Raw genomic sequence first — 230,686 nt, 5'->3', positions numbered from 1 at the left:
GTTGCTCTTCGACCGGCGTGATCGTCTGCGCATCAGCCGCCGGATCGACCTCTACCCGGAACGATACGCGGTGGCCGATCTTGCGGCTGCGTGCGATCGCTTCCTGATAGCGTTCGAGCAATACCTTCTTGAAGTCTGCCTGTGCCGGCAGCTTTGTGGTGAAGCTCAGGGCGGCGACTCCCGCATGCGATGCGGTCCCGCTATGATTGATGCGTTTTGGAGCGGCCATGATGAGAACCTCCTGCTGTCACCAATATGGTTACAGAGCGCAGGTTCGTCGATAATTTCGTAAAATCATGGAAGCGGACTAAACAATCCCCCAGGCGCGAAACCTTCCCCCTCCCTATGATCTCGCGCTGCCCAAGCTCGCCGACCAGATTGAGCGCCCCCTGTTTTTGTCACCTTTAGCCGCTCCTGGATCATGCCTCCCGAGACAAGTGGCCGCGACAGCACGAGTTCGACCACGTCGGACAGTTTGGAGCTGGCGCGGCGGTCGCGGAGTTTCGCTCCATCTGGCTTTTCGCCATCACCAGCCGGTCGTGCTCCTTCAGCCCCACGAGTGCGGCGTCATGGATCGCATCGAGGGAGGCCAGCAACCGGTCACTGCGTTGTGTGCTCGCCGACTCTCGCGCGGAATGTTTTGGCACCGAGGTGCCGGCAGGCGAGATGGTTGGCGGCAAGACCTTCCTGCCACAGCAGCGCGGCAATCAGCAGTGGCCCAAGCCATGCGGCATGCTGCAGCACCTCGATGTTGTCGGACCAGGCCTTAAGCAGGATTGCACCGCGCAGAACGATGGGCTGATCGCTCGCCCCGGCAATCACGGCCTGCCATTCGGCCAGCCGTTCTTCTTTATTCCAGTCGAGATCGTAGATCAGGCCGTTTTGCGGCTCCGGCCGGTCACGTCGACCAGGCACGTCTGCGCCGCTGAGGACCTTTGATGAGCGTGCCAAGACAGCATCGATCTCGGCAAACTCCTCAGAGGCTGTTTCGAAATTCGCTCCGGCGAGTCATATGGTGGTGGTTTCGAGAACCGGACGCAGCGGACATTTGGGTCCGTGAGCACCGGAAGCGCAGAAAACCCCATCAGATGGCCGTCAGAGTAGAATTTCCAAACGGTCTCTCAGCCAGAAGCTCGTCCTCAATATCGTCCCGAACATCGGCTTCAACTACGCTGTTTCCAGCCCCCCGCCTTCCCGGCTTTTTTTTGTTCCGCCGCCGGCAGGGCGCCACCCCTGGGCCGGCCAGCGCCAAAAAACCGTCGCGGCTGAGCGCCCAGTCCGGTCGGTGACGTGGTTGCGATCCCGGCCGCGGTACGGAGGGGGGTCACCGACGACCGTATCAGCGATACACGCACTTCCTTAGCAGGCGGCCCAGCAGCTTGGGTTAGGGGGCCGCTGAGCCTGACCAGCGAGCCTTCGGGAATGCCCGACTGGCTGGTTAGTACATTAGACAAATATAATGTAATCGAACAATGTGAACGAAGTACTCGGCGGTGAGAAATTGACTGGCACGATTCACTTACCGCGCGCTTTTGCCTTGGGTTCTGGCGAGCTTTCGGACGGGTTTGCAGCCAATTTTGCAGATCGCCGATCTGTTACCCACAGGGCCTTTTTCCTCGCCACCAAATCGTCACGATCGCCCTCAGGGGTCGCTCGGCTATGCATGGCAGCTATGGCGAAGTCGGCTCTGTTGGTTCGATAGTCTTCTTTTTGGACAGTCATCGTTTTCTCCCAGTTTCATAGCCCCTCTTTTGCCCTTGCGGGGAGATTAACTGCCTGTGCACTATGCGAGTCAATCGATGGAACGATCACTCCGCAGTCGCGAGGGCGGGAAGCAAGCCGACAATTTTAACGTTGGAGCGGCTTACAGAGTGCCGGCAACACAGCCGCCCTTTCGTCGGGCTGCGTTGATCGCGTCCATGTTGCCCTTCAGCTCGCCGATCTTGGCTTCACCTGCCTTGCTGTCTGTGTTGTCCATCATGGCGATCGAGCACTGCCGCACCGCGACCCTTGGCGGTCACGTGGAGGCCTGCGAGGATGCGGCCAGTGGGTCCCAAGCCAGTCCGCACGATAACAGCGACGTATCGGGAAATTTGGCCAGGCCCTCAAGAATTGTGTCCGTCGCCTTCACCAGGCTCTCGGGCGTGAACTGCCCAAAAAAAGGAATTGGATCGAAGGAGAAGTCGTACTCTCCAAGATCCGGTGTGTCCTTTTCCCCGACCTTCTTCTTCGATTTCGATGCCAAGGCTGGTACCGCTTGCCCCGCCTCAGCGCGCGCCCGTCTTGGACACCTCCGCCTTTGAATGGCTGTTATGGCGCGAGGCAGACAGCCGATTTGCACGCGATAGTACATCGCCGCCCTCTGCGAGTGCCAGGCAGCATGTTCGTTCGAGGCGTGACGCCCAAAAGCGGACGGCCCGCGGTCAGGCCAGCCGCTTGAATGGCGTTTCGGCCCAAAGCACAGGCTCGGTTATGCGGTAGAATTGTCGCGTCGCGATCAAGGCTGACGGGCTGACATCAACCATCAGACCGATGATCGTCATATCACCATGTGCGAGCGCAGGCCCAAGCTGCTTCGGATTCCAGCCAATCGATGCGAGGCGGTCGAACCAGTACTCCTCGCACACGATTGTCAGATTGCTGATATGTCGCTGGATACAGAATTCCAAAATTCCGCAGTAGATCACGCCGGCTGCTTGGCAAGGTCGGCCGGGCTCACGAAGATCCCGCGCCACGAAGAATCTTGTCCATTCAAAGATATTGGGTCGGCGCGGAACGCCGCCCTCGGCGAGTTGCGGAAAGGTTTCGCTCATCAGATGGGGCCGAAGGCTCGGCACGAAACGGGATCCGGCAACGACGCCTCTTCCTGGCTGGATGCCGAGCAGATGAATCGCTTCTGGAGTATCAAACGCGTCGATCTCGCGACCGTCGGGGCGTCTCAGGTCCTGCCATCCACGTTCATCGACATAGATTTCATGCCGCAGGCGGAAGTAGCTGTCGAGATCCCCTCGATAGGCAAAGCTGTTTGACGCGTCGACGACATGGACCTGAATCATTGCGGTTCCTCGAGATGGAACCCCATCCGACCACGCGACGTTTGCCCGGGAAATACCCAGATCTGGGGATGGATCAAAGTTCGATTTCGTGCCTGCGAAAAGCCTCGACGATCGCGTGCACAACGTTGGCGGTGCAGAGCTTCTGCTTGATGTTGCGCAGGTGGGTCGTCACAGTGTTTTCCGAGATGCCAATTATTCGGGAAACCTCCCACGCGGTCTTTCCTCCCGCGACCCACTGCAGGATTTCACGCTCTCGTTGGGAAAGCTTTTGTCTCGGCCGCCTGCGCGAGTTATCAACGAGGCGTTCGGCAGCCGAATAGGCATGGCGCGCAAGGGCATGAATGGTGCAGCGCACCGTCGGCGCCAAATCAATTTCATTTCCGGCAACCGTTACACAGGCCGGATCGCCAAACGCGGGCTGGATCGGGATACAGATCCCGTCGCAAAGCCCAAACTCTTTCGCTTCATCCATCACCCTCCTGGCATTTCGGTCCGTCAAGCCATGATGGACGTCCCGCCAGAGGAAGGGCCCGATCGCACCACGGCACACAGCAACACAAGGGTCATGGCGATAGTGTCCGGCAGCCATATAGCGGTCGTACCATTCCTGCGGCCAACCGTTGACAAGGATGTGTCCATCCAGTGATCCGGTGTCCTGGCGTGGCAATTCGGTGACGAGACAGGCTGCGTAGCCGTGACATTCGATGCTCTTGCGCAGTTGCCGAATGATCTCGGGGGCGCTGGTTGCACGGTCAATCTGCGCGGTTGCTTCAAAGATTTGTATTAGCTGGTCCTGTAAGACGCCCCCGTGAACCGCCGCCATTGTAGGCCCCTTCAATGTACTGAGACAAAGAAAACAAAATAAATAACTTAGGTCCGACCGCAACGTCCGTCATGACTTTTGACTACTATAGTAGGTGGCACTAAAGGGCGCGTTCTGACTGCCTCGCCGCATGAGGCTGAGGTCTGTTTTTGCTCGCAATCTGAGGTTGCTTCGCCAGGGCACCGGCCTGTCGCAGGAGCAGCTCGCGGACCTTGCCGGCCTCGACCGCAACTATGTCGGCAAGCTCGAGCGGGAGGAAAACTCACCGACCGTCGACACGCTGGAGGTATTGGCGTTGGCATTGCAAGTTGACGTGGAGCAGCTCATCCGTCGAAACTCGCCGTGATGCACTGGTCAGCAGGCCGCCGAGAGCATCAGGATTTTCCCTTGCGCCGCTCACGCGGCGCCACAGCACAATCACCAGCTGGGGCTCGGGCGTTTTTGCCGGGCCGTTTCGTCAGCTCCTCGATGTCGACGCTCAATGCGGTGGCAAGCTTTGCGAGCGACAGGAGTGTGGGATTGCGACGGCCGGCCTCGAGACCACTCAGATAGGCGCGCGTGAATCCTGAACGGAACGACAGTTCCTCTTGAGAGAGGGCCTGTGCGCGCCGAATCCTCTGTACGTTGAGGCCGACAACCAACCGTAGGTCCATGACGGCATGGTCGTCGCTGGGCACACTTTAGGACGACACACTATAATGAACATTCGTCATTGACAGGCGCGGCCATTGCTGCTTTTCTCATCATATTAAGGAACGCCATTCCGAAATAAGGAACGCCAGTGACAGGAAATCTTTCGTTGGAACGTGGGCTTGCGGTTCTCAATGTCCTCAAGGAAGCGGACGAAGCAGTCGGGGTGCGCGAACTCGCCCGCCGGCTTGAGCAGAGTGCTCCCGCCGTGCAGCGAATTCTGAATACCCTGGCAGAGCAGGGCTATGTCGAGCAGTCGCCAGACTCGCGGCGCTACCGGCTGGGTCACTCCGTGCTGGCGCTGGCGCGGAAGGTCCTGGGCAGAGATCGCCTGGTTGGTTTGGCTGAAATCGAACTGCAGGCGCTGGCCGCCGAAGGGTGCTTCAACGCATTCCTCGGTATCAGGCGGGGCAGCTGCGGAATTTATCTCCTGACCGTGCAAAGCAAGAGTCCGGTCGTCATTCGTTCTTCACCTGGCGAGACCTTCCCCTTGCATTCCACCGCGTTGGGCAAGGCGCTCCTGATGGAGCTGAGCGGCGAGGCGGTCATTGCGATTCTTGGACGAGGTCCACTGGAGCAGGTTGCCGTACGCACAGTCACCGATCCGCACAAGCTCGTTGCTCAAATCAGAGCGTCCGAGCCCATTGGTTACACAACATCCCTGGACGAGAACTTTACCGGGCTGATTGCGGTCGGCGCACCGCTTCGCGATGCATCAGGCACAATCATCGCGGCTATAAGTGCGGCCTACCCCCGGTCAGTGGGACCGCATGTGGAGATCGCTGAGATTGGAGAGGCAGTAATCGCGGCTGCGGCGCGCATTTCCAACGGCCTCGGCTTTCTGGAAGCAAAACAGTCTCGGGATTCCCATCATGCTGCTTAACGAAGCGCGCCTCAAACAATGCATGACGGCAGCCGGGCTTGACGCAATTATAGCGACTGCCCCGGAAAACGTGACCTATATGAGCGGCTTCTGGGCTCTGCCGCAATGGATCCGTCGCGGCCCGCAGGCTTATGTGGTGTGGCCGGCTCCTGACAAGGGCACGCCTGAAATCATCGCCAGCTCCAGCACCCTCGACCTCGTTGCCGATCAGGAACTGTGGGTAAGGAAGGTTCGGCGCTATGGCGATTTTTATGCCGATGTCGGTTCCTCGACCGCCGTGGACCTCGCCAATGAACGGCACCTCCAGCTTCGTGACCTGCCGAGGCATGGCGATGCCATCGCGGCTTTGGTCGCCTCATTGGAAGAGGCCCAGCTCGGCCGTGGGCGGATCGGCATAGACGAGGCGGGGCTCGCGCCAGGATACCAGGAAACCCTTAGAGCCCATTTTCCCAATGCATCGTTCCTACCAGCCACCGCGTTGCTTCGCGAGGTTCGTGCCGTAAAAACGGCAGATGAAATCGAACGGCTCGGCCAAGTTGCCAAGATTGCCGAACGCTCCATTCAAGCAGCACTCGGCGTTGCTCAGGAAGGCGCCACCGAAGCAGATCTGGCGCGCGCTTTTCATGTCAGGACGGTCGAGGAAGGCGCCCTGCCCGTACTGGGATGCATCGGCTTTGGCGAGCGCAGCGCGCTCATGAACGTCCAGCCGTCTGACCGCAGGTTGCGCGCTGGAGAAATCATCCGCTTCGACGTCGGTGGCCGGTTTCGGCACTACCGCGCCGACATTGCCCGCATCGCCACGCTGGGCGAGCCGCCGCCGCAGGCGCATCGACTTCAGCAGGCGCTGCTGCGCGGCGTTCAGCATGCCTGCGACATTATCCGTCCGGGCATGGCAGCAGCACAGCTCTTCGAGACGGTCGTGCGTGTGGTGAGGCGCCAAGGAATTGCCCACTACGAGCGCGATCACGTCGGACATGGCATCGGCCTTGATGGTTATGATGCGCCGACGCTCTCGGCGCGCAGTAAAGACATCCTTGAAGAAGGAATGGTGCTGTGCGTGGAGACCCCCTACTACGAAATCGGCCGCTGGGGACTCCAGGTGGAGGACATGGTGGTTGTTCGCCAGCGCGGAGTGGAGCGGCTGACGCAGACGCACGATGCAATCACCCGGGTGCCGTTATGAGCCGCGCGGCAGGGTTTTCCTGTATTCGATGCGGCGCCTCGTTCCGGATCGACACCAAAATCGACTCGCGCGGCTGCCCGAAATGCTGTGCCGAAGCACCGGCCAATCTTAAGGTCGTCTACGATCCATCCGGAGCTACATCGGCCGCTTCCGCAGCGGGTGCCGCCCTGCCCTCGCTCTGGCGCTATGCCGACATGCTTCCTTGTGGACTCAGCGATGCAATCTCCTTGGGCGAGGGCCTGACGCCGTTGCTGAGCGCCGAGAAGCTGGGAAAGCAGCTCGGCGTCCCCAAGCTGCTTATCAAGGACGAGGGCGCAAACCCTACCTGGTCCCACAAGGACCGCTTCTCGACGGTGGCGGTGTCGATGGCACGTTTGAGTGGCGCACGCGTGGTGGCGACTGCTTCGTCGGGGAACGCCGGGGCCTCACTTGCCGCCTATGCTGCACGGGCGGGCCTGAAATGCGTCGTTGTCACATTCTCAGGCACCGCCGGCGCAATGTTGGCGCAGATCCGCAAATACGGCGCAAGCGTCGTATCCCTGGCCGACAAGTCCCATCGCTGGCCACTGCTTGCCGCTGGTACCGAGCGCCTCGGATGGTTTGCAACGTCACCGTTTCACAGCCCCGTGGTGGGCAGTCATCCTGTCGGGATCGAGGGCTACAAGACCCTGGCTTACGAAATCGTCGAACAAATGCACGGTGCAGTGCCGGACTGGTGCGCCTTGCCTGTTTGCTACGGGGACGCGCTTGCCGGCCTGTGGGCCGGATTCAAGGATCTTCTCAGCCAAGGCAAGATCGAGCGGTTGCCGAGACTCGTGGCGGCGGAAGTGCATGGATCTTTGGCCAGAGCCCTTGCCGGCAAGGGAGATCTGGTTGCCGAAGTCCCCGCAAGCTTCGACACGCTTGCCATCTCGATCGGCACCACACGAAGCACGTTTCAGGCGCTCAACGCCCTGCGTGAATCTGGCGGCACGGCAATGCCGGTCGGCAATATCGGCTTGATAGCGATGCAGCAGCAGCTTGCGGCCACCGAGGGTGTTTTTGCCGAGCTTGCCTCGGTGACGCCATTTGCAGCTATCGAATCCCTGAGGCGAGAAGGCACCATCGCGCGGTCGGACAGCGTCGTTGCCATCGTGACAGCGAGCGGCCTCAAGGATTTGGATCGTTCGACCGGTCCGAACAAAGCACAACCATCGTTTCAGTCAGTTGCCGAAGCGTGGGAATACGTTGCCGAGGGTCGTGACTATTTCACGCCCTCACTTGAACGGCGCGCGACCAAGATGTCCTGAAGAGAAGATAGAGGCGATCATGAACGGATGCGATTTTTTCTGATCGATTGATGATCTCGTCCACCATTGGACGGTATTGCGACTTCCTAAAAGCTATCCAGGAGAGGCAAATTCAACTCGCTTAGCGAGCGGAATCTCGATTCAAACATGATGTAAGGGGAATGTTCATGCTTCGGAAAACGCTCATCGGCTGGCTCGCAGCCCTCAGTGTCGCAATGGCAACTCAGACGATGGCTGAGGAAACGCTCAGAGTCGGCGTCACGCCAACCGGAGTGCCGTTCACGTTTGTCGACACCGCAACCCAAAAGCCGACAGGCGCGATGGTCGATCTGGCTAGTGCGATTGCCGCGAGCCTTGGCACGACCGCCGATTTTCAAATAAACGCTTTTCCAGCCCTGATCCCGGCATTGACGACCGACAAAATCAATCTGATTTCCGCCAGCATGTTCATAACGGACAAACGAAAGCAGGTAATCGATTTCAGCACGCCGGTTTACGCCTATGGCGAGGCGATGTTTGTTGCTGCCGGCGATAGCAAAGACTACACGATCGAGGAGCTCAGAGGTGCGACCGTCGGGGCGCAGATCGGCTCGACCTACGCTGACGCTCTGGAAGCGCTTGGCGTCTTCGGTCAAGTCAAGCTCTACGACTCAATCGCTGACATGATGCGCGATGTGGTTCTGGGCCGCATCAAGGCCGGTTTCGGTGACGCCCCGATCGTCGCATATCAGCTTTCAAAGAATCCCGAGCTGGGTGTTCGCCTCGTCGACGGCTATCAGCCGATGAAAAAAGGCGAGGTCGCGTTGGCGGTTGCCAAGGAAAATCCACTGCTTCTCGAAAAGGTGAATGCCTCCATCGCCAAGCTGAAGGAAAGCGGCGAATTAAGCCGAATATTTGCCAAATATGGCCTTTGAGGCCAACCCGCACTGACCTCGACAGAAGCGCCGGCTGGCAGGACCAAAGGACCGCATCGGAATGACCGGCTTTGACGGCCGGGGTACGTGCCAAGAGGAAGCCGGCCATGACCAAATTCATCGCGCATGCAACGGAATATCTGCCGCTTCTTCTTAACGGCGTTTGGCTGACCGTCATGATAACCCTTCTTGCGCTGTGTCTTGCGACGGCGCTCGGCCTTGTCTGGGCGCTGTTCAGGACATCGGGGATGCGCTGTCTCGCCGTGCCGACGCGGCTCCTTGTCGACTTCGTGCGCGGCATACCATTGTTGGTGGTTCTCTTTTATATCTACTTTGTCGCGCCCGAGATCGGCATCAACCTGACTGCGCTCCAGGCTGGCACGATCGGGCTGGGGCTGGCTCACTCCTGCTATCTCGGGGAAACCTTCCGGGCTGGCATCGAGGCGGTCGATAAGGGTCAGGTCGAAGCGGCAAAATCGATCGGAATGAAGCGTCCGTTGATGATGCGCCGCGTCGTGCTGCCGCAGGCATTCAAGATCATCCTGCCGCCTTACGCCAACAATATGGTCATGCTGCTGAAGGACTCCTCGCTTGTCTCGGTGATTTCGGTTCAGGAGTTGACCATGCAGGGCAAGATGCTTGCGTCGTCCACATTCGACAACATGACAGTTTTTACCCTGGTGGCACTGCTTTACCTGTGCCTGACGGTTCCGCTGAACCTGTTTATGCGTAGAATCGAAAGCTATCTTGGGGCGGCGGGATGATCACCTTTGAAAACGTGCACAAGTCCTTCGGCTCCCACGAAGTCCTCAAGGGGATCAACGCCGAGATCGCTAAAGGACAGGTCGTATGTCTGATTGGGCCCTCGGGTTCCGGCAAATCGACGCTTCTGCGCTGTGTGAACGGGCTTGAGACCTATCAGCGCGGTCGCATCAGCATCGACGGCACCGTGGTCGATGCCGCCTCGCCCCAGGTTCACGCCATCTGCACCCGCGTTTCCATGGTTTTCCAACGTTTCAACCTGTTTCCGCACCGCACAGCCCTGGAAAATGTCATGGAAGGGCCGCTCTACGTGCTGAAGGAAAATAGGAACCAGGTCCGGGAGCGGGCCACGGCATTGCTCAATCGCGTCGGGTTGGCCGACAAGACGAATGCCTATCCCGCGTCATTGTCGGGGGGTCAACAGCAGCGCGTGGCCATCGCCCGTGCTCTGGCGATGCGCCCACAGGCCATTCTTTTCGACGAGCCCACCTCCGCACTTGACCCGGAAACGGTCGGCGAGGTCCTGCAGGTCATGCGCGCGCTCGCATACGAGAACATGACCATGCTCGTGGTTACGCACGAAATTCAGTTCGCCCGCGAGGTTTCCGATAGCGTCCTCTTTCTTGACGGCGGCCGGATTGTTGAGCAAGGCCCGGCCAAGGAGTTGCTTCGACATCCGAAACACGAACGCACTAGGGATTTTCTTCACCGGGTCATGCGCCCTGTGTGACTGCTGGCCGATGGTGGTTTCGCCTAGCCTGAGTTCGGAGCTGTCACTGCGTAGGGGACAGGCCGCCCGGCCCCGCTAGGACGGCGTTTAAAGCTCTGCGGTTCCAAGGGAATCTCGTCCATGCCGTCTCTTCGGCCGGACGAATTTGCGTGAGAACAGTTGGTTCAAGAGGAATGGAGATTGGCCAATCCTTCAAACCGGCGAGCCAGTCGGGGTTGTAGACTGTATCGGAATGACGATGCCCTTCATCTGGCATTATCACGACGGTGGAGGCTTCCGGATTTTGCCTGGCGAACCAGGCGCCGACCAAGGCTGCGGCGCCGCTGGTCGGCCCCATGAAGAGCCCGTGATCGCGAAACAGCCCATGCGCCATTGCGTAGGCCGGCAATGCCCCCACCCAATGAATATCGTCGATCATCTCATGACGAACATTTTCCGGCAGAACACTGTTGCCCAGCCCGCGCAACATGCGACGTCCGACAGGCTGGCCAAAGAGCATGCTTCTGTGGGTATCGACTGCAATCATCCTGAGATCAGGAAAGAGCTCACGAAGGAAGCCTCCGGTCCCACAAAGCGATCCCCCAGTGCCCACGCAGCCGACGAGGCAATCGATACGGCCGAATGATCGAACAACGAGGTCGGCCAGGCGCGCGTAGGCCAGGCGGTTTTCCGGACTGTCGTATTGCCGAGGCCAATACGTGCCCGGGCTATCTTGCAGGGTCTGCTGAAGATACTGGAGCCGACCGCGCTGATTGCCGTCTCCTTGAGGATCGTCGATGGCCATGACTTTGGCACCAAGTTGTTCCAGTCGCCGCCTGAGTTTCAGGTCGATGAGGCTGGAGGCCGTGACAAGTGTAAGCGCATAGCCACGAGCCGCAGCCAGCATGGCGATGGCGAGGCCGAATGTGCCCGACGTCGTTTCGATGATGTGACCTTCCTGCTTGAGGCGTCCTGACGCTTCCGCCTGATCGACCATGAACCGGGCGGGGATCAGCTTCATGAGGGAAAAGCAGGCGGCGTTGAGGTTAGGTGCGAGTTGGGCAAAACGCGGCGTCTCGTAGGCGCGTAAATAGTCTTGCGCCGCGGTCACTGGATCAGCCTCGTTTCGGCATTAAGGGCAAACGTATGGACGCCTTGGAGACCTGTGCCGCTCACCTGCCTTGCGAGCTCAGCAGCGCGCATGGCCGCTCTGGGCGCAGTCGCATCCAGAAGGATGCCGATCAATGTTCCGCTGTGGGCCACCTGCACACCGCACGCGTCATGCGCCCGCGCTATATCCAAAACGGTCTTGAAGGATGCCTTCGGCAGGTGCTTTTGACTGATACTGGCGCTGATGGTTGCGACACGTCCAAGCAGGCGGGGATCTTGTTGCCGGATGGAGCGGTTCGCCAGTCCCCGCAGAACACGGAACAGCCCGATTTCCTCACCATTGTAGCGTGCCCGTGGCATGCTCAGCGTATCGATCGGCCGGGCACTGCCGTCCCTGAAACCCACCAAGAGAAGGGGCGGGAACTCGCCACCGAAGTGCTCGATCGTACGGCCTTCCCGGTGGGCGAAGAGGATAGGTTGGTCGCCATAGGCAATGGCGTCGCTTGCGCCTTCCGCGGCCACCGCCAGTCGCGCAATCGTTGAGTGGCGCAGCGTGAGGCCCGCTGCGGCTGCCACCGCACGAATCGCAGCAATGACGTCTGCGGTCGAGGAACCATAGCCATGCCCTATCATGATAGGGCTTTCGATCGTAAGTTCTCCACCTCCTTCAGCCATTCCGATATGCTCGAGCGTGAGGGCTGCCGCGCGCGCCGCCTTGGTCCGGTTTGCAGGCCGTGGTCGAATCCCATTTTGCTCATGCGGCCAGAAAGTCGCTAGCGACTCTTGCGACGTGAGCGGCAGGGTTACGAGTCCGCGACAAAGCCTTCCGTTTTCCCCTTCAAACACGCCTTGGAGGAATTCCCCGTGATGGGCGTGCGCCCGTCCGACTCCTACCGCCAGAGGCAGCACGATATTCTCGTTGTTGACGTTGCTCGGGTTTGTCCGGTGGCCGGACCTGAGCGTACCCTTTGGTGTCACCGCATCATCTCCTCACCATGGCATTGGACGATGATGCGTGCGACTGACCCGTGCTGTCACTCGCCAAATCTTAGTAGTGCCAGACAACATTGCCCCACTAATTCGGGCCTCCTATAGCCCGTTGGCGCTCCGACAACGCCAACCTCACCTTCCCCATCTTGGTCGCGTTCCTGCTGGATCGGTATTCGTCCTGACAGGTATCCGACCGTCATGGTCGGACAATCAACCCGGTTTCAGAGTCCGTCGCGCGTCGGCGAATGTTCTGTTTGTTGTGGCGAACCGAGTCAGCATCGGCGGAATCTGTTCCGGGCCAATCTCACTCAGGCGTCGCCGCTTTTAATGCCCTTTGCCTCTGCGCGTCTTGCCCGGCTCCGCCCGGTTGTCCTTGCAAAACTGGAACTACACTCCATAATTGCAAGGATGATTGAACGTCGCATCAGCACTGAACTCACCGAGATGCTGGACAGCATGCCCGCTGTGGCGCTGCTCGGGCCGCGTCAGGTTGGCAAGACAACCCTAGCGCTGGAACTAGCCGAACGGCGTCCTTCGATCTACCTCGACCTCGAGTCGGACGCCGACCGCGCACGGCTTGCCGAGCCGGAGCTTTATTTGGCCGAACATCAGGACAAGCTGGTTATCCTCGACGAGGTCCACCGGCTACCGAACCTGTTCCAGAACCTGCGCGGGCTGATCGACCGCGGTCGACGTAGCGGTCGCAAAGCCGGCCGCTTCCTGCTCTTAGGTTCGGCGTCGATCGATCTCCTGAGGCAGTCAGGCGAGACCCTTGCAGGCCGCATTGCCTATCTCGAAATGCATCCCATCGACGGTCTCGAGGTCGGCGCCGCCGACCTTGGGCCGCTATGGGTACGCGGCGGCTTCCCCGACAGCTTTCTGGCCGCCAGTGACCGCGCCAGCCTGCGGTGGCGGCTGGATTTCATCCGCACCTATTTGGAACGCGACATCCCTCTCCTCGGTCCGCGCGTCCCAGCCGAGACGCTGCGCCGCTTCTGGACCATGCTGGCGCACCACCAAGCTGGCCTGCTCAACGCCGCCGAGTTCGCCCGCGCGCTCGGCGTCGACGGCAAGACAGTCGCGTCGTATCTTGACCTACTCGTCGATCTCCTGCTGGTTCGCCGGCTGGAACCCTGGCATGCCAACGTCGGCAAGCGCTTGGTTAAATCCCCACGCGTCTATGTCCGCGACAGCGGCATCACCCATGCGCTGCTTGGTCTCGCCACGCACGAGGACGTGCTTGGGCACCCAGTGGCCGGCGCCTCTTGGGAAGGGTTTGTGATCGAAACCCTCACCGCCGCCGCCCCCGCCGGCACGCTCAGCAATTTCTACCGAACAGCCGCGGGCGCGGAGATCGACCTGCTGCTCACGTTGCCGGGCCAACGCCTCTGGGCCATCGAAGTGAAGCGTAGCCTGGCGCCGAAGGTGGAAAAGGGTTTTCATCAGGCCTGCGAGGATCTTGCTCCGGTGCGGCGCATCGTGGTTTTCCCGGGCTCGGAGCACTTTCCACTCCAGCATGGCGTCGAAGCGATGCCCCTACAGGACTTAGGCCGGGCGCTGCTTGGTCAAGCATGATACGATAGCCGTGGCATTCATCGCGTCAGCAGCAGAGCATCGCTTCGCGAAATTCCCTAAGGGCAGCCAGAGATTGTTCCGATCAGTGTTGAACGAGATAGGTTTCAATCCCGCCGACACCTGCCAGTTCTACATTACAGCGCGGTTCGAGCTCCCAGGCGGTGCGCAGGGCCTGCTTGGTTGCCTCCGAGATCTGCATGCGGTCGGCCACGCCCTGGGACTCGAGCCGGCTTGCAATATTCACGGTCTCGCCCCAGAGGTCGTAGACGAACCGATAACGGCCGATCAGGCCCGCGATCACCGGTCCCGTGTGCACGCCAATGCGGATCCGAAAACTATCGTTGCCCCAAGCTAAGGGCTTCAACGCGTCCAGCATGGATTTCCCCAGTGCCACGATCCTGTCGGCATGGCCTGTCACGTCGATCTCGCCCTTCGGCTCGCCGTGACTGAAAAGACACGAGCCGGTATAGTATTCGGGCAGCAGAATTCGAAATGACCGGCGTCCATCCGCCTCTGTGACGTCCGTGTAGGCCCCCTTCGCTCTCTGCGGATCCAGCAAGACGCTTTCGATGATCTGTGCTTCCCAGGCGTCCGGAAGCGATTTGCGGTTGCGCACGAGTTGCTCAGGCGCAGTCACACGCACCCGAGCTTCGTTGCCAGCCGGGGAGACAGCGACAAACTTCGAAGCTCAGGGAAGGAGGGAACGAAACATTCGCCATCTGTTCCGAAGCGTCCCTGGCGTGTGTCACCCATCTCCGCCGAACGGCCCTTACCACCCAATTGCCACCCCATTCCCAACCCAAAGCCTCGACCAACTGGATGACGGCTTCGGGTGACGGCCGTGAATTGGCCCGGAGCAAGCGAGCTTCCGCTTAGGGTGGGAACCGATATTCCGCTTAGGGTAAAGCCACCAGGACAGCTTCAGGCGGGGCCATCGCCTTCAGCACCGCTTCGCGCCATAGTGCTGGCTGGAGACGCCGCTCGTTGACGGGCACGGCCGGTCTTTGCCTTACGGCTCCGCCAGCCGCGATCGGAACCGACGAAGGCTTCCAGCATGTGCGGAATCAGGGCAGCGGTGTCCACGGGTTCATAGAGCCGGCTGTGCTCGGCCGCATACTGATCGAGTTCCTCCTTGAGGGGCTCCGGCAGGATGATCGTCATGCGGACGACACCAACCTTCGGCAGCCGACCGAGCCTCAGATCAGGCATTGTTCACCTCCTGCTTGTGAGACAAAGACATGTTGACTGTTCAGATAATCGACATAGGCAACGAGGTCGCGATGAACGGCGGCAGGCAGTTCGACGGTGATCTTGACCGGACGGTCATCGGGAATGGCGGAAAGTTTCAGCTTGGTCATGATGGATCTTTTGACGCGCCGTAAGGCACAAGAAGAAGGTCGCGATTGACAATCACGCGAACCGGGAAACCGGGCCGCACGGTGAGCGTAGGCTGGACATAGAGCTGATTGCGCACGAGCTGCTGGCCAATATCGGAGGCCGAATCCTGCGCGCTTTCGCGGATGGCCTTGGCGATTTCGCTTTCGTCGTCGCTGGACCCAAGCGATGTCCCAATGCCCAGTAATGTCGAGAGTGCTGCGGCCCGGAACATCTGGCCCCAATGACGGTCGACCTCGTCCTCCAGCCCGGAAAATCCTTCAGCGTCTGCGCCCTGCTGGCGCTCCAGGACGATCGAGGTGCCGTCAGGCATGATCAGCCGGTTCCAGACCAGCAGCACGCGCGACTGGCCGAAGGCGACGTGGCTGTCGTACTGGCCGATCAGCCTCGCACCCTGCGGGATCAGGAGATGGGATCCTGTCGGGCTGTCATAGACATTTTCCGTGACCTGAGCGGTGATCTCGCCGGGCAGGTCGGAGCGGATGCCGGTGATAAGGGCAGCTGGAATGACGCTGCCGGCTTGCACCACATAGGGCGAGGCCTTCTTGGCGAGCCGATCGGGGCTGACTGTGCGACGGTCTGGCTCGGCATTGACGAAGGCCAGCTTGCGATCCTGCCCGTTTTGCGCGGCGCCAGGATCGATCGGTGGCGGCCCCAGCGGCGGAATCAGACCAGATTGGGTGTCCGGTTCTATGACTCTGCCGCCAGGATCCTGTCGTGTGGGACCAGGTCTCGTGTTCGTATCGGTGAAGAGCTTCGCCACGCGTGCGGCCTCGATCTCGGCCAGTCGGCGCTGCTCCTCCGGATCGGCGCGCGGTCCACTGACGTTGGACGCCCCAATCGGCTGGCCGCGCTCCTGCGCGCGCAAGATCGGCCGGCCCAAATCGCCAGGCAGCGCGGGGCCGAGTTGCGGAACACCTGCATAGTCCTTCGGCAGCTTCTGTAGCCCGTCGGCCGTTGAGCGGTTTTCGGTGGTGAAGAGCTCGGGCGGCTGTTCGGTTCCGCGCTGTCTGGTGTCGAGCGCCCAAATCAACGTGCCGAGGATCGCAGCGCTGGCAACTCCACCGACGCCTATCAGCACCTTGCGCGACAGTCGCGTGACCCTGGCCGGTTCGGGCCGAAGGCGCAGTTCCGCTCGAATGTCCTGGTTGGGTGCATTTGCAGGGTCGCTCATCGGAACAGCCTCGTGCTGGGCGAGGTTCGTTTGCCGTCCGTGCGCACGATGCGGACGCGCTTTTCGCTTGTTTTGTCGCCGAGCCTCAATTCAGCGGCGGCAAACAGCCGATCAACGACATAGTAGTTCTGGCGAGCACGGTAGTTGACCAGCTCCGAGCCGCCCAATGGGCCGATGACAAAGAGCGGCGGCATTTCACCTTGCCCTATGCCCGACGGGAACTCGATATAGACTTTTGCACCGTCATCGAAGGCGCGAAGCGGCCGCCAGGGCGCCATGTCGCCTTCGATGCGATAGCGAAAATTCAGTTTCTGGATGTCGACGCCGGACGCGACCGGCTGTGCCGCGGAAGCCTGCGCATTCTGGCGCCGCAGCGCAATCAGCTGGTCCTGCGGGTACTGCCAGGAGACCGAAGCCATGTAGGTCTTTTCGGTCGAGCGCAGCTCGAGATGATAGGTGCGGCGGTCGCTGTTGATGACGAGATTGGTCTGCAGATCCGGCCGTGTCGGCTTCACAAGAATATGGACCTGCTGGCGCTCCCCTGCCCCACTTTGCGTATCGCCGATGATCCAGCGCACCGTGTCGCCGGCGGCCACAGGCCCGGAGCCGACAAGCTGCTCGCCCGGCTGCAAGGCGATGTCGGTGACCTGGCCGGGCGCGGCATAGATCTGGTAGAGCGCGCCCTCACTCCACGGATAGAGCTGGATGGCATTGACGAACCCGTCGCGAACCGGCTGCATCCTCGCTGCCTCGTTCGCCTGGCTGATACGCTGCTTCGGATCGGTCGGCTCCGGCTCCACCTTCGTAGCGTCGACTGGTTTCAACTGACCAGGCAGCGGAAGCGGTTTCGGCACTTCCACCACTTTGACCGGACCAGGCGGGTCGAGCCTGCGCACCGCAGGCACCGCATCGTCGTAGGCGATTTCCGGCGGAATGTATTTCTTCGATGCACAGCCGGCGAGCGCCGCTGCCGACAGCAGTGTCAGGGCAAGCCTACGTGCCTTGGGCGCATTGCGCGTGGCCGGTCTCGCCGATGTTCTTGTTGGTGCTGCACGCATCATGAAAACTCCTTCGACCAGCTGATGGCGTTGACATAGACGCCAAGCGGATTGGCTTTGAGCCGGTCAGCGTCGCGGGGTTGCTGAATCACGATTGTGAGGATTGCGGTCCAGCGCTCGGTGCCGGCCAGGTTGCCATTCTCGTAACGGCGCTCGACCCAGGCGACGCGAAACGAATCGGGGGTAGCACGGATGACGCTGGAAACCTCGATGGCGATCTGGAGTTTGCCCAATTTGGCAAAAGGGTCGTTCAACCGGGCGTAATCATTGAGGGAAATGGCGCCGCGGTCTGTGGTGTAGTCGTAGGCGCGCAGCCAGTTTTGGCGGACGATGACCGGGTCGGCCGGAATGCTTCTGACCTGTTCGATGAAGCGGGCCAGATGCCAGGCGACCTGCGGATCGGTCGGCCGATAGTCGGCAACGGCCGGAGCGACAACCTGCGCTTCACCGAACTTGTCGACCTCCACCACCCAGGGAACCACTGAGCCGCGCGTTGACTGCCAGACCAATGCGAGTGCAAAACCGCCGGCCAGGACGAGAGAGCCGAAGGCCATCAGCCGCCAGTTTCTCGCCTGGACGCGAGCCGAGCCGATGCGCTCGTCCCAAATCTGGGCTGCACGCTGATATGGCGTCTCGGGGTGAGGCGTTTTTGCGTAACGAACAAAAGGGCGTCTTAAGGGGGTCATCGGCGGTCGTCCTGATCGAGGGAAACATTCATCGAGCCGCCCCCATCATCACTTGAGTGGACCGAATGGGCGGCGATACTGGCGCCGTGGCCCATGGCCTGGTTGCGCTTCATGCGTTTTGCCCATGCGGGCGGGGCGTCGGAACTGGTGTCGGAGGTCGACCAGTCACCCGAGGAAGCCGTTCCCGACGATCGCTCTCCACTCGTCGCACTCCAAGCCGCAAAGCGGCCGGCCTCATAGCTGTCGGACAGCGCCGAGGCGGCGCGCGACATGGCCTGCTTCACCGTCGAACGGCAGCGCTGGCACCGGCCCTGGCGACACCCGCCACGCCGGCGGCGACCGAGCCTGCACCACCTCTTCCAGATGTCGCTGCGCCAAGTTCCCAGGCGGCCGAAGTGCTGCCGGCCAGATGCGCGCCGCGGCGTGCGGCTGCTGCCGACATACGCGCACTGCCATTGAGTGCGCCTGCCGCGCCGCTCAATCCGGCGCGAGCACCCATAGCGCCAGCCACGCCAAGGCCGCCAGCGACGAGGCTCGTGCCAACAGCGGCACCTGCGCCCAGTTGCGGGGCACCGGAGACCAGCCCCGTCGCAATGCCGGGACCGAAGATCGACAGTCCCATCAGCGACAGAGCGCCCAGGACAAGCGACAGCGCATCCGTGATTGTGGGCTGTTCGGCGCCGAAGCCTTGGGTGAACTCGCCGAACAGGCCCGAGCCGATGCCGACGATGACGGCAAGGACCATTATCTTCACGCCGGAGGCAACGATGTTGCCGAGCACTTTTTCGGCAAGGAAGGCGGTCCGGTTGAACAGCGCAAAGGGTATCAGCACAAACCCGGCAAGCGTCGTCAGCTTGAATTCGACCAGCGTGACGAAGATCTGAACGGCCAGAAGAAAGAACGCAATCAGTACGATCGCCCAGGCGATCATCAGCACTACGATCTGGACGAAATTCTCGAAGAACGAGACGTAGCCCATCAGCTGGCTGGCGGCCTCGAGGATCGGATTGCCGGCATCGATGCCGACTTGCGCCACGCGGCCCGGCTGCAGCAATGCCGAGCCTGAAAGTGCCGAGCCTCCAGCCTTCAGGCCGAGCCCGGAAAAGCTCTCGAAGACGATCCCGGCAAGACGGTTGAAGTTGCCGATGATGAAGGCAAAGAAGCCGATATAGAGCGTCTTCTTCACCAGTCGGTGCAGCACGTCTTCATCAGCACCCCATGCCCAGAACAGGCCGGCCAGTGTGATGTCGATCACAATCAGGGTCGAAGTGAGAAACGCAACTTCCCCACCGAGCAGACCAAAGCCGGAATCGATGTAGCGAGTGAAAGTCTCGAGGAAGCGGTCGATGACGCCGGTGTCGTTCATGGCGCCACCGTTTCGGGATAGGGCCGGTCTTCCGCGAAAGGCGGCGTTGGCGGTTGGAGCGGCGGCAGCCGGGTCGGGTCCTTTTCGATCGACGGAGCCACGTTTGGCATGATCGGGCGGGATGGCCGCAGGAAGCGTCGGCGGCCTTCCGCCCAGGCTTTCCTGCAGGCGTCGTCATCGATCGCCGCCATGCCGATGTCCCGGCATCGGGCAAGCTCGACACTTGCCGGCTCGCCGCCCGGATATGCGGAGCGCGGGGAGGACGCGTCCTGCGAGCCGCCGCCGCGCAGCGCCATGGAGGCGGCGGTCATGGCGGCGCCAAGGGCAAGAACGGCTGTTATCCGGGCGGCGATCTTGAGATCCATGCGGTCTTCGCCTCAGTCGTGGAACATTTTTACGGATGACGCGCTGTAGCTGCTGCCCGTCATGAAACGGCTGAACTGTTCCCGCGCCTGCTCCTGTGCGGCCGCCCTTCTCGCTTGCTCAAGAGCCTCGGCACGTCCTTGTGCCGCCAGCATCGCGGTGAGGTCGGCAACTTGCTTGGCCTGCACGGCAAGAAGCTGGTTGCCGGCTTGCGTCGCCTGCAGCACGCCGACAGCCGACTGGCTGGCGCTGACCAGCGCACTCGTCTGCTCCTGTGTCTCTGCGATGTTGTCGACCGCGACGGCGCCCGCCTTCAGCGAATGCTCGAAGGCAGACACCGAGGTCTGCCAGCGCTGACGCGCGCCGTCGACAAGCTGCTGGCTGGAGAGTTCCGAACCGAAATTCTCGTAAGCGGAGGTAAACTGGCTCTCGATCTCCTGGACGCTATAGGCCAGCTTGTCGGCCTCCCCGAGCAGGCTCTTCATCTCGGAAAAATTGGCCTCGATCTGTCCAAGCAGCGAGGTTGGCAGGGAGGTGAGATTCTTCGCCTGGTTGATCAGCATCTGCGCTTCGTTCTGAAGCGAGCTGATCTGGTTGTGGATCTGCTCCAGCGCACGCGATGCCGAAAGCAGGTTCTCGGCGTAGTTCTTTGGGTCGAACACGATCAGTGCCGATGCCGGTGCCGATGACAGCGCCGTCGCGACGACCATTGCGCCGGCTGCCGCCATGCGACGGATACGGCGACCTGCAAGAACGGAATTCATGAGGGAAGCTCCTTTGTGGATCGGTCGATCACGCCAGTGAGATTGGGAATGAGGTCTGCCGCCCAGGAGAGACCACGGTTCGTAAGCCAGGCCTCGACGAAATGGTCTCGCCCCGCCTCGGCGATTATCCGGTCGATCGCGGCCTGGTCCGATTTGGACGATGCGGCGCAGAGCGCCAGCGCGATCGGACCAAGCCCCAGCTCGAACAGGCGGTTGCCGCGGCGGCTTTGAGAGTAATAGTCGCGCTTCGGTGTCGCTCGGGCGACGATCTCGATCTGGCGATCGTTGAGACCAAAGCGTCGGTAGATCTCTGTGATCTGTGGCTCGACGGCGCGCTCGTTCGGCAAGAACAGCCGCGTCGGGCAGCTTTCGACGATTGCCGGTGCGATTGGCGATCCGTCGATGTCCGAAAGCGACTGGGTGGCGAAGACCACGCTGGCGTTCTTCTTCCTCAGCGTCTTCAGCCATTCGCGCAACTGGTCAGCGAAACCGCCGTCGTCGAGCGCGAGCCAGCCCTCGTCGATGAGCAGCAGTGTCGGCCGGCCGTCCATCCTCTGCTCGATGCGGTGAAACAGATAGGCGAGCACGGCGGGCGCTGCACCTGTGCCGATCAGGCCTTCGGTTTCGAACGCCTGGACCGAAGCCTCGCCCAGCCGCTCGTGCTCGGCATCGAGCAGGCCGCCATAAGGGCCACCGATGCAATAGGGAAGGAGCGCCTGCTTCAGCGGCGAAGATTGCAGCAATACGGACAGGCCAGTCAGCGTCCGTTCGTGGACGGGCGCAGAGGCCAGCGACGTCAACGCCGACCACAGATGTTCCTTTACCTGCGGCGTGATGGACACGCCTTCGCGCAGAAGGATGTCGACAATCCAGTCGGCCGCCCAGGCTCGCTCTGGCGTATGATGAATATGGGCGAGCGGCTGTAGCGAAACGGTATGAACGTCGTCCGACAGATCGGCCAAAGTGAGCAAGGGCAACGGATCGTCAGCCCCCTGCCCAGTTCCGGCATTTCTTCCGAGATCATGCCAATCGCCATGCATGGCGAGCATGGCCGCGCGGATTGAGCCGCCGAAGTCGAAGGCAAAAACCTGGCTGTGCTCGTAACGTCGGAACTGCAGCGCGATCATCGCCAACAGGACCGACTTGCCGGCACCGGTCGGGCCGATGACGAGGGTGTGGCCGACATCGCCGACGTGAAGGCTGAACCGGAACGGTGTGGCGCCTTCCGTTCTGGCGAAGAACAGCGGCGGGGCGCCAAAATGCTCGTCCTCAATCGGTCCAGCCCAGACCGCCGAAAGTGGAATCATGTGGGCGACGTTCAGAGTCGAGATCGGCGGCTGGCGGACATTGGCGTAGACGTGGCCAGGGATGCTGCCGAGCCAAGCCTCGACGGCGTTGACGCCCTCGGCGATGCAGGTGAAGTCCCTGCCCTGAATGACCTTTTCGACCAGGCGCAGCTTTTCGTCGGCAATTGACGGATCAACATCCCAGACCGTCACGGAGGCGGTGACATAGGCTTCGCCGATCTGATCTGAACCGAGATCCTGCAGGGCCGCGTCCGCATCGGCCGCCTTGTTGGCGGCGTCCGTATCAACGAGGACTGACGCCTCGTTGGTCATCACCTCCTTCAAAATTGCGGCGATCGATTTGCGTTTGGCGAACCACTGGCGACGGATCTTCGTCACCAGCTTCGTCGCGTCGGTCTTGTCGAGCATGATCGCCCGCGTGGACCAGCGGTAGGGGAAGGCAAGCCGATTTAGGTCGTCGAGAATCCCCGGGAAGGTCATGGTCGGAAACCCGGTGATGGTGAGTGTGCGCAGATGCGCATCGCCAAGCCTCGGCTCTAACCCGCCGGCTAACGGCTGATCGACAAGCAAGCCATCGAGATGCATCGGCGTTTCAGGTACGCGAACGCGATGCCGCTTGGTCGAAATTGTTGAGTGCAGGTAACTCAGCGTCTCGCCATCATCGAGCCAGTCAGCTTCGGGAACGAAGCCTTCGATGAGGTTGAGCACGCGGTCCGTGCGATCGACATAACTCTTCAGGAGCTCCCAAGGATCGACGCCGGTCTTTTGCCGGCCTTCGTAGAGCAAGCTCTCCATTCGCGACGCTTCCTCGGCCGGAGGCAGCCACACGAAGGTGAGAAAGTAGCTGCTTTCAAACAGCACGCCGGACCCTTCGAACTGTTCGCGCCGCTCGACGTCGAGAAGCGCGGATGCGCAATCCGGGAAGCGGCTGTCGGGATAGCCGCTGGCGGAATTGCGCTGCGCTTCGACAAAGATCGCCCAGCCGGAGCCGAGCCGGCGCAGCGCGCCGTTGAGCCGTGCGGTCGTGCCGACCAGCTCCGCCGGCGTGGCGGAGTCCAGGTCCGGCCCGCGAAAACGCGCCGTTCTTTGAAAACTGCCGTCCTTGTTGAGCACCACGCCCGGCGCCACCAGGGCGGCCCAAGGCAGATAGTCGACGAGGCTGGCGCTGTTGTTTCGATATTCCGCGAGGTTCATCATGGCGAAAAACCTCAACAGCCGAAATGCGCGGGATAGCGCAGGTGCCGGCGAACCACGTCGATGAACTGCGCATCGCGCTTTGCCGCCCAGACGGCGGCGAGATGCCCGACCGCCCAGATGACGAGCCCCGCGACCCACAGACGAAGCCCCAATCCGACCGCGCCTGCCAGGGTGCCGTTGGCGATGGCGACCGCGCGCGGCACGCCGCCGAGTAGGATAGGTTCAGTAAGCGCGCGATGCACCGGCGCGAAAAAGCCAAGGACTTCCTCCTCCATCAGATCAGCGCCCCGCCGCCGAAGGAGAAAAATGACAGGAAAAACGAACTTGCCGCGAAAGCGATCGACAGCCCGAAGACGAACTGGATCAGCCGGCGAAATCCGCCCGATGTGTCGCCGAAAGCGAGCGACAAGCCAGTGACGATGATGATGATCACCGCCACGATCTTGGCGACTGGCCCCTCGATCGATTCGAGAATTTGCTGAAGCGGCTCCTCCCAGGGCATGGAGGAACCGGCAGCATGGGCGGGCGCAATCGTCATGATCGCGGCGGTCGTCGCATACGACAGCTCCACGGCAAGTTTGCGGATAGCCGATGAATTGAAGCGGATCGGGGTCATTCTGAAGCTCCAAAGGGCGAGTGGTGATTCACGGTCATTGTGGTCTCGAGATTTGCTTCCAGGGTGCGGTAGTCACCGGTGGGCGCATCGAGCCCGTCGACGAAGGCGATTTCGACGAGCCGGCGCGCGGAGCCGCGGCCGGCGAGGACGGCGACGAGGTCTATGGTTTCGGCTATCAGCGCGCGCGGGACCGTGACGACGGCCTCCTGTACGAGCTGTTCCAGTCGCTGCAGTGCGCCAATGGCAGAATTGGCGTGAATGGTGCCGATGCCGCCGGGATGGCCGGTGCCCCAGGCCTTCAGCAGATCGAGCGCTTCGGCGCCCCGTACCTCGCCTATCGGGATGCGGTCGGGCCGAAGCCGCAATGATGACTTCACCAGATCGGACAGCGAGGCGACACCATCCTTTGTGCGCAGCGCTACAAGATTGGGCGCAGCACACTGCAACTCGCGTGTGTCCTCGATCAGCACGACGCGCTCGGCGGTTTTAGCCACCTCCGCCAAAAGCGCGTTGACGAGCGTGGTCTTGCCCGTCGATGTACCGCCGGCCACCAGCACGTTCTTGCGTGTCTCCACGGCAAGCTGCAGGACGTCAGCCTGGCCTTCGGTCATGATGCCGGCAGCGACATAGTCTTGAAGCGTAAACACCGCGACTGCCGGCTTGCGGATGGCGAATGTTGGTGCCGTGACGACAGGCGGCAAAAGGCCCTCGAACCGTTCACCGGTCCCGGGCAGTTCAGCCGAAACGCGCGGCGAGCCCGAATGCACCTCCGCACCGACATGGTGCGCGACCAGCCTGACGATCCGTTCGCCGTCTGCCGCGATCAGTGTTTCATTGCTTGCAGCGAGTCCTTCGCTGAGACGGTCAACCCACAGGCGACCGTCGGGATTGAGCATCACCTCGACAATGGCTGGATCGTCAAGAAAGCCTGCGACCGCCGGGCCGAGGGCGGTGCGCAGCATGCGCGCGCCGCGCGATACCGCTCCCTTACTGGCATGATAGTTGGTCGCCATGCGGGTCCCCGTTTCTCGCCACGAACTGGTTCTTGCCGCGGTCGGGGATCATTAGAAAAGGCAGGAGCGCCGGCCTTGCAACAAGCAAAACCGGCGATCGTGGCATGACGTGCAGAGACTTGCGAAATGCGGTGCCGCGACCGCGACAGCTCAGCAACCCGGTGCCCGACTGGCCATCGCCGCTCCAGCAGAACAGGCGGCTATATTCGAGAGGTGGCATCGCGACGGAGGATCAGCGGCTCGTTAGGTGCGTCTGACAGGATGAAGGGACTGCTTTCACCCTCTATGGACCGCTGCCGGAGCGCTCTTTACCGCGGCCCCGGTAGAGTTCCTCGCCGGCCGTCGTCGGATTGGAGTCGACAGGCAGCTTCGGGAGACTGCGGTCGCCGCTTGGCAGACGTCGGCCTGGCGATTGTCGTGGTCAATCCGGCGCGGGTAGGCGAGGCTAGCAGGTATGTTGAAGAGCCTAGAGAACTGTGGTAGAAATTGCCAGAAAGGTAGATTTTTGGAGCTTCTCGTGTCCCTGAACATCAAAAATCCAGCCACCGTTGCTCTCGCCGATGAACTCGCACGCCGCCAGGGTATCAGTAAGACAGCAGCCATTCATCAGGCCCTTAGCGAGCGCTTGCACCGCTTGGGCTTTGGAGAGACCGCTCAGGAGCGTTTGCTGGCAGAATTGCACGCCATCCGAGAAAGAGTGGCACGATTGCCTGAACTGGATAGTCGCAGCGACGAGGAGATCATCGGGTATGACGAGCATGGAATCCCTAACTGATGGTGATCGATACCTCAGCTGTTGTAGCGATCCTTCGGAGCGAGCCTGAGGCAGCAAGGCTGGAACGAGCGCTGGTCTCCGACCCAATCCGTCTGATCCCGGCAACCTGCGTGCTCGAGGCACGCATGGTGATGGTCAGCAGGCGCGGCGAACACGCGTTGGCTGAGATCGATCTTTGGCTGCGCAAAATCGAGGCCGACATCATTCCTGTCGACTCCGAATTGGTTGATCTTGCGACCCAGGGTTGGCTGACCTACGGCAAGGGCCACCACCCGGCGGCGCTGAATTTTGCCGATTGCCTCTCCTATGCTTTGGCAAAGCGTGCAGACGAACCGCTGCTTTTCATCGGCAAAGACTTCGGCCAAACGGATATCGAACCGGCATGAGCACGAGATTGTAAGATGATCGGCTGTCTCCAGCTTGAACCTGTAATAGCGCCCAATTAGTTTCGGCCTGTCGGCTGGGCCTGCATCAAGGAGCCTCATGCCAACTTGGTCCAAAAGCAGAGCAAGCTGGCGTCTTTCGTCCTTCCGATCTGGCGCTGCTGGGCCGCGTCTTGGATGGGTTGGAAGTTGAGGGCCAATCCAGCCGGCCAACTTGTAACTCAGACATTCACGGCCGCGACGCTGGCTGCACGAATAGATGATGGGCCTCGTCGAAAACAGCCCTTGGGAGGGCCCGAAGCTCGCTTGCTTGGTGGGTGAGATGCTCGAGATACTGCGTCGACAGCGGGACAATCACTTGCGCTTGGGCCAAGTCACGACCGCGCTTGACTGGCTCGCGATCAGCTCGTTTTGAGACCCAGAATTGTGAGCAGCAAAAATACGCGGATCGGGAACCACGAGCCGCAACGGTCCGCCTTTTTCATCGATGGCGATTGCTTCGAAAGCAGGGGCGTTTTCCAACCATGCCAGACCAGATCAGCAGTGTGTGGGACCGCGAACCTGTTTTGAGAGGTACTTGAACTCCCGTTCGGGCAATTGGCCGCGCAGGTATTTGGACGACACGCGCGCGGCATCACGGCCCACCAGATTCGGATTCGCGGCCAAGAGAACGACGTCGGCATAATTGCGCCTGAGATTCTGCTCGAGATCGCCGGCGGCACGCAGCCTCAGATGGTCTTTGAAAACGTGCTCTACGGATCGAGCCATGCAACATCTCCATTTGCGGCACCGAAGAGACATTCAGCCCGACGGTTCTGGCGGTGCCGAACGGATGCGAGTGCGGTTGTTCCTCTGCTATGAGACAGGGGCGCGGAGGCCCGGAGAGGTGGACATGCCGCATCGACCGACGGATAATTGTCGGGACTCGCCGGTTTGAAAGGCGTACTCTGCTTTGATCGGTGATAAACATTAAGGGCATCGCCGGCTGTGAGCGAGCATCGTGCTTCCGCCCCAATTCGGGAGGGAGCCATGAGCAGCCCCAACACCTCCAAAATTGGCCTCGCATACTCAGAAGACCGCGATCGGGCGCCACAGCCAATTCCTAGCCCAGAGCCTGTATACAGAAACGAACTGCTGCGGCGCATGTCTCCGGCCGATCTTCAATTGCTCAGCCCTCACCTTCACAGCAGCTTTCTGCCATTGAGGACGCAGCTCGAAACCGCAAACGCCGCTATCGAGGCCGTCTACTTCTTTGAGACCGGGATCGGCTCGATGGTGGCGAAACTCCGGCCGGAGGTCGACGCCGAAGTTATAGTCATTGGTTTCGAGGGCATGACCGGCTCGGCGCTGATCATGGGCGGCGATCGATCGCCGCACGACTGCTACATTCAAGCGGATGCCGAGGTTGCCAGCATGGACGCCGAGCCATTCACAAAGGCGCTTTCCGACAGCCCGACGCTGCGGCTTTTTCTGCTGCGGTACGTGCACTACGCGTGGATCCAGGCAAGCTATACCGCCCTCGCCAATGCGCGTTTGAAACTGGAAGAACGGCTGGCAAGATGGCTGGTCATGTGCAACGACCGCATAGAAGGCGACCGGCTGCCGATTACCCATGAATTCCTGTCGGTCATGTTGGGTGTACGACGGCCGGGCGTCACCCTGGCACTTCAAATGCTGGAAGGCCGCGGTCTGATCAGGTCAAATCGTGGCGAGGTCATCGTCCGTGATCGAACTGGTCTCATCACCTTGGCAAACAGCTCATATGGCCAGCCGGAGGCGGAATATGCCCGCCTGATCGGCGAGCAGGCATCTTCATGATCCGCGCCAATATCGAAGTCCGCCGATGGGATGAGACAAACTACCTAAAGCGGCAGGCCATCGCTAGTGCTGGGCGGGGGGTCTCGATCCGCGAGGGCAACCCCTGCTGGTTGCGACAGTTTGAGTGAGGCACGCCGAGTCTCTCCCTTCCCGCAAAGAATTGATTGTTGAGACCGGAGGCTGTGTCAGCGCCGTTGGCGACCAGAGCAGGATATGGCTGCCAGTCCGGCGCGGGAACCACCATCCAGCCGCAGTCGACGTGTTGTCCGGGTCCCGGCCAGCGTCGACGTTACTCCGACCGATCCCACACACTGACCAGGTCGCTGACGAGCAGCCCTGCAAACGGTCTGAGAAAGCCTACCAAATGTGGCGGAACAAATCATGATCGTTTCTTATTGTGCTGATCAATCAAGGGAGATTGACCATGGGCGACCGGCATAACCCAAAAATCGAGGCATCGGCAAATGTCGGAAAAGACCCGGAAGATTGGGTCAGCGGAGATGACCCAATGACTCCCGCACAAGCCTCATATTTGAAAACTCTGGCCGAACAGGCCGACGACCCTGACGCCTATGCCGACGGCCTTAGCAAGGCGGAAGCTTCTAAACGCATTGGTGCACTCCGGGAAAAGTTAGGCCTGTAGCTCTTCCTCCAGCGAAGGACAGCCGATCGGGTTGGATTGGGACAGTTTTGCTGCAGGTTGTGACCCGCGCAATGAATTTTGTGAATTCAGTGCATTGTGGCTCGACTGGCGATCGAGACGACAAACGGCGGATGGGAGCGGCCGGCTTCGCCCTAAGCCCACCGAGACCTCGCGCGCCCGCCGGTCCAATTCTACTGTCGAAACAGATCAGGCCCTTCCGATGAGGGCCATGGTCACCAAAGACACAAAAAGGACAAGGGCGATTGCGGCGCCCCAGAAGAAAACTTTTTCGGTGCCGCGTTGCTCTTCCTCGCGAGATATGTCTTTCGCCATTGCATGCATCCTTTGCGAAGGTCAGCAACTGAGCAACGTGCTGTGCCAAGGCTGGGTTCCCGATAAACTACTTGCCCGCTTCGCACTGTGAGACAGCTCTCGGAATGAAACTCCAACCGTCGGTTGGTGGACGCATCGCAGCTGGTGCATCTAAAGTTCGCGTGGTCCGCGCACACCGGGCATGCCCGACCCCGAGCCCCCCGCTCGGTGCAACAGCGTTTGATCGACCCGCCGCATCAAACTGTGCGGCGGGCTTTTTTCCTTACGCGATGGAACACCGGCGCGCAGGAAAAGTTCTGCCCACGCAGCAAACTCTTTCCCTCATATTTTTGCTGCCAGATCGGATATCTCCGATCGGCCCGCGTCGTTCTTATCCTCCGGCGACGCGGGCTCGCCGTCCTGCTATCGGTCGTATGGCCGTATGACAACGGGCTGATCACGCTCGGCTTGCGGCGCTATGGCTTTTTCGCGGAAACCTGTTGCCTCTCTCGCGACGTGAGCAGCGCCGCAATCTACTTTATGCAACACCGAATGCCAGAGCAGTTCGCCGGATTGTCGCGAACGCCCACGACTTTCCCGGTGCAGTATTAGGGAGCGAACGTTCCGCAGGCATGGGCGGCCGGATCCTGCTTTTCGCTTCTGCAGGCGAGCATCGGCTTCCAGCCCGATGCTCCAAATGGCAAGCTGTACATCGATCCCGGGCTGCCCGACCGGATCGAGGAACTCACCTTGAACGACATGCGCCAGGGCAAAAATCGCCTCGAACTCCATTTCTGGCGCGTCGGCGCCGAGACCCGTTGGAAACGCGGCGGCGATCCTTCACTGGTGGAAGCGCGAAGTTGTGCCATCGGGGCGAACTTGCGCTCGGCCTGCGTATGAGGTGAGCCCCGGCGGGTTCGCTCGCTGTCGCCTCGGCGGGAGCGGATGCGTTCTTGCCCGTGAGGCGCCGTAACCAGCATCGTTGCGGGCATCATAGGGACTTCTCGTTCGGCGTCTTAAATTCCTGGAGCAGTAATTCGTATGCAGTCATTGGGCAGTTGACGACAGCGTTTACGTCAAGATTGCGACGGTGGTCATTCGTCACCTCAAGCCCCGCCTCGGAAGTGCTTAGCTGTCGTCCTTGTAAGACTTGGCGGCTTCATCGATCTTACGCCAATCGTTTCCGTGGCGCCGCACAAGCTCTCGCGCCTGGGCAGGCGATATACTTTGCGTTTCGACGATGTGGTTCACTTCCGTCTCCTCGCCTTTCAGGGGACGCGAACGAGGGCTCGTTGGCCGTCTGGCCGTTGGGTTTTTTGCATCTCTTCTGGGCATGGATGGACCTCTCCTGGAGCAAAATAAACGGTCCAGCGCGGCGAAGGTTTCGCCACATTAGCGTGTTGAGCAGTTTCACTGATCGCCTCATCGGCTTCCTCTTGCAGGTCTGACTATACGTTCTGATGTTCTTGGACCCAAATGAGCTGCACCGCGTTGTTTGCGCGCATGCTGTGCTTGGCAATCTGATGGAAAAATCCGACGCCCCTGCTGCACCGCAGACAGCTCCTGGTGCCGAAGCGCGCTTTCCGTACGATCGTGCGGCGGTTGAGCGGTTTCGACAGACATTCCCGCGCGCCAGGTGGAGTGACGAGCGGAGAACCTGGTTCGTGCCAGGAAAGACTGCAGCGCGGCGCATCCAGCGCTGGCTTGCGCAAGAGGCCGATTTACGAGCAGCACATGATGACAGCAAGGGACGGGATGCCTTCGCCTTCGATCCCCTGTCGAGCCGGTATCTGGAAATCGCGGACGACCTGCGCATTCGCACGCCCTATTCACGGACGGTTCTTGAGGAACTGCTAGCCGTTCCATGGGCGAGCTGGGACGACGAACTGCGGGCCTGGAGGGTGCCTTTCCGCTCGTACGAGGAGTTGAAGCGCCATTGGCCAAGCATCGAAAGGGCCGCAGGCCGCGCAGAACCGGAGGAGAGGAAACGGCGACGAGAAGCGTCCAAAGACTCCGAGGAATATAAAGCCGCCAGATTGCGGTATGCCGAACGCAGGCGACGTCGCTATCCACTGCCCCCAGACGATTTACCCAGGCTTGGCCGTGCCGTGGCAACGGAGCAATACGGTATCGTGGTCTTCACCGAGATTTCGGGTGAAGTCGTCGACGCCTCGCAGATAGCAGTGTTCTATCCGCATTTGATCGAGGCGAACGTCGACCACGTCTGGGGGCCGATGGCGTCCGGCGACGTTGGCTGAATTGATTAGAACATGGCCCGCTCGGCGTGCTGCCGGATTACCGGAACGGCAGCGAGGCTGGTGGCAACCAACGCTGCCCGAACTCAGGATAGCTCGCCAAATGGCTCGACGCGTGGCGCGAAGAAGGGCACAAGGCTAATGGCATTGTTCTAGCCTTGAAGCTGGGGCCGTTTTCCAGCGTCTGTCCGGTTGCCCCAGTGTTGAGATGTCACCTCGATCGGAGCCTTCCATGTGCAACTGATTGCGAACAACATGTGGCTTGGCTGAACATTGCTCGATGATGACGTCGCTGGCCTTGAAGTTCCCATGCATGAAACCGAACTCGACGTGCGCGTAGGCGCACGACACCAGCATCGATGATCCGGCTCCAATAACCCGCGTGGCAGTAAAGCCATCGACCGGCTTCTATGACGTTTGGAACGCACCGGCTGGACCTAGACTAACGGTGGGCGGGTAGTCAACTTCCCTTCCGAGGGAGCTTGGGAACAGCACACGATTCCTGCTTCCGGCGTGGCGTTCCTCGAATTGGCCAGAACGATGTACCTGAACGCGAAAGATTCATTTCCGCTTCACGCTCAGCGTTTATGGCCATCGCCGGACTGCGATGAAGTCCGCCGCTCCGCTACCGTGTGGCGGGCGCGCCAAGGTCATCGTGAACGTCAAACCGTTTCTGCAGAATTTTGACGCACAAGGCCGATCCGAGGCCAACTGGGGAGTGCATACCAGCTTGGGATTGTGCGGAACCGTACGAAGTCGATTGCAAGCAACCAACCTGGTTGGCCGGGCATTAATTTAGCAAAGCGTGAATTAGGAAGGCATCGGGAGGAAGACCATGCTGCACGTTAACATGCCTCGCGAATTTGAGGTCGGCGATGAGGTGGCGCTGGCAGGTATCGTCATCGCGATTCTCCCCAGTGGGCGCGCCAGGGTGAGCATTCCTTCCTATGACCATCCTTATACGATTGATCCGCCACCGAAAGTCCGGGCCGGTGACAGAGTGGTTCTTGTTGGGGACGTCACGCGCGTCGATCGCGGGGCGAACAAACTCACTGTGCGGATTGACTGCGGCGGGGTGATCACTGTCGACAAGTCGGCGATTACTCGGCTGAGAAAGCGCAACCGGACTTCGGCGGGTTGACGCTCCGGATACACTGCCAGCGTCGGCGCAGGGAAGATGCAAGCGCCTTTGAACAGCCCAAGGGTGCGGCGCCGTCCGATAGATGGGAGCTCGACGGCTAGGGCACGCGTCCAGCGCAGCGTGTCCCTGGCGTCTTCCGGGTTGCTGGTGAAGCAAGTCAGATTCGGGCGATCGCAAGCGCGCTTCACCTGCGTCCGCTCTCGGCAACAGCCGGCCCGCCCGTTCCAAGACGCGTAGCATGTGCATTCGCGTGAAGGCACGCGGGCATCGCGATCGATCGTAACCTTTCTCTGCAACGAGCGCCTGTTCGCCGATCAGCAATTTCAATAGCGATAGGCTCCGGTTCGTACGCATTTTGAGATCACATGTTCGTCCCGGCCCGCGATGCCGGCAAAGGTCTGCTTCGGAGCGTCACGAGGGAACTGCGCGACATATTGCGGTGGAGTAAGCGCCCCCCTGGGTTAACAACCCGGTCACTGACGGCCATGCCGGTCGGTGATGGCAACGACCGCATCGGCAGCGCCCGCAACGGCAATCAAGTTGTCGCTGAAAGCCCGCAAGGTGTCTGTCACGACATAGCGTGCCGGCGAAGCTCCGCCCTGGCGACGGGGATTCGTTGTAGGCCGACCGGACGGCAACGCCGGCCAGATGAGCGAGAACTCGGTGTTGGTCTCGATCAGGTCGACGTTCGTCGTTAATTGCCGAGACTACGAGTCGAGGTCGTAGGGCTCGTGGCCCAGCTCGTTGTGATGAAGCGCTTCTGCCATACACCTGATATCGAACGCCTGGCCGCACGCCGGGCAGACGACATAATACTCCTCCTCCCGAAGTGGCGAAGCGTCGTGGTCTTGGGGAATGACGATGTCATGGTCGGGCATTGTGTCCTCCGGCAACCCGCCCGCTATGCTGGAACGCTTGCCGGCAGGATTTGTTTCAAAGTTATTGCGCCTAAGGAAAGGGTCCGATGTCCGGTTCTGACAGCGATGCCGTCCCACCGGGCTGTTCAAAGTGATAATCATTTGCGACCTTTGGTTACGGCACGGGCAAGAACCTGTTCCTCCGGCGGCAAGGCTCGAATTCAACCGAGCATGCGCGGTCGAAAGAACTCCAATTCGGCAACGCACACTGCTGGCCGAGATCGACTGTGGAGACGAATGCCGAGGGGGGTGGAAGCGGTTGAGTGGCCCCGTCCGTTGTGATTCGTTTGAGTTGTCTAGACTTGAACGGGATCACGACATGGGTTGGACGGAGACCGCCCGCCGGCGATATTGCCGCGCCGGGCAGCGAGATGCAAACGCGTTGACGGACAGGGAATGGGCGTTGATCTAGCCGTTCCTGCCGGGAACGAAGACAACGGGACGACCGCGGACGACAGAACTTCGGGCGGTCGTGGACGCGCTTCTCTACATCGCCTGGACCGGCTGCCAATGGCGGGCATTGCCGGACCGGTTCCCGCCGGTTTCGACGGTTCAACGCTAGTTCTATGCCTGGCGGGACAACGCGCTGTGGAAGACCATCAACTTGCACTTGGTGGCTGCGGCACGCCTGCAGTTGGTCGCGAGGCGAGCCCGAGCGCCGGTGTCATCGACAGCCAATCGGCAAAGACCACGGACGTTGCCGGTTTGCGCGGTAACGACGCCGGCAAGAAGGTCAAAGACCGGAAGGGGCATCAGGGGACACTTGGTCGGGCCGACATCCAGGACAGGGATGGGGCAGTCGGCGTCATCGCCTCCATTCGACGGCCTTATCCCTGGTTGCGCCATCTATTCGCCGACGGCGGCTATGCCGGAGAAAAACTGTCGCAGGCTCTGGCCAATCTCGGTACATGGACCATCGAAATCATCAAGCGCTCCGACGCGGCCAACGGCTTTGAGGTGCTGCCACGACGATGGGTCCTCGAGCGAACTTTCGCCTGGCTGGGACGTTGTCATCGCCAAAGACTTCGAGGCGACCATCGCCAGCGCCGAGGCGTGGATCTTCATCGCCTCGATCGGCCTCATGCTTCGCCGCATGGCAGCTCCGCGTCGTGCGTAACCGAGTTTCGAGTCCGGCTCGTAGAGTCGTGAGACCATTCTGGGAGCATGTCTGGTCTGGGAGAATGTCTGGAAACGAGCTCATATTTGCCGGTGCTCGATCGATGACGAAAGCGAGACGGACGCGACCGAATAGCGACTTAGGTGATAGCCGCGAAACCATCGGCGCACTCGCTTGCGCCAAGATGGCAGCAATCGAGACTTCCGCGACAGCAGGTCCGCTTGCACCAAAAACGATCTCCCGAAGCAAATATCAACCGCTGGAGGGAATAGTATTGAACTGTGAACCCGTGTCCGCCGAGGTTTTCAAGTCCGGTGTCTTGGCAACAGCGCGTCGCGATTGAACGAATTCATGCGACGCGCCTTCCCGCAGCCTTTTCCCAATGAGACTTGACAGCCGCAAGTAGTTCGCGCTCGGTGGTGTGAGCATTTCGAAAAATGGCTACGACCATTACTGTCAAGATTTCGGCCGCCGGGTCCAAAGGGTCGAGATGCTCATCCGCGCAGACCTGATCGAACACGCGTTCGCAAATAGCCAGATCATGAGGGCTGAGGCAGGTGCGATTGAAATGCCGAGGCAGCATCTGTGCGAACCTTTCAGGGCCCGCTACCGTGCTTGCGGCGGGCTTTTTGCTGATGAACCGCTGAAGCGGTGGCTGTCAAAATGACATTGTCATCTGCAGTGACCAGGAATGACTTACTTGGTTCCTGATTGCTCCTTTATTAATCCTAGCATAAGCGCACACTCACGGGCCTTATATTGTCCGGTAATCATAAGTCTATAGTAATCCTGCCGCTTGTTTTCCGGGACGTGAAATCCGCGCCGAAATTCGGCTGCCTCTTTCGGAGTTCGAGTGCAACCGAGTTTGCTGGCGGTGACTTTCAAACTCGCCAGTGAGCATCCGACCTTTGCCGCAATATTTCTCAACGGCTCGTTGTTACCGTATCCATCCAGAATTATCCTCCGACGAGCTTCGCTGTTGAGCCTAGTGGCCATTTTGGTGGTCTCCTCAACTAATATTCCACGATGCCCGATTCTATAGGCACCAGGCTGAAGAGTGTCGTTGGCGGCACATCCAGAAACTTATCTTGGAATGCATTTCTTGCCGTAATCCAGCATGATCGCCGTTTCAGTCGATTCGAGTTCACCAGTCTTGCCAGATGCCCGAAGTACACCACATGATTGAGAGGGGCATGGGCATACCCGATTCGGATATGGCACCACGCGATGGACACTAAGAGGCAAGACGAGGTCCGTGCGGGGCAGCCGCGGGACCGTGATCGGCGTCGTTGGCCACGCGAAGGTCAATCCCACAATGAGGACGCTCCCTCGCCCGCGCCGGCGTTCGAACCTCTGCGCTTTTCAACGCTGGAACTGGCGCCGGAGGATCAGTTCGCCGCTTGGCAAGCGCATATGGCGCCGCTTGTCGAGGTAAGGTTGCCGGATGACAAATCGTTGAACGATGGCTTTCCCGCCGACCACACGGCTTGGAATCTCGGTGGCATGCTGATGATTCAACAGCGCGCGCCGGCACATAGCTTCATGCGTTCCGCCGCGAAGCTCCGCTCCAGTTCGATCGATCACTGGTATATCGTCCTGCCTCGCACCGGCCGGTCGTGGACGGAGATCGATCGCCGCGTTGCGGAAAACCGACCGGGCAAATTGGAGATCAGATCACTTGGCTATCCGTTTCGCGGGAGGGTAACGGACTCGGAAAGTCTCTTTCTCTATCTGCCGCGTGATTTGTTCTCTGATGCGGCGTCAACCCTTGATGCAAAGAACAATTCAATTCTGTCCGGTAACTTTGCCAACCTCTTGGTCGACTACCTCAACAGCATCGAAGCAAGGCTGCGCAGTCTCACCGCTGAAGATCTCTCCCGCATCGTGCACGTAACACGCAGCATGATCATTGCCTGCGTCGGGCCTCCGGCCGAACAGGCTGCGGCCGCCGAACAATTGAGGAGCGTCGCTCTAATGGAGCGAGCGCGTCGATACGTCCAAAACAATTTGGATGCAGCTCGTCTCACACCGGAATCAATGTGCCGGGCGCTCGGCGTATCGCGCTCTCGTCTCTATCAGGTGTTCGAACCGAGCGGTGGCGTTCTCCATTACATACAAAATCGCCGCCTTATGGCAGCCCATGTTGCGCTTAGCGATCCTGCGGACAGCCGGCGCATTGTTGAAATTGCTGAGGCCTTTGCGTTTAGTTCAGCGGCTAATTTCAGCCGAGCATTCAGCAAGGAATTCGGTTACAGCCCCCGCGAAGGCCGCAGTACTGTGGTATTGCCGCGCCCCGCCCACTCTGTTTCGCATGCCGGAGGCCAGGAGGCCTCTTCCTTTGAAGGTTGGCTCAAGGCGCTCGGAAACTGATTACAGGATCGCGAAGCTGATTGGGCGGACTTAGAAGAGGGGTGGCCCGGGGCGGCGAAGGTCACGCCGCCTCATGGACCACAATATCTTCGTGTCGCGCCAACTGCGCATCAGTCACACAGCTGATTCTCGCCAATTCACGGTTTGTTAACGAACTGTGACGGTTCATCGTTATCGATAATTTGCCGCCAATCACGGCGCAGCATACATGGAACTAGGCTGTGGGGGGTCTTATTAAGAGCGCGATTTGAAAGTTTGCCAAGCTTGACAGTTATGCTATTTTTAGATTGGGGGGCGCGAGTCTGCACCGCCTATGGAGGTGGTCCTTGCCCTCAGAGGCTTCAGGCGTCGGCACGGAGAGTGAGGGGCCTTCATCGAGCGACGCTGCACGTGTCGGCGATGGGGTTTTCGCAGACCTTTTGGCGAACACGACCGAACTTTTGTCGTTCTATGACCGTGACTTTCGCCTGACGCACTACGCGGCCAGGCTCAAAGGCTTGTACGGAGGCGCGGTAGCGCCGGGCGCCGCCGTCTGGGAGATCTACCCGAGCTTTCTCGATACGAGCCATCGCGATGAATTTCTTCGTGTGTTCCAGGGCGGCTCTCCGGCCAGCATCGACTTGCCGCGAACATCGGGCGGAGCGCACCGGTCCGTTTTTGTGTTCACCACGGCAAATGGTGCGGGAATCATCGAACTAAGGGAGGACGGCGGGCGGAGCGCAGCGGAGGAACAAGAGCATATAGTTCTGCTTCATCAGGCGACGCACGACGTGCTGACTGGACTGCAGAATCGGCGGCGATTCGGCGAGCGGCTCCAGCAGGCAATGGCGGCCCTCGGCGGATCAAAGCCGAAAGCCGCCCTTCTGCAAATCGACCTTGACGATTTCAAGGCGGTCAATGACACGCTCGGCCATGGAGCAGGCGACACTCTTCTTCAACTCGCGGCGGGTCGTATCCGCGACGCGCTGCAGGACGGCGAATCCGCATACCGGTATGCCGGCGATGAGTTCGCTGTCATCCAATTGGGAAAGGAGCAGCCAGCAGAGGCTGAGCGCCTCGCCGGATCTCTAGTCGACGCGTTCAAGGACCCGTTCGTCATCAACGGCATTCCCGTGTTCGTCGGCTCGAGTATCGGAATTGCTTTCGGGCCGGAGCACGGGACCGACGGCGAACAGTTGATGAAAGCCGCTGACATTGCTCTTTACGCGGCCAAGACAGATGGACGCGGCTGCGCTCGAACATTCAACCGTTCGATGCTGCTCTTGCTCGAGCAACGCGAGAATCTGAGGCGCAGCCTTCGAACCGCGCTGGAGCACGGCGAGCTTTATCTGGAGTATCAGCCGCTCATTCAGCCTCCCTCGTCAGTGACCGGTTTCGAAGCGCTGCTGCGGTGGCGGCACCCCGAGGTCGGAATCATTCCACCCAACGTGTTCATACCGATCGCCGAAGCCGACGGTCTGATGGACGAGATTGGACGATGGGTGCTCGAGGAAGCTTGTCGCCAGGCGTTGACGTGGCCTTCCCCGCTGACGGTCGCAGTGAACTTGTCGCCGGCTCAGTTCCTTAGCGGTTTACTGACGGACACCGTCGCTCAGATTGTTGACGCAGTTGGGCTTGATGCCGACAGACTTGAACTTGAGATAACCGAGAGGGTTCTACTTGAGAAGACGATCGACAATATAGACACATTGAATACGCTGAATGTCCTGGGAATACGAATATCGCTGGACGATTTTGGAACATACTATTCATCGTTGAGCTACCTTAAAAATTTTCCCTTCGATACGTTGAAGATAGATCAGTACTTTATTGCGGACTTGGAGACCGATCTCAAAAGCCAAACGATCGTGCGATCGATCATGAATCTGGCGCACGGCCTCGGGATAAATGTCACTGCCGAGGGGGTCGAGACCGCGGCACAGGCACGGTGGCTGATCAAGGAGAATTGCGATTGCCTGCAAGGCAACTTCCTGGGAAAGCCGCTTGGAGCCGAGGCGATCAGCGGTTTCATCAGGCGGTCCTCGCTGAGGGTGGTACGCGCGATGGAGGAATCAAAACAAGCGCTCTAGCGCCTTGCGGCCTTCGTTAATGGTGAGGCGGAGATTTCTAGAACGATCGACGCAGATACCGCGCAATTCTTCGAGTGGATGCGAGACAGACTCATTACGGGCGCGGAGAAATTTTCATCTCGCAGGCCATCACCCCGCGAGAGCTCAATACTGATGGAACAAGTGAGGATGCCGATGGGACCTGTTCATCATGACCTGGCTGGCGAGCCGACTTTTGAGCCGATGATCCAGATCGACATGGAAATCAAAGCTTTTATCTCCGCTTGGAAGCATTGCGATTATGTCTCGACATACGTGGCCCGGATGATCAGTCAAAACAGGTCAGACTCGGTCCACCATTCAAATCTTTTTTCCTCTGCCTTCAACGAATTGCTGGAAGTCGCCTTTCGTACTCGCCATGCCGACGGCGAACTGGCATGCAGGGTGTCTCGCCATGGCGCGACGGATAGGATCGAGTTAATATTTCCTTGCGTGCCAGAGGAGCGCCAATTCTACGAAGAAGCCGTGTCGCAGTTCGTAGGAACGGAGGCCAGAGAGCGGTATCTCAATTCGGTGTCTGGGGATCTCGCGCCCAGCCGCGAGGTCGTACTCCTGGAATTGGCTGTTGACTACAACGCGACACTCTGGATCGAGGACGCCGACGGCGATGCAATCAAGCTTGTCGTGGACCTTCCGCTTGAGGGCTTGCAACATTGAGCCCTTACGACCTTCTCCCGCGCTTCAAGGCGCAATACGACGCCAACAACCAGGAGTTCTCCATTTCGGGAGTGGTCCGCCCTCAGGCGATGGATGAGCTTGGGCCGAGCATAGCATTGCTCCGCGAGGCGATCGGCCATGTGCGCGGCGTTCTCTACCTCAATGTCAGGCGCCTGACGCAGATGAACAACGCTGCGTTTCACAGCTTTTCGAGGATCATCATCGACGCTTGTCGCGCTCGACCCGATCTCAAATTCGTGGTCATCACCTCAAGTGTCGTCGGATGGACCTCGCGAAAATTCGGTCGCCTGAGCGGAATCGAACCGAACATCACGGTTGAAGAGTATGACACTGAATTCTATCCGGGGCAGGGTTTTCTTGAGGAAGGCGGGTTCGTACCCATCCTGCGCACTCAGACAAAGATGACTTGGCGCCACGAGCGCACAATCTTGCCGCGACACGGCATGAGGCCCGGAATCGTCATGGCCGATGTCTGTTGCGGCATCGGTGATTTCGCCGTGCTCGCCCAGAAGGAGTTCCAGCCATCGCGGATCGTCGCCCTCGACCACTCCATATCCAGCCTGAACTATGCTCGACAAGTGATGCGGGAATTCGACATTCGGGGCATCGAATATACTTATGGCGATGCGTCGGAGATGCTGCTCGACCAAGCGCAGTTCGACTTGGTCACCTGCCGACATTCCCTTCAAATCTTCAATCGACCTGAACTCATCCTCAAGGAGCTCTACCGCATCTGCAAGCCAGGCGGGCGGGTCTATATCACCAACGAGAAGAATTCGCATTGCCTCGGCGAGCCGCGCGCCGAAAGCATTCGTTGGACCTACAACGAGGTGGCGAAGCTGTTCGGGCATTTCGAGATGGATGTCGAGCTTGGGCCCAAGAGCCGGCGATACCTGATCGAAGCCGGATTCGAAGACATCCGTGTGGAGACCTTCATGGTCACTAACCTGGACGGGGATCCGCAGGACTTCGCCGATGTCATTGCGGCCTGGGCGGACGTCTATGCGGGCGAGATGGCGACCAGACGCGGCGATGGACCGGAGTTCGTCGCGCGCTTCCGGCAGGGCTTCGAGGATCATATTTTCGCTGCGCTCCACCCCAAGGGTTATGCGGGGTGGCCGATCTGGGTCGCATCGGGGCGACGGCCGCAATGAAAGCCGACCATGAGCCTACACCGCGATTCGGCCTGCGCTCCTTTCGAGCGAAATTCGTATTGGTCGTTGGCGGCGCAGTATTGTTCGACCTCCTTTTGAGCGGTGGCCTGGCGCTTTGGAATGTTCAAAAGCTGTCGCGCGACGCCACATCCGAAGTCGGTGAGGGCCTGACGATCGCAAACCAGGAATACATTCGTTCCTATGCCGAATCGACAGCGTTAAGCGTCGACCTGCTGCTCGATCGAGTCCATGGGGACGTCAAGGCGTTGGCCGGCGTGCTGCAGGCCCAGATCGACGATCCAAGCAGGCAACAACAGCTCGGAGCCACGCTTTCACAGGAGGCGCCGGGCTCCGTGAAGGTCGTCTACGACTCGCGGGGCGATTGGGCGCAGAACCTGCCGGGAGCGCCTTCCGTGGTCAGCGTCTGGGGCTACCTGCTGGGCGCCGACCACAGTCCGCTGCCAAGCGTTCAGCAGGAAATAGAAGACAGCACCGTGCTGGACCTCGTTGCGCCGACGCTCATGGCCAGCGGGTCGTCCAAGCTGCAAATGTATTATATTGGTCCAAAGGAACGGCCGATTTTCAGGACGGTACCGTATACGGACCAGGCACAGACCTTCGACCGGCTCTACCCAGGCCACAACAAGGCAGAGTTCTGGGAGTTTTTCTTTCCGGGAATCTATGGGTCATGGCAGCAATGGGCCAGGGATCCAGCCTCACATCCGGTCTCTGACGATATCACCCAGACAGCGCCTTACACCGATGCGATCACGGGAAAGCTAATCGTCAGCTTTTTCCACCCGCTGTGGACGCGCGATCGCACCGGTGTCGCTGGTACGGCGGGAGCAGACATCACTCTCGATCAACTCGCGGAAGTCGTCGAACGTGTGAAGATCGCTGAGACCGGGTTCGGCTTTCTCACAATGTCGACTGGCAACGTCGTGGCGATCAATCCGTCAGGCCAGGCAATCATCGGCCTGACTTCATCGAGCGATGCGGGCACCCAGGGCGTCACCGGCCTGGAGAGGTCCCTGCGGGGAAGCACGCAGCCGGCTATCGCGTCGCTGCCTCTCGACCGGAACAATGACGGTGTAATTCAGCATGTCATGCTCGCCGACAAGGGCGAACGCGTACCCTACATTGTTGTCCTCAAAAGATTAAAGCCGACCAATCTGTGGAGTTCGGGACCGATCAAGTCCGAAATAATGTCGGTCGGGATCGTCGTTCCCGAACGAGAGATCTATGCATCCCTATTCGCCGCGCAGAAGAGTATTTCCCGTGCAACCGACCGTATCCTGCTCTTTCAGATCGCGGCGATCGTCGTTTCGCTTCTGATTGTTTTTGCCGCCGTGCTCGGAATTTCGAAGCGGATCACCGCGGGCCTGAGGGCGCTTGCCAGCGCCGCCCAGCGGCTCCAGTCCAAAGACTATTCAGTCCGAGTGAGCATCCCAACGCGCGACGAAGTTGGAGCGGCAGGGGTCGCTTTCAACCGCATGGCTGAGCAGATCAGCTTTCACACCGAAAACCTCGAGCAACTCGTCGACGAACGAACCAGGGAACTTGGGGACGCAAATCAGGAGATTTCCGCACTCAACGAAAAGCTGCAGGACGAGAACGTTCGTCTTGGTGCTGAACTCGCGGTCGCCAGACAGATCCAGATGATGGTCCTGCCGAAACAGTTCGAACTCGAAGCGATTCCGGGGCTGGAGATCGCAGCCTACATGCGGCCGGCCGACGAGGTCGGCGGCGACTATTACGACGTCCTGCAGAACGGGCCACGGGTCAAGATCGGCATCGGCGACGTCACCGGTCATGGTCTCGAGAGCGGCGTGCTGATGCTGATGGTCCAATCTGTTGCACGTGCGCTGCAGGAGACCAACGATGGGGACCCGCACCAGTTTCTGGATCGATTGAACAGGGCAATCTACAAGAACATCGAGCGGACGAACACCGGCAAGCATCTCTCGTTGGCCTTTCTTGACTTCGAGGATGAGCGGGTAACGCTATCCGGCCAGCATGAGGACGTTCTCGTCGTGCGTGCGGATGGGGAAGTTGAACGTATCGATACAATTGATCTGGGTCTGCCGGTTGGCTTGGAGAATGACATATCGAAGTTCATTGCCACGCGTGACATCCTGTTCGGGAGCGGCGACGTGATCGTGCTGCACACAGACGGGGTGACCGAGGCCGAAGACCAAGACAGAGAATTGTTCGGGTTCGAGCGCCTCTGCCAGAGCGCACAAAAACGTCACGGCAGCAGCGCCGAGGATATCAAAACCGGGATCATCGACGATCTGATGGCCCATATCGGGATCCAGAAGATCCACGACGACATCACCCTCGTGATCATAAGGCACAAATAGCCATGACAACGCTGTTCGGTACCCCTGACATTGCAACCGGGATGAAGGAGAGCGCCAGTCGCGTGCGGCTGTTCGACGGACCTCTCGACTTGAGTTGGCGTCATTGTGCCACGACCGCGGACTTCATCGCCGATCTTTTCGCGTTGCGCTTCCGGTCGTCCCGCAATGACTACATAGAAGTGCGGCACAGTATCGGATATCTGGTCAACGAACTCATCGAAAATGCGGTCAAGTTTCGCGCACCAGGTGAGATCTTGATCGAGGCGTCGATGGATTCGGCGTGCTTCAAGCTCAAAGTGTCGAATGACGTGGATGGTGAAGGTGCCTCTAAATTCCAAAGTCTCCTGGCGGATCTCACGGTCGGCGATCCCATGGACCTGCTGATACAGCGAATTGAAAAGAATGCCGCCAATCCCGACGTGGCAGGCTCCGGACTTGGATTGCTGACATTGATGAGCGACTACGGCGCACGCCTGGCTTGGATATTCAGCGCCGCCGACGAAAGCGATCGGCTTTGCGTGGAGACATATGCCTCTATTCCGATCTCGCAAATTCACAACTAGAAGAAACGAAGCCCCGGCTATGGAAATCAAGACAGACGACTACCGTGTGTGGACTGAAGGAAGCGAAATTTTCTTCGACGGTGCAATGCGGCTTGCCAGTTCCGAGGCCGGTGCGCCTATCTCGGCGTTGGCGACCAGTGTTCTTGCCTGTAATCCCGCTTCCATTACGCTCAATCTTAAGGATCTTCACTTTCTAAACTCTTCCGGCATCAACCTGCTCGCGAAATTTACCATCGAGGTGCGCAAGCATCCCGATGTTCGACTGGTCGTGCGTGGAACGCCAGACATACCCTGGCAATCGAAATCATTGCCGAATCTGAAGAAGCTGCATCCCGCTGTGGTGCTTTTGATGGACTGACGAAGGTCGTCCGAATTAGCCAAAGGACGGCGTGCAAGAGCGAGATATGTACGCCCGGATAAGTATTCGGATGCGAAGCTAACGACAATTTGGGCACTTGCGCAGATGCTCGCAATGGCTTGGCGGGGGCTGGCACAGGCGGCAGGCGTCCGGGTTGGGGGGATGTCGGGCCGCCTGTGCCGATCAGCCGTCGCTGCGCAGTCAGAAGTGTGGCGTCGTGGAGTCGCGGTCCACTACCATGAGATAGATCGTGTCGCTCGACGGCGCCGGCGACTTCGGCAGTGGCACGCGCTTGCCGGGATCAAGCAACTTCGCGAGCTTCCTCGCAGCCCTTGTCGAGCAGCCCCGCGACCGGCTCACGCATGTAGGCTGGAATCCGCGATGTGCGTGTCCCGTACGCCGAATGCAAGCCGCGCGGCTTCGAACGCGAGATGCAGCCGCTCCGAAGTTCGGTAGCAAGCCGCGGGGATCGTTCTCAACGGCAATGACCTTTTCCTGCAAGAGCTTGCGGGCGGTCAGCAGCGCCCGGCGCTTCTGGCTCGTGAGGGTCTTCACATGCACCGGGGGAAACAGGTTGACCCGCATCATCTGCGCATCTGCGAATGCCGCGGGCATCATTGCGGTCGGTTGTTCACCTGCGCCTTAAGGAATGCCTTGGTGTGGCGGGTCTCCATGCAGATCACCGGCAGGCCGGCCCTGGCCGGCCTTCGAACAACCACTGCGACAAGGGCCCGGCTTCAAGCCCAACCGGCTCAACCCACCAGCTGGGCTCCTTGAGCACCCGTGCCAGATCCTCCGGATGGCTCGCCACCTTTATCTCGCGGCAAATCTGGCCTGTTTCCTCGATAATGCAAATGGCGGTCACTGACACATCCAATCCCGCATAATGATTCATGCTGCGCTTCTCCCTTCTGATGCTTGTGGCTGCCCATGCAGACCACGTTTTTATCATCAGCTCGAAGCGCAGCACCTTCGATCAACGCCAAGACCGAGACCGTAAAGACCGACGGCATGTTCAAAGCCGCCTATCAGTCACGCCGCGCGCTGATGCCGATCAACGGCTTCTTTCAATCGAAGGACATCTTCGGCGCGGGCAAGAACAAACAGCCCTGTGCCATCGCGATGAAGTCGGGCGAGCCGTTCGCCTTGGCGGCGCTCTGGGAGGATTGGCGCGCCCCCGCTACCGGCGACAACATCCGCACCTTCAAGCTGCTGACCTGTGAGCCGAATCCGCTCATGGCGACGATCCACAACCGTATGCCAGTGATTCTGGCGCCCGAAGACTACATGACCTGGCTGACGACCCTGACCCGGAACATTCTCATGAAGCCGTTTCCAGAAGAGCTGATGAGCACGTGGAAGATAATTTTCTCTCGTTGTTACGTTGTGAGCATGCTTCTGAATCCGGTTCTTTGGCCATTATGAGGGGCACAGACAGGCAGGCAAAAGCATAATCACACCATGACAACCGGCGGTTCAATCTGAGGAGAGAGAAAATAGAAAACGACATATCGCCCTTTCCACCCAATTCCATGCCATCCACCCGAAAGCGGACGGATAGTCAAGGTCGTCGGCACCGACGGCACCAGCGCATTCTCGCCGAAACTTGTGCTCGTCACAGATGTCGACGGGACGCAGGTCGAGGCTTTGGACTACGTCAAGAACAAGCGGCCGGGGCATAATACGGCAACCACGAGGCCGGTGACATCTAAGGATTGTGCGTGCGGTAGAAGGCGCAAATTACAAACGCGATGCCGATGAGGCGCATCAAATCAGGGGAATATGAATGGGCTACGAAGTAGGCGACCCTAAGCACAGCAGTAGCTATCAACCACGTGCCTGTGTGCTTGTCCGTAGACGCATTGCGGCTTTGGTGCCTGCGAGTGAATCTCTTTTTCGAGATTGATACTCCTCTGCCCGCCCCGCGCCATCGCCCAGCGGAAGATCAAAGCGTTTCGGGATTGGCTGTCTGCTGAGATGGATCCAAACGACGGCCCTTATGGCAAAACTGAAATGCGCCCAAGAAGAGCCACCAGTTCCGCCTGACGTTTCGTTTCGGTCTTGGCGAACAGCGAGGCAAGCTGGGAGCGGATCGTGGTGCGGCTGAGGCGCCAACTGCGGGCGATCTCCAGCGGCGCATCGCCTTGAGCCAAGCGCAACGCCAAGTGCGTTTCCGCGCTCGTCAAGCCAAACATCTTTTGCAGTGTCTGAGGATTTGGCCCCGACCTGTTCTCGCGGTCCAGTAACGCCACAATGCTCGTTCCGTCAGGAGCGATAAACCCGTTCTCGTTCAATATCACCGGCCTATCGCCGTTGCTGCGGATTACCACCCACGATAGTGAGCCCGGCAGGAAATGGGCCGGAACATTCGCGATCAGCCGCCTCAAGGCCACCGAAAGACCGCTGGCCGTATCGGCCACTTCTCCCTGGCGCTCCAGCGTGGTTTGAGCGGCTGCGTTCCATTCGACCACTTTCCTCTCGCGGTTCAGCACGAGATAGCCGCAGCCGATGCGATCAAGCATGCCGGTTATAGATTCCAGGCTGCGTGCTCTTGGCTCCCCGACCCCTGCGCCCGATGCACGATCTGGAGGAAAAACATAAGAGGGCCGCGTCGTATGCGCCTCATGGTTATACTTTGTCGTTGTCGCAATGTATCGCCTACCCGAAACAGCATCACCGTGTCTATCCATCAGAGTCATTTTCTACCCCTACCCAAAGTTTCACCAGCCACAATAAAGTTATTCGTGGTCCACAGAAAATCTTCAAGTGACAGTATCACTCCGAAATAATATTACTCTAAATCCGATGATTACACTGTTAGTACCCAAGGATCTGCAGGCAAATCGGCCATAGATCATCAACTGGTTGTAATCTTCCCGTTTGTGTTCCGGCACATGAAAGTCACGCCGAAATTCCGCCGCCTCCGTCGGGGTCCATGTGCAACCGAGTTTACTGGCGCTGACCCTTAAACTCGCCAGTGAGCATCCGATCTTGGTCGCAATATCATTCAACGGTTCGTTATTAAGGTATCCTAAGAATTACCTTGCGACGGACTCGCTTTTGAGCTTTGCGTTCATTTCGGTGGCTCCTCAACTACCCGTTCACAACACGCGATTCTATACGAATCAAATTGAAGATGTCGTTAGCTTCACATCCAGAAACCTATCTCGGAGTGCATTTTTTTAAGATTTCTTCATGCCGCCAAGCTGCCGATAATATTCCTGCTCACCTGTTCCACCACCACACAGCCCTCCCACGAAAGGGTAAGATTAATAACGAGCGAGATGGCGAGAAAGAAAGGTGGCATTGGGGTGGTCGCCCGCCTGCTTCGGATTTATTCTTTACCCGCGCCGCGCATCGCATCATGGGACTACCCGGCCTGGCAGCCGGAATTCAAACCTGGGGAATTCTCAACATGAATACCGAAACCGGCGCCCTGCGTGCCGACAATGACAACACTCGTTTCCGCGGCGGCATGCGTGCGGTGCACTGGCCGGCCAAAGAAGATCCAGCCGCAGCGCTTGCCGTGCTGCAAGAGATCCCGCGACACCACCGGCCAAACGCGTACAGAAGGCGCGCAGGGTTATCTTAACCCGCGAGACGCCAATCCCGACGACGCCGAGAGGCATGGCGTGCCAGGCGACGAGGTGACGTCTGAATCTATGGTGGAGCCGGCACAGGATGGGCTCGACGAAGTGTGGCCGGAGATTCTGCATCAGATATGGCCGTCAGAGCGTGACATATGCCGGGCGTTGGGCTGGATTGAATGGCCGCGCACGGGACGGAGCGAGCCGCTAGGCCGGTGATGTGCTGTGCTTGCGGAATGTTGTCGCCTCCTGAAGGGCGTAGCATGAGACCGGACTTTGATGGCCATGGGCCGAAATTGCTGGCATGCACTTCTACACAAAACCCGGCGCTCGCAAGAAGGCCGAAGGCGCGATCGCAGGCGCGGTCTTGACGCCGGGGCGGACTACTACGACGAAACACTGCTCCACGCGGTCGTCGACCTAGCAGGCCAAGCGGCAGAATGAGGCGCAGCTTGGGGACCCATCAATGAGGATCGCTATCGTCAACGATATGCCCCTTGCGGTCGAGCTTCTGCGGCTACTGGTTACATCAACCCCAGGGCATCAGGTCGCCTGGATCGCGGTAAAAGGGCGCGAGGCCGTAGTGGCCTGTCAACGAGACCTCCCGGATTTCGTTCTCATGGATTTGGTGATGCCTGAAATGGACGGCGTCGAGGCTACCCTCAGGATCATGGCGGAGCGCCGGCGTCACTGCGACCACGGCAAGTGGCCGGCGTCATTGGGGGCAGTTGGGGTAGATGCCAAGTAGACGCCGGCCCAGCGGGTTGGGGTCCGCCACCGGGAATAATAGTGGGCCTGGAGATTCAGGTAATTCCGTGATCACGGAAGACGAGCCTTTGCGGTCCCTTCGTTTCACTCTTCGTTTACCGAGCGCACGCGGCAGGAAAGCGTTCTGTCCAATCACTCCCGCAGCACGATGCAAAAAGACCTTGGCCATTCTCATTCGGGTTGCCTGTGAGACATATGAGGTGGCTCAACCGGTCAGACATCAGAAAAGGTCGCGAGGAGAGGCGGCCACCTCCATAAGCTGCTCGTCAGCGCCATCCATATGCGCCCCTGTCAGGACGCTCTAAGTTATTCTTGATACACGACGCGGTCTCGTCCTTCCGACTTGGCCCGGAACAGCGCCAGGTCGGCTGCGTTGATGAGATCATGGGGCGTATGGCTCTCATTGGGTACCGTGGTTGCCACACCAACGCTTATGGTCACCCGCTCAGACCCGTGCGGAATGCTTAACTCTCGCACGCTCTGGACGAGCCGTTCCGCGACGGTGCCCGTTAGGACCAACGAGGCATCGACCATCACAACAACGAACTCCTCGCCTCCATATCGCGCAGCAAGATCCGTGGAGCGATTGCAACTGCTCTGGATCACATGGGCGACCTGCTTCAGCACCTCATCCCCCGCCATGTAGCCATCGTGTCATTATAGCGCCTGAAGTCATCTGCATCGATCATCAAAAGCGACAACTGACTCTGCGTGCGGATCGCGCGCTTCCATTCCGCCGCGAGATGCTCATCGAGTAGCGCCGGTTTCCGAGACCCGTATGGCATCGATCCGTGTGAGGCGCTCGAGCTCCAGGTTTGCCCGCATTGACTGCCGCTGGCTTTCTCGGAGCGCGCGATACGCCTTCTCTCTGAGCGTGGTCCAGATAGGCGCGAGTGTGATAACGGACACGAGCATCCTGCCGTTCTGGTCGATCGGGCTGGTGCGCATCATCGCCATTCCGTGGCTGATCACCGGCACGGCGATGTTGATCTTCTTCTTCGCATCGGCATTGGGCGGGGCCTGTCCGCCATGCTGCTCGGCCACGTCGCCCTTGCGCTGCCCTATGTCATCGTCGTGGTGTCGGCTCGACTGCAAACCTGACCATCGCAATTTTTTGGTGGTCTTGCGGCCCGGAGCAACCGATCCCGGCAATGATGATGGACAACGACATGGTTGGCATCGCCAAGGTCTTGCCGATTGACAGTGACATTTCACTCAGAAGCGGTGCGCCGGGCTTGCGGCTAGTGCGCCGTTTGCTGCTGTTTTGAGATTTGGCCAGGTGCGTATTCATTGGCCTCGAAGACATGATGATGAACACGTCCCGTGAACATCTTGAGCAGCTCGCCGGTAACGTCCCGGCTCTGAGACCGGACGTCGGACTGAAGTGCCCGGTTGCAGCTGTCCATGGCCGAATACCGGATGGCGAGCGCCATGGCGTAGATCGGGGCGCCCTCGTCCCGCACCGCACCGTCCAAGACTCGCACTTCCTCGGCTCCGGGAAACTGCGTCCACAGCGGCACCAGCTTCTCCTTGACGAACCGCCGAAACTCGCTCTCGCGTCCGGCTTGGATTTCACCCTCGAAGAGGGCGTAACGAATGATCATGACGAGGGTTTCCTAACTTTCTACCTGGGATCACCTGCCGCCCGATGGCGGCAGTTGGCGGGTCAAGCAATTTTCTGAAGTTGCGATCACGACGTGAGTCTGGCTTTGCGGGCGCATCGCGTGAGGCGCCCGCCTTGCCGAATTCCTATTTGCCCCAGATCTTCTTGTACTCGTCCCGGTAACCGTTGCCGGGGTCAAATGCATTGTTGGGGCCGCCGTCGAACTCGACATTGTCCGCCGTCACGACGTGCAGCGGCGACAGGTAGCCCGACCACTTTTCACCGGCAATGGCGCGGTTGAGTTCGTCGACCAGTTGCCAGCCCTGCAGGTTGAGCGGTTCGGCGACCGTTACCTTCTGGAACTGGCCGGCACGGATGCGCTGATAGGCGGATTCGGAGCCATCGCCGGCAGCGACATTGATCGGCGCGTCGGTGCCAGCCTTGCCGGCCGCGGCAAGCGACGGTCCCATGAAGTCGAAATAAAGGTCATTGATCGCCAGGGAGTGCGTCCACGCATCGCCGTATTTCTGCAGCAGCGAAGTTGTGAGCTGCGGCATGCGCTGCGAGGTCTCGGCGATCGGCGTGTCGACGTATTCGAGCACCTTTCCACCGAGCCGCTCGATCTCCGCCTTCATCTTGTCGGCCTTGGCAATGGCGATGGCGTAGGTTGAGTCAGTGAAGACGATAACGCCCGGCTTGCCTTTGGCGTCGGCATAGGCCCAGTCGGCCGCAGCGGTAGAGACTTGCATCGCATCGGTCGAGACATTGGCGAAGACGCCGCTCTTTTCGTCAGGCCCGATAACCGGTCCCGCATGCCATGAAACCAGCGGGATACCCGCGGACTTCGCCTGCTCCAATGCCGGCGCCTGCTCGATGGCATCGAACCCATCGATGACGATGCCATTTGGCTTCAGCGCTATCGCCTGGCCGAAAGCGGCGGTGCGCCCGCCAATCGATCCGGCGCCGTCGATTACCTTGACCTCCCAGCCGATCGCATTGGCTGCTTCCTCGACGCCATTGGCGACGCCGAGAATGCCGCCATTCTTGAGGTCCCCGGCGAGCACGACGATAGTCTTGCCTTGCTGGGCCTTCGGACCAGTGGTGGGGCCGTCCCAAGCGGTGACCTTCTGGGCATACTTTTGAACGACCGCCATGGCGTCGGCCATCTCGTCCGCGCGCGCTTGGTTTGAGAACAGAGACGGAGCAGCGGTCGCGATCATAATCAAGGCGATGGATGCTCTTAGGAATGTTCTGCGTTGCATGTTCGGTACCTCCCTTGGGGTTTGAAAATGTCCGGCCTTCCCGAGAAGGCCTGAGCGGTCGGCGCGGCGCGGTTTCAGGCAGCGATTTCCCGCTGCCGGACCTGAGCCAGCAGGCTGGGTGTTCACGTAGACAGCGTAGAGAGATGTTTGAGCGGTGATGTAGAGCCGGTTCCGGTTCGGACCGCCGAAACAGACGTTGGAGACAAGTTCCGGAACCAGGATTCGGCCTGTCAAGCTCCCGTCCGGCGAATAGACGCGGACCGAGTCCGCGCTCGAGGCCCAGATATTGCCGCCGCAATCGACACGGAAACCGTCGAAGACACCCGCGTCGCATTCGGCGAAAGCACCGCGCGCCCGAGCGGAGAGACCGTCTTGCGCAATATCATAGGCCTTGATGGCCCGCGGCAGGCCGGGCACATGGCTTGCGCCGGTCTCCGAGACGTAGAGGGTCTTTTCGTCCGGGGAGAAAGCGAGACCGTTAGGCTGGACCAGGTCGGTGATGACGGCACTCACGTCGCCGGAGGTCTCGTCGAACCGGTAAACATGAGATCCGCCGATCTCCGCCTTGGCAATGGTGCCTTCATAATGGCCCTCAATGCCGTAGACCGGATCGGTGAACCAGATCGTCCCGTCGGATTTGACAACAACATCGTTCGGTGAATTGAGCCGTTTGCCGTCGACGATTTCGACAAGGGTCTTCCATCCTCCGTCATGCTCGAGCCTAGAGATGCGCCGGCCGCGATGCTCGCAGGCGACGATGCGCCCTTCGCGGTCGAGGGTATGGCCGTTCTGGTTGTTGCAGCGCGTGTCGAAGACGCTGACGGAGCCGTCGGTCTCGTCGTATCGCAGTACCCGATCGTTGGGAATGTCAGACCACAGCAGGTGCTTGGCGGCCGGAACATAGACCGGACCTTCGGCCCAGCGGCTGCCGGACCAAAGCTGCTCCAGCTTGGCATGCGAAATCGTCAGCTTCCGGAATCGGTCGTCCAAAATCTCGTAGTCGCCAAGCATTGTTTGCTGCAACCGGCAATCCATCGTCATTGTCCCTGAACTGGTTCCGTGCCGGTCACTTCGCAGATTGCGTGACATTCTTGATCCTTGCTGTGTGCGCCACGCCGCGCTTTCGTTGCGCGTAGCCGGCGATGCCGATCGCAACGAGCAGTGTGACGCCGTTGAACAGGGGCTCGACGAAGAACGAGCCGCCGAACTGCTGGATGCCTGAAATGCCGACCGCCAGGATGATGACGCCCGTCATCGTGCCCCAGACGTTGACTCGTCCAGGCTTGATCGTTGTCGAGCCAAGAAACGCGCCCACGAGTGCCGGCAAAAGATACTCCAGCCCGACGCTGGCTTGGCCGATGCGCAGTTTCGAGGCGAGCAACACGCCCGTCAGCGCCGTCAGGAAGCCCGATGAGATCAAGGCTCCAATGACGAAGCGGCGCACCGGAATGCCGTTGAGGGCGGCCGCTTTCGGATTGGCGCCGATGGCATAGATGTAGCGGCCAATTGGCAGATATTCGAGGACGATCCAGAGCGCGACGGCGATGCCCAGCACATAGAGGCCAGTGATCGGCAGCCCGAAAACCATCGTGCCGTTGAGCGCATAAAACCCGTTGGGCAACACACCAACCACTTGCCTGCCGCCAGTGTGCCATAGGGCCAGCGCATAGAGCACGGTGCCGGTGCCCAACGTGGCGATGAAAGAGTCGATGCGGGCTACCTCGACCAGCAGGCCGTTGAGAAAGCCGGTTGCCGCCCCAAGAAGCAGCACGATCATCACCGCTAGGGCCATGGCAGGCCGAACATGGTCTGCAGGCTGATGGCAAGAATGTGCCACAGCACGATCCCATAGCCGACCGTCAAGTCGATGCGCCCGGACGCCATCGGGATCATCGCCGCCAGCGACAACAACGCGATGATCGCCTTATCGGAGATGATCGAGCGCACATTGAGCAGCGTTGGAAAAGTGTTCGGCAGCAGGATCGAAAACAGCAGGATCAACAACAGGGTCAGGATAACCAGCCCGTAGACCGGCAGCAGCCGGATGACCTTCTGCGTCAACGGCAATCCCGCCATTTCGCCACGGGTCGGCTCGAGTGCGCTGGATTCGATAGATTGCATGGCTTTGCTCCGGAGGGTCAGGCGGCTTCGGAAGCCGATGCCGCAGTGATCACGGCGGAAGTGGTCAGGTCTTTGCTGGTAAGTTCGCGAACGATCTGTCCTCGAAACACCAAAGCGCGGTGGCAGATGTGGGCGATCTCCTCGAAATCGGTCGAGACCACGACCACGGCCAGGCCGGCTTCGAGCGCGCGTCCGATCAGCCGGTAGATTTCGGCCTTGGCGCCGACGTCGACGCCGGCTGTAGGATCCTCGGCGATCAGCAAAGTGCGGCCGGTGTGCAGCCACCTGCCGACGACCACTTTCTGCTGGTTGCCCCCGGACAATGCCTCGATTGGCAGGCTCGGATCGTTGGGGCGCAGCCCGACTGAACCGCCGATCGCTTGTGCGAGGGCAGCCTCCTTGTGCGGCGCCAGAAAGGAGAAAAGGCCGCGCTTGCCAGCGCCCGGGTTGAGGAAGCTGTTTTCCCGGATCGACAAGGAGGCCGCGATCGATTCTTCGGTCCTGTCACGTGCTATCAGGCCGACGCCGGAGGCCGTCGCCGCGATCGGGCTCGACAGGTCGGGGTGAACGCCGCTTATCGTCACGGAGCCCGAAATGGCTGACAACCGAACAGTGCCCGGCCGACCAGTTCCTGCCCGGCGCCGCGCAGCCCGACCAGGCCGAGCAGCTCACCCTTGCGCACGTCGAAGGAGAACGGACCGGCGCCGGCACAAATCAGGTCGCGGACGGCGCAAATCGTCTCGCCGGCCTCGGTCGACGCCTTGGTAAAAGCACCTGGTCTGTGATCGGTTGGGGCGTGGCCACCATTGTCGTTCAACTATGCCAACCCTACCCCTGTGGACTTGAGACACGCGCCCTCTGCGTTGGAAGGCCATTTCCCTCTACCGCATCGCTGACTGGCCCTGCTTGATCTCACCCCTCATGCCGCGCTTCCTCGATCGGTATGGTCGCTCGCGTCATCGAGCTTTGTTGAATCTCGCCATCGTTAGCATGTTGCGCGGATGTGACCTTGTGAAGACCGACATCGAAAGCTCGGTCCTCGGTCCGAAGATACGGACGCGTGCGGTTGAGCTTGTTCTCTGGCTCGACGGCGCAGAAACGACCGAGGATTACTTCCAGACCAGAATTGATCGTTCGGCGCATATGAGCACAAGCCAATACTCCCGGTTGCTCGATGAAAGGTTAAAGCGATCGGTGTTCGGCTCGAGGATTACTGCACGCATTCGCTTGGTGGACCAATGCTTCGATCATTTACAAGGCAACCCGGCAAGTGCAGGAACTTTCAATTATTCGCCGGTTCAAGTACGCTTCCGATTGCCATGTCGAACGCGCGGCCAAGGAGGAGGAAGGCATGCATCGGATCGCCACTCTTGCGACTTTCAGCATAGGGCTTGCCTTTTTTGCAACCATATCAGCGTCACAATCCCAAGCTGCACCTTGCGGTATCGTGCACAAGCAAGCCCGCCAGCCGCTGAGTGATCAAAATTTCTGGTTGCTCGCTGAACATGACGGCAAAGCTTTCGTCGACCAACGCACTTGCCTTGTTGCCCGGCTAGACAGGCTTGATCAACCCGCAACGCTGAGCGATGCGATGGGGTACTGCGCCACGCTCGGGCAAGGCGGGCCGCACGGCGACATGGGCTGGGAGCTTCCGACGATGGCGGAACTGACGAGCCTCGATTCGGCAGACTGGCCAAGTCAGCGCGAGGCGTTCGCGCAATACAAGCTGCCGCCGCTCGCACGTAGCGAAACCGAATACTGGACCCGCACTGAATGGCCGGGCCTGGCAGGGTCCTTTGCGGTCGTTGCCTTCAGTGCCCCCACCACTCTGGTGCGTCCGCTTGAAGCGTCCAAGAAGGCAGGCGTATGGTGCGTTTTTGGGGCGCCCGCCACAGGCTTGGACTAGCTGCCTGGCAGCCCGCGCAGATTGGTTGAGGTTAGGGCCCAAGGCCAGATCGTGACCTCCCGCATTCGAACCGTGGGCGCCGAACGATGCTTGGACGGGGCCAAGAGAGCGGAAAAGACAACTCTTTACGATGCGTTAACTGCATCAACACTTAGGCACGCATTTCCGTAACGGAATGCAAAAAGCCACGTGTATCGACAGACAAACCGTTCTATCTTACTTTAGCAGTGCATTTTAAAGCGAAGCTGAATTTGAATTGGCCACGCCTTCGGCGGCCAATTTCCGCTGTAGCGAACAAATACCAAAAGTAGCCTGCTAGCATATTGCCAGTAAAGAGCAATGAGGCCGCCGTTTCGACGGTGGGGGAGGCTTTTGTGCATTTTCCTTTGGTCGTTATGTTGAAGAGGTACATCTTCAATCGAGCGATCATCGTCGCGGCGTTTCTTGTGCACGGCGAAGGAATTGACCCCGCTGCAGCCCAGCAAATCTGCGGCCCCGCGCTATCGCAGTGCGACCTGCAGACCGACCCCGCATGCCTTGAACGCACCTATGCGTGCGGTGAATACGATACCGTTGTCCAGTCGCTCTTCGTCGAGCGGTTCGAACCGACGCCCGACCAGAAATACTTCGTCGGCGCCTCATTCTACGGCCGCCACATTCGCGAACGTGCCGCCGGCGTGCAGTGCGAGATGGTGAAGTTCGCGCGCGAATACCTGACCGACTATCTGTCCGGCGTCGAGACCGAGTTCACCACCAGCGGCTCCTTCGGCACGGTGCGACAGATGGATCAAATCTATCATGCCGCGCAGATGCTGACCGACCTCGGCAGCGTAACCGGTTGCCCGGAATCGGCACTCACACGCGCCGCCGTCGAGGACATCGCCCGCAGTGAGGCCGTACGCTATGCGCGCTCGGTGTTCCTGCAGCCGCCGCCGGAAGCCCGTTCCTCGTTCGAAACGCTGCAAGGCGCGCTGAGTGGCTTCGTCAGTCGGGCGTCAGACCTCGAAACGGGCATCGCGCTGCGCCGCGTCGAGATTAAGTCGGCCGACACGCACTTGAAGGCGATCCGCGCCATTTTCGCGGAGATCTTCGGACCGGTGAGCGGTGCGGGCGCGACGCTGGTCGCCAACACCTCAATCCTCGACGGGTTGGCAGCGAAGACGACGCAGATGCTGCGCTCCGTCGAAGTTTCGGAGGAAGAGTTCAAGCGGGCGCTCGGCAACGTAACGCCTGAGCAATACGCCAATCTTAATCGCAAGACCGTCGCTAGCGCTGAGGACTTTCTCAAAGTCTCCGCCTTCCACATCAATATGATCGGGGTGCTGCTCCCGACCGATCCGGCAAAGCCCTTCTGGCGACTGGATGCCGAGGTTCATGCCGACAACGCGGCACAGGGCGCATTCAATGATCTCACCAAGATTAAGGCGGACTGGAAGGCGCACGGCGCTGCGACCGGCATCTGCGCCCAGGCAGGCGCAGCCGACAGGGTGTGGTACTGCCGATGACAAGCTTCCGAGACATCGCGTTATTCGTCATCGTCAGTTGCGTGTTGGCCAGCGAAGCCGGCGGCGCATCGATTCTGGAGCGCGCTTACACATCGGAAAAACTTGACGGCTTCTGGAACGCCACGCTCTCGAACGCGACGCCCGAAACGACCCGGTTCAGCTTGCTCGCCCCCGGCCCCGTTGCCGTCGAACCGAGTCACGAGGCGACGCAGCCCGATTTCGGCCTGCCCTTCGCCGGCGAGGTGATCGGCGAGGCATCTGCCCCCTCGGGCGGCAGCCGCAGCGTCGGCTTTCCGGTCATCCCGCTTTCGGCTGACGACGCCTCGGTGCTGATGCGCCGGCTCGCCTGGGCGGAGATCTATCTCAGCCGCTACCGCTTCTTCGCCCCGGTCTCGACCGATAACGCTGAAGAACTCGCCGCCCTCCTCGGGCGACAATACGCAGCCGCGATCGAGGCTTACCTGATCACCGGGCGGCTTTACTTTTCCGGAGCCGACTTGCAGGAGAAATGCCGGCATCTGACGCGTATGAACGAGATCGATGCTGGACCTTTGTCGGGCGCAAGCGCGGATGCGCTGCCTGCTGCCTGGCGCCCGCTATTCCCGATCGTTGGGGCGGTGCGTGCACGGCTCGGCTCGGACGCGCTGGCAAAGCTGGTCTGTTCGGCCAAGCCAGTGCGTGGGCGGGCCGAGACGACCGGCCTCATCGAGACGCGGGTGCGCGAACAGATCGTCAAGGCGGTCAGGACGAAGGTCGACGACACGCTCAACCTGATGAACGCCGCTTCGACCCAATATCAGTCGCTGGTCAACGAGATGGACGTGACGATCAAGTCGGCCGAGGTGATGGAGTTGGAGCGAGTACTCGGCAACGCTCAGGCCAACATGGTGCTTGTCAAGGAGGACCAGCTGAAAGCAGCCGAGACGATCGCCACGCTGCAGGCCGTCGATCTCTCCAGCCTCAACCAGCCGGATTCGCTGAAGGAGTTCGAGGACGGTAAGGCAAGGATGTTACAGATCGTCGGACAAATCGAAGGGGTGATGACGGCTCTGTCCGGCCTCGCGCATGTCGTCGACGATCCGACGATCACGTCAGAGCTTTCTTCCTGCGCAGGACTGGCCGGCGCGTATTCGACGCTCGACCTCACGCTGGACACCGGCGCGCTGACTGCGAAGATCAATGGGCCCTACGAAGACTGCATCAATCATGCCCGGGCGGTGGTCGGGCGGTTCCAGAATCCTTCGCTTTCCAAGGCGCAGATGGCCGAACTTGCCCGGCACGTGCGCCAGATTTCCGAGGTTCTTCTGACGACGGGGCAGCCATGAGACGGTTTTTCCTGCTTTGCGGACTGGTTGCCGGCGTCGTCTTCGGCGCTGCGGGAATGGCGCGCGCGCAGGACTGCATGGCGCTCGACGTCGACGCGGCGGCCGGCCATGCCGGCGAGCTGACGACCCTGCTGAAGATCGCTAATTTCCGCGCCGACGTAAAATATATGGGTGAAGTCGCCACCGAACTCGAACAGTTCCTGACGACCTGCGGCGACGAGGCGACCGGACGGCTGGCGATCGTGTGCGATTTCGACTGCCATCTGCAACTCGGGCGCTACCGCCTGTTCCTCGCGGCCGACATGCCCTTCCTGTCGTCGGCGAGCGGTGTCAGCCGAAACGATACGCCGGTTTCGCCGCAGGCGGCGCAGGAATTCGGCCGGCAAGGCATCGAGATCGTCGACAGGGGTCTTCGCATTCTGGCGCGGCAACAAGGCAACGACCAGGGAGCCGCGGCGGGAGCGGATGCGAGTTACCGCAGCTTCGTGCGGCAGTTGACGGCGCTGTCCTCGCTGAAGATCCAGTTGCTTATGAACACCGGCGACGTCTGGTACCAGACCCTCTCGGAGGCGCGCGTCAAGGCGCTCGACTTCCTGGTCTACGATACGTTGGGCGCTGTCGGAGGCGCCGGCCTCGACAGCCAACCCAACCTCTCCAAGGCCTACACCAATTACGAGGCCGCAATGTGGGTGCTGGTCGAGACGCAGATGGATATTCCGGGCGAGTCCACCTACGACGACTTGCGCGCCGACCTGCTGCTGCAGCACAGCGACCTCGATGCCCGCATGGACAGCGTGCACAAGGGTTTCCTGTTCCTCAACATCGACCCCATGCAGTTCACCACGATCCCGTTCGAAGAACTGCAGCAGGCCCTGGCCGAAAGCGAACAGCGACTGACCGAGGTCGAGCGCAATGTCGAGGCGCTGGTTGAGCGGTGGTACGCGAACAAGGAAGGCCAAGCGACCCGCGCGATCGATGAGGAGCGGACGATCCGCAGCCAGGAAGTCAACCTGATCGCCCACAAAATCGGCAAGCTGGAGCACGAGGCGCAGACCTTCGCCACCACCGTCCAGCAAGAGATCAACGCGGTCGACGCCGAGAAGGACACGTTCGGCTATCGCCAGCAGATCAGGTCGCTGGAGATCGAGCTCGGCACCAAGATCGCCGAGTTCGAGAACCAGCGCCGTCAGATCAATGACAGGCAGGAACTCGATCTCATCGTCCTCTCCAAGGAGGCCGAAGTCGAGCGGCGCAACGAACTGCGCTGGCTGCTGAATTGGGAAATGACTCAGATGAACCTCGATCTGCAGATTTCCTCGCTCGAGAGCCAGATCACCGAATATGCCCGCCAGACCGAGCGCAACGCCAACCAGCTCGAACAGGCGGTTCGCCAGCGGCAGATCCTCCAAACCCAGATCACCAACAACCAGGGTGCGATCGCCCGCGCCAACGACACAATCACCGAACTGCAACTGCGCCAGACCGATCTCTATCAGCGCCGCCGGGCCGTCGACCGCGAACAGCTTTGCGGCATCGAGAACCAGCTCGCCCTGATCGGAGAGGCGCCGGCCCATCCATTCACCCCGCTGCTTGCGGGCGAACAGCCGTGCCAGACAGTGACGCCGGCCTTCACGCGCAACCAGTATGTCGCCCAGATGTGCGGCCCTGATGGACAGTCGGGCCTCAGGGCTCAGCTCTTGGCCACACAGACCCAGGCCAGGGCTTTCCTGATGAAGTGCGTCATCGGTGACGCCGATTTCGCCGACGTCGAGCCGCTGATGTCCGACCAGCAGATGATCACGTCGAACGTCTCGCTGCCGCAGGAACTGGCGAACGTCAGTTGCGGCTCGTTCACACAGACGGAAACCGACTTCGCCAAGAAGCTCTATGAAGCCGAGCGTGACGCCTATGCCAAGAAAAAGGCGGACCTTGAGGAAGCCCGCGACCAGGTCGACGGCCAGTTGACCGAAGTGATCGCCTGGTTCGCTGCGTTCAACGGCACGACGCAGGCCGCGCAGATCACGCTCACCGCCATCCAGGCCGCCTACGCGATCTCCGCGGCGATACCCGAGGTCAACGTCTGCGCCTGCGGGCTCGCCAGCGGCGCGGCGACCAAGATCGACACCTCCAAGGTCGTCAAGGCGTCGCTCGAAGCGGCACAGTCGATCTTGTCGACGATCATCGCGACCGGGCGGGTGACGCAGGAGAACATCAACCAGATCAACGGCCTGCAGCAGAGGATCACGCAGCTGCGCCAAGCGAATGAGGAACTCGACCTGGACAAGGCGCTCAAGGCCCGGGCGCTGATCGACACGCATTTCCAACTCGCCGGCCGGCTGGCGCAAGGGGCCGAAGAGATCAAGGAGCTGACACTGCAGGGCTCGATGGCGGCGGTCGACTGCCAGAGCCAGGATCTCGGCATCGACGAACAGGTGGCGCGGCTCACGTCCGACCATGAACGAATACTTGCCGGACTCGATCTTCAGGCGCGCGAAAACGACATGCTCAGTTTCCAGATCACCGACCAGCAGCGCACGATCGACCGGCTGACCAATGAGATCGCGATCCTCAATCTCGAACTCGACAAGCTGTCCTTGTCGGAAGCTCAGCTCAACGAGGACAATGCACGTGTTGCCGAACTGGTCGCGGCAACCAACGGCCGCATCGAGCGCGTTCGCGCTGCGCAGACGACCGTTACCGGCCTCGCCGAGAAATCAAATGCCTCGACCAACCTGATCAACGAACTACGCGACAGGCAGAGGGACAAGATGCTGGCACTGAACGATGCCGAACTCGCCTTCGTCGAGCAGCGCATCACGCAGTCGCGCGGCAACACCGAGGAACTCGTCGCGGGCCTGAACCAGGCCAAGGATCTCGGTCTCAAGAGCCGCGCGCTCCAGGACAGCATCCTGAAGTTCCAGGGCAATATTCAGGCGGAGGTGACAAAGCAGCAAGAAGACATGACCAAGCTCGTTACCCAAATCGACGATCCGGCGACGGGCAAGAATCTGTTCATCGCGACCCAGGACACCGTAGCCGACCTGATGAAGGGCATTCCCGAATATCTGGTGACCAAGCGGCGCGTGCTTGAGACCGCCAACCGGCTGATGCACCTGATGCGCCGCCGCTTTGAAGTGGTGCAGGCCTTCACCGGCGAGGCCGCGACTGTGCCCGAGGTCTATGTGCGCAACGCAACCCAGCTGCAGGCAATGATCGACGACATTGTCGCCAAGCGCTTTTTCGACGAGCGGCAGATCAATATCGATGTCGCCCAGATCGTAGTGCCCGCCAATTCCGGTTTCGCCCGCAAGCTGGCGCTCGACGAGAATGTCGAGTTCGAGGTTTCGCCCTTCGCATCGACCGACGGGCTGATGAAAGCGAACGGCTATTTCGCGCTATGGGCGCCCAACAAATTCCGCGAGCGCAAGAATCTGACACTGATCGATGTCTTCGTCGGCACCGACTACCAGTGCACTGGCGCGCAGTGGAACCGCTTCGCCTTGCAACACCGCGGCAGCGGCTTCGTGTTCAAGCCGCTGACCAAGGGGTCGAACGAGGTCCGCGCCGACATTTCGGTCGGGCCGGAGCGGGTCGCCTTGCAGACCTTTTTCAACCAAGCCGACAGCGGCGACGAGATCAGCCGGATCATCCGCTATTGGGTTCAGGATCGCTACCAGGCGCGCAAGTTCCCCCGCGCACCCGGACCGTCGAACGACACCAGCCTGATCCTGCCCTATCTCGGCGCGCCGCTGATCGGCTCATACCGGCTGTCGCTGCAGCCGAGCGACTGCCCCTTCGACGGCGCTGTGTTCACCCTCTATTTCATCTTCGCGAGCGCGCCATGAGAGCGATCATCGCCACAGCGGCGCTCGGCATGGCGCTTGGCGCGACGGGAGCGGCCGCGCGCGACCTCTTCGTCGACAATCTTGCCGGCTATAGGATCGAATCGCGTGTTCTCGACGCTCCAAACTGCGAGGGGCCGGCCATTCCGGACGGCACGCTGAAAACCTTCGAGCAAGGCCTCTGCGTCTTCCACCGCCCGGCCCGCAGTCCCGAAGACAGCCAACGCGCCGCCAATCTAATGCGGGAGGCGCAGACACGCGGACTGCCGCCCGTCCACCAGCAGCTTGCCGGGCTGATTTCAGGTCTGGCGACCTGCGCCGAGGCGACGCGTCACCTCGACGCCTACCGCGCTTCGGGGAACCAGAGCCGGATGGAGCAGACGCTGTTCTGCCGCGACCGGCGGCACAGCCAGGCTGACTTGAATGCAATCGAATGGAACCATGCGCTGTTCGAGTATGCCGACGGGCTCGCTTCGAACCGGACGCTCGATCAGAGACTGGCGGAGATGAGCGCCTGCCAGGCCGGGCCATTGAGCGCCGATTTCGACGCCCAGTGCGGCCTGATCTCCAATCTGTCTGACACCGAGATCAATGCCTTCGCCGACGGAGCGGCCGGCAAGGTGATCGAAAACTACTTCGCCAGCGTCGAGAGCCCGATTACGGCGATGTTTTCCCGCAAGCTGAAGCGTGCCGAGGGTCTGGTGCAGAGTTCGCGCGCCGGCATCGACGGTATCAAGGCGGGCGCCGACGCGGTGAACAAGGAATACGCTGCGCTAAACCAGGTTTACGAGGCGGCGCGCGACACCAAGATGGGGCCGATCTACAACGCCTACCGCGAAGCGATCCTGAGGGCGACCTCGATCCTCGACGAGTTCGACCGCTGGAAAGGCGGCCTGTTCATAACCTCGGAAAACATCAACCTGATGCCGAAGATCACCGAACGGTCGGGCGAGATCGCGGGCGAGAAAACTCGCGTCGAAGGCCTAGCATTCGCAGCCAAGGCGAGCGGCCTGATCACCGACATCAAGCGCATCATCAATGCCGACGCCGAGAACCGCGCCGCAGTCGCCGCGCTTTGCCGCATCTACTTCTGCGAACTGACCAACCGCCGGGCAATGGCCGACGTCATCCGCACCTGCCGTCGGCCGGCGCTCGCCAACAATCCGCTGTGCATCGGCCAGAACGGGCAGATGAGCAATGGAACTCTCAAGGTCGATTTCCAGGGGCCGCACTCGATCTCGGTCAAGGAGCTGTGCCAGTCGGCCGGCCTCGATCCGTTGATGACCGAAGTCAATATGGAGCCCACCCGTGCGGCAAGCTGCCTGAGCGAACTGAGATGAGACAGGCGGCCGCATTGCTCACCCTGTTTCTCGCCAGCACTTCGGTGGCCCCCGCCGAGCCGCAGCTTGACGCTTTCGTCACCGATCAGAACAAGGACGTCTATGTCGCGCTTTTCGACGGCAAGGCGGTGGAGCTTGCCGGCTGCGCCAGCGCCGGCCAGGCGAAGCGGCTGCTGCACCTGCCTGACACCGCTATCGTCTCGGAGGCAACGTTCGCCAAGCTTCAGACCGAAAACGGCTTCGGCGCGCAGCCGCGCTTGCCATGCCCCGGCACGGCCTTCGATATCGACTGGCCGGCGACGACCGCCATCTGGGCCGATGTCGAGGCATCGGGCAACTACTATCTCCCCGCCGTCTCGGGCAGCGGTTATTTCGCCGTCCCCGCCGCCTGCGCGGAGATCAAGGCAGCGCTCGCTATCCGCGAGCGGTTGCAACTCCCTGGCGTACTGCAGGGCTTCGTCGCGCCGCCCGATGTCGGGACACCCTTCGTGTTCGATTGCGGGCGCGCCGATCTTGGCGGCACATCGAATGTAGCGGTGGCGAGTGCGGCGCGCTGGAGTCTGCACCGGTTTGAAACCTTCCTCAGCGCCGAAAGCATTGGCGACACGATCTATGTCGTGCGCTACGCGCCGCCGGGCGAAGGTGCGCAGCCCTCCTACCTGCCGATTGTGCGCCTTGACGGCAAGGCGACGCGCGACATCATTGCCGATGCAGCCGGAGCGGAAGCGGCGGAGAAGAAGCTGCGATCATTCTTCGGCATCGCTGAGGCCGAGGCCGTAACCCTGCTCGGCGCCGACGCGGTGGCGGCGCTTCGTTCGGCGCCCTTCGTCGACCTGTGTCTGTCGAATTGCGATGGCTATCAGCGCGAGCACTCGACCTTCGCGCAGCCGGGTATCGACCTCGGCCTGACGCCGCTGTCAGCCGGCCTGTCCATCACCTCGCTTGACTCCCTCGGCAATGCGCGGCTGGATTGGATCTTCGCGGAGGGGCGAAGCCTGTCATTTACGGGTTGCCCGCGTCTGACGTTGGCGCTCGGCCTCTCCGCCCCCGGCATTGGCGACTGGATGGGCGAGACGGATCGCGCGCTGACAGCCGCTCCGGCGCCGGGTACCGGGTTCGACTGTCGGGGTTCGGCCGGCGATACGTGCCTTCGCCGCATCAATGATGGCGGCACGCTGACGCTGGCGCAATTCTCTGCCGAGGGCGATTGCGCCGGGCGGGCGAATCTCAGGCTCGAACTGCCCGCATCGGTCCAGATGCCGCAGACGCTAATCCTGAAGGGATTGCCGTTCAAGACCGTGCACATGGCGCCGGCCCCCGGCGTTGCCCGCACGCGGCTCGTCGGCACCGCCAACCGAGTGCCTGCCGGCACGTCGTCATGCATCCTGTCAGCCACAGGCGTGATCATCGTCGCCGATGGATTGCCGCGGCTCGAACTCGAGCGGATCGATCTGGCGCGGGCAGCCGCTCAAACGACCGACGAGGTCGTCGCCGTGATCGCGCAGAATGGCGCGGTCGCGCTCGACGATGTGACTATCGGCACCGTGGCGGACGGACTGTCGCCGATCGCGCGGGGCGCGTCGCTGTGCCTGGCGGACCTTTATGCGCGCGGGCTCAGGGTCGAAGCAGACATGCTGGCGATCCAAGGCGTTCGGGCACGGCTGCTGATCTCGGCCCAAGCGCCTGCCCGCTCCAGCATTGTGCGCGCACGCTTCGGCGCGGTGCTCACCTCCGACAGCCTGATGCGGATGGCCTTCACGGACATCGCCGCCGCCAATCCGCTAGTTCTGCGCGGCGCGGTCGTGGCGGGTCGCTCGGACGGGCTCGCGCCCATGGCCGCTGGCCTTACGGTCGGCTCCGCCATCCAGCTCGAGCGCGGTTCGTCGGCGAATTTCACCACCTCGACGGTGTCCGGCTTCCGCTGCGCGGTCAGTTTCGCCGACAGCGCCTCCAGCGCCAGTTTCCTGCTGCCGGGCAACGACATTGCACACGACAATACCAGCCGGGCCTGCGGGCCAGGCCGCTTCAGCCTGGTCGAATAGAGCGGAAAGGAGAAACCAGATGACCCGCATAGCCCGATCGCTGCTCCTGCTGGCGCTGCTTGCGGTGATCGGCGCCGGTCGGGCCCGAGCCGAGGAACCGAAGCTCGTTCTGTTGGAGGACCCGACGCTGAACGCCACTCGCTTGCACTATCCCCTGCTCATCTCCGAAGAACGCGGCTACCGCATTCGCTGTAGTGTTCAGGCGGACGAGGAAGCAGTGATCCGCGGACTGGGCTTAGTAACTTTCCCGTCGCAAATGCTGAGCGCCGTCGACAATGCGGTCATCGCGGCCGACCCAGCCGCCAATCCGCTGTTGTGCCCATCCGACGAGCACTACCCGATCAAGGTCTTTGCGCATGATAGCGGCAGCGGGCTCGTCTACTACCTGCAGTTCCCGACCGATTTCGGGTCAACGTCCTTTTCCGACCAACTCTACATTCCCGGCTGCGCGCCGTTGGTCGAAGGGTTAAAGCTCAACCTCAATCAGGCGATCGAGGCCGACCCCACCCCTTTCTTTGCCGGAAAGGTCCATACCATCGCATGCCTGGCGGGCCCGCCGCTTGTCGGACGGCCGACGACCTTTGCCAGTTGGTGCATCAAGAACGACCTTGATCCTGCCCAGCAGACGACGGTCGAGGAGCTGCTCGAGCTGACACCCGGCGGTGCCTCCGCGTTGGGCAATCCGGCGGCGTGCGCAAGCGCGCAGGACTTTCTCGCGTCGAGCACGACGCTCGACCTTGCCGGGCGACGGCTGACAAATCTCGAGCCGCTGGCGACACTTACCCATCTGACGCGCCTGACCTTGTCCGGCAATGAAATAGCCGACACGCGCGATCTGGAAAAGCTGACCAAGCTTACCTTTCTCGATCTGTCGCGAAACAGGATCAGCAACATCAACGTGACTGGCGTGATGAAGGATTTGGCCGACGCCGACCTCAGTTCCAACCAGATCGCCGACCTGCGGCCGCTCGCCTCGGCGCGGGCGCTGACGCGACTGGTTCTGGCCAGCAACAAGATCGACGACGTGTCGCCGTTGCGGTTTCTGCAAGAGCTCACGGCGCTCGACCTGTCGAAAAACCGCGTCACGGATGCGCGCGCCTTGATGGGCCTTACCGAACTCACCTCTCTTAACCTGCGCGCGAACCGTCTGGCCACGGTGCAGTCCGTCAGCGCCATCCTGCCATTCAAGCCTTCGCTGGACGGCAATCCGGTCTGCATCAGTCGACCGGAGCAATCGACCGCGGCCACCGGGAAAATTTTCGAAGCCTGCATCACGGCGATCAAGGAGGGAGACGTGGTGCTGGCAAACATGCAGACCGGCAAATGCCTGGCAGTTTCCGAGGGGCGCCTCGACAACAACGCGCCGGCCGTACAGTTCAACTGCGACGGCGACCAGTGGCGCCGCTGGAAGCTGGTCGAGACGAACGACGGTTTTCAGTTACAGAACGTGCGGACCGGAAAATGCCTGACGATTGCCGGCGGTGTCAGCACCGACAACAACATCCCGGCCCTTCAATTCGACTGCGACCGAGATCCGTCGCGGCGCTGGAAGCTGACCGCAACCGGCGACGGCTTCCAGGCTGAAAACATGCAGACGAGCAAATGCCTGACCATTGCCGGCGGGGTGAGCACCGATGACAACGTCCCTGCCCTCCAATTCAATTGCGACCGCGATCCGTCGCGGTTCTGGAGCATCCGGGCGGCCGACCCGGAAGTGTTGCTGGTGAACCGGCAAACCGAAAGGTGCCTTTCGGTCGCGGAAGGACGAACCGACAACAATGCACCGACGGTGCAATTCGACTGCGACGGCAGTCAATGGCAGCGCTGGAGGCTGGTCGAGACGGGCGATGGCTTCCAGGTGGCCAACGTCCGGACAAGCAAGTGCCTGACGATTGCCGGCGGACTCAGTACCGAAGACAACATCCCGGCCTTGCAGTTCAACTGTGACAGCGATCCTTCGCGTCGTTGGAACCTTGTCGAGACGCGCGACGGAGTTCAGGCGGAAAACGTCCAGACAGGCAAGTGCCTGATCATTGCCGGCGGGGTTAGCAACTTGAACAACATCCCGGCCCTTCAGTTCACTTGCGATCGCGAGCCGTCGAGCTTTTGGACCATCAAGACCGCGGACGAGATGTAGCGCTGCCATTGGTTCGGGCTGATTGAGCCGCATCGATCAGCCTGAGCCTCGAAAGGAGAAACCAGATGAACCGCATCGGCCAATCGCTGCTCCTTGTTCTGGTCATGCTCGTGGCCGCCGCCGCCGGCCCGGCCCGCGCGGACGAGCCGAAGGTTGTGCTGTTCGAGGATCCGGCGCTGGAGGCGAACCGGCTGCATTATCCGTTGCTTATCTCCGACGGGCGCGGCTACCGCATCCGCTGCAAGGACCAGGCGGACGAGGAAGCAGTGATCCGCGGACTTGGCTTCGCGACGGTTCCCTCGGAGGTGTTGACCGCCGTCGACAGCGCGATCGTCGCCGCGGATCCGGCCGCCAATCCGCTGCTGTGCCCCTCGGGCGAGACATACCCAATAAAGGTGTTCGCGTACGATAATGGCGGCGGCCTCATCTACTACTTGCAATTTCCCTCAGACTTCGGCGCGACGACATTTTCCGACCGGCTCTACATTCCATCCTGCGCACCGCTGGTCACCGAGTTGAAGCTCAATCTCGACCAGGCGCTGAACGCCGACCCCACGCCGTTCTTCGCCGGCAAGATCCACACCATCACGTGCCTCTCGGGCGCGCCGCTGGTCAACAAGCCGACCACCTTCGCGAAATGGTGCATCAAGGGCGACCGCACGCCGGCTGAAACGGCGACCGTGATGGCGGTGCTCGATTCAACGCCCGGCGGAGTCTCCGCGCTCGGCAACCCGGCCGCCTGCGCCACCGCACAGACCTTCCTGGAATCGATCACGACGCTGAACCTGAGCGGCAAGGGCGTGCAATCACTCGAGCCGATTGCGGTGCTGACGAACCTCACCAGCCTGTCGATCGCCGGCAACAACTCGATCGCCGAACTCGGGCCGCTGGCCAAGCTCAAGACACTGACCTTTCTTGATATTTCCGGCAATCACGTCAGCAACATCAACGCCCTGGCGCCACTGATCGCGCTGACGCGGGCCGACGTCTCCGACAACGACATCACCGACATCCGCGCGCTGTCGGCGCTGGCGTTGCTGACGAACCTCACACTCGACGACAACAAGATCGCCAGCCTTGAGCCGCTGCAATTCCTGCAGGCGCTCTCGATCCTGTCCATCGCCAACAATGGCCTCACGGGCGACATGCTCGATCCGCTCAGCGCGCTCGGCGGCCTGACCAGTCTCAACCTCGCCAACAACAAGATCGAAACCTTCGCCAATCTCGGCAGCTTCCCCTCGACGCTGGCCATCAATCTCAGCGGCAATCCAATCGTGGCGAATGGCGGGCAGAGCTTCGTTGACCTGTGCGTGCTGCACCGCGACGCGGCGACCCCGCTTGGGCAAACCATACGAGCCATGGTCGAACTGGAGGGTGGCGGGACGTGCTTGGTGGTCGGCAACAAGCTGCTGGCGACCACCGCACTCGATTTGTCGTCGAAGATCGTCAGCGATCTGCGTCCGCTCGCCACCTTACCGCAACTCACCTCGCTCAACCTGTCCAACAATGCCATCACGGACGTCTCGCCGCTTGCCGGCCTGACCAATCTCGGCACACTCAACCTGTCGAAGAATTCGATCGCCAATGTCAGACCGCTGGCAGCGCTGTCGGGCCTGATCAGTCTCGATCTTTCCGACAATCCCGTGCAGGCGAGCGACTTCCTGTCGGCATGCCTGATGCGGAACCAGACCGACTTTCTAACGCCCGCGCAAACCGCGGAAGTGAACGCGCTGCTATCGATCTCGGGCAAGACTGTTTGCGGCAGAGCCTATGACGATCTCAGTTCGCGCCAGTTCGCCGATGCGAAGAACCGCGGGTTGACCAGCGTCTCGCTCTTCCCGGTGATGGGAAATCTGACCTCCATCGACCTGTCCGACAACCAGTTGTCCGACGTCTCGGCGCTGTCGGCGGTACCGGGGCTGACGAAGCTTTGGATCCGCAACAACCAGATCCCCTCGATCCAGGGCATCCTCCAGCTGCGCCGCCTCGAACAACTGAACATCGACGGCAATCCCCTGTCGAACCTGATCGGCATCGGAATGCTCAACAAGCTGACAAAGCTCTATTTCTCGAACACACACGTACAATCCGTGACGCCGTTGGCAGACCTGCCGCTGCTCGAGGATGCCGGCATGCGCAATCTGCCACTGCAATACGCCAGCTTCGCTGAATACTGCATCGTCTACCGGTTCGATTCTATTGCGCTCGGCGACGCCCGCGGCTTCATGGCGGCGCTCGACAGCCGCATGCAGGCCGACCACGTCGACAGCGCAGATTGCAGTGCAGCGCAGAACTGGGCGCAGTCACTGACCAGCCTGACTCTGAACAAGAAATCGATCATCGCCGTCAACCCGGTGGTCCATTTCCGGGCGCTGGGCGAACTTAACCTCTTCGACAATGTGATCACCGACGCGTCGCCGATCGCTTCGCTGACAGGACTTCAGAAACTGAACCTCGCCACCAACCGGCTATCCGCGATCCCGCGCTTCGGATCGAGCGGGCTCAAATACATCTACCTGAACGACAACCAGATCACCAATGTCGGCAATCTATCGAACATGCCGGCATTGTCGGATATCGATCTGCGCAACAACCGGGTCTTCGATGCGCTGCCGCTTGGCTCGCTTCCGGCGCTGTCAGTCGTCGATCTGAGAGGCAATCGGATCGAGAACTTCGCTAGCGTCCATCCGGTGATCGGAAAGACCTATCTGGGCAACAATCCGGTCTGCTCCTTCCCGCAGCCGCTCCTCCCTCAAGTCGCCGAAGCCTGCAACCGCGAGCCGTGGCGCATCTTCGATGGAAACATTCACTTGCACGACGCGATCGCCGTCCAGCCCTCGGTCATCTGTCCGCGCCCGAACTGCTTACAGCTCATCATCGTGGGTCCGCAAATTCATCAGTAGTGCCTGCATCCGGAGAGGTAGTCCCATGTTCATAAAGACCCTTACCGCCCTCGCAGCCCTGGCCGCTGGCGCCGCAGTACTCGGCTCACCGGCCCGCGCCGAAGACAAATCTGCGACGTCGATTGTGCAGTTGCCCGCTGCGGGCGGCACTGTCACGCAGGAGGAAGGCAGCTTCACGCTGAACAACAATACGGGATCGGCGAACTTCACCGTGCCGCTACCCACCCTGCCGACGCGCGGCCAGTTCGGGCCGCAACTGAGCCTCACCTACAGCCAGTTCGCGGGCGATACCGGCAACGGGCTCGGTATCGGCTGGCAGTTCAATACCCAGGCGATCGCCGTCAATGACGATCTCGGCACGGCCGTGCCCGGCACCAAGCCAGGCGGCGATTTCTTCTCCCGCCTGTCGTATATGGGCGCGCGGCTCATCTTCCTCGGCAACCAGAACGGCGTCTGGGAGTACAAGCCCGAATATGCCGAGGATTTCGTCAAGATCCTCTACCACACTGGCGCGTTCGACGTCCTTTCGCTCGACCTGACGGGCGGCCTACACACCGACACCATCTCCTCCGGTTTCGAGGTGATCAACGCCAACGGAACACGGCTGATCTTCAGCGGCGATTCCTCCGTGGCAGAGGGCAATTTCGATGTAGCCGCGCCCTATGTCACGAAATGGCCCCTGGTGCTGCAGCTCAATGCCAACCGCGAAGCCATCCGCTACGAGTACCAGCGTTTCGGTGGACGCAGCTACCTGACAAAGGCCAGCTTCGCCGGCGGTCAGAGCAGCTATCAGTTCGAGCTGATCGAGACGCAATCGACGCTCGTAAGCCACACCAATGGCAGCAAACAGGAGAACGCCCGGCTCTACGGCAAGGTGACGGCCAAGTTCAAAGACACCGTCTACGCCCAATGGTGCATGGGATATGTCGGCCGTGATACCAGTGACACGTCGAAGTTCGTCGTCCGGGCGCATCCGGACTGCCTGGCGAAGGCTCAGGCCGACCTCACGCCGCTCATCGACGCGCAGTCGGTCAATGTGCTCGACCAGCTGCGCGTGCTCTACCGGTATGGTGACACCGGCGGCGAGGCGCTGGCGCAATCGACGCTGAAGTTCCCGGACATCCATTTCGGCTATTCGTCGTGGACAAGCGCCGAACTGGCGTCGCGCCCCGTCGTGTTCGAAGCGCCGAAAATGGCGTTCGCCGGCGACATCCCGCCGCAGAATTTCGAATTGGCCGACCTCAACATGGATGCACTGGTCGACATCGTGCAGACCAAGGATGACGGCGCGACGGTGCATCTCGGAAGCGGCGACCTGAACAGCGCCTTCGGCGACACCAGCCAACTCGTGCTGTCGCGTCCGACCGAGGCTGGACTAATGCGCCAGATCGCCCCCCGGCTCACCGACAATCGCTTCGCTTTTGCCGACATCCTGGGCGACAGCTTCGTCGATATCGTCGAAATCGAAGACGGGCTGATGCACGTCTATGACGGCAAAGCCGACGGGACCTTCCCTTATCTCGGCCGCTCGATCCCGCTGCCCGGCGTCTCGCCAACGACATTCGCGGGCGGCAACGGCCGCTTCGCCGACGTTAATATGGACAGCCTGTCCGACATCGTCACGACGCGCCTCAATGCTGATGGCCGCACGGAATGGCGGATATTTCTCAATCTCACCCGGCGGCAGGCCGATGGGGGTTACAACGTCAATTTCGGAGCGCTTACCAAAGCGTTCCCATTCAACAGTCAGGACGGCCAGATACTCGGCCGCAACAATGTGCGGATGGTCGACATCAATGGCGACCGGCTGCCCGATCTCGTCGTCATCCGCCCGGCTGACCAGGGCTTCTGCCTCTATGAGAACCAGGGCGACATGTTCTCGAAGGACCCGAATGCGCTGCTGTTTGGCGACGCCGCGATCAACGATCCGGTCTGCGGTCACGGCAGCTTCTCGAAGATTGGCGGCATGCAGCCCGGCGATAACCTCGCCACAATGTGGTACATCGACGCCAACGGCGACGGCATCATCGATTTCGCGTCGATGGGCGAGCGCACTGACCAGATGCGCGTCTGGCTCGGCTTCGGCGACGGGACCTACCTGAAGGATCCGCTCAGCATCGCGCTCAATCTGCGGGTTCAACTGGGCGCGTCGACGCAGACCTTCGCTTCGCGCGTCGCAGACATCGACGGCGACGGCCAGAGCGAAATCATCGTGTTCCAGAAGCCGTCCGGCGACGAGGTGAAGCCCGTCGTCGTGATTGACTTCAACCGCACCGACACGGTGCAGTTGGTCAAGGCCAACCTGCTCACGGTCGTCGACTTCGATTCCGGCCGCCGGCACGACATTCGCTATGCGACTTCGATCGACGAGATGCTGCGCGACCGCGCCAACGGCCAGCCGACGCGCAACCTGCATTTTCCCGTTGTCGTTGCCAAGCAACTCGTCACGTCGCAGGGCATACCCGGCCAGGTTCGCGCCCAAGTGCAGACGGACGAATATTTCTACCACAATCCATTTTACGATGTGATCAATCGCCGTTTTATCGGCTTCTCGGACGTCGAGAGGATCGCGTACGGCGACGAGAACGCGGCCGGCCAGCGGGTCACGCAGCGCTCAAGCCTCGATCGCGAACAGTATTACACCTTCGCGGAAACGGCGGCTGACCTGAACCTCGCCGGCAAACTGAAGATCCGCAAGACCTATGAAGTGAAGCCCGAGGCGACGCTCGTCGCGAGCGCGGAGACGACCGAGACGCTCGATCCGTCGGCGGCGGCGCTGCACTCGCTGTCGACCGCCACGCGCACCCAGAAGCTGCCGACGACCGGGATGATGTTGAAGTGTGAGTCGTCGGTGTGGGAGACGTTTTCGCGTGGCGACGGCTCGTCCTATCTCAGAAAGGTCAAGGAGACGCTGACCGGTTCCGCCGGCGACGCCGAACAGCAGGACCCGGCCGATCCCGAATGTAAGGACCCGGTGAAGGTCCAGACGTATGCCGATTTCGACGAATTCAATATGCCCGCCTCGGAAACTGTGCAGGTTCGCGATATCCCGGGACCCGCGGATTTGACCATTCAGGGCTTTAGCCGCACCACCCAGACCGGGTATGCGCAGTCGCGTGCCGATCTCGCCGCGCTCAGCATTGTCAACGCCGCATCCGAGCGCCGTATCCTAACCGGAACGCGACTGCTCAGCCGTGAAAGCTTCACCTATCTAGCCGACGCGGGCGGTCGCATGGGCACCCGGACACTCGAAGTCTTTTCCGGCCTCAGCAACTTGCCGGCGTCGCTCGAGCAGTTCCGCAACGCCACCCGCACCCTCACCAAGAGAATGGGCTATGACGTCTTTGGCAACACCACCGCGCTGTCGGACGACCTTGGGCAGACAGAGGCCGTTCTCTACGAACAGACCGGCACCTCGCCGATGAGCCACACCAAGATGGCGGGTGGTGCGCCTGAGCTCAACCAGATCACGTCAATGACCTACGACGGGCCACGGGCCGGAGCTGTGCGAACGATGACGACTCCCCTCGGCATGGTCGTCACCAACGACTATGACGCGCTCGGCCGTAGGATCCATGAGGTGGCAGCCGACGGTGCGGAGAAATTCTACAGCTACAAGATCGGCGAGAGCGGCCTGCCCTCACTGATCTTGACATCGAAGCGCCGTTACGCAAGCGCTGCCCAAACTCCGGAAAGCGAAAGCGAATTCATTGCCGAGCTCGCCGCCTACAACGCCCGCGGCAACCAGATCGCCGACCTGGAAAGCGTTGCCGAGGGGGGCGTGCGGGTCCGCAACTTCGCGCTCTACAATCGCAACGAGAAACTGGTCTTCCGCTGGACCCCATTCGTCGTCAGGAGCTTCGGCGGTATCGACGATCTGAACCTGCAGAAGGTCTTCGAGCTGGGCGACGTTCCGCGTCCGGATCACGAAATCGGCAACACATATACCTACGACGCAACGGGCCGCATGGTGCGTGAGTCTTACCCGTCGGGCAAGGTTTCCGAGATGACCTTCGGGCCTTGGGGCACGCACACAATAACGACCTATGCCGATCAGTTCGATGGTACGGTGCGGAGCGAGGAATATTCGCTCAGCAACGAGAACGGGGTGACCGGCTTCATCGCCGCCAATGGCGACGGCGTGATGCAAATTTCCCGCTTCGTGCGCGATTCCTTCGGCTATTTGAGCGAGATTTGGCTGCCGGGCGAAACTGCGCCTCGACGGTTGATCTACAATTCGGTCGGCGACATCGAATTCCAGTCGATCCCCGGAATGGGCGACCGGTACGCCTTCTACGACGCGCGCGGGCGGCAATCAGCGATCGCGCGCGTCGGCGTGAACGGCGAAGCTTCCGTGCAGACGTCCACCTACGACTTCCTTAACCGCAAGCTCACAGAGGTTGACGACGGTGTCCTCCATCTCGAATACCGCTACGACCGGGGCGTCGAGATAGCCTCTGCGGCCGGGTTCGAAGTGCCGATCGCGTTGCCGCTCGATAAAATAACCGAGGTCATCATCCACGATCCCAACGGCCTGTTCGATGCGGCCGAACGCTACGCCTACAACGCGAACGGCCGCATGACCGCCAACGAGGTGGAGATCAACCACGCAAAGTATGCCGATCGCTTCCATCACACGCTTGATGGCCGGATCGATTCATCGATCGGCCCACGCGGCCTGACGTCGAAATTCGCGCTCGGACCGGACAAGAATCTCCGCTCCGTGACGGTATCCCATCCGGACTTCGCCGGCCCGCAGAAAGTGATCGAGAACATCACGTACAATCCGGAAGGACGGGTCGAGCGCGTCAACTACCGGCTCGGCGCCTTCACGCAGATGACCTACGATCCGACGACGCTGTTCCTGACGCATATCGTCTCGCAAGCGGGAGGCGTTCCGCTGCAGGACTTGACCATGGCTTTCAACTCGAACGGCTCCATCACACAGATCGTCGATGCGCTGGGCAGTGGCGCCGGCGACGCGACCCATGTCGACCGTTCCGGCACCTTTCACTATGACTTCAAGAACGAGCTCGTGAGTATCGATCGCTATGGCAAACATGCCGAATTCGGCTATTCGCCTGCCGGCACCTTCGCCCGCAATGACGAGCTCGATCCCGGAGCACGGATTGTCCCGGCGGCAGCCAGCGCGACCGGCCTCATTCCGGCCGGCAGCGCGTCCAAGCCATATGGTTTCGATGGCTTCGGCCAGCTGGCGACGTCGCCGAACCTTACCGGCACTGTCTTTGACATCAACGGCCGGCTCATCCGAGCGCAAACCGTGACCAACGACGTCTTCTACGGCTACGACCAGACCGGTCGACGCCTATACAAGAAGATCGTTACTCCGGACGGATCGAAGCCAGACCAGCTTTATCTCTATCCAGTGGAGACATTCGAGGTCGGCCCAAAGGGCGAAGAGAGCTATGTCAACATTGCCTCGACCAAGTTGGTGCGGCTCGAGCACGGCACCGGTAAATGGTTCTATTACCTCAAGGATCATATCGAGAGCAGCGACTATGTGATCGCCTCGGGCGGCGCCCCGGTCGAGCAAATGCTCTATCGCGCATACGGAACCGAGCACAAGCCGGAAGTACTGGCTCCTGCCTGGGCCGATCACTTGACGGATATTTCGGGCGAGTTGCCGCGCGAAAAAACCCACCATCGGTTCACCGGCAAATATCTCGACGACGATACCGGGCTCTACTACTTCGGTGCCCGCTACTACGATCCGGCCCTTGGCCGCTTCGTCTCACCCGACCCGCTGTATGTCGGCGATCCTGAGCGCTGCACCGGCAACCCCACATCATGCAATCTCTTCGCATATGCCAACAATAATCCGATGGCCTATATCGACCCGACAGGTCTCAAGGAGATCGTGGCCGGCGATGCCGCCTATCGGCGGCAAGTTGAGGAGGATATCCAACGCACAGACCCGACTGCCCGAGTCGACAGCAAGACCGGCGAGGTTTCGCAAAGCTGGCTCCACGGCGCCTGGCTCGACGTCAAGGACTTCTTCGTACCCGGTACCGGGATGGATACAGGGCGCGAACTCACCAAGAGGATTGTCGACAGCCCAGAAACGGTGACGATCCAGAACGTGGCCGGCCGCACCGGAACCGATCTCGCCGATCACACGAAGGATCCGACGACGACACCGGGAGGAGCGGTCATCTCTTACGATCCGGCGGCAGCCCGTATCCGCACGTCGAGCGAGTTCGACAAATCGACCGGCACGGTCGCGACAAACCCGGCCGATCCCGGCATCGTGCTCGCCCATGAGCAAATCCACGCCTCCCACATCCAGGCGGGACAGATTTCCGGCATGGGTCCAGCCACCTACAACGGGCTTGATGGAAAGCCACATACCTCCATGGACGAGGAAGCGCGGACCGTCGGTGTCGGCGGAACGCCGCGGCCTGACGACATAACGGAGAACCAATTGCGCGACATGCTCGGTATCAAGCCGCGCAACCACTACAACTGATTCGCGGCAACGCAGAAGGACGGAGGCATGACATGCGTAACTTCCCTCTCTCTACGGCAGCGCTGGCCGGGCTGGCGATGCTCATCACTGCGGCGGCCCTCGCTCAATCCATGAACCCGCAGATGAAGGAGCCGCAAGCGATGCCACTCGATTTCCTGACCTGGATCGATCGTGACGCAGACTGGCTGCAGAAGCAAATTGCCGCACTTGGCGGGTCGGGAAAGCTCACCATCGATGGCGGCATTCTGGAGACGACCGACCTTGATACGTTGAAGGCAGCCAATCGCATTCGTGCCTTTGCCTACCTCGCGACCAAGGGGCTGAGGCCTCCCTATTTCGATCTGACGATCGCTGCGGGTGACGCGACGAAGCGGTGCGTCACGCAATTCCCCCGCAGCATTGCTCCAGGCATCGGTCCCATGGATTTTGCAAGGAAGAGTTTCCCGGCGGACGCTGCCGACCAAACCGAACTGAAATCCTGCACGGTCGCAGGTCAGGGTAAAGACTATGCCGGGCTTGACCGGGCGACCTTTCGAGATCGCTACTTCGATGCATCAGGCACATTGAAGCCGGAATTTCGCAACCTCGGCGACGATCCCGCTTTCAGAGCCAAGGCGATCGACGAGGGCTTCTTCCTGGCGACGGAGGATTATAGCGGCCTGTTGCAGCTGGACCTGCGGTAGGCTAGCCGCGAGGTAGCAAGCAACATCTGGCGCCGACGAAGGGCTAGACTGGTATTGTCCACGTGCTTTGTGGGGGCCGACCAGCGCCAGCACCAAGCGGGCCGGTCCTTGTCGCCTTCTCCGCGCCTTCCCGGTGTGCCAATGCCAGAGATAGGAATATCGGAAGACCTGTGCGACTTTGGTTTTGGCTCAGAGAGCTCGTCGTGAGATGGTCGAGACTCGGCTCCATGCGGAGGCTTCGACCGCAGCGATATCGTCCTTGTTGAGCTCCGCTATCAGCTCGACCCGCCTGTCGCGCCCAACAGCCGGACAAAACCCCCGTAGGCCAGCAGCACGGCGCGTGCCGCCGTTTTGGTGATGACGACCGGATTGCGGACCGAGGTATCCTCATGAGCGCCGAAGTCTTTCTCGAGAGGGCGGCGGCGGTGACGGTGGCGGTCATCGGCGTGACCGCTTTATTCCCGAATAGAGGCGCTTTTCGCGCTTTCCGCGAGTGCCTGGCGCCAACCAAATGGAAACGAGCCCGTGGCAAGGCTGCTTGCAAGATCCAGCTGAAATCGCAGCGAGACGGGCTGATGCCGCCTACGCGCTCAACTGCGTGCCGTCCTTCGACCGCCGGGATTTTTCTAGCCGGAGTTTTGACCGACGACGACCACGCCGGCTCGCTCACAAAAACAACAAGGCCCACTCCCGGGCCTTGTCGTATCAACTCTGCTGTCGGCCCTGCCCTCAGTTTCCCGTCATCTGCTTGGCATTTTCCGGCGTGATCGCGGTCGTGTCCACCGTCACCGTCGGCTCCACCGACGAAGCACACTCAAGCAGGATCTTTTTCGACATCTCGATCGCTTCCTTGGCGCCGGTCGGGTAGGTGAAGGTTGCCGCCCAGTCGCCCTTGGCCACGGCCTCGATGCCGCCGGCCGGACCCGGCAGGCCATCAGTGCCGATGATCTTGACCTGCTTGCCCGCGCCCTTGGCTGCGAGCAGCGCACCCGCCGCCATCATGTCGTTCGAGGCATAGAGCACCTTGATGTCCGGGTGCGCTTGCAGCATGGCGGAAAAGGCGGTCTGAGCTTTGTCGGGCACCCAGTCGGCGGCCTGCTCGGCCACCACTTGGATTTTGGCATTCTCCTTCACACCGTCCTTGAAGCCGTTGAGCCGCTCCACCGCTGGCGTCGAACTCGGCAGCCCTTCAAGCACCGCCGCCTCGCCGCCTTCCGGGAGCAGGGTCTTTGCGGTGTATTTGCCCGCTTCGAGCGCGATCTTGTAATTGTCGCCGCCGATGAAGGCGGTGTAGTCCTTGCCGGGGTCGCCTACCGTTTTGCGGTCTAGTTCGATGACGGGAATGCCGGCATCCATCGCGCGCTTCACCGCCGGGGTTATGGGTGCTGCCTCGAAGGGCGAGATCAACAGCAGATCAACTTTCTGGGTTATGAAGTTGTCCACCTGCGAGGTCTGCGTGTTGACGTTGCCGGCGCCGTCGGCGATCTGCAGCGTGAACTGCGGCACATCCTTGACCGCCGCGGTCAGCTCGTCATTGACATGCTGGCGGTAGGGCTCGGCATTGTTCGCCTGCGAAAAGCCGATGATGAACTGGCCGTCCTTGGCGCAGGCCTTGACCATCGGGTCGGCCGCTTGGGCAGCACCCGCCATGCACAGGCAAGAGCCTGCCAGAAAGGCGACCTGCAGGGCGCGCCTCGATCCTTTTTCCATCGTTGTCATGCTTGCTCTCCTCCTCGTCGGGCCTATGGCCAGACCTTGGTTTCATGGTCTTCCAAATGCTGCCGCCGGCCTCCTATCGTCCCAAACCCTCGCGGCGGCGAACGAGGGATTGAAGCACTGCCGCCACAACGATGATCGCGGCGGTCGCGAGCAGCTGCATGGCGGGGGTAATGTTGTTGAGCTGAAGGATGTTGGCGAGCGCGCCGAGCATGATGGTGCCGGCAACGGTGCCGACCATCGAGCCGGCGCCGCCGAACAGGCTGGTGCCGCCGATGACCACGGCCGCGATGGCCGTGAGCTCATAGCCCATACCGTCATTGGCGCTGCCGAAGTTGAACTGACCCGCATGCACGACGCCGGCAAGGGCGGCGGCAAATCCGGTAATGGCATAGACCGAGATCTTGACCATAGAGACAGGAACGCCCGAAATGCGCGCCGCTCGCTCGTTGCCGCCGACGGCAAAGACATAGCGGCCGAAGCGCGTGGTATTCAGTACCAGGGTAGCAATAGCGGCGAAGACGATGAAGACGATGGTCGCCACCGGCACTGTGTTGTTGAACAGGCGCTCGCCCAGTACCGCGAAGACAGGTGGCGCCAAGCCGGGCCCCTCGCCATAGGAAATATTAATGTACTGGTTGCCGGAAACGACCAGCGCGAGACCCCGCGCCGCCTGCAGGCCGGCGAGCGTGACGATGAACGGCTCAAGCCGAAAGCGGCTGGAAATGGTGCCCTGGATCACGCCGAAGACGGTGCCCATTACCAGCACCGCGAGAATGGTCGGGATAAGCCCGAAGCCGCCGGAGATCATCATCGTCGCGGTGACGACGCTGGAGAGACCAAGCACTGCCCCCACCGAAAGGTCGATGCCGGCGGTGATAATGACGAAGGTCATGCCGATGGCGATAATGCCGGTCTCCGACACGGCGCGCACGATGTTGGCCATGTTGTCGGGCGCAAGGAACAGTATCTCGCCATGGCGCCTGGGCGAGAAGATGACGCCGCCGATCGCCACCAGCACCAGGCCGATCAAGCTTTGGAAGCGCACGATCAGCGCGAGTGGATCGCGATGCTTTGCGGCCGGTGCGGCTAGCACCGGACCGCTCGCAACCGAAATCTTCTGTTCGGACATCACGCCTCCCTGCCATTTGCCGCTGCCATCACGGTGTGCTCGTCAACGCCACCGGTGAATTCCGCTACATTGCGCCCCTGGCGCAGCACCACGATGCGGTCGCACAGGCCAATCAGCTCCGGCATTTCGCTGGAGGCAACTAGGATGCCCAGGCCTTGTGCAGCCAACTGCCGCAGCCGCTGATAGATCTCGCCCTTGGCGCCGACATCGACGCCGCGCGTCGGCTCGTCGAGCAGCAAGAGCCGGGGATTGCCAAGTATCTCCTTGGCCAGCACCACCTTCTGCTGGTTGCCGCCGGACAGCGCGCCGACCGCGATGTCGGGATTCTTCGGCCGAATGTCGAACTGGCCGAACGATTGTTTCACCGCCTCGGCCTGGCGGCCCGGCGACATCAGTCCGCCCGGCGATATTCGCCGGATCACCGACATGACGAGGTTGAGGCCAACCGCCATCCTCAGCATTAGGCCACTGCCACGGCGGTCGTCGGTGACGAAGGCGATGCCGGCAAGGCGCGCGGCTCTGATCGAATCAAGCTTGATCGGACGGCCGGAAATGACCACGCCGCCCTCCCATTGGCCGGAAAGGCCGGTGCCGTAAAGCGCGCTCAAGAGCTCGGTGCGCCCTGCCCCCATGATGCCGGCCAGCCCGACGATCTCGCCTTCATGCACCTCGAGTGAAAGCCCTGTCGGGGCCTGCCAGCCGGCGCTTTCGCGCGCTAGCCGGAAGCTGGCATTGCGCAGGCTGAGCAGAGCCCGGCCGACGGCCGTGGTGCGCTGGGGATAGAGTTCGTCCAGTGGGCGCCCGACGAGCAGCCGCACCAGTTCGGCCTGCGGTGTGTGCGGATCGGTGATGCCGGCTACACGTCCGTCCCGCATCACCGTCACCCGGTCCGCGATCTGCGGCACTTCCTCCAGACGGTGGGAGATATAGACGATGCCGACGCCACTGGCGGCGAGCTTGCGCATGATGTCGAACAGCCTCTCGACCTCGCCCACCGTTAAGGCCGCCGTCGGCTCGTCCATGATCAAGACCCGCGTCGCATAGGACAACGCTTTGACGATCGCAACGACCTGGCGTTGCCCTATCGAGAGGTCGCCGACTAGCCCAGCGGGATCGATAGCCAGTTCGATAGCTTCCAGACGCTTGCGAGCTTCGCGGCGCATCCCCGCCACATCGAGCAGTCCGCCCGAGCGCATCAATTCGCGGCCAAGGAAGAGGTTTGACGCCACATCGAGCGTTGGAACGAGATCAAGCTCCTGAAAAATGGTCGCAATTCCGGCCGTCTGCGCCTCGCGCGGGTTGTTGAACCGCACCGGCTTGCCGTCAATCTGGATTGTACCTTCGTCGGGTGCGTAAACTCCCGACAGCAGATTCATCAATGTCGATTTGCCGGCGCCGTTCTCGCCCAGCAGGGCGTGGATCTCGCCTGGCTTGAGATCGAAATCGACACCGCGTAGTGCCTGAACGCCGCCGAAGCGTTTCACGGCCCCTGTCACCGATAGAAGCGGCGCGCTCATGCCGGCCTCCCGCAGGATTGACGGGTATGCAGCGTCGCCTGAAGCCGCACCGAGCGGGGCTCTGTATCCGTTGATGCAATTCGGGCGCTAAGCAGCGATGCGGCCTGCCGCCCGATTTCGGCGCAAGGCTGCGCAATAAGGGTCAGTTGCGGCTCAAAACAATCGGCCCATTCGAAGTCGTCAAAGCCGACAAGTGAAAGATCCCGAGGTATTTCGAGACCTTTTTCGCGAACCGCTCGGACCGCTCCGATCGTCGCCATATTGTTGCCGGTGACCAAGGCCGTAGGCGGCGAAGGCAACGACAACATCGCGCGGGTCGATGCCGTAGCGCTCGCCGTGTCGACGTTCCCTGGCTGCAGATATTCCGACACGTAGGCAAGTCCGTTAGCCATCAAAGCTGACTTGAACGCATCGATACGTTCGCGAGTCGTAGCAAGGCCCGGCTGCCCTGCAATGAACCCAATCCGCTGATGGCCGAAGGATGCGACGTGATCGATAAGAGCGCGCATCGCAGATTGGTTCTCAACGCCGATCTGGTCAAATCGTTCGTCGGCAAACCGGTCGATCAGAACGCAGGGAACCATTTTCTCGGCAAGGTAATTGGTGGCTCGCTCTGGGGCACCCGAGGGCGCCAAAATAACGCCGTCAACACGTCGTTGATGGAAGGCGCGAACGACCGCAAGCTCCCGATCAGGATCGTCCTGCGTGTCGGAAAGGAAAACCATGAGGCCAAGACGCGCGCATTCCGCTTCCACGGCACAGATGATGTCAGTGAAATACGGGTTCGAGATCGCCGAAATCGCCAAGCCGACGCTGTTGGTTGAAGCGACCTTGAGGGAACGCGCCAGCCCATTGGGCTGATATCCAAGCAAAGCAATCGCTTCGTTAATGGCTCTCGATTTCGCAGGCGAGACAAAGCGCGTGCGGTTGATCACATGTGACACCGTTGAGACCGACACCCCGGCACGAAGGGCTACCTCAACCATCGTTGCCATTGCGGCTCAAACGGAGTGCTACTCGCAAGCGCTCCTCCCTGATGTTGCGCTTTAAACCCGCTCTGTCCTGGCGGATACAATAACCCTAGTGCCATCGAAACGTTTGCGCAATCGATTCGATAGTCGTTTTGATCTGATTAGACTAATGTTGTCTCGAATGAAGCAAAGCAGACATACGACGTCCGCTCGCTCACCACCCGAACTTTGTGGGCACGTTTAGGAACGGTGCGCGAGCAGATACCAACCCGTCGGAAAGATCACGGTCCCGAGAGACGCTTCAATCTGGCGTCACGCACCTTATCGGCTCGCTGGCGGCACTGGCGGGACATCGTCGGCTATTTCCTGCCTGAGCCTTGGTCCTTTGCTGAGCCGGCGACCGAGCGCATCGACGAAATTGTCGTAGCGCTGCAAGCCCTTGGCGCGCGCCTCCGCTTGCGCCGATTCCGGCAAGGCTGGAGTCGAGTTGAGCCAAAACCGGACGAACAATGCTAGCGTCTCAATAGCAATTCCGACGTCACGCTCGACCCGCTGCACGCGTCGATCGATCTGGTCGAGGCGGCGAGTGATCGCCGCTTGCTTTCGTTCTTCGGCGTCCGGCGACAGGAACGACGCGAGCGCAGCCTCGGCGACCAGTGACAGCGAGACCTCGCGCCGCCCAGCGTAATCCGCCAGTGCCCTCATTATGTCAGGGTCGAGATAGGCAGACAGACGTCTTTTCTTGGCGTTCTTCATGCGCTCAAAGCTCAATGCCATCATTGGGGTCAAGGGCGGCCTGACGAGCTGCGCGTCTCATGGCTTGATCGACACTGCGGCGACGAACGGCGTCATCATCGGGCTCGTCCCTGTCGAGGTCGAACTCATCGTCGCAGCGTGCCGTTCGTTCCGGCGCGATGTCTTCGTGTTCGGGAAGCTCGGGCTGGCGGCGAATGCCGCCATTGGCCGGATCCTCGTCCTGCTGATCCCTGGCAAGCCTCAGCTTGCGAGATTTGCCTTCCGGCTCAGCAAGAAGTGTCGTGTCGGTCCAGTCGTCAGGGCGAGCGTTCTGCGTTGTCCCTCCGGTCCTTGGTGGCGGCAAGACGCGCTCGGCAAGACGCGGGTCGGCAAAGTAGCGTGCCTTCTTCGCACGGACTGGGAACTGGCCCGAGATCATAATGATCGCCTCGGTCGGCGGCAGCTGCATGATCTCGCCCGGCGTCATCAGTGCACGCGCCGTTTCCTGCCGCGACACCATCAGATGCCCGAGCCAGGGCGACAATCTGTGCCCCGCATAGTTCTTCATGGCGCGCAACTCGGTCGCGGTCCCCAGAGAGTCTGAGACGCGCTTGGCCGTCCTCTCGTCATTCGTGGCGAAGCTCACCCGCACATGACAATTGTCGAGGATGGAATTGTTCGGTCCGTAGGCCTTCTCGATCTGATTGAGCGATTGTGCAATCAGGAACGACTTGATGCCATACCCGGCCATGAAGGCCAGCGCGCTTTCGAAGAAATCGAGCCTGCCAAGCGCGGGAAACTCGTCCAGCAGCATCAAAAGACGCTGCCGGTGATCCTTCGCGTGAAGATCTTCGGCGAGCCTGCGGCCGATCTGGTTAAGCACGAGTCGGATCAGCGGCTTTGTGCGACTGATGTCCGATGGCGGCACGACCAGATAAAGCGTCGTCGGCCGTGCCTCCTCGACAAGGTCTGCGATCCGCCAGTCACAGCATGACGTCACCTTGGCCACAACTGGATCGCGGTAGAGGCCCAGAAAACTCATGGCCGTCGAGAGCACGCCGGAACGCTCGTTCTCGGACTTGTTAAGCAGTTCCCGAGCAGCCGACGCAACGACGGGATGCGGGCCTGCATCACCCAAATGCCGCGTCAGCATCATGGCGCGCAGCGTTGCCTCGATTGGCCGCTCTGGATCGGAAAGGAAGTTCGCCACGCTTGCGAGGGTCTTGTCTTTCTCCGCATAGAGCACGTGCAGTATTGCGCCGACCAGCAACGCATGGCTGGTCTTCTCCCAGTGGTTGCGGCGTTCCAATGTGCCTTCTGGGTCGACCAGGACATCCGCCACGTTCTGCACATCTCGAACTTCCCACTCGCCCCGTCGCACCTCCAGCAGAGGATTGTAGGCTGCTGATCCAGCATTGGTCGGGTCGAACAGAAGCACCTGGCCGAAACGGGCCCGCCATCCGGCCGTCAGTTCCCAGTTTTCGCCTTTGATGTCGTGGACGATTGCCGAACCCGGCCAGGTCAGTAGTGACGGCACCACCAGGCCGACGCCTTTGCCGCTTCGGGTCGGTGCGAAACATAGCACGTGTTCCGGACCGTCGTGGCGCAGATAGTGTCGGCCCAACATACCCAGGATCACCCCATCCTGACCGATCATCCCAGCGGCCTTGATTTCGTCTCGCGTCGCCCAGCGCGCCGAGCCGTAAGTCGTGGTGTCCTTTGCCTCGCGCCCCCGCCACAGCGACATCCCGATCGCTGCGACGATAGCCATGAGGCTTCCGCTCGCCGCAATCGCCGCGCCCTCCAGGAAGACCTTCGGCGCGTAGGCGTCGTAGAAAAACCACCACCAGAAAAAGGCTGGCGGCGGATAAACGGGCTGTCCAGCCAATTCGAACCACGGCGGACCGAGTTGGCTTTGAAAGCCGAGCCGCCCTGCCGTCCACTGTGTTGCTCCCCATGTCGTCGCGACGACGATCAGAAAGGCGGTGAGTATCTGGCCCCATAAAACCTTGCTTGCCGGCATCGGTCGTTTCCCAAATGGATGATCGGAACAACCGAAAAGCTCGAATTCCTAAATCCGCAAGAAGAAAGGGGCGGTCGAAGCAGCATGGCGTACCCGGACGTGGAAAGACTTGCCCGATGCGGGCTCGAATGTTGAACGAGCATCGGGGGGCTGCTTTCTTCTGGAGCCGTTGAGCCGCTACTTTGCCCAATGATAATTAGTTGTCTCGGCTCAGATGCATTTGACGAGATGGACGGGTTCTTGGAGAACCGCGGATTGCCCACGACCAAATGAACAAGAGCCCTCGGCGGCGCGCCGAGCCGGAGAACGCTCTAGTCCCGGCAAGTGGTGGTCAGCCGGAATTGACGTTCTGCTGAGCTCGAATCTTACCGCCTCCCTGATCGGTAGCGCGATAGATCCAGAGCCGACTCGATGAGCAGACCCATCAAGTCTGTTCAATTTTGTTAATCAATTCAGTCACATCAACTATTGCCATGGACTTTCGTTGGAACTGTTGCAAGCCGCGCCGGCCTCACGGGTCGCGGAATCTATTGGGCCGCACCAAAGTTCCAGATGTCCCGATGCAGGCGCCACGTCCCGTCGTCCCCTTTTTTCCAAACGACAATGTACTTGCCCGCAACGGTGGAAGGGGCACCGCCTTTGCTCGGCACACCGAGCGTAAATGCGCCAACTTCGTAGGCGAGATTCCCGCTCTCTTCCACTTCCAGCGCCTTCAGGGTGAGATTCTTCATCCCGGCCTTGATTGCGCCCTGCCAGAATTCTTCCACGCCCTTGCGGTCATCGACGCGTTTGCCGTCGGGTGGCAGCAGGGCGGCATCGTCGGTATACATTTGACCTACCGCTGCTGCGTTTCCGCTGTTGAAGGCGTCCATGAATTTTACCAACGCCGCTTCGATGTCCTCACGAGCCGAGTGGGCGGCCGCAGACAATGCAGACGAAACAAGCAGCACAGCAGCAAATGCAAATGACTGAACCAGTCTCATTTCGTCCTCCCTTGCGTGCCCGACATGCCCACCCGATGAATAGCGCCGACCCAAGGGCGCCGCGGCGCGTTCGATGGCCAGGCGCCTATTTTATTAGACTTATCTGATATGACGGCGCAAGCGCAACTGCGACCCTCGGAATGACCAGCGTAGCAGCTGCCGGAGAACTTCAAAGCGGCGGCTACCGCCTCACTGCCCTCCTCGTCTCGACGAAAGAGTTCGTTCGAATGATGCTTTTCCGTGGCTTTGCTCGCAAGTTTTCGTCAGCCAGCACAGGGCCTCCTCTTACGGTCGCTGGTCGTCAAGGCCCAGCGGCCACTAGCTGACAGTCCCCCCCGTAGCCAAGCCGCTGGGCCCCTCGACGTGGGGAACGAGCATTGGAGAGATGTCTCGCTTTCCGTTACAGCCCGAAGGCGGGTGACAGATGACCGCGTCAGCCTCTCCACTCCGAGCTACGTTTTCACGCATTCGATCAGGCACAGCTCTCTCGGGCTAGCGCGCCAAGCATGAGTCAGCTCCCGAATGAGCAGGTGCCGCCCAGTTCAGCTTCGGCCCTTGCGCGCGCAAAGTATTGGGCGAGATCGATCGGCAGTCCGATCGGCAAATTGGGGCAGCGATGGCGAGAATGAATGCCAGGAACTTCCCTTCGGTGCCGCTTCGTCGATCTGTCTGCCGAGAAGACGCGCGCTGCGTGCCGCCCCTCATACCGCAGAGAACTCACTTCAGGTCACACACACACGACGCCACCGAGATCCTGCATCACTTTTCTACTCCGACGCCGCCACGTCACCAAGATCAGTCGCAAGCGTGATCGCGGCTATCGATCGCGCACCAGAGCGCTCTATGAGTGAGCCCCGAACGGCGCGCTCGAGCAATCCGGCTCGACGTAAGGCGGGCCATCCGTGCCGGCCTCGTGACTAAGACGGGCGAATGGCGGTTCCTGGACTCACCTTTTTGGTCTGAAGTCGCTTCCTTGAGCCGGTGGCGGAGTTCTTGCTTGATCGACCTCAGCACTGTTTTAGAATCGGTTTTCGGAAAATTTGTCTTGTGGCATCAATTTTCATGGGATAGGATCATTTTTCATAGGTTTTGCCGACTAAACCAAAATTCAATGGAAGGATTCGCGTTTCATGCCTGCGGTGCAACAGCACCAATTTTCAGGTCCTGTTACCGTTTTTCAGGAAATCCGCCTTCCTGAAACGGCGACCCCGGCCGGGTACAGCGCCCTGATCGGAGCCTACAGGCTCGCCGCGCCCTTGCCCCGTAGGTTGTTCGCCACTGGCGAGCATCATCGCATTACCGAACGGGATGGCTGGCGGATCATGACCCCCCGCCATGCCCCAAATCCTACCCTCGAAGGCCACCTGACCTTTGCGCTCAAGTACGAGGGACTGGACCTTGCCGTCCTCAAGCGGCTGTTCCAAGTGACCGGTCCCGCGCCGATCGAGGCGCTGGTCCGTGAAAGCCCGACCGGCAGTTATGCCCGCCGCATCTGGTTTTTATATGAATGGCTGAGGGACGCGCGTATCGATCTGCCGGACGCGGAGGCCGGACGATACATTCCGGTTGTCGATCCCGAGCTGCAGTGGCCCGGACCCGACAAGACCGCTTCGCGCTATCGCGTAAGGGACAATCTCCCCGGCACGCGTGAGTTCTGCCCTCTGGTGTTCCGCACCAAGATTCTCGAAAAATTCATCGGCCTTGAACTACCGCGGCGCGCGGAGGCAATCGTAGCGGACGTGCCGCGCGACCTCCTTGCTCGGACCGCCGCCTTTCTTTTGCTCAAAGACTCGCGATCAAGCTATGCGATCGAGGGCGAGCACCCGCCGCAAGATCGCATCCAGCGCTGGGGCCGCGCCATCGGCGAAGCCGGCCGCTGGCCGATCGATCGCGATGAGCTGCTGCGTCTGCAAAGAATTGTACTTGGTGACGCTCGTTTCGTAAGACTTGGCTTCCGAAAAGAAGGAGGTTTCGTCGGTGAGCATGATCGAGACAACGGTACGCCCTTGCCCGATCACATCAGCGCTCGGCCCGAGGACCTGCCGCGGCTAATCGATGGAATGGCGGCGTTCGATCAGGGCCCCGCGCAAAAGCTTGATGCAGTCGTAGCCGCCGCAATCCTCGCCTTCGGCTTTGTCTATATTCACCCGTTCGAGGACGGAAACGGCCGCATTCACCGCTACCTAATCCACCACGTCCTTGCCATGCGCGGCTTCAATCCGCCGGGAGTGGTCTTTCCCGTCTCGGCCGCGATCCTGGACCAGATCAACGAGTACAGGGGCGTGCTCGAGAGCTATTCGCAGCGCCTTCTGCCGTTGGTGGAATGGGAACCGACGCCGCAATTCAACGTCCGGGTGCTGAATGACACCGGTGATTTCTACCGGTTCTTCGATGCAACCCCGCACGCCGAATTCCTCTATGCTTGCGTTCAGCGGACGATCGAACGGGACCTTCCCGAGGAAACCGCATTTCTGCAGCGCTACGATCAGTTCCGGCAGCAGGTGGACGCCTTTATCGACATGCCCGAGCGGTTGACCGATCTGCTCTTCCGTTTTCTTCACCAGAATGATGGCCATCTATCGAACCGCGCGCGCGAGAAGGAATTCGCCGCGCTGACCAGTGACGAGGCAGGAAGAATCGAGGCGATCTACGCGCAAACCTTTGGTGCCCATTGAAGGTGTGATCATCAGGATCGATTTTTAGTCCGACGCTTTGCGATTCCCTTGTCCTTGCCTTCATCTCCGACGCTTGACTTGTCACCGAGACATGCACGATTTTTTCCGCACGGTCTGACCGGCCGCCGATCAGCCGCGGCCAGAACGCGCTTGACAAACCGGAGCCGTCCCGTCCAACCTCACGCATTCACCAGGGGAGTCCCGGCAAGGGGCTGAGATACTGCTGGCTTTCGCGGCGCAGTGACCCGTTGAACCTGATCCAGTTCATACTGGCGTAGGGACGGTGCAAGCGCTTTGCGGGAGTTCACGCCCGAGGTCCTGTTTCGGCAGGTCGACAGAAGCGTCTTTTCATCCTTCCGGCACAGAACTGGGTCTCCAATGCACGAGCAAAGGAGCCTCAAGATGAATGCCCTCACCCCCGCCGTGTCGACGGGACCGCTGCCTGCCTCACGCAAAATCCACAAGCCCGGTGCCATCCACCCGCAGATCAGGGTGCCGATGCGCGAAATCTCCGTCCATCCGACGGCAGGCGAGCCGCCGGTGACCGCTTACGATCCGTCCGGCCCCTATACCGACCCGACTGTCGAAACCAGCATCGAAAACGGCCTTGCACGGCTTCGCCATGAATGGGTCACCGCGCGCGGCGATGTCGAAGCCTATGACGGCCGCCACGTCCGGCCAGAAGACAATGGGTTTGCGGCGGGCGAGCGCCTAACACCGGAATTTCCAGTCCGCAACCGGCCACTCCGGGCCCAGACCGGCAAGGCGGTGACACAGCTTGCCTATGCGCGCGCTGGCATCATCACGCCCGAAATGGAGTTCGTCGCCATCCGCGAGAACCTTGGTCGCGAGATCCTGCACGGCAAGCTTGAGCGCGACGGCGAGGCCTTCGGCGCGGCGATCCCCGACTTCGTCACGCCTGAATTCGTGCGCAACGAGGTGGCGCGCGGACGGGCGATCATTCCCGCCAACATCAACCATCCCGAGAGCGAGCCGATGATCATCGGCCGGAATTTCCTGGTCAAGATCAACGCCAATATCGGTAACTCCGCCGTCACATCGTCGATGGCTGAAGAGGTCGAAAAGATGGTGTGGGCGATCCGCTGGGGCGCCGACACGGTGATGGATCTGTCGACCGGCCGCAACATCCACAACATCCGCGAATGGATCGTCCGCAACTCGCCGGTGCCGATCGGCACGGTGCCGCTCTACCAGGCGCTCGAGAAAGTCGGCGGCATTGCCGAGGATCTTACCTGGGAGGTTTACCGCGACACGCTGATCGAACAGGCCGAACAGGGCGTCGACTATTTCACCATCCACGCCGGCGTGCGGCTGCATTACATCCCGCTGACCGTTGACCGGGTCACGGGTATCGTCTCGCGCGGCGGCTCGATCATGGCAAAATGGTGCCTGCACCATCACCGGGAAAGCTTCCTCTACGAGCACTTTGCGGAGATCTGCGACATCTGCCGCGCTTATGACGTCTCCTTCTCGCTCGGCGACGGCCTTCGTCCCGGCTCGATCGCCGACGCCAACGACGCGGCGCAATTCGCCGAGCTGGAAACGCTCGGCGAGCTGACGCAGATCGCCTGGGCGAAAGATTGCCAGGTGATGATCGAGGGGCCCGGCCACGTGCCGATGCACAAGATCAAGGCGAACATGGACAAGCAGCTCGCCGTCTGTGGCGAGGCGCCGTTCTATACGCTTGGACCGCTGACGACCGACATCGCGCCGGGCTACGACCACATCACTTCCGGCATCGGCGCGGCGATGATCGGCTGGTTCGGAACGGCCATGCTCTGCTACGTCACGCCCAAGGAGCATCTCGGCCTTCCCGACCGCGATGACGTCAAGACCGGCGTGATCACCTACAAGATCGCAGCGCACGCGGCCGACCTGGCGAAGGGCCACCCGGCGGCGAAAGTCAGGGATGACGCCCTTTCCCGCGCGCGCTTCGAGTTCCGCTGGGAGGACCAGTTCAACCTGTCGCTCGACCCCGAAACCGCACGGTCCTTCCACGACCAGACCTTGCCCAAGGAGGCGCACAAGCTGGCACATTTCTGCTCGATGTGCGGACCGAAATTCTGCTCGATGCGTATCTCTCACGACATCCGCGCCGAGGCACAGAAAGAGGGCATGGCGGCGATGGCGGCGAAATACCGCGAGGGCGGCGATCTCTACGTGCCAGCGGACGAGATCGGCGCACCGGTCACGCCTCAGCCAGGTAAGCCATCATGAAGGTGCTGATAAAGGGGGCCGGCGTCGCCGGCCTCACCGCCGCCTTCGAACTCGCCGCCCGCGGCGCGACGGTTACCGTTGCCGAGACAAGGCCTGCCCTTGGGGGCAATGCGTCGTGGTTCGCCGGCGGCATGCTGGCGCCATGGTGCGAGCGTGAAAGCGCCGAGCAGCCGGTGCTGGACCTTGGACGTGACGCTGCCGACTGGTGGGATGCGGTGCTGCCGGGTCAGGTGACACGGGGCGGAACACTTGTCGTGGCCGCCCCGCGTGATGCCGGCGAGCTCGACCGCTTCGCCAGCCGCACGTCGGGCCATCGGCGTGTCGATGAAGACGAAATTGCGCTCCTGGAACCCGACCTCGCCGGCCGCTTCCGGCGCGGACTGCTCTTCCCAGATGAGGCTCATCTCGACCCGCGCCAGGCGATGGCAGCACTTCATGACAAGCTCGCAGCCATGGGTGTCAAATTCCACTTCGGCACCGACGCCCGGCATGTTTCCGGTTTCGATCGTCAGATCGACTGCCCGGGGATGGCCGCCGTCGATGACAGGCTTCGCGGCGTTCGCGGCGAAATGCTGATCCTAAACACGCCAGACTTCTCGCTGTCGCGCCCGGTCCGGTTGCTGCATCCGCGCTTTCCGCTCTATGCGGTACCGCGTGCCGACGCCCAGTTCATGATCGGTGCGACGATGATTGAAAGCCGGTCCGCCAGACCGGTCACGGCGCGTTCGATGATGGAGCTTCTGGGTGCTGCGTATGCCCTCCATCCGGCCTTTGGCGGGGCCGGGATCGTTGAAGCCGGCGTCGGCGTCCGTCCAGCCTTTCCCGACAATCTGCCGCGCGTCGAAATGAGCGGAGACACCGTCGCGATCAACGGGCTCTATCGCCATGGCTTTCTTCTCGCCCCCGCCATGGCGCGCCTGGCGGGCGAAATTGTCTTCAATCACGACAAACCCGTGGAGCTTGCTCATGAAACTGATGGTCAACGGCAAAGTGCATGAGGTTGCCGCCACCACGCTGGCCGAGCTGCTTGCCGCGCTTGACTATGAGGGCGATTGGCTCGCGACCGCCGTCAACAACGACCTCGTGCACAAAGCCAGCCGGGCGGAATTCCAATTGAACGACGGCGACCGGATCGAAATCCTCTCGCCGATGCAGGGAGGCTAGCATGTTCGATCTTCTCGGGACGACGCTTCCCTCCCGCCTGCTTCTCGGCACCGCTCAATATCCTTCGCCGGCCATCCTTGCCGATGCAGTCAGGGCATCGGGCACCTCGGTGGTGACCGTCTCGTTGCGCCGTGAGATGGGAGGCGGCAGGGCCGGCGAAAAATTCTGGTCGTTGATCCGGTCGCTTGGTGTCAGAATCCTGCCCAACACTGCTGGCTGCCACTCCGTCAAGGAAGCGGTCACGACCGCACAAATGGCGCGCGAAGTCTTCGGCACGCCCTGGATCAAGCTCGAAGTGATCGGCAATCACGACACGCTGCAGCCGGACGTGTTCGGTCTGCTCGAAGCCGCCCGCATCCTGTGCGAGGACGGTTTTGCGGTGTTCCCGTATACTACCGACGACCTTGTCGTCGCCGAGCGGCTGCTTGCGGCGGGCTGCAAGGTCTTGATGCCCTGGTGCGCACCGATCGGTTCCGCCCTCGGGCCGGTCAACATCACGGCGCTGCGCTCGATGCGCGGACATTTCCCTGATGTCCCGCTGATCGTGGATGCTGGTCTCGGACGGCCATCGCACGCGGCAACAGTCATGGAGTTCGGCTTTGATGCCGTGCTCCTGAACACAGCGGTCGCCAAGGCGGCCGATCCGGTCGGCATGGCGCGTGCGTTCGGCAAGGCGGTCGACGCCGGTCGAGAAGCTTTCAGCTCGGGGATGCTCGAACCCCGCGACGTCGCGGTGCCATCGACACCAACATTCGGCAGGGCGGTTTTCTCATGAAGCTCGATCCCTTCTACCTGATCGTCGACAGCGCCGCCTGGATCGAACGGCTGGTGCCACTTGGCGTCAAGCTGGTTCAGTTGCGCATCAAGGATAGGGACGAGGCCACGCTGCGGACGGAAATCCGCCGCGCGAACGGCGTCTGCGCGGTCCATGGTTGCCAACTGATCGTCAACGACTATTGGCGGCTCGCCATTGAGGAAGGCTGCGACTTCGTCCATCTCGGCCAAGAGGATTTGGCTGCGGCTGACCTGCTGGCGATTAAGTACGCCGGATTGAAGCTCGGGCTCAGCACGCACGATCATCTCGAACTGGAAACGGCCATCGCTGCCGAGCCCGACTATATCGCGCTCGGCCCCATCTATCCCACCATCCTGAAGCAGATGAAATGGGCGCCGCAAGGGCTCGAGCGGATCAGCGAGTGGAAGCATCGGGTGGCGCCGATCCCATTGGTCTCCATCGGCGGCCTCAACCCCGACCGGCTCGACGGTGTCTTCGAGGCTGGTGCGGACAGCGCGGCGGTGGTCACCGACATCACGTTGAATGCCGATCCCGAAGCGCGCACGCGAGAATGGATCGAAAAGACAAAGCCATGGCGCTGAGGCGAGAACCGCGTGTGCTCGTGGTTGGCGGATCAGACTCCAGCGGTGGGGCTGGAATTGCACGTGATATCGAGACGATCTCTTCCATTGGTATGCGCACCTGCCTGGCTGTCACAGCGCTGACGGTGCAGACGCACGAAGCCGTAATGGAAATCCATCCTTCGAAGCCCGATCTTGTGGCCGATCAGATGTGCGCCGCGCTGCAGGCCAACAAGGTGGCGGCAATTAAGATCGGCATGCTCGCAACGGCCGAGATCGTCGTTGCCATTGCCGGCGTGCTGCGCGAAAATCCGCAGGTGCCGGCAGTGCTCGATCCGGTGCTGGCCTCGAGCTCCGGCCGGGGGCTTCTGGAAGCAGGTGCCATCGCTGCCATGAGGCGCGACCTGATGCCGCTTTGCTGCCTTGTGACCCCCAATCTCCTCGAGCTGGCGCTCCTTGTTGGTGCGGAACCGCCAGCCGACGAGAGCGACGCGGTGAGACTGGGACGGAAATTGCTGGCAGCCGGCGTGCCGGGCCTGCTGATCAAAGGGGGCCACGCATCAGGACCTCGATCAACCGATATTCTGTTGCGTTCCGATCAAGAACCAATTCGCTTCGACGCACCTCGTCTTGTCGCATCAATCCGCGGGACGGGTTGCATGCTGGCTAGCGCGATTGCGGCGCATCTGGCGAAGGCGAAGCCGCTCGAAGACAGTGTGCGCGAAGGCAAGCGGCTTGTCTTGGCCATGTTTAAGAAGAATGCAGCAGACCGACGAAACTTGTAAAATTTTCCAACTCTCGAAAGACACGCCTGCCTCTCGCGGGTCCGGGCTGGTAATTTCGCCTCGTAATTCACCTCACTCGAGAGGAGTAGTTTGACGGCCTCGCCAGGCGGCGACCGCGAGATCAACGATGGCGAGGCGGCCGTCGTGCGCCGTATCTAGTGCGTTGGCATCCTTTCCCCACATCCGACTGCGATCCTGGAATTCACCTTGGTCGCGAGCTCCTGCTAAACGACGCCCCTCGACGGGAGCGGTCGATCCCGCGTCTCGGCTGCGGCGGCGCTAGGCTGACGCTCCCTAGGCCGTCCTGTTGAATCGGACTCGGGATCACGAACTGCCTCCGACAATGAATGAACATTGTCCGTCTTACGGCCATTTCATCGTCACCGCCGATGTGCTCAAGCGATGCAGGCCATTCCTGTCATTCAAGGGATTATCGGCTTCGAAAAACAGTGAAGCTTCATCCGTCCTTGCATCCGCTTCGCTCAGGCTCAGCAGACGTCAGCAGGTTCTTCACCAGGTTAAGAGCGAGGGCGTGTGGCTCAAGCCGGCTTGGCACGAGGGCCGGGAGGTGATCGCGGTGTTCGAGACCGAGCCGACGCGAAACCCAACCACTTTATGTGGCTCGAGTGGTGTGAAGGTCGGATCAGCTTCATTCGCGACTACCGCAATGCCCGCTATGTTGCCGATGATGCGGAGCTGGCGCTGGACGCCACGTCCCACGGCGACGGAACCGGCAACTATGCTCGTCGCGACGCCTAATCAAGCCCGATGGCAGCTCCATCCGGCACTCGTTGACAAGCCTGCCGTGATATGAACAGGATTATACAGGCTCACTGAACAGGTACCCATATGAAGCGGCGCTCGGTTCAACTGTCTCCCGGCACGGGCAAGCCCGAACAGATCGCCACCGTTCTCGAACATGAAATCCGCTCCGGTGTTCTCGGCTTCGGCGACCGGCTGCAAAGCGAGAACAAGCTCGTCCAGCGTTTCTCCGTCAGCCGCAACACCGTCCGCAAAGGCCTCGAGGAACTGTCCAACCGCGGGCTGATCACGACCAAAGTCGGCATCGGCTCTTTCGTCACCTTCGATGGCAAGCCCGTTGATGACTCCATCGGTTGGTCGCGGGCGCTCGCCAACGCCGGCGCCAACGCCGAGACGCGGACGCTGCGGCTCGAGGTGATCGAGGACCCCGGTCTTGCCGCACTGCTTGGTATAGAAAACCCGTTTTTCATCGCTGTCGACCGGGTGCGCACCAATGCCAGCGACGGCCACGCCATCTCCATCGAGCGCAGCCGCCTGCCATTGTCGCCGGAACTGGAGGACGTGCCGTTGCGCGGCCTGCGCGAAGGCTCGCTGCACCAGACGCTGCGCGGCGCGGGCCTCATTCCCGACCATGGCGAGGAATGGGTCGGCATCGAAATGCTCAACGCCGAGGACTCTGCAATCCTCGGTTGCCCGCAAGGCACGCCGTTTCTTCGCGGTCGCCGGTTGACCCGCGCCGCCGATGACCGGCCGATCGAATATGTGACCAGCCTGCTCAACCCGGCGCATTTTGCGCTGCATATGAGGTTCTGAGTGATGCCGGACGACAACACCGGGAATATGACTGATCGGGCCATGGGGGCGCTTGTCGGCGGGGCACTGGGGGATGCGCTGGGCATGCCGACGCAGCTTTTGTCGCCGGCCCGGATTGCCGAACTCTACGCCCATGTAGAGGGCTTCATTGCTCCTTTCGCCGACCATCCGGTGTCGAAGGGGCTTCCCGCTGGAACGATCACCGACGACACCGAACAGGCGCTTCTGCTTGGCCGTATCCTGGTTGAATCCGGTAACCGCTTCGATCATGCGCGGTGGGTCAACGCGCTGCTCGACTGGGAGCGCGACGTCAAAGCGCGCGGCAGCTACGATCTGCTGGGACCATCGACCAAACGCGCCATCGACGCCATCAACAATGGCGTGCCGGCCGAGGAAGCGGGGCGCAGCGGCGACACAAATGGTGCGGCCATGCGCATTGCGCCGGTCGGCATCATGATGCCGCCAGAGCCGCTGGACGCGCTGGTCGCCAAAGTTGCCGAGACCTGCCGGGCCACGCACAACACCTCGGTTGCCATTGCGGCCGCAGCCGCCGTTGCGGCGGCCGTCAGCCGCGGCGTCGCAGGCGGCGACTGGCGCGCCGCTTCCGACAGCGCCATCGCCGCGGCGAGGTGCGGAGCAACGCTCGGCCATTGGGTGACCGGCGGTGACATTGCTGCGCGCATTGGGTGGGCGCAGGAGCTTGTGCGCGGCAAGGCGACGAAGGACGCGATCCGGCTGATCACCGATCTGGTCGGCACCGGCGTCGCCAGTCAGGAGTCCGTTCCGGCTGCATTCGCCGTGCTGGAAGTCGCCGGCGGTGATCCCTGGCAAGCGGCGGTCATCAGCGCCAATCTCGGTGGCGACACCGATACGATCGGCGCCATCGCGACCGGCATGGCCGGCGCCTGCACCGGCTTTTCCCGACTGCCTCAGAACCGCATTGCAGACCTCAAGGGCATCGACATTGCGGCGGTTGGCGCGCTCACCGCCGACCTTGTTGCGGCCCGTATATCCAAGCGCCGTGCCGACAGGACGGGTCCCGGCAAGGATGCGGCGGCATGAGTGGGCGTCTCGTCCATGTCGGCAGCGCGGTGGTCGACTATGTCTACCGCATCGACGCCTTGCCGGCGCCGGGTACGGAGAAGACGGCGTCGAGCTACACGCAAGTCGCCGGCGGCGGCTTCAACATGATGGTCGCGGCCAGCCGCACCGGCATGAAGGTGGTGTTCGGCGGCCAGCTCGGCAGCGGACCCAATGGCGACTTCCTGCGCACGGCCTTAGCCAATGAGGGGATCGAGACGCTGACGACGCCATCGCCCGTCATGGACAGCGGCAATTGCGTCGCCATGATCAGCAGCGATGCCGAGCGCACCTTCGTCTCGTGGCCTGGTGCGGAGAGCTTGCTCAGCCTTGACATGATGGCGCCCGTCTCGGTCGCCCCGGGGGATTGGGTGTTCACCTCCGGCTATACGCTTAGCTATCCGGGAAGCCGAGACGCGCTTGTCGACTGGATCGAGGCACTTCCGGCCGACACACCGCTTGTCCTCGACCCGACACCTGTCGTCGTCGACATTCCCCGCCCTATCCTGCCTCGGATACTCGCCCGCACCACCTGGTTGAGCTGCAACAGGATGGAAGCGGCCGCGATTGCCGGTCCGGGCGACGTCGAGGCACTCGCGTCACGGCTTCTTAGCGACCACTCCCCGAAGGCCGTCGGCGTCGTTATTCGCGCCGGACCGAAAGGCTGCCACATACGGCTGGCCGATGGCTCGGCGCAAACGAGTGCCGGCTTCGAGGTCGACGCCATCGACACCAATGGCGCCGGCGACACCCATATCGGCGCTTTCGTCAGTGCGCTGGCGCGCGGCGCGCCGCCTTTTGAAGCAGCGCGCTACGCCAATGCGGCGGCGGCCATTTCCGTCACCCGCCACGGTGGTTCATCAGCGCCGACCGACCACGAAATCCAGACATTCCTAAGCCATGCCGGCGGTCCGCCGATCGGCCTCCATGGCCGGAAGCAAGAGGCCAAACGCCCGACAGCCTGACAAAGCCCGGGAAGCGGGCAAACACAGAGAGGAACGAACATGCGCATGCCCGACTTGACTGCCCTGCTGACGGCGACCGCCGTCTTCACCTCCGCACTCGCATTTGCCGCCAAGGCCGACGAGGTGCACGTACTCAACTGGAAGGGCTACGGCGCCGACGAGCCGTGGGCCATCGAAGCCTTCGAGAAGGCGACCGGCCACAAGGTCGTCAACGACTTTTTTCAATTCCGAACAGGAGATGCTGACCAAGCTCAGGACCAATCCCGGCCTTTACGACGTGGTCATGATCAACGCCGCTTTCAACGACCAGGCGATGGCGGAAAAGCTGATCCAGCCGATCGACACGTCCAAGCTGCCGAACTTTCCCGACATCAGCAAGGACAAGGCCGGATCGCCGATGCTCGTCCATGACGGCAAGGTCTATGGCGTGCCGTGGGTCTGGGGGCTGACGGCGCTCGCCATCAATGAAAAATCCTTCGATAAGCCGCCGACGAGCATCGCCGAAATGTGGGATCCCGCTCACAAGGGCCGCGTCACCATCCGTGATGATGCCGTCGAGGCGGTTCAGTTCGGCGCCATTGCCACCGGCCAGAACATCAACGACATCAAGGATATCGAGGCGGTCAAGGCGAAGCTCACCTCGCTGATGCCGCAGATCAAGACGTTCTGGAGCTCGGAGAACGACTGGAACCAGATGGCTGCCTCTAACCAGATCGACATCGGCACCTATTGGAGCGGCTCGGCCGATCGCGCCAAGACCCATTTCAAGCTGCCGGTCTCGCTCGTGATCCCGCAGGAGGGCGCTGTCGCCTGGCTCGACGCCTTCTCAATTCCGGTCGGTTCCAAGAATGTCGCCGGCGCCGAGGCCTTCATCAACTACATGATCGACCCGAAGTTCTATGTCGAATGGGTCACCAAGGTCGGAGCCCCGGTATCCGCCAACACCAAGGCTGTAGAAGCACTTCCCGGGGATGCGTTCAACCGCAAGGTGATGGGTGACCCGGCAGTCGCCAAGCGCATTCAGTTCCAGGCGCCGATCACAGACGCCCAGCGCGAAACCTATCTGTCGCTCTGGCAGCAGCTCAAGGTCGACGTGAAGTAACAGCAGAAGCCGGGATCAGCCGACCATCCATGTCGGCTGATGCTTCCCCATCCTGGGAGGTGGATGTCATGGCAGCACAGGTTGCGGCCGCGTCGCGCAGCGGATTGAGATCGGCCTTGCCACTGCTGGCGCCTGCCTATCTCTGGCTGACGGTTGCGATCTTCCTGCCGCTCTCAGCCATGGTCTTCTTCTCCTTCATGACCGACCTGCCGCTGTCGGGAAAGCCGTGGGCGTTCACGCTCGAAAACTATGCCGCCTTCTTTTCACAAAGCCTTTATCTGACATTGCTTTTGGCCTCGCTGCGCCTCGGCCTCGAGGTGACGCTGTGGTGCATCGTCATCGGTTATCCCGCCGCTTATGTGCTGGCCAAGGTGCTGAAAGGCCGCACCCGAGAGGCGATTTTCCTGCTCGTCATCCTGCCGTTCTGGTCGAACGGGCTGGTGCGTATCTTCTCCTGGGCGATGGTGTTGCGTGAAGGCGGCATTCTCGACACTGCGCTCAACGCCGTCCTGCCGTTCAAGATCAACATCGACCTAATGTATTCCTATCCGGCCGTAATCATCGGGCTGGTGCACTCCTACGTGCCTTACATGGTGCTGACCTGCTATCTGACCCTGCAGGCCATCGATGACTCGCTAATCGAAGCCGGGCGCTCGCTCGGCGCCTCGCGGCTGCAGGTGCTGAATCGAGTCATCATTCCGCTGTCGATGCCGGGGCTGGTGGCGGGCGCAGCGCTCGTCTTCGTCCCGGTTGTTGGTTCGTTCATGGAACCGCGCATCCTCGGCGGCCGTACCGGCACCTTTTACGGCACTGTCATCGAGGACCAGTTCGTCGCCGTGTTCAACTGGCCGCTGGGTGCTGCGCTCTCCTTTATCCTGTTGGCCGTCGTGCTGGTCATCCTGGCGGTTGCCTCGCCGGTGCTGCGGAGGGCTACGTGATGGCGACGACACGTGTTCTCGAATGGCTCGGCCGCCTTTACATCTGGCTATTGCTCGCCTTCCTCTATGTGCCAATCATCATCATGGCGCTAATGTCTTTCAACGTTTCGCCCTTCTACCAGCTGCCGTTCGAATGGACGGCGGAATGGTATGTCTCGCTGTGGCAGAACGACCAGCTTATCTCAGCCACCTGGAACAGTGTCGAAATCGCAGTCATCACTACCATCATCTGCGTCGTGCTTGGCTCGGCGGCGTCACTTGCGCTCTACCGCTATGAGTTTCGCGGCAAGAAATTCCTCCAGGCGCTGCTGTTTCCGCCAATCGCCATTCCGTGGCTGATAACCGGCACAGCGATGTTGATCTTCTTCTTCGGCGTCGGCATTGGGCGCGGCCTGTTCGCCATCCTGCTTGGCCATGTCGCGCTTGCGCTTCCCTACGTCATTGTCGTCGTGTCGGCCCGACTGCAGACCTTCGCGCACGAGCTGGAAGAGGCGGCGCGCTCGCTCGGCGCCAATCAATGGCAGTTGACGAACCGCGTCACGCTGCCCTGGATCATGCCGGGCGTCATTGCCGGGGGGCTGTTCGCCTTCGCCGTGTCCTTCGACCAGTTCGTCGTATCCTACTTCTTGTCGACGCCGGGCCAGACGACGCTGCCGGTCGAAATCTACGCCGCGATCCGCAAGGGTTTCACGCCCGAGATCAATGCGGTCTCGACGATCATCATTGTCGTGTCGATGGCGCTGATGCTGCTGACAGCGCGCTTCTTCAAATTCGGCGGAGAGAAATAATGGCTGGCGTCCAAGTAGCGAACGTGTCGCGCGCTTTCGGTGCCCACAAGGCGCTGGACGATGTGTCTATCGATTTCGCCGACGGCGGCTTCTACGCCCTGCTCGGTCCCTCCGGCAGCGGCAAGACCACGCTGCTGCGCCAGATCGCCGGCTTCGACTTTCCCGACTCTGGCCGCATCTCTATAGGCGGCGAAAGTGTCGAGCGGGTGCCGGTGGAGAAGCGGCGCATCGGCATGGTGTTCCAGAACTACGCCCTGTTTCCCAATATGAGCGTTGCTGGCAATGTCGCCTTTGGCCTGTCGGTGCGCGGCGAGCCCAAGGCGGTGATTGCCAGCGAGGTACAGCGCGCACTCGACCTTGTGCAACTCGGCAGGCTCGGCGGCCGCCGGCCGCATCAGCTGTCCGGCGGCCAGCGCCAACGGGTTGCGCTCGCTCGCGCGATCGTCATCCGGCCGCGCGTGTTGTTGCTCGACGAGCCGCTCGGAGCGTTGGACAAGGCGCTGCGGGTCGACATGCAGATCGAGCTCAAGCGCATCCAGCGCGAGATCGGCATCACCACCATCTTCGTCACCCACGACCAGGAAGAAGCGCTGACGATGAGCGACCGCATCGGCATTCTGCGCGATGGCAAGCTGGTGCAGGAAGGCTCGCCCGAGGAGATCTACGATCGGCCGAAGAGCGAGTTTGCCGCCACTTTCCTGGGCGACGCCAACATCCTTCGCGGCGACAGCACGGGCAACGGCATCCGACTGCCGGACGGCACAGCGATTGCCGCCGGCGCGGGTGCCAAGCTTGCCGCTGGGGCCAAGGCAAGCTGCGCCGTGCGGCCCGAACGCATCCGCATCTTCACCGATGCCGAGGCTCCGGATGCGGCCAACGCGAATCTGCTGCGAGGCCAGGTATCGAAGCGCATCTTCGCCGGAAATAGCAGCACCTACTTTGTCGAGCGTGCTGGCCAGACGCTCAAGGTGATTGTGCAGAACACCGGCGCTGGCAGGCTGGCGGAAGGTCAGGATGTCGTGCTGCATTGGTCGCCGGAAAGCACAGTCTTGATCGTCGCGGGGTAGCAGGCCAGAGATAGACCACTGACCGACTCAGATGGGGCTTTTGTGATGGTAAAAGATTGCGACCTCCTGGTTGAGGTCCGCGCCAGAAACGCCGATACGTCCCGCCTACGAGACCATGCCATTTTTTGGTGGTCTTGCGGCCCGGAGCAACCGATCCCGGCAATGATGATGGACAACGACATGGTTGGCATCGCCAAGGTCTTGCCGATTGACAGTTTCACTCAGAAGCGGTGCGCCGGGCTTGCGGCTAGTGCGCCGTTTGCTGCTGTTTTGAGATTTGGCCAGGCGCGTATTCATTGGCCTCGAAGACAAGCCTCCGTCAAGCCAGGCATCACGATCTTTGCCTCTAATCCTCCCAGATTCAATGTCGCTTTCGGGACCCGGCAAACCGATCCAAGGCACGGCTGCGAGCACGCGCCCTGGGGAGCCGGAGTAGACCTTTGAGCGGGGTGCGGATGGCAGTTTTGAACGTGCGATCCCATCGTCCCGAACGATGTGGATTTACCAGCAAGTCGTTATTGTTCCTGGGCTCCTTCGCCACGTTCGCTCACGACTGGTCGCGTTTCCTTTCGCCGTTTCTGTGGGAAACCTGTGGGATGAGCACACCGCGTTCGTGTCTTGTGATTTGAGTTATACTCGGAACGGTTTGCGGCGACTTGGAGAAAACCGGCTTCTTCGTGATCTTCTCGGCGGCGTCTGCCAAGAAATTAGGATGATGATGGCCGTAAGTTTCGATCAGGACATCCACTGTAATGCCAAGAAAGCCCGCAGCCTGCCACAGATCGGTGCCGGCCTGCATCATCCAAGTCGCCGCGGTGTGGCGGAACACGTGCGGAGTAACGTCGGGCCCTAGGCCGGCGATTTCGCGCGCCGTCTTGAAGCTCTTGTCTATCGACTGCACCGGCTTTCCATTCCATTCCACGACAAAATCCTGCGATATCTTGCGACCGATGTTCGCACTTTTGCCGCGCGATTTGGTCTCGAGGTGAAGATCAGTGCGCGCCCAGCGCCGGAGGTGCGCCAGCAGTCGCTCGGGCAACGGTACAGGGGGTTGGCGCTTCTTGGTCTTCCTTGCGCCGGTGGCACCGCGATAGAAGATACCGCGGTCTAGGTCCACATGACCGCGCCCTTTCGTTGGGCGCATGGCGGCACCGCAGATTGCGGCCGAGCGCGTTCCTGTATAAAGTGCGACGAGGATGAAGCGCGCGAGATGTCGCCCAGTGCGCCGGCCACTCGCTTGGCCCTTCCATGTCTGCTTCATTCGCCAAGCTGCCCAGATCAGTGCGGCCGCCTCACTGCGGGTCAACCAGCGTTCGCGGGCGGCGGCCTTGTCTGGCAGGGTGATGACCGGTGCGGCGGTTGTATAACCCTCCTTGCGGTAGTAGTTGATGGCGGCACGAAGATCCTCGAGTTGGCGGCGCGCCGCGGCTTCGGTGGGGCGCGACGCAATGTACTCGCGGCAGAGTTTGCCATTGATGGCGGCGAGAGTTTTTTCCCCGAAGTAATCAAGGACCTTATCCAGCCGAGCCGCCGTCTCTTCTGGTGTCGCGTGCTTCGGTGCAACCTCTTTAAGGTAGAGGTTGACCACATCGGCAATTAAGACGTCCTCGGCTCCCCGCGCTCGGTGGTATTTGCTTCCAATGTAGGCGGCGAGCGCCTTTTCAGCTTCAGTTCCTGGACGGCCTTTTTCGCCGCCGCCAGCGCTGATGAAGCTGGTTCCATCGCGGATAAACCATCCAGCTTTGTTTCGGCGCGTTCCATCTTTTTTCCAGCTTTCGTCACGCCATACCAGGCGTGGCCCTTTCGAAGTCCGCGGCATAGTTCCCTCATCCTCGCGATTGCCATCAAGCTGACGTATTCCTTTCCGGCGATTAGCTCCGTTTCAAGTCGACCGGCGTCACGTTCCTTGCGTAGGCCTGCTGCGCTCATCGAGCCGTCGGGAAAGGCAATTCGCGCAGCGATTTCGACGCGCAGTGGTGTGGTCTCGTCGAATTGGTCGGGGATTTTCATAAGAAGTCCTCAGCAGTTCTTAGGTCTGAGCTGTTCGCCGACCTCGTTGAGCACTCCGTCCTGTCTCGCCGTTCTGGACACGGTCCTGCAGGAGAACTCTTCTCCAAAAAACCGGCTGCGAAAACCGCCCGCCGGAGGTGCTGCGGCGAAGAGGCGCCTTCGACCTGTCAATCGGAGTGGTTGCGCAACAAGTCTATGGCTGGCCTCTGCTTCCAGTCCGGCCAGACACACTCCTAAAGGGATCCGACCATCGTTTCAGTATCGATACGGCCGGCAGGGCCTATTGCGTCGCAACGCCCGCGCGCGCCGCGCCGCGTTCAGGCGAGCAGGGCAGCGGAGTACCTCCTTCGCTTCTTGGCTGGCAGCGTCATTGCTGGCGACGATTAGCGGCAAGCCGCCCGTGATGACCAACCACGTCCAAATCGATTTCCCGTCGCAAAAAGCGCTCTGTTCGCTCTCGAACTCAGCCGCATGCCCTCGGTGTCGCACGCCACAGTGCCGAAGGCGTGATGAAGAACGCAGATACTTCCAATGGGGCGACCGGCCCGCTCGTCGTTCATCGCCGCGCTGTGGTCCTTAATCGCTACTGCTGCACGTTTGTATGTTGCAGCCGCGTTTGTAAACAGGAACGCCGTCACTGAGTTGCTACCCCGCAACAACCTCGGTTGGCTGCCAAGCACAAGAGGACGAGGAGTGCCGGGATCTCCATGACGAGTTTGAAGGTCGAGAGAGAGGCTCTCGACTGCCCGTCTCGGAGTACATCCCGATGGCGACTACCCCTCAGAAAATTACCCTTCTGTCCTCGCGAGACATTGCCTTCAAGAACGTGGAGTTCTCCATGTCCCAGGTCCGCGTCAAGGCTGACATCTGGATCGAGGACCTACCTGACCTCGTAGCCGAAGTGACGACCCACTCGCACCTCCTCGTGCGCAAGACGACCAGTGGTTGCATCGAGCGCCTTGCCGTCGAGATTCGCGCAGGGTCGGCCAGTCCCACTGAGCCACAGGCGCCCGAACCCGCAATTCTGGGCAAGGTGCTGGAGCGCTATCAGCGCATCGACTCGCGGGAGGATGCATGATGCCCCGACGCGACGCGTCCGAACTGGCCCACCGCCTGGGCCGACAGGCCGAAGCGGTTTGTCGCCACTATCTTTCGAACGGACATCGCGAGGGACGCTACTGGCTTGTTGGCGATGTCCGAAACACGCCGGGTCGCTCTATGTTCGTGCGGCTCGTCGGCTCGCAGAGCGGAAAGGGCGCAGCCGGCAAATGGACTGACGCGGCGACCGGGGAGCATGGCGATCTTCTCGATATCATCCGCGAAAGCCGCGGTTTGAGCGACTTCAGGGACGTTGCCCATGAGGCAATAACGTTTCTCGGCCTACCGCATCCCGGACCAGAGCAGACATCAATGCGGTCGAAGTTGCTGGCCGCGCCGTCGGAAATGTCGGAGAAAGCGCGTCGGCTGTTTGCGATGTCGCAGCCGATTGCGGGTACGGTCGTAGAGGCGTATCTGCACAACCGCAGTATTGCCGCTTTGCACGGGACCGGAAGCCTGCGTTTTCACCCGCGCTGCTACTACCGGCCCGACGAACAAGCGCCGACTGAGACCTGGCCGGCGATGATCGCTTCCGTTACCGATCTCGACGGCCATTTGACTGGCGTACATCGCACATGGCTTGATCCTTCCGGCAGGGGCAAGGCACCGGTCAGTACGCCGAGGCGCGCGATGGGCGATCTTCTCGGTCACGCGGTTCGCTTTGGCCTACCGGGCGACGTCATGGCGGGCGGCGAAGGCATCGAGACCGTCTTGTCGCTTCGGTGCATCCTGCCCGATATGGCCATGGCAGCGGCACTCTCGGCCGCCCATCTTGCTGCCATGCTGTTCCCCCTCACACTGAGACGGCTCTACATCGTGCGCGACGCCGATCCAGCCGGTAACGGCGCGCGTGACACCTTGATCGAAAGAGCGAATGCTGCCGGGATCGAGCCGGTCGTGCTCTCGCCGGCACTTGGGGACCTCAACGAAGATCTCTGTACGCTAGGCTTGGATGCCGTTCGAGCAGCAGTCCGTGTTCAGCTCGCCCCGCAGGACATCGCCCGTTTCATGGCAGTGGCGGGATAACTCGGAACGAACAGCCTGTCCGCTGTCGCCATCATCACTTGGATGCTCCTGAAGTCGGAGAGAACCGCGCCTGCGGGCCTTCGAGAGGGCGATCGGCCAGCAAACGACTCGGCCCCGCAATGTCTCCGGCCGACTATTTTCCGGCGCGCTCCCCAAGGGAGCGCTTTCCATCGCGAAGCAAAATAGCCGGCCTCCACCCTCCTCCGCTGACACTCCGGCCCTTCGCTTCGCTGCGGGTGCAGGTCCGTCCCGTCCGCCGGCTTCCGTCGCCATGAAGGCCGCGAGGGTCGCGGTCCAACCGGCGGAGCATCCAATGAGCGAGCATGACGACTACGAACCACAGCACTCGTCTTCACCCATCGACCACGTCCTCACCGAACTCCAGCTCTATGGCTACCGTCCCTTCGTGGATGAGCCTGATCCTCGACCGCTTCCAGAGGGCCACTGCGTCGCCGGCGCGATGGCCGACATCTTCGACGCCCTCATCGTGGCACTGCAAGACACTCGCCTCGAGCCCGATCTCGACGATCTTCTGTGGTCGACCGTCAACATCTTTCACCGCGCCGCAGATCGGATCGAGCGCGAACTCGATCACAACGAGCAGGCGCAACGCCGCAGCCAGCGTGAGCAGGACGGCAGCGAAGTGAAATCCGTCGAGCTGGAACGCCTGACGGCCGAAGGGCAGACGCTGATCGAACGCCAAAGCGCCTTCGAACTGATGCGTGATCAGGCCGCGGAGCACTACGAGCGCCACACCGGATCGAGTTGGCGACCGCGCAGCGGATCGATGGTCAACCATCGCAACATGACCTCTGCGCTGATCGACAGCCGCGATTTTCTCAGCGCCAAGAAACGCGCCTCGCAGGAAGTCCTTCTGCCACCTGGCCCGAAAATCGCCTTCACCGCTGGGCTCGACTTCAATGACCACCAGCTGATCTGGGCCAAGCTCGACCAGGTCCACGCCAGGCATCCCGACATGGTATTGATGCACGGGAAATCGCCGAAGGGTGGCGAAAAGATCGCCGCCTGTTGGGCAGACCATCGCAAGGTACCCCAAATCGGCTTTGCCCCTGAATGGACAAAGCATGCCAAAGCCGCCCCGTTCAAGCGCAATGATGCAATGCTGGAGGCGCTGCCGATAGGCGTCATCGTCTTTCCCGGGACCGGAATTCAGGACAATCTTGCAGACAAGGCAAAGAAGCTCGGCATCCCAGTCCTCGACTTCCGCCCCAAGGGAGGCGGCGCGTAAGCGCTGCCCGCCGCTACCCTTTTTTCGATTGTACGATACGGCCGCGATCGGGCAGCGGGTACTGTATTTGCAGCTCGCTGGAGTGCTTGGCCCGGGATGCCGGATCTCCGGCTTCCTGCGCCGCCCGTCTTTTTGCGATACTCAAGTCCGCGCCCTAGCAAAGGCGCGCGACGCCGTCACGCTTGCCGTCAACGTTCAGCTGCGTCGCAGCTGGCATCACAGCTGCGAATAACGACGCCCGTTCAACCGAACAGGGCCTGGATCTAGGCGAACTCACCGAACAACCGGCGTGGGCAGGATGCTTTTTTCGGCCATCGCATTGTTAGGATCGTCGCTGACACGGCATCGCGCGACGCACAGTTCGAATCCACAACGGCGTGCCGTCTCGCTCCAAAGATAGCGCATATCCGGTGGTGCACGTCAGCCGTGACTTGAACCGTCACGTGCGTGTCTTATGCGCGTTTCCGACAACAGCTTGCGGCTTCGCGATGCCTGTACAGAGGAGCATCGACGCCGGTGATCGTCGTAGCCGGGATTTCGCCAGCGACGGTATCGCCAGGTTCTCCGTTGATGTCTCTATCTGGTGGGCCGCTCCAAACGGCCTCTCTAATGGGCTGATCTGGCCGAAGGTCGGCTGCGCCTCGATCGCCTAAGCCGCAATGGCGCCGATCGACTTTCTTCCCCTGCCGGCTGCGCCGTCATTCCTCGCGAAACAACAAAGTCACTTGGCTGCCATCCTCCGCTGGCGCTGCGGTCGCAAGCGATGCGGCGTCGATCGCCTCCGGCCCGCCGATCGCTATCGAGGCCGCAATGGTGCGGGCTCGAAACAGAGTTCAAGGAGAAAACTCATGGCGATAATCGGAAGCTTTAAGAGGACCGGCAACAACGAGTTCACCGGCGAAATCGTCACCCTCTCGCTCCAGGCCAAGAACGTCCGCATCGTCCCCGAGGCCAACCGCTCTGGCGACAACGCCCCCAGTCACCGTGTCTTCGTCGGGCGGGTCGAGATCGGCGCCGCTTGGTCCAAGCGCTCCAATGAGGGCCGCGACTTTCTCGGCCTGAAGGTGGACGATCCGAGCTTCACTGCTCCGATCTACGCCAACCTCTTCAACGATGAGCAAGGCGAAGACTACAGCCTTATCTGGTCCCGCCCCAACGGCCGCCGCAACGCGGAGTAAGGCCCCGACCAAGGCTCCGCCCGGACGAACAGGGCGGGGCCGTCCTCCTTTTCACGGCAAGATGAGCGCAGTCGCTGCCCAACGAGCTCCGTCGGACTTTGGGGCGACTACCTGTCGTGTTCGCGACTGGAGACTTCATTCCTGCATGTCGCCTCGCCGATCATCGAAAATTCGAGGTGTTTCCCGCGTCAACTCACGGTGCCGATTTTCTGATCAACTCGCATGGGTCCACATTCAGCGCAGTTGCGATCCTCCCAAGAACACTGATGCTGGCCGAGACCCGAGCGCGCTCGATCGATCCGACGTAACGCATGCTCAGTCCAGAGCGGGCGGCCAGTTCCTCCTGCGTCACGTTCTGGTCATGGCGCAGGCGACGCATGTTGGCCGCCATGATCTCCTTGAGATTCATGGCGGATTAGGGACCAGAAAGGGAACTATCGTTCTAGGAATGATCGTTCCTATTCGCTATGATTGGTGCTCGATCTAAAGGACGGCTCCTTCGAGATCGCGATCGAAATATGGTCAAATACCATGCTTAAACCGCTGCTCGATCCTGACGTCGCCGACATTGCGCCGGATGCCTCGGTCCTGACCGGCTATGACGAGGAGCGTCTGCTCACCTACATTCGCCTGCTTGACGCGGCGGCGGAAGATGCCGATTGGCGAGAGGTGGCCAGGATCGTCTTGCATATAGACCCGGAGCAGGAGCCGGAACGAGCGTACCGGTCCTGGGAAACCCATCTTGCCCGCGCGCGATGGATGACGACCAGCGGCTACCGATATCTTCTCGCTGGCGGCGCTCCGCACTGACGCGGCCGTCGCTCCACTTTGCTGAGTCGGCATAATGGTTTGCCGACTCTCCAACTATTCAACTTCCTTATCCGCCGGGAATGTTGACGCCGACGCCTCACATCCGGGTACGCGGAGAGGACAGGAACAGTGCAAGGCGATTGGACCGATCCGGCGGCGTATGCACACATGTGCAGCTACCAGGCTACGGAATTCGCTGCCGAGTATCTGATCCGGAATGACGAATTCGTGGCAGAGTGCAGCCAGCTTGCATCGCAACTCGCTGGTTCTGGAGAACCTGCCGGTCAGCCCGATCTCGCCGCCCGTTGGGGCGCGCGATTTCAAAACTGCCGGTGCCGGACTTCCGAAAGCTGACAATATCATCTGGACGGAACAGGCCTCGCCGCGCGTGCTCCGGGTCATGCGGGTATCTACATCCCATCAAACAGTTCGACCTTCCAGCCTTGCCGGAGCCAGCGTTTGGCCGCAGGACGAAGGCCTTCACATTATTTGGTCTACCTTAATTGGGAAAAGTCATCTCGTCGCTGATGACCGCGCCGGTGAATTCAACGCTACCCTTCTGCCGCTCGACGCTGCATTCGAGACGCGGCTCGATGCAGCGCGCCGGTTCTGGCGCGCACTGAACGGCCGGGCAGGAAGTTCATCTTACGGCGCGCTGCCGCAACAGACCAAGACCAGGCATATCCTCAATTTGCGCGCACATGATGGTCACCGCATGGGTGCAACCTATCGTCAGCTCGCGGAGGTGCTGTTTTCGCAAGAGCCGATTGTGCCGCGAGATTGGCGTGATCATCATCTCCGCCACAAGGTCCGAGCTATCTTACGCCGTGCAGCTTTTTTAGTCGCCGGCGGCTATCGCGATCTTCTCTTCTATCCCCACAACCGCAGCGAAAAGTCCGGCCGCCGAAGTCCTTCTTCGGGATAGCAAAGGGGTAGCAAAAACGCGCCCCCCAATCTTTGCCCTCCCTCGCCTTTCCTCATTTCGATCATGGTCCACTTCGCGCGTCCCGGCAGGCCAGGACGACAGCAGAACCGAATGGAGATCGAGCGATGTCGAAGGGTCCCGCGGACGCGCCCCAAAAGTATTTGCGCACGAAGGAGGCAGCACCCATCGTCGGGCTCTGCGTCCGCACACTCGAAAAGCACCGGACCTACGGCACCGGCCCAAAATACCGGAAGGTCGGCGGGCGCGTTCTCTACGACATCAACGACCTGCACGCCTGGATAGAGCTGGGCGCACGCACCTCCACCAGCGATGCCAACGCGACCTATGTTCCGCCGGCAAAACCCCATGCAGCCCGCGCGCCCGCCTATGTCGGCCGGCGCGACCGCAGCTCCTGATCTGTGGCGCACCGAAAATGCAGTATCGCGAGACCGTTCAGCAGCAATTTGCGCTGTCTTATGTCCCCTCAACCGGCTTCCCTCCACGCGGCACGCGGGACGTCGTGGCGCGGCAGCTCGTCTTATTGGTGAAATCCCGCCGCCTGACACCGATCCACCCTCATGCGGGCGAAGAATCGACCTGCGTTGAGGCGGCAAGTGTGCACGGCATGGGAACGATTTGGAACGCTGCCATCCTGGTCTGGGCTGCGTCGCAAACCATCCACGCGCAAGCCAGGAGATTGCAACCGCGCCGCTTGGTAGCGGCGAAACAGCAGCAAATCCTGACCTTCATGTCGCCGCGTCAACGGCGGCACGTCCACAGCCGGATAGCCGCACGCGAGCAGCCGAGTCCATACACCGGCAAGCGTCGTAAAGCTTTCCTGCTGCGCCCCGGGATCGAGTCATGAGCAAACGCACAAAGATCATCGCCACCATGGTTGGCGGCGCAGTGCTCGCCGCGGCGCCGGCATGGATTAGCCATCCGCCGCTGTCCATCTGGAACGCATCGGCGAGCATCCCCGTCGGGCTCTATCGCGTCCAGCCGGCCGACAAAATCGGTATTGCCAATATCGCCGTCATCATGCCGCCCGAGCCATTGGCGGCCTTCATGGCAAGACGCGGCTATCTGCCGAAAAATGTGCCGCTCCTCAAGCATGTTTTGGCACTCGGGGGCGCAACCGTCTGTCGCCAAGGCACAATGATCATTGTCAACGGCAAGACGTATGGACATGCGCGCGAGCGTGACAGTCGTGGTCGATCCCTGCCCATCTGGCAGGGCTGCCGCGACGTTGCCGAGGCCGACGTCTTCCTTATGAACCCGGGTGCAGCCGACAGTTTTGACAGCCGCTATTTCGGCCCGCTCCCGCTCTCATCGATAGTTGGCCGCGCGGTTCCAGTCTGGACCACGGAGCGCACCACTCCGGTACTGGATATCACCAACGATCCCCTCGCTAGCGAGCCGTGAGGGCTCGGCTCGACGCGCACTAACACTCAGAAAGGAGCACTGCAATGACCCAGATCGGAACCTTCACGCGCAATGATGACGGCTTCTTCGGCAATCTCTCCACGCTAACAATCGAGGCGAAGATTGCCATCCTGCCTGCCGAGAAATCCAAAACCGAAAACGCGCCCGACCATCTGATCTATTGCGAAGGGATGGCGGTCGGTGCGGCTTGGGACCGCGCCGGAGACAAGGCTGGGGATTACCTCTCCGTCTCAATTGACGACCCGTCCTTTACGCAGCCGATCCGCGCCAAGCTGTTTCGGTCCGATGCAGAGAACAGCGTCTGGAGCCTGCACTGGAACCGATCATCGAAGCGCGACGGGCGAGGCTGAACAGATGCTTCTGGAGCCCTTCGACGAATCTTTCTCGCCAACCCTTTTGATCCATTGCGCGCCGGTCAAACCCTTCGACCCGACCGCCCGCGAGGCAGCCCAGAGGGGGCCGGACACTTGCTTGTGGCTGCGGACGCCGATTTCATCACAATTTTGGCAAAGCCGGTTCGATTGGCGAGCCCCTGCCCTTAACGGAAGCGAACACCGTCGCAGGCTGGCGGCGCATCGGTTCTGCGGTCTGCGGGACGCAGCCCACAGAGGCATGACGACGTTTGCCGCATGTGTGATGCTCGGCTTCGTGGCGCCCGAAACTGGTGCAGCGGCTTCCTCTGCTGGTGAACGGCCGGCGCACTCCGAGTCGACGATCTTGTCGGCTGGCCCGTGGTCGCGGCATATCCGGGAAGCGTCAAAACGCTTCGCCATTCCAGAGCAGTTGCTGCGCGGCGTCATGCATGTTGAGAGCGTCGGCGATGTTCGTGCGCTTTCAAGCAAGGGCGCAATGGGCTTGATGCAGATCATGCCGGCGACGTGGCAAGAACTGCGCATCAAATACCGTCTCGGTGACGATCCGTATCAACCGCGTGACAACATTCTTGCAGGTGCAGCATATCTTCGCGAAATGCTCGACAGCTTCGGGCGCAGCGGCTTTCTTGCCGCTTACAATGCCGGTCCTGGTCGGTACACGGAACATCTCTTAACCGGCCGTCCGCTGCCACGCGAGACGGTCGACTACGTCAGGAAACTTGCGCCGCTGCTCGATGGTGCAGTTCTCACTCCGCGGCGCGCGCGGCACGGAAGGGGCAGAGCCAGCTCACTCCGTGCAACGATCTTTCCGCATCCCCATGACATTCGGAACGCCGCTGCATCGGATGGCAATGGTTATGCCGAGACGATCTTTGCGGCGATTCATTCGTCTGCAATGCGGTCGCCAATGGGCAATCCTGTTGCGGACCTGACCGCGATCGAGCCACAGCCGGGTGAAACCGATTTCCAATCGAACCACGCTGGTTCCGGCCTATTCGCTCAGCCCTCTTTAGCCATATCGCAATGATCGCCACGTTCCTCCTCAATTGCATTCCGGCCTGTTCCGTCGCGGAAATTCCGGCGGAAGGGTTGGCTGTGGATGAGAACAGAGAGATTGGCAGGATAAAGGGCCGCGAGGTGCGGCTCGGTTCGGCCGATTGTTTTCCTTACAATTTTCGTCTCATTTCGCAATGTGCTGGCACAATCAGCGATGTGCGCTATTCCCAATTTTTCAGTGTTTCAATGGAAACCGCACCTCGTGGCCGTCTAGCATGAAGCGTGACCATAGCTTTCGCGTCCGCCCTGGTCGCATCCGCTCCCGCGCCGGCCAGCGCGCACGACCCTTCATCTTCCAGGCTCTTGCGGCCACACAGCGCGCCGGCGGTCACCTTACACGCGAGGGTCGGATCACCTCCCCGCGAGCTTCAACGTTTGGCCGCGGCAGGTCAGCGAGCATCCGCGCCAGTCGCCTCATCTCTGACCGGTCACGCGGCGCCGTCGTCAAGACCCGTGTGGTACGGCAGTTCAGAGGGTCTGGGCCACTCGCTACCCATCTCAAATATCTTCGCCGCGAAGGTGTTACACGTGATGGTGAGAAGGCGAGGATGTTCGGTCCCGACACTAAAGATGCAGACCATGACGCCTTCTGCGACCGCTGCAAGGATGATCGGCATCACTTCCGTTTCATCGTTTCGCCGGACGATGCAATGGAGCTCGGCGACCTCAAGAACTTCGCTTGTGACCTGATGGCCGACATGGCGCGCGACCTCGGCACGAGGCTCGACTGGATAGCCGTCGATCACTGGAACACCGAACATCCGCACGTTCACATCCTCGTTCGCGGCGTTGCCGACGATGGCGAGAGCCTTGTCATCTCGCGGGACTACATCCGCCAGGGCATGCGCGATCGCGCGAGCGACATTCTCACCCAGACGCTTGGGCTCCGCACGGACCTCGACATCCGCCGGGCCATCGAGCACCAGGTCGACACTGAGCGCTGGACGCAGCTCGATCGCCAGCTTGTTCGTGACGCCGACCGTCATGGTATCATTGATCTCGCGCCACACCCTGATCGCCGGCCCGACGAGTTCCTGGGGCTCAAAGTCGGCCGGCTGCGGCAACTGGAAAGCCTGGGCCTCGCGAACGAGATCCGTCCCGGCCAGTGGATAGTGGTCGAAGAGGCCGAGCCCACTTTGCGCGCCCTCGGTGAACGCGGCGACATCATCAAGCGCATGCACCGCAGCCTCACTGTGCATGGGCTAGAAAAAGGGACGGCCGACTATGTGCTAGCCGCCGAAAAGATTGATGCGCCCGTGATCGGCCGACTGCTCGAACGCGGCCTTTATGACGAACGGCGCGGCGCGGCCTATGCCATCGTCGATGGCATTGATGGACGCACGCACCACATTCGCTTCCATGACCCTGATGCGGCCGGAGACTCCGACCCGGGCTCGGTCGTGGAGTTGTGCCGCGATGCGAGTGCAAATGGCGGTGGCCGGGTCACCCTCGCGGTCCGCTCCGACCTGTCAATCGAACAGCAGGTCCATGCTTCCGGCGCGACTTGGCTCGATCGCCAACTCGTTGCACGCGAGCCTGCCGAATTCGGTGACGGCGGCTTTGGTAGGGACGTAAGACAGGCACTGCAAGATCGGGTCGACCACCTTGTCAGCCGCGATCTGGCCAGGCGCGAGGGACAGCGCGTCATTCTTGTGCGCAATCTGATCGATACTTTACACGATCATGAGGTGGAATCGCTCGGTGCCCGCCTCGCCGCCCAGACGGGCCTCTCGTTCACGAAGGCTGCCAACGGCGATCATGTGGCTGGGATTTACCGGCGGCGTTTCTCGCTGGCTTCAGGCCGGCTCGCGATGATCGACAATGGACTTGAATTCAAGCTCGTGCCCTGGTCGCCGTCGCTCGAAAAGCGATTGGGTAATCAAGTCATCGGGGTCGTGTGCTCGGATATGGGGGGCGTGGATTGGAACCTGGGAAAGAAGCGCGGCATCGGGCTATGAAGGTTACAGGCGTATGCTCTATCCTGATGCTGGGAAGCCAGCACGATCGCACATTCTATTTGTACCTGCACAGTGAAGCGCCGATTGCCTCGCAAGAAACAGGGACTTTGCGCATCCTCGATTCAGTCTGGCGCCGGCAATCGCGGCACTGGCGCTGTTTGCCTTCGTCTATCACTGGAATAGCTATCTCTGGCCGCTGACCGTTCTACAGGGCAAGGCACACGAATATCCGATCGTCATCAGCCTTAGTCGCCTGCTCAGCTACAACAGAGGCGCTCTAAACACGGGACTGGTGATGGCTGGCGCGACGCTTGCCGTGCTCCCGCCACTGGTGCTCTTCGTCTTGCTGCAGCGCTTCTTTGTGGATTCGATCGTCGGCTCGGCGGTCAGGGGATAATGGATCAGCGGCGCTCTGTGCTAAGGTGTACACAGATCAACACAGGACACCGCTATGGCCGCTAGCACCACTATGACAATTCGCGTCAGTCCCGATGTAAAGGAAAGCTCGACCGGATCGCAACCGACACCCGGCGTAGCAAGTCGTTCCTCGCAGGTGAAGCCGTCGCAGCGTATGTCGATCGCGAGCTTGAAATCATTGAAGGTATCAAGCCCGGCCTTGCTGATGTCGAAGCTGGGCGCATCGTGTCTCATGATAAGGCTATGGCAGAAATTTATGCCGCGATTGATGCCGGCACGGGCCGCAAGGTGTGACGCGAGCCGTTCAGTGGTCTCGCGGTGAGCTGGACGACATCAAGGAACAGATCGCCTATATCTCGCAGGATAATCCGCGCGCTGCGCGCCTGGTAGCAGACCGGATTCTGGACGCAGGGGCCGCGCTTGGGGAAATGGCAACCGGGCGACCCGGCCGTGTATCCGGCACCTATGAAAAGCCTTTGAGCCGCCTGCCCTACATCATCGCTTATGCCGTGACCGCCAAGGGCGCCCGAGAAAGCATTTCAATTTTGCGGGTGATCCACGCAGCGCGCGATTGGCAGGACGAGGAATGGCCGAACTGAACGAAATCTCGTGACGAAGGGCTTTAAGCGCGAGCGGATTTGCTGCCAACAATTTTGACAGCAAGCTGCCGGGTATTGCTCCCGAGTTTAACCGGAGACCTGGGTGGGAGCATATACGTCGAGCCCGTTCTGAGTTTCGTCCGTTCGCAATGAGTTATGGCTGCTAACGATCTGGCAAAACCACGATTCAGTCCGCGGTCAGCACGACCTTGACACTCTGTGAACGGTCGGCGGCAAGTCGGAACGCGTCTGGGGCGCAAGAAAGCGTGCGCTCCGCTGTCATCAGCTTCAGGACGTCCACCTCCCCCGACACGATGAGATCGACCGCCCGGCCGAACTCCGTGCCGAAGCGGAATGTGCCTTTGAGGTCGATCTCCTTGGCCATCACTGCATTGGCAGGCAGCGGGATCTGGCCACCGGGAAGATTGCCGACCTGGACCACCGTGCCGCCGCGCCGGACACTGGCGATCGCCGCGGCAAGGCCGGCGGCAGTGCCTGAAATCTCGAACGCGACATCAAGCGAATCCCCGGCAGCAAGCGCCTGGAGTTCGGCGTCGCCGCCGGAAAGGTCGATCGTCCTGTCGGCGCCAAGCCGGCGGGCGAAGGCGAGCGGCGCGGCGGCGATATCGACGACGGTCAGTTCAGCGCAGCCGGCAAGCCTGGCCGCGAGCATGGTCAAGAGACCGATGGGGCCGGCACCGAACAGGACGACGTTGCGGCCCCTGACGTCGCCCACCCGCGCGACGGCGTGCAGGCTCACCGCCAACGGCTCGGCAAGTGCGGCCGCCTGGTAGGCCACGTCAGATGGAACCTTGAAACATTGCGCGGGCGTGGCGTCGAACAGGCTGGCGAATCCGCCCTGCATATGCGGCGTCTTCGATGCCGAGCCCATGAAATAGATGTTCTCGCAGAGATTGGCGCGGCCTTCCAGGCATCGCGCGCAACGCCCGCACCAGCGCGACGGATTGACCGCGACATGGTCGCCGATGCCGAGGCCGGGCGCGGCGCCGTTGATCTCGACGATTTCGCCTGAGATTTCGTGGCCGAGGACAAGCGGCGAAGTGACGACGAAGTCGCCGGTACGGGCATGGCGGAAATAATGCAGGTCGGAGCCGCAGATGCCCCCTGCCCCAAAGCGCACCCGCACCATGCCTGGTGCCAGCGGTTCAAGCGGACGCTCCACGACGCGCAGGTCCTGCGGGCCGAACAGCGTCGCGGCAATCACCTGACCACTCACCGGATCAAGCCCATCTCGGTCGGCAGCCAAAGCGTGATGGCGGGTATGAAGGTGATCAGAAGCAGCGCCACGACAAGCGGCACCAGCCACGGCAGGATCGCCATGGTGGTGCGCTCAACCGAGAGCTTGGCGACGCGCGACAACACAAAGAGCACCATGCCGAGCGGCGGGTGCAAAAGCCCGATCATCAGGTTGAGCGTCATGATCAGCCCGAAATGCACAGGGTTGATGCCGTAGACGGCGGCGACCGGCAGCAGGATCGGCACCAGAATCGTGATCGCGGCGATCGTATCGAGGAAGCAGCCGACCACCAGCATCAGGATGTTGACCAGGATCAGGAAGACCCACTTGTTTTCGGTGAGCGCGAAAATGAAGTTCGAGAACAGCTGTGCTGCCTGGCTGACGGTGAGCAGCCAGGCGAAGATCGATGCGGCGGTGACGATGAAGAGCACCGAAGCGGTCGTCTCGATCGTGTCAAAGCTGGCCTTGGCAAGCAAACGCAGCGTCATCGTGCGGTAGCGCACCAACCCGAGGAAAAGCGACCAGATCACAGCCGCCATCGCCGCCTCGGTCGGCGTGAACCAGCCCATCGTCATGCCGCCGATCAGGATAACCGGCGTCATCAGCGCCATGACCGCGGAGAAATCGAAATACCAGTCCGCCACGATCAGCACCAGCAGCGCTATGCCGACCGCGATATTGATCGACAGGCCAAGCTGCACCAGCACATAGCAGCCAATCGGAAAGGCAGCCACCACCAGCACCTCGCCCGCCGCTTCGGCCAGCCGCCGAAGCTCGAAGGATGTGTCGGAGCCCCAGCCGCGCCTATAGGCGAAGATAGCGACCGTGATCATCATCAGCACGGTCATGACCACGCCGGGCAGGATGCCGGCCATGAACAGCGCGCCAATCGAGACATTGGCCATCATGCCGTAGATGACGAAGGGCAGCGAGGGCGGAAAGATCGGCCCGAGCGTGGCGGAAGCGGCGGTAACCCCGACCGCGGCGTCGATAGGATAGCCGTGGTCCTTCATCGCCTTGATCTCGATAGTGCCGATGCCGGCGGCGTCGGCGAGCGCGGTGCCCGACATGCCGGAAAAGATCACCGATCCGATGATGTTGACCTGCGCCAGGCCGCCTTTCATCCAGCCGACCAGGGCAAGGGCGAAGGAATAGATGCGCCCGGTGACGCCGGCGATGTTCATGAGGTTGCCCGCCAGGATGAAGAACGGAACGGCGAGCAGCGGAAAGCTCTCCACCCCGGCGATCATGCGCTGGGCCGCGATGATATCGGGCGCGACGCCGTAGATGACGAGGTAAAGGATCGAGGCGGCCGCCATCGAAACGGCGACCGGCACGCCGATGAGCATCAGGACAAGAAAGCCCCCGACCAGAAGCAGCATCGCTCAGACCCCCGCCGTCTCGAACGCGCCAGGACGCTCGAGCACCGAATAGCCGCGCCTGTAATTGCCGATGAAGACCTGGATCGAGCGCAGAAGCATCAGCACGAACCCGGCCAGTACGGCGTAGAAGAACCAGCGCCGCGGCAGGTTGACGGTGACCATGCGCTCATGCGCCACGATCGTGACGTAGCGCCACATCAACCAGGATCCGTAGCCGAAGAATGCAATGCGGATAACATCGACGGCGAGCGCCAGCCAGCGGCCGACGCGCTCCGGCAGATAGTGGTAAAGCACGTCGACATGGATATGGCGCGAAAGGCGCACGCACATGGCGGCGCCCAGAAAAACGACGACGACGAGCGCGTTGATGGCGATCTCCTCGGTCCAGGCAAGGCTGTTGTTCAGCGCATAGCGGGTGAAGAACTGCAGGAAGACACACACGACCATGCCCCAGAAAACGGCAAGCGTGATCCAGTCCTCGACGCCGTGGTCCGACAGGTCGACGTGTACCGGCACCTCCTCGAAGGCGTGCGCGATCTCTTCGACGGTGATCTCGATGTGGTGTTCCTCGGCCATCGGCGCGGGCTCCCGAAGCTGGTGGGTCGTCAAGGATTGAAAAGGCCGTCCGGCGCAATTTGGAGCCGGACCGAAGAGCAGGTTAAAGCAGCAAATCCGATTGCCGCTCTATCCTCTTGATCAAGCATCTGATTTCCCGGTGCCCTACTTAATGGCGCGGATCGCTTCCCAATCGGCCTTGTTGTAGCCGAACTCCTCGAAGGTGACCTTCTCCAGCACATTCTTCTCGAAGTCGGCACGGTCGACATCGGTTACGCTGATGCCGCGGTCCTTGAATACCTGCACCAGTTCCTTTTCGCGGGCGACGATCTTTGCCGTGGCGCGGGCGGCAGCCTCCTGCATCACCTCGGTGAAGATCTTCTTGTCCTCATCGGAAAGCGAGGCCCAGCGCGACGCCGATATGATGGTGTTTAGATGATCGACGATATGGCCAGTGAGCACGATGTTCTTCTGCACCTCGTAGAATTTCTTCGCCTCGATAGTGGTCAGCGGATTCTCCTGGGCCTCGACCGTGCCGTTCTGCAGGGCCAGATACACCTCGGCGAAGGCAATCGGCGCCGTGTTGGCGCCGCAGGCACGCGGCATGGCCAGATAGGCCGGCACGTCGGGAACCCGCATCTTCAGGCCCTGCATGTCGGAGCACTTGGCGATCGGCCGATTCGAGGTGGTCTGCCGCGTCCCGTAATAGGTGGTGGCGGCGATGTGATTGCCGGTCTTGTCCTCATAGCCCTTGGTCAGGGCCTTGTAGACGTCGCTCTTGGTGTATTTCAGCAAATGGTCGGCATCGCGGAAAGTGTATGGGAAATAGGTGACGCCGATCGGTGGATATTCGCGCGCCGCGAAGCTCGATCCGGAAATGATGATGTCGACGGTGCCGAGCATCAGGCCCTGGTTGATGTCCGCTTCCTTGCCAAGCTGCGAGGCCGGATAGACGTCGATGGCGTAGCGGCCCTGGGTGCGCTTCTTGATTTCGTCGGCCGCCCACACGGATTCGGTGTGGAAGGGCTCCGTCGTCTCGTAGACATGTGCCCATTTCAGGACCGTTTCCGCCGAGGCCGACGCCATGGGTATGGCAATTGCGGCGATCGCACCGAGCAGAACTGCGTATTTTCTCAGCATCTAATTCCTCCCTGGTTGAACTTGACGGCCGGATCTCCCCCCGGCCAACTGCTATTCCGCAACCTCCTTGGCTGCGGCTCTCTCATCGAAATTGCGTGAGAATCTGATTTGCGACTGGCGCAGATGCTGCTGCATGGCGGCCTTGGCCCGCTCGGGGTCGCGCGCGGCAATTGCATCACGCACGGCACGATGTTCCTTTGCCGCGACCTGCCAGGAATCGCTGGTCTCGAAATAGATCGACAGGCGTTCGAAGTACGGGTTCATGCGCTGGTCGAAAAGCTCGCCGATGAAGCGCACCAGCACCGCGTTCTCGAGAATGCCGGCGACAGCGGTGTGGAATTCCCGGTCGAGCGCAATGGTCATCTTGTTGGGGTGACGCATGGCCTCCATCCGGCGCAGCACGTCGTCGAGCCGTTCGATATCTGCAGGCCGGACATGGAGGGCCGCTTCGGCGGCGATCGCGCCTTCGACGAATTCGCGCGCGCGCAACAGCTCGAACGGGCCTTCCTCGACTTCGGGTTCGGAGGCGGGGGCGCTCGGCGGATCGGTGACGTAGATACCCGAGCCGACGCGGATGCGTATGCGGCCTTCGACCTCCAGCGCTATCAGCGCTTCACGGACTGTCGGGCGGGAAATTCCGAGCTGGTCGGCCAGATCCCGCTCGGTCGGCAGGCGGTCGCCCACGGAAAACTCGCCGGCATCGATCAGCTGCCTGAGCTGATCGGCGACCTGTCGGTAAAGCCGGCGTGGTTCAACGGCCTGGATCGGCATGTGCGTTTAGTTCCCTCCCGGGCCAACCCTGGTACATTGGTCTGACCCATTGACCGCAGCTTAGACAGAGGACGCGGAGAGTCAAGCTCGATGGAACCGTGGCCCGCACAACCGGAACGCGGCGGCATTGCGCAAGCATTCCATGCGTCAGCGCCGTCCCCCGCGAATGACCAGGACGTTCCCGGCGGCGACGAGGGCGAGCCCGGCGACCGCGTAAGCGGTCCAGGCATAGCCTTCCAGCGCCGTGGAGATCAAAAGCGCAAAGACGGGAAATATGACGGTCGCATAGCCGGCGCGGGCGCCGCCAATGCGTCCGAGCAGCGTCAGGTAGGCGGCGAAAGCCATGACCGTCGATATGACGGCGAGGAAGACCAGCGAGCCGATATAAGAGGCGGTCGTCGCGAACACGAACGGCTCACCAAGCAGGAAGGCCAGCAACGCCGACCACAAAGTGCCATAAAGCATGCCCCAGGCGCTCGTTGAAACGAGCGGCAGGCCGCGGCGCTGGTTGGCGACGGAGACGAGATTGCCGGCGCAGAAGCTCAGCGTGCCGCAGAGGCACAGAAGAAGACCCACCAGCGTGCCGCCGGAAAGCCCGTTGGCGGCGATTTCGGGAAAGAACATCAGCGCTATTCCGGCGAAGCCGATGGTGCCGCCGGCGAGAATGCGCGGCGCCGGGCGCTCGCCGACGACCAAGGCAGCGAGCAGCATGTTGATGACCGAGGCGAGCGAGAAGACGACCGAGAGCAAGCCGCTGACGAGATAGCCGGCGCCGTAATAGAAAAACAGGAAGTTCGACGAGAAGATGAGGATGCCGAGCACAGCAAAGCGCAAATGATCGGTGATCGGAAAGCGGAGCCGCCGACCGGAAAAGCCCGCCCAGGCAAACATCAGCAGCGTGGCGATGGCGAAGCGCCAGACCAGATTGACCTCGTTCGACACGCCGCTGCCGACCTGAAGTTCGATCGCGAACCACGATGCGCTCCAGGCAATGACCGTCAGCGCGTAAAGCCCGTAGTCGACCGGTTCGAAGGGGCGGTCGCGCGTCGTCATGCGCATTTCCACGTTAGCCGGTTCCGCCGCGCCGTTTGGTTCTCTTGTTACTGACATGCTGGCCAACACTCTTCCGCTCACAAGACGCTTACAGACCGATTGTCCTCCTTCGCCGCTTCTGAACCCAGAAGACGAGACCGAGCAACAACAGGGCCGGGATGGTAAACCAATAGCGCGATGGCCGTTCCGCAGGGACTAGCACCTGGTTGATTTCGTCGCCGGGCTGCAGGCCGAATTTGGCTGCCTGGCTGCCCAGTCGCACGACGCCGACCGTCACGCTATCGCCAAGCGCACTGACGTCCAGGCCCGCCGCCTTCAGGCGTTCGGCCGATGAATTTGCAGGCCCGAGCTGCAGCCGAACCAGCTTCGATATCTCATCGCCGTTGAGGTTCAGTGTCGTCAGGCGCAAGCGAACCGCGCCTGCCTCGGCCGTCTCGTCGACGATACGGCTGAGTTCGGTGGCGGGTACTGCCCGATACGGTTCACTCACCTGATCGAGCAACAATCCCGGCCTGAATAAGATGAAACAGGCCACAAGCAACGCAATCGTCTCGTACCAGCGGTTGCGCACGAGCATCCAATTCTGCGTCGCTGCTACAAACGAGACCATGGCCAGCGTCGATGTCGCCACCATCGCGACGAAATCGAACGGACCTTCGAGATCGACCATCAGCAGTCCGGTGTTGAAGATGAAGATGAACGGCAGCAGGCCGGTACGGATCTCGTACTTGAAGCCCTGAATGCCGGTCTTCACCGGATCGGCGCCGGAAATTGCAGCAGCAGCATAAGCTGCCAGACCCACTGGCGGCGTCACGTCCGCCATCAGCCCGAAATAGAAAACGAACATGTGGACGGCGACCAGCGGCACGGCAAGATCGTTCTGCGCCGCCAAATCGACGATGACCGGCGCCATCAAGGTGGCGACGACGACATAGCTCGCAGTGGTCGGCATGCCCATGCCGAGAATGATGCAGATCACCGCGGTGAACAAAAGCATGACGATGAAGCTGCCGCCCGAGATGAATTCGACCAGCTCGGTCATTACCAGCCCGATGCCCGTGAGCAGAACCGTGCCGACGATGATGCCGGCCGTCGCAGTGGCAATGCCGACCGTCGTCATGTTGCGTGCGGCGGCGGACAGCCCACCGACCAGATCGTCGAAACCGTGAAGCCAATGCTGCGCCAGCGCGCGGTCCTTGCGGAAAAAGGCGGTGAGCGGCCGCTGCGTGACGATCAGCGCCATAAGGGCGACAGCGCCCCAGAATGCCGACAGGCCGGGCGACAACTCCTCCACCATCAGGCACCAGATCAGCAGGATCACAGGCAGCAGAAAATGCAGGCCGGTGCGTGCCGTCTCGCCGAAGTGGGGAATCCTGACGATCTCGCCCTCCAGATCCTCCAGCGGCAGGTCGGGATAACGCGCCCGGTAGGCGACAAGGCCGATGTAGACGGCGATCAGCGCGGCAGTGATCATCCAGGTCGCGGCCGCGCCGAAAACGATCTTCGTCCAGCCAATGCCGTAATAGACAAGCCCTGCGAGGACGATGAAACCGCATACGCCCATCAGCCCGCGCAGCGCGCCCTGAAATGCGGAGTGCGTGCTGCGTGACGGCAGGCCCTTCATCCCCGTCTTCATCGCCTCGATATCGACGATGTAGAACAAGGAGCCGTAGGTCAGCAGCGCCGGATAGAAGGCGTGCTTGACCACCTCGGCATAGGAGATGCCGACATATTCCGCGATCAAGAACGCGGCGGCGCCCATCACCGGAGGCATCAGCTGACCATTGACGCCGGCCGCGCATTCGATGGCGCCCGCCTTCACCGCAGAATATCCGACCCGGCGCATCAGCGGGATGGTGAAGGTTCCGGTGGTCACGACATTGGCGATCGACGACCCGGAAATCATGCCGGTCAGGCCGGAAGCCACGACACCGGCCTTGGCCGGACCGCCGCGGTATCTGCCGAGCAGCGAGAAGGCAAGCTGAATGAAAAAGCCGCCGGCGCCGGCGCGCTCCAGCAATGTTCCGAACAGAACGAACATGAAGACGACGTTGGTGGACACACCGAGGGCAACACCGAAGACCCCCTCCGACGTCAGCCACATCTGCGAGGCTGCGCGCGATAACGTCGCGCCCTTATGGCCGAGCAGGCCAGGTAGGTGAGGCCCGGCAAAGATATAGATCAGCATGCTCGCCGCGATGACGGTGATGGCAGGCCCGACGGCGCGACGGGCGGCCTCGAGCAGGATGAGGACGCCGGCGATCGAGACGACCAGGTCAGCCGTAGTAGGAAGACCCGGCCGATGGGCGATATCGCTGTAAAAGACCAACAGATAGAGGGCGGACGCCGCCCCGGCGATGCCTAGCACCCAGTCGGGCAGCGGCACCCGGCTGCGCGACGAGGTCTTGAAGGCCGGAAACGTCAGCATCGCCAGAAACAGGGCGAAGGCCAGATGGATAGAGCGGGCGATGCCGTCGCTGACGACACCAAAATTGAGCATGAACGGAAGGGACGAGGCATACCAGAGCTGGAACAGCGACCATGCCAGCGATACGCCGAGGATCAGCTTCGCGGTGCGGCCGGTCGGCTTGCGCCCACCGGTGTCGGCCTCGGCGACGATCTCGCTAAGCTTGTCAACGTCGATAACGGGTTGGTCAGGCCCTGCCGCCCGCTGGCTTTGATCTGTCATCGTTCCCCACAATTATTTGCAATGCGAGGCGCCTGTGGCGCCTCGCATTGAAGGCCTAGAGCCACCCCTTCTCCTTGTAATAGCGCTCCGCGCCCGGATGCATTGGCGCCGACAGACCGGTCTTGATCATCTCCTTGGGATCGAGATTGGCGAAAGCCGGATGCAGTTTCTTGAAGTCGTCGAAATTTTCGAAGACCGACTTCACCAGTTCGTAGACCACCTCATCGGGCGTGCTGGCATTCGTCACCACGGTCGCGCGGACGCCGAATGTCGTCACGTCGTCCGGATTGTTGGCGTACATGCCGCCCTTGATGGTGGCGACTGAATAGTACGGATGAGCTGCCAGCAGCGCGTCCACTGCCGGACCGGTCAGCGCGATGAGTTTGGCACCACAGGCCGTGGTCGGATCCTGGATCGCCGCGGAAGGATGACCAACGCCATAGAAGAAACCGTCGATCTTGTTGTCGCACAGCGCGCTGCCCTGCTCGTCCGCCTTCAGCTCCGCGGCAAGCGAGAAATCGCCGAGCGTCCAGCCCATCTGCTTGAGCAACTCCTCCATGGACGAGCGGGTGCCTGACCCGGGATTGCCGACGTTGAAGCGTTTGCCTTTGAAGTCCTCGAATTTGGTGACGCCGGCGTCTGGCCGCGCCAGCACGGTAAACGGCTCGGGATGGACAGAGAACACGGCCCGCAGATCCTTGAACGGCTTGCCGTCGAAATTTCCGGTCCCCTCATAGGCCTGGTACTGGACGTCCGATTGGGTCAAGCCGAAATCGAGGTCGCCCGTCTGGATGGAGTTGACGTTGAAGACCGAACCGCCGGTCGACTCCGTCGAGCATCGGATGCCGGTTTTCTGCCGGTCCTTGTTCATCAGTCGGCAAATGGCGCCGCCGACGGCGTAGTAGACGCCGGTGACCCCGCCGGTGCCGACCGTGACGAAGCGCTGCTCGGCTCCGACGGATGGCAGCGCCAGCAGCATGCAGGCCGCCGCGCCGATCAGGGTTTTCATTGAACTGTACATGGTTGCTACCTCTCTGGTGGGTGTCCCGGCCCGTCGCCGATGACGCGTTGGAACTGGTTGAGGCGGTCCGCGTCGTGCGGCTCAGGCCGCTGAAGCGATCGCAGCGTCGATCGCCTCACCGAGCCGTTCGACGATCCGATCGATATCCTGTTTGGAAATGATGAATGGCGGCGCCACAAGCACATGAACGCCCCGCACACCATCAATCGTCCCGGCCATCGGATAAATCATCAGGCCGCGGGCCATTGCTTCGCGCTTGATGCGGGCGTTGAGTTCAAGCCTCTGGTCGAATGGTTCCTTGCTGGCGCGATCAACCACCAGCTCGATTCCCCTGAATAGACCCCGCCCGCGAATGTCGCCGACGTGATGGTGGTTATCGAAGCGTTGGTGCAGGCGTTCGTCCAGCTGCGCGCCCATTGCGCTGACGTTGTCGAGCAAACCGTCACGCCGGATGACCTCCTGCACGGCAAGGCCGGCCGCCGCTGCCATTGGATGGCCCATATAGGTATGTCCATGCTGGAAGAAGCCCGAGCCTTGGGCAAAGGCATCGAATATATGCCGGCCGAGCAGCACCGCGCCAATCGGCTGGTAGCCACCGCCGAGTCCCTTGGCGATGGTCAGCAGGTCGGGAGCGATGCCGTCCTGCTCGCACGCATGCAGCGTGCCGGTACGGCCCATGCCGCACATCACCTCGTCGAGAATGAGCAGCACGCCGTAGCGGTCGCAAATCGCGCGAATGTGCTTGAAGTAGTCCGCGACCGGCGGCACCGCGCCGAGCGTGGCACCCACCACCGGCTCGGCGACAAAGGCGATGACCTCGTCCGGGCCGAGTTCGAGGATCTTGTCTTCGAGCTGCTGGGCGGCGCGCGCCGCATAGGCTTCGTCGCTTTCGCCATGCTTTTGATAGCGATAGGCGTAACAGGGGTCGATATGGTGGGTCTCGATCAGCAACGGCCTGAACTGGGCGCGCCGCCATTCGTTGCCGCCGGTGGCGAGAGCGCCGAGCGTATTGCCGTGATAGCTCTGCCGGCGTGCGATGAGATGGCGCCGTTGCGGCTCGCCTTTCTCGACAAAATATTGCCTGGCCATCTTGAGCGCGGCCTCGACCGCCTCCGAGCCGCCGCTGACCAGATAGACGTGGTCCAACCCTTTCGGCGCGTCCTCGACCAGCCGGTCCGCCAAGCGCTCCGCCACCTCGGTGGTGAAGAAGCTGGTATGGGCGTAGGCGATGCGGTCAAGCTGGGCGTGCAGCGCGGCAATCACGTCGGGATGGCCGTGGCCGAGACAGGACACGGCCGCGCCGCCCGATGCGTCGATGTAGGACTTGCCCTCTGCGTCGAACAGTTCGATGCCTTGGCCGCGAACGGCGACCGGCAGCGTCGAGTGGATGGTTCGATGAAGAATGTGTGTCATCGACGGTCCCTCAGGGGCATTTTCTTCGGCGCACGCTGGTTCAGGTGGGTCTTGAGGGCGGCGCCCTGCTCATCGAAGCGTCGCAGCGATTCAACGGCGCCCTCGCCTGCCTGTCCTGCGACAAGAGCACCGAGGATCTCAGCAACGATGAAAGCTGGCGTCATGGTGTGGAAAAAGGACGGGCTGCCGGTCGGCACGACGACCAGGTGATCGGCAAGCAGCGCCAAGGGGGCTACCCCGCTGTCGGTGATCGCAATGACCGGTACGCCGCGGCCGGCAGCATACTCGACAAGCTCGATGGTGAAGCGCGTGTAGGGCAGGACGCTGGCGGCGATCAGCACGTCGTCCTTGGTCGCATGGGCCAGAGCGTCGCCATCGGTTCCGCCGATGCCGTGCAACAGCACCGACTTCTCGCCGATCAGCGACAGGATGTAATGCAGATGCCAGGCCACCGCATGGCTCGAGCGCAGGCCGAGGCAATAGACGCGCCTTGCCGCACTCAGCGCCCTGGCCGTCTCGACCAGACGGTGGATCGACCTGCTTTCGGCGAGATGGGCAAGCTGGCTGGAAATCGAATCCAGAATATCGGCCGCCAGCGCGTGGTCGCCCTTGAGCTTTTGGCTGGCCACCTGAAGGCCCGCCTTGCCGGCGAAACCGATTTCGCCGTCCCGGATCGCGGCGGCGTAGATATCGCGTACCGCCTCGTAGCCATCAAGGCCGAGATGCTGGGCCAGCCGCGTCATCGTCGCCGGCTGCACTCCTGCGTGCCGGGCCTGCTCGCGCATGGACAACAGCGCGACATCATACGGCTTGTCAAGGACATAGCGCGCAGCGGACCGAAGCTGCGCCGACATGCCGTCGAAGGCAGTGACGATCTGTCCAGCAAGCTCTCCCTGGTCCATGGATATTGCTAGCTCGCCAGCCCAGCGATTGCAACGTCTGTTTCAGTGTGATCAAAGATTGATTCATATGAATCTTGTCGCTCACAGAACGTCCCCATGAAGCCGGCCACTGGTCTCGACCGCATCGCCATAGCCGTCGCCCCGAATGGGGGACGTCGCAGCAAGGCCGACCATCCGGCGATTCCACTGACACCAGCCGAACTTGCGAGGACGGCCGCGGAATGCGCCGATGCCGGTGCGGCTATGATCCACGTCCATGTCCGCGACAGAAGCGGCAATCATCTGCTCGACCCCGACGCCTACCGCCAGACGATCGCCGCCATCCGCGGTGCTGCCGGCGACCGCTTGATAATTCAGATCACCTCCGAAGCGCTCGGTATCTATTCGCCGGCCCAACAGATGGCCGTCGTACAAGATGTGAAGCCGCAAGCTGTCTCGCTGGCGCTTCGCGAAATCGTTCCTGATGCCGGATCGGAACTCGCCTGTGTGCGCTTCATGGCCTGGCTGCACACCGAGGGGGTTGCGCCGCAGATCATCCTCTATTCGCCCGAGGAGGCCGTCAGGCTTTCGGACATGCAGCAGCGCGGACTGATCCCCTGGGCAAGCATACCGGTTCTCTACGTGCTGGGCCGATACACGCCGGGACAGGCGTCCGTTCCTGCCGATCTCCTGCCATTCCTCGCGGCGAACATGCCGCGCTTCGACCATTGGAGCGTCTGCGCCTTCGGCCGCAACGAAGCGGCGTGCGTGACCGCCGCCGCGTTGCTTGGCGGCCATGTCCGGGTCGGCTTCGAAAACAATCTTTTCCTTCCGGACGGCAGCATAGCCTCGTCCAACGCCGAACTGGTAGCGACCGTCGCACGCATACTCGCCGACTGCGGCGTCAAGATCGCCTCGGCCGCCGAGTTGGCGGCTCAATGGAACGCGCCGTTTCGTTCCATATGACAAACCAAAGCCTATTTTCGGCGGCAAGCTCGCGCAAGACATAGAGAGGCGGCTGCAATGTCATCGCCACGGAAGAACGACGTGTCCCCGCCCGCGGCGCGGCGATTGCAACAACAGTGCCGGTCGTTGTAACCATTCCGGCCGCTTGATATTGGAGGAGACGCAGCATGGACCGATTCACCGGCGGTTGCCTGTGCGGCAACGTCCGAATTGTCGCGTCAGGGCGCCCATACCGGGTCGGCCTTTGTCACTGTCTCGACTGCCGCAAGCATCATGGCGCCCTTTTTCACGCTTCCGCGATTTTTCCTGAGGATGCGGTGACGATCGACGGCGAAACACGCGACTACGCCGGGCGGTTTTTCTGTCCCCGCTGCGGCTCCTCCGTTTTCGGACGCACCGCAGACGAAATCGAAGTAAACCTGGGGTCCCTGGATGCGCCTGACCAGCTGATGCCAACCTACGAAAGCTGGATCATCCGACGCGAGTCCTGGTTGCCGCCGTTTCCGCTCACCAGACGGTACGAGCGCGATCGTGACGCCACGGGTCGCTTTGAGGAATAGGTCGCAGGAACGGTGCCGAGGAGGCAACGACATCAGAACATGGATTTTCACAGGCCGCCTGCTCACGCCGCTAAAATGTGAACTTGCATGCTTACAAGGTGCGCTGCCTTCATCCACATTGCCCCATGGGCATTCGTGAGCGCCTAAGGCGACCCGTGACAGCCAAGGCGCCGGACCTTAGAGGAGGATCGCAGGGGATGGGATTCATCGTCGCGATCCTGACGCAGGCTTTGTACAGAGCGCCGCGTTCAAAGCTGGCCGTTTAGGAGGTCACGCCGGAAGATCGGCCTTGCGGAAGCCATCAACGAAATGCCCAAGCAGCGCAGCGTCGTGGAATGGCTCTGTCGTGGTCCAGTGGCCCGCCGCCTCGAAACGATGATCACAGGCTAGTGGTCGCGGCGACAATCAACCCGCCCAAGACGGCGACATTGATGGTGAAGCCGGTACGAAGCGCTTCGCGTTCATCGCCGCTGTAGCGCCAGAAGTTGAGCGCCATGAACGACGCCGCAATGGTGAATACGGCCAAGGTCGCGGCGGGAAAGGGTCCACCAAGGCCCGCTGCTAGGCAAAAGCCGCCTGCGATCTCCAGCACCGATCCGGCCGCGAGAAGAGGCCTGGGAGCAGGAAAGCCCCGCTCGGCCAGGGACGCTGTAACTGCCCGGAACCTGAGGAAATGCTCGGCGCCCGCCCAGATAAAGACGCCGCCGAGCAAAACCAATCCAAGGTGGTGGAGGAACGCGATCATTCCTTGCTGCCGTCCTCGGTGTAAACCGCTAGCTCGTAACCATCCGGATCCGCGAAATGAAAGCGCCGGCCGCCGGGGAACCCATAAATCGGCCTGACGATCGTGCCTCCCGCTTCCTCGACCCGCTTGACCGTTGCCGGCAAATCATCGGCATAGAGAATGACGAGCGGGCCTCCTCCGGACCTCGCTGGGCCAGCGGCGAAGCCACCTGACAAGCGCCCGTCGTTGAACTCGCAATATTGCGTGCCGTAGTCAGTGAAGGTCCAGCCGAAGGCCTGTCCGTAGAAGTCGCGTGACCGCTGAATGTCTTTCACGTTGAATTCGACGTAGTCGATCCGTTGATCGTTGTTGTTGCTCATGATGCATACCTCTCGTGTGATGTACGACGGCGAAAGATAAGCACGCATCTCGCCTGCCGGATTGAACAAAACGGCCATCGACGTATGGCTTCACACGGCGCCGCCGAGGCGATGCATCTGACATGATTATTCACCTACCCTCTTCCTTCCGGCCGGAAGAAACAACCGATTCTTGCAACCGTTTTCGATTGGCAGACGTTGTCGGTCGTGCAGATTGTTGTCTCGAGCGACGGCGGGCGCAGCCACTGCGTCGTAGGTTCACCGCCGGTAATCCGAAGAGGAGCGAGATGAGCGATCCCGTCCCAGCGCAGGCAACGGGTTCATTTCAGCAACGTCCAGCGTCGGCGCGGCTTCACGGGAGCTTTGCTTCGGTGTGGGCGCATCGAATGGACCCGGCGGGCGCACCGCCAATCGTCGTCATGCCCGATGCAACGATCGACCTGCAATGGATCGGAGGCAGCTTCCGAATTGCCGGCCCCGACAAGGAGCCGCAGACCGAGGTCCTGGCGGCAGGCGAGATCGTGATCGGCTTGCGCTTTCATCCTGCCACGGCGGCGGCATGGCTCGGCGTGCCACAAATCGAGCTTGTCGGCCAGAGGCTGTTGCTCGACGATTTATGGGGCGCGCGAGCCCGGCGCCTCGCCAGCCGCGTGCGCGCAGGCGACAATCTCGAGGATCTGGCCTGTTCGCTCGAACAGGTCGTCGCCGAGGAGGCGGCCTCCCGCGCGCCAGACGTTCCCATGCAGGCGGCATATCGCCTGATCGAGCGCGGGCCGCCACCCGACGCGCCGCTCGTCCCTTGGTTGATGCGCGCACTCGAGATGAGCGAAAGGACGTTGCGCCGGCGCTTCGACGAGAGCTTCGGCTATGGCCCCAAGACGCTTGACCGTATCCTCCGCTACCAGCGCTTTCTGCGGCTTTCGAGCCAATCAAACAGCGCCACGGCCATCCTGGCAGCCGAGGCGGGCTATTCCGATCAGGCGCATCTTGTCCGCGAGAGCCGACGCCTGACGGGAAGCACCCCGCGACAGATTCATCACCTGCTGCAGAACGGGTGAAACCACGTCGCGCTCTTCATTGGCCGTTTTGTTCAATTCGTCACTGTCGCCCGACTTTATCCTGGTGTCTCCGACAACCAGAGGAGATCGCCATGAAACCGCGCATTTCGGTTTTGACTATCGCTGTCGCCAACCTCGAGAGTTCTCTGGCGTTCTACCGCGACGGTCTCGGCTTGCCGACGGAAGGGATCATCGGCCGCGAGTTCGAGCATGGCGCCGTCGCGTTCTTCACGCTGTCCGGCGGGTTGAAGCTCGCGATCTGGGCGCAGGACGACCTCGCCTACGACACTGGCCTGCCCAAGGCGCCGATCAGCTCGACCTCGTTCACAGTCGGACACAACGTTGTGCGCCGCGAAGAAGTCGATCAAGTGATGGATGAGGCCGCTCGCGCCGGAGCCGAGATCATCAAGCCTGCCCGGGACACGTTCTTTGGCGGATATGCCGGATACTTCCGCGATCCGAACGGACACCTGTGGGAGGTCGTCTGGAACCCCGCCAACATACCGAATGAGGACGCTCTCTGAGGGCAGGTATGGCCCTGTAGGATCGGGCCGTTCCGGTCATTCCCGGTGCTGGCAAATTCTATCGGCATCGGGGCGGGCGGCCTGCTTTCCCTGGCAAACGAAGCCAGTTCGACGGCAGTCCACCAGCATAATCTTACGGGGCTGATTATGTAGCTCTATCCAGATTCGCCTCGCCTGCATGGCGCATCATGCGGCGGAAGCTCATTGAGATATGCGCCCGCCTTATGTGCCCGATGGACTCCCAGTCGCCGATTTCGGCCGCGGCAAGGACCTCTTCCATTTCGCGGCGGAATGCGGTGAATTCCTCGACGAGGCCCAATTGCGGCATCAGCTTCAGGACGACGCGCGCGACCTGAAAATACAGGCGCTCGCTGATCTCGCGCAGTGGCTGGTTGCCGGTCATCGCCGTGAGCTCGTAGAAAAAATCCATGTTGAGGCGCAGGAAAGCGCGCTGGTCGGGATTGAGTATATCGGCATCGCAGCGCGCAATGAGCGCCCGTATCCGGTCAAGATCGTCCGCCGTGCGCGGAATCGGCGAAAGCTTGCCGACGAGGAGCGCCAGCTCCAGGCGCAAATGATAGACCTGCTGCAATTCCTCGATGTCGACGTCGGTGACGATCGTGCCGACGCCGTGGACGGATTGAACCAGACCCTCGGATTCAAGGCGCGCCAGCACGCGCCGGACCGGCGTGCGGCTGATCTGGAATTCCTGGGCAAGTTCTTCCTCGGACAGGTGGCTTCCCGGCGCATAATCGAGCAGGCAGATGCGGTCGCGCAATATCCGGTAGATGCGCTCGAACCGCTCCCGCGCGGAGAGCGGGCGCGGCGGCGCGGCGGTCACCGTCGTGGGCGGCTTGGCCTCTGTCTCGATCGTCACCCAGCCTCCAGGACAGCATGCAGGAATTGCCGTGTCCGCTCGTTCTTGGGAGCACCAAACAGTTCGCTTGGCGGCCCCTGCTCGCAGATCTTGCCTTGATAGAAGAAACAAACGCGGTCGGAAAACTCCTTGGCGAAGCCCATCTGATGGGTGACCATCAGCATGGTGAGATCATGCTCGCGCCCGATTTGCCTTATCACCTGCAGCACTTCGCCGACAAGCTCCGGGTCGAGCGCCGACGTCACCTCGTCGAACAGCATGATCTTGGGCCGCATTGCCAGCGCCCTGGCGATGGCGACGCGCTGCTGCTGGCCGCCAGAAAGCTGTGACGGATAGTGGTCCTTCTTCTGGGCCAGACCGACCAGCTCCAGCAGTTCGGCCGCTCTTGCCTCGGCGTCCGCCCGCTTCATTCCGAGCACCGTTATCGGCGCCTCGATGCAGTTCTGCATCGCTGTCATATGCGGAAACAGGTTGAACGACTGGAACACCATGCCGATCTTGGCGCGGATCTTGCGGATGTGGGCGAGATCGGCGGGAACAAGCTTGCCGTTCCTCTCCATATGGGTCAGCGGCTCGCCTTCGACCCAGATGACGCCGTCATTGATCGTCTCCAGCGTCATCAGCATGCGCAGCACCGTCGTCTTGCCCGAACCCGACGGACCGATGACGGAGACTTTTTCGCCGCGCGCTATTTCGAGATTGAGCCCGTCGAGAACGGTTAACGTGCCGTAGCGTTTCGATACATTGTCGAAGCGGACCATCGGTTGTTCAGTCATCGGGTGGTCCTCCGGTTGAGCAGCCCTTCGAGAGAGCGGATGAGCGCCGCCGAAACCAGGCTCATGGCAAGGAAAAACAGGCCGACCAGCGTGATCGGCTCGGTGTAGCGGAACGTTTCGGAGCCGATGATCTTGGCGGTCTGCATCAGTTCCATCACGGCGATTGCGGAAAGCAACGGCGTTTCCTTGAACAAGGCCACCAGATAATTGCCGAGCGCCGGAACGATCGGCGGGATCGCCTGCGGAATGATGATGTCGCGGAACGTCGTCCAGGACGAGAGATTGAGCGCGATCGAAGCTTCCCACTGGCCGCGATGGATGTTGTCGAAACCGGCGCGATAGACCTCGGAGCAATAGGCGGCGTAGTGGATGCCGATGGCCAGCACCCCGGCGGTGAAAGCGTCGAGCACGACACCGAATTTCGGAAAGACGAAATAGAGAAAGAATATCTGGATGAGCAGCGGGGTCGAGCGGATCAGCTCGACCAGCACCGAAATCGTCCAGCTGGTCCATGGCACGGCGATGCGGACAACGGCCAGCACCAGGCCGAGCGAGGCGGCAAGCGCAAAGCCGATCAGCGTCGCTTCGATGGAAATGACGGCGGCGCGGGCAAGCACCGGCAGGATTTCCAGGGCAAATCCCCAATCCCAGATCATGCCGCCTTCCCCCGCGCCAGTCCGAGCGACGCTCGCCTTTCAAGAAGCCGCATGCCGATGGTCACAACCAGCGACATTGCCAGGTACATCAAAAGAACGAGGGTGAAGATCGGAATGGTCTTGAACGTGTTCTGGTTCATTTGCTGCGCCTTGAAGGCGAGATCCGAAAGCGTGATCAGCGAGACCAGCGCCGTCGATTTCAGAAGCTCGATGAACAGATTGCCCCAGGGCGGGATCATCGCGACAAAGGCCTGCGGCAGGATGATCCGGCGCAGCATCTGCGGGCGGCTCATGTTCAATGCAGTACACGCTTCCCACTGGCCGCGGGCGACGGACTGGATCGCGCCGCGCACGCACTCCGATCCGTAAGCGCCGACATTGAGGCCGAGCGCCAGCACCGCCACAACGAATGCGTTGATCGTGACGCCGAATTGCGGGAGCACGAAAAACAGCCAGAACAATTGCACCAGCGCCGACGTTCCGCGGAAGATCTCGACGTAAACCGTGGCCAGCCATCTGAGCGGCGTCGGGCCGTACATCCTTGCAAGTGCTGCAAGCACGCCCATGATAATTGCCAGCAGGCTGCCGAGGACGGCGATCTCGACCGTCAGGACCGCGCCTTGCAGCAGGCCCGGCATGAACACTCTATAGCTGTCCTGCGTTGCCAACGCGCCGATCACGACCAGCGCGATGACCAGCATGGCAATGAGCGTACGGATTCCCATGCGATTCCCCCGGGAAAAAAGGGCGGCGCTTTCGCGCCGCCAGCAGTTGGGAACCTATTTGCCAGCGCAGAGCTCTGCGGTGGTCTTGTTGGGCAGATAATCCTTGCCGAAGCCGAGTGGCTCGACCAGCGCGATATGCTCCGGCGAACCGATGAACTTCTTCAGCTCGGCGTTGAAAGCCTGCTGCAGGTCGGTGTCTTCCTTGCGGAAGCCGAAGCCGCCATGGCCTTTCACCGACTTGCCGGCGACCTCGCCGAAGGGCTTGGTCGATTCGACACCGTCGGCCTTCTTGGCCATGTCGGCGATCGAAAGGGCGGTAAGCGCGGCAGCATCGGCGCGGCCCGACTGGACGGCGGCGACCAGGCTGGACTGGTCGGGCAAGGAGACGATCTGCCCATCGGCAACGCCCGCTTCCTTGGCGAAGCCGCCTTCGACGGCGCCGGCCATCACGGCAAGCTTGAGATCCGGATTGTCCTTGATGCTGGAAAAATCCTTGATGCCTTTCGGATTGCCTTTTGCCACCAGCATAGCCTCGCCGATGCCGTAGGACGGCTCGGAGTAGTTGATCTCGGCGCAGCGCTTCGGGGTGATGAACATGCCGGCGGCGATGATATCGAAGCGGCCGGCCTTGAGACCTGGAATGAGCGAGCCGAATTCGGTCAAAACACCGTCGACCTGCGGTATGCCCATCTTGGCGAGCACCGCCTTGGCGACTTCCGGCGCCTCGCCGGTCAGCTTGCCGTCTGGCGTGGCGTAACCGAACGGCGCCTCGTTGGCGAAACCGACGCGGATGTAGCCGTCCTTCTTGGCCCGTTCGAGGGTGGTTTCCGCGTGAGCGGACAGCGAGGTCAATGACGTCGCGGCGAGCGCGATGCAGGCAGCCGCTTTCACGACCATGCGGCGCGATATCGATGAATTGAACATGCTTTTCTCCCATTGGACAACTGTGGATGGTTCCCAGGGCGCGGCCTTCTTCGAGGTCGGCGCCTGCTTGATCAGACGTATACAACTGCCCTAGACATTTCGCAAGCAGAGATATAGAAACCATGGAAATTCGGCGATAATTCGTAGTTAGCCAACAAATTGACGTCGAGTTGTGCACAATTTGGGCCTGCTTGCCCATATTTTATCAAAGGGCAAGCGGCGTACTGGAAGGCAGGATTTCGGTGGCGACCGCGAAGGGCTTCGGGACATTCACGCAAGCGGAGTATGGGCAGCGCCTCGCCGGCGTGAAGACACGCATGCAACAAGCCGGCTTCGATCTCATCGTCTGTCAGGATCCAGCCAACATGTGCTGGCTGACCGGCTATGACGGATGGTCGTTCTACGTTCCGCAGTGCGTGCTCGTCCATCTGGAGGAGGACCGGCCGATCTGGTTCGGCAGGGCGCAGGATGCCAAGAGCGCACGCCTGACCACCGGCCTGCCCGAGACAAACATCGTGCCGTTCTCGGAACGGCTGGTGCAGCAGCCCGTCGAACACCCTTATGACGAACTCGCCCAACTGATCCGGTCGCGCGGCTGGGGAAAGGCCCGTATCGGCGTCGAGATGGACGCGCATTATTACACTGCGCGCTGCCACGCCCACCTTGTCGAGGGGCTGCCCGACGCGCATTTCGCCAACAACCACGATCTCGTTAACTGGGCGCGGCTGGTCAAATCCGAAGCCGAGCTGGTGCTGATCCGCGAGGCGGGTGCGATCTGCACGCATGCCATGAACCGCGCCATCGGGAAAATGCGGCCCGGTGTGCCTCAGAACCATGTCATTGCGGAAATCTATCACGCGCAGATCATGGGGGTGCCCGGAGCGGGCGGCGACTATGCCGCGATCTGTCCGCTGATGCCCGTCGGCGAGGGCACCAGCACGCCGCATCTGACGTGGTCCGACGCGCCGCTGCCGGACAGCGGCCCCGCCATTCTGGAGATTGCCGGCGTGAGGCGCCGCTATCACGCGGCGCTGACGCGGACCATACATTTCGGCAAGCCGCCGCTAGCCATCCTCGACATGGCCAAGGCAATCGTCGAGGGTGTCGACGCCGGCCTCGAGAAGGCGCGCCCCGGCTACACCGCCGAACAGGTGGAAGCCGCCTGGCAGGCAGTCCTGCGACGGAACGGGCTGAAGAAGGAAAGCCGGGTCGGCTATCCGGTCGGGCTCGCATACCCGCCCGATTGGGGTGAACGCACCGCAAGCCTTCGTCCCGGCGATACTACCGAGATGCAGTCCGGGATGTGCTTCCATTTCATGGCCGGCGTCTGGCTCGACGATTTCGGCATCGCCATCTCGGAGTCGTTCGTCGTCACGGAACGCGGCGGCGAACGCCTCTGCGACGTGGCGCGCGACCTCATCGTCATCGACTGACATGGCGGCCGGGAAACCGGCTGCCGAAAAGACCATGCCCGCCAGCAAGCCGGCAACAAGCACGAGGACGCCCGATGGACCGCAATCCGTTTTCCGAAGCCGAAATCGCCGGCCGCCTGGCAAAGGTCCGTACTGCACTGATCGAGCGGGAGCTCGACGCGGCGGTGTTTGCCTCGCCGGAGAACGTCTTCTATCTCACCGGGCTTGATCACTGGGGGTATTTTGCCCCTCACCTGCTGATCGTTCCACTCCAGGGAAACCCCGTCCTGGTCACCCGCTCGATGGAGAAGGTGACGATCGAGAAGCAGGTGAAGGCAGCGGAATTCCGCGGCCACTCCGACAGCGAAACGGCGGCCGACCTTGCCGCGCGGGTGCTTGCGGAGCTCGGCCTCTCGGGCAAGCGGATCGGCCTCGAATACTGGACGGCCGGCCTTAGCCATGGACTTGCCGTGGCGCTCCAGACGCAAGCCGATGCAACGTGGAGCGATGTCTCCGGTCTGATCGACGAGATGCGGCGGGTGAAGAGCGCCGAAGAACAGGCGCTGATGCGGCGTGCCGCAAAGGTGACGGACGCCGCCGCCGGTGCCGCGATCGCCGCGATCTCCGATGGCGCTTCCGAACAGGAGGTCGCCGCCCAATGTGTTTCGGCAATGATCCGCGCCGGCGGTCATGCGCCGGGCTTCGGACCGTTCATCCGCCCGGCCGCGCGCCTGGGTGAAGAGCACACGACCTGGGGCGACGGAATCTACCGCAAGGGCGAGCCGGTCTTTGTCGAACTGTCCGGGTGCATCTCGCGCTACCATGCCCCGCTCGGCCGGCTCGTTCGCATCGGCCACATCAGCGATGAAGACGCCGCAATGGCGGAGGTGACCGCCAAGGCCTTCAACGCGGTCGTCGAGGCGCTGCGGCCGGGCGCCAAGGCGCGTGATGTTTACGCCGCCTGGCAGGCCGTCGCCGACGAGGCCGGCCTTTCCCACTATCGCCGCCATCACTGCGGCTACCTTGTCGGCGCCGGCCAGCCGCCGTCATGGACCGGCGGCAATTCGGTGACCGGCTTGCGACACGGCTCCGACCTCGAGATCGAAACGGGGATGAGCTTCCACATCCTGTCATGGCTGATGGGAACGGGTCGCGGCAATGACTTCGTCTCCAACACGGTACTTTTGACCGACGCGGGCGCCGAAGTGCTCACCCGCACGCCGGCCGGCCCGATTGTTCGATAGGCCCGCACGCATGGCGCGCTACTCGGCACTCTCGATTTTCCGCAACGCGCTCGCCGGCCAGAAGAATTGGCAGCGCGCCTGGCGTGCGGCGGAGCCAAAACCGTCCTATGATGTGATCGTCATCGGCGGCGGCGGACACGGCCTCGCCACCGCCTTTTACCTCGCCGAGAACCACGGCATCCGTAACGTCGCCGTACTCGAAAAGGGCTATGTCGGCGGCGGCAATGTCGGCCGCAACACCACCGTCATCCGCTCCAACTACCTGCTCGACGGCAACACCCAGTTCTACGAATTCTCGATGAAGCTCTGGGAGGGCATGTCGCGCGCGCTGAACTTCAACGTCATGTTCTCGCAGCGCGGCCAGCTCGTCACGGCGCATTCGGCCGATCAGCTCGACGGCTTCAGCCACCGCGCCAATGTCATGCGGCTGAATGGCATTGATGCCGATATCCTCGACCGCGACGAGGTGCGCCGTCTCGTGCCCTATCTCGATTTTTCCGACACCGCCCGCTTTCCGATCCATGGTGCCATCTTCCAGGGCCGGGCGGGCACGGCGCGCCACGACGCCGTCGCCTGGGGCTATGCGCGCGCCGCCGACAGCCATGGCGTCGACATAATCCAGAACTGCGAAGTGACAGGCTTCCTCCGCGACCGCGACAGTATCGTCGGCGTCGAAACGACGAAAGGCCGGATCGGCGCCGGCAAGGTCGGCCTCGCTGTTGCCGGTCATACATCCGTGCTCGGTGCCAAGGCCGGCCTTGACCTGCCGATCGAAAGCCACGTCCTGCAAGCCTTTGTCACCGAGCCGCTGAAGCCGCTGGTAGATCACGTCGTCGCTTACGGCGCCGACCATTTCTACGTCAGCCAGTCCGACAAGGGCGGACTGGTCTTCGGCGGCAATCTCGACGGCTACAATTCATACGCCCAGCGCGGCAATCTCGGCGTCGTGCGCGAGGTGGCGGAGGCGGCGATTGCTTTGATGCCGTGCATTTCGCGCGTCCGTCTGCTGCGCCACTGGGGCGGCGTCATGGACATGACTCCCGATGCCAGCCCGATCATCTGCCCGACGCCGATCGACGGCCTCTATCTCAATGGCGGCTGGTGCTATGGCGGCTTCAAGGCGACGCCGGCTTCCGGCTGGTGCTTCGCCCACACGATCGCCACCGGCAAGCCGCATCCCCTGATCGCGGCCTACGGACTCGATCGTTTCCGCACCGGCCACACGCTCGATGAGGCCGGTGTCGGCCCTTCCGCCTGGCTGCAATAGGAGGCGGGACAAAATGCTGCGCATCGAATGCCCCTGCTGCGGCCCGCGCGACCATGACGAGTTCCGCTATGGCGGCGATGCCTCGGTCACGCGTCCAACCCATGACGATGCCGATCCGGAGGCCTGGTACCGCTACGTCTATATCAGGACAAACCCGGCCGGCCCGCACCGTGAATTCTGGCAGCACGTGACCGGCTGCCGGCAATGGCTGGTGGTCGAACGCGACACCCGCAACCACGCGATCGCATCCGTCGACTTCGCCAGGAAATCGACTGTCAGGAAACAACCGGCATGAGTTCGAACCGCAAACGCCTGCCAGCGGGTGGCCGCATCAGTCGCGAGGTGCCGGTAGATTTCACCTTCGATGGCCGCAAGCTGATTGGGTATCGCGGCGACACGCTCGCCTCCGCGCTGCTCGCCAATGGCGTCACCCTGGTCGGTCGCAGCTTCAAATATCATCGCCCGCGCGGCATTTTTTCCGCCGGGCCCGAAGAGCCGAATGCGCTGGTTACGCTCGGGAGCGCCGGCAGGCGCGAGCCGAACCTGCCGGCGGCGACGCTGGAACTCGCCGACGGCATGGTCGTGGAGAGCCAGAACCGCTGGCCGTCGCTTGCCTTCGACGTGCAAAGCGTCAACGGCCTTTTCGCGCCGTTTCTGTCCGCCGGCTTCTACTACAAGACCTTCATGGGCCCGACGCGCCGCGCCTGGATGTTTTACGAACATTTCATCCGCAAGGCGGCCGGCCTGGGCAGAGCCGCCACCGGCCCCGATCCCGACCGCTACGAGGTTCATCATGCCTTCGCCGATGTCGCCATCGTCGGCGGCGGCCCGGCGGGATTGTCGGCGGCGCGGGCGGCCGCCGCGGCCGGCGCGCGGGTCGCGCTGATCGAGCAGGATTTCCTGCTTGGCGGCCAGCTTCTGGCGGAACCGTCCGACAGCGCAGCGGCCGCATGGCTGAGGCAGGCCGCGGCCGAGTTGGAGGGCTTCGAAACCGTCGCGCTGATGAAGCGGACGACCGCTTTCGGCAGCTATGACGGCAATGTGCTTGGACTGGTCGAACAGCGCGATCCAACCGATCCGCAGCCGAATGGCGAGACACGCCAAACGGTCACCATGCTGCGCGCCCGCGCCATCGTTTTCGCCACCGGCGCCATCGAGCGGCCGATCGTGTTCTCGAACAACGACCGGCCCGGCGTCATGCTTGCCTCGGCCGCGCGGACCTACCTCAACCGTTTCGCCGTCCTGCCGGGCAAGAAAATCATCGTCGCCACCAGCAATGACGGTGCCTGGCGCACCGCCTTCGATTACGCCGCAGCCGGCGCGGAGGTGACGATTGCCGATCTGCGCGCCGTCCCGCCCGCAGCACTTGCCGCGGAAGCCGCACGGCTCGGCGTGGTGGTGAGGGCCGCAACGCGCATCGTCGACCTGCACGGCGGCCATACCGTCAGGCGCGTAACGCTCAATGGACCGGAGGGACAATCCTCGGCCGCCTGTGACCTCGTCTGCATCTCCGGCGGCTGGTCGCCAACCGTGCATCTCACCTCACACCTCGGTGTCAAACCTGTGTATCGCGACGACATTGACGGCTTCGTGCCGGGCGCGTTTCCGGCGGGCCGGTTCGGCGCCGGCGCAATGATAGGAGCTTATGCGACCGCCGCTGCCGTCGAGCACGGCCATCGCGCCGGCATCGAAGCGGCAGCCTCCTGCGGCAAGTCGGCGCCGGTGCCCGCTCCATCGAAACTCGATCTCGGTGAGACCGCCTCGACCGTGCTTCGCGAAGCCCTGCCCGCTGGACGCGGAAAGGCCTTCGTCGATTTCCAGATGGACGTGACGACCGGGGATATCGAGCTCGCCCATCGTGAGGGCTATGAATCGGTCGAGCATCTGAAGCGCTACACCACGCTCGGCATGGGCACCGATCAGGGCAAGACCAGCAATTTTCCCGCACTTGCCGCCATGGCAGCGCTGCGCGGCGCAACGATTCCCGAGACCGGCACCACGACCTTCCGCCCGCCCTATACGCCGGTGGCGATCGGCGCGCTTGCCGGACGCGCCGTCGGCCATCATTTCAAGCCGATCCGCCGCACGCCGATGCACGACTGGCACATGGCGAATGGCGCCGAGATGCTCGAGGTCGGGCTCTGGATGCGGCCCTATTTCTACCGGCAGTCGGGCCGCGACGTGAACGAAGCCTATGTTGCCGAAATGCGTACCGTGCGTCAGACCGCGGGGCTGATGGACATCTCCACGCTCGGCAAGATCGATGTCCAGGGCCCGGATGCGGCAATCTTCCTCGACCGCGTCTATGCCAACGGCTTTGCCAAACTGGCGATAGGCCGCGCCCGCTACGGCGTCATGCTGCGCGACGACGGCATCGTCTTCGACGACGGCACCACGACGCGGCTAGCGGAAAACCGGTTCTTCATGACCACGTCGACCGCCAAGGCCGCCGATGTGCTGTCGCGTCTCGAATTCCTGCTCGACACGGCCTGGCCGGATTTGCGCGTGGCCGTTACCTCGGTCAGCGATGAATGGGCGGCGATGTCGGTTGCCGGGCCTAACAGCCGCGCAATCCTCGGTGCTGCTTTTCCTGGTCTCGACGTTTCCGACGCGGCGCTTCCGCATATGGGGCTACTCGAAAGCGAGTGGCAGGGCCGTGGGCTCCGCATCCTGCGCCTCAGTTATTCCGGCGAGCGCGCTTACGAAGTCTATGTCGGCGCCACTGCCGGTGAACAGCTCTGGAGCCTCTTGCTCGAAGCCGGCACACCCTTCGACCTGAAGCCTTACGGTGTCGAGGCGCTCGGCGCGCTGCGGGTCGAAAAGGGCCATGTCGCCGGACCGGAGATCGATGGGCGCACGACGCTCGACGATCTCGGCCTCGGCCGCATGGCCGGCAAGCGCAGCGGCTTCGTCGGCGATGTACTGCGCCGCCGCCAGGCCTATCAGGCGCCTGAGCGCCAGCGGCTGGTCGGACTGGAATGCGCCGAAGACGGCAAGCGCCTCCGCGGCGGGGCGATCCTGTTCCTGCCGGACGACAAGATCGAGGGCCATGGCCGCGGCCGGGTGACCTCGATCACCTTTAGCCCAGAACTCGACCGCTATGTCGGATTGGCCCTGCTTGCCGGTGATGTCGCGGCAGAAGGAAGCGAGGTCGTGGCGGTCTATCCGATGAAGGCCGAAACGGTTCGCGCCCGCGTTGTCTCGCCGGTATTCATCGATCCGCAGGGAGAACGGCTGCATGGCTAGCTTGACCTCTTCTCGGGATTTCAGTCTGTCCGTGGCGGATTGTCCGCTTATCCAGATCGAGGGCTGGGACGCGACACTGAGACAATTCGAAAAGAGCGTCTCGGCGTCGCTCAACACGAAACTTCCCGCTTCGGTGGGAGAGACGGTTCGCCACAAGGGCCTTTTGACCATCCGCGTTGCACCTCGCCGCCTTTGGCTGGCTCTCGACGAAGGCACAGAGGCGCCAGCCCTTGTCGTCGACCCCGATCTCGGCTGTTCCGTGCCCCTCGGGGAAGGTCGTGTGCGTTTGAAAATGGCCGGCCCTGGTATCGCAAGGCTTCTGTCCGGCTGCATTGCCGTCAACTGGCACGCGCCGACCGCCGCTCCGGGCCGCGCCGTGCAAACATCCCTCCATCACGTGCCCGTGCTCTTCCTGCGCACCGGCGAGACCGCGTGCGAGCTCATCGTGCCGCGAAGTTTTTCGCGAAGCCTCTCGGATTGGATTGCCGACGGCTAGCCAATACCGGTTCCTCGGGCAAGGGCCGGCTTTAGCGGCGATCCAAGCCGCCATCACGAAGTCATCTACTCTCTTGCCGGCCAGTCCTGCAGGAGCGTAACCCCAAACTTCGGCGCGGCTACTTTGAGCCGCTCGATATCGGCAGGCGTTGGCGGCCCGACCACCTCTCCCTTGCTGCGTTCATGGCCACCTTCGGCGAGAAACTGCTCGAACACACTTGGCGTGTCTATCAGGATATAGCGAACGAGCTGATTGCCGGGATTCATAAGCTGGTGCGGGATGCCCCGCTTCAAAAACATGCTCTCGCCGGGCGAGAGCGTTCGGACCACACCGTCCACAATTGCGGTCAAGTGCCCTTCGATGACGTAGACCGTCTCGTCGTCATTCGCATGAACATGGATTGGCGTTTTGGTGTGCCCGTCGCTTCTGTTTTCGAACAGACTCAACAAGCCTCCCGTCTGTTCGCCGGAGACCAGTCGCTTCATGACGATGCCCGCGAGCACGAATTCTTTTGGTTCAACATCCGTCATTGATCCAATCCTGCCAGGCACATTTGGTGGCCCGTCAAGCAGACGAGCTGCGCAGCGACATCCGGCAAACGTCGAACTGGCTCGCGGGTTCCCGGTCGCCGGAGTTCCCTCTTCTCAAGCTCCGTTTGGACGAAAAGACGGCTTCGTTGTCACCGGACATGCAGGCCGACATCCGCCAATTCGAGGGCGCCGCAGAGGTCCGCCTAACTGACGGCAAAGCTGCAACGTGCTGCCAGGCTCTCGCCGGGCCCAAGCACCGACAGTCCATTCCATTTGTCGATCGAACCCCGATTATGAGCATCGACAACATGACTGACCGGTTCAAAACAGAAGAAGTCGCTCTCGTCCGATGGCGAATAGACCAGGTACAAATTCAAGGGCGATGAAGCTTCAATCCGCAGGCTGCAACTGTGCTCTGGCCAAGATATGGAGGCGACACCATCCCAGCCAGCGAACACATTGTTTATCCATCCGCTCGGCAAGGCGGCCGGGGCGCCGAAATTCCAATCGGGATGGGTTTTGATATCCACAAACCGTTCAGGGAGGTGGTTGGGCCGTTCGATGCAAACCTGTGATGCCGCGGCGTGAAGCGTGGTCAACGCTGTTCTCGGGAACCATGGATGGATGCCAAGCCCGAACGGCAATCTGATCGATGCCCGATTGACGATGCGAAGTTTCAGCTCGAGCCCCTGTCCGGCCAGCGCGTAGCTCACCTCGGCGCGATATCGGTATGGGCCAGGCCCGTTGCTGATGAGCGACAGCTTTGCGTTGTCCTGCGTTATGCTGTCGACGTCCCACTCGCTCGAAAATCCATTGCCGTGAATGGGAAAGGGCTCGCGTGCAACATTGGCAGGCAGTTCGTGGAATTTGCAGTCGAATGTGAACCCGCCGCCCGAGATGCGATTTGACCATGGCAAAAGCAGGTTGCAGGCAAGGTCGAACGGGTTGCTGCTCCCGCCGTTCGGCCAAGGCCTGAAGAGCGGCACGCGTCCATGGTCCAGTCTCGCAAGACCTGCCCCAAGCGATGGGACGATTTCAGCAGACAGGTCTCCGCTTCTGATCTTGATCGTCCCGACCATCCGCTTCAGACGGTATTGGCCTTGGCAGCGGCGATCGGCTGTTGATGGCGGCCTTTGCGAGCCACTGCAAGAAGGTCGTTCGACGCGATCCCGATGAGCGCCTTCATCTGATCGTGTGCATCGTCGGCCCTCCGCATCCTGATTGCCTCCAGCACGTCGCCATGCGCGCTCAGCGTCTGCTGGTAATTAGCGGTGGCCGATGTGGTCAAGCGGAAGGAGAAGCTGAGGGCGGCCGCAAGCATATTGCCGAGATTGGCGAACACCGGGTTGCGGCTGGCACGCAGGATGGCCGTATGAAACCTGACGTCGGCATCGAGACACGCAGCGAGATCATCCTGCGGAGCAATGCGCATGGCTTCATAGGCCGCTTCGATGACCGCGAGATCGCCTGACGTCGCCATCTTGGCCGCAAGTTGGGCGGCAGCGGGTTCAATGACCAGCCGCGCCTCGATCAATCCTCGGACGAAATCGAGATCGGGCTCGATATCGCGCATCCATTCCAAAACCTGTGCATCCAGCCTGTTCCATTCGCTCGACACGCGCACACGCGTCCCGGCCCGCTTGCGCGCCTCGATCAATCCTTTCGCCGAAAGCGTCAGAAGAGCATCGCGAAGCGCGGTGCGGCTCGCCCCGTAGATAACGCAAAGCTCGGCTTCCGTCGGCAGGACGGAGTGCTGGGCGTAGGAGCCGGCGAGGATGCGCTGTCCGAGATCGCGTGCGATGCGATCCTTGAGCGATGACGTGGTGCCATCTGCGGCAGGAATGTCCTGCTTGCCTTGGCCAGTCGAAGCGATCGCCGCGTCCATCGTCATGTCCTGTTCAAGTGGTACTCGGCAATTACCACAGCAAGTATCAGCAGCGAGCCCTTGGCAAGCAACTGATAGAAGGTTGGCACGGACGTCAGTATCATTCCGTTGTTGAGGACGCCAATGATGGCGACGCCCAGCAGTGCGCCGACGATCGTGCCCTTGCCGCCCTGCAAGGCGCAGCCACCAAGAACGGCCGCTGTGATGGCCTCGAGTTCCAGGCCTTGGGATCCGGATACGGGCTGCCCGGAGCCGGTACGGGCAGCCAACAGAATCCCGGCCAAGCCGGCCGCCACTCCACTCATGATGTAGATGCCGACGCGGTAGCGGTTGATGTTGATGCCGGAGAAGCGTGCGACAACGGGATTGCCGCCCAGGGCATAGATGTTGCGGCCAACGATCGAGCGGGCAAGGAAGAGATGGAACACGATCGCGGTCAGCAAGAGAATCCAGATCAGCAGAGGCAGGCCGAGGATTCGTCCGATCCCGATGAAGCGGAAAGTCTCGCTGAAAATCGCGATCGATTGCCCGTCGGACATGATGAACGCGATGCCGCGGAAGATCGCCATCGTACCGAGAGTCGCGATGACAGCGTTGACCCGCCCATAGGTGATGATGATGCCGTTCACGAGGCCGGCAAGACCGCCCAGGACCAGGCCGGCAAGAATGCCCGCGGCGGGTGATCCGGTGGCCTGGATGGCCATTGCCGTCGATACTGTGGTCAGACCGACAATTGCGCCGACGGCAATATCGAGCCCTCCGGCGACAATAACCACGGTCTGGCTCATCGCCAGAACGCCCAGGATGGTAATGCCTAGACCGATGTTCAGCAGGTTTCGGCTGGAGAAGAACACGTCGCCTCTCAGGGTGCCGAAAATGAGCACGAGAATGGCGAGAGCAACAAGAAGGCTTATGTTGTGAATGCCGATGCGCTCTGCGATGCGCAAGGAAGCGCGCCTTTTGCCGGTTTGCGTTGTTGCTGTCCTGAGCTCAAGGCTGTTCACTGAATTTGTCCTCCAAGCGATGCTGCAGATTGAGGCATGGCATGTCTCAGGATCGTGGCCTCGTCGATGTCAGGGCGGGAAAGTTCGGCCGTGATCCGGCCTCCAGCCATAACAAGCACCCTGTCGGCCAGCCCGATCAGTTCCGGCATTTCCGAGGAAATCAGGATTATGCCGATGCCGCTGGCGGCGAGTTCGTCGATCAGGCGATAGATTTCCGCCTTGGCGCCGATGTCGATGCCGCGGGTCGGCTCGTCGAGGATGAGAAGCATCGGCTGCCGCGCAAGCCAGCGCGCGAGAACGACCTTCTGTTGGTTGCCACCCGATAATTTCGAAACCTGTTCGTCGAGGTTAGGCGCCTTGATCGACATCTTTGCTGCAAGCGGTGAGACGATCTCCAGTGCCTTGCGCCGGTTGAAGAAGCCGAAGGTCGACGTTCTGTCGGGCACGCAAAGCGAGGCGTTATCAAGAATGCTTCGGAACAACAGCAGCGCCTCGTGCTTGCGGTCTTCTGGGGCAAAGCCGATGCCCGCCACGATCGCTGCATGCGGACTGTTGGGGCCAACGGGCACACCATTCATCGTTATGGTTCCGTCGAGGCGCCGATCATAGCCGACAATCGCCTTTGCCAGTTCGGATCGACCCGCACCCATAAGGCCGGCAATGCCGAGCACCTCGCCGCGGCGGACCTTGAGGCTCACATCGGTGACGTGGTCGGTGATCAGGCCCGTCACCTCCAGCAACGGTTGCCCCGATTGCCACGTCTCGCGCGTAAACAGATCGGCTATGTCGCGGCCCACCATGAGCTTGGCTATGGTCTGCTCGCTGGCACCGGCAGCGGGGGAATCATCGACCAGCCGGCCGTCCCGCAACACGACAATGCGATCCGCAAGGTCGATGACCTCGTTCAGCCTGTGAGAGATGTAGACGATCGAAGTGCCCTCGCCGCGCAGCCGGCGAATTACTGAAAACAGACGGCGCGCTTCGTCGTCGGTCAGTGACGAGGTCGGCTCATCGAATGCGATCAGCCGGCCGCCGGCACGTATGGCGCGCATGATTTCGATCATCTGGCGCTGTGCCGGACCGAGTGTGCTGCAGAGTTGACGCGGCAGCATATCCTGCTGCATGCCGAAGGTCGCAAGCACTTTATCGGTCTGGTCCTCGAGCCTGTGCCAGTCGAGCAGGACGCCTGCCAACCGCGGCAATTCGCCGACGAAAATGTTCTCGGCCACGGTCAGGTTCGGAACGATCTCCGGCTCCTGATGGATGACGCGTATTCCGGCTCTGTGGCTGTCGCGCGGTTCGCTGAAAACGATCGGCGTGGAGCCATGCAGCACGGTGCCGGTGTCCGGTGCGAACACGCCCTCGAGAATTCGCATCATTGTCGACTTGCCGGCGCCATTCTCGCCAACCAGGGCAAGCACCTCTCCTGGCCGAAAGGCAATCGAGACATTGTCGAGCGCCTGCACGACGCCGAAGCGCTTCGATATCCTGTCGAGCGAGAAGAAATCCGATTGCGTCAAAAGCTCACTCCCGAGGATCGATCCCGTGTGCCCGTCGACGAACTGCCGGCCCAAAGAGGGTCATGCGCACTGCGGCGCATGACGCATATCTGGTTCAGTGGCAGAGCTTGGCTTTGTAGTCCGACGCAAAATTGTCGGCGGTGATGTATTCCGGGTCAGTGAAGGATTGAACGGGAAGCTTGGTTCCGTCCTTGATGGAGGCCAAGAGAATCTTCACCGCCAGCGCGCCATGATTTTCCGAATTGAGCCACATCGTACCACGGAACGCCGAGGGCTTTCCGGATCCGAAGGCATCGCAGGCGCGGCTCCCGTCGATGCCGATCCCCATGCCCTGGTCTGCGGAATAGCCAGCATTCTCCAGTGCTCGCGCACCACCCAGCACGCCGTCATCGTTGCATGAATAGAATATCCAGTTCGTGACGCTGGGATTGGCCGTCAGTGTGGTGGTCATCACGTCGATGGCGTTGACCATCGTGTTGTCGTAGGGGACGCGAACGATGTTGCCCGGCTTGAAATCGGGCACCGCCTTCAGGAACGCTTCTTCCGCGCCCTTGTTGCGCTGCATGCAGGTATCGGCCTTGCGGTCCTCGATCGAGGCGATGCGCACTTCTTTGCCCGCCCAGCCTTCAGCCTTGTAGAGCTTGGCAAGCTCTTCGCCCACCCGCGCACCGATATTGTAAGCATTCATGCCGACATAGGGGACCTGGGTGCCATCCTGGTAGTAGATATCGTCGTCCACCGCCACCAAGGGAATTTTTGCGGCCTTTGCTTTCTCCGCGATGACCGGTCCCAGTGCCTTGTCGGGGACAACGATGGCGATGCCTTTCACGCCATCGCCGACCATCGTATCGAAGGTCGTGATCGTCAAATTGGCGTCGAACTGAACGTCCTGCGACACGAACGCGGCCCCTGCCGCCTCAGCCGCTTTCTTGGCGCCGCCGACTTCGGCGACGAACCATGGGTGGTCTCCCATCTTGTTGATGTAGCCGATCTTGATGTCGTCTGCGCTTGCTGTGCCACTCATCAGTCCGGCAGCCAGTACCGCAAATGTCGCCAAAGCCTTTGTTGTGGTTTTCATGAAGATCCTCCCTGAGCTCAATGGTGGTTGCTAGTCGTGGTAGAGAACCGAGCGCCCACCATCGATGGTGATCGTCTCGGCATTTATGAACGGCGCTTCGTCCGAAGCTAGGAAAACCGCCGTCATTGCAACCTCGTCCGGCCGGCCAATTCGCTTGGGCGGATGGAGGTCGTAGGCTCGCCGCTTCTCCTCGGCGGGGTTCGGGAATGTGTTCCAGTAGGCTTCCGCGATCGGCGTCTCGATATAGCCGGGTGCTATCGCGTTCACCCGGATACCGCGTGCGGCATATTCGATGGCCAGCGAACGGGTCAGGCCCAAAAGTGCATGCTTGGCGACCGGATACGGGAACGTATGGGGAATGATCTGGAAGGCGTGACAGCTCGCTATGTTGACGATGGACCCCGAGCCCTTCGCCAGCATCGTCGGCAAAACCGCCTTGGCGCAGAACCACGCGGCCTGGAGGTCGAGCTTGAGGCAGCGCTCCCATTCCTCATCCGGCATCAGCAATGGTTCGTAGAACACGTTGGCACCGGCATTGTTGACCAGAATGTCGACGCCGCCATAGGCCGTGATCGTGCCGGCGACCATGTCCGCGACCGCGGATGTGTCCGTGACATCCGTCTCGACGAACAATACGTCGGCGCCTCCGGCACGCAATTCGTCGGCGACCGCTTTGCCGCTTGCCGCATTCAGTTCGGCAATGACGGTCTTTGCCCTATGTGTTGCAAAAGCCCGGGCGGTGGCGGCACCTATGCCTTGGCCGGCGCCCGTGATGATTGCGATCTTTCCTTGCAGCCGGCCTGCCATTGCATTCACCAGTCGACCACGGTGCCGTCCGGCATGACGGCATTGCGGGCATGCAGCACTTCCTGCTTGAAGGGGTGACGCGCGATGACGTCCTCATTGACGGTGACGCCAAGGCCCGGCAGATCGGGCAGGTCCCAGCGGCCTGGTTTACGCCGAATTGGCCAGGTAACGACGTCGTCGTACCAGGCGACGGCACCGGACATCTCCTCCTGAATGACGACGTTTGGCGTCGATATGCCGAAGTGAAGAGCAGCGACGCCAGCGATCGGACCGAGCGGGTTGTGCGGCGCAAGGCCGATGCCTGCCGTTTCCGCCATGGCCGCGATCTTCTTTGTCTCCAGCAGACCGCCAGTGTGGCAAATATCAGGCTGGGCAATGTTGAAGGCACGGGCTGCGATCGAGTGCGTGAATTCGCGACGCCCGATCAGCCGCTCGCCGGAAGCGATCGGCACGGCCGATCGCGCCGTGATATGCGCCAGTCCGGCAACATCTTCGGGCGGCACGGGTTCTTCCGCGAACATGATGCGGGCCGGCTCGATTGCTCTGAGGTAGTCCATCGCAGCGTTAACGGATGCAGGGCGTCCATGGAAATCGACCATGATGTCGATGTCCGGACCTATGGCCTCGCGAAGTGAGCCAACCATGTTGGCGACAGAATCAACGGCTTTCGCAGGCGATGCGTAGTGGGTGTAGGGAATGCAGACGACCTTGACCGCATCGTAGCCTGCCTGCGTCACGATGCGTCCGCGTTCCACGATCGCGTCCGCGGATCCGGTCTCATAGACCGCCTTCATGTCTCCGAGGCCGAGATGCGTATAGGTGCGCAGATAGTCGCGAACCTGTCCGCCCAGAAGGCGCCAGACGGGGACGCCCAATGACTTGCCCAGGATGTCCCAGAGCGCGATCTCGATGCCGCTGACGGCAGACATTCCCTCGACGCCAAGACGCCAAAATCCGTGGCGCGTAAGTATCTGGTAGCACTGCTCCACGTTGCGCGGATCCTGCCCGATGAGCAGGGCCTCAAGGTCCTGAAGCGCCCCAACGACGGCTCGCGTCTTCCATTCCAGCGTTGCCTCACCCCAGCCAAACAGCCCGGGCTCGTCGGTTTCGACCCGGACGAAGACCCAGTTGCGCATTTCCGCATTGCAGACGCGCGCCTTGATGGCCGTGATTTTCATCGGTCCTCCCAGACCTGCCGCCTTTTTTCGATGGCAATATGTATGATTTATTACGGATAATATGGACGAGTCAAGTGCAACGTCGATGTGGACCAAGGCCGCCAAGGAACTGGTCCTCAGGAGGATCCGAGCAATTTTCGATCAATCCTTGTCCGCCGATGGAAGGGCTGTCAGCCTCCGATCCGCGAACATCGCGGAAAAGGCGCGGCTAAATCACCGCGCAGACCGTTTTCGTCTCGAGATAGTTCTCCAGACCCGGTGCGCCGTTCTCATAGCCCCAACCGGATTGCTTGTGGCCGCCCTTCGGCAGTTCCGGCGAGAAGTAGGAATGGCAATTGATCCAGACGGTGCCCGACCGGATACGTGCGGCAAGGCGATGCGCAGTGGATAGGTCGCGGGTCCAGACGCTTGCGGCGAGGCCGTAGGGCGAGTCGTTCGCAAGGCTTATCGCCTCCGCGACATCGTCGAACGGTGTCACGGCAACGACCGGGCCGAAGATTTCCTCGCGCATCATGCGCATGTCCGGGCGCACGCCGGTAACCACGGTCGGCTCGAAGAAGTTGTCGAAGCGCCGGCCGCCGGCGATGATCTCGGCGCCGCTGGAAGCACCATCGCCGACGTAGAAGGCGACGCGCGCAGCCTGGGTTCCGTTGACCAGCGGACCAAGGTCGGTATCCGGGCCAAGCCCGTGTCCGAGACGCAGCTTTCGCGCCTCTTCCGCCAGCCCCTCCGCCAGACGGTCGTAGATCGAGCGATGCGCATAGACACGCGAGCCGGCGACGCAGACCTGGCCGGCATTGGCGAAGATCCCCCGAGCCACTCCGGGGATTGCGAGCCCCATGTCCGCATCGGGCATGATGATGGCCGGCGACTTGCCGCCCAGCTCGAGCGTCAGCTTCTTCAGATTGCCGCGCGCTGCGGAGACGATCATCTTTCCGACTTCCGTCGAGCCGGTGAAGGCGACCTTATCGACATCGGGATCTGCAGCCAATGCTGCGCCCACGGTTTCACCGAGACCGGTCACGATATTGACGACGCCGTCAGGCAAGCCGGCTTCGATCATCAGTTCGCCGAGCCTGAGCGCGGTGAGCGACGTTTCCTCAGCTGGCTTGAGCACGATCGTACAGCCGGCGGCAAGCGCCGGGGCGAGCTTCATCGAGGCCATAAGCAGCGGCGAATTCCATGGCGTTATGGCAGCCACGACACCGATCGGCTCTCGCACCGTGTAGGCGAAAATCTTGCTGCCCACCGGTTGGTAGCTGATGGAGGTGGGGATGGTCGTGCCGAGGATTTTCGTGGCAAAACCGGCAAAATAGCGGAACTGCTCGGCCGAGGCGGGAATCTCGGCGAAGCGCGAGGTCTTCAGCGACTTTCCTTGGTCAAGCGTCTCGAGTTCTGCAAGCTCATCGGCATGGCGTTCAATCAGGTCGGCGATGCGCCATAGCAGCTTGCCGCGTGCCGACGGTGTCATGTCGCGCCAGCTCTCGCCTTCGAAAGCAGCACGCGCCGCAGCAACGGCGCGCCCGGCGTCATCGGCTGTGCCTTGCGCCAGCAGCGCGAGCGTGTCGCCATTCGCAGGATCGGTCGCGGGCAAGGTTGCGCCATCGCTGGCGTCGCACCAGCCGCCGCCGATCAGGTGCCGCATTCTGGGTTTGGCCAGGAACGCCTCGACGCCTGCGTGCCTGGCTGCACCGTTTCGAATGATGACCGTCATGTCCGTACCCCGCAAGCGAACGCCTCGACCGCCGCGAGGGCACCGCGGATGATGGAATGATAGCCGGTACAGCGGCAGATATTGCCTTCGAGCGCAGTGCGGATCTGAGACTCGTCTGGAGCCGGATTCTCCAGCAGCAGAGCGGTCAGCGCAACAGTGATGCCGGGTGCGCAGTAGCCGCACTGGAAAGCGTTTTCGGCCGCCAGAGCCTGGCGCAGGACAATGGCTTCGGGAAGGTCGTCGAAACCCTCCGGCGTGATGATGGTGGCCCCGTCGAGTTGCCACGACATGAGCAGACAGCCATTGACCGCGCGATCGTCCATCAGCACGGAACAAGCGCCGCAGCGGCCGATGCCGCAAGCCATCTTGGCGGCAGTCATGCCGAAATGATCGCGCAGCAGGTCGATCAGGCGCAACTCGGCGGGCACGGCCAGCGCCTGGCGGCAGCCGTTTAGGTTAAAGGTAATCGCGATCTCGGCACTCACGCTGCACTCCTCTGCAGCGCGTCGAGTACCCATTCAGGATCGACCGGGAGGCGCTCGGGCCAAGCCCCTGTGGCGTCCGCAATCGCGTTGACGACGGCTGGCGTCACGGCACCAATGCCAAGCTCACCAACTCCGCGCGGGCCGAACGGGTCGTCCTCGTCCAGATCCTCCAACGCGAAGGTCGCGAAGCTTTCCGGCGTGTCGGCAATGCCTGGCAGCATGTAGAAATCGAGGTTGCCGGCAAGATCCCGGCCATCCCGCATAGCCGCGTCCTCAGTGAGGGTGAAGCCCAGCCCCTGGACGCCGCCGCCTTCGATCTGGCCAAGATAGGCGGCAGCATCGAGCATCGGTCCGGCCGCGGTATGCTGATGGAGCTCGAGCACGCGTATCTGCCCAGTGATGCGGCTCACGGCAACGCGCGCCAGTGTCGCGCCGAAGGCGAAGATCAGGCGTGCATTGCCTTCCAGATAGTCCGATTTCGGAAACTCGAAGCTGACGGCAGCAGCTGGCAGCCGGTCGGGAGGCAACGCCTCGGCAAGTTCGGCGAAACTCAAGAGCAGTGACCCGCTGTTGGAATGTCGCTCGACGATACCGCCGGGTGCCAGCGCCAGCGTCCCGGCTTCGCGGCAAAGCAGCTGGCCCGCTGCTGCCAGGAGGTCGCGCGTAAAAGGTGGTGCGGCGACTGCTGCGACCCGCCAAACCACGTGAGTGCCGCGCGAGGCGGTGGAGGAGCCGGATTCGGGCGTCGCCGCCGTATCACCGGTGACCGGCCGGACATCGTCGCGGCCGCAGCCGAGCGCTCCGGCGACCGCGGCCTTCACCGAGGTGAGCAGGCCTTGTCCCATCTCGTCCAGGCCATAGAGCGCTTCGATCATGCCATCCGGAGCCAAGCGCAACGCGCCTCCGGCCGGGTCCGGCGGCAGCGTGCCTAGTCCATTGCCTTGATAGTTCATCGCCATCCCGACGCCGATAGTCTCAGAGCCGTCGAACGACGGACCACGCGGCTTGGCCCAGATCGGGTCAGCAGCGGCGGCTTGCAGCATCTCGGCCAGACGTTCGGACGGCGCGACCTGCTGGCCGAGATGGCCTCGCGTGCCAGGCTCGCGCAAATTGCGGCGCCGTATCTCGATAATGTCGATGTCGGCGGCTTCGCCCAGCCGGTCCAGCTGGCACTCTACCGCGAAGGCCATCTGGTTGGCACCGAAGCCACGAAACGCGCCGCAGACGCCGTTATTGGTATAGGCGAGCCTGCCCGAGCTGAGGACGTTGGGAACGACATATGGCCCGCAGGCGTGTTCGAGCGCCGTCTCAAGCACGCCCGGACCGAGCGACGCGTAGGCGCCGGCATCCGCGATCACATCCACCTGTTGGGCGAGCAGACGACCCTCGGCGTCGCAGGCGGTGCGCATATGGATGTGCATGGCATTGCGCTTGGTACCCGCGATGACGGATTCCGCCCGCTCGAGATGCAGCCGCACGGCGCGTCCGGTCTTCAGCGCCAGCAGGGCCAGGGCCGGCTGCACGGTCAGCTCGTCCTTGCCGCCGAAAGCGCCGCCAGTCGGGCTGGTGACCACCCGTATCCGCTCTTGCGGCATACCGAGGATGCGCGAGAGCTGCATGCGGTCGCGGCGGCCATGCTGCCCACCGGCAAAGACGTTCAGGGTACCATCCGTGCCGACGAAAGCGTAGCCGCCCTCCGTCTCCATAAAGCCGTGCATCTGGCTCGGCGTTTCGTAGACAGCCTCGACGATATGAGCTGCCTTGGCAAAAGCCGCGGCGGCATCGCCACGCGTGAACTCGAAGCTGCACTGCAGATTGCCTGAGGCGTGGACCGGCTCGGCCCCAGCGGCGAGTGCCTGTTGGGGATCGCTCACAATTGGCAGCGGCTCGTATTCGACGCTGACGAGAGCAAGCGCGCGTTCGGCCGTCCGTGTGTCAACAGCGGCAACGGCAGCAACAGCGTCGCCGAAATAGCGGACCTTGTCGAAGCACAGTGCCGGCTGATCCTGCACGACAATGCCGAAGGCATTGCTGCCGGCAATGTCGCGGTGCGTTACAACCGCCGCGACTCCTGGCAGCGCCTCGGCCGCGCTCGTATCGATGGAAACGATCCTTGCATGGGGAATGCCGGCACGCCGAATGCGCCCGACCAGCATGGCGGGCTCGCGACGGTCGGTCAGGTATTCGAGCCTGCCTGCGATTTTCGGTGCAACGTCCGGCCGCTGGTGCCAGCGTGCGCCGATCTCCGATCGCGACACGAGAATTTCGGCAGGTGGATTTCCGTACGGCACGGTCCGCCGGCGCGGCGAATGTGCTCCTTGGGACAACTTTCCGCCGAGCCCGAAGACCAGCGCATTCGCCACGACACTGCGCCGATAGCGGTCGGACCGCCATGCATCATCGATCGCCGGCGCCTCTTCGAGAATTGCGGCGTGCAGCTCGGCCCAATCGATCTCTTGGAGGCGCCGGCCGATGAGCAGCGCTTCGGCGTGACCGAGACGGGCTGCTTCCCCGCCGCCGCTGGCCGCGAGCCGCGCGATCGTGACACGATCGTCCGCCGTTTCGATCAACCCGGCGACACCGGCCACGCTTGGGGTGAAGGCGGCGCGCAGGCCGACTTTGCGATGGGTCCAGCGAGCGGCAGGCTGCGGTGGAACGATGACCGTCTCAATGAGGCCCGCTGACGGTGCGTCGGCCAACCATTGCGCGAGCGGCACGACGGCGCGCCCAGCCGGTGAGACGATCTCCAGCTTCGCATCGATCGCGAGCAGGGCCGGCAGAAGGCAACCCGTGCCCCCCGCGACGTTGCCGCCCAGCGTTGCGAGATTGCGGACGGCGGGTCCCGCCGTGGCGCGGACTGCGGCTGCGAGCAGAGGCAAAGTCTCGCCTATCGCCCGGTCACGCTCCAAGGCACCCAGGGTCGTCAGTGCGCCGATCCGAAACCCGTCGCCGGCCAGTTGGATGCCCTTCAGGCAGGCGATACGGCCGATGTCGATGAGGCGCCGCGGCTTTGGCAGGCCCTTCGCCCAGCCGAGCTGCAGCGCCGTGCCCCCGGCGACCAGTTGCGACGCGCCCTCGCCTGCCAATGACAGCGCCTCGGCAACGGAGGTCGGGCGAAGCACCTGGAGACCCGACTCGGTCATGTGGCTCTCGCGGTCGTGCCGAAACGGATGCCTTTTTCCTTCAGCCAGCGGCGGTAGGCGATGGAGGCGCTGTCGGCGCGGGTCGGGATTTCCATCCGCGGCTCGAGCGGAAGGCGCAGCGGCCGCTGGTTCTCCACGATGATCCGGTCTTGCAGGAAGATGACCTGTTCGAAGTTGAGCAACGCCGTCTGCGTCGAAGCCGAGTCGACGAGATACATGACCGGCTGGGCGCGGCAGCGGTCTTCCTCGATGGGCTGGATGAACAGCGCGATTGCGTCGAGCCGGTCCGGCGCCACGGGGCACACGCGATAGAGCATCACCACGAATGGGCTCGGCACGCGATAGGTCAGATGCACGAACGCGCCGGAGCTTTCCGTGGCGGCAATGCGCGGCTGGAAAAACGTGCAGTTGGTCGCCCAGACCTCGTCTACTTCGCGACGTATCTCGCTCAGATAGGCGGGTACTTCCGTGTGCGGCTCCGAGCCGAGAATGTCGGTATGCACGAAGGGGAAATGCGCCATGTCGAGGAAGTTCTCCACGACACGCAAACCCGACGCCCGCATCGTCACCCAGCCGCAGGGCACGTAGCGGCGGTCGGGTTCCGATGCCTCGGCGATCTCGAAGATTTCCTTCCCGGGCAGGCCCAGCGTCGTCCAGACGCAGCCGTAGCGCTGCCGGACGGGCAGCGCGGGGCCGCGGTTGCCGTCGTCCAGGACCTCCCGAACCGTGATTTCGCCCGTGATGTCACGGACCAGTTCGATGTCTTGGCCGAGCAGCCGCGTATGGCTCGGCGCGCCATCCAGGTCGGCGACCGTCTCCACCGCGTACCAATCGTCCAGTGCCGCCCTGTCCGTCGTCTTCATGACCGGGGCTCGCCTTATTGAGTCCATTGCAGGCTGCCGCCGGAATTCTGGGCAAGGAAAGCGGCGCGCCGGGCGAACAGGCCAGGCGCGACGCGATGGATTTCGGCGATGATCTCGCGCAGGTCGCCGGTGCGCAGCGCGCCGTCCTCGGCCAGGATCTCGCCATCGACCATCGTCAAAGACACGTCGCTGCCGCGCACGGCGTGGACAAGATTGTGATGGAAGTTGAAATAGGGTCCGTCGCGGAAGACCGGCGTCATGCGCGGCGTATCGGTGCGGACCGCGATGATGTCGGCGCGCTTGCCGACTTCAATCGAGCCGATCTCGTGGTCGAGACCGATCGCCCTGGCGCCGAGAATGGTGGCCATGCGCAGCACCTGCCAGCTATCCATGGCGGCGGCGTCGAGGTCCTTGAGCTTGCCCAGCAGCGAAGTCACCTTCATCTCTTCGAACATATCGAAATTGTTGTTCTCCTTCTCGCCGTCGGTGCCGATCCCGACAGGCACGCCGGCCTTCAGCATCTCAGCCACCAACGCGATGCCGCTTGCCAGCTTCATGTTGGAAACAGGATTGTGGGCCACCGAAACGCGGCGCTTGGAAATAAGCTCGATCTCTTCTCGATCGAGCCAGACGGCGTGGGCGATCATGGCGCGCGGCGTTTCGAAGAAGCCAAGGTCGTCCAGCGCGAACATCGGGCGTTTGCCGTAGCGCCGCTTAAATTCCGCGATCTCGATCTCGGCCTCGCTGCAATGCGTGTGGAAGCCGGTGTCGTGTTTCCTTGCGAGTTCGATCGCCCGGCGCTGGCCGGCCCCGTCGGCATAAAACAGATGCTCCAGCCCGACCCACACATTGATACGGCCGCCCGCCTTGCGATGCCAGCCCTCGATCATCGCCTCGTTCATGTCGAGTGTGTCGAAGTAGTTGTAGTCGGGATGCTCGCCGACGTAAGGCACGGCGACCAGGCGGTTGCCGATCGCCTCGGCCGCCCTGGCGCTGCCTTCCATGAACCGCCACATGTCGACGACGGTGGTCGTGCCGCCGAGCACGGATTCCGCGTAGCAGAGCCACGATGCCGCCTCGGCCTCGTGCGGCTGCAGCACGCGATGCATCGGATTGATATGGAGCGTCAGCCAGTCCCAAACCGGCAGGTGCTCCGCCGTGCCGCGCAAAAAACCGGAATGCGCATGGGCATTGACCAGCCCAGGCAAAAGCACCGCATTGTCGAGTTTCTTCACGGCCACGGCCGGATACGCAGCGCGCAATGCTGCGAGTGCGCTGACCGCGGCGATACGACCATCCTCGACCAGCACGGCGCCATCAGGCAACACGTGGTTATCTTCATCCATGGTGAGCAGCGTGTCGGCAGCGAGGATGAGACCTTGGGTCATCGCGGGTACTCCGTGTGCGGTCCGTCGGTCATGACATCCTCAAGCTGCCGCCGCGAGCAGGAAATCGGCGGCGCGCTCGCCGATCATCGTGGCGGGCGCGTGGGTGTTGCAGGTCGGGATCGTTGGGATCACCGAGGCATCGGCAACGTGCAGGCCGTCCAGCCCGTGCACGGCGAGACGGCTGTCGACGACGGCCATCGCGTCCTCGCCCATCTTGGCTGTTCCGCAGGTGTGGAAGAACGTCGTGCACGCCTCGCGGATGAAGGCGATTGTCTCGGTGCGGGTCAGTCGGCGGTCAGGTGCGGCAAAGTTGCGGAAGACACCGGCGTTCGCCTTTGCAGCCGCCATCTCCATCACCATCTCGACCGCAGTGACCATGGCGTCGAGATCTTCCGGTTCCGCCAGAAAGTTCGGTTGGATTTCGAGCGGTCCGCCGGGCTTGCCGTCGAGCAACTTCAAGTGCCCGACGCTCTTCGAGCGCATCAGGCCCGCACCGAAGGAAAAGACATCGCCGGATAGATCGTAGCGCGCGCGGATCGCCGGTTCGGCGCTGTTGCCCTGGACGGGGAAGGCATGCAGGTCGGGCTGCGGCAGGTCCGGCCGCGACTTCCAGTTGACCATCGAGCCACCGCCATTGCCCACTATCGGTCCGATCGGTCGTTTCGCGCGGAAGACGCAGGCCTGCGCCAGCGGATGGTCCTGAAGATTCCTGCCGACACCCGGCAGGGCGCGAACGAGCGCAATGCCAAGGCGCTGCAGTTCGATCGGATCGCCGATGCCCGACAGCATCAGCAGGCGCGGCGTGTCGATGGCCCCGGCCGCGAGCACGATGCTCTCTTGCGCGCGCGTTTCGCAGATTTCGCCGCCGACGAGGTGCTTGACCGCGACGCATCGGCTGCCTTCGACCGTCAGGCCGATGGCCGCGGATCCGGTCAGCACCGTCAGCATCGGGTGATCCAGGATCGGCACGAGATAGCCCGTCGCCGAACTCCAGCGCTTGCCGTCGCAGATGTTGAAATTCGCGGCCGCCGCCCCCTCGTTGCCGGGGCCGTTCGGATCGTCGATTACGGGGATGCCGATTTCGGCCGCGCCATCGATCAGCGCCTGCGCGACCGGGTGCAGTGCCGCCGGCCGCTCGATATGGAGCGGACCGCCCGCTCCGCGAAACTCGCTTGCACCGTCGCGCCAGTCCTCGCAGCGCCGGAAATAGGGCAGCACGTCGGCGAAGCTCCAGCCCTTGGCGCCGCCAGCCTCCCAGGCATCGTAATCTTGCGGATGGCCGCGATACCACATCATCGCGTTGATGGCGCTTGAGCCGCCAAGCAGGCGCCCGCGCGGGATGCCGATGGTACGCCCATTCACCCTCAGTGTCGGAGCATAATCATAGCCCCAGTCATAGGTGCTGCGGCCAAGCGGCACCCACTTGCCGGGGTCCTCGATCTCTTCGAACCCAAGACCCGTCGGGCCGGCCTCGATCAGGAGGACGTCGGCGCCGGCATCGACCAGTCGCCGCGTCACCGCACAGCCACCGGAACCCGAGCCGACCACCACGTAATCGTAGCTGCGTTTCAGTGCGCGTCGGGGGACGACAGGTCCGAGGGTGCCCATGATCTCGTCAGTTGTGCTCGCTCGGGCCCATGATGACGATGCCTTCGCTCGCCTCGACATGGCGGACGAAGATATACTTGTCCTCGCGGCCGTCGCTGTGTTTGCGCTTGATGTCCGGCTGGACCGTTCCCGAGACCTTGGCGACCACTATATAGGGTGCCTCCATGGCGAGCCCCCTTGCGCAATGTGCGTCGAACTCCTCCACCGTGCGCGCCGTATGGGCGTTCTCGACGCCGGCGCCGCGCGCGATCGCGGCAAGGTCGACGCGGCCCAGCGCCGTATGGGTCGGCGGGCCGCCGATCGACTGGTAGCACTCATTGTCCCAGACCACGACGAAGAGGTTCTTCGGCTGCTCGTTTCCGAGCGTGGCCAGAATGCCCAGGTTGAAGAGCAGGCCGCCATCCGTATCGAGCGAAATGACGCGGCGGTGCGGCAGGCCGGCGGCGAGCCCGAAGGCCTGCGGCGTGACGCAGCCGAGTTGCTGCTGGAACAGACTCGCCTCGCGCATATGCGGCGCGGCGTTGTACCACTCGTCGACGCTGCCGCCGAGCGAAAGGATCACCAGCTCATCCTTCAGCCGCGCGGCGAGCGCCTTCATGCAGTCGAAGCGTTTCACCGCACCACCTCGCCGCCGAGCGCCACAGCCGAATGGTAATAGGACGCATAGGACCAGGAATAGGCGTCAAGGATGGCGCGCTCGATCTTCGCCTCCTCTGTGACGATCCGGTATGGCACGCGCAGCGCGTTCAGCACCGGCTCCATGGTGATGCCATGCGGGACTGCCCACCAGTTGTTCTCGCCGAGCTCGCCGCGATAGCTCATCAGCATCACGACCGGGATGCCGGCTCCAAGGCCCATGCGGGCCAGCGGCTCGACCGAGGCGCGCAAGCCGGAATTTTCCATGACCAGCGCCGCGCGCTTGCCCGACAGGAAGACCCCGCCACATATCGCCGCGCCCTCACCCTCGTTGGTGACGCGGATCGTGCGGATATCCGGATCGGCATCAAGGGCCGGATAGAGCTCCTTGAACAACGAATCGGGCAGATAGCAGACGATGCTCACTCCCGCCCGCTTAAGCCCCCGAATGACCGCGTCGACCGCACTCTGCTTCATGACATCCCCTTCGGCCGGGAAGTCTCGCAAAGCTCAGTTGTTCGAGATAGGGACAAATTACTCTCTTTATCGATGCGCAAAATGCAACAACTAATCATGCAACGCCTCGACCATGCGGGCCAGCAGCGCCGCGAATGCGGAGGCCGCATCCGACATTTCGCGTTCAAGCCGGGCGAGCAGCATCAGCCGGTGCGGGTTCATGCGAGAATCGCGCAACGGCACGAAAACGAGCGATCCGTCAGCCACTTCCGGCTCGATGCCGAGCTTGGTGCGAAGCACCACGCCGAGGTTGAGGCGCACCATCTCGGTCATCAGTCCGATCGAGTTGGTCCGTGACCGTCGCGTGATGTCGATCATGGAGCGCCCGATCGCATCGTCGATCGAAATGCCCAAAGCAAGGCTGTTGTCCGAGACGATGACCTGTTCGCCGGCAAGATCGAACAGCTTCACTTCCTTGCGGCCGGCAAGGCGGCTGCCCGGATGAGCGACGACGCCCAGCGGCAGAGGCGTGCTCGCGATCTTGCGCACGTTGCGCGGCACGCGCACGTCGAAAGCAAGCGCCAGATCGCATTCGCCGTCGGCAACCGCATCGCAGGCGCGCTGCGACCCGGCGACATGCACATCGACCGATATCTGCGGGTGGCGCTTCCAGAATTCCTTAAGCGCGTTCGGCACCAGCCCGCGCGCCGCGCTCTCCACGATCGCCACGGACAACGAGCCGCGGTTGAGGCCACTGAGATCATTGATCTCGGACGAGGCGCGCGCCAACTCGGTGATGCTCTGACGCGCGTGGTAGAGCAGAAGCTCGCCTGCGCTGGTCAGTTTCAGTCGCTGGCGCACACGCTCGAAGAGCGGCGTGCCCAGTTCGTCCTCCAGGCCCTTGATGACGCGGCTGATGGAGGATGGCGCCACGTTGAGCGCCTGCGCGGTCTGGCGAACCGAGCCCAGCCGCGCGACCATTTGGAAATAATGGATGCGCGGTGAGACCAGCCCAAGTCGGAAGGGATCCACTCAGGCGGCCTCAAAGGCGGGGACGATCTCCATTTCCGGCACCAGCACGAGACCTTTGTCGGTGATACGGATTTCGGGGATGACCGAGAGCGGGATGAGGTTGAAGCCCATATAGGGAATGCAGCAGCCGGCCGCCTCCCATTCCCGTTTGAGGATCTTCACCTCCTCCGCGACCTCAGTGACGCGCTTGTCGGACAAAAGGCCGGCGATCGGCAGTTCAACCATGGCAGTCACTTTGCCGTCGACGACGACACAGACGCCGCCTTGCGTTTCCTCGATCGCCCGCAGCGCCACCTGCATGTCGGCCTCGTTGAGGCCGGCGATGATGATGTTGTGGCTGTCGTGACCGACAGACGATGCGACGGCGCCGCGTCGCAGCGTGAAATTGCTGAGCAGCCCGTAGGCGACGTTGCCGTCCGACTTGCCATGGCGCTCGACCACAGTGACGAAGCACAGGCCGTGGCGGTCGAAATGGTTCTGCCAATCGTTGGACGGATCGAGCGTGATCTTCTGGTGGCCGAGCGTGATCCCCGGCAGTTCGGTGCGGATGGTATGCGCCACCACCTTGCCGGTTGGCAGCTCCGGCGTCAGCTTGATCTGCTTCGGCAGCTTCACTGTGTGGTAGGCCGTGTCCGGATAGCGGTAGCGGGTCGAGAGGGCCTGGTCGAGCAGCGGCATGATCTTGCCGTCATCGACGACGAGTTCGCCGCCATACCACGTGCTAACGGGATCGAAGCCGTCGTCGAGCAGCACCAGGTCGGCACGGCGGCCACCACCGAGGCCTCCGATTTCGCCTTCCATTGCAAAGCGCGTCGCGCCATGCAGCGAGCCCATCGACCAGGCCTGCTCCGGCGTCATGCCGGCCTTCATCGCCTCGCGCGTCACCCAGTCCAGGCCGAAGAGCATCAGGTCGTCAGCATCGCGGTCGTCGGTGCAGACCGCGATGCGCTTATGCGAGGCTCCGAGTTCCGTAATCGTCTTGATCGCTGCGGGCAGGCTGTGCCACGGTGTCGTCGGCGGGCCGCCACGCAGGAACAGCCAGATGCCGGCCTCGAGCATGTCGTCGGCGATCTCGCGGTCGATCGCCTCATGGGTATCGGTGACGCCGGAGGCCGCATAGGCCGACACGAATTCGCGTCCATAGACGTGTCCCGACACCGGGCGGCCGCGTCTCAGCGCCGCAGCGAGGATGGCATGGCTGCGTTCATCGCCCATAGCCACTGGCACGAAATCCATCTTCTCGCCTAGCGCCACGGCTTCCGGCCATTTGTCGAACAATGCGCCGATCTTCTCGGCTGTCAGGTCGCCACCGGCCGTTTCCAGCAACGGCGAAGTTGCCGGGACGGTGCTCGGAACCGTCAGGAAAATGGACAACGGCGCCAGGCGCGCGTCCTCCAGCATCGCCTCGATGCCAGCAACGTCCATGACGTTGCCGATCTCGTGGCTGTCGCAGAAGAGGGTCGTGGTGCCGTTGAGCAGCGCCGCCTCGGCGTAGGCGCAGGCCGTCACCATCGAGGATTCGATGTGGATGTGCGGATCGACCAGGCCGGGGGCGACGATGCCGCCCCTGGCGTCATATATCCTGGCGCTGCCACCCTTATAAGTGCCGGCCGGCTTCACAGCGGCGATCCGCCCTCCCGACAACCAGATCTCGCGGCCTGGAAGCACGCGCTCCGAATAGGTCGACAACACGCGTGCGCCGGCAATGACCAGATCGGGATCGGCTCGCCCGGAAGCGACGCCGGCCAGCCGCCGGGTCATGGACGAGAGCGGCTGGACGGAAAAGCGCGTGAGAGAGGTCATTCTGTTGCTTGCCTCGTTCTCGTCGAATGTTGGGCGTCAATGGTAATCGGGGATGCCCGGCATGGTCGTGAAGCCCGGAAGCGCGCGGAAGCGACGCACCCAGCGGCGCAGCGCCGGATACTCGTCATGGTCGACGCCGAAATCGCGGCTCAGCGCAAACGCCGGAAAAAGCGCGATGTCGGCGATGGTCGGGCGGTCCGCAGCGAACCATTCTTTCTTGTCGAAACCCCGCGCGGTCATATGGTCGTCCATGGCGCGGAGTGCGTGCGCGGCACCGGCCCGCAGCGCAGCCTCGTCGCCGCCGGCGCCGAACATGGCATGGCGGCGCGCGGCGCCGGCAACGCCGAGATCGCCGGCCGCGAAGAAAAGCCACTGCATCACCTTGGCGAAATCCGAACCATCCGCCGGCAGCCATGCACCCGTTGAATCGTGGCTGCGCGCCAGATGGACGATGATGGACTCGGCGCCGAACATCGTCACCTCGTCGTCGCGGAGAATGGGCAGGCTGCCCGCCGGGTTCATGGCCAGGAATGGCGGCGTCTTCTGCTCCGCCCCCGGAAATGCATCGACTGCAACGGTCTGCCATTCCAGGCCGAGCATGGAAAGCGCCAGCCGCACCTTGTAGCAGTTTTCGTCCAGCTCGTAGTTGTAGAGCGTGATCCTCGCCATCATGCAGCCCGCGTCGTCGAGGTCGCGCCGGTACGCCCGGTCTCGAGATGATGACGCAGCTCGCTCGTCCAAGCGAAGAAATGCTTCTGCCCCTTGCCGGCATACTTGGCTGCCGGTCCGTCAATCACGATGTGTAGGGCCGATCGTTTGTCGGTCAGTTCCTGCAGGCCAAGAAGCAGCGTGTCTTCGCCGACCGTCAGGCTGAACAGCATCCCGCTCAGCGCCTTCAGCTCAGCGAGCCCGGATCCGCGGGAGAAGGGCCTGGGCGGCATGGCCCTCACGACATCGATCACCATTGCGGCGGGACTGTCGAGATGCAGGCTGCGGACCGGCACCACCTCCTCTGCCAAGGCAGGCAATTCGGGCAATGCTGCTGCCGGATCCAGTGCCGTCCAGACTATCCCAGCCGCCTCGGCCGATCTGTGGGCAGACACGGTAATGGACGCCGGCACCCTGAGATCGGGGTGGGCCGGAATGTATCGGCACTGGCCGGCCGCATCGTACTGCCAGCCGTGATAAAGACAGGCAATATGATCGCCGCGGACAAAACCGAAGCTCAGCTTCATACCGCGATGCGGGCAGCGATCCTCCCACACATGCGCTGCGCCACTGTTGTCGCGCCAGACCACCAGCTCGTTTCCGCCAAGGCGGATTCCGGCCGAACTGCCCGGCTCGATCGATCCCGACAGCGCCACTGGGTGCCATCCAGCCTGTATCGTCATTCTGCGTCTTTCCCTCTGGAATATTCCCAAATTTCGGCCCGTTCGCAGTCCATCACCAGACAGTCGATTGGCCCCAAGCTACATGCCATCTCGAAGGCATCGATGAGATCGGGCTGGCCCGAAACCTGGACGACAAAAAAATCGTCCGCGGCTTCGTGCACCAGCAGATCGAGATTGAGCCGAGCGGCACGCCTGTCGGCGAACTCGCCAAAGCTCGACGACACCAGTCGGCCGATGAAGCGCAGGCGCGTTGTTTGAGGCGGAGGCGCAGGGTTCTGCGCTTCCCGTAGGTGCTTCATGCCTATATTTCTCCCGGCCTGCACATTTTTTAAGCAGTTTTAGAATGTGTCTAGTTAGGCATCATTTTTTGGCTTGTGCAAGCCCCGTTTCCCTGACATCTGTTGCGTATCAGGTGATCGGACAGTTGGAAAAAGCCGCGATTATCGAACAACTCGGCAGCCGTCCGTCGCCCAAGAAAACCAGGTGCGGCTTGGGATTGCCAATCCGGGCGAGTGAGCGTCGATGTCGTTGTCAAGTTTCATTCAGCTCATGCCGAAGGTCGAGTTGCACTTGCACCTCGAGGGCGCCGTATCCACAGAGACATTCGCCGAGCTGGCGGCGCTGAACGCGGTGCCGCTGCCGGACGGCAGACCGACATCGGAGCTCTACAGCTACGGCAACCTGCTGGATTTCCTGAAGATTTACGATCTGGTTTGCGCCTCGATCAGGACTGCGGACGATTTCTCTCGCATCACCTTCGAGGCACTGGAGCGCTGCGCTAAAGCCGGTGCGCGCTACGTCGAACTGTTCTTCAGCCCGCATGCGCATCTGGCTCATGGCGTGGCCTATTCGACTATGCTCGAAGGCATCCTCGACGGCTTTCACCGCGCAAAGGAGCGCTATGGGCTTATGGCAAAGCTGATACCGGCGCATGCGAAGCCGCTCGGCGCGGCAGGTGGCGAGCGCTTCCTGGACATGGTTCTGGCCGAGCGCCCGGCTGAGGTGATCGGCATCGGCTTCGATTACGACGAACGCCCGAACCCACCGCCGATGTTTGCGCGCATCGTCGAGCGAGCGCGGGCTGCCGGGCTCAATGTCACCAACCATGCAGGCGAGGATGGCCCGGCGGACTATGTCCGCGATACCGTCGACGTCCTCGGCCTGAGACGGGTCGACCACGGCTACCATGTCGTCGACGATCCGGCGCTGATGGAGCAGTGCAAGGAGATGGGCATCGTCTTCACCTGCTGTCCGAGCACGACGCTGGCCACCACCGTCTGGCGTGACCTCGCCGCGCCCGACCACGCGATCCGCCGCATGATCGAGGCCGGGCTTACCGTGACGATCCACTCCGACGATCCGCCCATGTTCGCCACGACGCTCGACCGCGAATACGCGCTGATCGCCGAAAATTTTGCGCTCGGGCCGCCGGCACTGAAGCGGATCGCGCTGGCTGGCCTGTCCGCAGCATGGCTCGACGACGACATCAAGCAGGCATGGCTGGCCGACTGGTCGGCAGAAATCGACCGCCTCATGGAAACCGAACTGTCTCTCCCGAACTGAACACGACACGGAACAAAGGACCGAAGCATGATCGACCTGCGCAATCTCTCCCGCCGAGGCTTCCTCAACATGGGCGCCGCGGCCGGCGCCTCGCTGCTCCTGCCGAAATCCGGCCTTATCACGCCCGCCCATGCACAGACGCCGCTCGCCGCCGTCGCCGAGGAAAACGCGGTCATCGCCTTCGGCCACACCGGTCCGGTGACCGATGAAGGCTGGACCTGGAGCCACGACCAGGGCATGAAGGCCGTGCAGGAAGCGTTCCCGAAGCTGAAGACGCTGTTCGTCGAAAGCATCCCCTATTCGGCCGACGCGACCCGCACCTTCCGCCAGTTCGTCTCGGAAGGTGCCAACATGGTGTTTGCCACCTCCAACTATGGCGACTTCCTCTACGACGTGGCCAAGCGTTCGCCGGACGTCGCCTTCTATGAATGCGATGGCCGCAACCCGCTCGAAAATCTCTCGACCTACTATCTCGCCCACTGGTACCCGACCTACGTCACCGGTGTCGCCGCGGGCCTGATGAGCAAGAGCGGCAAGCTCGGCTACGTCGCCTCCTTCCCTGTTCCGTCGGTCTTTTCCGGCACCAATGCCTTCCTGATGGGCGCCCGTTCGGTCAATCCCAACGCCACGATGCAGACCATCGTCATCAACTCGTGGTTCGATCCGCAGGCTGCCACCCAGGCCGGCACCGCGCTCATCGACAACGGCGCCGACCTTCTGTTCGGCATCATGGACGAAGCAGGCTATCTACAGGTGGCCGAGCAGCGCGGCGCGAAGGCCGTGATGTGGAATACCGACATCCGCCGCTACGGGCCGAAGGCCTACGTCTCCTCGATCGCCATCGACTTCAAGAAATTCTATGTCGAGCAGGTGCGCCTGCGCCTCGAAGGCAAGTGGACGCCCTCGCAGACCATCCTGCCGATGGGCGGCGGTATCGACCGCGATGCCTGGGGCGAGACGGTGCCCACCGAGGTCGCAAAGCAGGCCGATGCCGTGCGCGACAAGATTCTCGGCGGCTGGAGCCCGTTCGAGGGCGAGATCAAGGACACCAAGGGCAACGTCAAGGTGGCTGCCGGCCATCGCATGACCGAAGAGGAACTCTACAACTGGGATTGGTCGATCGAAGGCGTCAGCGGCCTCCAAGCGTAATCCCGAAAGATTGCAGAGTTTTCGGATAGACTATGCGGCAGAAGGCAAAGAGCTAAGCGGGATGAATGATTTTGTTCCAGTTCATCATGCTTCGAGCGAGCACCGCTACGGCGGCATGGAGGTGCCGTCCACCTCCCCGGGACGTTACGAGCCTGGCTCCGGCGCGCCGCCGCTCGTGCTGCTCAAGGGCATCAGCAAATATTTCCCCGGCGTCGTTGCTAACCAGGACGTCGACCTGGACGTGATGCCGGGGGAGATCCACGCCTTGCTCGGCGAGAATGGCGCCGGCAAATCGACCTTGATGAACATCCTCACCGGCATCTATCAGCCGGATGCCGGTGAGATCGTCGTCGACGGCTATGCCAAGCGTTTCGCATCTCCCGTCGATGCAATCTCCGCCGGTATTGGCATGGTCCACCAGCATTTCAAGCTGGTGACCGCCTTCACGGTCGCCGAGAATATTCATCTCGGCTGGTCCGAAACGCCCAAGCGTGTTGGCTCGTCGGTGCTCGAGGCGCGGACTGCCGCACTGGCCGAGAAGCTGAACCTCGCGGTACGGCCATCCGCGCGCGTCGCCGATCTTTCGACCGGCGAGCAGCAGCGCGTGGAAATCCTACGCGTGCTCGCGCGCAATGCCCGTGTTCTGATCCTCGACGAGCCGACTGCAGTGCTTACTCCGGCGGAAGCGCGCGAGCTCTTCAAGGCGCTCAAGCAGTTCGTGTCCCGGGGCAATGCGGTGATCTTCATCAGCCACAAGCTCGACGAGGTCCTGGAAATATCAGACCGCATCACTGTGCTGCGCGGCGGCCGCAAGGTGGCCACCGAAAATACCGCGGACTGCGGCGAGAAGATGCTGGCGCGCCTGATGGTTGGCCGTGAGATCGTGCTCAGCAATCTGCGTGCCAGGCAGCCAGGCGCGGCCGGCATCTCCGCCGAGCCGGTGCTCAGCCTCAAATCCGTCGTCGCGCGTGACGACGTGGGCGGCATCCTTCTCGACGAGGTTTCGCTCGACATCCATGCCGGCGAGATTCTCGGCATCGCCGGTGTGGCCGGCAACGGCCAGAAGGAGCTGACCCAGGTCGTCACCGGCTTGCGGCCGATCCACTCGGGCCAGATACTGCTCGGCGGAAAGGACGTCACGACCGCCGGCGCGGTCGATTACGCCAAGTTCGGCGTCGGCCACATTCCCGAAGACCGGCTGCACAGCGGCCTGGCGCCGGCGCTTTCAATCACCGACAACGCCATAATCCGCGAATATGCGTCGGCGCCTGTTTCAAAGGGCTTCGCGTTTCGACCGCGCCTAGCGGCTGCTCTCGCGCGCACGATCGCCGAAGCGGCATCCGTTGCGGTGCCCAATTTCGGCATGCCCATGCGCAACCTTTCCGGCGGTAATCAGCAGCGCCTCGTCGCACGCCGCGAGATGCGCATCGCAAGTAAGGTTCTGATCGCCGCCTATCCGAGCCGTGGCCTCGATGTCGGCGCGATCAACACGATGATGCACTATCTCGTCGAATTGCGCGATGCCGGCGTCGGTGTGCTCTTCATTTCCGAGGAGCTGGAAGAGCTGTTCAACCTGTCGGATCGCATCGCCGTGATGTTCCATGGCAGGATCATGGGCGCGGTGGAGACTGCCTCCACCGACATCGAGGAAATCGGCCTGATGATGGGCGGGCAGATGCGGTCCAGTGCTGGCGCCCAGGCCGCTGCCGGGAAGCACTGACCTTGGCGATCAAGCTCCAGCGCGTTCCATCCGCGCAGCCCTCCGTTGCCTTTGCGGCACGTGCCCTGGCGATCGTGCTGGCGCTGGGGGTCGCCGGCCTGGTTCTGGCCGCTCGCGGCAATGCTCCCGTCGAACTCGCCTGGGAGGTGCTCAACTCGACTTTTGGCTCGAGCTTCGGGCTGGAAGACGTCGGACTTCTGGTCACTCCCCTGATCCTGACCGGCCTGTCGGTCTGGGTAGCGCTGAGAATCGGCGCCTGGAACATCGGCGCGGAGGGCCAATTCTATGCCGGCGCCTTCAGCGCCACGGCGGTCGCGCTGTTCATTCCCGGCCCGACCTGGCTGATCCTGCCTGTTATGTTCATCGCTGGCGCGCTCGGCGGGCTGCTCTGGATACTGGTGCCGACGCTGGCGCGCGCCTACGCCGATGTCAGCGAACTCATCACCACCCTGCTTCTGAATTTCGTGGCGACGCTGATGGTCTATTACGTCGCCACCGGACCATGGCTCGACCCGAGCGGCCATGCGCTCGCGACCACTGCACGTCTGCCGCATGACGTGCCTGAATTCTGGGGTATCGTACACTACGGTTTCCCGCTGGCGATCCTGCTCACCTTTGTCATCGCAGGACTGCTCAACTACACGCGCTGGGGCTACGAGGTAAGGATCGCTGGGTCGAATCCAAGCGCGGCGCTTTATGCGGGCATGCCGTTCCGCCGCCGCCTGATCGTCGTCCTGCTGATGTCGGGAGCGATCGCCGGCATCGCCGGTATGCTGGAAGTAGCTGGCACGGTGCATCGCCTGCAGGGCGGCATCTCCAACAATTTCGGCTATCTCGGCATCATGGTCGCGGTGCTGGCGCGCGGTTCCTCACTTGGCGTGCTCGCAGGCGCGGCTTTGATGGGCGTCATCCTGAATTCGGGCATCATCCTGCAGACGCAAGGCATCACCGTATCGGCCGTGCTCGCCATCACCGGACTGATCCTGTTCTTCACGGCGATCGGCAACGAACTCGCTCACTACCGCATCACGCGGACCGAACCGGTCGCGAGCTGAGGAAACACCCATGGACATGATCGCCGGACTGATCCAGACCTCCATTCTCGCCGGCGGCGTGCTGGCGCTGGCGGCGCTGGGCGAGACGCTCTCCGAGCGCGCCGGCGTCGTCAATCTCGGCGTCGAAGGGCTTATGGCGCTCGGTGCAATCACTGGCATCGCGGTCGTCGTCGCCACGCCGCACCCTATGCTCGGCTTCGTCCTTGCGCTTGTCGTCGGTTTCCTCGTTGGCTGCGTCTTCGCTCTTGGCACCGTCGTCGTCAAAGCGAACCAGGTGTTGTGCGGCCTGGCGCTGACGCTGATGGGCACAGGCATGGCCGCAACGATCGGTCGCGCCTATTCCGGCATGCCGGCGCCGGCGACCTTCGCGCCGATTGCTGTTCCCTATCTTCGCGACATCCCGCTGCTCGGTCGCGCGATCTTCACGCAGAACATCCTTGTCTACCTGATCTACATCGTCCTGCCGGTTGTGCTGCACTACATCATGTTCCGCACGCGCCACGGGCTGAACATGCGCGCGGCGGGCGAAAACCCCGCGGCAGCCGACGCCGCCGGCATTTCGGTGCAAAGCATCCGCTTCTGGTATGTCGCCGCGGGCTCGGCGCTGGCGGCCGGCGCCGGCGCTTACCTCACGCTTGCCTTCGTTCCCTCCTGGTCGGAAGGCGTCGTGGCCGGCCGCGGCTGGATTGCCGTCTCTCTCGTCATCTTCGCAGGCTACCGGCCCCTCAACGCCGTGCTGGCCGCTCTGCTGTTCGGTCTCATCACCTCTCTCGGCTTCGTCGGCCAAGCACGCAACTGGCCGATCGCGGCGCCGATCCTGTCGATGCTTCCCTATCTCGGCACGATCGCCCTGATCATCGTGCCGGTGCTTGCCTGGCAGCGCATGCGCCGGGTAATGGCCGCGCCGGCTGCTCTCGGCGAACCCTATTTCCGCGACATGCGTTGAGACCGTCATGCCCCGCCTGCTTGTCAAGAACATCGATCTGCTCGCCACCTTCGACGGTACGCGCCGCGAGATTTCCGACGGCGCCTTGTTGATCGACGACAACGTCATCGAAGCGGTCGGCACCACCGCGGAACTCAGTGCCTCCAGTGCCGACGAGGTGCTCGACCTATCGGGCCATGTCGTCATGCCGGGCATGGTGAACACGCATCATCATATGTACCAGAACCTCACCCGTGTGATGGCTCAGAACGACGAGCTGCTTGTCTGGCTGAAGACGCTCTATCCGATCTGGGCCGAGCTCGACGACGATGCGATAAGCGTCTCGGCGCGCGTAGCGATGGCCGAGCTCATCCATTCGGGCTGCACGACCAGCTCCGATCACCTCTACATCTTGCCCAACAACTGCACGCTCGACGCGACGATCGGTGCGGCCCGCGATATCGGTCTGCGTTTCCACGCTGCGCGTGGAGCCATGTCGCGCGGCGAAAGCCAGGGCGGCTTGCCGCCGGATCGCTGCGTCGAAAAGGAAGAGGATATCCTGAAGGATGCCGAACGGCTGATCGGCGGCTATCACGACGCGTCGCGGCATTCGATGAGCCGAATCATCCTGGCTCCTTGCTCGCCTTTCTCGGTGACTCCGGAGTTGATGCGCGATGCGGCATCGCTGGCGCGCAGCCACAAGGGCGTGAACCTGCATTCGCACCTTGCCGAAGAGCTTTTCGAGGAGAAGTACTGCCTCGAAATCTATGGCAAACGGCCGGTCGAGTTCGCCGAATCCGTCGGCTGGCTCGGTGACGACGTCTGGTTCGCCCACTCGATTTTCATGACCAGCGACGAGATCGACCGCTTCGCCGAAACCGGCACCGGGGTCGCCCATTGCCCGTCGGCTAACATGCGCTGCGGCCAGGGCATCGCGAAAATCCGCGAGATGCTCGACAAGGGCGTGAAGGTCGGCCTTGGCGTCGACGGCTCGGCCTCGAACGACACGTCGAACCTGTTCATGGAAGCGCGGCTGGCGCTGATGCTTCAGCGTGTCGCGCCGCACCACTACCTCTCCGAAAAGCCCGGCGGCCGCGGCGGTTTCGGCGGCACGCCGACGGCGCTGTCCGCGCGCGAGGCCCTCGAAATGGCGACGCGCGGTGGCGCTGCCCTGCTCGGCCGCAATGACATCGGCCATCTCGCGCCCGGCATGTGCGCCGACTTCATCGCGGTCAAACGCAGCCAACTCGGCCTTTCCGGCACCGAGCGCGACCCGCTCGCCGCGCTGGTGCTTTGCGGACCCTTCAAGGTCGACTATTCCTACATCAACGGCCGGCAGATTATCGCGAGAGGCGACTTCGCCTCTTTCGATGTCGAGGCGGCGATGGCCGACCACCGGGCCGTGATGGACCGCATCTATCGGCAGTGAGATAGCACAGGAAGGACGCAACAATGACCATTAAGCGAGCTGCGGAGCAGGCGGCCCTCGACCAATGGTATTGCATTGACGCGCTGAACGAGATTCCGGTCGGCACGATGCCGAACCGGCTTCTGGGCGTCGATCTGTTGGTAGCCCGCGATACGGCAGGCCCGGTCAATGTGTCGCGTGCCGGCGACGGCAGCCAAGTCCCGGCCAAGGAACGCTACGGCTATCTATGGATCACGCTCGGCATGCCGGCCGGCGATGTGCTGTCGATCCCGGAGGCCTATGAGGACGATCGCCGGCCTGTCGTTTGCGGAGCGATCGCGGTAAAGGCGTCCGGCCTGCGCATCGTCGAGAATTTCCTCGACATGGCGCATTTCCCCTTCGTCCATACCGACATATTGGGCGCCGAGCCGCACACGGAAGTGCGGCATTACACAACCGAAATCCGCCGCGACGTGGACGAGGTGTGGGCGACCAACTGCGAATTCTTCCAGCCGCAGGCAGCACTCTCGGCGACCGGCGGCATCATGACCCAATACATGTACCGGGTCGCCAATCCTTTCGCGGTGATGCTCTACAAGACCTGCCCCAACTCGGCTACCCGGTGGGACGTGATCTGTCTGTTCGTGCAGCCCCTCGATCCGGACCGCTGCCGCGCGCACCCCGTCATGTTCCTGATCGACGACGTATCGACCACGACCGAACTTGTGCAGTTCCAGCAGCTTATCTTCCTGCAGGACCGCATCATCCTGGAGAACCAGCGGCCACTTCTTTTGCCGCTCGAGCCGCGCGCGGAAATCCCGACGCGGGCCGACGGCTCGTCGATCGCCTATCGCCGCTGGCTGAAGGAGAAGGGCATCACCTACGGCACGACGGCGCAAGCCGCATGAGCGGCAGCCCTTCCGATATTGTCATCGGCATCGACGGACGGGCAATCGCGCTCTGGCGCTTCGCGACGGCAGTGCGTAGCTGTTCTTCGGCGGAGGACAGGTGAGCGACCTGAGCGGCAAGACGCTTCTGGCCAGCGGCTTTCACGCGCCGGAGCGCGGGCTCGTGGAAGAGTTGCTCCATGCCCTGATCGCAATCGATCAATCAGGCATCATCGCCTCGGTGCTGCATCCGCATGATGCCGGCTATGGCGAGGCGCTGGAGGCCGCGCGCCGGACCGGTTCGCTGGCGACCTTGCCGGCGCAGAGTTATCTGCTGCCCGGCTTCGTCGATCTTCACGTGCACGCGCCGCAATATCCGCAGCTCGGCAGGGCGCTGGACGTGCCGCTCGAGGCCTGGCTCCACAAACACACGTTTCCCCTGGAGGCGCGCTACGCCGATCTCGCCTTCGCGCGGCGCAGCTACGGCCTGCTGGTCGACGACCTGATCGCTAATGGCACGACCACAGCGCTCTACTTCGCAACCATCCACCAGGACGCGACAAGGCTGCTCGTCGACATTTGCCTCGAACGGGGGCAACGTGCGCTGGTCGGCAAAGTGGCGATGGACAATCCCGACGAGTGCCCGGCCTACTATCGCGATACCTCGGCGGACGCGGCCATCGATGGCACGCGCGCTCTGATCGACTACGTGCATGGGCATCCGGACAATGCCACGGGACGGGTAAAGCCGGTCATTACGCCGCGCTTCATCCCCTCCTGTACCGACGCCGCCCTCAAAGGGCTCGGCACGCTTGCGCAGGAATGCGGCTGCCATGTGCAGACGCATTGCTCGGAGAGCGACTGGGCGCATGGCTACGTGCTGCAGCGCCACGGGATCAGCGACACGTCTAGCCTTGATCGCTTTGGCCTGCTGCGCGCCGGCAGCGTGCTCGCGCACGCCAATTTCATTACGCTTGCCGACATGGAGACGATCCGCGTGCGCAAGGCGGCCGTGGCGCACTGCGCCGTCTCCAACGCCTACTTCGCAGGCGCCGTGTTCCCGTTGAGGGCGGCCCTCGAGAAGGGTGTCAAGGTCGGGCTCGGCACCGACATTTCCGGGGGACCGAGCGCCTCGATGTTCGATGCGATGCGCGCGACGGTCATGTCGTCGCGCATGCTGGAAACCGGCACCGACCCGGCGCTAGCGGCCGAGACGCGCGGCACGGCCGGAACAGCACGCGTCGACTTTCGCGAGTCCTTCCACCTGGCGACGGCAGGCGGTGGCGTGGCACTCGGCTTGCCTGTGGGGCGATTCTCGCCTGGCTACCATTTCGATGCGATCCTGGTCGACACCGCCGCGACCAGAGGCACAATTCACCTGTGGGACGAACTCGACGACGGCGACGGCATCCTTCAGAAGATCGTCTACTCCGCTTCCAGGGCCAACATCGCGTCGGTCTGGGTCGGCGGGAGAGCTGTTCTCGCCTAAGCGGACCGGAGGCTGTGCCGAGAACCAGGACTCTTCCCGTTTTATTCCTTACGGTCGGGGGCACGTCATGGATTTTGATCAGTATTCGCCGACGTCGATGACAGCCTGGGCAAAGGCTTGCGGGGCTTCTTGAGGCAAGTTGTGGCCGATACCGCCGGTGATGATCCGGTGCGTGTATCTGCCCGAGAATTTCTTGGCGTAGGAACTGCTGTCGGGATGGGGTGCGCCATTGGCATCGCCCTCAAGGGTAATGGTCGGCACTGTGATCACGGGAGCTTCGGCCAGCCGGTTTTCCAGAACGTCATATTCCGGCTCGCCCTGTGCCAGGCCGAGCCTCCAGCGGTAATTGTGAATGACGATGCTGACGTGATCCGGGTTGTCCAGTGCTGCGGCGCTGCGCTGGAAGATGTCATCGTCGAAATTCCACTGCGGCGAAGCGAGTTGCCAGATGAGTTTGGCGAAATCGCGCGTGTATTTCTCGTAGCCGGCGCGGCCGCGATCCGTGGCGAAGTAATACTGATACCACCATTGAAGCTCCGCCTCCGGTGCCAGCGGCACCATGCCGACCTGCTGATTTCCGATGAGATAGCCGCTCACCGAGACGATCGCGTTGCAACGCTCAGGCCAGAGCGCGGCAACGACATTGGCCGTTCGAGCGCCCCAGTCGCAGCCGGCGATCGTGGCCTTTTCGATCCCCAGCGCATCCATCAGGGCCATCGTATCCGCGGCGAGCGCCGACTGCTGGCCGTTGCGCATCGTCTCGTCCGACAGGAAGCGCGTAGTGCCGTAGCCGCGCAGGTAGGGCACAATCACGCGGTACCCCTTTGCGGCAAGCAGGGGAGCGACATCGGCGTAGGTGTGAATGTCATAAGGCCAGCCATGAAGCAGGATCACTGGGGCACCTTCGGCGGGCCCCAGCTCCGCATATCCGACGCTCAGATTTCCGGCATTGACCTGCCCGAGCGAGCCGAATGATTTCTGCGTGGCTTGCGTAGCAGATGCCCTCGCCTCGACCGTCCAAGTGGCCGCCGGCTCGCTCAAGCCGAGTTCGGTGGCGGCGAACGTCATTGCTGCAGCACCAACAATGCGCCGGCGGCGATGATCGACCGTGTCGCGAGCCTTACTCGCATTCATGATGAAGCCTCTGTAATGACCAACAAGCAGGAACGACCGGACCGCCCGCCTCATCGGCCGACAGGAAATGTTGCCTATTTCGATGGTGACTGCGGGCGGCGGACCAACCACTGTAACACTCGGCCAGGAGGCAGTGCGGCGAACTCTGAGTGAATGCCGGTCAGGTCAAGCGTTTCCTCGATTTCCCTCCTCAGAAATTCGAGACCTAGGCCGTCCCCGCGCTTGGAAGCGGCTGGATGTAGATGTAGCATCCGCAGGAACGGCAGCATGAGAATGACTCCTGATCTTCTGTTTGGGCGAGAGGACATGTTGCATCTGGTCTTATGCTCGAAGTCGCCCTCGGCTTCAGACGAGGCCCTCACGATCCATTGCGATGCGCACGGCCGGTCGGGCAGCCATTCGGACGCGAAGGGCTTGCAAAGGCGCGGGAACAGGGACTTGGAAGCGGGCCGCCCAAAGCAGCATCACGAAAAGATAAAAATCCGCGACGCTGGGCTTGTCGCCGAACAGATAGTCGGTCTCGAGCCCGTCAGCGACGAACTCGAGTTGGCTCGTAATCGTCGCGCTCGCCCTGGCCTTTTCGGCATCGCTGCTTTGGTGCCACATCGGCTTGAAGCTTCGGTGTATTTCAGTTGAGACGTAGGTCAGCGCTTCGAGAAGGCGGGTACGGCCCCGCCACTGCCAGTGGCGGGTATTGCGACGCAATCCAGTCGAGGACGGCGATATTTTCCGTCAGCGTTTCGCCGCTATCCAGCACGAGGGCTGGAACATAGCCCTTGCGCGTGACGGTAGTGAAATCATCCCCGGAGCCTGTCCGTTTGGTCTTGAGGTTCACACTTTCGCGCTCGAAGGAAACACCGGCCTCTTCCAGAGCGATGTGGTCCGCCAGGCTGCAGGCGAGAGGGCTGTAGTAGAGTTTCACCGCTTTTCCCTTTCTGAACCCGATTGAATCCCGCAATTGGTCGTCGCCGAGCGGAAAACCTGCCCCGCGCCACGCGAGACAACCGCTCCAGAAACTCGCACTTGGCGGAGACGACGACTACGACACCGACAGCTAGACGTGCCTATGCCGAGGTATGGTCGGGTGAAGTTCGGGATCGCTGTGCGCAATGCCGGGACGTATGCCAGCTCAGCGGCCAACGGTTATCTGGAGGAATCCAGAACCTTCCATGATGGCATCATCGCCAGCCCGGCCAGTCCTTCGCTCAGGAAATCCTAAACGAAAGTATTGGACGCACGTGCCGTTGGCACGATGGCTCACACCCGGCCACGGCCGGCATATTCCGCGCGGCACGAGCAGACTGGAAACGCGAAAGCCGTGGTCTGCTTTTGCTCGATTGCCACCAACGCGATGACGCAGCTTCCGACAATAGGAGTCGCCATCATGGCCGACCTTTCCGAAACCTCCACAGCCGAGCACACATTGCGCGTCGAGGCGCCCGCCGCGATCGAGGTCGACGTCTCCTCGCTGACGCCGGGAACGTCGCTGATCATCGACTGGCACGGCAAACCGGTTGTCGTGCGCAACCGCACCGAAAAAGAGAGGAAGGACGGCCAGGCAGTCAGTCTCGCCGAGCTCAAGGATCCAATTGCCCGCAACGCCAACCTGCCGGCCGATGCGCCGGCAACCGACGCCAATCGAACTATGCCGGGCAAGGAAGCCTGGGTGGTGATGATCCAGGTCTGCACCCATCTTGGCTGCATCCCGCATGGTCAGGAAGGCGATTTCGACGGCTGGTTCTGCCCCTGCCATGGTTCGCAATACGACACCGCCGGCCGCGTCCGGAAGGGGCCGGCACCCGAGAACATGGCGGTGCCGGTGTTCCAATTCGTTTCCGACACCAAGATCCGTATCGGCTGAGGCAGGGGGCATTTCGATGAGCGGCGGCAAACACTCGACCTATACGCCCAAAACCAGAATCGAACGTTGGTTCGACGCCCGCCTGCCGCTGCCGCGGCTGGTCTATGACAGCTTCATCGTCTATCCCGTCCCGCGCAACCTGAACTATGCCTATACGTTCGGCGGTATTCTCACGATCATGCTGGTTTCACAGATCCTGACCGGCATCGTGCTTGCGATGCATTACGCCCCTGATACGGGGCTGGCCTTCAACTCGGTCGAGCAGATCATGCGCGACGTGAATTCGGGCTGGCTGCTGCGCTATCTCCATTCCAACGGCGCGTCGTTCTTCTTCATTGCCGTCTACATCCACATCTGCCGCGGGCTTTACTACGGCTCCTACAAGGCGCCGCGTGAGCTGCTGTGGGTGCTCGGTTGCACCAACCTCCTGCTGATGATGGCGACGGCCTTCATGGGCTACGTGCTGCCTTGGGGACAGATGTCGTTCTGGGGCGCTACTGTCATCACCAGCTTCTTCACCGCCGTCCCACTGATCGGCGACTGGCTCCAGCAGCTTTTGCTCGGCGGCTTCGCGGTCGATAATCCGACGCTGAACCGTTTCTTTGCGCTGCATTACCTGCTGCCATTTGTGCTTGTGGGCGTGGTGACCTTGCATATCTGGGCGCTTCACGTCGTCGGCCAGAACAATCCGACCGGCATCGAAGTCAAATCGAAAACCGATGTCGTGGACTTCACGCCTTATGCCACCGTCAAAGATGCCTTCGGCATCCTCGTGTTCCTGTTCTTCTTCGCCTATTTCGTCTTCTACCTGCCGAACTACCTCGGCCATCCCGACAACAACAGCATCGCCAATCCGCTGAAGACGCCGGCCCACATCGTGCCGGAATGGTACTTCCTGCCGTTTTACGCGATCCTGCGGGCCATCACCTTCAATATCGGGCCGATCGATTCCAAGCTCGGCGGCGTGCTCGCGATGTTCGGCTCGATCGCCGTGCTGTTCCTGGTGCCGTGGCTCGACACCTCGAAGGTGCGCTCGGCGGTCTATCGGCCCTGGTACAGGGTGCTCTTCTGGCTGTTCGTTGCCAATGCCCTCTTTCTCGGCTGGCTCGGCTCCCGGCCGGCGGAAGGCGCATACGTCGTCATGTCCCAACTGGCGACGCTTTACTATTTTGCGTTCTTCATCATCGCCATGCCGGTGCTCGGGCTGATCGAAAAGCCGCGACGGCTGCCGAATTCGATCACCGAAGCAGTTCTCGAAAAAGACAAGGCCAGCGCCAGAGGCCCGATCGCCGGGCCGGAGACCAAACGTTGAACCGGGCATCGCGGTGATCGTTCATGAACTGGTGGAACTCTCCTCTGGTCTACATCGTGTTGCTCGGCCTCGCCGGGATCGTCGTTTGGTCTCTCATCCCCAGACGCTTCGCCAATGCGAAGCTGGTCGTCCAACTCGCCTTTTTCGTCGCGATGTCGGCCATGGTTCTCCACCTGCGCGTCGTGCCGTACGAGGCCGCAGGGGACAACGAGACAACCGGAGGAGCGATCCTCATCGGCTCGGTCAAGCTGCTCTGGTGGGTTCACCTTGCCTGGGCGCTGATCGGATTTGTCCGTATCTATCTCGTCTTCGAGCGAAAGCCGCGCGAGGCACGTCTCCTGCAGGACGTCGTGGTCGGTGTCGTCTACGCTGGAATGTTCCTGTCGATCCTGGCGTTTGTCTTTGCAGTGCCGGTCGGAACGCTCATTGCCACGTCGGGCGTGTTTGCCGTCATCCTGGGACTGGCGCTCCAGAATACGCTTGGTGACGTATTTTCGGCGATCGCGCTTAACCTCGGCCGCCCTTACGTGCTTGGAAACTGGATCATTCTGGGCGACGGAACCGAAGGCCGCGTTATCGAGACCAATTGGCGGTCGACCCAACTTCTGACCCCGACACACAATGTCGTGGCGCTGCCAAACAGCCTTCTCGCCAAGATCGGGGTAACAAATCTAAGCGGTCCGGACGAGAGCCATGGACTTGCCGTAACCGTCAAGGTGGCGCCAACGAAGACGCCGGCGATCATCGTAGACCTCATGCGCACTGTCTTGCTGAGCTGCAATTCGATCCTCCAGGACCCTTCGCCTTCGGTCACCATCAGAAGCCTGGATGCCACAGCTATCGAGATCGAGTTGTTTTTTCGCGTCGCAAGTATCGACCAGCGAAGTGCCGCTCGGAACGAAATCTTCGATCTCATTTATCGCCATTCAAAGTCGACCGGCATGCTGCTGGCGGAGCCATTTTCAGGCTCGATTGCCATGACCAACCGGCCGGGCCACGAGACGGCGGCCTCCCAAGGCTTCACCCCGATCGAACTCATCAATTCCATACCGGTATTCTCGGCGCTAACGGATACCGAGCAGGGTTCGCTCGCCAAAGCGGCCTCGGTTCGCACCTACCATAAGGGCGAAATCATCGCACGACAGGGAGAGATGCTGCCGTCGCTCATGATCGTTCGGACGGGCGTCATCGTCCGGCAAATTGGCGAGGACGATGATCAACTGCAGGAGATCTCCCGGCTTGCACCTGGCGATTTCTTCGGCGAGACCGGCTTGCTCGCCGGTATTGGCGAGATGTCGAGTTTGCGGGCAATGACCCCTGTCACGGTTTACGACATAGACCAGGAAAGCTTTGCGCCGCTGCTGCACGACAGGCCCGAAATGGCCGAAGATCTTGCCGCGATCCTGTCGATGAGGGTGTCGGCTTTTAATGAAAGCGGCATCGCCGGACAGCACCACGCGAGCTCCAAATTCGCGCTCCTCAAAGCCATTCAGACAGTCTTTCGAGCCGCTTCGTTCAAGCGCGTTCGAGCACCTGGCTGACAAGGCATGCAGAAGGACAGAGATCCATGACCATCCGCCAAAGCGGTATCACAGGCATCGATACACTCATCCAGCCAGCTATCCGTGATTTTGCGGACGGACTGAAGATAAGGCGCGTATTGCCGTCCTCGGATCGCCTGATGATCGGGCCCTTCATCCTGTTCGACCATTTCGGCCCCGCTATATTCGACGCAGGTCACGGTTTCGATATGGGACCGCATCCGCATATCGGCGTTGCGGCCGTGACCTACCTGATCGATGGCGAGATCGTCCATCGCGACAATTTGGGAAAAGTGCAGACCATCCGTCCTGGCGAGGTCAACTGGATGACGGCCGGGTCGGGCATCGTCCATTCCGAGCGCACGCCACCGGAAGTCCGGGCGTCGGCAAGCAATCTCTTCGGCGCTCAGGCTTGGATCGCCCTCCCCTCCCGCTATGAAGAAATTGCCGCCGACGTCGCACATTTTGGCGCTCCCGAAATACCGAGGATCTGTGCCGACGGCGTCGAGTTTACGTTGATCGCCGGCGCGTCCGACGGGTTGGTCTCGCCGGTAAGGACGTTCTCCGACATGGTCTATGCCGAAATTGTGCTCACGAGCGGTGCGCGCTACCAGGTGAAACCCGAACACCGTGAGCGTGCGATCTACATCGTCGCCGGTGAGGTTGGAATTGTCGGCCAACTCGGTACGTTTCATGAGGCCGAATTAGTAGCTCTGGCGCCCGGCGCTGAGATTGTGCTGCAGGCGCCTGCCTTCCATGCGGCGAGACTGATGTTGATAGGAGGTGAGCCCCTGGCCGAGCCACGTCGTATCTATTGGAACTTCGTCTCCTCTTCAGCCGAACGGATCGAGCAGGCAAAGGCGGATTGGCGCGAACGCCGCTTCCCCGGCGTGCCGGGAGAGCACGAGCTCATGCCTCTACCAGATGGCAGCGTGTGAGGGATAAGGCAGCGGATGGTGACCTCAGCGCCGCGACAGCTTTACGCCGGGTGGCGCAGGCAGACCACTACGACATCAAGTAGAGATCGTTCATCGTTTCCTCATCGAGCAAACCGTCGAACCAGACGTCGAAGATTGTCTCGAGCAGGAACTCGTCGTTGCTTGCTTCGGAAAACAGCGTGAGGGACGCGTGCAACTTCTTCGCATCAACGTCACCGAAGACAGCGCGAGCGCTTAGGCCGGAGAGCCGTTGCAGGGTGCCAACGCATTCCCGATAACGGCCTCCGAGGATCGGAAACGAGAGATAGGCGCTGGCTTCGTCGAGCGATGTGATTGCATATGGCTCAGGCGCTGTACCACTTCGCCTTGTGGCCAACCTTGGGCAGATGAACTCCATGTAGGGAGTGCACATCATCCCTCGACGTAGAATGGCCAGCGCGTCGTCGTAGACCGGATCCTGTGCGCTGACGAATCTCTGCAAATCATACTCGTCAGGCATTTGGATAGATCCTTGGGAAACCCTCAACATTCGTGCCCATGACTAGCCGCCGACGACATCTGCATAGTCCGGGTGCTTGGCGAAAAAGCGGCTCATGAAGGGACATTTCAAGATCGCTTTACGGCCGGTCTTGCGGAGCAGTTCGAAGGTTCCTTGGGCCAATTGCGACGCGATCCCTTGTCCGGAAAATTCCGACGGGACTTCGGTGTGTATCAGCGCAACCTTCCCGCCCTCGAGCCGATAATAGGCCGCCGCAAACATATCGCCGGCGATCGGCAGCTCGAAACGGTGCTGTTGGACGTTTTCGACGACTTGTGCATCCATCTTTATCTCTCGATTGTATGTCACGTTTGTCACCGGAGGCAGATTGGCGGGCCGCTATCGCATCGCAGGCAACCGCAGAGTGACGGTCGTGCCTGCCCCAAGTGTGCTCTGAATATCGATGCTTCCGCCTGATTGCTCGGCAAAGTGCTTCACCATCGGCAAACCGACGCCGCCGAGGCCTTCGCTTTTGGTGGTGAAGAACGGATCGAAGGCGCAGACCATCGTCTCGCTGGTCATCCCGATACCGTTGTCCGCGACGCGGATGTCTACCTGACCGGCGGCAGAGTTTTCAGAGGCCAAGCCGGCATCGATCGAGATGAAACCGCCGTCAGGCATTGCATCGCGCGCGTTGAACAGAAGATTCAGAACCGCATTTTGCAATCCAAAGCGATCGCATCTCACCAAAGGCAGGTCGGACCCAACCCGAAGCTCAAGACCGAAATTGGCATCCAAGGCGCTCCGTACGAGGGTTTCGATCTCAGCCAGGCAAGCACCTACGTTTGTGTATTCGATTTCCGCGTGGCTCTCTCGGGCCAGGCTGATGGTTTGCCGGACAAGGCCACCAGCCCGCTCCAAAGCCGTCTTGGCGCCGGCTATTACAGGCCCGAGCGCCGGAGCCGCTTGGATGCTCGGATCGCGGGCCAGGTGGTTCAACGCCGACGAGGCGACCTGAATGAGATTGCCCAGGTCATGGACGATGCCGGCCGTCGACATTTGCACGGACATACCACTTCCAGGGCCATCGGGCGGGCCGTCGAAGACATCTTCTTTTATGTCCGGACGAAACATTTCGTTCCCCGCTGGCTAAGTCGGCACCTATTGGCTTCAACACGCTATAATTTATGGCTTTTATTTTCCATTATATCTAAGAAGACGCCGATACATACTTCCGTATATTCAATCGCGAGACGATGCTCTATTGATAGCCGATCCCGCTGATGTAGTTGGCAAGCAGCCGTTCCTGCAGTTCCTCTTGTTTGAAGAGCGCCTTCATCGCATCACGGATATCGAGGACGCCTAGCGGTTTCGAGTCGGCCCCGAGCACCGGCACATTCTGCAGGCCTTGCGCGGCCATGGTCTGCCAGACTGAATGAAGATCATCATCGGGACCACAGGACACGATGGACCTGCTCATCAAAGCCGCAATCGGCGCTTCTGTTGGCCCTGAATTCGCCAGATGGCGGACAAGGTCGGACTTGCTCAGCACGCCTGCCGCCTCCCCACTGCCGTGGCACACCACGACCAGGCCTATTGCGGGCCTGGAAAGTGAGAGTGCCGCACTGCGGAGTGGAGCGTCGACATCGACCACCATGAGACGGGCCGATATTACTGGATGCAGATTGTCAATTCGCATGACGCCCTCCTGAGAGCGCCTCGCGGCCGCGGCCGCGGGGCTGGGATCGGTTCCAGTGTTGGTTGCCGAGCTCGGCGCCTTCGTCCGGCCGGTCAGAATGGCGCGCAAACAAGCGCCATTCTGACCCATTCCAAAGATTAGCTCAGTGCTGCTTTGCTCAGGCCAAACTTCGCATCGCCCGAGCCCGGGACGGGTTTGAAGCCGATATTCAGACGGTTCCAAGAGTTGACCGCCATGACAACGAAGGTCAGATCGGAGATTTCCTTCTCGGAAAGCTGCGACCTGACTCGATCGTAGATCTCGTCGGGGACACCCTGCTCGGGCAGCTTGGTCAAGACTTCCGTCCATGCCAAGGCTGCGCGCTCGCGAGGAACGAACAAGGTCGAATCCCGCCAGGCTGCCAGGTGGTAAAGGCGCAGTTCGCGCTCGCCATGGATCTTCGCCTGTTTGACGTGCATATCGAGGCAGAAGGTGCACCCGTTCAGCTGCGCGGCTCGGACTGCAACAAGGTCGCGGATTGGCTCTTCGATCGACCCCTCTCGCGTCGCACCAAGAAATTCAATAAATTTCTTTAGAAGTTCCGGCGACTGCTCCGCATAACTCGCGCGTTGGGCGACGGCTTTTCCTTTCGGAGCGACCGGTGGCGCTGCAATATTCATTACTTATCTCCTTGAGGTGTTTGCAATCCATTGCAGCGTAAGGATGACCGATGAGAGGAACTGTTGCTATCGTGCCGATGATATGTATTGCCACTCGATTGGGCTGGGGCGCCTAAACCGAAGTATAGGAGGTGGAAATTGGCACCTGACCGCTGCCCTCGGCAATTCGCTTTGCCGCATGCATCCGACAGACGCACAGCGTTTGGGTCACTTGAAGGGCAAGGCTGAACCGACCGGTGTCGATAGAACCTGGATCGAAACTGCGTTCACTCTTCAAAGGGAGCGTTCATCACAAGATCAACTGCCGAAGTCGCCTTGTAGCCTGAAACAAAGCGCTCGCCGAAGTCCCGGGCAAAGTTGTCGTAGGTGGTTTCGGGCCTGATCTCGGCGATATGGCAAAAGCATCGCGTCATCCGCCGCTTCATCCCGAGGCGCGGAAATTCGCCAACGATCTTTGCAATCTCGGCTGACGAAACGAGGCTGTATTGCAAGCCGACGACATCGAGGCAGATGCCGGCTGTGCACAGCGCCACCTCAGCCTCCTTGTAGAGGCCAATCGACGGCGTCGAGTTGAGGGCGACGCTGTCCCAGATCAATTGGGCGCGCCGCTCGTCGAAGCCGCCCTCCCGAACGAAGGCGCGGGCGAGATCGGCGCCTTCCACTTCGAAACGGCGCGGCCCGGCGAAGTCCTCATTGAGCGTGACGTCATGCAACAGGGTTGCAACCGCAACAACCTCCGCGTCGTGCTGGATATTCTGAATCTGTCCGATCCGGGCCGCGAAAAGCCAGGATCGGACCACGTGGTTGAACAGGTAGGGTTCACATCGAGCGCGGGCATGTTCGATCGCTCGGCCAACAAGCGGAGTATCGGGGACCAAAATCCCCGCAAGTGTGCGGATGGCGATCGAATTCATGTCACTGACCGTCCCTTCGCGTACGCCCCGATGGTCCTGGGGGCTACGATTTCATTTCGCGTTCGTCGTCAGTTCCGTCTCGCTGGTGTCGACGACGAAAATAGCAAGCAGACGAGCGCCTTCCGTCTTGCTGGCGTTTTCGCTGACGGCATGACGGTCGCCAGGGAATTCCGAGAAACTCTCGCCGGCGCGATAAGTCTTCACCGGCCCGTCATTGACCTGGCTTCGGATCGCCCCCTGCAGGACCGTGGCATAGATGAACGCGGATTTGGGATGGGTATGAGCCGGCGACGTACCCCCAGGCGCGTACTCGACGAGCACGGCTTTCATGCTCTTGCCGGGCACGTTTGGCAGAGCCTGGTCGTAGACAAGCTTCACGCTGGCGGCGTCATTGGCCATTGCTGCGGTGACGGAAGCGGCGGTGAGCGCGGCGCAGAGAAGTGTTTTGATCATGTCTGGTCTCCTTGTTGTGCGAATGGCGGGCCTATCCGATGATTACTTACTTCGGTGGTGTGTATCGGCTGAGCCAATCATCGAAACGCACGGCGCCGATGCGCGCGTTCTCGCCGGGCACCAGCGTTCGATCGTCGATTGCCACTTGGCCGTAGTAGAGCGCGCCGGGATCCGGGACGACTTTGCGCGGGTCCTTGGTGGCCTTCAGGAAGCGCTCGACAAGTTCGCTCATGCGAACACGCTCCGGGCCGGCAATTTCGATCATGCCGTTCAACGGCGCGGCAAGCGCGACGTCCGCCATCGCATCGGCAACATTATCAGCCGCCATGGGTTGGAAGTAGGCCGGCGACATATGAATGGTATCCCCGACGGCGCCCGTGTTTGCGATGGCGGCGGTGAATTCGAAGAATTGAGTGGCGTGAACGATGGTGTAGGGAATTCCGGACTCCCTGATCAGCTTTTCCTGAAGCAACTTGCCGCGGAAATAGCCCATGCCCTGCAGCCGGTCGGTACCGACGACCGACAGCGCCACGTGATGACGGACGCCGGCGGCCGTTTCGGCGGCAAAAAGATTACGCCCGGATGCCGAGAAGAACTCCAGGGCAGCCTTTTCCTCGAACGACGGCGAGTTCGCGAGGTCGATGACGACCTGCGCACCGGCAAGCGCGGCCGCCAGACCCTCTCCCGTAACGGTGTTGACGCCCGAATTCGGCGACGCCGCAAGTACGTCGTGGCCTTTGTTTCGCAGTCTCTCCACGGTCTTTGAACCGATCAGCCCGGTTCCGCCGATGACGACGATCTTCATGTCTGGTCTCCTGGTGTTGCGTGTCTATTTTCGTTGCTCGATCGGATGCTGGGCGTTTCCGGCCTGCTACTGACTGACCGATGCAGCAGCATCCTCGATGAGTGACGTGACCTCGTCGGGATGCGAAACCATGAGCGCGTGGGACGCACCCTCGATGACGACGGTCTTTACCGCGTGCGCACGCTTGGCCATGAAGCTCATGACGGCTGCCGGGATGTTGCGGTCATCCGAGCCGTAGATCATGTAGGACGGCAGCGTCTTCCATGAGGCGACGCCCGAGGCTTCAGCCAGAGCCGCCTGCGCAACAGGGCGTTGAGTGGCAGCCATCAGCAAAGTCTGCTCTTGCGGAACGTCGGCGGCGAACTGCGCGCGGAACTTGGCCGGCTCGATGAAGAGGTCTTGTCCGCCGTCCGGCAACACGACTGGAGCAAGCGCGCTCCCCAAGGTGCTACCGGGAAACATGCTGGACAACGTAAGGCTCGATTCGCCCGTATCGGGCGCGAAACCCGCCACGTAGACCAACGCCTTCACATTGGGATTGCCATTGGCGGCCTCGGTGATGACGGGCCCGCCATAGGAATGCCCCACCAGCACGACCGGCCCGGAAACCGACCGGACGATGGCTGAGACTGCTTTCGCATCGCTGGCAACGCCGCGGAGCGGATTAGCTGCGGCTATCGCCACATAACCGTCTTTGCTGAGCTTGGTGATGACTGCATCCCAGCTCGACGATTCCGCGAAGGCGCCGTGCACCAGTACGATCGTCGGCTTGGGCTGAGAATTCGCGGCCTGCGCCATCCCGCCGCCCCACGCGGCAAGCGCTGCGGTGAGGGCCAGGACTCGAGTTATGTTTCGCATTTGCTTTCTCCCGTGTCGCCTGTGGTGACCAATGCTCAGGAGAATGCGCCGACGCGGCCCGCCAACCTATTGTGCGGAAGGGTCTGTCATACAATGCCAAGGTGCAGGGTAGGTCACCGGGGAGATCAGGTGCCCTGCAGCAAATTGAGGTATCTATGCCGGGTGTGCATTGTCGGCGGTCGCCGGAACAGACACTGAGGGCGCGCCGCAAAGCCTCCTCTCGTCAACGACATAGTCCCTGGCCTTCGGCCTGAATCGCCCAATGCCTTCGTATGGATCAAACAGCCGGACCGTCTGATCGTGTCGCTGCGTCACGACATTTATATTTGTATGGGTGAATACCATCCAAGACATCAATGGAGTTACTGAAATGAAAATGACAGTCCTTGCTGTCGCCGTGCTTGTTATTACAGCAGGAAGCGCCACTGCCGGAAGCGACCACTATGGATCAAACGGATCCCAGCAGCCTGCGACTGCGTCTTACAACATGTATACATCCTCGATCAAAAAAATGAACAATGATATCGGGGTGCCGAAAACCGTACGCAAGCCGACTGTTCCCAACGATGAATATGGCCAGGGCATCTGGGGTCACTGATCCCGACCTACAGAAAATTGAAGGACCGGGGCGAGACCTCGGTCCTTCCGCCGTATCGGCGAGCCGACTTCTCTCTTGCGCGTCGATCCCTGTAATGCGACTTGCTGCTTACGTGGCTCAATTTGCGGCACGTCGACAAAACGTCTCGCCTCCGACCTATTTGGCGCGACTCGTGCGGCAGCTTCCCGGAAAATCGTCTTGAGGATGACCGATTGCTCAGCCATTTATTCGGAAGTCTATTGGCGCGACGACATCGCAGTCGTGGCTCAGAGCACTGCCATCCCGCCGTCGACCCGCAGATTGATGCCCGTTACGAAACTGCTCGCGTCCGAGGCAAGGAACAGGGCGGCTTTTGCCAGCTCTTCCGGCTGCCCCATCCGGCCCAGGGGTATTGCCTCTGCCATCGCCTTTTCAAACAGCCCGCGCTGCTCAAACGGTATGCCTAGCTTATCGAGAATAGCCGTATCCACCGGACCTGGGCTGAGCACGTTGACCCGGATGCCGCGAGACTTCAGTTCGATCGCCCAAGCGCGCGCAAAGGCATTTATGGCCGCCTTCGAGCCCGCGTAAACAGCATGACCGTCCAGAACCTTCTCGCTGGCCAGCGAGCCTGTGAGGATGATTGCGCCGCCATTCCGCATGATCGGAATCAGCTTCTGGACGCCGAAGAAGACGCCTCGCGTATTGACGGCAAATTGCGCATCATATTCCGCCTCGGAGACGTCGGCCGAGTGCGTGATGGTGTTTATGCCGGCGTTCGCCATATAGATGTCGAGCGCCCCGAACCTCTGACGGATCTGTTGCGCTACCTCGTCATGGTGCGACACCTCGGCCACATTTCCCTGAATGCCCAGCGCGCCTGCCCCGATCTGTGCGACCGCTTCCTCGACCGCCTGCCGCCGGCGGCCGGTAATGACGACTTGCGCGCCCTCGGCCGCAAAGATTTTTGCAGCCGATAGTCCGATCCCGCTGTTCCCGCCGGTGACCACCGCGATCTTGCCCAAGAGTACGCCCATTTCGTTCCTGCCTCCGAAAAATAGCGCCGGTGCTGCTGCGATAGTCGCAACTGCTGGCCAAGAAAATTTCACGCCTAATTGAGACCGCCAAAATGAGCGGCAATCGCAAACGGCTAGCGATTGATAAACTCCCGGTGCTTAGCCAGTTTGACGTCTTGGAGAGCGCTTTGGCCATCAAGGCAGAACAAGCGCGCGGCGGCGACCCCCGACAGCGCGACGTAGTGTCGAACGCCGGCGATCGCCTCCGGGCTGCACAGGCGCAGTTGCCCGAGTGGCAGCCGTGGCGCAGCATATGTTTCGCGCCCCTGCCAGCGCTCCAGCTCGATGGCGCAGTGGTTCGGTTCCACAATCCGGGACATGAGCCGACAGAAGCTATCCTTTGATGAAGGCGAGCAGGTCAGCATTGACCTGATCTTGGTGCGTGGCCGTGATCCCGTGGGGCGCGCCGGGGTAATAGATATCCTTTGCGCCTTTGATCAATCGGGCCGACTTGACTGCCGAGTCCTTGACGGGGACGATCTGGTCGTCTTCGCCATGCAGGACGAGGGTTGGTACGTCGAATTTCTTGAGGTCCTCGGTAAAATCGGTCTCGGAGAACGCCTTGACGCTTTCGTACGCGTTCACGAGACCCGCCTGCATGCTCCAGAGCCAGAACTGATCCAGAGTCCCCTGGGAAACCTTGGCGCCTGGCCTGTTCGCGCCATAAAACAACGGTGCGAGGTCCCGGTAGTACTGCGACCGATCCTTGACGAGGCCAGCCCTTATGCCGTCGAATACCTCGATCGGCAGGCCTTCCGGATTGGCCGGCGTCTTCACCATGATCGGCGGAACAGCGGCGATAAGAACAGCCTTGGCCACCCGCTTCGTCCCGTGCCGTCCGATATAGCGAGCAACCTCGCCTCCTCCGGTCGAATGGCCGACCAGCGTGGCGTTCCGGAGATCCAGCGCCTCGATCACGGCTGCAAGATCGTCCGCATAGCCGTTCATGTCGTTGCCGGACGTGGCCTGGCTCGATCGGCCATGGCCGCGCCGGTCATGCGCAACGACGCGAAAGCCGTTATGGGCAAGAAAGAGCATCTGGCCGTCCCAGGCGTCGGAATTCAGCGGCCAGCCGTGCGAAAACGTGACGACAGGACCCTTGCCCCAATCCTTGTAGTAGATTTCGGTGCCATCCTTGGTCGTGATGGTGCTCATCGTCTTGGTTCCTTTGATTGAGGGGGAAGAGGGAAGGTTTTGTTTTCGGCTCGTTGCCGAAGCAGCGCGGGGCAGTCCGGCGGCTGCCGTAGAGATCAGGCCTGCCAACATGACATCGCGGCGAGATCCGCCGACGGAGAAAAGTCCGTCTTTGTTCATCGTGTCCATCCATGTGCTTTGAACGTCCTGCTCACCATCACGACCGTCGAGTCGGCCTGAGCGGTCGCGTTCGGGGAGGAGCGAGCGAGGAGCGGTAGAAACGCGACGGTCGTGATGGCTTGCGAGGAACAGGATGCACCGATCCGGGCCGCGAACCTACTCTACGGAGGCATCTGTCATACGATGCCAAGGTGCAGGGCAGGCACGCCGAAGATAGGGCCGGGCTAAGGCAAGCTCTTATAGACACACGTCAATTAGGCTTGGGTAGCGGCGCGGGGACCGACGCGGCATGGCCGGCGTCAGTTGCTGTTGCATGAAATGTTGCGCGTTTTTCGGTCAGGCTGGCGCTGCCAAAGAGCGCCGCTCAGTAGTAACCGATGTTTGGCGCGGGCCTTGCCGCGAAACACCAAACAGGACCACCGATGTACATCAGGATCACCCGCAGCAGGACGAGCGTATCAACAGGCAGGAAGGCCTGGGCGCGCTGAGAAAGCACCTGAAATGGCCCGGCGCGCCGGGCGATCCTATTGGATGGGGCATGGATCGGCTTGTGCCAAATTCTAGACCTCGCGCATCGGCGCGGGCAGCGTTTCCCACGCCCGGATCAGCTCACCGATGGAAGCGGCTTCCATCTTGCGCATGACATTGCCGCGGTGAAGCTTGACCGTCACTTCACTGATGCCGAGGTCGAAGGCGATCTGCTTGTTGAGGCGCCCGCGCGCCACTTCACGCAGGACCTCGCGCTCGCGCGGCGTCAGCGTCTCGACGCGCTCGATGTTGCGCTTGACGATCACGGCATCCGCCCGCCGCTTGGCATCCACCGCAATGCCGGCGATCACAGCGTCAAGCAGCGTCTGATCCCGCACCGGTTTGGTGAGAAAGTCCACGGCGCCGGCCTTCATCGCCTGGACAGTCATCGGGATGTCGCCATGCCCGGTCAGGAAGATGATGGGTTTGGGGTTGCCGTTTTTCGCAAGATGGTGCTGCAGATCGAGACCGCTCGTCCCTGGCATGCGCACGTCGAGGATCAAGCAGCCGGGGCTCTCCAACACGTCGGCGTCAAGCAATTCACGGGTTGAGGTAAAGCACACCGGCAGGAAACCCGCCGACAGGATCAATTCAGACAGCGCCTCCCGAACAGAGGCATCATCATCGACAATAATGACCAGCGGCTGCTCGGCTTCAGCCCTTCGCTGCTGTGATGACGGCGTCGATCTCGGTAAGGGCAATTGGTCAACTCTCATGTTTAGCCTCCGTTTCTGGGTTGCGCAAAGCGTCGCCGATCGCCGCAAGCAGTGCCTGGCCATCGAACGGCTTGCGGAAAAGCCTGCCAATGCCCTTGGCGCGGTGCTGATCCACTATCTCGTGGCGGCCGGTGATCAGGAACACAGGCAGATCCGGACGCGCCTTCTTGACCAAGTCGCGAAGTTCAAAGCCGTCCATGCCGGGCATCCCGATGTCGGTGATAAGCATGTCCAATCCAGACAGGCCGCTGACCAGTAACGACCCTGCCGACGAGAAGCTGCGGGCCACATAGCCGGCGGACTCCAGAAGGTCCTCCAGCGACTCGAGCAGCCTTGGGTCATCGTCGACAATCGCCACGACAGGCCTCCGCTTGCTCACCCTCAGTTCCCCCCTGCCCGGCGCGAGTGCGTGATCGGTATTCCCAATCGCTCGGCGATGCGAACGAGGTCGGCGAGCGACGCCGCGACCATCTTCTGCATGACGTTCCTTCTATGAATTTCCAGCGTAACTTCGCTGATCCCCAGTTCAGCGGCCGCCTGCTTGTTGAGCAGACCGCTGACCACCAGCGGCAGCACCTCACGTTCGCGCGGCGTCAGCTCGAGATAACGTTGCTTCAACACGCCCAGCTCGGCGCGCTCCGATCGCTGTACCCGATCCTGGGCAATCGCCGCATGGATTGCGGCCATGAGGTCTGCATCGCTGAAGGGCTTAGTCAGGAAATCCACGGCGCCGTGCTTGATCGCACGCACCGAGGACGGGATATCGCCATGTCCCGTCAGGAAAACGATCGGTGGATGATCGCCCTCGGCAATCTGCCGCTGCAGATCGAGGCCGTTAATATCCGGCAACTCGATATCGAGGATGAGGCAGGCAGGGACGTCCGGCTTGTCAGCGCGGATATAATCGCCCGCCGATCCGAACGCTACGGCACACATGCCGTGTGCAGCCAGCAGCTCGCTGAGCGCCTCCCGAATGCGTTCATCGTCATCTACGATGAAGACAATTTGGCCGTCCGTCGTCATGACGCCGCTTTCGCTTCAATCGGCAACGTGAAGATAAACGTCGCTCCACGTGGTTCGTTCTTCTCGACCCATAAACGCCCGCTGTGCGACTCGATGATCGAACGGCAGATCGCTAGTCCCATGCCCATCCCTTGCTCTTTCGTGGTAAAGAACGGTTCGAATATCCGGTCGGGAAACTCGATGCCCCGGCCGCGATCTCTGACTTCGGTCTGGACAACATCCCCGATATGGCGCACGCGGATGCTGATAACTCCGTCATCCGCACCAGAGTCCATCGCCTCCATGCCGTTGCGGATGAGATTGACCAGAACCTGCTGGATTTGGACGCGATCGAACGCGACTAGCGGACTGTCGCGTCCGACATCAACGCTGGTGCGAACGCCCCGCCGCATCGCTTCCTCGGCCACGAGGTCGCGTGCCTCTGTGATGACACTGCTGAGCGTCGCATTGGTCCTCGTCTCGGTGGATTGCTTGAACAGCGCGCGGATGCGGCCGACGACGTCCGCCGCCGAATTGGCGTCCCGGATTATGCGCTCGGCCGTAATCTTCGCGCGTTCGACGTTCGGAGGGGCGGCGGACAGCCAACGGTGGCATGCATGGGAATTGGCGACGATCGCGGCCAGCGGCTGATTCACCTCGTGCGCGATCGAAGCGGAAAGCTCGGCGAGACTTGCAGCCTGAGTGGCTTGCGCGAGTTTGTCGGAGGCTTGTCGCAGCGCTTCCTGGGCGCGCACCTCTTCGTCGATGTCGAGGGAAACCCCGTACCATTGCACAACCGCCCCGTCTTCATCACGCCGCGGCTCCACCCTGCACTCCGCCCAGCGATAGCCATCTGTTTCGCGCCAGCGAAACCGCATCGCGGAACCGCCGCCTGTTTCGAAACAGCTCAGCAACGTGCGCAGCACCTCGGGAGCATCTTCGGGATGAACCAGTTCTTGCAGCAATTCCTCGATGCGCGGCTCTCCGAGTGTTTCGAAATTGGCGATGACGGCGCGGAAATGGTCCTGGTATCGCTTGTTGAAGTAGACCGGCCCGCCGGTCGGCACCGCGCTCCAAATGCGGACCGGCACAGCGTCGATCATCTGCTGAAGCTGCAATTCGCTCCGCCGCAGGGCCTCTTCGGCTTGCATCTGATCGTCTATGTCGTGACAGAGGCCGTACCACTGCGCGATCAGGCCAGCGTGATCGCGCATCGGCTCCGCCCGGCTCGACATCCAGTGATAGATGCCATCGGCGCGGCGCAAGCGATACCTCATGGAGAAGCGCTCACCGGTGGCGAGGCAGTGACTGAGCGTATCGCCGAATGCTGCTGCGTCGTCCGGATGGACGATGGCCGTTATCATCGCCGCCAGCCGGCTGATGCCCTGTTTGTCCAAATCCGTTACGTCAAGGCCGAGAAAGTCGACCATTCGCTTGTTGAAAAAGGTCGGCTCGCCGTCCGGCGTCAGGCGCCAAACGTGGCTCGGAACCATGTCGACAAGCTGTGAGAGCTCCCGCTCCCGGTCGCGCAATGCCTCCTGCGCGCGCACCTCATCGTCGATGTCGATGCTGGCCGTGTACCATTGCACGATCGTCCCACTCTGGTTCCGCAGCGGCTCGGCGCGGCCCTCCCTCCAGCGGTACACGCCGTCCGCGCGACGCAGGCGATACCTTATGGGATAGGGTTCGCCGGTGGCGAGCGAGCGGCTGAGCCATTCTCTCATCCTGGGTCCATCGTCGGGATGGACGGCTGCCGCGACCAAGGTCGCCAGGCGGCTCGTGCCCGGCTCGTCCCAGTCCGCGATGTCGTTGAGGCCGATATAGTCTGTCGTGCGCTTGCTGAAGAAGGTTGGTTCGCCGTTGGGCGCCATGCGGGCGATGTGAGCGGGGATCATTTCGACCAGCAACGAGAGTTCTCGCTCCCGCTCCCGCAAGGTCTCCACACTTTGGCGCAAAGTGAGCACCGCCGCCTGATGCTGCCTGGAAATGGCGGCCACGACGAGCGCCGAAAATGCAGAGATGGCCAGAAAAAGCTGCAGCATGATCTGGTTGTGCTTCTGGGACTCGGGATCGCCGGCAAATTGGCTGGCGCCGGATATCGTGAATACCGCCGTGATCAGAGCGAGGACGGTCAATGCTACGGCGGCGCCTCTGAACTCAAAACGCACCGCGGCCCAAAGAAGAGGCGGCATGATGATGTAGGCGAAGGGCAGATAGCCGCTCAAGGAAAGGGCGGCGATACCAAGAAAGATCAGCCCCAGGACGCAAGCTTCCATCCATCGCGCTGCCGAGAGCTGCGCTTTGCCGCGCCAGTTCTGGAACACGACCAGCGCCAGTGGCGCTACGATCAGGACTCCCGTCGCGTCTCCGATCCACCACAGCGGCCAAGCCGTCACAAAGGTTTGCGATTGTATGCCAAACCAAGCAAGCGCCGCACTTCCCACCGTTGCGCTTGCAACTGGCGCAATTCCAGCGGCCAGTACGACGAATGCGAGAACGTCCCGCAACGTTTCCAGCCGAACTGGGCGCTTGCAGGTCTGGTTCACAAGCCATGCGCCGGATACCGCTTCAAGAGCGTTGCCGGCAAAGATCAGGAAGGCTGCGGGCAGCGGAGTGTGGAACCACAAGAAGTTGCTGAACAGTTCTGCCACACAGGCCCCCAGCACCCACCACGGCCAGCTATACCTGGAGGCGAAGACAAGAGTAGCGATGAAAAGCCCGCTCGGAGGCCAAATGGAAATCCCTGTTCCAGGTATGATTGCGAGCGACTGGGCGAAGCCGCAGCCCAGGACATAGGCCGTAATAAAAAGCCCCAGATGCAGGAATTGGGGACGGTGCGACCAGACGCGCGACAACCTGCCTCTTCCAAGATCGCTGATCATGTTGCCGCGAATCAGGCCCGGTTCATTCGTCGCGAAAGGTCGGCCACTTCCCGGTCCGGATCGGTTCAAGTCATGCGCTAACGCGAGCGTTGCGCTGGAATCGGTCTCGCCAAGTGAGTTGGGCGCTATCGTCATCGGGTGCCCCTAACGGACAAACAAACTCTGGAGATTGTCGGCGCTTCGTGTAGCACTTGCTCTTGATAGCTGGACTGGGCTGACGGACTCACGTCGCCACCCTAATCCCGCCACGCCCCAACCGCACCTCATGGAAATCCATGCATTGCACGGGGCGGCGGCGCCCCTTCACCGAGAGCCAAAAACCAAGCGCTTACTGAGCGCCGCCAGTTATTGCGCAGCTTTCGCTTCAACCGGGAGGGTGAAGATGAATGTCGCCCCACGCGGCATGCTATTCTCCGCCCAAAGGCGTCCGCCGTGAGACTCGATGATCGAACGGGAGATCGCGAGCCCCATGCCCATTCCGTTCCCTTTCGTTGTAAAGAACGGCTCGAATATCTTGTTGGGACGTTCGATACCCGGGCCTCGGTCGCGGACCTCGGTCTGGATCGTGTCCTCTATCCGGCGCACGCGCATTGCAAGAACCTTGTCGCCCGCCGTGGTGTCCATCGCCTCCATGCCGTTGCGAATGAGGTTGACCAGGACCTGCTGGATCTGGACGCGATCGAACGCAACGAGCGGAAGGTTGCTTTCGACGTCGATGTCCATGCGAACGCGACGCCGCATGGCTTCCTCGGCCATAAGGTCACGTGCTTCGGCAACGACGCTGGGGATCGGCGTGCTGGTTCTCATTTCAAGCGAAGGTCTGAACAAGGCACGGATGCGGCTGACGACATCCGCCGCCGAGTTGGCATCGCGGATGATACGCTCGGCCGTGATCTTCGCGCGCTCGACGTTCGGGGGCTCGGCGGACAGCCAACGGTGGCATGCGTTGGAGTTGGCGACGATGGCGGCCAGCGGCTGGTTCACCTCATGAGCGATGGATGCGGAGAGTTCGGCAAGGCTCGCCGCCTGGCTCGCACGCGCAAGTCTCTCTTGTGCCAGCCGAAGCTCCTCTTGTGTCCGCACCTCATTTTCGATGTCGAGGCAGATAACGTTCCACTGCACTATGGCGCCTTCAGCGTTGCGCATCGGCGCGGCGCGCGTCTCGACCCAGCGATATTCACCATCGAAGCGCCGCAGACGGTGCCGTCGCGCATACGGCTCGCCTGTGGACAGACAATCGGCATATCTCTCTTTGACACCTGTCAGGTCGTCGGGATGAACACCGGCGTCGAGTGTGCCAGCCAGCCGGGACTTTCCCGCTTCGTCCAATTCCTCAAGATTGTATCCGAGGAATTCGCGGAGCTGCTGGCTGCGATATATCGGTTCGCCATCCGGCGCGGCGCAATCGATCATTGCCGGCAGCGTTTCAACGAGCTGCCAGAGAGCCCGTTCTCTCTCGCGCAGCGCCTCTTCGACGCGCAGCTGATCGTCGATGTCGTGCGTAAGGCCGTACCATTGGACGATGCGTCCACCCTGGTCCCGCAGCGGCTCCGCGCGGCCCTCCATCCAACGATAAACGCCATCGGCACGGCGCAGGCGATACTTCATGAAGAATCGCTCGCCGGTGGCAAAGCAGCTGTCGAGTGCTTCCCTCAGGCTGGCTGCATCGTCGGGATGGACGACGGTGGCAATGAAGGCCGCCAGCCGGCTCGTGTCCGGCTTTTCCGCGTCCGCTATGTCCAGGCCGAGAAAATCTATCAGGCGCTTGTTGAAGAAGCTCGGCTCACCGTTGGGAGACAGCCGCCAGAGGTAGCTCGGAACCATGTTGACGAGTTGCGAGAGCTCTCGTTCCCGGTCGTGCAACGCGGCTTGCGTGGTCACCAGGTCATGGATGTCGACGCTCACGCCGTACCATTGGAGAATGCTGCCATCTTCGTCGCGCAGCGGCTCGGCGCGAGTCTCGGTCCAGCGATAGCGGCCGTCGGCCCGCCTCTGGCGATATCTCTGAACGTAAGGCACGCCCGTTGCGAATGAATGGCGGATCGCCTGCCGTGCGGTGTCGATATCGTCTGGATGGATCACGCTCAGCGACGGCGAGCCGTCCGGGGCGGTGATGTCGTGGAGCGTGGCCCCGGTTACATCGGTGAACCGTTTGTTGACGTAGGAAGGCGTCCCTTCCCGTGTCGTACTCCAGATCAAAGCGGGCACGGTGTCGATCAGCTGCTGAAGGCGCCGCTCACTTTTGCGCAACGCCGCCTGCGCGCGCACCTCATCGTCGATGTCGAGAGAAACCCCGTACCACTGCACGACCGTTCCGTCGTCATCGCGTCGCGGCTCGACCCTGCACTCAGCCCAGCGATAGGTGCCGTCTTTTTCGCGCCAGCGAAACCGCATCGCGGAGCCGCCGCCAGTTTCGAAACACCTCAGCAACGTGCGCTGCACCTCGGGCGCATCTTCGGGATGAATCACCTCGTGCAGCAACGTTTCGATTCCCGGCTCGCCGAGCGCGTCAAAGTTCGCGATAACGGAGCGGAAATGGTCCTGGTATCGCTTGTTGAAGTAGACCGGCCCGCCGGTCGGCATCACACTCCAGATGCGGACCGGCACGGCGTCGATCATGTGCTGAAGTTGCTGCTCGCTCTGCCGCAACGCCGCTTCGGCGTGCATCTGATCGTCTATGTCGTGACAGAGGCCGTACCACTGGACGATGCGGCCAGCGCCATCGCCCATCGGCTCCGCCCGGCTCGACATCCAGCGATAGACGCCATCGGCACGGCGCAGGCGATAGCGCATGGCGAAGCTCGCACCGGTAGCGAAGCAACCACGAAGTGCATCGCCGAATGCTGCCGCGTCGTCCGGATGAACGGCGGCCTGTATCATCACCGCCAGCCGGCTCATGCCCGGTCGGTCCAGATCCGCTACATCGAGGCCGAGAAAGTCGACCATGCGCCCATTGAAGAAGATCGGCTCGCCGTCTGGATCGAGCCGCCAGATGTGACTCGGGACCATGTCCACGAACTGCGAAAGTTCCCGCTCCCGGTCACGCAATGCTGACTCGGCCCGTTTCTGGTCCTCAATGTCTATTGTCGTGCCGTACCATTGAACGATGCGCCCCTGACTATCGCGAAATGGTCGTCCTGAGCTTCGAAACCAGCGATAGACGCCATCGGCGCGCCGCAGGCGATGCTCGGTATCATAGGGATCGCCGGTTTCGAGGCAATGCCGCCATCTGGCGGCTACGGGATCATAATCGTCGGGATGGACGGCTCGACGCCAGCCGAAATCATCGTCGTCTTCGGAAGTGTTGAGATCCTCATGCATGTTGCCGAGGAACGTCAGCGTGTTTGGGCTGACATAGGTGAATCTTCCGGCGGCATCGGCTGCCCACGCGTGGCCGGGCATGCTCTCGATGATTTGCAGCGCTAGCGTTGCTTCGGGCTCGATTTCGTCAAGTGAGTTGGACGCTGCTGTCATTGGCTTCTCCTGTCGGACAAAAAAGCCTTGGGACGGTCAGCGCTTGATATAGCACTTGTTTTCAATATCTGGACAGGCGAACTCACCGCCTAAATCTAGTTCCGCCATGCCTCGGCTGCATCTCATGGAAATCCATGCATTGCGCGGAGTTATCGCGCTGCGGGGGCCCCAACGATGGCCTCGCGCGAGGAGCGACGCGGATCGATGCATCAACACCTACCACTGGGAATACGAGCCGGACAGGTAAGACGCTCGGCTGCCTCTTCGTCGGCTGCAGAGTGAAACCGGAAAAACCTCTGCATTCGTCATCCCTGTCTCGTCCGGTTAACACGGCTCATGAGATAATCTGGAAGCCTCTCCCGACCAATACATCTGTTCCAAAGTACAGGGCGTGGACGCGGTTTTAGTTCTGCGGAGCGGCTTGGCGGCCGAGCAATTGTTTGGCGACAATGAGACAGGGCGCAGCGACCGCGAACAGCAGGACGAGCGCGAAGAAAGCTTCGTCGAACGAGATCGTGGCGACCTGCTTCTCAAGCGCGCGCTGCAGCAGCGGCAGGGCGGCCTTTGTCGCCGCAGTGCTGTCGACACTGTTCGCCAGAGCGTTCGCAGTTGCTCTCAAGCGCTGGTCTACGGCTGGATCGCCATTGACGAGGTGGGACGCCAGTATCGTCCGGTTGTGGACATTCTGGTGATCAATATACGTTTGCAAGAGGGCTGTGCCGGTCAGACCGCCCACCTGCTTGCCGAAGTTGAACAGCCCGATGCCAAACGGCAACGCATTGGCGGCAAGGCCCTGCAGCGTAACCAGCGTCAGTGCCACGAACAGAAGGCCGAGGCCGAATCCTCGCAGCAGCAGAGCAAGGGTCAGGTCCGGTGATCCGCTACCGCTCGTCGAAGCGGACAGCAGCCACATGGCACCTGCGAAGAGCAGAATGCCAAATGGCGCAAGCGTGATCGGGCGCATCCCGGTCCTTTGGATGACGAAGCCGGACAACAGAAGTCCAAGCGCGAGCATGGCTCCGCTGGGCAGCAGAAGCACTCCTGCGCCCGTCGCGGTAAAATCGAGCACGTTGAGGGCAAAAGCCGGAATAAGATAGGCGCTGCCTGAAAGGGCAGAGCCGGCGACGAAGCTGACGAGAAGGCCAAAGCGAAAGTCCGGATTGCCAAGGGGCGAGATGGCCAGCAGTGAGCCTTCTGAACGAAAGCGGGTCTCCCAGACGGCCAGGAGGCCGGCAGCCGTCATACCGGTTGCGGCAAGGAAGGTGATGTCGGTGTCGTCGAACCAGTTGAACCTGCTGCCTTGCAGCAGGACGTAGGTCAAAAGCGCGGCGCTGATGCCGAGCAACAATATCCTGACGGCAGGAAACCTGGTTTTCCGCCAAAAGGTCCGATCGCCGTCCGCCGCCAACAGGACAAGGGAGACGATGCCGAGCGGAATGATGCTCAGGAATATCCACTCCCAGGTCAGATGGTCGACAAGCCAGCCCTGCAGGGCCGGCGTGACGGTCGTCGGAGCCATGACGGCGCCTACGGCAAAAACCGCCTGAACGACCGGCTGATGCCGGTGCGGTAACCGAAAGAACAGCAGTGTCTGGCTGGCGACGAGAACTGTGCCGCCAGCCAGCCCTTGGACAATGCGGCAGATGCAAATCCAGGTGAGGTCCACCGACAACGTCAAGGCCGCGGATGCCAGCAGAAGGGTGACAACCGCCGCGCGCAGGCAGGCGGTCGGCCTGGCTGCCGTCACAAGTAGCGGAGCGACAAGGAACGCCGTCAGCTTGGCGGCGATGAAAACAACGTCGATCATCGCCAGTTCGTCCAACGTTGCGTAGGTGTCGCCGAGCATGTCGATCCGGCCGATGGACAGTGCAGTGGATGCGACCGCGTCCATGAAGGCGGCCAGCACGACGCCGGTTGCTATCAAGCAAGCGCGCAATGTACCGGGATGGCGCTGCACAGCCGCCGTTTCGGCGAGGTGCATCATTGTGCTGAGCGCCCGTCCGCAATCCCGCCTGTCTGCATTTCCTGCGCTACAGCCGGAGCATCCCTGGTGCCGACGGTGATGGCAACACGAGCCGAGAGTCCCGGAACCAGGCGGCCGGGCAACGGATTGCGCGTCATCCTGATCTTGACCGGCACACGTTGGACGACGCGGATGAAGTTTCCGGTGGCGTTGTCCGGCGGCAGCAGGCTGAATGCCGCGCCGCTACCGGGAGCGAAGCTGTCGACAAGGCCGTCGATTTGCAGATCTGGATATTCATCAACCATGACGCGGACCCGTTGGCCGATCTCAACCTGCTTCAGCTGTGTTTCCTTGAAGTTGGCAACGATCCAGACATCGTTAACCGGAACGATGTCCAAGGCTGCTGTCCCTGGCGTGACATAGCGGCCGACACGGATCTGGCGATTACCGACGATGCCGCCGACCGGGGCCCTCACGACGGTGTTGGCCAGGTCGAGCATTGCCAGGTCGAGCGCTGCCTGTGCCTGGGACAGGGCTGCCTGCGCACCGGACAACTGTGCATCCAGGACACCGAGCTTCAATTTTTGAGCCAGCAGATTGGCCTCTGCACCGTCCAGCGATGCCTTTGCCTTGTCATGGCCGGCCTGCGCATCCTGCAGCTTCTGATCGCTTGCGGTCCCGTTCTTCTGCAGCGTGACGTAGCGGTTCAGGTTGGCTCGGGCGAATTGCAGGTCGGCTGCGGCAGATTGCTTCTGCGCCTCAGCCTGCGCGATCAATGCGTCCTGCAGTTCACGGGTCGCCTTGATGTTGGCGATTTCCGCCTGCCGGGCGGCGACGTTGGCTTTCGCCTGCTCTGCCTTGGCTTGTAGTCGCTGTCGTCGATGCGAAACAGGACAGCACCCTTTGACACACTGGCATTGTCGTCTATGTCGACTTCGACGACGTAACCGGCGAGCTTCGGCGCGATGCTGGTAATGTCTCCGCGGAGATAGGCGTTATCGGTCGTTTCCTCGAACCGGCCCCGCGTGAACCATTGCCAGCTCCAAATAGCTGCCATTGGAATCACCATGAGGGCGACGATAGCGATTGCGATCTTGCGGGCTCGGCTCATGATTGCCTCGACACCCGGTCGATGCGCTCGCTATCGAAGGAGGTATCCGCCTCCCGAAGAGCGAGATGTTCGGCAAGGCTGCAAACGCACGGTGCGCAGTACAGGTTCACGAGAACGTCTCCGTCGAGCTGCGGCTCTGCAGCAAAGCAGAACTGCAGAACGATCGCGGATTTCACGCCTCGCCGCTATCACGCGGACGAACATCCCATCTGCCCTGATCGGTAGTTCGTACTGAACCTCAGCACAGGTCGTATTGTCGGTCAGCCGGATTCAGGCGCGCGAACATCCGGCGCGGATCTCCGTAGTGCCGAAGACCGCCCACGAGAAAATTCACTTTGAAGCGTTTCCGGATCATCCTGTGGCAGCAATGATCGCAGAGAGCGCCCTCGCGGCGCGCGCGCCATGCTGGAAACTCTGCATGTTTGCCGAGGGCAGCCGCTACCAGGAGCAACTCTGCGCTGTCGGCGGCGACGGAAAGATCGAATGTCTGGTTCCCGGACCAGGCCGTTTCTGGCCGACCCAGCTTGGCCCTGCGCCAGTGCCCCAGTTGATCGTCAGTCCGCGCAATCCGCCTGGACCACGCCTGCTGGAGATTCCCGTCGACCCCCGGCTGATCGAGGCAGGCGACCCTAGCGGTTCGACTATTTCGAGCACGCCCGCTTCACCGCTGCGGTGCGCGAACAAGGCAAAGTGGAAGTGACCTTGCAAGACGGCTGGTGGGCCGTCGTCATGGGTCTCGGCGCCCAGAGATCGGCCAGCGAAGGCCGCGCCATCGAACTCGCCGGTGAATTCGCGTTGCCGACCTAAGGCCGACCACGCATTCACCAGACCATTGGGTCAGATGCGCCGACCGGTTGCTGCGTCGAACAGATGCGCACATGCGCGGTCGATCTCGATCCCCACCCCTTCGCCCTGCCTGAGCGCAAGCCTTTCTCGGAAAAGGCAGGAAATTTCTTCACCGGAGCAGTCGACCCTGGCGAAGATTTCCGAGCCTGTCGCCTCGAGAAGCGTGATCGTACCCGGCACGCCTTGCCCCGTCGCCCGGATATGTTCCGGTCGAATGCCGTAGACGAGTTCGCGTCCTGCGGCATCCGCGGGCTGGGCGCCTTCCGGCAACGGCAGGACCAACCCGCCGGCGCTGCGGAACACGCCCTCCTCGATGCGGCCGGCAATGAAGTTCATGGCGGGCGAGCCGATGAAACCGGCAACGAAGAGGTTGGCCGGATGGTCGTAGAGGTCCAGCGGCGCGCCGATCTGCTCGACCAGGCCGTCATGCAGCACGACGATCTTGTCGGCCATCGTCATGGCCTCGATCTGGTCGTGCGTGACATAGATCGTCGTGGTACCCAGCCGCTGGTGCAGGGCCTTGATCTCGCCGCGCATCTGGACGCGCAACTTGGCGTCGAGGTTGGAGAGCGGCTCGTCGAACAGAAAGACCTGCGGGTCACGTACGATCGCGCGGCCCATGGCGACGCGCTGGCGCTGGCCGCCCGAAAGCTGGCGCGGATAGCGGTCAAGCAGCTTTTCCAGGCCGAGGATGCCGGCTGCCTTCCGGACCCGGCCAGCGGTGTCGGCCGGGTCGGCTTTCTTGATCTTGAGGGCAAAGCCCATGTTGTCGGCAACGGTCATATGCGGATAGAGCGCATAATTCTGGAACACCATGGCGATGTTCCGGTCCCGCGCGCGCAGATTGTTGACCATACGTTCGCCGATGGCGATCTTTCCGCCGGAGATCGTTTCAAGGCCCGCGATCATGCGCAGCAGCGTCGATTTTCCGCATCCCGACGGGCCGACCAGGATGACGAATTCGCCGTCGGCGATGTCGACGCTGACGTCGTGAATGATCTTGGTGGCCCCGAAGGCCTTCTGCACGTTGCTGATTGTTACCGATGCCATTGGATCTTTCCTGGAAAAGAGTGATGTCAGGACGCGCCCTCAGCCGCCCTTGACGGCGCCGGCGGTCAGCCCCGCGACGATCTGCCTTTGCGCGAACATGGTCAGGATCAGCACCGGCAACGTCACCACCAGCGCCGCCGCGGCGAGCGGCCCCCAGCTCACCTGCTCGTAGGACAGCATGTTGTAGACGGCGACCGGCAGTGTGCGCGTCTCACGGCTGGCGAGCACGACGCCGAAGACGAAATTGTTCCACGAGAAGATCACGGACAGGATGAAGGCGACGACGATGCCCGGCTTGGCGATGGGCAGGGCAACCAGCCGGAAAACCTGCCAGGAGCTGGCGCCGTCGATGTTGGCCGCCTCTTCCAGTTCCATCGGCGTGGTCTCGAAATAACCGATCATCACCCACACCACGATCGGCACCGTCACCACCAGATGGATGATGATCTGCGGCCACAGCGTGCCGAGTATCCCGATCCATTGGAACAGCAGAAACAGCGGGATGAGATAGGATAGCCCAGGTGTCATGCGGGCGATCATGATGACGACCGCCGATCGTTCAGCCTTGAGCCGTGCGATGCCATAGCCGGCCGGTACGCCGATCAGCAGCGCCAGCAAGGTCGCCGTACCGGTCACCAGAACCGAATTCCAGAGATAGAGCAGGAAATTGTTCTCCTCGAACACCTTTACATAGTTCGACCAGGCGAAGCGTTCGGGGATCAGGATCGGCGGATAGGCACCGTTGTCGATCTCGAATTTCAGCGACAGCGAGATCATCCAGAGGAAGAACAGGATCGCCGGCGAGACGAAAACCAGGGCAGCGAAAAACAGACCGATCTGGTTGAGCAGCCGTGAACTCATCTATTTGCCCTCCGTATCGATCCACTGCGAGCGTTGGCGCAGCATCAGCAGGACAAACGACAGGGCCACGATGACAATGAAGAACACCACGGCCATGGCCGAGCCGTAGCCGATATCGTAGTAGGAGAAGGCGGTGTTGTAGAGATAGATGTTGATGGTCTCCGACGCCGTACCCGGCCCGCCCTGGGTCATCGCGTAGATGATGTCGAAACTCTTCAGCGCATCGATGGTGCGGATGATGACCGCGATCATCAGGAACGGCGCGATCATCGGCAGAGTGAGATAGCGGAATTGCTGCCAGGCATTGGCGCCGTCGATCTCGGCGCTTTCGAAGGGCTCGCGCGGCACCGAGGCCAGCCCGCCAAGCACGATCAGCATGACGAGCGGCGTCCACTGCCAGGTCTCGACCGCAACCAGCGACGGGATGACCGTGTTGGCGTTGAATATCCATTCCTGGGCCGGGATGCCGACCAGCGACAGCAGGTAGTTGAGCACGCCAAGCTGAGGATGGAACATCATTGTCCAAACCAGTGCGACGGCAACGGGTGTCGCCATCATCGGCATGACGAAGACGCCGCGCAGCAAGCCGCGCAGCGGAAACCTGGCATCGAAGATCAGGGCGGCCAGGGTGCCCAGCAGCATCGGCGCTGCAACCGAGAGGAAGGTGTAGGTCAACGTATGAACAAGGGATTCCCAGAAACGTGGGTCGCTGGCCAGGCGGAGATAGTTTTCCATCCCGGCAAAACTCCGCGACTGGCCGAGCGTCCAGCGATTGACGCTCATCCACAGGGTGAAAGCCCAGGGGAAAACGATGACGGCGCCGACGACGACGAGTGCGGGGACGACGAATGGCCAGTAGTTGGGAGCCAGCCGGATCGTCTGGCTCCCGTCGATAACCGGCATCGTCACCCCGGTCTGTTCTGGGGTGGTGGCCGACATCAGCCCTGCTCGCTCCTGTCGAGAACCGGCTGGAACTGTTCGGTGGCCTTCTTCAGCTCCGCGGCGGGATCGGCGCCGGCAATCATGTTGGTCAGCGCCACGCCATAGATGTCGCGGAATTCCGTGACCGGGATGATGACCGGCAGTGCCAGCCGACTGATATTGCCCGAGCCGACCACGGCATCAAGCCAGCTTGCCGGCATGGTGACGCCTTCACGCACCTTGGGATCCTCCAGCACGGATTTGCGGAACGGAACACCGGCGCCGGCCTGCAACAGCCGCGCGCCCATGGTTGGCGATACCGCCCACTGGCAGAACAGATAGGCAGCCTCCTTCTTCTCGCTGGCGGCGGTAACGCCAATCCCGTCGCCGAAGGTGCCCGAGGCATGCGCCTTGGGACCCTTGGGCATCACGCCGTAACCGACCTTGCCGACCACCCTCGATTTTTCCGGATTTTCCATCGGCGGGGCAAAACCCACGCCGTCGAGCCACATGCCGATCTTGCCCTGCAGGAAGGCCGACTGTGCTTCGGCCCAGTTGAACCCGGTAACGCCCGGAGGGGCGGACTTGGTCATTAATCTTTGATAGAGCGCGGCAGCCTCGATCGCCTCGGGAGCCTCGGTGCGCAGCTTGCCCTTGTCATCTAGCGGCGTCATGTCGTAGCCGAGCATCAGCGACGTCCACACCGGCGTGTTTGCGTTCTTGAGCCCGCGGGCGACGAAGCCGTATGTATTGGTCGAGTGGTCGGTCAGCGCTTCGGCGGCTGCCACAAGTTGCTCGAAGGTCTCTGGGTATTTGAGGGCCTTGGCCTCGAACAGCTCCTTGTTCCAATACAGGATCCAGTAGTCCACCGAGAACGGTAGCGAGCGCAGCACGCCCTGGCCGTCCTTGGCAAACAGCATGCCGGCTTCGGCGAAGTCGCTTTCGACCAGCGCCGGGTCGGTGAGCGACGGATCGGCGAGATAGCCGGCGATGTCGGCCAGCCAGCCACCCTTCTCGAACTGGCGCTTCTGCACGTGGTAGCTCAGATGCACGACGTCGAAGCTCGGCTTGCCCGAGCTCAACTCGATCACCGTCTTCTGGCGCTGCTGCTGCTCGGGCGTTGCCTCGGCATTGACCTTGATGCCGGTCAGTTCCTCGAACTCGGCGAGATATTTCAGGATGGTGTCGCTGCGCGGGCTTTTCACCAGATTGACGTCAAGCGTCGTCCCGGCAAAGCGTTTCCAGTCAACGCCTGCGGCAAAGCCGGGGCGAAGCCCCACAAGGCCGGCAGCGGTTAGCGCCGCGGTTCCGGCAAGGAGTTGCCTCCTGGTTGGGTTGAACAGATTGGACGACATTTCTTCCTCCCGGTTGCTGTCGTTGTGGATGCGCCGCAAACCGCGGCGCGGCTATATTTCCTCAGATCTGGAGCGCCAGCCGGCGCGCATTGTCGATATGCAGACTGATCGCTTCAACCGCTCTTTGCGGATTGCGGCTCTCCATGGCTTCGATGACCGCCAAATGTTCGCGCATCACCGGCACCACACGACCGTCGATGCGGAAACGCTCCTGGTGGATCAGCCGGATTTTCACCGAGTTGACCAGATAGGCCTTGGCGATAATCTCGTTGCCGAGCGCATTGATGAAGGTGTCGTGCATCGCCCAGTCGATGTTCTGGGCCTTGGCTTCCATTTCCGGCGTCGGTGCCTGCCCGAGAGCTTGGGCCAGCATCTCTTCATGTTCGCGCCGCATGCGGGCAAGTTCGGCATCAGAAGCGCTGGTCGTGAATAGCGCCACTGCCTCGCGTTCCATGAACAACCGAAACTGAAACGCCTCGCGGATCAGATTGATATCGATATGCGCGATCTGCATGCCGCGCTGCGGGATGGTGGTCAGCAGTCCCTCGGCCTCGAGACGCGGGACGATCTCGCGAATGGCACCCAGCGGCAGCCCGGTGAAAGCGACCAGTTCGCGCTGTGACACGAACTGCCCCGGCCGCAGATCGCGGGCCAGCAAATGCCGCGTGAAGCTGGCATAGGCCTTCTCCCGGAGAGTGATCGGTTCGCTGCCGTCTTCCACTTCAGCTCGCTTCCTTGTCGGTCAGCCCGGCCTTGTCGGTCAGGCTGCCTCTGTCGCAAACAGCCTGTCGAAGGCAGCGGCAAGCTGCCGCTGTCCCTGCGGATCGATCGGCTCCAGGGGCGGGCGGACCGCCAGCCAGCGCTCGTCGCCGGTCTTGCGCGCGACCATGACCTTCACCGCCGGCGTGACCGGGTATTTGAGCAATTCGAGCACGAAGTCTTCGACGCGTGGGTCGTCGCCCCCGTTTTCGACCATTGCCCGGATTTCGCCGGTAACAAAATTAGCCATGCCGGAAATCGCGCCCTGTCCGCCGCGGCGCACGCTTCTCGCGAGATGCCGTTCGTCGCCGATGAGGATCACCAGATCGCCGTGCGCCTCAAGCAGCGCCTCACTGTAGCTCCAGTCCCCGCCGGAATCCTTCACCCCGGCCACCACAGCGGGAAAGGCGGCGCGCAGCCGGCCGATCAGCCCAAGCGGGAGCGGCACCATGGTGACTGAGGGGATGTTATAGAGCAGCACGTCGCGCGCCAGCGGACCGAGTGCGGCGAAGACGGCGGAAAACCATCCGAACAGCCCGTCCTCGCCGACATTCTTGAAGTAGCTCGGCGGAGCGAGCAGAATGTTGCGAACGCCGCGCTGCAAAGCGTGCCGGGCCTGATCGGCGGCATCTTCGGCTGCATCGACCAGCACTGCGGCGACGAGCTGATGTGGCGGAATACCGGCCGCCAGCATGGCCTCGGTGACGATCCGTCGCTCGTCGGTGCCGACCGAGGCTCCTTCGCCGGTGGTGCCGAACAGCGTCGCGCTGCTGCAGCCGGCGCCAAGGCAGGCTCGGGCATGCGCGATCATCGGCGCGAGCGCTATCTGCCCCGACGGGTCGAAGGGTGTGGTCAGGGCAACCGAAAGACCAAAGCGGGAAGCCAATACGATCTCCGTTGAAATCAATGTGGATGTAGCGTTAGCACGCTAACATGTCAGGTGTAAACGGGTGATGTTGCCAACTCGGCATCGCCGAACGGCGCTGCCGCGGCAGCGCCATCGCCGATCATTTTCCTCCGCTCGAACATCACATATGCAGCTGTCCCCGAGCCTCTGCGGGATTGGCTGCACGAGGCAGCCTAAGCTCGATCAAGTGGCGACGAGGTGGCCGTCGCCAACATCTTCGAGCTTGAGTTTCCGGGGCTCGTCACCGATGCGCCGCACAGCGCTTGGAATTTCGCTGTCCAAACGGGCGAACCGGGCGCGGCGCCGGCCTGGATCGGGAACCGGAACGGCTTCGATCAGCCGCTTTGTGTAAGGATGGCGCGGGTTGGAGAAGATCTGGTCGCGGGTGCCCATCTCGACGATCTGCCCCAGATACATTACCGCCACGCGATCGGAGATGTTCTCGACCACCGCCATGTCGTGCGAGATGAAGAGATATGCGACGCCGAATTCGCGCTGCAGCTCCTTCAGCAATCTTAACACGCGCGCCTGCACCGACACGTCGAGAGCAGAGACGCTCTCGTCGGCAATGATCAGCTTTGGTCGCAGCGCCAGCGCCCGCGCAATGCAGATTCGCTGGCGCTGCCCGCCGGAGAATTCGTGGGGATAGCGCTCCATCTGGTCAGCCGAGAGGCCGACGCGTTCGAACAGGGCGGCGATCTGGGCATGCCGTTGCTCTCTGTCGCCGAGGCCGTGGATCAGCAGAGGCTCGGCGACGAGATCGCCGACCCGCATGCGCGGATCGAGGGACGCGAAGGGATCCTGAAAGATCATCTGCACATTGCGGCGGACAGCCTTGCGCTCCTTGCGGCTGAGCGCCGACAAGTCCTGGCCGCCGATTAAAATGCTGCCGGTGTAGGGCACCAGCCCGGCGATCGCCTTGGCCGTCGTCGACTTGCCGCAGCCCGATTCGCCGACCAGCGACAGGGTTTCGTGCGGCGCGATCGAGAAACTGACGCCTTCGACCGCGTGCACCCTGCGGTCAACGCGGCTGAAGAAGCCGCCGTGCAGGTCGAAGCGGACGTGAAGATCGCTGACAGATACAAGCTCGGCCGGCATGTTGGCGGCGTCTTGTCGTTCTTCGACGGTCCGTCCGCCGCCAATGCGCGGCACGGCGGCCAGAAGCTCGCGTGTATAGTCGGCCTGCGGGCGATTGAAGATGTCAGCCGCGCTGCCCTGCTCGACCATCCGTCCGTCACGCATGATGATGACGCGGTCCGCCATCTCGGCGACGACGCCCATGTCGTGCGTGATCAGGATAACACTGGTGCCGTGCTCGCGCTGCAGGTCGCGCAGCAGTTCCAGCACCTCACCCTGAACCGTGACATCGAGGGCGGTCGTCGGCTCATCGGCGATCAGCACGTCCGGGTTCAGGGCCAGAGCCATGGCAATCATCACGCGCTGGCGCATGCCGCCTGAGAGTTCGTGCGGATAGTGCTCGAGCCGCCGTTCGGCATCCGGAATTCGGACTGCCTTCAGCGCCTCGAGCGCCCTCAGCCGCGAGTTGGAGCGCGACATCGAGGTGTGTGCATCGATCGCCTCCGTGAGCTGACGGCCGATGGACAGCACCGGATTGAGCGATGTCATCGGTTCCTGAAAGATCATGGCAATACGGTCGCCGCGGATGCGGCGCATGCCGCTCTCGCTGAGAGCCGCGAGGTCCTGATCGCCGAGCCGGATGGAGCCTGATCCGATGCGTGCCGCCGGCTGCGGCAGCAAGCCCATGATGGCCAGCGCCGTCATCGACTTGCCGGAACCGGACTCGCCGGCGATGCAAAGCGTTTCGCCGCGCGTCAGGCCGAATGTCAGGTCGGAAACGACGTCGCGCTCGCCCTCCTCGCCGCGCACGGCGACGCTCAGGCCTGAGACGCTGAGTACCGGCCTGAGAGAGCCACTCTCCGCGGCGGCCTGCCTGGATCGTTTGATGTCCTCCACCTTCATTCAAAGACGCAGCGGGGGAAGTAGAACGAAACCACCCAGTTGGGCATGTCGACGATCTCGCTGATGCGCAGGTCACCGCAAACCGAGACGAGCATATAGGCATCTACCGGATCCATGCCGTAGCGGCCGGAGAGCAGGTCGATCATCTGGGAAACGGCACTCCTGGCGCCGTCCATCAGATCCGGCCCGATACCGGTTGTCACCTCGTAGCCCTTGGCGTCGAGATGCCGCGACACCGGACCGGGCGTTGTGAAACGCGGCGTCCGCAGCCGGGCATCCTTGACCAGATCGAGCGTCAGCACGGCGTTCATGGGGCTCTCGATCGCCGTGCCGCAGACCTCGCCATCGCCTTGCGCGGCGTGCGTGTCGCCGACCGAGAACAACGCGCCCGCGACCTCTACGGGCAGGTAGAGCACCGTGCCGGCGGCGAGATCGCGGATATCCAGGTTGCCGCCCACGCGCCGCGGCGGAACCACCGAATGCAGACCCGGCTCAGCCGGGGCATTGCCGATGGTGCCGGCGAAGGGCTTGAGCGGCACCCGGCCGCTCTTGCCGAACAGCGCCGGTTCGAGCGAGGCGGCGTCGTACTTCCAGATATTCAGTGCCGGTTGGGAGAAGTCATTCGCCAGCAGACCGAATCCCGGGATGTTCGCCGTCCAACCGAAGCCTGATGGCTTGAACGCCTCGATGGTGATTTTCAGGGCATCGCCCGGTTCTGCCCCGTCGACATAGATTGGCCCAGTGACCGGGTTCACCTTGGCAAAGTCGAGCAAAGCAACGTCGTCGATGGTGCTCTCCATCGTCAGCTGCCCGCCGGACGAGTCCAAGCACTGGAACTCGATCGTCGCCCCTGGCGCCACCCGTTCGGCCGGGACAAAGGAATTGTCCCAGCCGAAATGATGGTGGCGCCCGTGGATGGTGTAGTCGCAGTTATTGCACATCGGTCACATACACATTGTCGTAGTTGATCGGGATGTGGACCGGGTCGACATAGAGGTTGTCGGCGCCACCCATGCGGGTTGATTTCATGGTGAAACGCTGCTCGTTGAAGACCGGTGCCCAGGGCGCGTCTTCCATGATCTTGCCGTAGATCTCGCTCCACATCTTGGCGCGTTCGCCAGCCCTGGCCGGGTCGACGATGGAGTCGGCTTCGGCCGCCTTGGCGTCGAGCGCCTTGTTGCAATACCACGACCAGTTCCAGCCGCCCGGGACGGCACCAGCACAGCCGAGGATCGGGCCGTAGAAGTTCGACGGATCGGGGAAGTCGGCGATCCAGGCCATGCCGCCGGACCAGATCATCGGCGCACCGGCCTTGTCGCCGCCGGCGGCGATGACGTTGGCCTGCGCGAGCGACTGGATGCTGGCCTTGATGCCGACCGCCGCCAGATCCTGCTGAATGGCCTGCGCGATGCGCGGGTTGGGATCGGTGTTCATGGCAAACAGCTGCGTGTCAAATCCGTCGGGATGCCCGGCCTCGGCAAGCAAGGCCTTGGCCTTGGCCACGTCATAGGGATAGCCCTTGAATTCCTTGTCATAGCCAGGCATCGACGGCGGCAACGGCTGATTGGCCGGCACCGCACGGTTGTTGATCAGCTGGACGATGCGGTCCTTGTTGATCGCCATGTTGACCGCCTGCCGCACCTTCACGTTGTCGAAGGGCGCCATGGTGGTATTCATGGTGATATAGCCGGTGTGTAACTGGCCGCCCTCGACAACACGGGCCTTCTGCTCGGGATCGGCCATCACCTCCTGGAATTTCGCCGGCGGAATGCCGTCGCCGGGAACGTCGATCTCGCCTTTCTGGAGCCGCAGCAGCGCCACGATCGGCTCCTGGCCGATCTCAAAGGTGATCTTGTCGAGATGCGGCAGACCCTCGTGCCAGTAATCCGGGTTGCGCTCGAATACGACGCGCTGGCCGAGCGTCCATTCGGCGAGCTTGAAGGCGCCGGTTCCGACCGGATGTTTGCCGAAGTCTGCGCCGTATTTTTCGACTTCTTCCTTCGGCACCACATGCGAGAAGTTGATCGCCATGACATGCAGGAAGGTGGCGTCGGGCCGGGTCAGCTCGAACTTGATCGTGTAGGGATCGACGACGGTTATGCCCGCCAGGCTCTCCGCCTTGCCGGCAGCGACGTTGTCATAGCCTTTGATCGAGCCGAAGAAACCGGCACCCGGGCTCTGTGTCTTTGGATTGGTGACCCGGTCGAGCGAATATTTCACGTCGTCGGCGGTCATCTCGCGGCCATTGTGGAACTTCACTCCGTGGCGCAGCTTGAAGGTGAAGGTCTTGCCGTCGGGCGCAATCTCGTAGCTCTCGGCAAGGTCGGGCCGCAGGTTGGTGGTGCCCGGCTCGTAGTCCATCAGCCCGTCGAACAGGCTCTTGATCATCGACCAGTTCTGCCAGTCATAGCCGATGGCCGGATCGAGCGTGGCGACGTCGTCCTTGTAGGTGATGGTGATCGCGCCGCCCTGCTTGGCATTCGGATCGACGGCGTCTTCGGCACGTACGCTTGTCATGCCAAGCACCAGCGCAAGCGCCGATGCCGCCACGGTCGATATTAGATATTTTCTCATGTCATGTTCCCTTTCTCTGGTTTTCTTGGTTTTCATCTGAGCTTGATGCGTGGATCGATGAACGGTGCGACAGTGTCGGCCAGGAGATTGCCGAGCACGATGGCAAAGGCCGAAACCAGGGTGACCCCCATGATGATCGGAATGTCGATGCGCTGAATGGCCTGCCAGGCTAGCTGGCCGATGCCTGGCCAGCCGAACACGCTTTCGACAACCACGATGCCGCCCATGAAGATGCCGATATCGATGCCGATCATGGCGATGACCGGCAGGATGGCGTTGGGCAGCGCGTGCCGGAGGATAATGGCGCTGCGTGCAAGACCCTTGGCACGCGCGGTACGCACGTAGTCCTGGCGCAGCACGTCGATCATCGACGAGCGCATCATGCGGGCGTACCAGCCGGCGCCGAGAATTCCCATGGTCAGCGACGGCAGCACCAGATGACGCCAGGTGCCGTAACCGCCGATCGGGAACCAGCCGAGCCGCACCGCGAACACATAAAGCAGCATCAGGCCGACGACGAATTGCGGCGCCGAGACGCCAACGAAGGAGGCGACCATCAGCGACTGGTCGGTGGCGGTGCCACGCTTGACGGCGGCGATGAGGCCCATCGTCAGCCCGATCACGACTTCGCAGGCAATGGCGCCGACCATCAGCAGCAGGCTTGCCGGCAGCCGCGAGACGATAAGCTCCGTGACCTCCGAGCGCTGAATGTAGGAGCGCCCCAGATCGCCGCTGAGAAGGCTGGTCAGATAGTGCCAATACTGGACGACGAAGGGCTGGTCGAGGCCGAGCTGCCGGCGGATGTTTTCGACCGTCTCGGGTGTGGCGCTGCGGCCGGCGATCTGGCGGACGGGATCGGCGGGCAGCAGGTAGAGCAGCGCAAAGGTGATCAGAGAGACGCCGAGCAAGATGAGCACCGACTGGACAACGCGGCGGCCGAGATAGGCGATCATGCCCGCCCCCTTTGCGTCGGATCGAGGATGTCGCGCAGTGCGTCACCGATCAGGTTGAAGGCCAGCGCCAGTGCCAGGATCGCCGCACCGGGAAAGAAGACCAGCCAGGGCGCGGCCTGGAAATAGGTCTGGTTCTCGAAGATGATGTTGCCCCATGACGCGGTCGGCGGTTGCACGCCGATGCCGAGATAGCTGAGCGTCGCTTCGAGCAGCACCGTGGTCGAAATACCGAGCGTGCCCCAGACGATGATCGTCGGCAAAAGATGTGGCAGGATATGGCGGAACAGGATGCGTGGAGCGCTAGCGCCGATGGTGCGCTCGGCATCGATGAACTCGCGTTCGGAGAGCGAACTTGTCTCGGTGTAGATGACGCGGGCGGTCTGCACCCAGTTCACCAATGCGATCACCATGGCGACGATCCACAGGCTCGGCTGGAGCACCGCCGCCAGGCAGATGGCGAGCAGCAGCGCCGGGAAAGCCATCATCAAATCGGTGAAGCGCATAAGCGCGCTGCCGATCCAGCCGCGGAAATAGCCGGCGGTGATGCCGACCAGCGTGCCGATCAGAAGCGCCACGCCATTGGCGACGATGCCGATGATCAGCGACGTGCGCGCGCCGAATAGGAGACGGGTCAGCAGGTCGCGGCCAAGCAGGTCGGTGCCCAGCCAGAACTGGGCTCCCGGCGGCAGTGGCGCGCCTTCAAGCGTGAGCCCGTCGAACATCTGCTCGTTTGGATCGTAGCCTGTCAGCCACGGTGCAAGAATGGCGCCGGCCAAGACAACGGCAATAATCCCGAGGCCGAGCAAAGCGAGAGGCCGTTTTAGCAGACGTCGCCAGACGCCGGCGCGAGGCTTGGCTGGCATACGCCCGGCGGCCGAAAGCTCAGGCGCGATCGGATTGGTCATCGTCGCCTTCTTCTTGTGTCATCGCCACGATCCTGCGCGCGGCTTCCTCGACACTGATTTGCCAGCTCATCGCCAGCGAGCGGAGCTGCGCATAGGCACGGCCGTCCTCGGCGCCCTTCGACAAGACCTCTACCGCGCGTACGATGGTCTGGCGCTCCGCGACCCGCTGACGAAGCGAGGCAATCTCGCTGGCCAGAAGCTTGCGCGCCTCGAAACTCTGCCTTGCGATTAAAAGTGCGCTATAGACGCCGGCATTGCCGACCGGTTTCAGCAACTGCGCATCGGCCTTGTGCGACAATGCCCATTCGACGCGCCCCGGCGCCTCGGAGCCGATCAGTGCTATCAGCGGCATCGGCGCCTCGCCCGGCTTCCACGGAAATTGCTCGTCAAAGCCGAGATCGACGTCGAAGAAGACGAAGTCCGCCGCCAAGGCTTCGGCCGGCAGTTCCGGCCAGAAGCCAATCGCCTCAAGGCCGATGGCCGACAATTGCCTTGTGATCGCCTGCACGGTCGGATGTGGACGATGCAGGACAAAAGCCCTGGCGCCTCCAAGGTTCGGGATACGCGCCATCTTGCTCACGACACCACCCGCAGGCGTGGCCGCCCGAACGTCTCCGTCCGGTCATAGCGGGAAAGGTAGGGATCGGGTGCCACGCCCTTCGTCAGTGTGACCGTTTTGAACGATGTTCCATCGATACGTCCGATTAGCACCGGCAAGGTAGCATGCTGGGTTTGCTGGTCGATGGCGATGTCGCCCAGCGGCGTTCGAAATGATGTTTCGGAAAAGACCTTGGGAAGGTCCGTCCATTGTGCACCGGGGTTAAGGGTGAGGATCTCGGCGAGCATGCGCACCGAGGCATAAGCCGCCGCCTCGAAGGATGAGGCCGGCATGACGGAAGGCACTGGAACCGCACCGCGATCCGCCCCCGAGATGTCGTGAAAATAGGGCCCAACGGAAAGGTGGCCATCGCCTGCCCCGTTGAGCGCCGGCAATTCGCATTCCGTGAGATTGCAGGACAGGATCGGGCAACGCTCCGGCCTGAAATGCGGGTCGCGCCGGCCAAGCTCCGCATAGGCAGCGATGAAGGCATAAGAAGAAGGGCCGATGAGATTGTTCAGAATGAAATCAGGTCTCGTCGCCTGTATCTCCGCGATCAGCCGCGCAACATCGACCTCGCCGAGCGGCAGATAGCGTTCGCCCAGCACCTTGCCGCCAGCGTCCGCAATCAGGTCGCGCGCCACGCGGTTGGTCTCCCAGCCCCAGATGTAGTTGGAACCGAGCAGGAAGCCATCGGCGCCGAAACGAGGCACGACATAGGCGAGCAGCGGTACGAGATGCTGATTGGGGCAGGCGTGTGTGTAGACGACATGCTCGTTGGCTTCGAAGCCCTCGTACGGGCAGGCGTACCACAGCGTGCCGCCTGCCCTTTCCAGGATTGGAATGACCTCCTTGCGGCTCCACGAGGTGACGCAGCCAATGATGTGACGCGCGCCGCTGTTGGCGAGAATGTCCGCGCAGCCGCTTGCATAGCGATCGATGTTGCCCTGCGGGTCGCGCTCGATCGGGATGAATTCGAATGGGATAGCGAGATCGCCGTTGACGTCGGCGATGGCGTTCATCGCACCCGCACGGCAGGATTCGGACACCAGCCGGTAGTTGCCGGACCGCGAATAGAGAATGCCGATGTCGATATGCCGTTTCAAGCAATGCCTCAAAAATGACAATGCCCCGCAGCCACCGCCGCAGGGCGAGGCATACGAGGCATTCTTGCCGCCCGGCGGTCGGAGCCGGTATTTGTCCTCACCGTATTACGCCCGCGCTCCCAGTCAAGAGCCGCCACGCGAAACTTTGGCCAGCCGAAACGGTTCGGCGCGCAGCACGCAACTCATGCCGCTGGTCGTTTAGAGTCCGCCAGGAACCAAAATTGCTGATGTCCAGCTATGGGGCCCGGACAAACCCGGTTCGCTACCATTCAAAGCAACGACTTTAATATCGGTTTACCTGAATCTGCTAGCAGCAATGACGCCGGTTTTCGTCGGTCAAGCAAAGGGTTCCACCTTGCCGCAGCAATTCAGCACTCCGTTCGGTCACCGGGGCGATGCCAACTGGCCGAGGTTGCACGGCTTCATGGGCGTCGAGTTGGAACGCGCGCCCGATGTTCTCGTGCCTCGCGTCGCCTTGGCCCGGAAGCTCGGTGGATGGGACTTTGGTGGCGGGAGCCGGGCTTGAGCGTCATTCGCGCCTTGCAAGGCGCCGACCTCCCGGCAGTTGCGAACATGTTTCAGCGCGTGCTGTTGAAGGAGAGGACCGAAGCGCCGGCCTCTCTCGTGGAATACATGCAACGGTTTTATCTGGATGCGCCCGGTTGCGCAGACAACCTCCGGTCGCTTGTCCATGTCAACGACGCCGGTCGCGTCTCCGGATTTGTCGGCGTCCACGTCCTGCCGATGACGTTCAACGGCCGACAACTACGCGCGGCCATCTGTAGCTCGCTCATGGTCGAGGACCATGAGCACGACCCGCTGGCCGGCGCCCGCTTGCTGAAAGCTTACCTGGATGGTCCGCAGGACATCTCCTTCAGCGAGACGGCCAACGATATTTCCGTGAAATTGTGGACCCGGCTGCGCGGCGTGGTCCTGCCGCAATACAGCCTTGACTGGGTCCGTGTGATGCGCCCCGCGGCCTTCATGCTCAGCCTTTCCGCCAATCGCATGGCGCTTGCGCGAATGCTCAATCCGCTGGCGCGTGCAGTCGACCGATTTTACTGCAGAAGGATGACGTCCAGCGAACGACGTTGGTCGGGTGTGGCGGTGGACGGGGCAGGCCACGGAGCATTTCGTACATCCGAAATCGACAGCCATGCATTTGCCAGGCTCATCGAACCGTTTACCGCTCAATTCGCCCTGCGGCCTGACTGGACGGAAGATCAACTCGACCACATCCTGACAGATGCGGCACAAAAGCCGGATCTGGGGGAGCTTGTCTACGTTTGTGTGACGTCGCCAGTCGGCACCAATGTCGGCGCTTTCGCCTACTACGCACGGAAGTATGAAATTGGTCGCGTGCTGCAGATCTTCGCCCTCCCCGGCCAGGCGGGCCCGGTGATTGACTGCCTGATCGATCACGCCGCCACGCGCGGCGTCAGCGGCCTGCGCGGACGTATTCAACCTGCACTTCTGGAGGCGATGCTTGGACGACGCATTGCTTTCCTGACCGTTGCCTCAACGGTGGTACATTCACGCGATCCAGAGCTTTTGGACGCGATGAAGAACTCGCAAGTCTTCCTGAACGGCCTTGCGGGCGAGCAGTGGAGCCGGCTTATCGGGAGCCGCTTCAGCTAGAGCGGGATGCGTTCAAGTTGAAGCGGGCATCCCGCTCTAACTATTTATTTTAGGCGCGTTTCCACTTGGCTGCAGAGTGCTTGGGTCAAAACCCAATCACTCTGAACGACCGAGTTCGACCCTTTGCCGTCATCCAGTTGGGAGCGTCGCATGACGCTCCGTGACCCAATCACGACGCTCACTCCGGTCAGTGGTAACGTCCGGATTTGGCGCGCGATTCCGACCTCAGCGAACGAAGTTATGACACGCCATTCCAGTGTATGCTTGCTTCGCCAAATTGGGTGTGCGCTGCAATAGCAGCCCGAGACAGTCGCGCTTGCCGAAGGGGCTGTCGGCTTTGACGGGATTGGCGTAAGCTACAGTTAAGGGGGTGCACACATGCACCGCATCATCGCCATACTGATCTTGGTTCTCGCGGCCGTGTTCAGCTCCGCACGGGCGGAGGTGCTGATCGGCGTCTCGGCTGCGATGACGGGACGGCTCGCCTGGATCGGCGAGCAGGGACAGCGCGGCGCGGAGATGGCAGTGGCCGACGTCAACACGGCGGGCGGCGTGCTCGGCCAGAAGGTGAGGCTCATCTCGGTCGACGACTTCTGCGATCCCGAGCAAGCTGTGGCGGCCGCCAAGAAGCTGGTGGCTGACGGGGTCGTGCTCGTCGTCGGGCATTATTGCTCCGGGGCCTCGATCCCCGCATCAAAAGTGTACGAGGAGGCGGGCGTCGTTGAGATATCCCCAGGCTCGACCAATCCGCAGCTGACCGAACAGGGCCGTGCCAATGTCTTTCGCACCATTGGCCGCGACGACGCGCAAGGTTTCATCGCTGGCAACTACCTTGCCGATCGCTGGGGCAACAAGAAGATTGCGATCCTCCACGACAACTCGACCTATGGGAAGGGTCTCGCCGACGAGACCAGGAAGCAGCTGCACAAGCGGGGCGTGACTGAGGCCGTTTACGACGCATACATTCCCGGGAAGGACGACTATTCGGCCGAGGTCGCTACGTTGCGGACCGCCGGCGTCTCCGCCTTATATGTGGGTGGGTATCATGCCGAGGTTGCGCTGATTGCTCGCGCTGCACACGACAGTGGCTACACGGTTCAGCTCATATCCGGAGATGCTTTGGCGACCGAGGAATTTGCCCTGATCGCCGGCCCCGCGGCGGAGGGGACCCTCTTCACGTTCCCGGCGGACGCGAGGCGAAGCCCCGAAGCGGCCGCGGTCGTTGAGCAGTTCCGTGCGGAGAATTTCGAACCCGCGGGCTACACGCTGTTGAGCTACTGCGCGGTCCAGGTTTGGGCCCAGGCGGTCTCGAAGGCAGGTTCGCTGGAGCCGAAGGCCGTCATTGCGGCACTGCACGAACAGGAATTCGACACCGTGATCGGCCGGGTCGATTTCGACGACAAGGGCGACCTCACGAAGCAGAGCTGGGTTTGGTACGTCTGGCGCGGCGGAGAGTACGTGCCGGTTGAATAGGGTTCGCTGATCGCCGGCGTGCCGGCTGAGATGTCTAGTCTGATGCAGACCAGTGTGGCCGGACTGTTCCGACTCGCCGAGATGCTTGAACGCCTCGGCATACGTGGCCGGCTGTTGCTCGCCTTTTTCGGGATCAGCGCCCTTGCGGTGCTGGCAACGGCTGCGGCGCTTTATGCCTTCCTCCAGGTTGGCGACGTCGTGGACCGAATTACCACGGATCGAGTGCCGTCGGCGCTCGCCTCCCTCCAGCTGTCGCGCCAGGCCGAACGGGTCGCTGCTGCCGCGCCATCGGTGCTGGCAGCGACAAGCAGGGCTCAGCACAGCGAGGTCTCGGCTGCCGTCGCGCTCGAGATGTCCCGCCTCGAGGCCCTGCGCACGGACCTCCGGGATGCCACGTTGGGCACAGTGCCTTTGGCCGAGATTGAGGAAGCCGCGATTGTTCTGAGGCGCAACCTGAAGGAGCTCGACTCTCTTGTTGTCGCCCGGCTCGACGTGGTCGCCCGCAAGGAGGAGCTCCTGAACCGCCTCGCCGCGACGACAACCGGAAGCCAGCGCCTTGTCGCCACCGGCATCCTAGTGATGGATTCCAGGCTGCCGCAATGGCGGGCGGTCGCGGCCGACACGTCGCTGTCGCCCGATCGACGCGCAGCGGCGATGGCCGACCTGGTCCAGGCGATTGCGGCCTACATCCCCCAGCAGAAGGCGCAGCTGGAGATCTCGGCAGTCAACGACGCGCTGGTGAAGGTCGCGAACGCGCCGACGCCGGGCGACCTGGCGTTGATCCTTTTTCCGCTACGCCGTTCGCTCACTGCTCTTGAAAAGGTTTCCACGGAGATCGACGAAAAGCTGCGGACCCGCTTTCGGCAGCGTGTCGATGAGTTCAAGGGCTTGACCGACGGCGAGGACAGCATCCCCAAGGCGCGGGAGGACGAGTTTGCTGTCCTGGCACAGGGCGAAAGGCTTCTGGCCGAGAACAATCGACTGTCGCGCAATCTCACCGCTGGCGTCGATCGCCTGGTCGCCACGGCAGACCAGGAGATCGCTGCGTCCGGTCGCGAAGCCGCGCTCGTCCAGCGCTACGGCACCGCGGTTGTGCTCGGCTCCGCCTTCCTCAGCCTCCTGAGTTCGGTTCTGGTTGTCTGGCTCTATGTCGACCGCAGCCTCCTCGCCCGACTGGGGGCCGTGAGCCAGGGCATGCTCGCGATTGCGGGGGGCAACCTTCGTGCGCCGCTGCCAGCCGCGGGCAGCGACGAAATCGGGCGCATGGCCGAAGCGCTGAGACTTTTCCGGGATACTGCCGTCGAGGTCGAGGAAAAGAACCTGCGCGACGTTGCGGAAGCTCGTCAGCGGCTCATCGATGCCATCGAAAGCATCTCCGAAGGATTCGCTCTGTACGACGGGGAGGACCGGCTCGTCCTCAGCAACAGCCGCTACCGCGAATTGCTCTACGCCGGTCTGGAGACCGAACTGACGCCCGGCACGATATTCGAGCAAATCATTCGCCGATCCGCTGAGCGCGGCTACATCAGGGACGCCGAGGGGCGGGTCGAGGAGTGGGTCGCCGAGCGCCTCTCGCGGCACCGCAACCCTGGCGAACCTTGGGTGCAGCGGCGAGGCGACGGGCGATGGGTCATGATCAGCGAGCGGCGGATCAGCGCCGGCGGCACGGTCGCCGTCTATTCGGATATCACTGAGCTGAAGCAAAGGGAGGAGAACCTCGCCGAGAAATCCGTGGTTCTGGAGGCGCTTTCCAGCAAGCTGGCGAAGTATCTGGCGCCCCAAGTGTATCGCTCGATATTCACCGGCCGCCAGGAGGTCAGGATCGCCAGCCAGCGGAAGAAACTGACAATATGCTTCTCCGATATCGCGGGCTTTACCGAGACCACTGACAAAATGGAATCCGAGGATCTCACCCAACTCCTCAATCACTATCTGACGGAAATGTCGAAAATTGCTTCGGATCACGGCGCTACGATCGACAAATATGTCGGCGACGCGATCCTGATGTTTTTCGGCGATCCCGAGACTCGCGGCGTCAAGGAGGACGCGCTGGCTTGCGCGCAGATGGCACTTGCAATGCAAAAGCGGATTAGCGAGCTTGCCGAAGTCTGGCGGGACATGGGGATCGAAACACCGCTGCGCTGTCGCATCGGCATCCATACCGACTACTGCACCGTCGGTAACTTCGGCAGCGAGGACCGGATGGACTACACGATAATCGGCGGCGCCGTGAATCTCGCCTCGCGCCTGGAGCAGGAGGCGCCGCCGGGGACAATCCTCATTTCCTACGAGACGTTTGCGCAAGTGAAGGACGCAATCGACTGTGAAGAACTGGGGCAAGTCCAGGTCAAGGGGATCGCCTATCCCGTCGCCACCTACCGCGTCATCGATCTGAAGGCCAATTTGGCGGCCGCTCGTCGTGCTGTTCGGACCGAGCTGCCGCACTTCAGGTTGGAACTTGAACCGGAGCTGATGTCCCCTGACGAGCGTGGCGATGCCGCCAATGCACTTCGAGACGCGCTGGATCGGCTTCGTCACAAGCCTGGGTAGTAGGGCTTGGTCCACAACGACCCCTCCCAATGGACACAAGGAGTGGGATGTGGGACGCCGCTCATTGGCGCTGTCGATGCGAAGGCCGCAGAACGGTCGCGGTCAGTCTTCGAACTCGGGCGGAACGTCGGCATCGGAGCCGAGACTTAACATTCACGGCATCACTGGCATGGGTCCGGATATGGCGCAACGTGCTCGTTCTCGCAGATGAGACGAACGGCAACTTCCCGCCCATCTCGGCCATGACGGCGGCCTGGGACGTGGCCGGTCTCGAAGCAGGTCAGGTACCGAGTTCTTCGACTTCCTCGACGAGTTGCGGACGCATGTGCAGATAACGCGTCGCCTTGCGTTTGGCGATGATATCGGCCCAGACGTGTTCCACTTGTGAGGCGGCCAACCCCGCCGCCTGCCCCACCACCTCAGCCGCCACGCCGTTGTTGAGACCGTAAAGGCAAAGATCCATACGGTCATAGGGAAGCGAGAAGTAGAACTCCTCCTGGGTCTGCGCCAGCGAGTAGGTATCGGTGGTCGGAGGCCGGTTGCGGATTTCTTCCGGAATACCGAGATGGGCCGCAAGCGCATAGACCTGTGTTTTATAGAGGTGGGCAATCGGCTTGACGTCCGCGGCGCCGTCACCGTTCTTCACGAAGAAACCCTGATCGTATTCCAGCCGGTTCGGGGTTCCAAGAACGGCGAAGTTCAGGCGATCCGCATGATAGTATTCAATCTGCTTGCGGGTGCGCTGCTTCATATTGGTAGCGGCGACGACGCCGAGATAGACAGGCAGCGGCATTCTCCGTTTCGTCTGCTTGCCCTCCGGGTCTTGCACCACCAGGGACGAGATATTGTAGCCCCCGCCCTCAAGGGCGTTCGCGATCACGATCTTCGAAGCCCAGCCTTCGCCGTATTCCGGGACCAATTCGCGGATGAAGGCGTCGCGACGCCTGTAGCAGCCCATTGCGCGCAGGATCGGCCCGATATCCTCCGTCACAGCCTCGACACCGAAAGTTTCGGCGACGAGGCGGCCGAGCCGCAGACTTTCAGGATCGGAATCGCTTTCCGGCATGAACAGGCAAAGCACATTCTTGGGGCCAACGGCTCGTACCGCCAACGCGACCGACACGCTCGAATCGATCCCGCCCGAAAGACCGAGCACAAGGCCCCGCTTGCGAAGCCCGCGCAACTGCTGGCGCAAGGCCGTTACGATACGGTCCGTTTCGGTGATCAGGTCGATTGCCAGAGCCTGCGCCAGAAAGGTCCGCGCATCCTCGGTCGGGCGAACATTCATTGCGCGGCCTCCATGGTTTCTGCCGCAAGCCGACGGCTGACCTTGCCGGTATCGGTCTTCGGCAGCTCGCGGCGGAACTCGACGACCTTGGGGACCATGAAGTCCTCAAGGTGGCGTGCACAGTGACGTATGATATCCTTTTCGGTAAGCGCCGGGTCGGACCGTACTATAACTGCGCCGATCGCATGCCCGAGCACGGGATCCGGCACACCGACAACCACCGCTTCCGCGATGCCCGGATGAGCGTGAAGCACGGCTTCCACTTCCTTGGGCGCCACCTTCTCTCCCCGCGACTTTATGATGTCGTCCTTGCGGCCGACGAAATAAAGAAAGCCTTCCTCATCGGCCCTGAAAAGATCGCCGGTGTAGAGAACCTTCTCCCAAGGGTTCGGACCCCGGCGCAGGGCTCGTGCCGTCGCAGCTTCGTTTCGCCAATAACCCTGCATGACGTGCGGCCCGCGAATGACCAGCTCACCCGCTACGCCCGGCGGCACCCGTTGCCCCTCGTCGTCGACGACAAAGGCTTCGGTGTTCGGAATGGCTATTCCGACCGAGCCCGGCCGGCGGTCGAGCTCCTCGGGCGGCAGATAGGTGCAGCGCTTGCATTCCGTCAGGCCATACATCGAATAGAGCCTGACACCGGGGAAAAGGAACCGAAGGCGTTCGATGTGAGGCGGCGGCAAGGCAGCCGCCGTGTTGGAAATATAGCGAAGGCTGGGCAGGAAGCCCGGCGCCAGGTCCCTCAACTGCAGGATCATCGCTGCCATCGTGGGCACGAGCGGAAGCCCGGTGACGCCTTCCTGGCGGATGCGTTCAAAGACCGCCTGGGGAAAAGCGAAGGACTTCTCGAGCACGAGCGTGGCGCCGAGCCTGACGGCCATCAGCAATTGATAGAGGCCGTAGTCGAAAGCGAGGGGCAGAACATTCAAGATGATGTCGTCGGGCGAGTTGCGCAGGTAGTTGGTGATGGAGTCGGCCGCCGCGTCGCAATTGCGGTGCGTCATCATCACACCCTTGGGCCGGCCGGTCGAGCCCGAGGTGTAGATCAACATCGCAAGATCGACGTCAACGCCGCGATGGTCAATCTCCCTGACTTGGACCGTCAAGCACTCCGCCAGGGATGTGGCCCCTGCCGGGCATTGGCTATCGGCAGCAACGGTGGAAGCCACGAAGATGCCGGTCTTGCCGGAGGACGTCTCGCCGGAGGATCCGGACGCCTCGGCGACCACGGGCATCAGTCTTGCTTGCGTGAGGATCGCGGCGGCATCGCAATCGGCGATGATGTAGGCTAGCTTTTCGGCCTTGGTGGATGCGTTGATCGGACTGAAAGTCGCGCCTGCTTTAAGAACTGCGAAAATCGAAACCGCAGCCTCCCAGCAATTGTCCATGAAGATCAGCACCCGGTCGTCGCGCCTGACGCCATTCAAAAAAAGGGCGGCGGCCAAGCGGCTCGAGAGATCGTCCAGCTCTTTGTAGCACAGCCTTTTGTGCTCGGTGATCAATGCCGTTTTGGCTGGATGGGCAGCGGCCTTCGCCGTCAGAAAATGTTCGATCCGCACGGACGCTCCTCACCGATGGCGCCTATGCTGCCAGCGCTTCTGCTTTTGCCTTGACGAAGGCTGAGATACGGTCAATCGAATCCAGATTGGCCGGTACGATGTCGGCATCGACCATCGCTATGCCAAAATCATCCTCTATGAATGCCACTAGCTCCAACACGGCCGTCGAGTCGATGATGCCGTTCTCGATCAGTGATGCGGTGTCTGCAAGCTCGTAGGACGTGTCGCCGAACAGGAAGTTGTCGACGATAAAGGTTTTGACCTTGTCCTTGATTGCTACCATGATTTTTCATTCCCTCGATTTCTCAGGCCGCTCGTGCTTCACCGACCTTTTCGCCGGTGAAAATCTTCTGCCACAGTTGCGCCGACAAAATGCCGACGAAAGCCGCATTGTCGCGGAATCCGGACGCTGGCTGCAAGCGGCATTTCTCGTGCAGGTTCGCCACCGCCTTGGCGTTGAATAGTCCTCCGGAGGCGATACTCGCCTCGCTCAGCGAGTCGCGTACGTAGTCCAATTCTCCGGCTCCCACGAAGGAGCGGGCTTCCGGCGCCCGGTAAGGCTGTTTGGTGCGCTCGCGGATGGCCGTCGGAAGCAGGTGCTTGGCAGCTTTGCGCAATATGTGTTTTTCCACCAGTCCCTTCAGCTTCATCTCCGGCGGAAGTCTTGCCGCAAACTCCACCAAGCGATGGTCAAGGAAGGGGAACCGCCCTTCGATACCGTGCGCCATGGCCATGCGATCGCCCTGGCTGGAGAGGATGTAGCCCGGCAGGAGGAAGCGGGTTTCTAGATATTGCGCCTGATGCAGCGGATGCCACCGGGAAAACGCCTCAGGCAACCGGCTGGCCAGGTCCTCGGCTGCGTCATACCCCTTCAATGTCGCGCGCAGGTCACCGGAAAAGAACATCTTCGCCGCTGATGTGGTCTTGAAACGCGGCCGATGCGAGAACAGCGGATCGTCCAGGGCAGCGCTGCCGGTTCCGAAGAACGCAGCCAGGTACTCCACGGACTGCTGTTGCAGGCCCGGCAGATAGGGATAAAGCTTGCGGAACAGTTGTGGCCTTATGCGCGATGCCGGCTGTCGCGCGCAGAAACGGCGAACCCGCGCTTCCTTGAAGACATCATAGCCGGCAAAGACCTCGTCGGCGCCTTCGCCTGTCAGCACTACTTTCAAACCGGCCTGGCGAACGAGGCCGGACAGTTGATAGAGGGGGGCTGGGGCCGTGCGGATGATCGGCCGCTCGGTAAAGCGGATGACTTCGGGAAACGCACCGGCGATATCGCCGGCACGACACGCAATGGTTCGATGGCGTGTGCCAAGTGCTGACGCCATTTCGGTCTGGAAGGCGCTTTCGTCATGCTCGCCGCTGTCGAACGTCACGGAAAATGTCTGCAGCTTAAGAGGAGTCATGCCGGCCGCGAGTGCCGAAACGAGGGATGAATCGAGCCCGCCCGAAAGGTAAGAACCGACCGGCACGTCGGCGCGCATCCGAAGCCTCACCGCGTCGGTCAACAGGGCCTGCAGTTCCTCGGCCGCGTCGTCCTCATTGGTGATCTTCGATGGCCTATCCGGATACGGGTAGTCTAGGTGCCAATATGGTTTGACCGTGACTTGCCCCTGTGTCGCGATCATCACGCTTGCCGGCTCCAGCTCGTGGATGTTGCGGAAAGCCGTGCGTGGAGCGATCGGCGCCCACAGCGTAAAGATCTGGTCGAGTGCAATTGGATCGATTTCGGCCGAGACGCCGGGTACCGTCAGCAGGGCCTTTATCTCCGACGCAAAGTAGAGCACCCCGTCCTTGCTGGTGTAGAACAGCGGCCGAACACCCATGCGGTCTCTTGCAAGCACCATCCGCCGCCGCCGGTTATCCCAAATCGCGAAGGCGAAATCACCGTTCAGGAGCGACAGACAGTCTTCGCCCATCTCGTCATACAGCTGCAGGAGAACCTCTGTGTCGCTCGACGTGCGGAAGCGTCGGCCCTTGGCCAGCAGCCCTTCGCGCAATTCCACGTAGTTGAAGATCTCGCCGTTGAACGCAACCGTCAAATCGCCGGTTTCGTCGGACATCGGCTGCTGGCCATCACCAATCCCAATCACCGACAGCCGCGCATGCCCAAGTCCAGCCTCGGGCGCTACGAATTTCCCTTGTTCATCCGGCCCGCGATGGGCGATCGCAGACGTCATGCGCGCAAGCAAAGCTTCCGCATCCCGGACTGAACCGAAATAGCCCCCGAATCCGCACATCCACACAGCTCATACTGAACAGCAAGCCACGAAACATAGCGGTCATAAGCGCCTCAAAGGTTAATCGGATACGTTTCAGCGAGCATGTGGTTAACAGGATGTTAGGACAAAATGATGCTTTTTGCGGACCGACTTGCGCCCCACTTCAGATGTCAGCTTGAAGGCATCACGGCGAGCGGTGCAAATCACTGCTTCGAGTACGGCCGGTACCAGTCGACAAACTTCTTCAGCCCGTCCTCTATCGAAACGCTAGGCCTGAAGCCGAAATCCCGCTCCAGCGCGGTCATGTCGGCGTAGGTCTTCTCGACGTCGCTCGCCTGCATCGGCTCGTTGTGGCGGATTGCCTTGACCTTGAGCAGCCTTTCCAGAATGTCGATGAAGTCGCCCAGACGCACCGGCCGGTTGTTGCCGACATTGTAGAGCCTGTTCGGCGGAACGTCAGCCGCCGGCGGCTTGTCGAGCACGGCGACAACCGCCTTCACAACATCGTCTATGTAGGTGAAATCGCGCCACATTTCGCCATTGTTGAAGACCCGGATCGGCTTGCCCTTGAGCATCGCCTGGGTGAACATCCAATAGGCCATGTCGGGACGGCCCCAGGGACCGTAGACCGTGAAAAACCGCAGGCCGGTCTGCGGTATGCCGAACAGATGGGCGTAGGTGTGGCTCATCAACTCATCGGCTTTCTTGGTGGCGGCGTAAAGCGAAACGGGCTTGTCGACCTGATCGGCTTCGCTGAACGGCACGCTGCGGTTGCCGCCATACACC

208 protein-coding genes, 12 pseudogenes and 1 riboswitch (1 of these 221 cut by a window edge) are annotated in these 230,686 nt (G+C 61.7%); of the genes and pseudogenes, 93 read left to right on the top strand and 127 right to left on the bottom strand.

Annotated features, from left to right (window positions below; all coding sequences use genetic code 11):
- From NKH60_RS02790 to NKH60_RS02760, 7 genes and pseudogenes are all read right to left on the bottom strand, one after another.
- Positions 1-229, bottom strand: partial view of an XRE family transcriptional regulator gene (locus tag NKH60_RS02790; RefSeq protein ID WP_352472974.1) — the 5' end (the start) only. 455 nt of this gene lie to the left of the window's left edge; the window shows 229 of its 684 coding nt (coding positions 1-229); its start codon is at positions 227-229; its stop codon lies beyond the left edge, outside the window.
- A 65-nt stretch (positions 230-294) separates the two neighbouring features.
- Complete coding sequence (locus tag NKH60_RS02785) at positions 295-453, bottom strand: hypothetical protein (protein WP_352871197.1); 159 nt, start codon at positions 451-453, stop codon at positions 295-297.
- A pseudogene (locus NKH60_RS02780) lies at positions 420-822 on the bottom strand (DUF1612 domain-containing protein). Before NKH60_RS02780 ends, NKH60_RS02785 begins: the two are co-directional and overlap by 34 nt.
- Positions 823-1,515: 693 nt before the next feature.
- Entirely contained in the window at positions 1,516-1,722 is a 207-nt protein-coding gene (locus NKH60_RS02775) for a hypothetical protein (RefSeq protein WP_352503486.1), read from the bottom strand.
- 295 nt (positions 1,723-2,017) lie between these two features.
- Positions 2,018-2,245 (bottom strand): hypothetical protein, encoded by a 228-nt coding sequence (locus tag NKH60_RS02770; RefSeq protein ID WP_352871063.1) that lies wholly within the window; start codon positions 2,243-2,245, stop codon positions 2,018-2,020.
- A 178-nt stretch (positions 2,246-2,423) separates the two neighbouring features.
- The gene (locus tag NKH60_RS02765; protein WP_352503485.1) at positions 2,424-3,056 is read right to left on the bottom strand and encodes an acyl-homoserine-lactone synthase; all 633 of its coding nucleotides are present in this window, start codon (positions 3,054-3,056) and stop codon (positions 2,424-2,426) included.
- Between the two features lie 73 nt (positions 3,057-3,129).
- A complete protein-coding gene (locus tag NKH60_RS02760; protein WP_352871061.1) occupies positions 3,130-3,879 on the bottom strand; it encodes an autoinducer binding domain-containing protein in 750 nt (249 codons plus the stop codon).
- 130 nt (positions 3,880-4,009) lie between these two features.
- Between NKH60_RS02760 and NKH60_RS02755 the strand changes: the two genes are divergently transcribed.
- Positions 4,010-4,225: a helix-turn-helix domain-containing protein gene (locus NKH60_RS02755; protein ID WP_023679380.1), complete on the top strand. Its 216-nt coding sequence runs from the start codon at positions 4,010-4,012 to the stop codon at positions 4,223-4,225.
- A 28-nt stretch (positions 4,226-4,253) separates the two neighbouring features.
- Here NKH60_RS02755 and NKH60_RS02750 read toward each other — a convergent pair whose 3' ends face one another.
- Positions 4,254-4,520 (bottom strand): helix-turn-helix domain-containing protein, encoded by a 267-nt coding sequence (locus NKH60_RS02750; RefSeq protein WP_352472977.1) that lies wholly within the window; start codon positions 4,518-4,520, stop codon positions 4,254-4,256.
- A gap of 140 nt (positions 4,521-4,660) precedes the next feature.
- On the opposite strand from NKH60_RS02750, the gene NKH60_RS02745 reads away from it, so the two are divergent.
- The 6 genes from NKH60_RS02745 (at position 4,661) to NKH60_RS02720 (ending at position 10,330) form a co-directional block, all read left to right on the top strand.
- Complete coding sequence (locus tag NKH60_RS02745; protein WP_352871058.1) at positions 4,661-5,452, top strand: IclR family transcriptional regulator; 792 nt, start codon at positions 4,661-4,663, stop codon at positions 5,450-5,452.
- Positions 5,442-6,635, top strand: coding sequence for a M24 family metallopeptidase (locus NKH60_RS02740; RefSeq protein ID WP_352871056.1), 1,194 nt, complete (start codon positions 5,442-5,444; stop codon positions 6,633-6,635). Before NKH60_RS02745 ends, NKH60_RS02740 begins: the two co-directional genes overlap by 11 nt.
- The gene (locus NKH60_RS02735) at positions 6,632-7,924 is read left to right on the top strand and encodes a threonine synthase (protein ID WP_352871054.1); all 1,293 of its coding nucleotides are present in this window, start codon (positions 6,632-6,634) and stop codon (positions 7,922-7,924) included. Before NKH60_RS02740 ends, NKH60_RS02735 begins: the two co-directional genes overlap by 4 nt.
- 167 nt (positions 7,925-8,091) lie before the next feature.
- Positions 8,092-8,838 carry a substrate-binding periplasmic protein gene (locus NKH60_RS02730; protein ID WP_352871052.1) on the top strand — a complete coding sequence of 249 codons (747 nt, stop codon included), beginning with the start codon at positions 8,092-8,094 and terminating at the stop codon, positions 8,836-8,838.
- 107 nt (positions 8,839-8,945) lie between these two features.
- Complete coding sequence (locus NKH60_RS02725) at positions 8,946-9,602, top strand: amino acid ABC transporter permease (protein WP_352871050.1); 657 nt, start codon at positions 8,946-8,948, stop codon at positions 9,600-9,602.
- Positions 9,599-10,330 carry an amino acid ABC transporter ATP-binding protein gene (locus NKH60_RS02720; RefSeq protein ID WP_352871048.1) on the top strand — a complete coding sequence of 244 codons (732 nt, stop codon included), beginning with the start codon at positions 9,599-9,601 and terminating at the stop codon, positions 10,328-10,330. Before NKH60_RS02725 ends, NKH60_RS02720 begins: the two co-directional genes overlap by 4 nt.
- Positions 10,331-10,373: 43 nt before the next feature.
- Here NKH60_RS02720 and NKH60_RS02715 read toward each other — a convergent pair whose 3' ends face one another.
- Positions 10,374-11,420, bottom strand: coding sequence for a cysteine synthase family protein (locus NKH60_RS02715; protein WP_352835371.1), 1,047 nt, complete (start codon positions 11,418-11,420; stop codon positions 10,374-10,376).
- Entirely contained in the window at positions 11,417-12,397 is a 981-nt protein-coding gene (locus NKH60_RS02710) for a GHMP family kinase ATP-binding protein (protein ID WP_352871045.1), read from the bottom strand. Before NKH60_RS02710 ends, NKH60_RS02715 begins: the two co-directional genes overlap by 4 nt.
- Positions 12,398-12,817: 420 nt before the next feature.
- Between NKH60_RS02710 and NKH60_RS02705 the strand changes: the two genes are divergently transcribed.
- The gene (locus tag NKH60_RS02705; protein ID WP_352871043.1) at positions 12,818-13,984 is read left to right on the top strand and encodes an ATP-binding protein; all 1,167 of its coding nucleotides are present in this window, start codon (positions 12,818-12,820) and stop codon (positions 13,982-13,984) included.
- 82 nt (positions 13,985-14,066) lie between these two features.
- Here NKH60_RS02705 and NKH60_RS02700 read toward each other — a convergent pair whose 3' ends face one another.
- The 13 genes and pseudogenes from NKH60_RS02700 to trbB all read right to left on the bottom strand — a co-directional run bounded on the left by NKH60_RS02700 (position 14,067) and on the right by trbB (position 24,923).
- Positions 14,067-14,621: an adenylate/guanylate cyclase domain-containing protein gene (locus tag NKH60_RS02700; RefSeq protein ID WP_352871195.1), complete on the bottom strand. Its 555-nt coding sequence runs from the start codon at positions 14,619-14,621 to the stop codon at positions 14,067-14,069.
- A gap of 284 nt (positions 14,622-14,905) precedes the next feature.
- Positions 14,906-15,193, bottom strand: a complete 288-nt coding sequence (locus tag NKH60_RS02695) for a DUF2274 domain-containing protein (RefSeq protein ID WP_352612612.1) — start codon at positions 15,191-15,193, stop codon at positions 14,906-14,908.
- Positions 15,194-15,234: 41 nt separating this feature from the next.
- Positions 15,235-15,342, bottom strand: a pseudogene (locus NKH60_RS02690) (DUF2274 domain-containing protein); the annotation flags it as partial.
- A complete protein-coding gene (locus NKH60_RS02685) occupies positions 15,339-16,553 on the bottom strand; it encodes a TraB/TrbI/VirB10 family type IV secretion system protein (RefSeq protein WP_352871041.1) in 1,215 nt (404 codons plus the stop codon). The gene NKH60_RS02685 and the pseudogene NKH60_RS02690, both read right to left, overlap by 4 nt.
- Positions 16,550-17,614, bottom strand: coding sequence for a P-type conjugative transfer protein TrbG (gene trbG / locus NKH60_RS02680; RefSeq protein WP_502907724.1), 1,065 nt, complete (start codon positions 17,612-17,614; stop codon positions 16,550-16,552). Before trbG ends, NKH60_RS02685 begins: the two co-directional genes overlap by 4 nt.
- Entirely contained in the window at positions 17,611-18,297 is a 687-nt protein-coding gene (gene trbF / locus NKH60_RS02675) for a conjugal transfer protein TrbF (RefSeq protein ID WP_352871039.1), read from the bottom strand. The genes trbG and trbF overlap by 4 nt, the downstream gene beginning before the upstream one ends.
- Positions 18,294-19,663 (bottom strand): annotated as a pseudogene (gene trbL / locus NKH60_RS02670) (P-type conjugative transfer protein TrbL). The gene trbF and the pseudogene trbL overlap by 4 nt, the downstream one beginning before the upstream one ends.
- Positions 19,660-20,028, bottom strand: coding sequence for a putative entry exclusion protein TrbK-alt (gene trbK-alt, locus NKH60_RS02665; RefSeq protein ID WP_352685424.1), 369 nt, complete (start codon positions 20,026-20,028; stop codon positions 19,660-19,662). The pseudogene trbL and the gene trbK-alt overlap by 4 nt, the downstream one beginning before the upstream one ends.
- Before the next feature lie 12 nt (positions 20,029-20,040).
- Entirely contained in the window at positions 20,041-20,790 is a 750-nt protein-coding gene (gene trbJ, locus NKH60_RS02660) for a P-type conjugative transfer protein TrbJ (RefSeq protein WP_502898609.1), read from the bottom strand.
- Positions 20,787-23,294: a conjugal transfer protein TrbE gene (gene trbE, locus NKH60_RS02655; RefSeq protein WP_352871037.1), complete on the bottom strand. Its 2,508-nt coding sequence runs from the start codon at positions 23,292-23,294 to the stop codon at positions 20,787-20,789. The genes trbJ and trbE overlap by 4 nt, the downstream gene beginning before the upstream one ends.
- A gap of 11 nt (positions 23,295-23,305) precedes the next feature.
- Positions 23,306-23,569, bottom strand: coding sequence for a VirB3 family type IV secretion system protein (locus tag NKH60_RS02650; protein WP_352871035.1), 264 nt, complete (start codon positions 23,567-23,569; stop codon positions 23,306-23,308).
- Entirely contained in the window at positions 23,569-23,832 is a 264-nt protein-coding gene (locus NKH60_RS02645; protein ID WP_352871190.1) for a TrbC/VirB2 family type IV secretion system protein, read from the bottom strand. The genes NKH60_RS02650 and NKH60_RS02645 overlap by 1 nt, the downstream gene beginning before the upstream one ends.
- A gap of 74 nt (positions 23,833-23,906) precedes the next feature.
- The gene (gene trbB / locus NKH60_RS02640; RefSeq protein ID WP_352871033.1) at positions 23,907-24,923 is read right to left on the bottom strand and encodes a P-type conjugative transfer ATPase TrbB; all 1,017 of its coding nucleotides are present in this window, start codon (positions 24,921-24,923) and stop codon (positions 23,907-23,909) included.
- A 517-nt stretch (positions 24,924-25,440) separates the two neighbouring features.
- Between trbB and NKH60_RS02635 the strand changes: the two genes are divergently transcribed.
- A complete protein-coding gene (locus NKH60_RS02635) occupies positions 25,441-25,698 on the top strand; it encodes a type II toxin-antitoxin system VapB family antitoxin (protein ID WP_352871031.1) in 258 nt (85 codons plus the stop codon).
- Positions 25,698-26,084 (top strand): type II toxin-antitoxin system VapC family toxin, encoded by a 387-nt coding sequence (locus tag NKH60_RS02630; protein WP_352871029.1) that lies wholly within the window; start codon positions 25,698-25,700, stop codon positions 26,082-26,084. The genes NKH60_RS02635 and NKH60_RS02630 overlap by 1 nt, the downstream gene beginning before the upstream one ends.
- Positions 26,085-26,310: 226 nt before the next feature.
- Here NKH60_RS02630 and NKH60_RS02625 read toward each other — a convergent pair.
- Both NKH60_RS02625 and NKH60_RS02620 read right to left on the bottom strand, forming a co-directional pair.
- A pseudogene (locus NKH60_RS02625) lies at positions 26,311-26,603 on the bottom strand (GSU2403 family nucleotidyltransferase fold protein).
- A 15-nt stretch (positions 26,604-26,618) separates the two neighbouring features.
- Positions 26,619-26,849 carry a hypothetical protein gene (locus NKH60_RS02620; protein WP_352871027.1) on the bottom strand — a complete coding sequence of 77 codons (231 nt, stop codon included), beginning with the start codon at positions 26,847-26,849 and terminating at the stop codon, positions 26,619-26,621.
- Between the two features lie 375 nt (positions 26,850-27,224).
- Between NKH60_RS02620 and NKH60_RS02615 the strand changes: the two genes are divergently transcribed.
- Positions 27,225-27,899, top strand: a complete 675-nt coding sequence (locus NKH60_RS02615) for a Crp/Fnr family transcriptional regulator (RefSeq protein ID WP_352871188.1) — start codon at positions 27,225-27,227, stop codon at positions 27,897-27,899.
- A gap of 424 nt (positions 27,900-28,323) precedes the next feature.
- Positions 28,324-28,542, top strand: coding sequence for a DUF3072 domain-containing protein (locus NKH60_RS02610; RefSeq protein WP_352835403.1), 219 nt, complete (start codon positions 28,324-28,326; stop codon positions 28,540-28,542).
- Positions 28,543-28,749: 207 nt separating this feature from the next.
- Here the strand turns inward: NKH60_RS02610 and NKH60_RS02605 are convergent, their stop codons facing one another.
- The 3 genes from NKH60_RS02605 to NKH60_RS02595 form a co-directional block, all read right to left on the bottom strand.
- A complete protein-coding gene (locus NKH60_RS02605; RefSeq protein ID WP_352835406.1) occupies positions 28,750-28,875 on the bottom strand; it encodes a hypothetical protein in 126 nt (41 codons plus the stop codon).
- 402 nt (positions 28,876-29,277) lie between these two features.
- On the bottom strand, positions 29,278-29,646 hold the full coding sequence (locus NKH60_RS02600; RefSeq protein WP_352871025.1) for a hypothetical protein: 369 nt from the start codon (positions 29,644-29,646) through the stop codon (positions 29,278-29,280).
- A 336-nt stretch (positions 29,647-29,982) separates the two neighbouring features.
- On the bottom strand, positions 29,983-30,105 hold the full coding sequence (locus NKH60_RS02595) for a hypothetical protein (RefSeq protein ID WP_352871023.1): 123 nt from the start codon (positions 30,103-30,105) through the stop codon (positions 29,983-29,985).
- 272 nt (positions 30,106-30,377) lie between these two features.
- On the opposite strand from NKH60_RS02595, the pseudogene NKH60_RS02590 reads away from it, so the two are divergent.
- Positions 30,378-31,251: pseudogene (locus NKH60_RS02590) on the top strand (hypothetical protein).
- A 693-nt stretch (positions 31,252-31,944) separates the two neighbouring features.
- Entirely contained in the window at positions 31,945-32,250 is a 306-nt protein-coding gene (locus NKH60_RS02585) for a hypothetical protein (RefSeq protein ID WP_352502882.1), read from the top strand.
- Positions 32,251-32,957: 707 nt separating this feature from the next.
- Here NKH60_RS02585 and NKH60_RS02580 read toward each other — a convergent pair.
- The gene (locus tag NKH60_RS02580; RefSeq protein WP_352835412.1) at positions 32,958-33,128 is read right to left on the bottom strand and encodes a hypothetical protein; all 171 of its coding nucleotides are present in this window, start codon (positions 33,126-33,128) and stop codon (positions 32,958-32,960) included.
- Between the two features lie 358 nt (positions 33,129-33,486).
- Here NKH60_RS02580 and NKH60_RS02575 point away from each other — a divergent pair.
- The 8 genes and pseudogenes from NKH60_RS02575 to NKH60_RS02540 all read left to right on the top strand — a co-directional run bounded on the left by NKH60_RS02575 (position 33,487) and on the right by NKH60_RS02540 (position 43,878).
- Positions 33,487-34,284 (top strand): annotated as a pseudogene (locus tag NKH60_RS02575) (IS5 family transposase).
- Between the two features lie 1,227 nt (positions 34,285-35,511).
- Positions 35,512-36,654 carry a helix-turn-helix domain-containing protein gene (locus tag NKH60_RS02570; RefSeq protein ID WP_352502884.1) on the top strand — a complete coding sequence of 381 codons (1,143 nt, stop codon included), beginning with the start codon at positions 35,512-35,514 and terminating at the stop codon, positions 36,652-36,654.
- Between the two features lie 419 nt (positions 36,655-37,073).
- On the top strand, positions 37,074-38,723 hold the full coding sequence (locus NKH60_RS02565; protein WP_352871020.1) for a putative bifunctional diguanylate cyclase/phosphodiesterase: 1,650 nt from the start codon (positions 37,074-37,076) through the stop codon (positions 38,721-38,723).
- Between the two features lie 174 nt (positions 38,724-38,897).
- Positions 38,898-39,419, top strand: a complete 522-nt coding sequence (locus NKH60_RS02560) for a ubiquinone biosynthesis methyltransferase UbiE (protein ID WP_502902741.1) — start codon at positions 38,898-38,900, stop codon at positions 39,417-39,419.
- Entirely contained in the window at positions 39,416-40,594 is a 1,179-nt protein-coding gene (locus NKH60_RS02555) for a methyltransferase domain-containing protein (RefSeq protein WP_352502887.1), read from the top strand. Before NKH60_RS02560 ends, NKH60_RS02555 begins: the two co-directional genes overlap by 4 nt.
- Positions 40,591-42,957 carry a SpoIIE family protein phosphatase gene (locus NKH60_RS02550; protein ID WP_352871018.1) on the top strand — a complete coding sequence of 789 codons (2,367 nt, stop codon included), beginning with the start codon at positions 40,591-40,593 and terminating at the stop codon, positions 42,955-42,957. Before NKH60_RS02555 ends, NKH60_RS02550 begins: the two co-directional genes overlap by 4 nt.
- 2 nt (positions 42,958-42,959) lie before the next feature.
- Entirely contained in the window at positions 42,960-43,520 is a 561-nt protein-coding gene (locus NKH60_RS02545) for a slr1658 superfamily regulator (RefSeq protein WP_352502889.1), read from the top strand.
- A gap of 19 nt (positions 43,521-43,539) precedes the next feature.
- Entirely contained in the window at positions 43,540-43,878 is a 339-nt protein-coding gene (locus NKH60_RS02540) for a slr1659 superfamily regulator (protein ID WP_352450368.1), read from the top strand.
- Between the two features lie 423 nt (positions 43,879-44,301).
- Here NKH60_RS02540 and NKH60_RS02535 read toward each other — a convergent pair.
- Positions 44,302-44,773 (bottom strand): annotated as a pseudogene (locus tag NKH60_RS02535) (transposase); the annotation flags it as partial.
- 35 nt (positions 44,774-44,808) lie between these two features.
- Here NKH60_RS02535 and NKH60_RS02530 point away from each other — a divergent pair.
- The gene (locus NKH60_RS02530; protein WP_352871015.1) at positions 44,809-45,303 is read left to right on the top strand and encodes an SOS response-associated peptidase; all 495 of its coding nucleotides are present in this window, start codon (positions 44,809-44,811) and stop codon (positions 45,301-45,303) included.
- Positions 45,304-45,875: 572 nt separating this feature from the next.
- Here the strand turns inward: NKH60_RS02530 and NKH60_RS02525 are convergent.
- On the bottom strand, positions 45,876-46,400 hold the full coding sequence (locus tag NKH60_RS02525) for a helix-turn-helix transcriptional regulator (protein WP_352621304.1): 525 nt from the start codon (positions 46,398-46,400) through the stop codon (positions 45,876-45,878).
- 608 nt (positions 46,401-47,008) lie between these two features.
- Here NKH60_RS02525 and NKH60_RS02520 point away from each other — a divergent pair.
- Together NKH60_RS02520 and NKH60_RS02515 are read left to right on the top strand one after the other, a co-directional pair.
- The gene (locus tag NKH60_RS02520; RefSeq protein ID WP_352871013.1) at positions 47,009-47,470 is read left to right on the top strand and encodes a hypothetical protein; all 462 of its coding nucleotides are present in this window, start codon (positions 47,009-47,011) and stop codon (positions 47,468-47,470) included.
- A gap of 461 nt (positions 47,471-47,931) precedes the next feature.
- Complete coding sequence (locus tag NKH60_RS02515) at positions 47,932-48,213, top strand: response regulator (RefSeq protein WP_352871011.1); 282 nt, start codon at positions 47,932-47,934, stop codon at positions 48,211-48,213.
- A gap of 326 nt (positions 48,214-48,539) precedes the next feature.
- Here NKH60_RS02515 and NKH60_RS02510 read toward each other — a convergent pair whose 3' ends face one another.
- Both NKH60_RS02510 and NKH60_RS02505 read right to left on the bottom strand, forming a co-directional pair.
- The gene (locus NKH60_RS02510) at positions 48,540-48,875 is read right to left on the bottom strand and encodes a GGDEF domain-containing protein (protein ID WP_352871009.1); all 336 of its coding nucleotides are present in this window, start codon (positions 48,873-48,875) and stop codon (positions 48,540-48,542) included.
- A complete protein-coding gene (locus tag NKH60_RS02505) occupies positions 48,854-49,018 on the bottom strand; it encodes a diguanylate cyclase domain-containing protein (RefSeq protein WP_352871007.1) in 165 nt (54 codons plus the stop codon). Before NKH60_RS02505 ends, NKH60_RS02510 begins: the two co-directional genes overlap by 22 nt.
- Positions 49,019-49,182: 164 nt before the next feature.
- Here NKH60_RS02505 and NKH60_RS02500 point away from each other — a divergent pair.
- A pseudogene (locus NKH60_RS02500) lies at positions 49,183-49,331 on the top strand (ABC transporter permease); the annotation flags it as partial.
- 143 nt (positions 49,332-49,474) lie between these two features.
- Here the strand turns inward: NKH60_RS02500 and NKH60_RS02495 are convergent.
- From NKH60_RS02495 to NKH60_RS02475, 5 genes and pseudogenes are all read right to left on the bottom strand, one after another.
- Positions 49,475-49,837 carry a hypothetical protein gene (locus tag NKH60_RS02495; RefSeq protein ID WP_352871005.1) on the bottom strand — a complete coding sequence of 121 codons (363 nt, stop codon included), beginning with the start codon at positions 49,835-49,837 and terminating at the stop codon, positions 49,475-49,477.
- 145 nt (positions 49,838-49,982) lie between these two features.
- Positions 49,983-51,098 (bottom strand): ABC transporter substrate-binding protein, encoded by a 1,116-nt coding sequence (locus NKH60_RS02490; RefSeq protein ID WP_352871186.1) that lies wholly within the window; start codon positions 51,096-51,098, stop codon positions 49,983-49,985.
- A 108-nt stretch (positions 51,099-51,206) separates the two neighbouring features.
- Positions 51,207-52,109, bottom strand: a pseudogene (locus NKH60_RS02485) (SMP-30/gluconolactonase/LRE family protein); the annotation flags it as partial.
- Positions 52,110-52,164: 55 nt separating this feature from the next.
- Positions 52,165-53,219 (bottom strand): annotated as a pseudogene (locus tag NKH60_RS02480) (ABC transporter permease).
- A 17-nt stretch (positions 53,220-53,236) separates the two neighbouring features.
- Positions 53,237-53,964: pseudogene (locus NKH60_RS02475) on the bottom strand (ATP-binding cassette domain-containing protein); the annotation flags it as partial.
- Between the two features lie 525 nt (positions 53,965-54,489).
- Here NKH60_RS02475 and NKH60_RS02470 point away from each other — a divergent pair.
- The 10 genes from NKH60_RS02470 (at position 54,490) to NKH60_RS02425 (ending at position 77,389) form a co-directional block, all read left to right on the top strand.
- A complete protein-coding gene (locus tag NKH60_RS02470) occupies positions 54,490-55,125 on the top strand; it encodes an Lcl C-terminal domain-containing protein (protein WP_352771857.1) in 636 nt (211 codons plus the stop codon).
- Positions 55,126-55,499: 374 nt separating this feature from the next.
- Positions 55,500-56,630 (top strand): hypothetical protein, encoded by a 1,131-nt coding sequence (locus NKH60_RS02465; RefSeq protein WP_352612585.1) that lies wholly within the window; start codon positions 55,500-55,502, stop codon positions 56,628-56,630.
- The gene (locus tag NKH60_RS02460) at positions 56,627-57,955 is read left to right on the top strand and encodes a hypothetical protein (protein ID WP_352612583.1); all 1,329 of its coding nucleotides are present in this window, start codon (positions 56,627-56,629) and stop codon (positions 57,953-57,955) included. Before NKH60_RS02465 ends, NKH60_RS02460 begins: the two co-directional genes overlap by 4 nt.
- Positions 57,952-61,800: a coiled-coil domain-containing protein gene (locus NKH60_RS02455; RefSeq protein ID WP_352871002.1), complete on the top strand. Its 3,849-nt coding sequence runs from the start codon at positions 57,952-57,954 to the stop codon at positions 61,798-61,800. The genes NKH60_RS02460 and NKH60_RS02455 overlap by 4 nt, the downstream gene beginning before the upstream one ends.
- Positions 61,797-63,137, top strand: coding sequence for a hypothetical protein (locus tag NKH60_RS02450; protein WP_352502901.1), 1,341 nt, complete (start codon positions 61,797-61,799; stop codon positions 63,135-63,137). The genes NKH60_RS02455 and NKH60_RS02450 overlap by 4 nt, the downstream gene beginning before the upstream one ends.
- Positions 63,134-65,179: a hypothetical protein gene (locus NKH60_RS02445; RefSeq protein ID WP_352612577.1), complete on the top strand. Its 2,046-nt coding sequence runs from the start codon at positions 63,134-63,136 to the stop codon at positions 65,177-65,179. The genes NKH60_RS02450 and NKH60_RS02445 overlap by 4 nt, the downstream gene beginning before the upstream one ends.
- A 19-nt stretch (positions 65,180-65,198) precedes the next feature.
- Positions 65,199-67,316 carry an RICIN domain-containing protein gene (locus NKH60_RS02440; protein ID WP_352871000.1) on the top strand — a complete coding sequence of 706 codons (2,118 nt, stop codon included), beginning with the start codon at positions 65,199-65,201 and terminating at the stop codon, positions 67,314-67,316.
- A gap of 65 nt (positions 67,317-67,381) precedes the next feature.
- A complete protein-coding gene (locus NKH60_RS02435; protein WP_352685414.1) occupies positions 67,382-70,219 on the top strand; it encodes a leucine-rich repeat domain-containing protein in 2,838 nt (945 codons plus the stop codon).
- A 25-nt stretch (positions 70,220-70,244) separates the two neighbouring features.
- Positions 70,245-76,706, top strand: coding sequence for an RHS repeat-associated core domain-containing protein (locus NKH60_RS02430; protein ID WP_352870998.1), 6,462 nt, complete (start codon positions 70,245-70,247; stop codon positions 76,704-76,706).
- A 32-nt stretch (positions 76,707-76,738) separates the two neighbouring features.
- On the top strand, positions 76,739-77,389 hold the full coding sequence (locus tag NKH60_RS02425; RefSeq protein ID WP_352502906.1) for a hypothetical protein: 651 nt from the start codon (positions 76,739-76,741) through the stop codon (positions 77,387-77,389).
- A 729-nt stretch (positions 77,390-78,118) separates the two neighbouring features.
- Here NKH60_RS02425 and NKH60_RS02415 read toward each other — a convergent pair.
- From NKH60_RS02415 to NKH60_RS02385, 7 genes are all read right to left on the bottom strand, one after another.
- Positions 78,119-79,108 carry a substrate-binding domain-containing protein gene (locus NKH60_RS02415; protein WP_352470518.1) on the bottom strand — a complete coding sequence of 330 codons (990 nt, stop codon included), beginning with the start codon at positions 79,106-79,108 and terminating at the stop codon, positions 78,119-78,121.
- A 73-nt stretch (positions 79,109-79,181) separates the two neighbouring features.
- A complete protein-coding gene (locus NKH60_RS02410) occupies positions 79,182-80,237 on the bottom strand; it encodes an ABC transporter permease (RefSeq protein WP_352502907.1) in 1,056 nt (351 codons plus the stop codon).
- Positions 80,237-81,754, bottom strand: a complete 1,518-nt coding sequence (locus NKH60_RS02405; RefSeq protein ID WP_352502908.1) for a sugar ABC transporter ATP-binding protein — start codon at positions 81,752-81,754, stop codon at positions 80,237-80,239. The genes NKH60_RS02410 and NKH60_RS02405 overlap by 1 nt, the downstream gene beginning before the upstream one ends.
- Positions 81,751-82,749: a LacI family DNA-binding transcriptional regulator gene (locus NKH60_RS02400; RefSeq protein WP_352502909.1), complete on the bottom strand. Its 999-nt coding sequence runs from the start codon at positions 82,747-82,749 to the stop codon at positions 81,751-81,753. The genes NKH60_RS02405 and NKH60_RS02400 overlap by 4 nt, the downstream gene beginning before the upstream one ends.
- A gap of 297 nt (positions 82,750-83,046) precedes the next feature.
- Positions 83,047-83,481, bottom strand: coding sequence for a CopG family transcriptional regulator (locus tag NKH60_RS02395; protein WP_352502910.1), 435 nt, complete (start codon positions 83,479-83,481; stop codon positions 83,047-83,049).
- Positions 83,482-83,485: 4 nt separating this feature from the next.
- On the bottom strand, positions 83,486-85,483 hold the full coding sequence (locus NKH60_RS02390; protein WP_352612568.1) for a conjugal transfer protein TraG: 1,998 nt from the start codon (positions 85,481-85,483) through the stop codon (positions 83,486-83,488).
- A 527-nt stretch (positions 85,484-86,010) separates the two neighbouring features.
- Positions 86,011-86,466 carry a YybH family protein gene (locus NKH60_RS02385; RefSeq protein WP_352502912.1) on the bottom strand — a complete coding sequence of 152 codons (456 nt, stop codon included), beginning with the start codon at positions 86,464-86,466 and terminating at the stop codon, positions 86,011-86,013.
- 1,130 nt (positions 86,467-87,596) lie between these two features.
- Between NKH60_RS02385 and NKH60_RS02380 the strand changes: the two genes are divergently transcribed.
- The 14 genes from NKH60_RS02380 (at position 87,597) to NKH60_RS02315 (ending at position 102,199) form a co-directional block, all read left to right on the top strand.
- Positions 87,597-89,141, top strand: a complete 1,545-nt coding sequence (locus NKH60_RS02380; RefSeq protein WP_352470527.1) for a Fic family protein — start codon at positions 87,597-87,599, stop codon at positions 89,139-89,141.
- 182 nt (positions 89,142-89,323) lie between these two features.
- A riboswitch (TPP riboswitch) is annotated at positions 89,324-89,440 on the top strand.
- A gap of 103 nt (positions 89,441-89,543) precedes the next feature.
- Entirely contained in the window at positions 89,544-91,379 is a 1,836-nt protein-coding gene (gene thiC, locus NKH60_RS02375) for a phosphomethylpyrimidine synthase ThiC (RefSeq protein WP_352612565.1), read from the top strand.
- Positions 91,376-92,377, top strand: a complete 1,002-nt coding sequence (gene thiO / locus NKH60_RS02370; protein WP_352612563.1) for a glycine oxidase ThiO — start codon at positions 91,376-91,378, stop codon at positions 92,375-92,377. The genes thiC and thiO overlap by 4 nt, the downstream gene beginning before the upstream one ends.
- Positions 92,346-92,543: a sulfur carrier protein ThiS gene (thiS, locus tag NKH60_RS02365; protein ID WP_023679205.1), complete on the top strand. Its 198-nt coding sequence runs from the start codon at positions 92,346-92,348 to the stop codon at positions 92,541-92,543. Before thiO ends, thiS begins: the two co-directional genes overlap by 32 nt.
- 1 nt (position 92,544) lies before the next feature.
- Complete coding sequence (locus NKH60_RS02360; protein WP_352502588.1) at positions 92,545-93,318, top strand: thiazole synthase; 774 nt, start codon at positions 92,545-92,547, stop codon at positions 93,316-93,318.
- The gene (locus NKH60_RS02355; protein WP_352470532.1) at positions 93,315-93,920 is read left to right on the top strand and encodes a thiamine phosphate synthase; all 606 of its coding nucleotides are present in this window, start codon (positions 93,315-93,317) and stop codon (positions 93,918-93,920) included. Before NKH60_RS02360 ends, NKH60_RS02355 begins: the two co-directional genes overlap by 4 nt.
- The gene (locus NKH60_RS02350; RefSeq protein ID WP_352502600.1) at positions 93,911-94,684 is read left to right on the top strand and encodes a hydroxymethylpyrimidine/phosphomethylpyrimidine kinase; all 774 of its coding nucleotides are present in this window, start codon (positions 93,911-93,913) and stop codon (positions 94,682-94,684) included. The genes NKH60_RS02355 and NKH60_RS02350 overlap by 10 nt, the downstream gene beginning before the upstream one ends.
- Before the next feature lie 849 nt (positions 94,685-95,533).
- A complete protein-coding gene (locus NKH60_RS02345; protein WP_023679209.1) occupies positions 95,534-96,259 on the top strand; it encodes a GntR family transcriptional regulator in 726 nt (241 codons plus the stop codon).
- 27 nt (positions 96,260-96,286) lie between these two features.
- Positions 96,287-97,321 (top strand): ADP-ribosylglycohydrolase family protein, encoded by a 1,035-nt coding sequence (locus tag NKH60_RS02340; protein WP_352502587.1) that lies wholly within the window; start codon positions 96,287-96,289, stop codon positions 97,319-97,321.
- Positions 97,318-98,304 (top strand): PfkB family carbohydrate kinase, encoded by a 987-nt coding sequence (locus tag NKH60_RS02335; RefSeq protein WP_352612560.1) that lies wholly within the window; start codon positions 97,318-97,320, stop codon positions 98,302-98,304. The genes NKH60_RS02340 and NKH60_RS02335 overlap by 4 nt, the downstream gene beginning before the upstream one ends.
- Positions 98,305-98,542: 238 nt before the next feature.
- On the top strand, positions 98,543-99,406 hold the full coding sequence (locus NKH60_RS02330) for an extracellular solute-binding protein (RefSeq protein WP_352870991.1): 864 nt from the start codon (positions 98,543-98,545) through the stop codon (positions 99,404-99,406).
- Positions 99,407-99,474: 68 nt separating this feature from the next.
- Complete coding sequence (locus NKH60_RS02325; protein ID WP_352470537.1) at positions 99,475-100,344, top strand: ABC transporter permease; 870 nt, start codon at positions 99,475-99,477, stop codon at positions 100,342-100,344.
- Positions 100,344-101,132 (top strand): ABC transporter permease, encoded by a 789-nt coding sequence (locus NKH60_RS02320; protein ID WP_352470538.1) that lies wholly within the window; start codon positions 100,344-100,346, stop codon positions 101,130-101,132. Before NKH60_RS02325 ends, NKH60_RS02320 begins: the two co-directional genes overlap by 1 nt.
- The gene (locus NKH60_RS02315) at positions 101,132-102,199 is read left to right on the top strand and encodes an ABC transporter ATP-binding protein (protein WP_352502585.1); all 1,068 of its coding nucleotides are present in this window, start codon (positions 101,132-101,134) and stop codon (positions 102,197-102,199) included. The genes NKH60_RS02320 and NKH60_RS02315 overlap by 1 nt, the downstream gene beginning before the upstream one ends.
- Before the next feature lie 547 nt (positions 102,200-102,746).
- Here NKH60_RS02315 and NKH60_RS02310 read toward each other — a convergent pair.
- Together NKH60_RS02310 and NKH60_RS02305 are read right to left on the bottom strand one after the other, a co-directional pair.
- Positions 102,747-103,787 carry a site-specific integrase gene (locus NKH60_RS02310; RefSeq protein WP_352612556.1) on the bottom strand — a complete coding sequence of 347 codons (1,041 nt, stop codon included), beginning with the start codon at positions 103,785-103,787 and terminating at the stop codon, positions 102,747-102,749.
- Between the two features lie 8 nt (positions 103,788-103,795).
- The gene (locus NKH60_RS02305) at positions 103,796-104,209 is read right to left on the bottom strand and encodes an excisionase (protein ID WP_352470541.1); all 414 of its coding nucleotides are present in this window, start codon (positions 104,207-104,209) and stop codon (positions 103,796-103,798) included.
- Positions 104,210-104,975: 766 nt separating this feature from the next.
- On the opposite strand from NKH60_RS02305, the gene NKH60_RS02300 reads away from it, so the two are divergent.
- From NKH60_RS02300 to NKH60_RS02285, 4 genes are all read left to right on the top strand, one after another.
- On the top strand, positions 104,976-105,287 hold the full coding sequence (locus NKH60_RS02300; RefSeq protein WP_352502583.1) for a hypothetical protein: 312 nt from the start codon (positions 104,976-104,978) through the stop codon (positions 105,285-105,287).
- Complete coding sequence (locus NKH60_RS02295) at positions 105,287-106,333, top strand: DUF7146 domain-containing protein (RefSeq protein ID WP_352612732.1); 1,047 nt, start codon at positions 105,287-105,289, stop codon at positions 106,331-106,333. Before NKH60_RS02300 ends, NKH60_RS02295 begins: the two co-directional genes overlap by 1 nt.
- A gap of 313 nt (positions 106,334-106,646) precedes the next feature.
- A complete protein-coding gene (locus NKH60_RS02290; protein WP_352612554.1) occupies positions 106,647-107,582 on the top strand; it encodes an SLOG family protein in 936 nt (311 codons plus the stop codon).
- 848 nt (positions 107,583-108,430) lie between these two features.
- Positions 108,431-108,760, top strand: a complete 330-nt coding sequence (locus NKH60_RS02285) for a DUF736 domain-containing protein (RefSeq protein WP_352502581.1) — start codon at positions 108,431-108,433, stop codon at positions 108,758-108,760.
- Between the two features lie 193 nt (positions 108,761-108,953).
- On the opposite strand, the gene NKH60_RS02280 is transcribed toward NKH60_RS02285, so the two are convergent.
- Positions 108,954-109,169 carry a helix-turn-helix domain-containing protein gene (locus NKH60_RS02280; RefSeq protein WP_023674290.1) on the bottom strand — a complete coding sequence of 72 codons (216 nt, stop codon included), beginning with the start codon at positions 109,167-109,169 and terminating at the stop codon, positions 108,954-108,956.
- Between the two features lie 122 nt (positions 109,170-109,291).
- Between NKH60_RS02280 and NKH60_RS02275 the strand changes: the two genes are divergently transcribed.
- From NKH60_RS02275 to NKH60_RS02220, 12 genes and pseudogenes are all read left to right on the top strand, one after another.
- Positions 109,292-109,570, top strand: a complete 279-nt coding sequence (locus NKH60_RS02275) for a DNA -binding domain-containing protein (protein ID WP_352612552.1) — start codon at positions 109,292-109,294, stop codon at positions 109,568-109,570.
- Positions 109,571-109,738: 168 nt separating this feature from the next.
- Complete coding sequence (locus tag NKH60_RS02270; RefSeq protein ID WP_352452199.1) at positions 109,739-109,924, top strand: transcriptional regulator domain-containing protein; 186 nt, start codon at positions 109,739-109,741, stop codon at positions 109,922-109,924.
- A gap of 46 nt (positions 109,925-109,970) precedes the next feature.
- Positions 109,971-110,495, top strand: a complete 525-nt coding sequence (locus NKH60_RS02265) for a DUF2285 domain-containing protein (protein ID WP_352470697.1) — start codon at positions 109,971-109,973, stop codon at positions 110,493-110,495.
- Positions 110,496-110,620: 125 nt separating this feature from the next.
- Positions 110,621-110,911 carry a helix-turn-helix transcriptional regulator gene (locus NKH60_RS02260; protein ID WP_352502580.1) on the top strand — a complete coding sequence of 97 codons (291 nt, stop codon included), beginning with the start codon at positions 110,621-110,623 and terminating at the stop codon, positions 110,909-110,911.
- Between the two features lie 17 nt (positions 110,912-110,928).
- Positions 110,929-111,360: a replication initiator protein A gene (locus NKH60_RS02255; RefSeq protein ID WP_352470547.1), complete on the top strand. Its 432-nt coding sequence runs from the start codon at positions 110,929-110,931 to the stop codon at positions 111,358-111,360.
- Positions 111,357-111,917 (top strand): S26 family signal peptidase, encoded by a 561-nt coding sequence (locus NKH60_RS02250; protein ID WP_352470548.1) that lies wholly within the window; start codon positions 111,357-111,359, stop codon positions 111,915-111,917. Before NKH60_RS02255 ends, NKH60_RS02250 begins: the two co-directional genes overlap by 4 nt.
- 44 nt (positions 111,918-111,961) lie before the next feature.
- Positions 111,962-112,288: a DUF736 domain-containing protein gene (locus NKH60_RS02245; protein WP_023674284.1), complete on the top strand. Its 327-nt coding sequence runs from the start codon at positions 111,962-111,964 to the stop codon at positions 112,286-112,288.
- Between the two features lie 262 nt (positions 112,289-112,550).
- The gene (locus NKH60_RS02240) at positions 112,551-113,339 is read left to right on the top strand and encodes a lytic transglycosylase domain-containing protein (RefSeq protein ID WP_352470550.1); all 789 of its coding nucleotides are present in this window, start codon (positions 112,551-112,553) and stop codon (positions 113,337-113,339) included.
- A complete protein-coding gene (locus NKH60_RS02235; RefSeq protein ID WP_352470551.1) occupies positions 113,336-113,587 on the top strand; it encodes a hypothetical protein in 252 nt (83 codons plus the stop codon). The genes NKH60_RS02240 and NKH60_RS02235 overlap by 4 nt, the downstream gene beginning before the upstream one ends.
- Positions 113,584-115,326, top strand: a complete 1,743-nt coding sequence (locus NKH60_RS02230) for a relaxase/mobilization nuclease domain-containing protein (protein WP_352612549.1) — start codon at positions 113,584-113,586, stop codon at positions 115,324-115,326. Before NKH60_RS02235 ends, NKH60_RS02230 begins: the two co-directional genes overlap by 4 nt.
- Before the next feature lie 451 nt (positions 115,327-115,777).
- Positions 115,778-116,037: pseudogene (locus NKH60_RS02225) on the top strand (CopG family ribbon-helix-helix protein).
- Positions 116,034-116,342 (top strand): type II toxin-antitoxin system RelE/ParE family toxin, encoded by a 309-nt coding sequence (locus tag NKH60_RS02220; RefSeq protein WP_352849832.1) that lies wholly within the window; start codon positions 116,034-116,036, stop codon positions 116,340-116,342. The pseudogene NKH60_RS02225 and the gene NKH60_RS02220 overlap by 4 nt, the downstream one beginning before the upstream one ends.
- A gap of 187 nt (positions 116,343-116,529) precedes the next feature.
- On the opposite strand, the gene NKH60_RS02215 is transcribed toward NKH60_RS02220, so the two are convergent.
- The 10 genes from NKH60_RS02215 to NKH60_RS02170 all read right to left on the bottom strand — a co-directional run bounded on the left by NKH60_RS02215 (position 116,530) and on the right by NKH60_RS02170 (position 128,526).
- The gene (locus NKH60_RS02215) at positions 116,530-117,579 is read right to left on the bottom strand and encodes an L-idonate 5-dehydrogenase (protein ID WP_352612545.1); all 1,050 of its coding nucleotides are present in this window, start codon (positions 117,577-117,579) and stop codon (positions 116,530-116,532) included.
- Complete coding sequence (locus NKH60_RS02210) at positions 117,576-118,982, bottom strand: TRAP transporter large permease (protein ID WP_352612543.1); 1,407 nt, start codon at positions 118,980-118,982, stop codon at positions 117,576-117,578. The genes NKH60_RS02215 and NKH60_RS02210 overlap by 4 nt, the downstream gene beginning before the upstream one ends.
- A 3-nt stretch (positions 118,983-118,985) precedes the next feature.
- Positions 118,986-119,558, bottom strand: coding sequence for a TRAP transporter small permease (locus NKH60_RS02205; RefSeq protein ID WP_352612542.1), 573 nt, complete (start codon positions 119,556-119,558; stop codon positions 118,986-118,988).
- Between the two features lie 144 nt (positions 119,559-119,702).
- Positions 119,703-120,677 (bottom strand): sialic acid TRAP transporter substrate-binding protein SiaP, encoded by a 975-nt coding sequence (locus NKH60_RS02200; protein WP_023717039.1) that lies wholly within the window; start codon positions 120,675-120,677, stop codon positions 119,703-119,705.
- A gap of 51 nt (positions 120,678-120,728) precedes the next feature.
- Positions 120,729-121,448, bottom strand: coding sequence for a FadR/GntR family transcriptional regulator (locus tag NKH60_RS02195; protein WP_352612540.1), 720 nt, complete (start codon positions 121,446-121,448; stop codon positions 120,729-120,731).
- Between the two features lie 147 nt (positions 121,449-121,595).
- Positions 121,596-122,501 carry a DMT family transporter gene (locus tag NKH60_RS02190; protein WP_352612538.1) on the bottom strand — a complete coding sequence of 302 codons (906 nt, stop codon included), beginning with the start codon at positions 122,499-122,501 and terminating at the stop codon, positions 121,596-121,598.
- Between the two features lie 88 nt (positions 122,502-122,589).
- The gene (locus tag NKH60_RS02185; RefSeq protein ID WP_352612536.1) at positions 122,590-125,190 is read right to left on the bottom strand and encodes a TRAP transporter permease; all 2,601 of its coding nucleotides are present in this window, start codon (positions 125,188-125,190) and stop codon (positions 122,590-122,592) included.
- A gap of 55 nt (positions 125,191-125,245) precedes the next feature.
- Positions 125,246-126,199, bottom strand: a complete 954-nt coding sequence (locus NKH60_RS02180) for a TAXI family TRAP transporter solute-binding subunit (protein WP_352502597.1) — start codon at positions 126,197-126,199, stop codon at positions 125,246-125,248.
- Positions 126,200-126,292: 93 nt separating this feature from the next.
- The gene (locus NKH60_RS02175) at positions 126,293-127,624 is read right to left on the bottom strand and encodes an aspartate aminotransferase family protein (RefSeq protein WP_352470559.1); all 1,332 of its coding nucleotides are present in this window, start codon (positions 127,622-127,624) and stop codon (positions 126,293-126,295) included.
- Positions 127,621-128,526, bottom strand: coding sequence for a MurR/RpiR family transcriptional regulator (locus tag NKH60_RS02170; protein ID WP_352470560.1), 906 nt, complete (start codon positions 128,524-128,526; stop codon positions 127,621-127,623). Before NKH60_RS02170 ends, NKH60_RS02175 begins: the two co-directional genes overlap by 4 nt.
- A 96-nt stretch (positions 128,527-128,622) precedes the next feature.
- Here NKH60_RS02170 and NKH60_RS02165 point away from each other — a divergent pair, with 96 nt between their 5' ends.
- Positions 128,623-129,471 carry a beta-keto acid cleavage family enzyme gene (locus NKH60_RS02165; RefSeq protein ID WP_352470561.1) on the top strand — a complete coding sequence of 283 codons (849 nt, stop codon included), beginning with the start codon at positions 128,623-128,625 and terminating at the stop codon, positions 129,469-129,471.
- A gap of 167 nt (positions 129,472-129,638) precedes the next feature.
- On the top strand, positions 129,639-130,031 hold the full coding sequence (locus tag NKH60_RS02160; protein ID WP_352452141.1) for a GFA family protein: 393 nt from the start codon (positions 129,639-129,641) through the stop codon (positions 130,029-130,031).
- Positions 130,032-130,410: 379 nt separating this feature from the next.
- Here NKH60_RS02160 and NKH60_RS02155 read toward each other — a convergent pair whose 3' ends face one another.
- Both NKH60_RS02155 and NKH60_RS02150 read right to left on the bottom strand, forming a co-directional pair.
- A complete protein-coding gene (locus tag NKH60_RS02155; RefSeq protein ID WP_352470562.1) occupies positions 130,411-130,776 on the bottom strand; it encodes a DoxX family protein in 366 nt (121 codons plus the stop codon).
- Positions 130,773-131,138: a VOC family protein gene (locus tag NKH60_RS02150; protein ID WP_352871182.1), complete on the bottom strand. Its 366-nt coding sequence runs from the start codon at positions 131,136-131,138 to the stop codon at positions 130,773-130,775. Before NKH60_RS02150 ends, NKH60_RS02155 begins: the two co-directional genes overlap by 4 nt.
- Before the next feature lie 383 nt (positions 131,139-131,521).
- Between NKH60_RS02150 and NKH60_RS02145 the strand changes: the two genes are divergently transcribed.
- Both NKH60_RS02145 and NKH60_RS02140 read left to right on the top strand, forming a co-directional pair.
- Positions 131,522-132,193, top strand: coding sequence for a helix-turn-helix domain-containing protein (locus NKH60_RS02145; RefSeq protein ID WP_352470563.1), 672 nt, complete (start codon positions 131,522-131,524; stop codon positions 132,191-132,193).
- A 92-nt stretch (positions 132,194-132,285) separates the two neighbouring features.
- Positions 132,286-132,717 (top strand): VOC family protein, encoded by a 432-nt coding sequence (locus NKH60_RS02140; protein ID WP_352470564.1) that lies wholly within the window; start codon positions 132,286-132,288, stop codon positions 132,715-132,717.
- 145 nt (positions 132,718-132,862) lie between these two features.
- On the opposite strand, the gene NKH60_RS02135 is transcribed toward NKH60_RS02140, so the two are convergent.
- From NKH60_RS02135 to ehuB, 5 genes are read right to left on the bottom strand one after another with little or no spacing between them, the layout of a single operon-like run.
- Positions 132,863-133,594: a GntR family transcriptional regulator gene (locus NKH60_RS02135; RefSeq protein ID WP_352470565.1), complete on the bottom strand. Its 732-nt coding sequence runs from the start codon at positions 133,592-133,594 to the stop codon at positions 132,863-132,865.
- On the bottom strand, positions 133,591-134,370 hold the full coding sequence (gene ehuA, locus NKH60_RS02130) for an ectoine/hydroxyectoine ABC transporter ATP-binding protein EhuA (protein ID WP_023717024.1): 780 nt from the start codon (positions 134,368-134,370) through the stop codon (positions 133,591-133,593). Before ehuA ends, NKH60_RS02135 begins: the two co-directional genes overlap by 4 nt.
- A complete protein-coding gene (gene ehuD / locus NKH60_RS02125; protein WP_023674259.1) occupies positions 134,367-135,026 on the bottom strand; it encodes an ectoine/hydroxyectoine ABC transporter permease subunit EhuD in 660 nt (219 codons plus the stop codon). Before ehuD ends, ehuA begins: the two co-directional genes overlap by 4 nt.
- The gene (gene ehuC, locus NKH60_RS02120) at positions 135,023-135,751 is read right to left on the bottom strand and encodes an ectoine/hydroxyectoine ABC transporter permease subunit EhuC (RefSeq protein ID WP_352612531.1); all 729 of its coding nucleotides are present in this window, start codon (positions 135,749-135,751) and stop codon (positions 135,023-135,025) included. The genes ehuD and ehuC overlap by 4 nt, the downstream gene beginning before the upstream one ends.
- Before the next feature lie 54 nt (positions 135,752-135,805).
- The gene (ehuB, locus tag NKH60_RS02115; RefSeq protein WP_352470567.1) at positions 135,806-136,675 is read right to left on the bottom strand and encodes an ectoine/hydroxyectoine ABC transporter substrate-binding protein EhuB; all 870 of its coding nucleotides are present in this window, start codon (positions 136,673-136,675) and stop codon (positions 135,806-135,808) included.
- 242 nt (positions 136,676-136,917) lie between these two features.
- Here ehuB and NKH60_RS02110 point away from each other — a divergent pair, with 242 nt between their 5' ends.
- The 6 genes from NKH60_RS02110 to NKH60_RS02085 all read left to right on the top strand — a co-directional run bounded on the left by NKH60_RS02110 (position 136,918) and on the right by NKH60_RS02085 (position 144,340).
- A complete protein-coding gene (locus tag NKH60_RS02110; RefSeq protein WP_352470568.1) occupies positions 136,918-138,108 on the top strand; it encodes a M24 family metallopeptidase in 1,191 nt (396 codons plus the stop codon).
- A gap of 74 nt (positions 138,109-138,182) precedes the next feature.
- Complete coding sequence (locus NKH60_RS02105; RefSeq protein WP_352612529.1) at positions 138,183-139,331, top strand: M24 family metallopeptidase; 1,149 nt, start codon at positions 138,183-138,185, stop codon at positions 139,329-139,331.
- Between the two features lie 10 nt (positions 139,332-139,341).
- Complete coding sequence (locus NKH60_RS02100; RefSeq protein ID WP_352470570.1) at positions 139,342-140,598, top strand: sarcosine oxidase subunit beta family protein; 1,257 nt, start codon at positions 139,342-139,344, stop codon at positions 140,596-140,598.
- 13 nt (positions 140,599-140,611) lie between these two features.
- Complete coding sequence (locus tag NKH60_RS02095; RefSeq protein WP_352470571.1) at positions 140,612-140,893, top strand: sarcosine oxidase subunit delta; 282 nt, start codon at positions 140,612-140,614, stop codon at positions 140,891-140,893.
- The gene (locus NKH60_RS02090; protein WP_352612526.1) at positions 140,890-143,844 is read left to right on the top strand and encodes a sarcosine oxidase subunit alpha family protein; all 2,955 of its coding nucleotides are present in this window, start codon (positions 140,890-140,892) and stop codon (positions 143,842-143,844) included. Before NKH60_RS02095 ends, NKH60_RS02090 begins: the two co-directional genes overlap by 4 nt.
- Complete coding sequence (locus NKH60_RS02085) at positions 143,837-144,340, top strand: sarcosine oxidase subunit gamma (RefSeq protein ID WP_352612524.1); 504 nt, start codon at positions 143,837-143,839, stop codon at positions 144,338-144,340. The genes NKH60_RS02090 and NKH60_RS02085 overlap by 8 nt, the downstream gene beginning before the upstream one ends.
- A gap of 65 nt (positions 144,341-144,405) precedes the next feature.
- On the opposite strand, the gene NKH60_RS02080 is transcribed toward NKH60_RS02085, so the two are convergent.
- From NKH60_RS02080 to NKH60_RS01980, 21 genes are all read right to left on the bottom strand, one after another.
- Positions 144,406-144,870, bottom strand: a complete 465-nt coding sequence (locus NKH60_RS02080; protein ID WP_352612522.1) for a cupin domain-containing protein — start codon at positions 144,868-144,870, stop codon at positions 144,406-144,408.
- A gap of 203 nt (positions 144,871-145,073) precedes the next feature.
- Positions 145,074-145,949: an aldose 1-epimerase gene (locus NKH60_RS02075; protein ID WP_352612520.1), complete on the bottom strand. Its 876-nt coding sequence runs from the start codon at positions 145,947-145,949 to the stop codon at positions 145,074-145,076.
- A gap of 5 nt (positions 145,950-145,954) precedes the next feature.
- Complete coding sequence (locus NKH60_RS02070) at positions 145,955-146,755, bottom strand: FadR/GntR family transcriptional regulator (protein ID WP_352470576.1); 801 nt, start codon at positions 146,753-146,755, stop codon at positions 145,955-145,957.
- Between the two features lie 2 nt (positions 146,756-146,757).
- The gene (locus NKH60_RS02065) at positions 146,758-147,702 is read right to left on the bottom strand and encodes an ABC transporter permease (protein WP_352612518.1); all 945 of its coding nucleotides are present in this window, start codon (positions 147,700-147,702) and stop codon (positions 146,758-146,760) included.
- A 53-nt stretch (positions 147,703-147,755) separates the two neighbouring features.
- Positions 147,756-149,279 carry a sugar ABC transporter ATP-binding protein gene (locus NKH60_RS02060; protein WP_352612516.1) on the bottom strand — a complete coding sequence of 508 codons (1,524 nt, stop codon included), beginning with the start codon at positions 149,277-149,279 and terminating at the stop codon, positions 147,756-147,758.
- Between the two features lie 94 nt (positions 149,280-149,373).
- On the bottom strand, positions 149,374-150,357 hold the full coding sequence (locus NKH60_RS02055) for a substrate-binding domain-containing protein (protein ID WP_352612514.1): 984 nt from the start codon (positions 150,355-150,357) through the stop codon (positions 149,374-149,376).
- A 30-nt stretch (positions 150,358-150,387) separates the two neighbouring features.
- Positions 150,388-151,164 carry an SDR family oxidoreductase gene (locus NKH60_RS02050; RefSeq protein WP_352470580.1) on the bottom strand — a complete coding sequence of 259 codons (777 nt, stop codon included), beginning with the start codon at positions 151,162-151,164 and terminating at the stop codon, positions 150,388-150,390.
- Between the two features lie 5 nt (positions 151,165-151,169).
- Positions 151,170-152,342: a galactonate dehydratase gene (gene dgoD, locus NKH60_RS02045; protein ID WP_352470581.1), complete on the bottom strand. Its 1,173-nt coding sequence runs from the start codon at positions 152,340-152,342 to the stop codon at positions 151,170-151,172.
- A 208-nt stretch (positions 152,343-152,550) separates the two neighbouring features.
- Positions 152,551-154,056 (bottom strand): aldehyde dehydrogenase family protein, encoded by a 1,506-nt coding sequence (locus tag NKH60_RS02040; RefSeq protein ID WP_352612512.1) that lies wholly within the window; start codon positions 154,054-154,056, stop codon positions 152,551-152,553.
- The gene (locus NKH60_RS02035; protein ID WP_352612510.1) at positions 154,053-154,541 is read right to left on the bottom strand and encodes a (2Fe-2S)-binding protein; all 489 of its coding nucleotides are present in this window, start codon (positions 154,539-154,541) and stop codon (positions 154,053-154,055) included. The genes NKH60_RS02040 and NKH60_RS02035 overlap by 4 nt, the downstream gene beginning before the upstream one ends.
- Entirely contained in the window at positions 154,538-157,684 is a 3,147-nt protein-coding gene (locus NKH60_RS02030; protein WP_352870975.1) for a molybdopterin cofactor-binding domain-containing protein, read from the bottom strand. The genes NKH60_RS02035 and NKH60_RS02030 overlap by 4 nt, the downstream gene beginning before the upstream one ends.
- Positions 157,681-158,547 carry an aromatic ring-hydroxylating dioxygenase subunit alpha gene (locus tag NKH60_RS02025; RefSeq protein ID WP_352612505.1) on the bottom strand — a complete coding sequence of 289 codons (867 nt, stop codon included), beginning with the start codon at positions 158,545-158,547 and terminating at the stop codon, positions 157,681-157,683. The genes NKH60_RS02030 and NKH60_RS02025 overlap by 4 nt, the downstream gene beginning before the upstream one ends.
- Positions 158,548-158,561: 14 nt before the next feature.
- Positions 158,562-159,935, bottom strand: coding sequence for an amidohydrolase family protein (locus tag NKH60_RS02020; protein ID WP_352502552.1), 1,374 nt, complete (start codon positions 159,933-159,935; stop codon positions 158,562-158,564).
- 39 nt (positions 159,936-159,974) lie between these two features.
- Entirely contained in the window at positions 159,975-161,543 is a 1,569-nt protein-coding gene (locus NKH60_RS02015) for a GMC family oxidoreductase (RefSeq protein WP_352612503.1), read from the bottom strand.
- 7 nt (positions 161,544-161,550) lie between these two features.
- On the bottom strand, positions 161,551-162,159 hold the full coding sequence (locus tag NKH60_RS02010; protein ID WP_352612501.1) for a thiamine pyrophosphate-dependent enzyme: 609 nt from the start codon (positions 162,157-162,159) through the stop codon (positions 161,551-161,553).
- A complete protein-coding gene (locus NKH60_RS02005) occupies positions 162,156-162,656 on the bottom strand; it encodes a thiamine pyrophosphate-binding protein (protein WP_352612499.1) in 501 nt (166 codons plus the stop codon). Before NKH60_RS02005 ends, NKH60_RS02010 begins: the two co-directional genes overlap by 4 nt.
- 90 nt (positions 162,657-162,746) lie before the next feature.
- Positions 162,747-163,667 carry a LysR family transcriptional regulator gene (locus tag NKH60_RS02000; RefSeq protein ID WP_352470590.1) on the bottom strand — a complete coding sequence of 307 codons (921 nt, stop codon included), beginning with the start codon at positions 163,665-163,667 and terminating at the stop codon, positions 162,747-162,749.
- Positions 163,668-165,470, bottom strand: a complete 1,803-nt coding sequence (locus NKH60_RS01995; RefSeq protein WP_352470591.1) for an adenine deaminase — start codon at positions 165,468-165,470, stop codon at positions 163,668-163,670.
- 36 nt (positions 165,471-165,506) lie between these two features.
- Positions 165,507-166,142 (bottom strand): glutathione S-transferase family protein, encoded by a 636-nt coding sequence (locus NKH60_RS01990; RefSeq protein WP_352612496.1) that lies wholly within the window; start codon positions 166,140-166,142, stop codon positions 165,507-165,509.
- Positions 166,139-166,861, bottom strand: a complete 723-nt coding sequence (locus tag NKH60_RS01985; protein ID WP_352470593.1) for a Rieske 2Fe-2S domain-containing protein — start codon at positions 166,859-166,861, stop codon at positions 166,139-166,141. Before NKH60_RS01985 ends, NKH60_RS01990 begins: the two co-directional genes overlap by 4 nt.
- On the bottom strand, positions 166,858-167,160 hold the full coding sequence (locus NKH60_RS01980) for a hypothetical protein (protein ID WP_352470594.1): 303 nt from the start codon (positions 167,158-167,160) through the stop codon (positions 166,858-166,860). The genes NKH60_RS01985 and NKH60_RS01980 overlap by 4 nt, the downstream gene beginning before the upstream one ends.
- 223 nt (positions 167,161-167,383) lie before the next feature.
- Between NKH60_RS01980 and add the strand changes: the two genes are divergently transcribed.
- The 8 genes from add to guaD all read left to right on the top strand — a co-directional run bounded on the left by add (position 167,384) and on the right by guaD (position 177,057).
- Complete coding sequence (add, locus tag NKH60_RS01975; protein ID WP_352612493.1) at positions 167,384-168,424, top strand: adenosine deaminase; 1,041 nt, start codon at positions 167,384-167,386, stop codon at positions 168,422-168,424.
- Positions 168,425-168,451: 27 nt separating this feature from the next.
- Positions 168,452-169,573: a BMP family ABC transporter substrate-binding protein gene (locus NKH60_RS01970; protein ID WP_352612491.1), complete on the top strand. Its 1,122-nt coding sequence runs from the start codon at positions 168,452-168,454 to the stop codon at positions 169,571-169,573.
- 115 nt (positions 169,574-169,688) lie between these two features.
- Complete coding sequence (locus tag NKH60_RS01965) at positions 169,689-171,293, top strand: ABC transporter ATP-binding protein (RefSeq protein ID WP_352612729.1); 1,605 nt, start codon at positions 169,689-169,691, stop codon at positions 171,291-171,293.
- Between the two features lie 2 nt (positions 171,294-171,295).
- Positions 171,296-172,348 carry an ABC transporter permease gene (locus NKH60_RS01960; RefSeq protein WP_502906610.1) on the top strand — a complete coding sequence of 351 codons (1,053 nt, stop codon included), beginning with the start codon at positions 171,296-171,298 and terminating at the stop codon, positions 172,346-172,348.
- A gap of 10 nt (positions 172,349-172,358) precedes the next feature.
- Positions 172,359-173,294 carry an ABC transporter permease gene (locus tag NKH60_RS01955; RefSeq protein ID WP_352849850.1) on the top strand — a complete coding sequence of 312 codons (936 nt, stop codon included), beginning with the start codon at positions 172,359-172,361 and terminating at the stop codon, positions 173,292-173,294.
- Between the two features lie 7 nt (positions 173,295-173,301).
- The gene (locus NKH60_RS01950; protein ID WP_352870970.1) at positions 173,302-174,702 is read left to right on the top strand and encodes an 8-oxoguanine deaminase; all 1,401 of its coding nucleotides are present in this window, start codon (positions 173,302-173,304) and stop codon (positions 174,700-174,702) included.
- Between the two features lie 23 nt (positions 174,703-174,725).
- Positions 174,726-175,589 carry an aromatic ring-hydroxylating dioxygenase subunit alpha gene (locus NKH60_RS01945; RefSeq protein ID WP_352470599.1) on the top strand — a complete coding sequence of 288 codons (864 nt, stop codon included), beginning with the start codon at positions 174,726-174,728 and terminating at the stop codon, positions 175,587-175,589.
- A 100-nt stretch (positions 175,590-175,689) separates the two neighbouring features.
- Positions 175,690-177,057 (top strand): guanine deaminase, encoded by a 1,368-nt coding sequence (gene guaD, locus NKH60_RS01940; protein ID WP_352870967.1) that lies wholly within the window; start codon positions 175,690-175,692, stop codon positions 177,055-177,057.
- 78 nt (positions 177,058-177,135) lie between these two features.
- On the opposite strand, the gene NKH60_RS01935 is transcribed toward guaD, so the two are convergent.
- From NKH60_RS01935 to NKH60_RS01925, 3 genes are all read right to left on the bottom strand, one after another.
- Positions 177,136-178,191 carry an alpha/beta fold hydrolase gene (locus NKH60_RS01935; protein WP_352612482.1) on the bottom strand — a complete coding sequence of 352 codons (1,056 nt, stop codon included), beginning with the start codon at positions 178,189-178,191 and terminating at the stop codon, positions 177,136-177,138.
- Positions 178,192-178,536: 345 nt separating this feature from the next.
- Positions 178,537-178,797 carry a glutathione S-transferase C-terminal domain-containing protein gene (locus tag NKH60_RS01930; protein WP_352612480.1) on the bottom strand — a complete coding sequence of 87 codons (261 nt, stop codon included), beginning with the start codon at positions 178,795-178,797 and terminating at the stop codon, positions 178,537-178,539.
- Between the two features lie 22 nt (positions 178,798-178,819).
- Positions 178,820-179,113 (bottom strand): glutathione S-transferase N-terminal domain-containing protein, encoded by a 294-nt coding sequence (locus tag NKH60_RS01925; protein WP_352612478.1) that lies wholly within the window; start codon positions 179,111-179,113, stop codon positions 178,820-178,822.
- Between the two features lie 429 nt (positions 179,114-179,542).
- Between NKH60_RS01925 and petA the strand changes: the two genes are divergently transcribed.
- Genes petA through NKH60_RS01905 form a run of 4 tightly spaced genes read left to right on the top strand, consistent with a single transcriptional unit; the run spans position 179,543 to position 183,843 of the window.
- Positions 179,543-180,052 (top strand): ubiquinol-cytochrome c reductase iron-sulfur subunit, encoded by a 510-nt coding sequence (gene petA / locus NKH60_RS01920; protein WP_352612476.1) that lies wholly within the window; start codon positions 179,543-179,545, stop codon positions 180,050-180,052.
- A gap of 16 nt (positions 180,053-180,068) precedes the next feature.
- A complete protein-coding gene (locus tag NKH60_RS01915; protein WP_352612474.1) occupies positions 180,069-181,364 on the top strand; it encodes a cytochrome b in 1,296 nt (431 codons plus the stop codon).
- Between the two features lie 23 nt (positions 181,365-181,387).
- Positions 181,388-182,905, top strand: coding sequence for a mechanosensitive ion channel family protein (locus tag NKH60_RS01910; protein ID WP_352470603.1), 1,518 nt, complete (start codon positions 181,388-181,390; stop codon positions 182,903-182,905).
- A 26-nt stretch (positions 182,906-182,931) separates the two neighbouring features.
- The gene (locus tag NKH60_RS01905) at positions 182,932-183,843 is read left to right on the top strand and encodes a pirin family protein (protein ID WP_352612471.1); all 912 of its coding nucleotides are present in this window, start codon (positions 182,932-182,934) and stop codon (positions 183,841-183,843) included.
- Between the two features lie 67 nt (positions 183,844-183,910).
- Here the strand turns inward: NKH60_RS01905 and NKH60_RS01900 are convergent, their stop codons facing one another.
- From NKH60_RS01900 to NKH60_RS01860, 9 genes are all read right to left on the bottom strand, one after another.
- A complete protein-coding gene (locus NKH60_RS01900; protein ID WP_352612469.1) occupies positions 183,911-184,342 on the bottom strand; it encodes a DUF1810 domain-containing protein in 432 nt (143 codons plus the stop codon).
- A gap of 42 nt (positions 184,343-184,384) precedes the next feature.
- Entirely contained in the window at positions 184,385-184,666 is a 282-nt protein-coding gene (locus NKH60_RS01895) for a GNAT family N-acetyltransferase (RefSeq protein ID WP_352449832.1), read from the bottom strand.
- A 54-nt stretch (positions 184,667-184,720) separates the two neighbouring features.
- Entirely contained in the window at positions 184,721-185,455 is a 735-nt protein-coding gene (locus tag NKH60_RS01890) for a sensor histidine kinase (protein WP_352612467.1), read from the bottom strand.
- Between the two features lie 127 nt (positions 185,456-185,582).
- On the bottom strand, positions 185,583-186,020 hold the full coding sequence (locus NKH60_RS01885; RefSeq protein WP_352612465.1) for a CBS domain-containing protein: 438 nt from the start codon (positions 186,018-186,020) through the stop codon (positions 185,583-185,585).
- Between the two features lie 137 nt (positions 186,021-186,157).
- Positions 186,158-186,679 carry a carboxymuconolactone decarboxylase family protein gene (locus NKH60_RS01880; RefSeq protein WP_352449835.1) on the bottom strand — a complete coding sequence of 174 codons (522 nt, stop codon included), beginning with the start codon at positions 186,677-186,679 and terminating at the stop codon, positions 186,158-186,160.
- Between the two features lie 266 nt (positions 186,680-186,945).
- On the bottom strand, positions 186,946-187,593 hold the full coding sequence (locus NKH60_RS01875) for an HD domain-containing protein (protein WP_352681194.1): 648 nt from the start codon (positions 187,591-187,593) through the stop codon (positions 186,946-186,948).
- 51 nt (positions 187,594-187,644) lie between these two features.
- A complete protein-coding gene (locus NKH60_RS01870; protein WP_352470610.1) occupies positions 187,645-188,046 on the bottom strand; it encodes a cupin domain-containing protein in 402 nt (133 codons plus the stop codon).
- 46 nt (positions 188,047-188,092) lie between these two features.
- Positions 188,093-188,851 carry an SDR family oxidoreductase gene (locus tag NKH60_RS01865; RefSeq protein ID WP_352470611.1) on the bottom strand — a complete coding sequence of 253 codons (759 nt, stop codon included), beginning with the start codon at positions 188,849-188,851 and terminating at the stop codon, positions 188,093-188,095.
- Positions 188,852-188,917: 66 nt separating this feature from the next.
- On the bottom strand, positions 188,918-189,709 hold the full coding sequence (locus tag NKH60_RS01860) for an alpha/beta fold hydrolase (RefSeq protein ID WP_352612461.1): 792 nt from the start codon (positions 189,707-189,709) through the stop codon (positions 188,918-188,920).
- A gap of 370 nt (positions 189,710-190,079) precedes the next feature.
- On the opposite strand from NKH60_RS01860, the gene NKH60_RS01855 reads away from it, so the two are divergent.
- Positions 190,080-190,307, top strand: a complete 228-nt coding sequence (locus tag NKH60_RS01855) for a DUF680 domain-containing protein (RefSeq protein WP_352612459.1) — start codon at positions 190,080-190,082, stop codon at positions 190,305-190,307.
- 266 nt (positions 190,308-190,573) lie between these two features.
- Here NKH60_RS01855 and NKH60_RS01850 read toward each other — a convergent pair whose 3' ends face one another.
- The 11 genes from NKH60_RS01850 to NKH60_RS01800 all read right to left on the bottom strand — a co-directional run bounded on the left by NKH60_RS01850 (position 190,574) and on the right by NKH60_RS01800 (position 204,352).
- Positions 190,574-191,323, bottom strand: a complete 750-nt coding sequence (locus NKH60_RS01850; RefSeq protein WP_352612457.1) for a glucose 1-dehydrogenase — start codon at positions 191,321-191,323, stop codon at positions 190,574-190,576.
- Positions 191,324-191,436: 113 nt separating this feature from the next.
- Positions 191,437-191,682, bottom strand: coding sequence for a hypothetical protein (locus NKH60_RS01845; RefSeq protein ID WP_352470615.1), 246 nt, complete (start codon positions 191,680-191,682; stop codon positions 191,437-191,439).
- 13 nt (positions 191,683-191,695) lie between these two features.
- Complete coding sequence (locus NKH60_RS01840; RefSeq protein WP_502893737.1) at positions 191,696-192,676, bottom strand: alpha/beta fold hydrolase; 981 nt, start codon at positions 192,674-192,676, stop codon at positions 191,696-191,698.
- A 560-nt stretch (positions 192,677-193,236) separates the two neighbouring features.
- Positions 193,237-193,920 carry a response regulator transcription factor gene (locus NKH60_RS01835; RefSeq protein WP_031211078.1) on the bottom strand — a complete coding sequence of 228 codons (684 nt, stop codon included), beginning with the start codon at positions 193,918-193,920 and terminating at the stop codon, positions 193,237-193,239.
- A complete protein-coding gene (locus tag NKH60_RS01830) occupies positions 193,910-194,299 on the bottom strand; it encodes a response regulator (RefSeq protein ID WP_352470617.1) in 390 nt (129 codons plus the stop codon). The genes NKH60_RS01835 and NKH60_RS01830 overlap by 11 nt, the downstream gene beginning before the upstream one ends.
- 2 nt (positions 194,300-194,301) lie before the next feature.
- Positions 194,302-194,943 (bottom strand): response regulator transcription factor, encoded by a 642-nt coding sequence (locus NKH60_RS01825; protein ID WP_352470618.1) that lies wholly within the window; start codon positions 194,941-194,943, stop codon positions 194,302-194,304.
- On the bottom strand, positions 194,940-197,777 hold the full coding sequence (locus NKH60_RS01820) for a sensor histidine kinase (RefSeq protein WP_352612726.1): 2,838 nt from the start codon (positions 197,775-197,777) through the stop codon (positions 194,940-194,942). Before NKH60_RS01820 ends, NKH60_RS01825 begins: the two co-directional genes overlap by 4 nt.
- A gap of 372 nt (positions 197,778-198,149) precedes the next feature.
- Positions 198,150-201,278, bottom strand: coding sequence for a PAS domain-containing protein (locus NKH60_RS01815; RefSeq protein ID WP_352612455.1), 3,129 nt, complete (start codon positions 201,276-201,278; stop codon positions 198,150-198,152).
- Positions 201,279-201,681: 403 nt separating this feature from the next.
- Positions 201,682-203,262, bottom strand: a complete 1,581-nt coding sequence (locus tag NKH60_RS01810) for an MFS transporter (protein WP_352612454.1) — start codon at positions 203,260-203,262, stop codon at positions 201,682-201,684.
- Positions 203,259-204,047, bottom strand: coding sequence for an HlyD family secretion protein (locus NKH60_RS01805; protein ID WP_502907729.1), 789 nt, complete (start codon positions 204,045-204,047; stop codon positions 203,259-203,261). The genes NKH60_RS01810 and NKH60_RS01805 overlap by 4 nt, the downstream gene beginning before the upstream one ends.
- A complete protein-coding gene (locus NKH60_RS01800; protein WP_352870957.1) occupies positions 204,014-204,352 on the bottom strand; it encodes an HlyD family secretion protein in 339 nt (112 codons plus the stop codon). The genes NKH60_RS01805 and NKH60_RS01800 overlap by 34 nt, the downstream gene beginning before the upstream one ends.
- Positions 204,353-204,770: 418 nt before the next feature.
- Between NKH60_RS01800 and NKH60_RS01795 the strand changes: the two genes are divergently transcribed.
- Positions 204,771-205,052 carry a hypothetical protein gene (locus tag NKH60_RS01795; protein WP_352870955.1) on the top strand — a complete coding sequence of 94 codons (282 nt, stop codon included), beginning with the start codon at positions 204,771-204,773 and terminating at the stop codon, positions 205,050-205,052.
- Between the two features lie 137 nt (positions 205,053-205,189).
- On the opposite strand, the gene NKH60_RS01790 is transcribed toward NKH60_RS01795, so the two are convergent.
- The 13 genes from NKH60_RS01790 to NKH60_RS01730 all read right to left on the bottom strand — a co-directional run bounded on the left by NKH60_RS01790 (position 205,190) and on the right by NKH60_RS01730 (position 219,167).
- Positions 205,190-206,248 carry an ABC transporter ATP-binding protein gene (locus tag NKH60_RS01790; protein ID WP_352612450.1) on the bottom strand — a complete coding sequence of 353 codons (1,059 nt, stop codon included), beginning with the start codon at positions 206,246-206,248 and terminating at the stop codon, positions 205,190-205,192.
- A 39-nt stretch (positions 206,249-206,287) separates the two neighbouring features.
- Entirely contained in the window at positions 206,288-207,109 is an 822-nt protein-coding gene (locus NKH60_RS01785; protein ID WP_023674179.1) for a carbohydrate ABC transporter permease, read from the bottom strand.
- Entirely contained in the window at positions 207,110-208,012 is a 903-nt protein-coding gene (locus NKH60_RS01780) for a carbohydrate ABC transporter permease (RefSeq protein ID WP_245274609.1), read from the bottom strand.
- A 35-nt stretch (positions 208,013-208,047) separates the two neighbouring features.
- Positions 208,048-209,385 carry an extracellular solute-binding protein gene (locus NKH60_RS01775; protein WP_352470624.1) on the bottom strand — a complete coding sequence of 446 codons (1,338 nt, stop codon included), beginning with the start codon at positions 209,383-209,385 and terminating at the stop codon, positions 208,048-208,050.
- Positions 209,386-209,446: 61 nt separating this feature from the next.
- The gene (locus NKH60_RS01770) at positions 209,447-210,106 is read right to left on the bottom strand and encodes a GntR family transcriptional regulator (RefSeq protein WP_352470625.1); all 660 of its coding nucleotides are present in this window, start codon (positions 210,104-210,106) and stop codon (positions 209,447-209,449) included.
- A 39-nt stretch (positions 210,107-210,145) separates the two neighbouring features.
- Positions 210,146-211,030, bottom strand: a complete 885-nt coding sequence (locus tag NKH60_RS01765; protein ID WP_352612447.1) for a dihydrodipicolinate synthase family protein — start codon at positions 211,028-211,030, stop codon at positions 210,146-210,148.
- A 204-nt stretch (positions 211,031-211,234) separates the two neighbouring features.
- Entirely contained in the window at positions 211,235-213,031 is a 1,797-nt protein-coding gene (locus NKH60_RS01760; protein WP_352870951.1) for an ABC transporter ATP-binding protein, read from the bottom strand.
- A complete protein-coding gene (locus tag NKH60_RS01755; RefSeq protein ID WP_352470628.1) occupies positions 213,028-213,972 on the bottom strand; it encodes an acetamidase/formamidase family protein in 945 nt (314 codons plus the stop codon). Before NKH60_RS01755 ends, NKH60_RS01760 begins: the two co-directional genes overlap by 4 nt.
- The gene (locus NKH60_RS01750) at positions 213,962-215,605 is read right to left on the bottom strand and encodes an ABC transporter substrate-binding protein (RefSeq protein WP_352470629.1); all 1,644 of its coding nucleotides are present in this window, start codon (positions 215,603-215,605) and stop codon (positions 213,962-213,964) included. Before NKH60_RS01750 ends, NKH60_RS01755 begins: the two co-directional genes overlap by 11 nt.
- A gap of 32 nt (positions 215,606-215,637) precedes the next feature.
- A complete protein-coding gene (locus tag NKH60_RS01745; protein ID WP_352470630.1) occupies positions 215,638-216,558 on the bottom strand; it encodes an ABC transporter permease in 921 nt (306 codons plus the stop codon).
- Positions 216,555-217,421 (bottom strand): ABC transporter permease, encoded by an 867-nt coding sequence (locus tag NKH60_RS01740; protein ID WP_352470704.1) that lies wholly within the window; start codon positions 217,419-217,421, stop codon positions 216,555-216,557. The genes NKH60_RS01745 and NKH60_RS01740 overlap by 4 nt, the downstream gene beginning before the upstream one ends.
- Before the next feature lie 19 nt (positions 217,422-217,440).
- Entirely contained in the window at positions 217,441-218,043 is a 603-nt protein-coding gene (locus tag NKH60_RS01735) for an ANTAR domain-containing response regulator (protein ID WP_352455770.1), read from the bottom strand.
- Positions 218,040-219,167, bottom strand: coding sequence for a transporter substrate-binding protein (locus NKH60_RS01730; protein WP_352470631.1), 1,128 nt, complete (start codon positions 219,165-219,167; stop codon positions 218,040-218,042). Before NKH60_RS01730 ends, NKH60_RS01735 begins: the two co-directional genes overlap by 4 nt.
- Positions 219,168-219,689: 522 nt before the next feature.
- Here NKH60_RS01730 and NKH60_RS01725 point away from each other — a divergent pair.
- From NKH60_RS01725 to NKH60_RS01715, 3 genes are all read left to right on the top strand, one after another.
- The gene (locus NKH60_RS01725) at positions 219,690-220,805 is read left to right on the top strand and encodes a hypothetical protein (RefSeq protein ID WP_352612440.1); all 1,116 of its coding nucleotides are present in this window, start codon (positions 219,690-219,692) and stop codon (positions 220,803-220,805) included.
- Positions 220,806-221,183: 378 nt separating this feature from the next.
- Complete coding sequence (locus tag NKH60_RS01720; protein ID WP_352470633.1) at positions 221,184-222,278, top strand: branched-chain amino acid ABC transporter substrate-binding protein; 1,095 nt, start codon at positions 221,184-221,186, stop codon at positions 222,276-222,278.
- 81 nt (positions 222,279-222,359) lie between these two features.
- Positions 222,360-224,828 (top strand): adenylate/guanylate cyclase domain-containing protein, encoded by a 2,469-nt coding sequence (locus tag NKH60_RS01715; protein ID WP_352470705.1) that lies wholly within the window; start codon positions 222,360-222,362, stop codon positions 224,826-224,828.
- A 280-nt stretch (positions 224,829-225,108) separates the two neighbouring features.
- Here the strand turns inward: NKH60_RS01715 and nadE are convergent, their stop codons facing one another.
- From nadE to NKH60_RS01690, 5 genes are all read right to left on the bottom strand, one after another.
- The gene (gene nadE, locus NKH60_RS01710) at positions 225,109-226,116 is read right to left on the bottom strand and encodes an NAD(+) synthase (RefSeq protein WP_352470634.1); all 1,008 of its coding nucleotides are present in this window, start codon (positions 226,114-226,116) and stop codon (positions 225,109-225,111) included.
- Positions 226,113-227,675: a class I adenylate-forming enzyme family protein gene (locus NKH60_RS01705; RefSeq protein WP_352470635.1), complete on the bottom strand. Its 1,563-nt coding sequence runs from the start codon at positions 227,673-227,675 to the stop codon at positions 226,113-226,115. The genes nadE and NKH60_RS01705 overlap by 4 nt, the downstream gene beginning before the upstream one ends.
- Positions 227,676-227,697: 22 nt before the next feature.
- Positions 227,698-227,961, bottom strand: a complete 264-nt coding sequence (locus NKH60_RS01700) for an acyl carrier protein (RefSeq protein ID WP_352470706.1) — start codon at positions 227,959-227,961, stop codon at positions 227,698-227,700.
- 19 nt (positions 227,962-227,980) lie between these two features.
- Positions 227,981-229,918 (bottom strand): asparagine synthase (glutamine-hydrolyzing), encoded by a 1,938-nt coding sequence (gene asnB / locus NKH60_RS01695; RefSeq protein WP_352470636.1) that lies wholly within the window; start codon positions 229,916-229,918, stop codon positions 227,981-227,983.
- Positions 229,919-230,103: 185 nt separating this feature from the next.
- Positions 230,104-230,686: NAD-dependent epimerase/dehydratase family protein (locus tag NKH60_RS01690; protein ID WP_352870946.1), on the bottom strand; the 583-nt coding region annotated here is incomplete at its 5' end.

This window comes from Mesorhizobium sp. M1006 (assembly GCF_040318825.1).
Classification (GTDB): Bacteria; Pseudomonadota; Alphaproteobacteria; order Rhizobiales; family Rhizobiaceae; genus Mesorhizobium.
This window is presented reverse-complemented; position numbering and strand designations above follow the sequence as displayed.

Bases quoted from the DNA above. Each gene is read 5' to 3' on its own strand.
- NKH60_RS02335 (WP_352612560.1), top strand. From the start codon at position 97,318: ATGAGTGGGCGTCTCGTCCATGTCGGCAGCGCGGTGGTCGACTATGTC.
- NKH60_RS02055 (WP_352612514.1), bottom strand. From the start codon at position 150,357: ATGAAAACCACAACAAAGGCTTTGGCGACATTTGCGGTACTGGCTGCC.
- NKH60_RS02545 (WP_352502889.1), top strand. From the start codon at position 42,960: ATGACAACGCTGTTCGGTACCCCTGACATTGCAACCGGGATGAAGGAG.
- NKH60_RS02580 (WP_352835412.1), bottom strand. From the start codon at position 33,128: ATGCCCGACCATGACATCGTCATTCCCCAAGACCACGACGCTTCGCCA.
- NKH60_RS02195 (WP_352612540.1), bottom strand. From the start codon at position 121,448: ATGCCGATCCAGGCCGTTGAACCACGCCGGCTTTACCGACAGGTCGCC.
- NKH60_RS02345 (WP_023679209.1), top strand. From the start codon at position 95,534: ATGAAGCGGCGCTCGGTTCAACTGTCTCCCGGCACGGGCAAGCCCGAA.
- NKH60_RS01890 (WP_352612467.1), bottom strand. From the start codon at position 185,455: ATGTTTCGTCCGGACATAAAAGAAGATGTCTTCGACGGCCCGCCCGAT.
- NKH60_RS02005 (WP_352612499.1), bottom strand. From the start codon at position 162,656: ATGAAGCAGAGTGCGGTCGACGCGGTCATTCGGGGGCTTAAGCGGGCG.
- NKH60_RS01760 (WP_352870951.1), bottom strand. From the start codon at position 213,031: ATGAAGGTGGAGGACATCAAACGATCCAGGCAGGCCGCCGCGGAGAGT.
- NKH60_RS02425 (WP_352502906.1), top strand. From the start codon at position 76,739: ATGCGTAACTTCCCTCTCTCTACGGCAGCGCTGGCCGGGCTGGCGATG.
- NKH60_RS01845 (WP_352470615.1), bottom strand. From the start codon at position 191,682: ATGTCCCGGATTGTGGAACCGAACCACTGCGCCATCGAGCTGGAGCGC.
- NKH60_RS02550 (WP_352871018.1), top strand. From the start codon at position 40,591: ATGAAAGCCGACCATGAGCCTACACCGCGATTCGGCCTGCGCTCCTTT.
- NKH60_RS01835 (WP_031211078.1), bottom strand. From the start codon at position 193,920: ATGAGAGTTGACCAATTGCCCTTACCGAGATCGACGCCGTCATCACAG.
- NKH60_RS01850 (WP_352612457.1), bottom strand. From the start codon at position 191,323: ATGGGCGTACTCTTGGGCAAGATCGCGGTGGTCACCGGCGGGAACAGC.
- NKH60_RS02095 (WP_352470571.1), top strand. From the start codon at position 140,612: ATGCTGCGCATCGAATGCCCCTGCTGCGGCCCGCGCGACCATGACGAG.
- NKH60_RS02765 (WP_352503485.1), bottom strand. From the start codon at position 3,056: ATGATTCAGGTCCATGTCGTCGACGCGTCAAACAGCTTTGCCTATCGA.
- NKH60_RS01945 (WP_352470599.1), top strand. From the start codon at position 174,726: ATGACCATTAAGCGAGCTGCGGAGCAGGCGGCCCTCGACCAATGGTAT.
- NKH60_RS02050 (WP_352470580.1), bottom strand. From the start codon at position 151,164: ATGGCAGGCCGGCTGCAAGGAAAGATCGCAATCATCACGGGCGCCGGC.
- NKH60_RS02570 (WP_352502884.1), top strand. From the start codon at position 35,512: ATGGACACTAAGAGGCAAGACGAGGTCCGTGCGGGGCAGCCGCGGGAC.
- NKH60_RS01875 (WP_352681194.1), bottom strand. From the start codon at position 187,593: ATGAATTCGATCGCCATCCGCACACTTGCGGGGATTTTGGTCCCCGAT.
- NKH60_RS02295 (WP_352612732.1), top strand. From the start codon at position 105,287: ATGCCCCGACGCGACGCGTCCGAACTGGCCCACCGCCTGGGCCGACAG.
- NKH60_RS02105 (WP_352612529.1), top strand. From the start codon at position 138,183: ATGGACCGCAATCCGTTTTCCGAAGCCGAAATCGCCGGCCGCCTGGCA.
- NKH60_RS02210 (WP_352612543.1), bottom strand. From the start codon at position 118,982: ATGCTGCTTCTGGTCGGGGGCTTTCTTGTCCTGATGCTCATCGGCGTG.
- NKH60_RS02760 (WP_352871061.1), bottom strand. From the start codon at position 3,879: ATGGCGGCGGTTCACGGGGGCGTCTTACAGGACCAGCTAATACAAATC.
- petA (WP_352612476.1), top strand. From the start codon at position 179,543: ATGACGCAGCTTCCGACAATAGGAGTCGCCATCATGGCCGACCTTTCC.
- NKH60_RS02025 (WP_352612505.1), bottom strand. From the start codon at position 158,547: ATGAAGACGACGGACAGGGCGGCACTGGACGATTGGTACGCGGTGGAG.
- trbB (WP_352871033.1), bottom strand. From the start codon at position 24,923: ATGGCGACCAACTATCATGCCAGTAAGGGAGCGGTATCGCGCGGCGCG.
- NKH60_RS02180 (WP_352502597.1), bottom strand. From the start codon at position 126,199: ATGAAAACCCTGATCGGCGCGGCGGCCTGCATGCTGCTGGCGCTGCCA.
- NKH60_RS01785 (WP_023674179.1), bottom strand. From the start codon at position 207,109: ATGAGTTCACGGCTGCTCAACCAGATCGGTCTGTTTTTCGCTGCCCTG.
- asnB (WP_352470636.1), bottom strand. From the start codon at position 229,918: ATGTGCGGATTCGGGGGCTATTTCGGTTCAGTCCGGGATGCGGAAGCT.
- NKH60_RS02170 (WP_352470560.1), bottom strand. From the start codon at position 128,526: ATGGACCAGGGAGAGCTTGCTGGACAGATCGTCACTGCCTTCGACGGC.
- trbG (WP_502907724.1), bottom strand. From the start codon at position 17,614: ATGATGCGTGCAGCACCAACAAGAACATCGGCGAGACCGGCCACGCGC.
- NKH60_RS02160 (WP_352452141.1), top strand. From the start codon at position 129,639: ATGGACCGATTCACCGGCGGTTGCCTGTGCGGCAACGTCCGAATTGTC.
- NKH60_RS02405 (WP_352502908.1), bottom strand. From the start codon at position 81,754: ATGAGCGCGCCGCTTCTATCGGTGACAGGGGCCGTGAAACGCTTCGGC.
- NKH60_RS01915 (WP_352612474.1), top strand. From the start codon at position 180,069: ATGAGCGGCGGCAAACACTCGACCTATACGCCCAAAACCAGAATCGAA.
- NKH60_RS02300 (WP_352502583.1), top strand. From the start codon at position 104,976: ATGGCGACTACCCCTCAGAAAATTACCCTTCTGTCCTCGCGAGACATT.
- NKH60_RS02285 (WP_352502581.1), top strand. From the start codon at position 108,431: ATGGCGATAATCGGAAGCTTTAAGAGGACCGGCAACAACGAGTTCACC.
- trbK-alt (WP_352685424.1), bottom strand. From the start codon at position 20,028: ATGGATCTCAAGATCGCCGCCCGGATAACAGCCGTTCTTGCCCTTGGC.
- NKH60_RS02490 (WP_352871186.1), bottom strand. From the start codon at position 51,098: ATGCAACGCAGAACATTCCTAAGAGCATCCATCGCCTTGATTATGATC.
- NKH60_RS01965 (WP_352612729.1), top strand. From the start codon at position 169,689: ATGGAGGTGCCGTCCACCTCCCCGGGACGTTACGAGCCTGGCTCCGGC.
- trbF (WP_352871039.1), bottom strand. From the start codon at position 18,297: ATGACCCCCTTAAGACGCCCTTTTGTTCGTTACGCAAAAACGCCTCAC.
- NKH60_RS02305 (WP_352470541.1), bottom strand. From the start codon at position 104,209: ATGAAAATCCCCGACCAATTCGACGAGACCACACCACTGCGCGTCGAA.
- NKH60_RS02200 (WP_023717039.1), bottom strand. From the start codon at position 120,677: ATGCTGAGAAAATACGCAGTTCTGCTCGGTGCGATCGCCGCAATTGCC.
- NKH60_RS02155 (WP_352470562.1), bottom strand. From the start codon at position 130,776: ATGATCGCGTTCCTCCACCACCTTGGATTGGTTTTGCTCGGCGGCGTC.
- NKH60_RS02355 (WP_352470532.1), top strand. From the start codon at position 93,315: ATGAAGCTCGATCCCTTCTACCTGATCGTCGACAGCGCCGCCTGGATC.
- add (WP_352612493.1), top strand. From the start codon at position 167,384: ATGTCGTTGTCAAGTTTCATTCAGCTCATGCCGAAGGTCGAGTTGCAC.
- NKH60_RS02175 (WP_352470559.1), bottom strand. From the start codon at position 127,624: ATGACACACATTCTTCATCGAACCATCCACTCGACGCTGCCGGTCGCC.
- NKH60_RS02390 (WP_352612568.1), bottom strand. From the start codon at position 85,483: ATGCCGGCAAGCAAGGTTTTATGGGGCCAGATACTCACCGCCTTTCTG.
- NKH60_RS02610 (WP_352835403.1), top strand. From the start codon at position 28,324: ATGGGCGACCGGCATAACCCAAAAATCGAGGCATCGGCAAATGTCGGA.
- NKH60_RS01895 (WP_352449832.1), bottom strand. From the start codon at position 184,666: ATGGATGCACAAGTCGTCGAAAACGTCCAACAGCACCGTTTCGAGCTG.
- NKH60_RS02080 (WP_352612522.1), bottom strand. From the start codon at position 144,870: ATGACGGATGTTGAACCAAAAGAATTCGTGCTCGCGGGCATCGTCATG.
- NKH60_RS01800 (WP_352870957.1), bottom strand. From the start codon at position 204,352: ATGAGCCGAGCCCGCAAGATCGCAATCGCTATCGTCGCCCTCATGGTG.
- NKH60_RS01750 (WP_352470629.1), bottom strand. From the start codon at position 215,605: ATGAGAAAATATCTAATATCGACCGTGGCGGCATCGGCGCTTGCGCTG.
- NKH60_RS02040 (WP_352612512.1), bottom strand. From the start codon at position 154,056: ATGACGGTCATCATTCGAAACGGTGCAGCCAGGCACGCAGGCGTCGAG.
- NKH60_RS02445 (WP_352612577.1), top strand. From the start codon at position 63,134: ATGAGACAGGCGGCCGCATTGCTCACCCTGTTTCTCGCCAGCACTTCG.
- NKH60_RS02605 (WP_352835406.1), bottom strand. From the start codon at position 28,875: ATGGCGAAAGACATATCTCGCGAGGAAGAGCAACGCGGCACCGAAAAA.
- NKH60_RS02630 (WP_352871029.1), top strand. From the start codon at position 25,698: ATGGTGATCGATACCTCAGCTGTTGTAGCGATCCTTCGGAGCGAGCCT.
- NKH60_RS01780 (WP_245274609.1), bottom strand. From the start codon at position 208,012: ATGCCGGTTATCGACGGGAGCCAGACGATCCGGCTGGCTCCCAACTAC.
- NKH60_RS02525 (WP_352621304.1), bottom strand. From the start codon at position 46,400: ATGCTTGATCGCATCGGCTGCGGCTATCTCGTGCTGAACCGCGAGAGG.
- NKH60_RS01950 (WP_352870970.1), top strand. From the start codon at position 173,302: ATGCCCCGCCTGCTTGTCAAGAACATCGATCTGCTCGCCACCTTCGAC.
- NKH60_RS01775 (WP_352470624.1), bottom strand. From the start codon at position 209,385: ATGTCGTCCAATCTGTTCAACCCAACCAGGAGGCAACTCCTTGCCGGA.
- NKH60_RS02100 (WP_352470570.1), top strand. From the start codon at position 139,342: ATGGCGCGCTACTCGGCACTCTCGATTTTCCGCAACGCGCTCGCCGGC.
- NKH60_RS01810 (WP_352612454.1), bottom strand. From the start codon at position 203,262: ATGATGCACCTCGCCGAAACGGCGGCTGTGCAGCGCCATCCCGGTACA.
- NKH60_RS02430 (WP_352870998.1), top strand. From the start codon at position 70,245: ATGTTCATAAAGACCCTTACCGCCCTCGCAGCCCTGGCCGCTGGCGCC.
- NKH60_RS01740 (WP_352470704.1), bottom strand. From the start codon at position 217,421: ATGCCAGCCAAGCCTCGCGCCGGCGTCTGGCGACGTCTGCTAAAACGG.
- trbJ (WP_502898609.1), bottom strand. From the start codon at position 20,790: ATGAATTCCGTTCTTGCAGGTCGCCGTATCCGTCGCATGGCGGCAGCC.
- NKH60_RS02240 (WP_352470550.1), top strand. From the start codon at position 112,551: ATGACGACGTTTGCCGCATGTGTGATGCTCGGCTTCGTGGCGCCCGAA.
- NKH60_RS02165 (WP_352470561.1), top strand. From the start codon at position 128,623: ATGAAGCCGGCCACTGGTCTCGACCGCATCGCCATAGCCGTCGCCCCG.
- NKH60_RS01840 (WP_502893737.1), bottom strand. From the start codon at position 192,676: ATGAACAAAGACGGACTTTTCTCCGTCGGCGGATCTCGCCGCGATGTC.
- NKH60_RS02315 (WP_352502585.1), top strand. From the start codon at position 101,132: ATGGCTGGCGTCCAAGTAGCGAACGTGTCGCGCGCTTTCGGTGCCCAC.
- NKH60_RS02330 (WP_352870991.1), top strand. From the start codon at position 98,543: ATGCTGACCAAGCTCAGGACCAATCCCGGCCTTTACGACGTGGTCATG.
- NKH60_RS01860 (WP_352612461.1), bottom strand. From the start codon at position 189,709: ATGCGAAACATAACTCGAGTCCTGGCCCTCACCGCAGCGCTTGCCGCG.
- NKH60_RS01715 (WP_352470705.1), top strand. From the start codon at position 222,360: ATGCTTGAACGCCTCGGCATACGTGGCCGGCTGTTGCTCGCCTTTTTC.
- NKH60_RS02320 (WP_352470538.1), top strand. From the start codon at position 100,344: ATGGCGACGACACGTGTTCTCGAATGGCTCGGCCGCCTTTACATCTGG.
- NKH60_RS01870 (WP_352470610.1), bottom strand. From the start codon at position 188,046: ATGATCAAAACACTTCTCTGCGCCGCGCTCACCGCCGCTTCCGTCACC.
- NKH60_RS02455 (WP_352871002.1), top strand. From the start codon at position 57,952: ATGAGACGGTTTTTCCTGCTTTGCGGACTGGTTGCCGGCGTCGTCTTC.
- NKH60_RS01905 (WP_352612471.1), top strand. From the start codon at position 182,932: ATGACCATCCGCCAAAGCGGTATCACAGGCATCGATACACTCATCCAG.
- NKH60_RS02650 (WP_352871035.1), bottom strand. From the start codon at position 23,569: ATGGAGGAGGAAGTCCTTGGCTTTTTCGCGCCGGTGCATCGCGCGCTT.
- NKH60_RS01990 (WP_352612496.1), bottom strand. From the start codon at position 166,142: ATGATGGCGAGGATCACGCTCTACAACTACGAGCTGGACGAAAACTGC.
- NKH60_RS02140 (WP_352470564.1), top strand. From the start codon at position 132,286: ATGAAACCGCGCATTTCGGTTTTGACTATCGCTGTCGCCAACCTCGAG.
- NKH60_RS02395 (WP_352502910.1), bottom strand. From the start codon at position 83,481: ATGAAGAACGCCAAGAAAAGACGTCTGTCTGCCTATCTCGACCCTGAC.
- NKH60_RS02250 (WP_352470548.1), top strand. From the start codon at position 111,357: ATGAGCAAACGCACAAAGATCATCGCCACCATGGTTGGCGGCGCAGTG.
- NKH60_RS02415 (WP_352470518.1), bottom strand. From the start codon at position 79,108: ATGACAACGATGGAAAAAGGATCGAGGCGCGCCCTGCAGGTCGCCTTT.
- NKH60_RS02460 (WP_352612583.1), top strand. From the start codon at position 56,627: ATGACAAGCTTCCGAGACATCGCGTTATTCGTCATCGTCAGTTGCGTG.
- NKH60_RS01815 (WP_352612455.1), bottom strand. From the start codon at position 201,278: ATGACAGCAGCGTCCAACTCACTTGACGAAATCGAGCCCGAAGCAACG.
- NKH60_RS01930 (WP_352612480.1), bottom strand. From the start codon at position 178,797: ATGTGGCACCAAAGCAGCGATGCCGAAAAGGCCAGGGCGAGCGCGACG.
- NKH60_RS01745 (WP_352470630.1), bottom strand. From the start codon at position 216,558: ATGATCGCCTATCTCGGCCGCCGCGTTGTCCAGTCGGTGCTCATCTTG.
- thiS (WP_023679205.1), top strand. From the start codon at position 92,346: ATGAAACTGATGGTCAACGGCAAAGTGCATGAGGTTGCCGCCACCACG.
- NKH60_RS02695 (WP_352612612.1), bottom strand. From the start codon at position 15,193: ATGCCTGATCTGAGGCTCGGTCGGCTGCCGAAGGTTGGTGTCGTCCGC.
- NKH60_RS02620 (WP_352871027.1), bottom strand. From the start codon at position 26,849: ATGGCTCGATCCGTAGAGCACGTTTTCAAAGACCATCTGAGGCTGCGT.
- NKH60_RS02400 (WP_352502909.1), bottom strand. From the start codon at position 82,749: ATGGCAACGATGGTTGAGGTAGCCCTTCGTGCCGGGGTGTCGGTCTCA.
- NKH60_RS02495 (WP_352871005.1), bottom strand. From the start codon at position 49,837: ATGATCATTCGTTACGCCCTCTTCGAGGGTGAAATCCAAGCCGGACGC.
- nadE (WP_352470634.1), bottom strand. From the start codon at position 226,116: ATGAATGTTCGCCCGACCGAGGATGCGCGGACCTTTCTGGCGCAGGCT.
- NKH60_RS02510 (WP_352871009.1), bottom strand. From the start codon at position 48,875: ATGGCGGGGGATGAGGTGCTGAAGCAGGTCGCCCATGTGATCCAGAGC.
- NKH60_RS02440 (WP_352871000.1), top strand. From the start codon at position 65,199: ATGACCCGCATAGCCCGATCGCTGCTCCTGCTGGCGCTGCTTGCGGTG.
- NKH60_RS01795 (WP_352870955.1), top strand. From the start codon at position 204,771: ATGTTTGCCGAGGGCAGCCGCTACCAGGAGCAACTCTGCGCTGTCGGC.
- NKH60_RS02735 (WP_352871054.1), top strand. From the start codon at position 6,632: ATGAGCCGCGCGGCAGGGTTTTCCTGTATTCGATGCGGCGCCTCGTTC.
- ehuA (WP_023717024.1), bottom strand. From the start codon at position 134,370: ATGACTGAACAACCGATGGTCCGCTTCGACAATGTATCGAAACGCTAC.
- NKH60_RS02325 (WP_352470537.1), top strand. From the start codon at position 99,475: ATGGCAGCACAGGTTGCGGCCGCGTCGCGCAGCGGATTGAGATCGGCC.
- NKH60_RS02755 (WP_023679380.1), top strand. From the start codon at position 4,010: ATGAGGCTGAGGTCTGTTTTTGCTCGCAATCTGAGGTTGCTTCGCCAG.
- NKH60_RS02725 (WP_352871050.1), top strand. From the start codon at position 8,946: ATGACCAAATTCATCGCGCATGCAACGGAATATCTGCCGCTTCTTCTT.
- NKH60_RS01980 (WP_352470594.1), bottom strand. From the start codon at position 167,160: ATGAAGCACCTACGGGAAGCGCAGAACCCTGCGCCTCCGCCTCAAACA.
- NKH60_RS02270 (WP_352452199.1), top strand. From the start codon at position 109,739: ATGTGCAGCTACCAGGCTACGGAATTCGCTGCCGAGTATCTGATCCGG.
- NKH60_RS02280 (WP_023674290.1), bottom strand. From the start codon at position 109,169: ATGAATCTCAAGGAGATCATGGCGGCCAACATGCGTCGCCTGCGCCAT.
- NKH60_RS01985 (WP_352470593.1), bottom strand. From the start codon at position 166,861: ATGACGATACAGGCTGGATGGCACCCAGTGGCGCTGTCGGGATCGATC.
- NKH60_RS02435 (WP_352685414.1), top strand. From the start codon at position 67,382: ATGAACCGCATCGGCCAATCGCTGCTCCTTGTTCTGGTCATGCTCGTG.
- NKH60_RS02685 (WP_352871041.1), bottom strand. From the start codon at position 16,553: ATGAGCGACCCTGCAAATGCACCCAACCAGGACATTCGAGCGGAACTG.
- NKH60_RS02530 (WP_352871015.1), top strand. From the start codon at position 44,809: ATGCAGACCACGTTTTTATCATCAGCTCGAAGCGCAGCACCTTCGATC.
- NKH60_RS02730 (WP_352871052.1), top strand. From the start codon at position 8,092: ATGCTTCGGAAAACGCTCATCGGCTGGCTCGCAGCCCTCAGTGTCGCA.
- NKH60_RS02740 (WP_352871056.1), top strand. From the start codon at position 5,442: ATGCTGCTTAACGAAGCGCGCCTCAAACAATGCATGACGGCAGCCGGG.
- NKH60_RS01885 (WP_352612465.1), bottom strand. From the start codon at position 186,020: ATGCGAATTGACAATCTGCATCCAGTAATATCGGCCCGTCTCATGGTG.
- NKH60_RS02090 (WP_352612526.1), top strand. From the start codon at position 140,890: ATGAGTTCGAACCGCAAACGCCTGCCAGCGGGTGGCCGCATCAGTCGC.
- NKH60_RS02030 (WP_352870975.1), bottom strand. From the start codon at position 157,684: ATGACCGAGTCGGGTCTCCAGGTGCTTCGCCCGACCTCCGTTGCCGAG.
- NKH60_RS02585 (WP_352502882.1), top strand. From the start codon at position 31,945: ATGCTGCACGTTAACATGCCTCGCGAATTTGAGGTCGGCGATGAGGTG.
- NKH60_RS02145 (WP_352470563.1), top strand. From the start codon at position 131,522: ATGGACCCGGCGGGCGCACCGCCAATCGTCGTCATGCCCGATGCAACG.
- NKH60_RS02775 (WP_352503486.1), bottom strand. From the start codon at position 1,722: ATGACTGTCCAAAAAGAAGACTATCGAACCAACAGAGCCGACTTCGCC.
- thiC (WP_352612565.1), top strand. From the start codon at position 89,544: ATGAATGCCCTCACCCCCGCCGTGTCGACGGGACCGCTGCCTGCCTCA.
- NKH60_RS01935 (WP_352612482.1), bottom strand. From the start codon at position 178,191: ATGAATGCGAGTAAGGCTCGCGACACGGTCGATCATCGCCGCCGGCGC.
- NKH60_RS01825 (WP_352470618.1), bottom strand. From the start codon at position 194,943: ATGACGACGGACGGCCAAATTGTCTTCATCGTAGATGACGATGAACGC.
- NKH60_RS02260 (WP_352502580.1), top strand. From the start codon at position 110,621: ATGTCGAAGGGTCCCGCGGACGCGCCCCAAAAGTATTTGCGCACGAAG.
- NKH60_RS02235 (WP_352470551.1), top strand. From the start codon at position 113,336: ATGATCGCCACGTTCCTCCTCAATTGCATTCCGGCCTGTTCCGTCGCG.
- NKH60_RS01755 (WP_352470628.1), bottom strand. From the start codon at position 213,972: ATGTGCAATAACTGCGACTACACCATCCACGGGCGCCACCATCATTTC.
- NKH60_RS02290 (WP_352612554.1), top strand. From the start codon at position 106,647: ATGAGCGAGCATGACGACTACGAACCACAGCACTCGTCTTCACCCATC.
- NKH60_RS02560 (WP_502902741.1), top strand. From the start codon at position 38,898: ATGGGACCTGTTCATCATGACCTGGCTGGCGAGCCGACTTTTGAGCCG.
- NKH60_RS01880 (WP_352449835.1), bottom strand. From the start codon at position 186,679: ATGAATATTGCAGCGCCACCGGTCGCTCCGAAAGGAAAAGCCGTCGCC.
- NKH60_RS02385 (WP_352502912.1), bottom strand. From the start codon at position 86,466: ATGAGACTGGTTCAGTCATTTGCATTTGCTGCTGTGCTGCTTGTTTCG.
- NKH60_RS02230 (WP_352612549.1), top strand. From the start codon at position 113,584: ATGAAGCGTGACCATAGCTTTCGCGTCCGCCCTGGTCGCATCCGCTCC.
- NKH60_RS01955 (WP_352849850.1), top strand. From the start codon at position 172,359: ATGGACATGATCGCCGGACTGATCCAGACCTCCATTCTCGCCGGCGGC.
- NKH60_RS02450 (WP_352502901.1), top strand. From the start codon at position 61,797: ATGAGAGCGATCATCGCCACAGCGGCGCTCGGCATGGCGCTTGGCGCG.
- NKH60_RS02350 (WP_352502600.1), top strand. From the start codon at position 93,911: ATGGCGCTGAGGCGAGAACCGCGTGTGCTCGTGGTTGGCGGATCAGAC.
- dgoD (WP_352470581.1), bottom strand. From the start codon at position 152,342: ATGAAAATCACGGCCATCAAGGCGCGCGTCTGCAATGCGGAAATGCGC.
- NKH60_RS01720 (WP_352470633.1), top strand. From the start codon at position 221,184: ATGCACCGCATCATCGCCATACTGATCTTGGTTCTCGCGGCCGTGTTC.
- NKH60_RS02720 (WP_352871048.1), top strand. From the start codon at position 9,599: ATGATCACCTTTGAAAACGTGCACAAGTCCTTCGGCTCCCACGAAGTC.
- NKH60_RS02085 (WP_352612524.1), top strand. From the start codon at position 143,837: ATGGCTAGCTTGACCTCTTCTCGGGATTTCAGTCTGTCCGTGGCGGAT.
- NKH60_RS02205 (WP_352612542.1), bottom strand. From the start codon at position 119,558: ATGGCCGAGGAACACCACATCGAGATCACCGTCGAAGAGATCGCGCAC.
- NKH60_RS02275 (WP_352612552.1), top strand. From the start codon at position 109,292: ATGCTTAAACCGCTGCTCGATCCTGACGTCGCCGACATTGCGCCGGAT.
- NKH60_RS02245 (WP_023674284.1), top strand. From the start codon at position 111,962: ATGACCCAGATCGGAACCTTCACGCGCAATGATGACGGCTTCTTCGGC.
- NKH60_RS01900 (WP_352612469.1), bottom strand. From the start codon at position 184,342: ATGCCTGACGAGTATGATTTGCAGAGATTCGTCAGCGCACAGGATCCG.
- NKH60_RS02540 (WP_352450368.1), top strand. From the start codon at position 43,540: ATGGAAATCAAGACAGACGACTACCGTGTGTGGACTGAAGGAAGCGAA.
- NKH60_RS02255 (WP_352470547.1), top strand. From the start codon at position 110,929: ATGCAGTATCGCGAGACCGTTCAGCAGCAATTTGCGCTGTCTTATGTC.
- NKH60_RS01790 (WP_352612450.1), bottom strand. From the start codon at position 206,248: ATGGCATCGGTAACAATCAGCAACGTGCAGAAGGCCTTCGGGGCCACC.
- NKH60_RS02340 (WP_352502587.1), top strand. From the start codon at position 96,287: ATGACTGATCGGGCCATGGGGGCGCTTGTCGGCGGGGCACTGGGGGAT.
- NKH60_RS02265 (WP_352470697.1), top strand. From the start codon at position 109,971: ATGCGGGTATCTACATCCCATCAAACAGTTCGACCTTCCAGCCTTGCC.
- NKH60_RS02515 (WP_352871011.1), top strand. From the start codon at position 47,932: ATGAGGATCGCTATCGTCAACGATATGCCCCTTGCGGTCGAGCTTCTG.
- NKH60_RS02380 (WP_352470527.1), top strand. From the start codon at position 87,597: ATGCCTGCGGTGCAACAGCACCAATTTTCAGGTCCTGTTACCGTTTTT.
- NKH60_RS02020 (WP_352502552.1), bottom strand. From the start codon at position 159,935: ATGACCCAAGGTCTCATCCTCGCTGCCGACACGCTGCTCACCATGGAT.
- NKH60_RS02645 (WP_352871190.1), bottom strand. From the start codon at position 23,832: ATGACGATTGCGCCCGCCCATGCTGCCGGTTCCTCCATGCCCTGGGAG.
- NKH60_RS02615 (WP_352871188.1), top strand. From the start codon at position 27,225: ATGTCTCCGGCCGATCTTCAATTGCTCAGCCCTCACCTTCACAGCAGC.
- ehuC (WP_352612531.1), bottom strand. From the start codon at position 135,751: ATGGGAATCCGTACGCTCATTGCCATGCTGGTCATCGCGCTGGTCGTG.
- NKH60_RS01910 (WP_352470603.1), top strand. From the start codon at position 181,388: ATGAACTGGTGGAACTCTCCTCTGGTCTACATCGTGTTGCTCGGCCTC.
- NKH60_RS02185 (WP_352612536.1), bottom strand. From the start codon at position 125,190: ATGACAGATCAAAGCCAGCGGGCGGCAGGGCCTGACCAACCCGTTATC.
- NKH60_RS02505 (WP_352871007.1), bottom strand. From the start codon at position 49,018: ATGCCATACGGGTCTCGGAAACCGGCGCTACTCGATGAGCATCTCGCG.
- ehuD (WP_023674259.1), bottom strand. From the start codon at position 135,026: ATGATCTGGGATTGGGGATTTGCCCTGGAAATCCTGCCGGTGCTTGCC.
- NKH60_RS01995 (WP_352470591.1), bottom strand. From the start codon at position 165,470: ATGACCTCTCTCACGCGCTTTTCCGTCCAGCCGCTCTCGTCCATGACC.
- NKH60_RS02190 (WP_352612538.1), bottom strand. From the start codon at position 122,501: ATGACGACGCGCGACCGCCCCTTCGAACCGGTCGACTACGGGCTTTAC.
- thiO (WP_352612563.1), top strand. From the start codon at position 91,376: ATGAAGGTGCTGATAAAGGGGGCCGGCGTCGCCGGCCTCACCGCCGCC.
- NKH60_RS01855 (WP_352612459.1), top strand. From the start codon at position 190,080: ATGAAAATGACAGTCCTTGCTGTCGCCGTGCTTGTTATTACAGCAGGA.
- NKH60_RS01865 (WP_352470611.1), bottom strand. From the start codon at position 188,851: ATGAAGATCGTCGTCATCGGCGGAACCGGGCTGATCGGTTCAAAGACC.
- NKH60_RS02075 (WP_352612520.1), bottom strand. From the start codon at position 145,949: ATGGTCGGGACGATCAAGATCAGAAGCGGAGACCTGTCTGCTGAAATC.
- NKH60_RS01970 (WP_352612491.1), top strand. From the start codon at position 168,452: ATGATCGACCTGCGCAATCTCTCCCGCCGAGGCTTCCTCAACATGGGC.
- NKH60_RS02410 (WP_352502907.1), bottom strand. From the start codon at position 80,237: ATGTCCGAACAGAAGATTTCGGTTGCGAGCGGTCCGGTGCTAGCCGCA.
- NKH60_RS02600 (WP_352871025.1), bottom strand. From the start codon at position 29,646: ATGGAGTTCGAGGCGATTTTTGCCCTGGCGCATGTCGTTCAAGGTGAG.
- trbE (WP_352871037.1), bottom strand. From the start codon at position 23,294: ATGATGAACCTCGCGGAATATCGAAACAACAGCGCCAGCCTCGTCGAC.
- NKH60_RS02015 (WP_352612503.1), bottom strand. From the start codon at position 161,543: ATGGGCACCCTCGGACCTGTCGTCCCCCGACGCGCACTGAAACGCAGC.
- NKH60_RS02360 (WP_352502588.1), top strand. From the start codon at position 92,545: ATGTTCGATCTTCTCGGGACGACGCTTCCCTCCCGCCTGCTTCTCGGC.
- NKH60_RS02705 (WP_352871043.1), top strand. From the start codon at position 12,818: ATGATTGAACGTCGCATCAGCACTGAACTCACCGAGATGCTGGACAGC.
- NKH60_RS02070 (WP_352470576.1), bottom strand. From the start codon at position 146,755: ATGGACGCGGCGATCGCTTCGACTGGCCAAGGCAAGCAGGACATTCCT.
- ehuB (WP_352470567.1), bottom strand. From the start codon at position 136,675: ATGTTCAATTCATCGATATCGCGCCGCATGGTCGTGAAAGCGGCTGCC.